The sequence below is a fragment of the Pseudomonas sp. IT-P171 genome (genome assembly GCF_949767765.1).
GTDB lineage: Bacteria > Pseudomonadota > Gammaproteobacteria > Pseudomonadales > Pseudomonadaceae > Aquipseudomonas > Aquipseudomonas fluorescens_B.
The window spans coordinates 57672-286095 of sequence record NZ_CATKQN010000059.1 but is presented as its reverse complement, the minus strand read 5'-3'; the positions used below and the strand labels follow the sequence as shown (position 1 = coordinate 286095).

Annotated in this window: 211 protein-coding genes, 8 tRNA genes and 4 pseudogenes (1 of these 223 running past the window's edge); 142 read left to right on the top strand and 81 right to left on the bottom strand. The window is 58.8% G+C overall.

Annotated elements, in window-relative coordinates; translation table 11 throughout:
• Positions 1–120: 120 nt before the first annotated feature.
• On the bottom strand, positions 121–723 hold the full coding sequence (locus ACM6I5_RS29110; protein WP_017340184.1) for a Yip1 family protein: 603 nt from the start codon (positions 721–723) through the stop codon (positions 121–123).
• A 422-nt stretch (positions 724–1145) separates the two neighbouring features.
• Here ACM6I5_RS29110 and ttcA point away from each other — a divergent pair, with 422 nt between their 5' ends.
• Together ttcA and ACM6I5_RS29100 are read left to right on the top strand one after the other, a co-directional pair.
• The gene (gene ttcA / locus ACM6I5_RS29105) at positions 1146–1970 is read left to right on the top strand and encodes a tRNA 2-thiocytidine(32) synthetase TtcA (protein WP_414879081.1); all 825 of its coding nucleotides are present in this window, start codon (positions 1146–1148) and stop codon (positions 1968–1970) included.
• Between the two features lie 124 nt (positions 1971–2094).
• Entirely contained in the window at positions 2095–2769 is a 675-nt protein-coding gene (locus ACM6I5_RS29100) for a DNA-3-methyladenine glycosylase I (RefSeq protein WP_414885165.1), read from the top strand.
• A gap of 99 nt (positions 2770–2868) precedes the next feature.
• On the opposite strand, the gene ACM6I5_RS29095 is transcribed toward ACM6I5_RS29100, so the two are convergent.
• The 3 genes from ACM6I5_RS29095 to arsC are packed head-to-tail and all read right to left on the bottom strand — an operon-like array spanning position 2869 to position 4242.
• Positions 2869–3294, bottom strand: coding sequence for a DUF2069 domain-containing protein (locus ACM6I5_RS29095; protein ID WP_414885164.1), 426 nt, complete (start codon positions 3292–3294; stop codon positions 2869–2871).
• Position 3295: 1 nt separating this feature from the next.
• Entirely contained in the window at positions 3296–3892 is a 597-nt protein-coding gene (gene wrbA / locus ACM6I5_RS29090) for an NAD(P)H:quinone oxidoreductase (RefSeq protein ID WP_017340180.1), read from the bottom strand.
• Complete coding sequence (gene arsC, locus ACM6I5_RS29085; protein WP_017340179.1) at positions 3889–4242, bottom strand: arsenate reductase (glutaredoxin); 354 nt, start codon at positions 4240–4242, stop codon at positions 3889–3891. Before arsC ends, wrbA begins: the two co-directional genes overlap by 4 nt.
• Positions 4243–4356: 114 nt before the next feature.
• Between arsC and ACM6I5_RS29080 the strand changes: the two genes are divergently transcribed.
• On the top strand, positions 4357–4824 hold the full coding sequence (locus tag ACM6I5_RS29080; protein WP_017340178.1) for a TlpA disulfide reductase family protein: 468 nt from the start codon (positions 4357–4359) through the stop codon (positions 4822–4824).
• A gap of 167 nt (positions 4825–4991) precedes the next feature.
• Here the strand turns inward: ACM6I5_RS29080 and ACM6I5_RS29075 are convergent, their stop codons facing one another.
• From ACM6I5_RS29075 to ACM6I5_RS29060, 4 genes are all read right to left on the bottom strand, one after another.
• Complete coding sequence (locus ACM6I5_RS29075; protein ID WP_017340177.1) at positions 4992–5396, bottom strand: META domain-containing protein; 405 nt, start codon at positions 5394–5396, stop codon at positions 4992–4994.
• Positions 5396–5830 (bottom strand): hypothetical protein, encoded by a 435-nt coding sequence (locus tag ACM6I5_RS29070; RefSeq protein ID WP_017340176.1) that lies wholly within the window; start codon positions 5828–5830, stop codon positions 5396–5398. Before ACM6I5_RS29070 ends, ACM6I5_RS29075 begins: the two co-directional genes overlap by 1 nt.
• 77 nt (positions 5831–5907) lie before the next feature.
• Positions 5908–6900, bottom strand: coding sequence for a 2-hydroxyacid dehydrogenase (locus ACM6I5_RS29065; RefSeq protein ID WP_017340175.1), 993 nt, complete (start codon positions 6898–6900; stop codon positions 5908–5910).
• A 65-nt stretch (positions 6901–6965) separates the two neighbouring features.
• On the bottom strand, positions 6966–9719 hold the full coding sequence (locus tag ACM6I5_RS29060; RefSeq protein WP_414879084.1) for a response regulator: 2754 nt from the start codon (positions 9717–9719) through the stop codon (positions 6966–6968).
• A gap of 213 nt (positions 9720–9932) precedes the next feature.
• Between ACM6I5_RS29060 and ACM6I5_RS29055 the strand changes: the two genes are divergently transcribed.
• From ACM6I5_RS29055 to ACM6I5_RS29020, 8 genes and pseudogenes are all read left to right on the top strand, one after another.
• Positions 9933–10655, top strand: a complete 723-nt coding sequence (locus tag ACM6I5_RS29055) for a response regulator transcription factor (protein ID WP_414885163.1) — start codon at positions 9933–9935, stop codon at positions 10653–10655.
• A complete protein-coding gene (locus ACM6I5_RS29050; protein ID WP_414885161.1) occupies positions 10642–12066 on the top strand; it encodes a histidine kinase sensor domain-containing protein in 1425 nt (474 codons plus the stop codon). Before ACM6I5_RS29055 ends, ACM6I5_RS29050 begins: the two co-directional genes overlap by 14 nt.
• 277 nt (positions 12067–12343) lie before the next feature.
• A pseudogene (locus ACM6I5_RS29045) lies at positions 12344–12675 on the top strand (DUF1016 N-terminal domain-containing protein); the annotation flags it as partial.
• Between the two features lie 127 nt (positions 12676–12802).
• On the top strand, positions 12803–13705 hold the full coding sequence (gene cysM, locus ACM6I5_RS29040) for a cysteine synthase CysM (RefSeq protein WP_414885160.1): 903 nt from the start codon (positions 12803–12805) through the stop codon (positions 13703–13705).
• The gene (rlmD, locus tag ACM6I5_RS29035; RefSeq protein ID WP_414885159.1) at positions 13705–15057 is read left to right on the top strand and encodes a 23S rRNA (uracil(1939)-C(5))-methyltransferase RlmD; all 1353 of its coding nucleotides are present in this window, start codon (positions 13705–13707) and stop codon (positions 15055–15057) included. The genes cysM and rlmD overlap by 1 nt, the downstream gene beginning before the upstream one ends.
• 124 nt (positions 15058–15181) lie before the next feature.
• Positions 15182–17425, top strand: coding sequence for a GTP diphosphokinase (gene relA, locus ACM6I5_RS29030; RefSeq protein ID WP_414885158.1), 2244 nt, complete (start codon positions 15182–15184; stop codon positions 17423–17425).
• A gap of 120 nt (positions 17426–17545) precedes the next feature.
• Positions 17546–18379 (top strand): nucleoside triphosphate pyrophosphohydrolase, encoded by an 834-nt coding sequence (gene mazG / locus ACM6I5_RS29025; protein ID WP_414879098.1) that lies wholly within the window; start codon positions 17546–17548, stop codon positions 18377–18379.
• Positions 18380–18407: 28 nt separating this feature from the next.
• Positions 18408–18950: a DUF2058 domain-containing protein gene (locus ACM6I5_RS29020; RefSeq protein WP_017340167.1), complete on the top strand. Its 543-nt coding sequence runs from the start codon at positions 18408–18410 to the stop codon at positions 18948–18950.
• 70 nt (positions 18951–19020) lie between these two features.
• Here the strand turns inward: ACM6I5_RS29020 and ACM6I5_RS29015 are convergent, their stop codons facing one another.
• From ACM6I5_RS29015 to ACM6I5_RS28990, 6 genes are all read right to left on the bottom strand, one after another.
• Positions 19021–19209: a hypothetical protein gene (locus ACM6I5_RS29015; RefSeq protein ID WP_017340166.1), complete on the bottom strand. Its 189-nt coding sequence runs from the start codon at positions 19207–19209 to the stop codon at positions 19021–19023.
• Positions 19210–19609: 400 nt separating this feature from the next.
• Positions 19610–20830, bottom strand: a complete 1221-nt coding sequence (fabB, locus tag ACM6I5_RS29010) for a beta-ketoacyl-ACP synthase I (protein ID WP_017340165.1) — start codon at positions 20828–20830, stop codon at positions 19610–19612.
• An 11-nt stretch (positions 20831–20841) separates the two neighbouring features.
• Positions 20842–21357 carry a 3-hydroxyacyl-[acyl-carrier-protein] dehydratase FabA gene (fabA, locus tag ACM6I5_RS29005; RefSeq protein WP_003179264.1) on the bottom strand — a complete coding sequence of 172 codons (516 nt, stop codon included), beginning with the start codon at positions 21355–21357 and terminating at the stop codon, positions 20842–20844.
• Positions 21358–21604: 247 nt separating this feature from the next.
• Positions 21605–23506 carry an ATP-binding protein gene (locus ACM6I5_RS29000; protein ID WP_017340164.1) on the bottom strand — a complete coding sequence of 634 codons (1902 nt, stop codon included), beginning with the start codon at positions 23504–23506 and terminating at the stop codon, positions 21605–21607.
• A complete protein-coding gene (locus ACM6I5_RS28995) occupies positions 23503–24435 on the bottom strand; it encodes an ABC transporter substrate-binding protein (RefSeq protein WP_414885157.1) in 933 nt (310 codons plus the stop codon). Before ACM6I5_RS28995 ends, ACM6I5_RS29000 begins: the two co-directional genes overlap by 4 nt.
• Entirely contained in the window at positions 24436–26559 is a 2124-nt protein-coding gene (locus ACM6I5_RS28990) for a TonB-dependent receptor plug domain-containing protein (RefSeq protein WP_414885156.1), read from the bottom strand.
• Between the two features lie 197 nt (positions 26560–26756).
• On the opposite strand from ACM6I5_RS28990, the gene ACM6I5_RS28985 reads away from it, so the two are divergent.
• From ACM6I5_RS28985 to ACM6I5_RS28965, 5 genes are all read left to right on the top strand, one after another.
• On the top strand, positions 26757–27782 hold the full coding sequence (locus ACM6I5_RS28985) for an NAD(P)H-dependent glycerol-3-phosphate dehydrogenase (RefSeq protein ID WP_414885155.1): 1026 nt from the start codon (positions 26757–26759) through the stop codon (positions 27780–27782).
• Between the two features lie 20 nt (positions 27783–27802).
• Entirely contained in the window at positions 27803–28150 is a 348-nt protein-coding gene (locus ACM6I5_RS28980) for a DUF4389 domain-containing protein (protein WP_017340160.1), read from the top strand.
• Positions 28147–28599 (top strand): phosphohistidine phosphatase SixA, encoded by a 453-nt coding sequence (gene sixA, locus ACM6I5_RS28975; RefSeq protein ID WP_017340159.1) that lies wholly within the window; start codon positions 28147–28149, stop codon positions 28597–28599. Before ACM6I5_RS28980 ends, sixA begins: the two co-directional genes overlap by 4 nt.
• A gap of 146 nt (positions 28600–28745) precedes the next feature.
• Positions 28746–30413, top strand: a complete 1668-nt coding sequence (locus ACM6I5_RS28970) for an AMP-binding protein (RefSeq protein ID WP_017340158.1) — start codon at positions 28746–28748, stop codon at positions 30411–30413.
• 33 nt (positions 30414–30446) lie between these two features.
• Positions 30447–30890 carry a hotdog fold thioesterase gene (locus ACM6I5_RS28965; RefSeq protein WP_017340157.1) on the top strand — a complete coding sequence of 148 codons (444 nt, stop codon included), beginning with the start codon at positions 30447–30449 and terminating at the stop codon, positions 30888–30890.
• Between the two features lie 30 nt (positions 30891–30920).
• Here ACM6I5_RS28965 and ACM6I5_RS28960 read toward each other — a convergent pair whose 3' ends face one another.
• Entirely contained in the window at positions 30921–33902 is a 2982-nt protein-coding gene (locus tag ACM6I5_RS28960; RefSeq protein WP_414885154.1) for an RHS repeat-associated core domain-containing protein, read from the bottom strand.
• Positions 33903–34106: 204 nt separating this feature from the next.
• Between ACM6I5_RS28960 and ACM6I5_RS28955 the strand changes: the two genes are divergently transcribed.
• The 5 genes from ACM6I5_RS28955 to ACM6I5_RS28935 all read left to right on the top strand — a co-directional run bounded on the left by ACM6I5_RS28955 (position 34107) and on the right by ACM6I5_RS28935 (position 38414).
• Positions 34107–34913, top strand: coding sequence for an alpha/beta fold hydrolase (locus tag ACM6I5_RS28955; RefSeq protein ID WP_017340155.1), 807 nt, complete (start codon positions 34107–34109; stop codon positions 34911–34913).
• Entirely contained in the window at positions 34910–35764 is an 855-nt protein-coding gene (locus ACM6I5_RS28950) for an alpha/beta hydrolase (RefSeq protein ID WP_017340154.1), read from the top strand. Before ACM6I5_RS28955 ends, ACM6I5_RS28950 begins: the two co-directional genes overlap by 4 nt.
• A gap of 50 nt (positions 35765–35814) precedes the next feature.
• A complete protein-coding gene (locus ACM6I5_RS28945) occupies positions 35815–36474 on the top strand; it encodes a glutathione S-transferase family protein (protein ID WP_414885153.1) in 660 nt (219 codons plus the stop codon).
• Positions 36475–36482: 8 nt separating this feature from the next.
• On the top strand, positions 36483–37289 hold the full coding sequence (locus ACM6I5_RS28940) for a DUF4892 domain-containing protein (protein WP_414879094.1): 807 nt from the start codon (positions 36483–36485) through the stop codon (positions 37287–37289).
• 69 nt (positions 37290–37358) lie between these two features.
• Positions 37359–38414, top strand: a complete 1056-nt coding sequence (locus tag ACM6I5_RS28935) for an AI-2E family transporter (protein ID WP_017340151.1) — start codon at positions 37359–37361, stop codon at positions 38412–38414.
• Between the two features lie 134 nt (positions 38415–38548).
• On the opposite strand, the gene xopAW is transcribed toward ACM6I5_RS28935, so the two are convergent.
• The 3 genes from xopAW to ACM6I5_RS28920 form a co-directional block, all read right to left on the bottom strand.
• Positions 38549–39199 (bottom strand): XopAW family type III secretion system calcium-binding effector, encoded by a 651-nt coding sequence (gene xopAW / locus ACM6I5_RS28930; RefSeq protein WP_414885152.1) that lies wholly within the window; start codon positions 39197–39199, stop codon positions 38549–38551.
• Positions 39200–39337: 138 nt separating this feature from the next.
• Complete coding sequence (locus ACM6I5_RS28925) at positions 39338–40387, bottom strand: sensor histidine kinase (RefSeq protein ID WP_414885151.1); 1050 nt, start codon at positions 40385–40387, stop codon at positions 39338–39340.
• Complete coding sequence (locus tag ACM6I5_RS28920) at positions 40387–41145, bottom strand: response regulator (protein WP_017340148.1); 759 nt, start codon at positions 41143–41145, stop codon at positions 40387–40389. The genes ACM6I5_RS28925 and ACM6I5_RS28920 overlap by 1 nt, the downstream gene beginning before the upstream one ends.
• Positions 41146–41438: 293 nt before the next feature.
• Between ACM6I5_RS28920 and pyrF the strand changes: the two genes are divergently transcribed.
• Positions 41439–42137 (top strand): orotidine-5'-phosphate decarboxylase, encoded by a 699-nt coding sequence (gene pyrF / locus ACM6I5_RS28915; RefSeq protein ID WP_414885150.1) that lies wholly within the window; start codon positions 41439–41441, stop codon positions 42135–42137.
• A gap of 139 nt (positions 42138–42276) precedes the next feature.
• On the opposite strand, the gene ACM6I5_RS28910 is transcribed toward pyrF, so the two are convergent.
• The gene (locus ACM6I5_RS28910) at positions 42277–43281 is read right to left on the bottom strand and encodes an NADP-dependent oxidoreductase (RefSeq protein WP_017340146.1); all 1005 of its coding nucleotides are present in this window, start codon (positions 43279–43281) and stop codon (positions 42277–42279) included.
• 236 nt (positions 43282–43517) lie between these two features.
• Here ACM6I5_RS28910 and ACM6I5_RS28905 point away from each other — a divergent pair, with 236 nt between their 5' ends.
• The 4 genes and pseudogenes from ACM6I5_RS28905 to ACM6I5_RS28890 all read left to right on the top strand — a co-directional run bounded on the left by ACM6I5_RS28905 (position 43518) and on the right by ACM6I5_RS28890 (position 48479).
• A complete protein-coding gene (locus ACM6I5_RS28905) occupies positions 43518–44279 on the top strand; it encodes an SDR family oxidoreductase (protein WP_017340145.1) in 762 nt (253 codons plus the stop codon).
• A gap of 744 nt (positions 44280–45023) precedes the next feature.
• Positions 45024–46406 carry a PLP-dependent aminotransferase family protein gene (locus ACM6I5_RS28900; protein WP_414879096.1) on the top strand — a complete coding sequence of 461 codons (1383 nt, stop codon included), beginning with the start codon at positions 45024–45026 and terminating at the stop codon, positions 46404–46406.
• Between the two features lie 108 nt (positions 46407–46514).
• Positions 46515–47570, top strand: a pseudogene (locus ACM6I5_RS28895) (HAMP domain-containing protein); the annotation flags it as partial.
• A 27-nt stretch (positions 47571–47597) separates the two neighbouring features.
• The gene (locus tag ACM6I5_RS28890) at positions 47598–48479 is read left to right on the top strand and encodes a methyl-accepting chemotaxis protein (RefSeq protein WP_414885171.1); all 882 of its coding nucleotides are present in this window, start codon (positions 47598–47600) and stop codon (positions 48477–48479) included.
• 981 nt (positions 48480–49460) lie between these two features.
• On the opposite strand, the gene ACM6I5_RS28885 is transcribed toward ACM6I5_RS28890, so the two are convergent.
• Positions 49461–50219, bottom strand: coding sequence for a hypothetical protein (locus tag ACM6I5_RS28885; RefSeq protein ID WP_017340142.1), 759 nt, complete (start codon positions 50217–50219; stop codon positions 49461–49463).
• 393 nt (positions 50220–50612) lie between these two features.
• On the opposite strand from ACM6I5_RS28885, the gene ACM6I5_RS28880 reads away from it, so the two are divergent.
• The 4 genes from ACM6I5_RS28880 (at position 50613) to ACM6I5_RS28865 (ending at position 51027) form a co-directional block, all read left to right on the top strand.
• A tRNA-Glu gene (locus ACM6I5_RS28880) sits at positions 50613–50688 on the top strand.
• A 4-nt stretch (positions 50689–50692) separates the two neighbouring features.
• Positions 50693–50768: transfer RNA gene (locus ACM6I5_RS28875), tRNA-Gly, on the top strand.
• Between the two features lie 104 nt (positions 50769–50872).
• A tRNA-Glu gene (locus tag ACM6I5_RS28870) sits at positions 50873–50948 on the top strand.
• A 3-nt stretch (positions 50949–50951) separates the two neighbouring features.
• Positions 50952–51027: transfer RNA gene (locus ACM6I5_RS28865), tRNA-Gly, on the top strand.
• Positions 51028–51141: 114 nt separating this feature from the next.
• Here the strand turns inward: ACM6I5_RS28865 and ACM6I5_RS28860 are convergent.
• The 3 genes from ACM6I5_RS28860 to ACM6I5_RS28850 all read right to left on the bottom strand — a co-directional run bounded on the left by ACM6I5_RS28860 (position 51142) and on the right by ACM6I5_RS28850 (position 53273).
• Positions 51142–51783 carry a LysE family translocator gene (locus ACM6I5_RS28860; RefSeq protein WP_017340140.1) on the bottom strand — a complete coding sequence of 214 codons (642 nt, stop codon included), beginning with the start codon at positions 51781–51783 and terminating at the stop codon, positions 51142–51144.
• Position 51784: 1 nt separating this feature from the next.
• Positions 51785–52555 (bottom strand): 2OG-Fe(II) oxygenase, encoded by a 771-nt coding sequence (locus ACM6I5_RS28855; protein ID WP_017340139.1) that lies wholly within the window; start codon positions 52553–52555, stop codon positions 51785–51787.
• Between the two features lie 91 nt (positions 52556–52646).
• On the bottom strand, positions 52647–53273 hold the full coding sequence (locus ACM6I5_RS28850; RefSeq protein ID WP_414885149.1) for an alanyl-tRNA editing protein: 627 nt from the start codon (positions 53271–53273) through the stop codon (positions 52647–52649).
• Positions 53274–53364: 91 nt separating this feature from the next.
• On the opposite strand from ACM6I5_RS28850, the gene ACM6I5_RS28845 reads away from it, so the two are divergent.
• Complete coding sequence (locus tag ACM6I5_RS28845) at positions 53365–54363, top strand: LysR family transcriptional regulator (RefSeq protein ID WP_017340137.1); 999 nt, start codon at positions 53365–53367, stop codon at positions 54361–54363.
• Between the two features lie 81 nt (positions 54364–54444).
• On the opposite strand, the gene ACM6I5_RS28840 is transcribed toward ACM6I5_RS28845, so the two are convergent.
• Positions 54445–54852: a PA2817 family protein gene (locus ACM6I5_RS28840; protein WP_017340136.1), complete on the bottom strand. Its 408-nt coding sequence runs from the start codon at positions 54850–54852 to the stop codon at positions 54445–54447.
• Positions 54853–54926: 74 nt separating this feature from the next.
• On the bottom strand, positions 54927–57374 hold the full coding sequence (locus tag ACM6I5_RS28835) for an acyl-CoA dehydrogenase (protein WP_414885148.1): 2448 nt from the start codon (positions 57372–57374) through the stop codon (positions 54927–54929).
• Between the two features lie 244 nt (positions 57375–57618).
• On the opposite strand from ACM6I5_RS28835, the gene ACM6I5_RS28830 reads away from it, so the two are divergent.
• The 4 genes from ACM6I5_RS28830 (at position 57619) to ACM6I5_RS28815 (ending at position 60787) form a co-directional block, all read left to right on the top strand.
• Positions 57619–58278 (top strand): transglutaminase-like domain-containing protein, encoded by a 660-nt coding sequence (locus tag ACM6I5_RS28830; RefSeq protein ID WP_017340134.1) that lies wholly within the window; start codon positions 57619–57621, stop codon positions 58276–58278.
• 43 nt (positions 58279–58321) lie between these two features.
• A complete protein-coding gene (locus ACM6I5_RS28825; protein ID WP_414878046.1) occupies positions 58322–58945 on the top strand; it encodes a glutathione S-transferase family protein in 624 nt (207 codons plus the stop codon).
• 133 nt (positions 58946–59078) lie between these two features.
• Positions 59079–60011 (top strand): ABC transporter ATP-binding protein, encoded by a 933-nt coding sequence (locus tag ACM6I5_RS28820; RefSeq protein ID WP_017340132.1) that lies wholly within the window; start codon positions 59079–59081, stop codon positions 60009–60011.
• The gene (locus tag ACM6I5_RS28815) at positions 60008–60787 is read left to right on the top strand and encodes an ABC transporter permease (protein WP_008152390.1); all 780 of its coding nucleotides are present in this window, start codon (positions 60008–60010) and stop codon (positions 60785–60787) included. Before ACM6I5_RS28820 ends, ACM6I5_RS28815 begins: the two co-directional genes overlap by 4 nt.
• A 186-nt stretch (positions 60788–60973) precedes the next feature.
• Here the strand turns inward: ACM6I5_RS28815 and ACM6I5_RS28810 are convergent, their stop codons facing one another.
• Entirely contained in the window at positions 60974–61492 is a 519-nt protein-coding gene (locus tag ACM6I5_RS28810) for a DUF2062 domain-containing protein (RefSeq protein WP_414885147.1), read from the bottom strand.
• Between the two features lie 136 nt (positions 61493–61628).
• Here ACM6I5_RS28810 and ACM6I5_RS28805 point away from each other — a divergent pair, with 136 nt between their 5' ends.
• The 12 genes from ACM6I5_RS28805 to ACM6I5_RS28750 all read left to right on the top strand — a co-directional run bounded on the left by ACM6I5_RS28805 (position 61629) and on the right by ACM6I5_RS28750 (position 73087).
• Positions 61629–63851, top strand: a complete 2223-nt coding sequence (locus tag ACM6I5_RS28805; protein ID WP_414885146.1) for a DNA internalization-related competence protein ComEC/Rec2 — start codon at positions 61629–61631, stop codon at positions 63849–63851.
• 98 nt (positions 63852–63949) lie between these two features.
• The gene (locus tag ACM6I5_RS28800) at positions 63950–64588 is read left to right on the top strand and encodes a MotA/TolQ/ExbB proton channel family protein (RefSeq protein WP_017340129.1); all 639 of its coding nucleotides are present in this window, start codon (positions 63950–63952) and stop codon (positions 64586–64588) included.
• Positions 64585–65016 carry an ExbD/TolR family protein gene (locus ACM6I5_RS28795; protein ID WP_414878048.1) on the top strand — a complete coding sequence of 144 codons (432 nt, stop codon included), beginning with the start codon at positions 64585–64587 and terminating at the stop codon, positions 65014–65016. The genes ACM6I5_RS28800 and ACM6I5_RS28795 overlap by 4 nt, the downstream gene beginning before the upstream one ends.
• A complete protein-coding gene (lpxK, locus tag ACM6I5_RS28790) occupies positions 65016–66026 on the top strand; it encodes a tetraacyldisaccharide 4'-kinase (RefSeq protein WP_017340127.1) in 1011 nt (336 codons plus the stop codon). The genes ACM6I5_RS28795 and lpxK overlap by 1 nt, the downstream gene beginning before the upstream one ends.
• Before the next feature lie 24 nt (positions 66027–66050).
• Positions 66051–66236 carry a Trm112 family protein gene (locus ACM6I5_RS28785; protein ID WP_007945752.1) on the top strand — a complete coding sequence of 62 codons (186 nt, stop codon included), beginning with the start codon at positions 66051–66053 and terminating at the stop codon, positions 66234–66236.
• Positions 66233–66997, top strand: a complete 765-nt coding sequence (gene kdsB / locus ACM6I5_RS28780) for a 3-deoxy-manno-octulosonate cytidylyltransferase (RefSeq protein ID WP_414885145.1) — start codon at positions 66233–66235, stop codon at positions 66995–66997. Before ACM6I5_RS28785 ends, kdsB begins: the two co-directional genes overlap by 4 nt.
• Complete coding sequence (locus ACM6I5_RS28775; protein WP_017340125.1) at positions 66997–67461, top strand: low molecular weight protein-tyrosine-phosphatase; 465 nt, start codon at positions 66997–66999, stop codon at positions 67459–67461. Before kdsB ends, ACM6I5_RS28775 begins: the two co-directional genes overlap by 1 nt.
• Positions 67458–68477, top strand: a complete 1020-nt coding sequence (gene murB / locus ACM6I5_RS28770) for a UDP-N-acetylmuramate dehydrogenase (protein ID WP_017340124.1) — start codon at positions 67458–67460, stop codon at positions 68475–68477. Before ACM6I5_RS28775 ends, murB begins: the two co-directional genes overlap by 4 nt.
• 245 nt (positions 68478–68722) lie before the next feature.
• A complete protein-coding gene (locus tag ACM6I5_RS28765; protein ID WP_017340123.1) occupies positions 68723–69193 on the top strand; it encodes a (2Fe-2S)-binding protein in 471 nt (156 codons plus the stop codon).
• Positions 69190–71511 (top strand): molybdopterin cofactor-binding domain-containing protein, encoded by a 2322-nt coding sequence (locus ACM6I5_RS28760; RefSeq protein WP_414885144.1) that lies wholly within the window; start codon positions 69190–69192, stop codon positions 71509–71511. Before ACM6I5_RS28765 ends, ACM6I5_RS28760 begins: the two co-directional genes overlap by 4 nt.
• Entirely contained in the window at positions 71511–72494 is a 984-nt protein-coding gene (locus ACM6I5_RS28755; protein ID WP_017340121.1) for an XdhC family protein, read from the top strand. Before ACM6I5_RS28760 ends, ACM6I5_RS28755 begins: the two co-directional genes overlap by 1 nt.
• Complete coding sequence (locus tag ACM6I5_RS28750) at positions 72491–73087, top strand: nucleotidyltransferase family protein (RefSeq protein ID WP_414885143.1); 597 nt, start codon at positions 72491–72493, stop codon at positions 73085–73087. Before ACM6I5_RS28755 ends, ACM6I5_RS28750 begins: the two co-directional genes overlap by 4 nt.
• Before the next feature lie 170 nt (positions 73088–73257).
• On the opposite strand, the gene rne is transcribed toward ACM6I5_RS28750, so the two are convergent.
• Positions 73258–76488 carry a ribonuclease E gene (gene rne / locus ACM6I5_RS28745; protein WP_414885142.1) on the bottom strand — a complete coding sequence of 1077 codons (3231 nt, stop codon included), beginning with the start codon at positions 76486–76488 and terminating at the stop codon, positions 73258–73260.
• Between the two features lie 701 nt (positions 76489–77189).
• Between rne and rluC the strand changes: the two genes are divergently transcribed.
• From rluC to sppA, 3 genes are read left to right on the top strand one after another with little or no spacing between them, the layout of a single operon-like run.
• Positions 77190–78152, top strand: coding sequence for a 23S rRNA pseudouridine(955/2504/2580) synthase RluC (gene rluC, locus ACM6I5_RS28740; protein ID WP_414885141.1), 963 nt, complete (start codon positions 77190–77192; stop codon positions 78150–78152).
• Positions 78139–78801 (top strand): HAD-IA family hydrolase, encoded by a 663-nt coding sequence (locus tag ACM6I5_RS28735; RefSeq protein WP_414885140.1) that lies wholly within the window; start codon positions 78139–78141, stop codon positions 78799–78801. The genes rluC and ACM6I5_RS28735 overlap by 14 nt, the downstream gene beginning before the upstream one ends.
• Before the next feature lie 24 nt (positions 78802–78825).
• Positions 78826–79815 carry a signal peptide peptidase SppA gene (gene sppA, locus ACM6I5_RS28730; RefSeq protein ID WP_017340116.1) on the top strand — a complete coding sequence of 330 codons (990 nt, stop codon included), beginning with the start codon at positions 78826–78828 and terminating at the stop codon, positions 79813–79815.
• A 95-nt stretch (positions 79816–79910) separates the two neighbouring features.
• Here sppA and ACM6I5_RS28725 read toward each other — a convergent pair whose 3' ends face one another.
• A complete protein-coding gene (locus ACM6I5_RS28725) occupies positions 79911–80489 on the bottom strand; it encodes a Maf family protein (protein ID WP_017340115.1) in 579 nt (192 codons plus the stop codon).
• Between the two features lie 105 nt (positions 80490–80594).
• Between ACM6I5_RS28725 and ACM6I5_RS28720 the strand changes: the two genes are divergently transcribed.
• The 27 genes from ACM6I5_RS28720 to ACM6I5_RS28590 all read left to right on the top strand — a co-directional run bounded on the left by ACM6I5_RS28720 (position 80595) and on the right by ACM6I5_RS28590 (position 105249).
• Positions 80595–81122 (top strand): YceD family protein, encoded by a 528-nt coding sequence (locus tag ACM6I5_RS28720; protein WP_017340114.1) that lies wholly within the window; start codon positions 80595–80597, stop codon positions 81120–81122.
• Between the two features lie 13 nt (positions 81123–81135).
• The gene (rpmF, locus tag ACM6I5_RS28715; RefSeq protein WP_003179396.1) at positions 81136–81318 is read left to right on the top strand and encodes a 50S ribosomal protein L32; all 183 of its coding nucleotides are present in this window, start codon (positions 81136–81138) and stop codon (positions 81316–81318) included.
• A 4-nt stretch (positions 81319–81322) separates the two neighbouring features.
• Entirely contained in the window at positions 81323–82333 is a 1011-nt protein-coding gene (gene plsX / locus ACM6I5_RS28710; protein WP_080995167.1) for a phosphate acyltransferase PlsX, read from the top strand.
• Between the two features lie 126 nt (positions 82334–82459).
• Complete coding sequence (gene fabD / locus ACM6I5_RS28705; RefSeq protein WP_414878055.1) at positions 82460–83398, top strand: ACP S-malonyltransferase; 939 nt, start codon at positions 82460–82462, stop codon at positions 83396–83398.
• A 16-nt stretch (positions 83399–83414) separates the two neighbouring features.
• Positions 83415–84158 carry a 3-oxoacyl-ACP reductase FabG gene (gene fabG / locus ACM6I5_RS28700; RefSeq protein ID WP_007942004.1) on the top strand — a complete coding sequence of 248 codons (744 nt, stop codon included), beginning with the start codon at positions 83415–83417 and terminating at the stop codon, positions 84156–84158.
• A 191-nt stretch (positions 84159–84349) separates the two neighbouring features.
• Positions 84350–84586 (top strand): acyl carrier protein, encoded by a 237-nt coding sequence (gene acpP, locus ACM6I5_RS28695; protein WP_003175607.1) that lies wholly within the window; start codon positions 84350–84352, stop codon positions 84584–84586.
• Positions 84587–84694: 108 nt separating this feature from the next.
• The gene (fabF, locus tag ACM6I5_RS28690; protein WP_017340111.1) at positions 84695–85939 is read left to right on the top strand and encodes a beta-ketoacyl-ACP synthase II; all 1245 of its coding nucleotides are present in this window, start codon (positions 84695–84697) and stop codon (positions 85937–85939) included.
• Positions 85939–86754, top strand: a complete 816-nt coding sequence (pabC, locus tag ACM6I5_RS28685) for an aminodeoxychorismate lyase (RefSeq protein ID WP_414885139.1) — start codon at positions 85939–85941, stop codon at positions 86752–86754. Before fabF ends, pabC begins: the two co-directional genes overlap by 1 nt.
• Positions 86755–86757: 3 nt before the next feature.
• Positions 86758–87990 (top strand): endolytic transglycosylase MltG, encoded by a 1233-nt coding sequence (mltG, locus tag ACM6I5_RS28680; protein WP_414885138.1) that lies wholly within the window; start codon positions 86758–86760, stop codon positions 87988–87990.
• A 19-nt stretch (positions 87991–88009) separates the two neighbouring features.
• Positions 88010–88642, top strand: coding sequence for a dTMP kinase (gene tmk, locus ACM6I5_RS28675; protein ID WP_017340108.1), 633 nt, complete (start codon positions 88010–88012; stop codon positions 88640–88642).
• A complete protein-coding gene (locus ACM6I5_RS28670) occupies positions 88635–89621 on the top strand; it encodes a DNA polymerase III subunit delta' (RefSeq protein ID WP_414878058.1) in 987 nt (328 codons plus the stop codon). Before tmk ends, ACM6I5_RS28670 begins: the two co-directional genes overlap by 8 nt.
• A gap of 42 nt (positions 89622–89663) precedes the next feature.
• Positions 89664–90020 (top strand): PilZ domain-containing protein, encoded by a 357-nt coding sequence (locus ACM6I5_RS28665; protein WP_017340106.1) that lies wholly within the window; start codon positions 89664–89666, stop codon positions 90018–90020.
• 15 nt (positions 90021–90035) lie between these two features.
• Complete coding sequence (locus ACM6I5_RS28660; RefSeq protein WP_414885137.1) at positions 90036–90827, top strand: TatD family hydrolase; 792 nt, start codon at positions 90036–90038, stop codon at positions 90825–90827.
• Between the two features lie 395 nt (positions 90828–91222).
• Positions 91223–91861 (top strand): TetR/AcrR family transcriptional regulator, encoded by a 639-nt coding sequence (locus ACM6I5_RS28655; RefSeq protein WP_008031613.1) that lies wholly within the window; start codon positions 91223–91225, stop codon positions 91859–91861.
• A gap of 138 nt (positions 91862–91999) precedes the next feature.
• Positions 92000–92968: a GTP 3',8-cyclase MoaA gene (locus tag ACM6I5_RS28650; RefSeq protein WP_017340104.1), complete on the top strand. Its 969-nt coding sequence runs from the start codon at positions 92000–92002 to the stop codon at positions 92966–92968.
• 182 nt (positions 92969–93150) lie between these two features.
• The gene (locus ACM6I5_RS28645) at positions 93151–93759 is read left to right on the top strand and encodes a DUF4823 domain-containing protein (RefSeq protein WP_017340103.1); all 609 of its coding nucleotides are present in this window, start codon (positions 93151–93153) and stop codon (positions 93757–93759) included.
• A gap of 15 nt (positions 93760–93774) precedes the next feature.
• Positions 93775–94335: a DUF1285 domain-containing protein gene (locus ACM6I5_RS28640; protein WP_017340102.1), complete on the top strand. Its 561-nt coding sequence runs from the start codon at positions 93775–93777 to the stop codon at positions 94333–94335.
• Positions 94336–94431: 96 nt separating this feature from the next.
• Complete coding sequence (locus ACM6I5_RS28635) at positions 94432–95148, top strand: FadR/GntR family transcriptional regulator (RefSeq protein WP_017340101.1); 717 nt, start codon at positions 94432–94434, stop codon at positions 95146–95148.
• Positions 95149–95273: 125 nt separating this feature from the next.
• The gene (locus tag ACM6I5_RS28630; RefSeq protein WP_414885136.1) at positions 95274–96149 is read left to right on the top strand and encodes an SMP-30/gluconolactonase/LRE family protein; all 876 of its coding nucleotides are present in this window, start codon (positions 95274–95276) and stop codon (positions 96147–96149) included.
• A 198-nt stretch (positions 96150–96347) separates the two neighbouring features.
• Positions 96348–97166: an SDR family oxidoreductase gene (locus ACM6I5_RS28625; protein ID WP_414885135.1), complete on the top strand. Its 819-nt coding sequence runs from the start codon at positions 96348–96350 to the stop codon at positions 97164–97166.
• A gap of 115 nt (positions 97167–97281) precedes the next feature.
• Positions 97282–98286 (top strand): substrate-binding domain-containing protein, encoded by a 1005-nt coding sequence (locus tag ACM6I5_RS28620; RefSeq protein WP_017340098.1) that lies wholly within the window; start codon positions 97282–97284, stop codon positions 98284–98286.
• Positions 98287–98350: 64 nt separating this feature from the next.
• Positions 98351–99895, top strand: a complete 1545-nt coding sequence (gene araG / locus ACM6I5_RS28615; protein ID WP_017340097.1) for an L-arabinose ABC transporter ATP-binding protein AraG — start codon at positions 98351–98353, stop codon at positions 99893–99895.
• A 12-nt stretch (positions 99896–99907) separates the two neighbouring features.
• A complete protein-coding gene (gene araH, locus ACM6I5_RS28610; RefSeq protein ID WP_031319061.1) occupies positions 99908–100876 on the top strand; it encodes an L-arabinose ABC transporter permease AraH in 969 nt (322 codons plus the stop codon).
• A 115-nt stretch (positions 100877–100991) separates the two neighbouring features.
• Positions 100992–101705 (top strand): GntR family transcriptional regulator, encoded by a 714-nt coding sequence (locus ACM6I5_RS28605; protein WP_017340095.1) that lies wholly within the window; start codon positions 100992–100994, stop codon positions 101703–101705.
• Positions 101702–102700 (top strand): ADP-ribosylglycohydrolase family protein, encoded by a 999-nt coding sequence (locus ACM6I5_RS28600; protein WP_017340094.1) that lies wholly within the window; start codon positions 101702–101704, stop codon positions 102698–102700. Before ACM6I5_RS28605 ends, ACM6I5_RS28600 begins: the two co-directional genes overlap by 4 nt.
• Positions 102701–102860: 160 nt before the next feature.
• Positions 102861–104327, top strand: coding sequence for a purine-cytosine permease family protein (locus ACM6I5_RS28595; RefSeq protein WP_017340093.1), 1467 nt, complete (start codon positions 102861–102863; stop codon positions 104325–104327).
• Complete coding sequence (locus ACM6I5_RS28590; protein ID WP_414885134.1) at positions 104320–105249, top strand: PfkB family carbohydrate kinase; 930 nt, start codon at positions 104320–104322, stop codon at positions 105247–105249. The genes ACM6I5_RS28595 and ACM6I5_RS28590 overlap by 8 nt, the downstream gene beginning before the upstream one ends.
• A gap of 128 nt (positions 105250–105377) precedes the next feature.
• On the opposite strand, the gene ACM6I5_RS28585 is transcribed toward ACM6I5_RS28590, so the two are convergent.
• From ACM6I5_RS28585 to ACM6I5_RS28570, 4 genes are all read right to left on the bottom strand, one after another.
• Positions 105378–105758 (bottom strand): Rho termination factor N-terminal domain-containing protein, encoded by a 381-nt coding sequence (locus tag ACM6I5_RS28585; RefSeq protein ID WP_017340091.1) that lies wholly within the window; start codon positions 105756–105758, stop codon positions 105378–105380.
• A gap of 101 nt (positions 105759–105859) precedes the next feature.
• Entirely contained in the window at positions 105860–106114 is a 255-nt protein-coding gene (locus ACM6I5_RS28580; RefSeq protein ID WP_017340090.1) for a hypothetical protein, read from the bottom strand.
• A 46-nt stretch (positions 106115–106160) separates the two neighbouring features.
• Entirely contained in the window at positions 106161–106499 is a 339-nt protein-coding gene (locus ACM6I5_RS28575; protein WP_017340089.1) for a hypothetical protein, read from the bottom strand.
• Positions 106500–106583: 84 nt separating this feature from the next.
• Positions 106584–107786 (bottom strand): MFS transporter, encoded by a 1203-nt coding sequence (locus ACM6I5_RS28570; protein ID WP_414885133.1) that lies wholly within the window; start codon positions 107784–107786, stop codon positions 106584–106586.
• Positions 107787–108106: 320 nt separating this feature from the next.
• On the opposite strand from ACM6I5_RS28570, the gene ACM6I5_RS28565 reads away from it, so the two are divergent.
• The 6 genes from ACM6I5_RS28565 (at position 108107) to ACM6I5_RS28540 (ending at position 113960) form a co-directional block, all read left to right on the top strand.
• The gene (locus ACM6I5_RS28565; RefSeq protein ID WP_031319060.1) at positions 108107–108589 is read left to right on the top strand and encodes a GNAT family N-acetyltransferase; all 483 of its coding nucleotides are present in this window, start codon (positions 108107–108109) and stop codon (positions 108587–108589) included.
• 176 nt (positions 108590–108765) lie between these two features.
• The gene (locus tag ACM6I5_RS28560) at positions 108766–109758 is read left to right on the top strand and encodes a 2-dehydro-3-deoxygalactonokinase (RefSeq protein ID WP_017340086.1); all 993 of its coding nucleotides are present in this window, start codon (positions 108766–108768) and stop codon (positions 109756–109758) included.
• Between the two features lie 19 nt (positions 109759–109777).
• The gene (locus tag ACM6I5_RS28555) at positions 109778–110398 is read left to right on the top strand and encodes a 2-dehydro-3-deoxy-6-phosphogalactonate aldolase (protein WP_017340085.1); all 621 of its coding nucleotides are present in this window, start codon (positions 109778–109780) and stop codon (positions 110396–110398) included.
• Between the two features lie 47 nt (positions 110399–110445).
• Positions 110446–111594, top strand: a complete 1149-nt coding sequence (dgoD, locus tag ACM6I5_RS28550; RefSeq protein WP_008152275.1) for a galactonate dehydratase — start codon at positions 110446–110448, stop codon at positions 111592–111594.
• 191 nt (positions 111595–111785) lie between these two features.
• Positions 111786–113096: an MFS transporter gene (locus ACM6I5_RS28545; RefSeq protein ID WP_414885132.1), complete on the top strand. Its 1311-nt coding sequence runs from the start codon at positions 111786–111788 to the stop codon at positions 113094–113096.
• 60 nt (positions 113097–113156) lie between these two features.
• Positions 113157–113960: an IclR family transcriptional regulator gene (locus tag ACM6I5_RS28540; RefSeq protein WP_008152270.1), complete on the top strand. Its 804-nt coding sequence runs from the start codon at positions 113157–113159 to the stop codon at positions 113958–113960.
• Here ACM6I5_RS28540 and ACM6I5_RS28535 read toward each other — a convergent pair.
• Positions 113957–115009: an NAD(P)-dependent alcohol dehydrogenase gene (locus tag ACM6I5_RS28535; RefSeq protein ID WP_414885131.1), complete on the bottom strand. Its 1053-nt coding sequence runs from the start codon at positions 115007–115009 to the stop codon at positions 113957–113959. The genes ACM6I5_RS28540 and ACM6I5_RS28535 overlap by 4 nt on opposite strands.
• A gap of 190 nt (positions 115010–115199) precedes the next feature.
• On the opposite strand from ACM6I5_RS28535, the gene ACM6I5_RS28530 reads away from it, so the two are divergent.
• Positions 115200–116090 (top strand): AraC family transcriptional regulator, encoded by an 891-nt coding sequence (locus ACM6I5_RS28530; RefSeq protein WP_017340082.1) that lies wholly within the window; start codon positions 115200–115202, stop codon positions 116088–116090.
• 60 nt (positions 116091–116150) lie between these two features.
• On the opposite strand, the gene ACM6I5_RS28525 is transcribed toward ACM6I5_RS28530, so the two are convergent.
• Positions 116151–117815, bottom strand: coding sequence for an electron transfer flavoprotein-ubiquinone oxidoreductase (locus ACM6I5_RS28525; protein ID WP_414878068.1), 1665 nt, complete (start codon positions 117813–117815; stop codon positions 116151–116153).
• Positions 117816–118362: 547 nt separating this feature from the next.
• Between ACM6I5_RS28525 and ACM6I5_RS28520 the strand changes: the two genes are divergently transcribed.
• From ACM6I5_RS28520 to ACM6I5_RS28470, 11 genes are all read left to right on the top strand, one after another.
• Positions 118363–119112, top strand: coding sequence for an electron transfer flavoprotein subunit beta/FixA family protein (locus ACM6I5_RS28520; RefSeq protein ID WP_017340080.1), 750 nt, complete (start codon positions 118363–118365; stop codon positions 119110–119112).
• Positions 119113–119114: 2 nt separating this feature from the next.
• The gene (locus tag ACM6I5_RS28515) at positions 119115–120044 is read left to right on the top strand and encodes an electron transfer flavoprotein subunit alpha/FixB family protein (protein WP_017340079.1); all 930 of its coding nucleotides are present in this window, start codon (positions 119115–119117) and stop codon (positions 120042–120044) included.
• 80 nt (positions 120045–120124) lie between these two features.
• Entirely contained in the window at positions 120125–120949 is an 825-nt protein-coding gene (locus ACM6I5_RS28510) for a substrate-binding periplasmic protein (RefSeq protein ID WP_017340078.1), read from the top strand.
• A gap of 9 nt (positions 120950–120958) precedes the next feature.
• Positions 120959–121315 (top strand): DUF4398 domain-containing protein, encoded by a 357-nt coding sequence (locus ACM6I5_RS28505; RefSeq protein ID WP_017340077.1) that lies wholly within the window; start codon positions 120959–120961, stop codon positions 121313–121315.
• Positions 121312–122124 (top strand): OmpA family protein, encoded by an 813-nt coding sequence (locus ACM6I5_RS28500; protein WP_052909718.1) that lies wholly within the window; start codon positions 121312–121314, stop codon positions 122122–122124. Before ACM6I5_RS28505 ends, ACM6I5_RS28500 begins: the two co-directional genes overlap by 4 nt.
• A gap of 285 nt (positions 122125–122409) precedes the next feature.
• Positions 122410–123849: a PLP-dependent aminotransferase family protein gene (locus ACM6I5_RS28495; protein ID WP_017340075.1), complete on the top strand. Its 1440-nt coding sequence runs from the start codon at positions 122410–122412 to the stop codon at positions 123847–123849.
• Between the two features lie 88 nt (positions 123850–123937).
• Positions 123938–124411: a hypothetical protein gene (locus tag ACM6I5_RS28490; protein WP_017340074.1), complete on the top strand. Its 474-nt coding sequence runs from the start codon at positions 123938–123940 to the stop codon at positions 124409–124411.
• Between the two features lie 164 nt (positions 124412–124575).
• A complete protein-coding gene (locus ACM6I5_RS28485; protein ID WP_017340073.1) occupies positions 124576–124830 on the top strand; it encodes a YkgJ family cysteine cluster protein in 255 nt (84 codons plus the stop codon).
• A gap of 41 nt (positions 124831–124871) precedes the next feature.
• Positions 124872–125477 (top strand): START domain-containing protein, encoded by a 606-nt coding sequence (locus ACM6I5_RS28480; protein ID WP_017340072.1) that lies wholly within the window; start codon positions 124872–124874, stop codon positions 125475–125477.
• Positions 125478–125493: 16 nt separating this feature from the next.
• Positions 125494–125706 carry a hypothetical protein gene (locus ACM6I5_RS28475; RefSeq protein ID WP_414878071.1) on the top strand — a complete coding sequence of 71 codons (213 nt, stop codon included), beginning with the start codon at positions 125494–125496 and terminating at the stop codon, positions 125704–125706.
• A gap of 109 nt (positions 125707–125815) precedes the next feature.
• Complete coding sequence (locus tag ACM6I5_RS28470) at positions 125816–127909, top strand: LTA synthase family protein (RefSeq protein WP_017340070.1); 2094 nt, start codon at positions 125816–125818, stop codon at positions 127907–127909.
• Positions 127910–127969: 60 nt separating this feature from the next.
• On the opposite strand, the gene ACM6I5_RS28465 is transcribed toward ACM6I5_RS28470, so the two are convergent.
• Positions 127970–128128 (bottom strand): DUF3309 family protein, encoded by a 159-nt coding sequence (locus ACM6I5_RS28465; RefSeq protein ID WP_174602692.1) that lies wholly within the window; start codon positions 128126–128128, stop codon positions 127970–127972.
• 280 nt (positions 128129–128408) lie between these two features.
• Here ACM6I5_RS28465 and ACM6I5_RS28460 point away from each other — a divergent pair, with 280 nt between their 5' ends.
• The 3 genes from ACM6I5_RS28460 (at position 128409) to csrA (ending at position 129949) form a co-directional block, all read left to right on the top strand.
• Positions 128409–129224: an SDR family oxidoreductase gene (locus ACM6I5_RS28460; RefSeq protein WP_017340069.1), complete on the top strand. Its 816-nt coding sequence runs from the start codon at positions 128409–128411 to the stop codon at positions 129222–129224.
• A 65-nt stretch (positions 129225–129289) separates the two neighbouring features.
• Positions 129290–129622 carry a YnfA family protein gene (locus ACM6I5_RS28455; protein ID WP_017340068.1) on the top strand — a complete coding sequence of 111 codons (333 nt, stop codon included), beginning with the start codon at positions 129290–129292 and terminating at the stop codon, positions 129620–129622.
• A gap of 141 nt (positions 129623–129763) precedes the next feature.
• Positions 129764–129949 carry a carbon storage regulator CsrA gene (gene csrA, locus ACM6I5_RS28450; RefSeq protein WP_017340067.1) on the top strand — a complete coding sequence of 62 codons (186 nt, stop codon included), beginning with the start codon at positions 129764–129766 and terminating at the stop codon, positions 129947–129949.
• Positions 129950–129953: 4 nt separating this feature from the next.
• On the opposite strand, the gene ACM6I5_RS28445 is transcribed toward csrA, so the two are convergent.
• The 4 genes from ACM6I5_RS28445 to ACM6I5_RS28430 form a co-directional block, all read right to left on the bottom strand.
• Positions 129954–130181: a YheU family protein gene (locus ACM6I5_RS28445; protein ID WP_003199186.1), complete on the bottom strand. Its 228-nt coding sequence runs from the start codon at positions 130179–130181 to the stop codon at positions 129954–129956.
• A 108-nt stretch (positions 130182–130289) separates the two neighbouring features.
• Positions 130290–131480, bottom strand: a complete 1191-nt coding sequence (locus ACM6I5_RS28440) for an osmoprotectant NAGGN system M42 family peptidase (RefSeq protein WP_017340066.1) — start codon at positions 131478–131480, stop codon at positions 130290–130292.
• A gap of 158 nt (positions 131481–131638) precedes the next feature.
• Positions 131639–133387, bottom strand: a complete 1749-nt coding sequence (gene ngg, locus ACM6I5_RS28435) for an N-acetylglutaminylglutamine synthetase (protein ID WP_414885130.1) — start codon at positions 133385–133387, stop codon at positions 131639–131641.
• Between the two features lie 3 nt (positions 133388–133390).
• Complete coding sequence (locus tag ACM6I5_RS28430; RefSeq protein WP_017340064.1) at positions 133391–135163, bottom strand: N-acetylglutaminylglutamine amidotransferase; 1773 nt, start codon at positions 135161–135163, stop codon at positions 133391–133393.
• Positions 135164–135457: 294 nt separating this feature from the next.
• Between ACM6I5_RS28430 and ACM6I5_RS28425 the strand changes: the two genes are divergently transcribed.
• On the top strand, positions 135458–136717 hold the full coding sequence (locus ACM6I5_RS28425) for a dermonecrotic toxin domain-containing protein (RefSeq protein ID WP_414885129.1): 1260 nt from the start codon (positions 135458–135460) through the stop codon (positions 136715–136717).
• Entirely contained in the window at positions 136639–140262 is a 3624-nt protein-coding gene (locus ACM6I5_RS28420; protein ID WP_414885128.1) for an NEL-type E3 ubiquitin ligase domain-containing protein, read from the top strand. The genes ACM6I5_RS28425 and ACM6I5_RS28420 overlap by 79 nt, the downstream gene beginning before the upstream one ends.
• Positions 140263–140267: 5 nt before the next feature.
• On the opposite strand, the gene mnmC is transcribed toward ACM6I5_RS28420, so the two are convergent.
• Positions 140268–142250 carry a bifunctional tRNA (5-methylaminomethyl-2-thiouridine)(34)-methyltransferase MnmD/FAD-dependent 5-carboxymethylaminomethyl-2-thiouridine(34) oxidoreductase MnmC gene (mnmC, locus tag ACM6I5_RS28415; RefSeq protein WP_017340062.1) on the bottom strand — a complete coding sequence of 661 codons (1983 nt, stop codon included), beginning with the start codon at positions 142248–142250 and terminating at the stop codon, positions 140268–140270.
• A 321-nt stretch (positions 142251–142571) separates the two neighbouring features.
• Here mnmC and pap point away from each other — a divergent pair, with 321 nt between their 5' ends.
• Together pap and ACM6I5_RS28405 are read left to right on the top strand one after the other, a co-directional pair.
• Positions 142572–144095 carry a polyphosphate:AMP phosphotransferase gene (pap, locus tag ACM6I5_RS28410; RefSeq protein ID WP_414878075.1) on the top strand — a complete coding sequence of 508 codons (1524 nt, stop codon included), beginning with the start codon at positions 142572–142574 and terminating at the stop codon, positions 144093–144095.
• A 104-nt stretch (positions 144096–144199) separates the two neighbouring features.
• Positions 144200–145384, top strand: coding sequence for a thiolase family protein (locus ACM6I5_RS28405; protein ID WP_414878076.1), 1185 nt, complete (start codon positions 144200–144202; stop codon positions 145382–145384).
• A gap of 97 nt (positions 145385–145481) precedes the next feature.
• Here ACM6I5_RS28405 and ACM6I5_RS28400 read toward each other — a convergent pair whose 3' ends face one another.
• Positions 145482–145676: a DUF6316 family protein gene (locus ACM6I5_RS28400; protein WP_017340059.1), complete on the bottom strand. Its 195-nt coding sequence runs from the start codon at positions 145674–145676 to the stop codon at positions 145482–145484.
• Positions 145677–145877: 201 nt separating this feature from the next.
• Here ACM6I5_RS28400 and ACM6I5_RS28395 point away from each other — a divergent pair, with 201 nt between their 5' ends.
• Complete coding sequence (locus ACM6I5_RS28395) at positions 145878–146837, top strand: DMT family transporter (protein WP_017340058.1); 960 nt, start codon at positions 145878–145880, stop codon at positions 146835–146837.
• A 104-nt stretch (positions 146838–146941) separates the two neighbouring features.
• Here the strand turns inward: ACM6I5_RS28395 and ACM6I5_RS28390 are convergent, their stop codons facing one another.
• The gene (locus ACM6I5_RS28390) at positions 146942–148336 is read right to left on the bottom strand and encodes a class II fumarate hydratase (protein ID WP_031319059.1); all 1395 of its coding nucleotides are present in this window, start codon (positions 148334–148336) and stop codon (positions 146942–146944) included.
• A gap of 192 nt (positions 148337–148528) precedes the next feature.
• Here ACM6I5_RS28390 and ACM6I5_RS28385 point away from each other — a divergent pair, with 192 nt between their 5' ends.
• From ACM6I5_RS28385 to ACM6I5_RS28365, 5 genes are all read left to right on the top strand, one after another.
• Positions 148529–149059 carry a DUF2059 domain-containing protein gene (locus ACM6I5_RS28385; protein ID WP_017340056.1) on the top strand — a complete coding sequence of 177 codons (531 nt, stop codon included), beginning with the start codon at positions 148529–148531 and terminating at the stop codon, positions 149057–149059.
• Between the two features lie 12 nt (positions 149060–149071).
• The gene (locus ACM6I5_RS28380; RefSeq protein ID WP_017340055.1) at positions 149072–149371 is read left to right on the top strand and encodes a BolA family protein; all 300 of its coding nucleotides are present in this window, start codon (positions 149072–149074) and stop codon (positions 149369–149371) included.
• A 317-nt stretch (positions 149372–149688) separates the two neighbouring features.
• A complete protein-coding gene (locus tag ACM6I5_RS28375; RefSeq protein ID WP_017340054.1) occupies positions 149689–150630 on the top strand; it encodes a rhodanese-related sulfurtransferase in 942 nt (313 codons plus the stop codon).
• A gap of 3 nt (positions 150631–150633) precedes the next feature.
• Complete coding sequence (locus ACM6I5_RS28370; RefSeq protein WP_214377598.1) at positions 150634–151272, top strand: DsbA family protein; 639 nt, start codon at positions 150634–150636, stop codon at positions 151270–151272.
• Positions 151265–153082: an ABC transporter ATP-binding protein gene (locus tag ACM6I5_RS28365; protein ID WP_017340052.1), complete on the top strand. Its 1818-nt coding sequence runs from the start codon at positions 151265–151267 to the stop codon at positions 153080–153082. Before ACM6I5_RS28370 ends, ACM6I5_RS28365 begins: the two co-directional genes overlap by 8 nt.
• A gap of 1 nt (position 153083) precedes the next feature.
• Here ACM6I5_RS28365 and ACM6I5_RS28360 read toward each other — a convergent pair whose 3' ends face one another.
• Positions 153084–157673 carry a hypothetical protein gene (locus ACM6I5_RS28360; RefSeq protein WP_414885127.1) on the bottom strand — a complete coding sequence of 1530 codons (4590 nt, stop codon included), beginning with the start codon at positions 157671–157673 and terminating at the stop codon, positions 153084–153086.
• A 345-nt stretch (positions 157674–158018) separates the two neighbouring features.
• Here ACM6I5_RS28360 and ACM6I5_RS28355 point away from each other — a divergent pair, with 345 nt between their 5' ends.
• Positions 158019–160478 (top strand): EAL domain-containing protein, encoded by a 2460-nt coding sequence (locus ACM6I5_RS28355; protein ID WP_414885126.1) that lies wholly within the window; start codon positions 158019–158021, stop codon positions 160476–160478.
• 78 nt (positions 160479–160556) lie between these two features.
• Positions 160557–161321 carry a TenA family transcriptional regulator gene (locus ACM6I5_RS28350; protein ID WP_414885125.1) on the top strand — a complete coding sequence of 255 codons (765 nt, stop codon included), beginning with the start codon at positions 160557–160559 and terminating at the stop codon, positions 161319–161321.
• 77 nt (positions 161322–161398) lie between these two features.
• Here ACM6I5_RS28350 and sugE read toward each other — a convergent pair whose 3' ends face one another.
• From sugE to rdgC, 3 genes are all read right to left on the bottom strand, one after another.
• Positions 161399–161713, bottom strand: coding sequence for a quaternary ammonium compound efflux SMR transporter SugE (gene sugE, locus ACM6I5_RS28345; RefSeq protein WP_017340048.1), 315 nt, complete (start codon positions 161711–161713; stop codon positions 161399–161401).
• Positions 161714–161832: 119 nt separating this feature from the next.
• On the bottom strand, positions 161833–162798 hold the full coding sequence (locus ACM6I5_RS28340; protein ID WP_017340047.1) for a bile acid:sodium symporter family protein: 966 nt from the start codon (positions 162796–162798) through the stop codon (positions 161833–161835).
• 155 nt (positions 162799–162953) lie between these two features.
• Complete coding sequence (gene rdgC / locus ACM6I5_RS28335) at positions 162954–163874, bottom strand: recombination-associated protein RdgC (RefSeq protein WP_017340046.1); 921 nt, start codon at positions 163872–163874, stop codon at positions 162954–162956.
• Positions 163875–164034: 160 nt separating this feature from the next.
• Between rdgC and ACM6I5_RS28330 the strand changes: the two genes are divergently transcribed.
• From ACM6I5_RS28330 to ACM6I5_RS28315, 4 genes are all read left to right on the top strand, one after another.
• Positions 164035–164110 (top strand) — tRNA-Val (locus tag ACM6I5_RS28330).
• A gap of 19 nt (positions 164111–164129) precedes the next feature.
• A tRNA-Asp gene (locus ACM6I5_RS28325) sits at positions 164130–164206 on the top strand.
• 188 nt (positions 164207–164394) lie between these two features.
• A tRNA-Val gene (locus tag ACM6I5_RS28320) sits at positions 164395–164470 on the top strand.
• 19 nt (positions 164471–164489) lie between these two features.
• Positions 164490–164566: transfer RNA gene (locus ACM6I5_RS28315), tRNA-Asp, on the top strand.
• A gap of 135 nt (positions 164567–164701) precedes the next feature.
• Here the strand turns inward: ACM6I5_RS28315 and ACM6I5_RS28310 are convergent.
• Positions 164702–165838 (bottom strand): catalase family protein, encoded by a 1137-nt coding sequence (locus ACM6I5_RS28310; RefSeq protein WP_031318580.1) that lies wholly within the window; start codon positions 165836–165838, stop codon positions 164702–164704.
• A gap of 29 nt (positions 165839–165867) precedes the next feature.
• A complete protein-coding gene (locus tag ACM6I5_RS28305) occupies positions 165868–167685 on the bottom strand; it encodes a di-heme-cytochrome C peroxidase (protein ID WP_017337364.1) in 1818 nt (605 codons plus the stop codon).
• A gap of 260 nt (positions 167686–167945) precedes the next feature.
• On the opposite strand from ACM6I5_RS28305, the gene ACM6I5_RS28300 reads away from it, so the two are divergent.
• From ACM6I5_RS28300 to ACM6I5_RS28280, 5 genes are all read left to right on the top strand, one after another.
• A complete protein-coding gene (locus ACM6I5_RS28300; RefSeq protein WP_017337365.1) occupies positions 167946–168662 on the top strand; it encodes an FKBP-type peptidyl-prolyl cis-trans isomerase in 717 nt (238 codons plus the stop codon).
• Positions 168663–168955: 293 nt separating this feature from the next.
• Positions 168956–169411 (top strand): YkvA family protein, encoded by a 456-nt coding sequence (locus ACM6I5_RS28295; protein WP_017337366.1) that lies wholly within the window; start codon positions 168956–168958, stop codon positions 169409–169411.
• A 113-nt stretch (positions 169412–169524) separates the two neighbouring features.
• Entirely contained in the window at positions 169525–169866 is a 342-nt protein-coding gene (locus tag ACM6I5_RS28290) for a helix-turn-helix domain-containing protein (protein WP_017337367.1), read from the top strand.
• Positions 169863–170234 (top strand): hypothetical protein, encoded by a 372-nt coding sequence (locus ACM6I5_RS28285; RefSeq protein ID WP_003223109.1) that lies wholly within the window; start codon positions 169863–169865, stop codon positions 170232–170234. Before ACM6I5_RS28290 ends, ACM6I5_RS28285 begins: the two co-directional genes overlap by 4 nt.
• Positions 170235–170633, top strand: coding sequence for a sel1 repeat family protein (locus tag ACM6I5_RS28280; protein WP_414885124.1), 399 nt, complete (start codon positions 170235–170237; stop codon positions 170631–170633).
• 142 nt (positions 170634–170775) lie between these two features.
• On the opposite strand, the gene ACM6I5_RS28275 is transcribed toward ACM6I5_RS28280, so the two are convergent.
• Positions 170776–172566 carry a bifunctional diguanylate cyclase/phosphodiesterase gene (locus ACM6I5_RS28275; RefSeq protein ID WP_017337369.1) on the bottom strand — a complete coding sequence of 597 codons (1791 nt, stop codon included), beginning with the start codon at positions 172564–172566 and terminating at the stop codon, positions 170776–170778.
• 146 nt (positions 172567–172712) lie between these two features.
• Positions 172713–174794, bottom strand: coding sequence for a carboxy terminal-processing peptidase (locus ACM6I5_RS28270; protein ID WP_162491070.1), 2082 nt, complete (start codon positions 174792–174794; stop codon positions 172713–172715).
• A 138-nt stretch (positions 174795–174932) separates the two neighbouring features.
• Here ACM6I5_RS28270 and ACM6I5_RS28265 point away from each other — a divergent pair, with 138 nt between their 5' ends.
• A complete protein-coding gene (locus ACM6I5_RS28265; RefSeq protein ID WP_017337371.1) occupies positions 174933–175895 on the top strand; it encodes a zinc-binding dehydrogenase in 963 nt (320 codons plus the stop codon).
• 98 nt (positions 175896–175993) lie between these two features.
• Here the strand turns inward: ACM6I5_RS28265 and ACM6I5_RS28260 are convergent, their stop codons facing one another.
• The 6 genes from ACM6I5_RS28260 to ACM6I5_RS28235 form a co-directional block, all read right to left on the bottom strand.
• Positions 175994–176647, bottom strand: coding sequence for an HAD family hydrolase (locus ACM6I5_RS28260; RefSeq protein ID WP_017337372.1), 654 nt, complete (start codon positions 176645–176647; stop codon positions 175994–175996).
• Between the two features lie 34 nt (positions 176648–176681).
• Positions 176682–177671, bottom strand: a complete 990-nt coding sequence (locus ACM6I5_RS28255) for an ABC transporter ATP-binding protein (protein ID WP_414885123.1) — start codon at positions 177669–177671, stop codon at positions 176682–176684.
• Complete coding sequence (locus tag ACM6I5_RS28250; RefSeq protein WP_017337374.1) at positions 177668–178468, bottom strand: ABC transporter permease; 801 nt, start codon at positions 178466–178468, stop codon at positions 177668–177670. Before ACM6I5_RS28250 ends, ACM6I5_RS28255 begins: the two co-directional genes overlap by 4 nt.
• Positions 178455–179291 carry an ABC transporter permease gene (locus tag ACM6I5_RS28245; RefSeq protein ID WP_162491084.1) on the bottom strand — a complete coding sequence of 279 codons (837 nt, stop codon included), beginning with the start codon at positions 179289–179291 and terminating at the stop codon, positions 178455–178457. The genes ACM6I5_RS28250 and ACM6I5_RS28245 overlap by 14 nt, the downstream gene beginning before the upstream one ends.
• Before the next feature lie 5 nt (positions 179292–179296).
• Positions 179297–180103, bottom strand: coding sequence for an alkaline phosphatase family protein (locus ACM6I5_RS28240; RefSeq protein ID WP_017337376.1), 807 nt, complete (start codon positions 180101–180103; stop codon positions 179297–179299).
• Positions 180104–180230: 127 nt separating this feature from the next.
• Complete coding sequence (locus tag ACM6I5_RS28235; protein WP_414878081.1) at positions 180231–181298, bottom strand: ABC transporter substrate-binding protein; 1068 nt, start codon at positions 181296–181298, stop codon at positions 180231–180233.
• 350 nt (positions 181299–181648) lie between these two features.
• Here ACM6I5_RS28235 and ACM6I5_RS28230 point away from each other — a divergent pair, with 350 nt between their 5' ends.
• The gene (locus ACM6I5_RS28230) at positions 181649–182362 is read left to right on the top strand and encodes a UTRA domain-containing protein (protein WP_017337378.1); all 714 of its coding nucleotides are present in this window, start codon (positions 181649–181651) and stop codon (positions 182360–182362) included.
• A 24-nt stretch (positions 182363–182386) separates the two neighbouring features.
• On the opposite strand, the gene ACM6I5_RS28225 is transcribed toward ACM6I5_RS28230, so the two are convergent.
• A complete protein-coding gene (locus ACM6I5_RS28225) occupies positions 182387–183154 on the bottom strand; it encodes a DODA-type extradiol aromatic ring-opening family dioxygenase (RefSeq protein WP_414878082.1) in 768 nt (255 codons plus the stop codon).
• A 104-nt stretch (positions 183155–183258) separates the two neighbouring features.
• Here ACM6I5_RS28225 and ACM6I5_RS28220 point away from each other — a divergent pair, with 104 nt between their 5' ends.
• On the top strand, positions 183259–183915 hold the full coding sequence (locus tag ACM6I5_RS28220) for a thiopurine S-methyltransferase (protein WP_017337380.1): 657 nt from the start codon (positions 183259–183261) through the stop codon (positions 183913–183915).
• Positions 183916–184025: 110 nt separating this feature from the next.
• On the opposite strand, the gene htpX is transcribed toward ACM6I5_RS28220, so the two are convergent.
• Both htpX and ACM6I5_RS28210 read right to left on the bottom strand, forming a co-directional pair.
• Complete coding sequence (gene htpX / locus ACM6I5_RS28215) at positions 184026–184913, bottom strand: protease HtpX (protein WP_017337381.1); 888 nt, start codon at positions 184911–184913, stop codon at positions 184026–184028.
• A 318-nt stretch (positions 184914–185231) separates the two neighbouring features.
• Positions 185232–186443 carry a pyridoxal phosphate-dependent aminotransferase gene (locus ACM6I5_RS28210; protein ID WP_008030363.1) on the bottom strand — a complete coding sequence of 404 codons (1212 nt, stop codon included), beginning with the start codon at positions 186441–186443 and terminating at the stop codon, positions 185232–185234.
• Between the two features lie 225 nt (positions 186444–186668).
• On the opposite strand from ACM6I5_RS28210, the gene msrB reads away from it, so the two are divergent.
• The 3 genes from msrB (at position 186669) to ACM6I5_RS28195 (ending at position 188216) form a co-directional block, all read left to right on the top strand.
• Positions 186669–187064: a peptide-methionine (R)-S-oxide reductase MsrB gene (msrB, locus tag ACM6I5_RS28205; RefSeq protein ID WP_031318585.1), complete on the top strand. Its 396-nt coding sequence runs from the start codon at positions 186669–186671 to the stop codon at positions 187062–187064.
• A gap of 208 nt (positions 187065–187272) precedes the next feature.
• A complete protein-coding gene (locus tag ACM6I5_RS28200) occupies positions 187273–187758 on the top strand; it encodes a glutathione peroxidase (protein ID WP_017337384.1) in 486 nt (161 codons plus the stop codon).
• The gene (locus ACM6I5_RS28195) at positions 187755–188216 is read left to right on the top strand and encodes a MarR family winged helix-turn-helix transcriptional regulator (RefSeq protein ID WP_017337385.1); all 462 of its coding nucleotides are present in this window, start codon (positions 187755–187757) and stop codon (positions 188214–188216) included. The genes ACM6I5_RS28200 and ACM6I5_RS28195 overlap by 4 nt, the downstream gene beginning before the upstream one ends.
• Here ACM6I5_RS28195 and ACM6I5_RS28190 read toward each other — a convergent pair.
• On the bottom strand, positions 188200–190527 hold the full coding sequence (locus ACM6I5_RS28190) for a response regulator (protein WP_414885122.1): 2328 nt from the start codon (positions 190525–190527) through the stop codon (positions 188200–188202). The genes ACM6I5_RS28195 and ACM6I5_RS28190 overlap by 17 nt on opposite strands.
• 168 nt (positions 190528–190695) lie before the next feature.
• Here ACM6I5_RS28190 and ACM6I5_RS28185 point away from each other — a divergent pair, with 168 nt between their 5' ends.
• Both ACM6I5_RS28185 and ACM6I5_RS28180 read left to right on the top strand, forming a co-directional pair.
• Entirely contained in the window at positions 190696–191586 is an 891-nt protein-coding gene (locus ACM6I5_RS28185; RefSeq protein WP_414885121.1) for an ATP-binding protein, read from the top strand.
• Positions 191583–192065, top strand: coding sequence for a GAF domain-containing protein (locus tag ACM6I5_RS28180; protein WP_017337388.1), 483 nt, complete (start codon positions 191583–191585; stop codon positions 192063–192065). The genes ACM6I5_RS28185 and ACM6I5_RS28180 overlap by 4 nt, the downstream gene beginning before the upstream one ends.
• On the opposite strand, the gene ACM6I5_RS28175 is transcribed toward ACM6I5_RS28180, so the two are convergent.
• The 5 genes and pseudogenes from ACM6I5_RS28175 to ACM6I5_RS28155 form a co-directional block, all read right to left on the bottom strand.
• Complete coding sequence (locus tag ACM6I5_RS28175; protein ID WP_414885120.1) at positions 192066–195008, bottom strand: HD domain-containing phosphohydrolase; 2943 nt, start codon at positions 195006–195008, stop codon at positions 192066–192068.
• Positions 195009–195057: 49 nt separating this feature from the next.
• On the bottom strand, positions 195058–198363 hold the full coding sequence (locus tag ACM6I5_RS28170) for a transporter substrate-binding domain-containing protein (RefSeq protein WP_414885119.1): 3306 nt from the start codon (positions 198361–198363) through the stop codon (positions 195058–195060).
• A gap of 8 nt (positions 198364–198371) precedes the next feature.
• A complete protein-coding gene (locus ACM6I5_RS28165; RefSeq protein WP_414878086.1) occupies positions 198372–198998 on the bottom strand; it encodes a response regulator in 627 nt (208 codons plus the stop codon).
• A gap of 239 nt (positions 198999–199237) precedes the next feature.
• Positions 199238–199642, bottom strand: coding sequence for a response regulator (locus ACM6I5_RS28160; RefSeq protein WP_414885118.1), 405 nt, complete (start codon positions 199640–199642; stop codon positions 199238–199240).
• Between the two features lie 171 nt (positions 199643–199813).
• A pseudogene (locus tag ACM6I5_RS28155) lies at positions 199814–200527 on the bottom strand (deoxyguanosinetriphosphate triphosphohydrolase); the annotation flags it as partial.
• Between the two features lie 511 nt (positions 200528–201038).
• Between ACM6I5_RS28155 and ACM6I5_RS28150 the strand changes: the two are divergent.
• Both ACM6I5_RS28150 and ACM6I5_RS28145 read left to right on the top strand, forming a co-directional pair.
• Entirely contained in the window at positions 201039–202250 is a 1212-nt protein-coding gene (locus ACM6I5_RS28150; protein ID WP_414885117.1) for a hypothetical protein, read from the top strand.
• Positions 202237–204012 carry an ATP-binding protein gene (locus tag ACM6I5_RS28145; RefSeq protein WP_414885116.1) on the top strand — a complete coding sequence of 592 codons (1776 nt, stop codon included), beginning with the start codon at positions 202237–202239 and terminating at the stop codon, positions 204010–204012. Before ACM6I5_RS28150 ends, ACM6I5_RS28145 begins: the two co-directional genes overlap by 14 nt.
• 66 nt (positions 204013–204078) lie before the next feature.
• Here ACM6I5_RS28145 and ACM6I5_RS28140 read toward each other — a convergent pair whose 3' ends face one another.
• Positions 204079–205767, bottom strand: coding sequence for an LA2681 family HEPN domain-containing protein (locus ACM6I5_RS28140; protein WP_414885115.1), 1689 nt, complete (start codon positions 205765–205767; stop codon positions 204079–204081).
• Positions 205768–206101: 334 nt separating this feature from the next.
• Between ACM6I5_RS28140 and ACM6I5_RS28135 the strand changes: the two genes are divergently transcribed.
• The 3 genes from ACM6I5_RS28135 (at position 206102) to ACM6I5_RS28125 (ending at position 207930) form a co-directional block, all read left to right on the top strand.
• Positions 206102–206647: a hypothetical protein gene (locus tag ACM6I5_RS28135; protein WP_414885114.1), complete on the top strand. Its 546-nt coding sequence runs from the start codon at positions 206102–206104 to the stop codon at positions 206645–206647.
• Positions 206648–206753: 106 nt separating this feature from the next.
• The gene (locus ACM6I5_RS28130) at positions 206754–207290 is read left to right on the top strand and encodes a hypothetical protein (RefSeq protein WP_414885113.1); all 537 of its coding nucleotides are present in this window, start codon (positions 206754–206756) and stop codon (positions 207288–207290) included.
• A 94-nt stretch (positions 207291–207384) separates the two neighbouring features.
• Entirely contained in the window at positions 207385–207930 is a 546-nt protein-coding gene (locus tag ACM6I5_RS28125; RefSeq protein ID WP_414885112.1) for a hypothetical protein, read from the top strand.
• 85 nt (positions 207931–208015) lie between these two features.
• Here the strand turns inward: ACM6I5_RS28125 and ACM6I5_RS28120 are convergent, their stop codons facing one another.
• Positions 208016–208669, bottom strand: a complete 654-nt coding sequence (locus ACM6I5_RS28120) for a hypothetical protein (RefSeq protein WP_414885111.1) — start codon at positions 208667–208669, stop codon at positions 208016–208018.
• Positions 208670–209176: 507 nt separating this feature from the next.
• Between ACM6I5_RS28120 and ACM6I5_RS28115 the strand changes: the two genes are divergently transcribed.
• Positions 209177–210532, top strand: a complete 1356-nt coding sequence (locus ACM6I5_RS28115) for a deoxyguanosinetriphosphate triphosphohydrolase (RefSeq protein WP_414885110.1) — start codon at positions 209177–209179, stop codon at positions 210530–210532.
• A 157-nt stretch (positions 210533–210689) separates the two neighbouring features.
• Here ACM6I5_RS28115 and dgt read toward each other — a convergent pair.
• The 5 genes and pseudogenes from dgt to ACM6I5_RS28090 form a co-directional block, all read right to left on the bottom strand.
• Positions 210690–211319: pseudogene (gene dgt / locus ACM6I5_RS28110) on the bottom strand (dGTP triphosphohydrolase); the annotation flags it as partial.
• Between the two features lie 68 nt (positions 211320–211387).
• Positions 211388–212551 carry an EAL domain-containing protein gene (locus ACM6I5_RS28105; RefSeq protein WP_017340003.1) on the bottom strand — a complete coding sequence of 388 codons (1164 nt, stop codon included), beginning with the start codon at positions 212549–212551 and terminating at the stop codon, positions 211388–211390.
• 123 nt (positions 212552–212674) lie between these two features.
• Complete coding sequence (locus ACM6I5_RS28100) at positions 212675–213016, bottom strand: hypothetical protein (protein WP_017340002.1); 342 nt, start codon at positions 213014–213016, stop codon at positions 212675–212677.
• Positions 213013–213402 (bottom strand): phage holin family protein, encoded by a 390-nt coding sequence (locus tag ACM6I5_RS28095; protein WP_017340001.1) that lies wholly within the window; start codon positions 213400–213402, stop codon positions 213013–213015. The genes ACM6I5_RS28100 and ACM6I5_RS28095 overlap by 4 nt, the downstream gene beginning before the upstream one ends.
• A 2-nt stretch (positions 213403–213404) precedes the next feature.
• Positions 213405–213719 carry a DUF883 family protein gene (locus ACM6I5_RS28090; RefSeq protein ID WP_017340000.1) on the bottom strand — a complete coding sequence of 105 codons (315 nt, stop codon included), beginning with the start codon at positions 213717–213719 and terminating at the stop codon, positions 213405–213407.
• A 305-nt stretch (positions 213720–214024) separates the two neighbouring features.
• Here ACM6I5_RS28090 and ACM6I5_RS28085 point away from each other — a divergent pair, with 305 nt between their 5' ends.
• Positions 214025–215233: an ammonium transporter gene (locus tag ACM6I5_RS28085; RefSeq protein ID WP_017339999.1), complete on the top strand. Its 1209-nt coding sequence runs from the start codon at positions 214025–214027 to the stop codon at positions 215231–215233.
• A 1-nt stretch (position 215234) separates the two neighbouring features.
• Here ACM6I5_RS28085 and ACM6I5_RS28080 read toward each other — a convergent pair whose 3' ends face one another.
• The gene (locus tag ACM6I5_RS28080; protein WP_017339998.1) at positions 215235–216947 is read right to left on the bottom strand and encodes a cation:proton antiporter; all 1713 of its coding nucleotides are present in this window, start codon (positions 216945–216947) and stop codon (positions 215235–215237) included.
• A gap of 208 nt (positions 216948–217155) precedes the next feature.
• On the opposite strand from ACM6I5_RS28080, the gene ACM6I5_RS28075 reads away from it, so the two are divergent.
• The 3 genes from ACM6I5_RS28075 (at position 217156) to ACM6I5_RS28065 (ending at position 218839) form a co-directional block, all read left to right on the top strand.
• Positions 217156–217392 carry a glutaredoxin family protein gene (locus tag ACM6I5_RS28075; RefSeq protein WP_017339997.1) on the top strand — a complete coding sequence of 79 codons (237 nt, stop codon included), beginning with the start codon at positions 217156–217158 and terminating at the stop codon, positions 217390–217392.
• 164 nt (positions 217393–217556) lie between these two features.
• Positions 217557–217877, top strand: a complete 321-nt coding sequence (locus ACM6I5_RS28070; RefSeq protein WP_017339996.1) for a transcriptional regulator — start codon at positions 217557–217559, stop codon at positions 217875–217877.
• A 71-nt stretch (positions 217878–217948) separates the two neighbouring features.
• Complete coding sequence (locus tag ACM6I5_RS28065) at positions 217949–218839, top strand: pseudouridine synthase (RefSeq protein WP_414885109.1); 891 nt, start codon at positions 217949–217951, stop codon at positions 218837–218839.
• A 69-nt stretch (positions 218840–218908) separates the two neighbouring features.
• Here the strand turns inward: ACM6I5_RS28065 and ACM6I5_RS28060 are convergent, their stop codons facing one another.
• Both ACM6I5_RS28060 and mobA read right to left on the bottom strand, forming a co-directional pair.
• A complete protein-coding gene (locus ACM6I5_RS28060) occupies positions 218909–219130 on the bottom strand; it encodes a YgdI/YgdR family lipoprotein (RefSeq protein ID WP_017339994.1) in 222 nt (73 codons plus the stop codon).
• A 78-nt stretch (positions 219131–219208) separates the two neighbouring features.
• Complete coding sequence (gene mobA / locus ACM6I5_RS28055; RefSeq protein ID WP_017339993.1) at positions 219209–219811, bottom strand: molybdenum cofactor guanylyltransferase MobA; 603 nt, start codon at positions 219809–219811, stop codon at positions 219209–219211.
• A gap of 81 nt (positions 219812–219892) precedes the next feature.
• On the opposite strand from mobA, the gene moaB reads away from it, so the two are divergent.
• Both moaB and glp read left to right on the top strand, forming a co-directional pair.
• Complete coding sequence (gene moaB / locus ACM6I5_RS28050; protein WP_017339992.1) at positions 219893–220432, top strand: molybdenum cofactor biosynthesis protein B; 540 nt, start codon at positions 219893–219895, stop codon at positions 220430–220432.
• Positions 220416–221642: a gephyrin-like molybdotransferase Glp gene (gene glp, locus ACM6I5_RS28045; protein WP_017339991.1), complete on the top strand. Its 1227-nt coding sequence runs from the start codon at positions 220416–220418 to the stop codon at positions 221640–221642. Before moaB ends, glp begins: the two co-directional genes overlap by 17 nt.
• Positions 221643–221706: 64 nt before the next feature.
• Here the strand turns inward: glp and ACM6I5_RS28040 are convergent, their stop codons facing one another.
• The gene (locus ACM6I5_RS28040; protein WP_414885170.1) at positions 221707–222015 is read right to left on the bottom strand and encodes a hypothetical protein; all 309 of its coding nucleotides are present in this window, start codon (positions 222013–222015) and stop codon (positions 221707–221709) included.
• A 226-nt stretch (positions 222016–222241) separates the two neighbouring features.
• Here ACM6I5_RS28040 and yegS point away from each other — a divergent pair, with 226 nt between their 5' ends.
• The gene (gene yegS / locus ACM6I5_RS28035) at positions 222242–223159 is read left to right on the top strand and encodes a lipid kinase YegS (RefSeq protein WP_017339989.1); all 918 of its coding nucleotides are present in this window, start codon (positions 222242–222244) and stop codon (positions 223157–223159) included.
• Here yegS and ACM6I5_RS28030 read toward each other — a convergent pair.
• From ACM6I5_RS28030 to ACM6I5_RS28020, 3 genes are all read right to left on the bottom strand, one after another.
• The gene (locus ACM6I5_RS28030) at positions 223143–223802 is read right to left on the bottom strand and encodes a response regulator transcription factor (protein WP_017339988.1); all 660 of its coding nucleotides are present in this window, start codon (positions 223800–223802) and stop codon (positions 223143–223145) included. The two genes, yegS and ACM6I5_RS28030, sit on opposite strands and share 17 nt — an antisense overlap.
• Entirely contained in the window at positions 223799–224692 is an 894-nt protein-coding gene (locus tag ACM6I5_RS28025; protein WP_017339987.1) for a sensor histidine kinase, read from the bottom strand. The genes ACM6I5_RS28030 and ACM6I5_RS28025 overlap by 4 nt, the downstream gene beginning before the upstream one ends.
• Positions 224693–225031: 339 nt before the next feature.
• Positions 225032–225499 carry a hypothetical protein gene (locus ACM6I5_RS28020; RefSeq protein WP_017339986.1) on the bottom strand — a complete coding sequence of 156 codons (468 nt, stop codon included), beginning with the start codon at positions 225497–225499 and terminating at the stop codon, positions 225032–225034.
• Positions 225500–225961: 462 nt separating this feature from the next.
• On the opposite strand from ACM6I5_RS28020, the gene ACM6I5_RS28015 reads away from it, so the two are divergent.
• Complete coding sequence (locus ACM6I5_RS28015; protein WP_017339985.1) at positions 225962–226897, top strand: chemotaxis protein CheV; 936 nt, start codon at positions 225962–225964, stop codon at positions 226895–226897.
• A 112-nt stretch (positions 226898–227009) separates the two neighbouring features.
• A complete protein-coding gene (locus ACM6I5_RS28010) occupies positions 227010–227816 on the top strand; it encodes an MOSC domain-containing protein (protein WP_017339984.1) in 807 nt (268 codons plus the stop codon).
• A gap of 70 nt (positions 227817–227886) precedes the next feature.
• On the opposite strand, the gene ACM6I5_RS28005 is transcribed toward ACM6I5_RS28010, so the two are convergent.
• Both ACM6I5_RS28005 and ACM6I5_RS28000 read right to left on the bottom strand, forming a co-directional pair.
• The gene (locus ACM6I5_RS28005) at positions 227887–228171 is read right to left on the bottom strand and encodes a pyrimidine/purine nucleoside phosphorylase (protein WP_017339983.1); all 285 of its coding nucleotides are present in this window, start codon (positions 228169–228171) and stop codon (positions 227887–227889) included.
• A 69-nt stretch (positions 228172–228240) separates the two neighbouring features.
• Positions 228241–228424 carry the end of an exonuclease domain-containing protein gene (locus ACM6I5_RS28000; protein ID WP_017339982.1) on the bottom strand. Its footprint extends 359 nt past the window's final position, so only the last 184 of its 543 coding nucleotides appear in the window; its start codon lies beyond the right edge, outside the window; the stop codon is at positions 228241–228243.

The following is a 228424-nucleotide window of genomic DNA, read 5'->3' as shown; positions in this document are numbered from 1 at the left end:
ATGCCGCAACCTTCGTGGCTTGCGAATCGCTCAGGTGCCGAGTGGTCGTTCCCCCCACGCATTAGAAGGCCGCCTTGCGGCGGCCTGAGTTGGCAGATCTTGTTTTTGGGTGGTGTGTTGCTAATTCGTATAGACCGGCCCCACGCCGAGTCCCCAGACAATCACCGTGAACGCCATAATGGCCACCAGCACCACCAGCCCTACGGCGAGCACCGAACTCGAAAACAGGAATCCCTCGTCCGATGGAATGTTCATGAAAGTGGGTAGCCCCACATACAGCAGGTACACCGTGTAGCAGATGGCCGCCGTTCCGACGATCATCCCCAGCCACATGTGTGGGTAAAGCGCCGCGAGGCCGCCAATGAACAGCGGGGTCGCGGTATAGGTCGCAAACGCAACGCAACGGGCCAGGCTCGGATTGGCGTCATAGGTGCGCGCCATCCAGTGGATGAACGCACCCATCACGGCAACGCCGCCGAGCATCGCCAGGTACGACATGATCGTCATCCATAGCGCGCTTTCTGTCGTCAACATCACCGGCGCTCGATTGCCGATGACCCAGCCGACCTGTGTGGTGCCGATAAACGCCGACACGGCGGGGATCGCCGCCAGAATCAGCGTGTGGGTCAGGTACATGTGGCTGATGCTTTCCTCTTGGTCGCCACGGATTTCTTTCCATTCCTGGTCGGGGTGGGTGAAGAGCCCCACTACGTGATGGATCATGCCAGTCACTCCTCTTGTTTTTACCGTCGCCCCCCAGCGGAGCGCCTACAGGCCAAAGTGGCCAAGTAAGTAAAGGTCTGGATATGTGTGCGACCTTATGTCGCAGTATAGAAAGGAGTTACTTGCAATAGTGCAGAGGCGTTAGAGCAAATCGCGCTGTAAACACAGCTGTTAATTGCCGCTGGGACTTGTACACCCTCCTGTGGCGAGGGAGCTTGCTCCCGCTCGGCTGCGCAGCAGTCGCAAAAACAGCCGACGCGGTATACCTGACACAACGAGGGTGGATGGTTTGGAGCCGCTGCGCGACCCGGCGGGAGCAAGCTCCCTCACCACAGAGGGGTATGCTGGGTTCAGGCTATTCGCCGAAAGCGGGTTTTTGCGTAAAATGCCGGCCTTTCGTCACACCTCACGGATTTCGCGTCATGGGCACTCTCACGGTCAACCAGAACAAACTGCAAAAGCGCCTTCGCCGTCAGGCCGGTGAGGCCGTTGCCGATTTCAACATGATTGAAGACGGCGACAAGGTCATGGTCTGCCTGTCCGGTGGCAAGGACAGCTACACCATGCTCGATGTGCTGATGCATTTGCAGAAGGTCGCGCCGATCAGGTTCGAGATCGTCGCCGTGAACATGGACCAGAAGCAGCCGGGTTTCCCTGAAGACGTGCTGCCGGCTTATCTCAAGACCCTGGGCATCGAATACCACATCGTCGAGAAAGACACTTACTCGGTGGTCAAGGAGCTGATCCCGGAAGGCAAGACCACCTGTTCGCTGTGCTCACGCCTGCGTCGTGGCACGCTCTACACCTTTGCCGATGAAATCGGCGCGACCAAAATGGCCCTCGGTCATCATCGCGACGACATCGTCGAGACGTTCTTCCTCAACATGTTCTTCAACGGCTCGCTCAAGGCCATGCCGCCGAAGCTGCGTGCCGACGACGGCCGCAACGTGGTGATCCGCCCGCTGGCCTACTGCAACGAAAAAGACATTCAGGCCTACTCGGACTTCAAGCAGTTCCCGATCATCCCGTGCAACCTCTGCGGTTCTCAGGAAAACCTGCAGCGTCAGGTGGTCAAGGAAATGCTGCAGGACTGGGAGCGCAAGACGCCGGGCCGTACCGAAAGCATATTCCGCAGCCTGCAGAATGTGATCCCGTCGCAACTGGCGGACCGCAACCTGTTCGACTTCACCAGCCTCAAGATCGATGAAACGGCGGCTTCGCGCTTCGTCAACGTTTTAAACCTCTAAACACAATCATTGTGGGAGCCAGCCTGCTGGCGAGAGCGGTGGGGCAGACGTTGACTGTCCCGCCGCCATCGCCAGCAGGCTGGCTCCCACAAGTGGTCTATTTACTTACTCGTCAGGAGAGGGCATGCGCGATTACAAGTGGCTGCACGAATACTGTCTGAACCGCTTCGGTTCAGCAGCTGAACTGGAAGCCCATCTGCCCGTTCCCAAGACCGCGGCGCAATTGCGCAAGATCAGCGACGACCGCTACCTCTCGACCATGGCGCTGCGCGTGTTCCGCGCCGGGCTCAAGCACAGCCTGGTGGACGCCAAGTGGCCGGCCTTCGAAGAAGTGTTCTTCAAGTTCGACCCGGAAAAAGTCGTGCTGATGAGCGCCGAACACCTTGAACGCCTGATGCAGGACGCGCGAATCATCCGCCACCTCGGCAAACTCAAGAGCGTGCCGCGCAATGCGCAGTTCGTGCTGGACGTGGCGCATGAGCAGGGCAGCTTTGGCGCGTTGATCGCTGATTGGCCGGTGATGGATATCGTCGGGTTGTGGACGTACCTGAAAAAACGCGGGCATCAACTGGGTGGGTTGTCGGCACCGCGGTTCTTGCGGATGGTCGGCAAGGACACGTTTGTGCCGAGCTACGATGTGGTGGCGGCGTTGAACGCGCAGAAGATCGTCGACAAGGTACCGACCAGCCTGCGGGACCTGGCGACGGTGCAGGGGGTGTTCAATCAGTGGCATGAGGAAAGCGGTGGGCGGCCGATGAGCCAGATTTCAATGATGCTGGCTTACACCGTCAATCATTGATACCGAGTTGTTGCCATCGCCAGCAGGCTGGCGCCCACAGGGGACTTGTGTACGCCACAGATCCAATGTGGGAGCCCGCCTGCTGGCGATTGCTATCTGTCAGGCGGCGGAGGTCTCGCCTTCACCCGCCAACTTGCGGTTCAACTGAAACCGCCACCGCACATACAGCAGCGCCGAACAAAACACCGCCAGGCTCGCGCCCATCTCCAGCAAGCCGAACAGCTGTCGGTTCGGGTCATACGCGGCCAGTGCGCCCTTGATGAAATACAGGTTCACCACAAAGCACATCCACGAATGCCCGCGCGCGCTGCCGATGATCATCCCCGGCGCCAGCAACAGCAGCGGCACCAGTTCGATCAGCAAAATCACCCACGGTCGCGCGCCATGCAGGTCAGCGACCATCAGGTAGTAGACGCAGAGCAATCCCACCAGACCGAAGTAGCACAGCAGATTGATGACGCGCATCGCCCGAACCCGTGGTTCGAGCCATTCAATGGAAGGCAGCACCTTCGGCTTTTTGGCCATGTCAGCCCACCAACTTTTGCGCAGTCTTCGCCAGCCGCAGACCCAAGGCCCGGCACAGCGCCACTTCATGTTCATTCAAACCGAGTTTGCCATCGGCGCCGGCGTGATGACTGGCGCCGTACGGCGTGCCGCCGCCACGGGTTTCCAGCAGCGCGGATTCGCTGTAAGGCAGGCCGGTGATCAGCATGCCGTGGTGCAGCAACGGCAGCATCATCGACAACAGCGTGGTTTCCTGGCCGCCATGCAGGCTCGCGGTGGAGGTGAACACACCGGCCGGTTTGCCCACCAGGGCACCGGTCAGCCACAGGTTGCTGGTGCCGTCGAGGAAATACTTGAGCGGTGCAGCCATGTTGCCGAAGCGCGTCGGACTGCCAAGGGCCAGGCCGGCGCAGTTTTTCAGGTCGTCGAGGCTGGCGTACAGTGCGCCTTCGTCCGGAATGTCCGGTGACACCGCTTCGCATTCGGTGGAGATTGCCGGCACGGTGCGCAGGCGCGCTTCCATCCCGGCCTGCTCGACACCACGGGCGATCTGCCGGGCCATTTCATTGGTCGAGCCGCTGCGGCTGTAATACAGAACCAGAATGTACGGCGCGCTCACGGCAGCAACTCCAGCACGTTCTCCGGCGGACGGCCGATGATGGCTTTGTCGCCGACTTCGAGAATCGGCCGCTCCATGAGTTTCGGGTGTGCAGCGATGGCGGCGATCAATTGCGCCTCGCTCAGGCTGGCGTCGGCGAGGTTGAGGGTTTTGTACTCGTCCTCACCCGTGCGCAGCAGTTGCCGGGCGTTGAGGCCGAGCTTTTTCAGCAGGCCCTGCAATTGCGGGGCGTCCAGCGGGGTCTCGAGGTAGCGGACCACGGTCGGGGTCAGGCCACGGGCTTCGAGCAGTTCGAGCGCACCGCGGGATTTCGAGCAGCGCGGGTTGTGATAAAGCGTCAGATCGGTCATGGGCGGGTCGCATCTTGCGTAAGGTGGCGGCTATTCTAACTGTGCAGCGCGTAATCCAGAACCTTGGGAGGCGATGGGTCGCAGGCGCATTCAATTTTGAACAAGGATCACGACATGACAAGGCGACTGGCAGCGGCACTGGCGATCTTCGGAACGCTGATACTGGGGGGCTGCGGCAACGACTATGGCATCGATCAGAACGGCCATAAAGTCGCCGCCGAACGTCTGGACAAACAATGGCTGGTGCTCAATTACTGGGCCGAATGGTGTGGTCCGTGCCGGACCGAGATCCCGGAACTGAACGGGCTGGCCGATCAGTTGAAGGACAGGAAGATCGGTGTGTTCGGGGTCAACTTCGACAATGTGCAGGGCGAAGAGCTGAAAACTGCCAGTGAGAAACTGGGGATCCGGTTCACTGTGTTGGCGTCGGATCCGGCGGAGCTGTTTGAATTGCCGCGCAGCGAGGCGTTGCCGGTGACGTACATCATCGATAACAAGGGCAAGGTGCGCGAACAGCTGATGGGCGAGCAGACGGCGGCGGGGGTGATGGCGAAGCTTGAGGCGTTGCAGGCGACCAACTGATTACGCAGGGGCTTTTGTGGACAGGGGGCTTTTGTGGTGAGGGGATTTATCCCCGTTGGGTCGCGAAGGGCCCCAAAAAAGGGACTGCTGCGCAGTCCAACGGGGATAAATCCCCTCGCCACAAAAGCTCCTGCCACAGTAAATCACCTGGGTTCGGCAGAGGGGATTTACCCCTCTTCAAGCCACCAACGCAACGGCTTGCCTTCAGCCGGCCAGAAGCGCATCTGGTCGATTGGCGAAACATCCCAGCGCTGTACGTTTTCCAGGGCCTGGAGGAAGCGCTTTTCCTGTTCCATGAGCGCTGGCGCGCACAGTTTGCGAGTACTGCCGACCTTGCCGAAGCTCAGCTTGTCGCCGTCGAGCGTGTACGGTGCGAACCAGTGATTGCAGCCGCCATTGCCGTAGGCGCGACCGTCTTCACCGAGGGTGACGGTCAGGTGGCTGTAATCCATCAGCGGACGTTCGCCGATCCATTCCAGAATGTAGCTGCGATTCTGCTGCAATTGCACCGGTTCAGCGGCGCAGCCCAGCAGGCTGGCGCCGACCATCGCGGTCAGGGCAAGGCGTTTCATCACGCAGGCTCCTGGCATTTCGGGCACAGGTGTTTCTCGCCGACCGACTTCCAGCCCAACTCCGCAATCCGCGCAGTAGCGGCGGGTTTTTCGGCCTTGTTGCCCAGCTTGGCATCCACCGCGAACTCGAAGCTGAGCTCTTTGGCACAACTGTCGCAGTTGACTTTCCAGGTGTGGATCGCCAGTTCGCCGAACACCGGGCCACTGGCCACCGCGACCCATTGGCCGGGCGGGTTGATCAGGTGGCGAACCGTTTCGACGGTCAGGCGCATGGACAAGTCCTTGGCACCTTTGAGGGTCACGACCAGCACGTCATTGTTGCGTATCGAGCCACCGTTGCCGGTGACTTGATAACGCCCCGGCACCAGGGCGCGGCATTCGGTGAGGGTGTGTTGCGGGTTCATCAGGCTATAGCGGAAATCGTGTTCGACCATGGGTCCTCCAAATATGCGCGGCATGCTAGCACGGACATCGACGCCGCACCGCGCAGGGAAGTGACCTTCGATCCGGTTCAGCCAGCCTCGACCTGATTTTGCAGATTGCCCGCCGCCCAGGCTGCAATGTTCTGCAACGTTGTCGCGGCAATGGCGCCCAGGGCTTCATGGGTGAGGAAGGCCTGGTGTGCGGTGACGATCACATTCGGGAAGGTCAGCAGGCGTGCCAGCACATCATCCTGCAACGGCAAATCGGATCGGTCCTCGAAGAACAGCTGCGCTTCCTCCTCATACACGTCCAGCCCCAGATAACCGAGTTGACCATCCTTCAACGCGTCGATCAGCGCTGGCGTGTCCACCAGACCGCCACGCCCGGTGTTGATCAACATGGCACCAGGTTGCATGTGCGCCAGTGATTCGCGGTTGATCAGGTGTTTGCTCTGTGCGTTGAGCGGGCAATGCAGGCTGATGATCTGCGACTCGGCCAGCAGCTGCGGCAAGCTCAGATAACGTGCGCCTAGGGCTTCGACCTGCGGATTGGGGTAAGGGTCGTAAGCCAGTAGCTCACAGCCGAAACCGTTCATGATTTTCGCGAAGGTCGCGCCGATCTGCCCCGTGCCGACTACGCCGACCGTCTTGCCCACCAGGTCAAACCCGGTCAGCCCATGGAGGCTGAAATCCCCTTCGCGAGTTCGGTTGTAGGCGCGATGCAGGCGCCGGTTGAGCGCCAGGATCAACGCCACCGCATGCTCGGCCACGGCATGGGGCGAGTAGGCCGGAACCCGCACGACCGACAACCCCAGACGCTTCGCTACCGCAAGGTCGACATGGTTGTACCCGGCCGAACGCAGGGCTATCAGGCGTGTGCCGCCGGCCGCAAGACGTTCGAGCACCGGCGCACTGAGGTCATCATTGATGAAAGCGCAGACCACCTCGTGATGTTCCGCCAGCGCCGCCGTGTCCAGGCTCAGTCGCGCGGATTGAAAGTGCAGCTCGATGCCGGCGGGGAGGTCGGCGTCGAGAAAACTGTCGCGGTCGTAGGTCTGGCTGCTGAAAAGAATCGTACGCATATTTTTCTCCTTGTCCCGATCCTGTGGGAGCCTGGCGCAGTGGTGTCCGGCCTCCTTGCGCTGCGTCAAGCATTTATACGGGCATGAGCCGCCAGGCGATTGATGGCGCGGTCGAGATCTTCCAGTGCGCCGGGCGCTTTCGGGTCTTGTTGCTTGAGCAGGGTTTCGCTGCGCTGGCAGGCCGCGCGCAGTTGCGGCACGCCGCAATAACGGGTCGCGCCATGCAGGCGATGCACCCGTTCGATCAAGGCATTGTGGTCGTTGATCTCGCGGGCCACGCGGATCGCTTCGCGGTCGGCTTCCAGGGACGCCAGCAACATCGCCAGCATGTCCGCTGCCAGATCCGCCTTGCCGGCAGCCAGGCGCAACCCTTCTTCGTGATCCAGCACCTGCAACTCGTGGCTGCCGCCATGGCTGTCGCTGGAACGATCCGGCCCTTGATTGCGCAGCGCCAGGCCGGTCCACTTCAACACCACCTGCGCCAGTTGCCGTTCGCTGATCGGCTTGGTCAGGTAATCGTCCATGCCGCTTTGCAGCAGCGCGCGTTTTTCGTTGGCCATGGCGTGGGCGGTGAGGGCCACGATCGGCAATGGCGTGCAATGCCGTTCGCTTTCCCACTGGCGAATGGTTTCGGTGCTCTGGCGCCCGTCCATGCCGGGCATCTGCACGTCCATCAACACCAGATCGAACGTCTCGGTCTGCACCGCTTTGACCGCGGCGTAACCGCTTTCCACTGCGAGAACCTTGGCGCCCAGGTCTTCAAGCAGGGTTTGCACCAGCAACAGATTGGCCGGGTTGTCGTCCACACACAGCACCTTCGGCGCACGGCTGGACACCGGTTCGCCGGGGTCGCTGCGTTGCTGGCGCGGATTGACCAGATCGGACAAGGCCCGGCGCAGCTTGCGGGTGCAGGCCGGTTTGGCTTGAAGCTGGCTGTGCGGGTTGGGCACCGAAAGGTGAAACAGCGTCTGTTCGGTGGTCGGGCACAGCACCAGCACCTTGCAGCCGAGGTGTTCGAGGTCCCAGATGTGCTGGTTCAGGCGTTCCGGCGGCATGTCGTTGCTGGTGATGCCGAGCACGGCGAGATCGATCGCCTGATCGGTCTGGTGCGCGCCGGTCACGCCATTGGTCAGGCTTTCCAGGGTGTTGAACGGCGTCACTTCCAGGCCACAGTCTTCCAGTTGATGCTGCAACGCCTGACGCGCCAGTTCGTGGTTCTCCAGCACGGCCACGCGACGCCCGAGCAGCGGCGGACCGGGCAGGTCTTCGGCATCGTCACGGGTTTTCGGCAGGCTCAGGCTGATCCAGAATTCGGAGCCTTCGCCCGGTGTGCTGTCGACGCCGATCTCGCCGCCCATCTGTTCGATCAAACGCTTGGAAATCACCAATCCCAAACCGGTGCCGCCGGGTTGCCGGGACAGCGAGTTGTCGGCCTGGCTGAAAGCCTGGAACAGCGCCCGCACGTCCTCGTTCGACAGGCCGATGCCGGTGTCCTGAATGCTGATGCGCAGCTGCACGCTGTCTTCGTGTTCTTCTTCGAGCATGGCGCGGGCGACGATCGTGCCTTCGCGGGTGAACTTGATTGCGTTGCTCACCAGGTTGGTGAGGATCTGCTTGAGTCGCAGCGGATCGCCGACCAGCGACAGCGGCGTGTCGCGATACACCAGGCTCACCAGCTCCAGCTGTTTGGCGTGGGCGGCCGGGGCGAGGATGGTCAGGGTGTCCTGGAGCAAATCGCGCAGGTTGAACGGAATATGGTCGAGCACCAGCTTGCCGGCCTCGATTTTCGAGAAGTCGAGGATCTCGTTGATGATCCCCAGCAGGCTGTCGGCGGATTTCTCGATGGTGCCCAGGTAATCGAGCTGGCGCGGGGTCAGCTCGCTTTTTTGCAGCAGGTGGGTGAAACCGAGAATGCCGTTGAGCGGCGTGCGGATTTCATGGCTCATGTTGGCCAGGAACTCGGATTTGATCCGGCTCGCTTCCAGGGCCTCTTTACGCGCCAGGTCCAGCTCGATGTTCTGGATTTCGATGGTTTCCAGATTCTGGCGCACGTCTTCGGTGGCCTGGTCGATGCTGTGCTGCAATTCTTCCTGGGCGTTTTGCAGGGTGCCGGCCATACGGTTGATGCCGGACGCGAGCTCATCCAGCTCCTGACTGCCGAGCGGCGGCAGGCGGGTTTCCAGATGGCCATCCTTGAGTTGCGCCACCGCTTGCTTGATCTGGCTCAGCGGCCGGTTGATGGTCCGGCCCATGCGCAACGCCAGCAGCGCCGCACCGGCGAGGCCCGCGCCGATCAATAAAAGGCTGGCGAACAGGCTGCGATAACCGCGCAGCAGCATGCCGTTGTGGGACAGTTCGAGTTCGACCCAGCCCAGCAGGCGGTCGGCTTCCTCGGGAATCAGGTCGCCGGCCAGATTGCGATGCTTGCCGAACACTGGCAGCAGGTAACGCGTCGCATCATTGCCACTGCGGCGCAGCATCTGCGAGCCATTGCCCAATGGCGCCTGATTGAGCATGGTCGGACCGGCATGGGCGAGCAGCGTACGGTCCGGGGCGAGGAACGTCACCGCGCGCACGTCTGCGGTTTCCAGGGATTGCGTGGCGATGCGTTCCAGCAGTTCGGTGTCCTTGTGACCCATGGCCGGGGCCACGAGAGGCGCGAGCTGCTCGGCGATCATTTCGCCACGCTGCATGAGTTGGGTCTGCAGGTCGGACTGCTGCATCCAGGTGAAATAACCGCCCAGCACCAGGGCCATCAGGCTGGTCGGAAGCAAGGTCAGCAACAGCACGCGGCCTTTAATTCCCAGTTTCTTGAGCACGCCTTTCTCCTGCATCCAGCCATTTAGGACCTGCGCGTACATCCGGCACGCGCCACTTGCGCAGTGTAGCGATTTGCTTGCGGGCAATCTTCGTAAAATTGATGACGTCATTCGTCGGGCCGTTCAATGCTTTGGTGTCGCGGGAAAACCTTGGGTTGCCCCCGGCGAGGCAATCTTGAATAATCGCCAACTGAGAATTATTTGCAGATACTCATGACTCCCATTTCTGTCGTCCATCCCCGCATTCTTTCCATCGAAGACGATCTGGTGCTCGGTGCCTATGTTCACGAGCAGCTGGGCCGCAGCGGTTTTCAGGTGACCTGGTGCCAGAACGGGCAGGAGGGGCTGGCGATGGCTCGTAAACAAGCCTTCGATGTGGTGTTGATGGACATTCTGCTCCCGGGCATGAACGGACTGAACGTGCTGACCCAATTGCGCCAGAGCCATTCCACCCCGGTGGTGCTGATGTCGGCGCTGGGGGCCGAGGCGGATCGCATCAGCGGTTTCCGCCTCGGCGCCGATGACTACTTGCCCAAGCCCTTCAGCATGGCCGAATTGCGCGTGCGTATCGAAGCGATCCTGCGCCGCGTCGCACTGGATCGTCGCCCCGCGCCCGCGCCTGTTGCCGTGGCGGCGGACAGCCTGCATTTCGACGATGAACGCTTCGACGTGTTCTATGGCGAACACGCCGCCGGCCTGACCCGCAGCGAGTACCGCTTGCTGGACACGCTCAACCGCAACGGCGATGAAGTGTTGAGCAAGGCCTTCCTTTATCAACACGTGCTGCAACGGGGCTATGCGGCCCACGACCGCAGCCTCGACATGCACGTCAGCCAGATCCGCAGAAAGCTCAAGGCCATCGGCTACACCGAGCGGGAAGTGCGCACGGTCTGGGGCAAGGGGTATGTCTTGAGTGCCGCCGATGAAATGGTCTGACCTGCCGGGCCGGCATTCGCTGTTCTGGAAACTCGCCTGTCTGCTGGTGGCGTTCTGTCTGCTGATGATCTGGTTGAGCTGGTCCTGGGGCCGCTACATGGAAGAGCGCAACCAGTTTTTGTCGGACGAAGCCCGACGCACACTGGCGCGTTATGCCGCCGAAGCCGAGCAGGCGTGGCAACAGGGGCAGAGTGCCGGTGTCGATGCCTGGCTACAGGAAATGCGCCAGCGTGAAGCGGGTTGGGCGGGCGTTATCGGTGGTGATTTACAGTCATTGAGCAGCCAGCCGCTGACGGGCCCGGAAATCCAGCACCTGACCTTCCTGCGCGGTCTCGATTGGCCTATTCACAAAAAACGCTTGCCTTGGTTGCGCGTACCGTTTCCCGGCGACTCGTCGGCCGGCAGCCTGGTGATCGAATTGCCCCAGCGTTTCATGCCTGGGCGTTACCGAGTGTTCTGGCGCGTGATCACCAACGGCGTGATTCCCGGGCTGTTCACCTTGTTGCTGTGTGTCGGGTTGTATCGATTGCTGGTGGTTCCCCTCAATCAACTGCGCGAGCAGGCCAATGCCTGGCGTGCCGATCAACTGGGCGTGCGTCTGTCACATCGCACCACCAATCGTTCAGATGAACTGGGTGAGCTGGGCCGCGCGTTCGATCATATGTCCGAACGCCTGCAGAGCACGGTGGCCCTGCAACAACAGCTGCTGCGTGACCTGTCCCATGAACTGCGCACGCCGTTGAGCCGTTTGCGGGTGGCCAGCGAGGGCGAGCAAAGTCTGACGCAACTGCGCGAACGCATTGGCCGCGAAGTTGATGGCATGCAGCGTCTGGTCGAGGACACGCTGCAACTGGCCTGGCTCGACACCGAGCGCTCACCGCTACCCGACGAAGCGATCCAGATTCAGGCGCTGTGGGAAATGCTCACGGAAAACGCCTGCTATGAAAGTTGTTGCCCGGTGGGCCAGTTGCAATGTGCGGTGGATTCCTCCTGCTGGGTGCGCGGCAATCTCAATACCCTGGCGCAAGCCTTGGAAAACATCCTGCGCAATGCCATTCGTCATTCTCCCAAAGGCGGTGTTGTGCGTTTGGATGGGCGGCGCGAGGGGGATCACTGGCACCTGTGGCTCGAGGACGAGGGGGGCGGGGTGGCGGAAGAGGATCTGGAGCGGATTTTCTCGCCCTTCACCCGGCTCGATGGGTCGCGGCCCGGAAATGGTGGGTTCGGGTTGGGGTTGAGCATTGCCAGGAATGCAGTGCAGCGGCAGGGCGGGCGGCTTTGGGCTGAGAACGCGGGTTCCGGGTTGCGGTTGAATATGTGGCTATTGGCCGATGATGGGTTTGTCAGTGATGACGTCATCGCGGGCAAGCCCGCTCCCGCAGTGGATGTGGGGCGGCCACACATTGTGTGAGTAGCGCTATTCCTGTGGGAGTTAGCCTGCTTGCGAAGAACCCGCCAGCCACCGCCGATATTTTAAAAGTCTCACCACTGGTGCAATGCTGTTCACTTAAGCGCGCTCTTGGATCGTGCATACCTTTGTGGCGAGCGAGCTTGCTCGCGCTGGGCTGCATAGCGGCCCCAAAAATCTGACAACTATTGCCGAGTTTTGTGAGTGCTATGCACTCAAGCGGGAGCAAGCTCCCTCGCCACAAGTTTCCTTTGATTCAAGACACTCTTAAGTGAACAACATTGCACCACTGGTGAGGCAATTGCCTTGGACTCATAACATGATTGTCCTAAGCCAGAGTGAACACCCGGAAGAACGCGAGTTCTACCTGCGCATGGCAGTACAGGAGAAATGGTCGAAGCGCGAGCTTGAGCGACAGTTCAAGGCTGCCCTGATTGAGCGAAGCGTCACCCAACCGGCAAAAGTCTCCGCCGTACTGAAACAAACCCACCCCTTGGCACTTGAGATATTCCGCGACACTACATGCCCGGTACCCATGCCGAAACCGATCTGCATCAGGACTTGCCGGCACGCCTCAAGGAATTTCTGATCGAGCTTGGCCGCGAATGTTGCGCAGGCAGGCCAGTACTGAGCCAGCCGCTTATTCCCATAAGCCATAAGCACCGCACTTTGCGTGATATGGCCTTCCAACGTTTGCCGGTATGATAGGCGCCCCCGCAGTCTGGATTGCGAATACGCCATGACCTTGCAGTACCCAACCATCGCCGATTGCGTCGGCAACACTCCGCTGGTCCGTTTGCAGCGCTTGCCCGGTGCCACCAGCAATACCCTTTTGCTCAAGCTCGAAGGGAACAACCCGGCGGGTTCGGTCAAGGACCGTCCGGCGCTGTCGATGATCACCCGCGCCGAGTTGCGCGGGCAGATCCACGTCGGCGATACGCTGATCGAAGCGACCTCGGGCAACACCGGGATCGCCCTGGCCATGGCCGCCGCGATCAAGGGTTACAAGATGATCCTGATCATGCCGGACAACTCCAGCGCCGAGCGCAAGGCCGCGATGACGGCCTATGGCGCCGAGCTGATTCTGGTGACCCAGGAAGAAGGCATGGAAGGCGCTCGCGACCTCGCTCAGCGAATGGAAGCCGAAGGCCGTGGCAAGGTGCTGGACCAGTTCGCCAACGGGGACAACCCGGAAGCGCACTACACCACCACCGGCCCGGAAATCTGGCGCCAGACCGAGGGCACCATCACTCACTTTGTCAGTTCGATGGGCACCACCGGCACCATCATGGGCGTGTCGCGCTACTTGAAAGAGCAGAGTGACCGCGTGCAGATCGTCGGTCTGCAACCGATGGAAGGCTCGGCGATTCCGGGCATCCGTCGCTGGCCGCAGGAATACCTGCCGAAGATCTACCAGGCCGATCGCGTGGACCGCATCGTCGACATGGCGCAAAGCGAAGCCGAGGACGTGACCCGTCGCCTGGCCCGCGAAGAAGGCATCTTCTGCGGCGTGTCCTCGGGCGGTGCCGTGGCAGCCATGCTGCGCCTGTCCAAAGAAGTTGAAAACGCGGTGATCGTCGCGATCATCTGCGACCGTGGCGACCGTTACTTGTCGACCGGCATTTTCGACGCGCCCAACTGATGGCCAAGCACGAGAGAGGCCTGCGCTTCCAGCCCACCGGCGGCAGCAAGGCCCCGCAAATTCCGACCGGCAAAAAGCAGCGCCTGACCATCGAGCGCCTGGCAAATGACGGTCGCGGCATCGCGTTTTTCGAAGGTCGTACCTGGTTCGTTCTCGGCGCATTGGCCGGTGAAGAAGTCGAGGCGCGCGTGTTGGGGGCCCACGGCAAAGTGGTCGAGGCACGCACCGAGCGCGTTTTCCAGGCCAGCGAAATGCGTCGCCCGGCGCCGTGTCCGCATGCCGGTCGCTGTGGTGGCTGCAGTGTTCAGCATCTGCCTCATACCGAACAACTCGCCCTGAAACAGCGCATGCTCGCCGAGCAATTGTCCAAGGTCGCTGGTGTCGAACCTGAAGAGTGGGCAGCGCCGTTGAGCGGTCCGGAGTTCGCTTACCGCCGTCGCGCCCGTGTAGCGGTGCGCTGGGACATGAAAGCGAAAAAGCTCGAAGTCGGTTTCCGCGCGGCGGGCAGCCAGGACATCGTTGCAATCAACGAATGCCCGGTGCTGGTACAGCCCTTGCAACCGATCATGACCCGCTTGCCGGAGATGTTGCGGCGCTTGAGCAAACCTCAGGCGCTGGGGCATGTGGAATTGTTCAGTGGTTCGTCCTTGGCGGTGTTGCTGCGACACATGGCGCCGTTGTCCGACGCCGATATGACGATCCTCAAGGATTTCTGCGCGTTTCATGAAGCTCAATTGTGGCTGCATGGCGAAGGTGAACCGCAACCGGTCGAGGCCGATCAGTCGTTGGGCTATCGCCTTGAACAGTGGGATTTGAACCTGGCGTACCGGCCGGGAGATTTCATTCAGGTCAACGCGGCGGTCAATGAAGCCATGGTCGCCCAGGCGCTGGACTGGCTGAAGCCGACAGCGGATGAACGTGTTCTCGATCTATTCTGTGGGTTGGGCAACTTTGCCTTGCCGCTGGCCAAAGCCGTTCGCGAAGTGGTGGCGGTCGAAGGTGTGCAGGCTATGGTCGAGCGGGCAGCTGCAAACGCCGCTAGCAACAATCTGCATAATGCGACGTTTTTTCAGGCCGATTTATCCCAGCCTGTGACCGATGCCGAATGGGCGCGGGAAGGCTTTTGTGCGGTACTCTTGGACCCACCGCGTGACGGTGCTTTCGAGGTGGTGCGCAAGCTCAAGGCCCTGGGCGCCGAACGATTGGTGTATGTGTCGTGCAACCCTGCAACTCTGGCGCGCGACACGGTCGAATTGATCAAGCAGGGCTACCGGTTAAAACGTGCCGGGATTCTCGATATGTTTCCTCAGACGGCACATGTCGAGGCCATGGCGTTATTTGAAGCGAGCTAGGACGGCTCGTCTGGTCCGACTGACCCGCCCGTGCAGCACTCGTCCTGGCCCCGCGAGTGCATCCCCGGCAACGAAGGTCAGCGATTTGACGCATTGAACTGCGTCGTAGGGAAGGTAAAGCAAGATGGTACAGGTGAGAGCACACCAGCCGATCAACACGGACGGCAGCATCAACCTCGAGGCTTGGCTCGATCATGCGGTCAGTGTCGATCTGGCACTGGATCGCGAAGCCTTGAAGGACGCGTGCGAGTTCGCTCGCACCGCCGAACAACAAGCCAATGCGGCGAAGAATCTATGGTCCGAAGGGACCTCGAGTTTCCGCACGGGCCTTGAGATCGCCGAGATTCTCGCCGACCTCAAACTCGATCAGGATTCGTTGGTCGCCGCGGTCCTGTACCGCGGCGTGCGCGAAGGCCAGATCGAACTGCCGGCCGTGAGCCAGCGCTTCGGTCCGGTGGTCGCCAAACTCATCGACGGCGTGTTGCGCATGGCGGCGATCAGCGCCAGCCTGAGCCCGCGTCAATCCCTGGTGCTGGGCACGCAAGGCCAGGTCGAAAACCTGCGCAAGATGCTCGTGGCCATGGTCGACGACGTGCGCGTCGCGCTGATCAAACTGGCCGAGCGCACCTGCGCGATCCGCGCGGTGAAAACCGCAGACGACGAGAAGCGCAACCGCGTCGCCCGTGAAGTCTTCGACATCTACGCGCCGCTCGCCCACCGTCTCGGTATCGGTCACATCAAGTGGGAACTGGAGGACTTGTCCTTCCGTTACCTCGAGCCCGATCAGTACAAACAGATCGCCAAGTTGTTGCACGAACGGCGTCTGGATCGCGAGCGCTTCATCGCCGATGTGATGAACCAGCTGAAAGTCGAATTGCAGGCCACTGGCGTCGAGGCCGACATCAGCGGCCGGGCCAAACACATCTATTCGATCTGGCGCAAAATGCAGCGCAAGGGCCTGGAGTTCAGTCAGATCTACGACGTGCGCGCCGTGCGCGTGCTGGTGCCGGAAATGCGCGACTGCTACACCGCGCTCGGCATCGTCCACACCTTGTGGCGGCACATCCCGAAGGAATTCGACGACTACATCGCCAACCCGAAAGAGAACGGCTACCGCTCGCTGCACACTGCGGTGATCGGGCCTGAGGGCAAGGTGCTGGAAGTGCAGATCCGCACCCACGCCATGCACGAAGAAGCCGAGCTGGGCGTTTGCGCGCACTGGCGCTACAAAGGCACCGACGTCAAATCCGGTTCCAACCACTACGAAGAGAAAATCTCCTGGCTGCGTCAGGTCCTCGAGTGGCATGAAGAGCTGGGCGACATTGGCGGTCTGGCGGAACAACTGCGGGTCGATATCGAACCGGACCGGGTGTACATCTTCACGCCGGACGGTCACGCCATCGACTTGCCGAAAGGCGCGACGCCGCTGGACTTCGCCTACCGCGTGCACACCGAAATCGGTCACAACTGCCGTGGCGCGAAGATCAACGGGCGCATCGTACCGCTCAACTACAGCCTGCAAACCGGTGAACAGGTCGAGATCATCACCAGCAAGCACGGCACCCCGAGCCGCGACTGGCTGAACCCGAACCTGGGCTACATCACCACGTCCCGGGCGCGGGCGAAGATCGTTCACTGGTTCAAATTGCAGGCCCGCGACCAGAACGTCGCGGCCGGCAAGACCTTGCTCGAGCGCGAACTCAGTCGCCTTGGCTTGCCTGCGGTGGATTTCGACAAGCTGGCCGACAAAGCCAACATGAAAACCGCCGAGGACATGTACGCCGCGTTGGGCGCAGGCGATTTGCGCCAGGCGCAACTGGTGAACCTGGCGCAGCAACTGGTCGAGCCGGAACGCGGCAACGAACAGCTGGAGCTGATTCCGCGCAAGGCCACCGGCTACAAGCCGGGCAAGCGCGGCGATATACAGATCCAGGGTGTCGGCAACCTCATGACCCAAATGGCGGGCTGCTGCCAGCCGTTGCCGGGCGATGCGATCGTCGGTTACATCACCCAGGGCCGTGGCGTGAGCATTCACCGTCAGGACTGCGCCTCGGTGCTGCAACTGGCCGGACGCGAGCCAGAGCGGATCATCCAGGTCAGCTGGGGCCCGGTGCCGGTGCTCACCTATCCGGTGGACATCATCATTCGCGCCTACGACCGTTCCGGTTTGCTGCGTGACGTCTCGCAAGTGCTGCTCAACGAACGGATCAACGTGCTGGCGGTCAACACCCGCTCGAACAAAGAGGACAACACGGCGTTGATGTCCCTGACCATCGAGATTCCGGGGCTGGATGCATTGGGACGGTTGCTGGGGCGGATATCCCAGTTGCCGAACATCATCGAAACCCGGCGTAACCGTACCCCTTGAAGATGCCCCGTGTGGGAGCTGGCCTGCCAGCGATGCAGGCACCTCGGTCTTTCAGTAGAGTCGAGGTGATGCCATCGCTGGCAGGCCAGCTCCCACAGGTTTTGTGGTGAGAGATAAATGATGTACGGCCTTGAAGATTTGCTGCACCTGATGAACCGACTGCGCGATCCGCAGTTCGGCTGCCCGTGGGACATCAAGCAAACCTACGCGACCATCGTCCCGCACACCCTTGAGGAAGCCTACGAAGTCGCCGACGCCATCGAGCGCGGCGACTTCGATCACCTGCAGGGTGAGCTGGGCGATTTGCTGTTCCAGGTGGTTTATTACAGCCAACTGGCCCGGGAAGAAGGGCGCTTCGAATTCGCCGGTGTCATCGACAGCATCACCCGCAAGCTGATCCGTCGTCATCCCCACGTGTTCCCCACAGGCGATCTGTACGCGCCGCTGGACGTTCCGCGACTGAGTGAAGAACAGGTCAAACAGCGCTGGGAAGAGATCAAGGCCGAAGAGCGCGCCGAGAAATCCGCGGCGCCGGAACAGTTGTCCTTGCTCGATGATGTACCCGCCGCGCTGCCGGCGTTATCCCGATCCGCCAAGTTGCAGAAGCGCGCAGGGCAGGTCGGTTTCGACTGGCCGGACGCCTTGCCGGTGCTGGACAAGGTCCGCGAAGAGCTCGATGAAGTGCTCGAAGCGATGGCCGACAATGACTCGGCAGCGATTGCCGATGAGGTCGGCGACTTGCTGTTCTCCGTGGTCAATCTGGCGCGTCATCTTAAAGTCGATCCGGAAACCGCCTTGCGCGGCGCCAACAGCAAATTTGAAAGACGCTTCCGTTTTATCGAACAGGCATTGCGCGACACCCACCGTCCCATAGAAGATTGCACCCTTGAAGAGTTGGACGCCTTGTGGGGCGAAGCCAAACGTCAGGAAAAGAATTTGCCCAGCTGCGGATGAGCAGTGGCCTAAGTGAGAAATAAGCACCATGAGCATTTCCCTTCGCGACCAGTTGCTAAAGGCAGGGCTGGTCAACCAAAAGCAGGCCAAACAGGTCGGCAAAGAGAAGCAGAAACAACAGCGCCTGGCCCATAAAGGCCAGATCGAACTCGATGATTCCCAGCAGCGTGCGGCCCAGGAAGCCATGGCCGAAAAGGTCAAGCGCGACCAGGAGCTGAACCGCCAGCAGCAGGAGAAGGCCGAGGCCAAGGCCCGTGCCGCGCAGGTCAAGCAATTGATCGAAGTCTCGCGCCTGCCGAAGCTGACCACCGAGGACTACTACAACTTCGTCGACGACAAGAAGGTCAAGCGCCTTTGCGTCAACACGTTGATGCGCAACAAGCTCAGCAACGGCTCGCTGGCGATCGTGCACCATGCTGGCGGTTACGAAGTAATCCCCCGTGAGGCGGCCCTGAAGATCCAGGAGCGCGATCCGCAACGCATCGTGCAGCTGAACGTGCAAACCGAAGAAGCGGCGGCTGAAGACGATCCATATGCGGCCTATCAGATTCCTGATGATCTGATGTGGTAAGCAGTTAACGGCTGCCACAACGACAAACCCCGCTCATGGCGGGGTTTGTCGTTTTCAATGCTGTCATTGCTTATGCGGATCGGAGCGCTCGTTGCTGCTCCAGTTTTTCCAGTTCGGCCTTGTAGCTGTGGGCATCGGTTTCGGAGTGGAACATGCCCACCAGCAAGTCTTGTTGGTGCACGTCCCAGATCCGGATACCGGCGGCTACGCCTTCGTGGGACTTATGTGAATCGTCGCGTTCAGTTACTTTTACAGTCATCTGCTAGCTCCAATCTCTGTGATATCTGCAGCAAGGCGTGTGCAGGACTCTGTTATATGTTTGGTTAGCTTGCTAAGTAAACGACAGAGTTTGGTAACGGATTTTTGCAAAAATGAAGAAAGTCCTGCAGCCCGCGTAATACGCGGCATTCGGTCGCAGGGCGCTGAGTTTCATGACAAAAGCTTCATGTTTCCATTGAGGAAAATGCCTGGCTTCACACAAAACCTGTGGGAGCGAGCCTGCTCGCGATAGCGGTCTTGTTCATATGAGAATGTCGAATGTGATGCCGTCATTGCGAGCAGGCTCGCTCCAACAGGGTTCTGTGTGTTGGCCAATTTTTGAGCAAAAAAAAACGCCCCGAACCAGTCGGGGCGTTTTTATGTGCGGCGTAGGCGGGGTGTTATTTACCCTGCCAGCGCTGCAGTACCAAGGTCGCGTTGGTGCCACCGAAACCGAAGCTGTTGCTCATCACGGTGTTGAAGGCAACGTCTTCGCGAGTCTTGGTCAGGATCGGCATGTCTGCCACTTCCGGGTCCAGTTCGTCGATGTTGGCGGAACCCGCCATGAAGTTGCCTTCCATCATCAGCATGCAGTAGATCGCTTCGTGAACGCCGGCGGCGCCCAGGGAGTGACCCGACAGGCTCTTGGTGGAGCTGATGGCCGGGGCCTTGTCGCCAAACACTTCACGCACACCTTTCATTTCCGCCACGTCGCCGACCGGAGTCGAAGTGCCGTGGGTGTTCAGGTAGTCGATCGGTGCGTCAACGGTGGACATGGCCATCTGCATGCAGCGGATGGCGCCTTCGCCGCTTGGAGCGACCATGTCGTAGCCGTCGGAGGTCGCGCCGTAGCCAACGATTTCCGCGTAGATCTTCGCGCCGCGGGCCAGAGCGTGTTCCAGCTCTTCGACCACGACCATGCCGCCGCCGCCGGCGATGACAAAACCGTCACGCTTGGCGTCGTAGGCACGGGAAGCTTTTTCCGGGGTTTCGTTGTACTGGCTGGACAGTGCGCCCATGGCGTCGAACAGGAACGACTGGCTCCAATGCTCTTCTTCACCGCCGCCGGCGAACACGATGTCCTGCTTGCCCATCTGGATCTGTTCCATGGCGGTACCGATGCAGTGAGCACTGGTGGCGCAGGCAGAAGCGATGGAGTAGTTCAGGCCCTTGATCTTGAACGGGGTGGCCAGGCACGCGGAAACAGTACTGCTCATGGTCCGTGTTACACGGTATGGGCCAACGCGTTTCACGCCTTTCTCGCGCAGGATGTCCAGCGCTTCCATCTGGTTCAGCGTGGAGGCGCCACCGGAACCGGCGATCAGGCCGGTACGCGGGTTGGAGACTTGCTCATCGGTCAGACCGGAGTCGGCGATGGCGTCTTTCATGGCCAGGTAGGCGTAAGCCGCCGCATGGCCGACGAAGCGATAGATCTTGCGATCGATCAGCTCCTCGAGGGGAAGGTCAATGGAGCCGGAAACCTGGCTACGCAGACCCATTTCGGCATATTCCGGGTTGAACCGGATGCCAGGGCGACTTGCACGCAGGTTAGCGGAGACGGTCTCTTTGTCATTGCCCAGGCACGAAACGATGCCCAGACCAGTGATAACGACGCGGCGCATGCGGATAACCCTTAGAAGTTGTCAGTGGAGGTGAAAACGCCGACCCGAAGGCCTTCGGCGGTGTAGATCTCGCGACCGTCGACAGTCACCGAACCATCGGCGATGGCCAGGTTCAGCTTGCCTTTGAGGACGCGCTTGATATGAATGTTATAGGTCACTTTCTTCGCGGTCGGCAGAACCTGGCCAAAGAACTTCACTTCGCCCGAACCCAGGGCGCGGCCGCGGCCTGGCAGGCCTTGCCAGCCGAGGAAGAAGCCGACCAGTTGCCACATGGCGTCGAGGCCGAGGCAGCCTGGCATCACCGGGTCACCTTCGAAGTGACAGGCGAAAAACCACAGATCCGGAGTGATATCCAGCTCGGCGACCAATTCACCTTTGCCGTACTTGCCGCCTTCTTCGCTGATCAGGGTGATGCGGTCCACCATCAGCATGTTCGGGGCGGGCAGTTGCGCGTTACCCGGGCCGAACAGCTCACCGCGACTGCAGCGCAGCAGGTCTTCCCGAGTAAAGGCGTTTTGTTTGGTCATGCGAGCTCCTCAATAGTCCCATGCGGCAGGTGGGGCAAATCTTCCCGGCCGATCGAAGCGTTCATGCCTCGAGTCAGCAGCCTACTCATAGACTATTGCGTTGTGGTGAAAGTCACAGCACCAAGGACATGAATGTACACTTGTGCACTGAAATTTTTATTCAAGCCCCTTTTCGGGCCTGTTCGGGTGCCTAAGACTGCCGCACTTTCGCCTTTCACGCCAGTCGCAGATGGTCGAAAGGCCTGCACTACTGCACCCATCGCTGCAGAATTTGCTGCAAATCCGTGCGTTTGAACGGCTTGGCCAGGTAATCGTTCATTCCCGCTGATAGACAGGCTTCACGGTCGCCCTGCAAGGCGTTGGCGGTCAGCGCAATGATCGGAAGGTCGGTGCAACCGGGCAGTTGGCGAATCTGTCGGGTGGCTTCGTAGCCATCGATGATCGGCAGTCGGCAATCCATGAGAATGGCTTCGAAGATCAGGCTTTCGGCGCTGCGTACCGCCTGAGCGCCGTCGGTGGCGACGCTGACAGTAAAGCCCAGGCTGCGCAACATGGCTTCGACGACGGTCTGGTTGACCGGATTGTCCTCGACCAGCAGCACATTGCGGCCTTCGCCATCGCCACTGCCGGACTGCGCGCGTGGCGTGCGCACCGGCAGCGTCTGTTTATAGAGCGCCAGCGGGATTTCCAGGGTGAACGCCGAGCCGCGACCCTCCTCGCTCTGGGCGCGCAAGGTGCCGCCCATGCGTTCCGCCAGGGTGCGGGCAATCGGCAGTCCCAGTCCGGTGCCGCCGTAACGCCTTGAAATAGAACTGTCGGCTTGCTGAAACGCATTGAACATCAATTCCAGGCTTTCGGCCGGGATGCCAATTCCGCTGTCGCGCACAGTGCAGGTGAACCACAACAATTCGTGATCCAGCGACTGCCATTGCGGTTCGATGGTGACGCGGCCCTGTTCGGTGAACTTCAGCGCATTGCCCACCAGGTTCACCAGGATCTGCCGGATCCGCGTCGGGTCGCCCTGAACCTGCAACGCACGCATGTCTTCGGGGATCAGCAACGTCAGATCGAGCCCGCGTTGCAAGGCGCTGTGCTGGAACGACTGGGCGCAACTGCTGATCAAGTCCGCCAGATTGAACGGAATGTGTTCCAGCTCCAGTTCCGAACGCTCGATGCGCGAGAAGTCGAGAATGTCGTTGATGACTTTGAGCAGGTGTTCGGTGGACTCCGAAGCCAGCGCCGCGTACTCGACCTGCTCTTCGGTCATCTCGGTGGTTTCCAGCAATTGCAGCATACCGAGCACGCCATTCATCGGTGTGCGCAGTTCGTGGCTCATCATCGCCAGGAAATCGGATTTGGCGTTGTTGGCCTTTTCCGCTTCTTCGCGGGTCTGGATCAACTGCGCCATGGCCTGATGCTGTTCACGACTGGCCTGTTCGAGACCGCTGGCGAGGTTGTTGATGTGCTGCGAAAGCGCGCCCAGCTCGGTGTCGTCGACAATCGGCAGTGGCGTCTTGTAGTCACCGCTCTGGATCGCCTTGACCGCGTTGCCGATATCGCGGATCGGCTGCGACAGGCTGCCGGCCAGGCGTCGGGCGATCAGGAAGGTAAATAACAGAGCGAACAGCGCAAGGACGCCGGCCTTGAACAGGATTTCCTGTTGGCGCTTGTTGAAGGCGTCATTCGACAGACCGACGATCACCCGCCCCAGATAATCCTCGGCGGGGGCCGTGCTGGCGGCGTTGGCGCCCTGGAAGAAGTCATTGTGCAGCGCGATCCGTTGCAAGCGCACCGGCGCCTGGAACACTTCGACCTGTTGCGAGCGGGTGTGGGTTTCCGACGGGTGCTCGACGTACACCAGAATCCGGTTGGCGCTGTCCTGCACTTCCAGAAAGCGCACATTGGGCGTGGCCAGGGTGGCCTTGAGCAGACTTTCGAGCACCTCGTTGTTACCCGAAATCACCCCGTATTCGGCGGCCGGCGCCAGTTGGTTGGCAATCAGTTGACCGGTGTGGTTGAGCTCCTGACGCAAGTCCTGGATCCGCACGAAGGTGAAGAAGCTGATCAGCAGCAAGGTCAGCAGCAGGGCAGGGCCGAGGCTGATGATCTGGGTGCGGGTATTGATGTCCCAGCGACGATGGAAAGTCATGGGCGGCTTTCTCCTTCGGCCAACTGTGTTGCGACCAACGCTTCATTGATCTGTTCAATGCCTAATGAACGAGCCACTTGAGGGTTACTCAAGACTTTGAAGCGATTGGCATAATGCGTGCGTGGCCAGGTGGCCGGTGGCTGGTCGAGCAGTTCGTCGAGAATCGTCAGCCAGTCACTCTGGTCGCTGTAGCTGCTGGCCAGGCTTCCGGCCTTGACGAAGCCGGCGTTCGGGCCGATCAGCGCGGTTTGCCGTGCGTAGCTGCTGAGCAGCAGGTTTTTTGCGGTTTTGGGGTTATACAGGTCGGGATCATCGAGGCCCAGCAACACGTCGCTGTTTTTCAGCAAGGCTTGCAAGGGGCGGCTGTCATTAGTGTTGTCCCAGCGTTCGGTGACAATTTCGAGGCCAAGCGGTTGAGCCGCCTGGCGCAGTTCATTCAGAAGAAACTCGCTATGGTTGTCGTACAGCACGCCGATTCGTCTGGCCTGGGGCAGCAGGATTTGGGCCAGGCGCAGTTGCCGATCAGGCGGCGGATCACTCCAGAGCAGACTTAAACGGGCTGGCAGGGCAGTGCCCAGGCGTTGACGGGCTTGCAGACGACTGATGCGCAGCACCAGCGTCGCCGGACCCTGGGGCTCTTGCAGGCGCCAGTCGAGGCTGGGCAGATCCAGCAGGATCAAACGAATGCCGGTCGGCAATTTGCTCGGTGCCGGCAGACCGGCCAATGGCTGGAAGCGCACCGTGTCGCCAGGGCGCAATTCCCCGAGGACCGTCGCGAACGCCTGCATGCCGGGGCTGTCGTCGGCACCGGTCAGCAGAATGTCCTCGGCGCTGACCGACAGGCTCACCAGCCCACCGGCAAACACCAGGCACAACCCGGCCAACAGGCGGCCAAGGATTGGCGTCTTGCGCGACGGACACTGCGGCATCTAGAACACCAGCTCCGCGCTGAAGTACATCACTCGTCGCTGGTCGTAGTTGTTATCGACGAACGTGGTGGGTTGATTGTCGAGACGTTGCTGGAGCACACCGGCCAGTTCCAGGCTGGCCTTGCCCAGGCCGATGCGTTTGGCGATGCGTGTGTCGACCCGTTCGAAGCGATAGCCGTTGAGCGCGTCGTCACCATAATAGAAGAGTGCGCTGTTCCAGCCGTGGCCCCAGTTGCGCAGCCAGCCGGCGGAGCCACTGTTGCGCGCGGTCTGTTGCGCATCCAGCGGATTGCTCGCCTGGGCATCGACGCAGGCGTAGGTCAGGCGCAGTCGGTCGGCACTGCCGAGGTGCCAGTCGAGCTGGGTTTCCGCCCCGGTGAAGCGCGAGCTGTTGGCGTTGCTGGCGATGTACTGATTGTTGCGCAACGGCTCGCTGATCATGCCGGTGATCTCGTCGTGGAACACCTTCACGTCCACCGCCAGTCCCCACTCGGCGAAGAAGCCGTTGTAGCCCAGTTCTCTGGAGCGCATGTGTTCCTGCTCAAGGTTGCCGGGGCCGCGGGTCCTGACGAAGTAACGGGCGCTGTTCTGGCCATAGGCGGCGGGTTGCAGGTTGGTCACCCGGTAACTCCAGTTGACGTTGTTCTCGAACATGTCCGGTGAACGAATGGCTTCCGAATACACCGCGCGCAAACCGTGGCGCGGAGTGATCAGGTAGTTGACCGCCACCCGCGGGGTCAGCGAACTGCCGGTCAATTGCGTGTCTTCGAACATCGCACCGCCCTGCAACAACCAGTGTTCGGTCGCTCGCCACTCGAGTTGGCCGAATGCGCGCCACGTAGTGTCGTCGAGCGTGCCATTGAAATAGGTCTCGGAATCGGCCCGGTCGTAACGATAGTTCAGGCCGCTGACCAGTCGCAGACTGTCGGACAGGCTGAGGGTGTCTTGCAGCTCGAGGTCGTAGCGCGATTCACGGGTGCTTTGGTCAATGTCGCCGCACAGGGTTCGCCGGGCGCCGTTTCGCCACTGGTCCAGCACTTGATTGGCCAGGGCTTGCTCCGCCGCCGTGCCGGTCGGTGCGCCGGGACCGAGGTAGCGCTCGATGTTGCGTGCCAGGCGTTCGGTGTAATTCGGGTTGAGCTGCCAGAGCTCGGTCAGTTCGGGGCTGAACGAGACTTCGGCGTCGCAGGCGCGCCAGGTTTGCTGACGATCCCAGTGCTGGGCCGAGCCTTGAATATAAAGACTGTGATCGGGATTGAGGTCTAGGTTCCAGCGCAAGGAGCCGGCGTAGTCTTTGGCAACGACGTCGGAATTGTTCCCGGCGGCGGTAATTCCCGAGAACACCGGGCGGTAGGTATAAGGCCGCTGATTGCTCCCGTCCTTGGCATTTAGCTGCCAGTCGATGCTTTGCTGTTCGTTGAGTGTCTGGCTGACGGCGAGGTTGAAGCGGTTCAGGCGACGGCTGTCGCGATAATCGGCGCCTTTGCGGTCTGAGTCGAAGCCATCGTCCTGCTGGCCGGACAGCGAAAGGCGCATGTCGCCACCGTCCCAACCCACGCCCTGACTGGCGTAAAAATCGTCGATACCGCGCTGACCGCGGGTGACCTTCAACCGCGTGCCGTGGCTGTCGGCCGGATTGCGGGTGATGATATTGACCACCGCCATCAGCGCATTGGCGCCATAGCTGACGGTGTTCGGGCCGCGGAAGACTTCGATGCGCTCGATGTCTTCCATGGCCACCGGAATGTCACTCCAGTCCACTGTGGCCAGGCCGGCGCGATACACCGAGCGGCCATCGATCAGCACCTGCATGCGCCGCGCTTCGCTGGCGTTGGTGCCGTGGTAATTCACGGCAGCCTGATTGCCGGTGATGTTGCCGACCATCATTCCTGGCACCAGGCGCAGCAACTCGCTGATGTCCCGGGCGCCGCTGGCGTTGATCAGTTCGCTGTCGATCACCGTCATGCTCCCCGGCACCGCGGCTGGCGACTGTTTCAGGCGCGTAGCCGTCAGTACCTGCGGCAGTGGCTCACTGTCGAGAAACAGGTCGTCGGCCAGCAATGGCGGGCTGACGATCAGCGCCAGAAGCAGCGGCGAGTGGGGTGAAGCAGAGCCAAACGACACAACACATCCTTGATAGCGATTTCACTGGCGCGCATGTTAACCGAGCCGGTCGACTTTTCCAGTCACGATGACGGCATTTTCCTCGGATTTATTGGTCTTCTTCAGACAAGTGCCGGTAATTGACGCGGGGGCTGGCCGCCACTGGGCCGCTCCGTATAATGCCGGCATCGCCACTGGTATGGATTAACGGATTGCATATGACTGAACAGCGCCCGATTGCGGTCCTGGGAGGCGGAAGTTTTGGTACCGCCGTGGCTAACCTGCTGGCCGAGAACGGGCATCAGGTCCGGCAGTGGATGCGTGACCCTGAACAGGCAGAAGCCATTCGGGTCAATCGCGAAAACCCGCGTTACCTCAAAGGCATCAAGATTCTCCCCGGAGTGGAAGCGGTCACTGACCTGCAAGCCACGCTGGACGCTTGCGACCTGTGCTTCGTTGCACTGCCGTCCAGCGCACTGCGCTCGGTACTGGCCCCGCACGCCGAACGCTTGAGCGGCAAGCTGCTGGTCAGCCTGACCAAGGGCATCGAAGCCCACACGTTTAAACTGATGAGCGAGATCCTCGAAGAGATCGCCCCGCAAGCGCGCATCGGTGTGTTGTCCGGGCCGAACCTGGCCCGTGAAATCGCCGAGCACGCACTGACCGCCACTGTGGTCGCCAGCGAAGACGAAGAACTCTGCCAACGGGTTCAGGAAGCGCTGCACGGCCGCACCTTTCGCGTTTACGCCAGCGCCGATCGCTTCGGCGTGGAGTTGGGCGGGGCGCTGAAAAACGTCTACGCGATCATCGCCGGCATGGCGGTGGCGCTGGGCATGGGCGAAAACACCAAGAGCATGCTGATTACCCGGGCGCTGGCGGAAATGACCCGCTTTGCCGTGAATCAGGGTGCCAACCCGATGACGTTCCTGGGGCTCGCGGGCGTGGGCGATTTGATCGTGACCTGTTCGTCGCCGAAAAGCCGCAATTACCAGGTCGGATTCGCCCTTGGTCAAGGTTTGAGCCTGGAAGACGCGGTAACGCGCCTGGGCGAAGTCGCGGAAGGCGTGAATACCTTGAAAGTGCTCAAGGCCAAGGCCCAGGAAGTGGGCGTTTACATGCCGCTGGTCGCCGGGCTGCACGCGATTCTGTTCGAAGGGCGCACGCTGAATCAGGTGATTGAATTGTTGATGCGCGGCGAACCGAAAACCGACGTCGACTTTATTTCCACCAGTGGTTTCAACTGATTCATCAGGGAGAGCGAGACATGAACGAGCCGAAAACAGAAGCCCAATACGAATCCATCCTGCTGCGGGTGTTGTGGATGATTGTCTTCCTGCTGGTCTGGCAGGTGGCGCAATTCATCCTCGGCGCCGTGGTGCTGGTGCAACTGGTCTATCGTTTGTTTTATGGTGCCCCGAGCGCCAGCCTGATGAATTTCGGCGACAGCCTGAGCCAGTTCCTGGCGCAGATCGGTCGTTTCGGCACGTTCCACAGCGACCAGAAACCCTGGCCGTTCGCCGACTGGCCGACGCCGCGTACGCCGGAGGGTGAAGCGCCACACGTCGTGGCACCTGCGCCGCATCCGGCCCGAGATGAGGAACCCAAGCTATGAAACTCTGGGTATTGCGTCATGGTGAGGCCGAGCCACATGGCAAAGGTCCTGATTCCGAGCGGGCATTGACCGACCACGGTCGTAAAGAAGTGTTGCGCACCGCCGCCGAGTTGGCCGGCAAGCCGCTGACCGCGATCTATGCCAGTCCATACCTGCGAGCGCAGGAGACTGCAGAAATCGTGCGTACAGCGTTGAATTTCGCGCCGGAGATTCGCACCGTCGATTGGCTGACTCCCGATAGCCGCCCGCAAGCAGTGGCTGAACAGTTGGTGTCTGTAGATCACGCGCTGCTGGTCAGTCACAACCCGCTGGTAGGGAATTTGCTGGGCTATCTGCAACACGGTCATGTGCAAGATCCGGAAAGGGTTGCCACCGCCGGTCTCGCCGAGCTGGAAGGGGATTCGCCACAGGCCGGGGCGATGAAGCTCAACAGCATCAAGCACCCGTAGCGGCAGGCAGAAGAGGTTTCTGCGGCGAGGGAGCAAGCTCCCTCGGGATCGCGCCGTTTGTTTGTTTCTTTGTGTGAAATAGTCAACCAAGCAACCGCTTGGTTGACTACGCTTGCTCCAGAACAAAAAACACAGGAGCGAGTCGCATGTCTGCTGCTTTTCGTTTGCCGCTGGACGTTTTTTACGAACGTGAGGCCCGTCATCCCCGTCAGCGCTTTCTGGTTCAACCGGTGGGTGGAGGCCAGGTCGAAACCCTGACCTGGGAAGACGTCGGTCACCAGGCCCGTTGCGCCGCGCACTGGCTGCGCGCGCGGGAATTGCCGCAAGGCAGCCACATCGCCCTGATCTCGAAAAACTGTGCGCACTGGATCATCGCCGACCTGGCGATCTGGATGGCCGGGCACGTCTCGGTGCCGTTGTACCCGAACCTCACCGCCGAATCCGTCGCGCAAGTCCTCGAACACTCCGAAGCGGCGCTGGCGTTTATCGGCAAACTCGATGACTGGCCCGGCATGTCCCGCGGCGTCAGCCCCGACCTGCCGACCATCAGCCTGCCACTGCATCCGCCGGGCAGCTTCGATTTCAGCTGGGCCGACCTGCAAGCCTGTTCACCGATCCAGGACAACCCGACACCTGCCGCCGACCAGTTGGCGACCATCATTTACACCTCCGGCACCACCGGCATGCCCAAAGGCGTGATGCACAGCTTTGGCAATCTGGGCTTCGCCACCACCCGCGGCACGCAGTTGTTCGGCCTCAATGAGTCGGACCGGCTGCTGTCGTACCTGCCGCTGTGCCATGTGGCCGAGCGAATGTTCGTTGAACTGGCCTCAATCTATACCGGGCAAACCGTGTTCTTCGCCGAGAGCCTCGATACGTTTCTGACCGATTTGCGGCGCGCGCGGCCCACCGCGTTGTTCGGTGTGCCACGCATCTGGACCAAGTTCCAGATGGGCGTGTACAGCAAGATCCCGGCGAAACGCCTCGAGTTCCTGCTCGGACTACCCCTCATCGGCAAGCGGGTAGGGCACAAAGTGCTCGTGGGGCTTGGGCTGGACGCCTTGCGCGTCGCGCTGTCCGGCGCGGCACCGGTGCCGCAGACCTTGTTGCTGTGGTATCGAAAGCTCGGGCTGGACGTTCTGGAGGTGTACGGCATGACCGAAAGCTGCGGTTATTCCCACATCGGCCGGCCCGGCGAAAACAAGCCTGGCTGGATTGGCAAGCCTTGCCCGGAGGTTGAAGTGCGGATCGCCGAATCGGGCGAGGTCATGGTGCGCAGCGGCGCGACCATGCTCGGGTATTTCAAGGAACCGGAAAAAACCGCCGACACGATTACGGCGGACGGCTTCCTGCGGACCGGTGACAAGGGCGAGCAAGACGCCGAAGGCAACCTGCGCCTGACTGGACGGCTGAAGGAGATTTTCAAGACCAGCAAAGGCAAATACGTGGCCCCGGCACCGATTGAAAACCGCCTGGCAGTCCATTCACGGATCGAACAGGTGTGCGTGGTCGGCGACGGTTTGAGTGCGCCGCTGGGACTGTGCGTGCTCTCGGCGATGGGGCAGCAGGACGCGGACGGAAGCGCGCGCGCCGGTCTGCATTCAAGCCTGGAAAAACTGCTGGAGGAGGTCAACCACGCGCTCGACAAGCATGAGCGCCTGCACCGTCTTGTGATCGTCAAAGACAGCTGGGGCGTGGAAAACGGCTTCCTGACGCCAACCCTGAAGATCAAACGCAACGTGATCGAAGCGGCTTACGGTACCCGGTTCGAAGAATGGAGCGAGCGCAGCGAAGCGGTGCTGTGGCAGGATTGAACCACCAATAAAACCAACAAAAGGATGTCAGCAATGAGTTTGTGGCGTACCACTCCCAACATCGAGCAGTTGAACGCAATCCAGAAAAACACCATTGGCGAAGTGCTGGATATCCGCTTCGAAGCCTTCGATGAAGAGTCGCTGACGGCGAGCATGGTCATCGACCACCGTACCCACCAGCCTTACGGCCTGCTGCACGGCGGGGCCTCGGTGGTGCTGGCTGAAACCGTCGGCTCCATGGCCAGCTATCTATGCATCGACGCGAGCAAGTTTTACTGCGTGGGCCTGGAAATCAACGCCAACCATTTGCGTGGGCTGCGCAGCGGGCGGGTGACTGCGGTGGCCAAGCCGATTCACATCGGGCGCACCACGCATGTCTGGGATATACGGCTGACCAGCGATGAGGGCAAGGCCAGTTGTGTGTCGCGGTTGACCATGGCGGTGGTGGCGTTGGGGGACACGCCGCCAGGAAAATAACCTGCGGATCCACACGGGATGGGCTGGTCATTAACTCGACGAGCCTCTGTGTCTGATCGTCATGGGAATGTCATGGCCGTTGGGCAGATCGGGATGGTAGCTCTCACCGATCGCCGGGGTGAAGTTGTCCAGAGTGAAGTCACCGTCACCAATTTGGAACAGTTCAGCGGTGCCGCGCTGCACATGCTGACCTAGCAATGTTCGAACGGTGGTATACGCGCTCAAGGTGCTCTGCAACCCCATAGTGAGGTTGGGGTTCGTTATAGAATCAGTCAGCGGTGATGATAAGTACGTCAGCGAAGCTGTAACACTCGTTGCGGCTGTACGGGTAAAGAGTCCGTACATCAACTCCCAAAGCCTTGGCACTTGCAGTCGATTTGTTCCCCGGGTATAGGTTCCGCCCAAAAACGCATTGATTGTGATGGTGGAAGCTGCGTCGATACCTTCGACGGTAGCACTGATGAACAGTCCTACCACGGCCGACGTTTCGGCTCGAGCTGCTCCTGTGCCGAACAGTGCGGATCCATAAACCAATGCACGGAAAAACGCGCTAAGTGCGGAGGGTGGCAACGTCACTCTCGGGCCCAGTTCCGCGTTCGTTCTCTGGGCAGCCTCTCTCGTGAGGTTCCCCGATGCAGAAGTAATGAAAGCGATTGCGGTCGTGTTCAATTCGCCCGGATCACTCCAATATGCATAAAGAGGGATAGCGCCTCCAAACACTGCTCCCACCAACCCTCCCAGGCCTGCTGCCACCCGTTGAGTGGTTCGATTGTTTGTGTAACGGGACGCCATTTGGCTTCCTGCCCCCATCCCCATGGATCCCCAAGCCATCGCTCCTACACCGGTGCCCAGCACCGTCATGGCGAGGTTGACACCAGGATCGACACTTCGGCCATCCGAGCCCTCCGTTTCACTGCTCGCCAATTCAGCAATTCCCATTGCCGTTCCCCATCGAACAAAACCGCCAACAAGAGAGGCTGAAAAATCTCGTCCGAACGATGCCGCTGCTGCGCCGGTCACCTGATTTGACGTGATCAATCCTTGAAGATCGACGTGCCCCACCGGATTGCCATGGACCATGGCGAACAGGTTCAACCCATCGACGACACCACTCGGATCCGCATTCAGCCACCGCTGGCACCACGGCACGTAATACCGATACCCGTAGTAATACAGCCCTGTGGCATCCCGTTGCTGCCCCGAATAACGAATCGTTTTATAACTGGCTTCCAGCTTGTTCCTCCCGGCCCACCAGCAGGTTCCGCCGAAGGGATAGTAGCTTTCCCATGCAATCAGTCTGGCGGCTCCATCCACCTCGACGGTGCTGGAGTTCAAATGATCGGTGAAATTGTAGCGATGCTGATGCTGGGGAATATCTGATGCTGGTCGTTTCTCCCAATGAAGCACCTGCACCGTGCCGCGCCCGGCCTTGACCGTGATGACGTGGAGAATTTCGTCAGGGGACGTACGAATTTCCAGACCCGGCAGGTAGCGGGTTTCGTGCGTACGGGTCAATGTGCCGGTGTAGGCTTGGCGGATTTTGCGCAGGCGTTGGCCGCTGCCGTCGTAGAGGTAAAACTCGATGTCGTCTGGCTCATCCTCACGCACCACCTGGTCTACCTGGCGCAACCGATTGCCCGGATCCCAACGCAGACCTTGTCCCGGTTGAAGACTGGTGCGGTTGCCGTTGACGTCATAACCGGCGGCAATCTCGTTCTCGTCGGGCAGCTCGCCATTGGCTTTTTGCGGCAGATTGCGATTATTGGAACGGGCGATGGCCGTGCGTTCGGTACGGTTTCCACTGTCCGCCTGATGCTGCATGACCTCCAGGTTGCCGGCCTTGTCGTAGGAGTAGAGGCGTGTGTAGTTTTCCAGTTGCCCCGGATCCGGAACGGGCTGGAAGGCCGGTAATTGCGGCCCGCCTGGGGCGTTGCGAAGCTGCCGGCCGCTGGCTTCTATCAGTCGATAGAGACTGTCGTAGCGGTAGCGATCAGTGGGTTCGATTCGCTGGTTGCGGTGATAGTGAATCAGATTGGCAGCATCCGTCAGACAAACAATATTGCCCACCGCGTCATACTCGTAGGTCACCTGTTGCAGGGCTGACTGGCCCTCCACGTATGCTTTCAGCCGGTCAAGTCGGCCATCTTCGTGCCGAAACGTCGCGCACGAAATGACACCGTTTCCTGCGCGTTGGTGTTCGACCAGGCCGAAGGCGTTGTACTGGATGTCACTGACCAGCGTATTTTCTTTGGTCTGCCCGGTCAGCGTGAGGCGGATTTCCTTCAGCTCGCCGGCGCAGTTCTGACTGGATGCCTGAACATTGCCTTTCGCATCGGTCTGCCTGACCGGCTCGCCTGCCGCATTGCAGTGAATGCGGGTGACAGCGGATTCATCCTCAAGAAAAGCATCGCACTCGTCCTCGGTTTCGGGCCAGTCCACGGACCATAGCGGATCGTCGACAAACGTACGGCTGTGTACCAGCGGCGTGCCGGCGAGGCCGAATTCAATGAAGCGCAAAGAACCTGCGGTGTCGTCCTGTCGAATCAACTGACCGCGCCGGTTATGTGATTCATCGGCGCTGTTGTCGGCATAGGCATACCTCGCGATGCAACGTTGTGGTCCACCGTGGGCGCTTTCAAATGCGGCGATTGGCCGACGTTGCCCGTCGTAACGCACCTGGCTTTGACTGAGCTTCTGATCCCAACCCTCAACGCCTTGCCCATCTTCGCCGAGCAATCCCAGACGCCATCCAGCATCACCGTTTTCGGACAGCAGCACGGCCCCCGACAAACTGACCACATTGAGTTGATTGGCTGCCGACCGGCCTTCCAGGTGCAAGAGAAACAGCCGTGGATCGCGGCTTAGTACTGCACGCCCGGCAACGCTGTGGATCTGCTGGGTGATGCAGCTTTCCGGCGCTTGCGCACCGTCGCGCCGGTGATACGCCACTTCGCGCACGCCCAGTCTCCGAGCGTCGATCACTTCGATGGCGGGTGTGTTTGCATGAGTCATGGCGGGCGTTGTCTGAGGTTTGGCGATTCCGTTTTTATCCTCGTCATGGGGCCCGATAGTCAACTGTCAGAAATAACAGGTACAGGCAAGAACAGGGGTTATAGGCATGGCGCGACTGTCATCATTCCTGGCAGTTACAGTCATTGCGGATCCCGGCGGGCTTGCGGACAATCGAGCTCTGTTTTCGTTGATGGATCGGCCGGTATGTCGCAGCAGATATTTTTCGCCCACGCCAATGGCTTTCCCTCGGGAACCTACGGCAAGTTGTTCACGGCGTTGGCGCCTGAGTATCAGGTCGCGCACTTGCAGCAGCACGCCCACGACCCGCGTTTCCCGGCGGACGACAACTGGAGCAACCTGGTGGACGAGCTGATTCATCACCTGGAGCAGCAGCCGGAACCGGTGTGGGGGGTGGGCCATTCCTTTGGTGGCGTGCTGCACCTGCACGCGGCGTTGCGTTGCCCCGAACTGTATCGTGGCGTGGTGATGCTCGATTCGCCGGTGCTGACCCGTGCCGATCAATGGGTCATCCGTGCCGCCAAGCGCTTCGGTTTTATCGACCGCCTGACCCCGGCCGGTCGGACGTTGGGGCGGCGGGAAGAGTTCACCGATCTGGAAGCTGCCCGATTGTATTTCGCTGGAAAAACCCTGTTTCGCAGCTTCGACCCGGAATGTTTCGACGCTTACCTGCAACACGGTCTGCACAAGGTTGGCGACAAACTGCGCCTGCGTTTCGACCCTGCCACGGAAATCAGCATCTACCGTGGCGTGCCCCACACCAGCCCCGGCCGGGCACGGCAGCTGAAAGTGCCACTGGCGGTGGTGCGTGGCCACAAGAGTCGGGTTGTGATGCGCCATCACGCCAGTTCCGTCGGGCGCATGCCGTTGGGCGAATCCCTGACCATGCCCGGCGGGCACATGTTTCCCCTCGAACGCCCACAGGACACCGCCACGCTGCTGAAAAACCTGTTCAGCCGCTGGGAAGGTCGCCGGCAGCAGGATCACGCATGAGTCATGTCGTTGAAGAAGTCCGCCTGAGCCTGCCGCACATCGAGCTGGCAGCGCACCTGTTTGGCCCCGAAGACGGCTTGCCGGTGATTGCCTTGCACGGCTGGCTGGACAACGCCAACAGCTTTGCCCGGTTGGCGCCGAAGCTCAAAGGGCTGCGCATCATTGCGCTGGACATGGCCGGTCACGGTCATTCCGGGCATCGGCCGCCCGGCGCCGGTTATGCAATGTGGGACTACGCCCACGACGTGCTGCAAGTCGCCGAACAGCTTGGCTTGAAGCGTTTTGCGCTGATGGGGCACTCCATGGGCGCGATCGCTTCGTTGATCATCGCCGGTTCGCTACCGGAACGTGTCACCCATCTGGCCTTGATAGACGGCATCATTCCTCCTACAGACAAAGGCGAAAATGCAGCCGAGCGCATGGGCATGGCCCTGCAAGCGCAACTGGATCTGCGGGAAAAACGCAAACCGGTCTACAACACCCTCGACCGCGCCATCGAAGCGCGCATGAAAGGGCTGGTCGCCGTCAGCCGCGAAGCCGCCGAACTGCTGGCCCAGCGTGGCTTGATGCCAGTGCCGGGCGGCTACACCTGGCGGACCGACAACCGTCTGACGCTGCCGTCGCCGCTGCGTCTGACCACTGAACAGGCCATGGCCTTCGTCCAGCGGGTCAGCTGTCCTGCGCTGCTGGTCGTCGCGGGTGACGGCATGCTCGCCAAACATCCCGAGCTGCTGGAGCGTCTACCCTTTAGCCATGAACAGCTGCCTGGCGGTCATCATTTGCACCTGAATGACGAATCCGGTGCCGACCTTGTCGCAGACTGTTTCAATCGGTTCTTCGCCGTTCCTTGACTTGCGCCGGGCAACTGTCGAGGCTGGGCGGGTTGAAATGGGAGACAACCATGATAGATCTCTACACCGCTGCGACCCCGAATGGCCACAAGGTCTCTATCGTGCTCGAGGAACTCGGCCTGCCCTACACGGTGCACGCCTTGAGTTTCGACAAGAAGGAACAGAAGTCCGCGGACTTCCTCAAGATCAACCCCAATGGGCGCATCCCGGCGATTGTCGACCGCGCCAACGGCGATTTTGCCGTGTTCGAATCCGGCGCGATCCTGATCTACCTCGCTGAAATGACCGGCAAACTGCTGCCTCTGGACCCCAAGGGGCGTTCGGTGGTGATGCAGTGGCTGATGTTCCAGATGGGGGGAATCGGCCCGATGCAGGGTCAGGCCAACGTGTTTTTCCGTTACTTTCCGGAGAAACTCCAGGGCGCCATCGACCGCTATCAGCATGAAACCCGTCGCCTGTATGAAGTGCTCGACACGCGCCTGCAAGACTCGGAATTTCTGGCTGGTGATTACAGCATTGCCGACATCGCCACTTATCCATGGGTGCGCGGCCACGAGTGGTCAGGTGTCGCCGTGGACGGCTTGACGGCCCTGCAGGGCTGGATGGCGACTATGGAAGCGCGTCCGGCGGTGCAGCGAGGTTTGCTCGTTCCCGAACGCATCGACGATGCCAGCGTCATCAAGGGTGCCCAGGCCATGCTGATCCGATGAGTTTATCCATGCGTTCAATCAGTCTGCTGGCGCTGTGTTGTTTCAGTCCTCTGGTGTTTGCCGCCGATGTGCCGGGCAGTCAGGACCTGCCGATCGTGCCGCGGGTGACCGATTCGCAGATCGTCGACTATCGCCCGGCGGTCGAACTCGAGCGGATCTATCCGCTCGGTTCAATCCGCAAGATCAGCGGCCAGCTGCGTTTCGACGGCCAGGTCAGCGCCCGCGGGCAAACCACTTCGGTGACCTACGAGTTGCCACCGGAGCATTCGTCAATCGAAGCGTTTACCGTCGCTCGCGAAGCCTTGCAGAAGCAGGACGCGCAGTTGCTGTTCTGGTGCCAGGCCCGTGATTGCGGTGAAAGCAGCCTGTGGGCCAATGAAGTCTTCGGCAATGCCAAGCTCTATGGCGCTGATGATCAGCAGGCCTATCTGCTGTTGCGGTTGGCCGCGCCAAAGGACAACACCCTCGTGGCGCTGTACAGCATCACTCGCGGCAATCGCAAAGCCTATCTGCACGTCGAACAGTTCGACGCGGCTGCACCGCTGGGCGATCTGCTGCCAACCTCCGCAACGTTGTTGCGAGAGCTCAAAAGCACTGGTGAACTCGACTTTCCGAAATTGACCGATGCGCCTGACGAGACCTGGCTGCGCTTGCTCTCGCGCGGCCTGAACCTGGACACGACCCTGCGGGTCAGCGTTTCCGGACCCAATGCCGAAGCCTGGCGTCAGGCATTGATGAGCCAGGGCGTACGGTCGGCGCGAATGGAGACGGGCAGCGTCGAAGGCTCTGGCTTGCACATCGAGCTGTTGCGATAAGTTGTATCAGGCGAACGCGCTGGCCGCGTTCGCCTATTCTTTTGCGAACTGACATTTTTCGAGATTCGGATGATCAATAACGATCGGCTGTTGGTGCAGATCCTGCTCCTGGTGCTGTTTGGCGCGAGCCTCTGGGTGATGGCCCCGTTCTGGTCGGCCATGTTCTGGGGCGCGGTGCTGGCGTTCGCCAGTTGGCCGCTGATGCGTTTGCTGACCCATTGGCTCAAAGGTCGCGAATCCCTGGCGGCGGCATTGCTGACCCTGGGCTGGATGTTGGTGGTGGCGTTGCCGCTGGTGTGGCTGGGTTTCAACCTGGCAGACCATGTGCGAGACGCCACGGCGTTCATCAAGGATGTGCAAATGGATGGCTTGCCCGAGGCTCCGACCTGGCTGGGCAGTATTCCTCTTGTAGGCGAACGGCTGGTGGCGATCTGGAACAGCATCGATCAGCAAGGCGCGGCAATGATGGTGGCGCTCAAACCTTATCTGGGGCAGGTCGGTAACTGGCTGCTGGCGCGCAGTGCACAGATTGGCGGCGGCATACTCGAGCTGACGCTGAGCATTGTGTTCGTGTTCTTTTTCTACCGGGACGGGCCGCGACTGGCGGCGTTTGTCCACAGCCTGCTGCAGCGGTTGATCGGGGATCGCGCCGGTTACTACATCGAATTGGTGGCGGGTACGGTGCAGCGGGTGGTGAACGGTGTGATCGGGACGGCGGCTGCCCAGGCGGTGCTGGCGTTGATCGGCTTCCTGATTGCCGGAGTGCCTGGCGCGCTGGTGCTTGGCATTGTCACCTTCATGCTCAGCCTGATTCCCATGGGGCCGCCGTTGGTGTGGATACCGGCGACCGCCTGGCTGGCCTGGAAGGGTGAGTACGGGATGGCAGTATTCCTCGGGATCTGGGGCACCTTCATCATCAGCGGGGTCGACAATGTGCTCAAGCCTTACCTGATCAGTCGCGGCGGGAATTTGCCGTTGGTGATCGTGCTGTTGGGGGTGTTTGGCGGGTTGATCGCTTTTGGCTTCATCGGCCTGTTTATCGGGCCGACGTTGTTGGCCGTGGCGTATAGCCTGTTGACCGACTGGAGCAAGAGTCAGGCGCGGGTGGAAGATCGCCGTCCTTAAGCCTTAAGCCTTAAGCCTTGAGTCGAGGCGAATGGCCCCTTCGCGGGCAAGCCCGCTTCCGCAAGGATCGAGGTGAACACATCATCTGTGAGCACTACGAAATCTGAGGGAGCGGGCCCGCGAAGCTTTTGACTTTAAGTCGCCACGTTCAGGTACTTGCCCACCGTCGCCACCTTGTCGAGCGAGTACTGCTTGCTCAGGTTGGCGATCATTTTGTTCAGCGCTTCCGTCACGTTCGCCTGATCGGTGGAGCTGTCGCCATTCTTCTCGCGACCGGCCTGCAAGGCAGCGTTTAATTCGTCGCTGCTGACGCCGCCACTGCTGTCGCTATCCAAGACCTTGAACAACGCAGCACTGGTGTCGGTGCTTGTCGATGAGGTGCTGTCGCTGGCCTGCAACGCGCTGCTCAGTTCGTCACCGCTGATGGCGCCGTCGCCATCGGCGTCCAGAGCACTGACCAGCGCATCGGCCAGTTCGGTGGCCGGTGCCTGATCACGCGGCGGTGGCGGAGGAGGCGCCATCGCGGCTATTTCTTCGTTGCTCAGGCTGCCGCTGTCGTCACTGTCCAGGTCGGCGAAGTTTTTACTCAGGCTGACCAGCAAACCATCATCGGACTTCTCCGACAGGGCGCTTTTGAGCTCGTCCTGATCCACCGAGCCATCGCTGTTGGTGTCGAGTTTGGCGAGCAGTTCTTTCTGGAATTGCTGGCTGCGGGCGCTGCTGGTGGTGGTGGTGGTGCTGGCGGTGCTGTTATAGCTCGTGTAGTTGCTGACGCTACCGATCATTGGGCTCACTCCCTGGAATGGAAAGCCGGCGGGTGCACCGGCTTATGCAGCCTCAAGGAGCAAGTTGTCGTGGGTATGTGGAGTTTGTACCGAGTGCTACACACAGGTCTGCGGCCAGACACAGACCCTGTGTCTGGCTCAGGTGCGAGGCAGACGGATAACCGCGGTCAAACCGCCACCTCGGGTTTCTTCCAGCGTCAATTGCCCACCCAGCCGTTCAGCCGCCTCGCGCGCAATGGTCATCCCCAGCCCGACACCACCGGAGTTGCGATTACGCGAACCTTCGAGGCGAAAGAAAGGTTCAAACACGGCTTCGCGTTTATCCGCGGCGATCCCCGGTCCATGGTCGATAACCCGAATCACCAGGTGTTCGCGATGGTCTTCAAGCGCGATCTGCGCCTGCCCGGCATAACGCAGGGCGTTGTCCAGCAAGTTGTTGATGCACGAGCGCAGGGCCATCGGCTGGACCTGCAACGGTGCGCAGTGGCCGTTGGCCTGGACATCAGAACCCTGGTCCTGGGCATTTTCGCTCAGGGATTCGACCAGCGCCTGCACGTCCATCCATTGCGGGGCCTCGCTGGTGCGCTGTTCGTGCAGGTAGGTGAGGGTGGCGTCGAGCATGCTGATCATGTCGTCCAGATCCTGGCGCATTTGACCTTGCAGTTTGTTGTCGTCGATCTGTTCCAGCCGCAGCTTGAGCCGGGACAGCGGCGTGCGCAGGTCATGGGAGACCGCGCCGAGCATCCGCGAACGCTGCTGCATCTGTTCGATGATGCGTTTTTGCATCAGGTTGAAGGTGTAGGCCGCCTGCCGGGATTCCCGTGGGCCGGACTCGTCCAGCGGTGGGCTGTCGAGGTTTTCGCTCAGGCGCTCGGCGGCGTCGCTCAGGCGCTGGATCGGCCGACTCAGCAGTTTTGCGCCGTACCAGGCCGCAATGATCAGCGAAATCAGCTGGAATGTAAGTGGCACCAGCGGCCCGCCGAACCAGGGCCGCGGTGGCCGCTTGTCGAATCGCGGGTCCATCGGCGGGCGTTGTCCGTCAAGACCTTGGGAGAACTCCGGCGGTGGCGGCGGCGGAGGTGGGCCGTAATGATGAAACCAGGCAAACGCGAGCAGATGCGCCAGGATAATCGCCACCAGCAGCACGCCAAACAGGCGGCCGAACAGCGTATCGAAGCGCGCACGCATCAGCCGATGTCTCGGGCGTCGAACAGGTAACCCTCACCGCGAACGGTCTTGATCAACTGCGGGGCTTTCGGGTCGTCCCCGAGTTTCTGGCGCAGACGCGAGACCAGCAGGTCGATGCTGCGATCAAAGGCTTCGATCGAGCGACCACGCGCTGCATCCAGCAACTGTTCGCGACTGAGCACCCGGCGCGGCCGTTCGATGAACACCCACAGCAAGCGGAATTCGGCGTTGGACAGCGGAACCACCAGGCCATCCGCCGCGATCAATTGGCGCAGGACGCTGTTCAGGCGCCAGTTGTCGAAGCGAACGTTCGCACGCTGTTCGGTGCGGTCGTCGCGCACTCGCCGCAGAATGGTCTGAATCCGCGCGACCAGTTCTCGGGGTTCGAACGGCTTGGCCATGTAGTCGTCGGCGCCGAGTTCCAGGCCGATGATCCGGTCGGTGGGTTCGCAGCGTGCGGTGAGCATCAGGATCGGGATGTCCGATTCGGCGCGCAGCCAGCGGCACAGTGACAGACCGTCTTCACCGGGCAGCATCAGGTCAAGCACCACCACGTCGAAATGCTCGGCTTGCAGCGCCAGACGCATGGCGGCGCCATCGGTGACGCCGCTGGCGTGGATGTTGAACCGGGCCAGGTAGTCGATCATCAGTTCGCGGATCGGGACGTCATCGTCGACGATCAGCGCGCGAATGCTCCAGCGCTTGTCGTCGCCGGGCGCTTTTTGATCGTCGTTCAAGGGGGCTTGGGTGCTGTGCATGCGTGCGTTCATCTGCCAGGTAGGCTGCCAACCACAAAGATAGGCTGCGAGGTTGTGGCTTCAGCATAGGCGTCCGGCCCTGAGGCGGGAAGTGCTGTAAGGACGTGTTGCGGCTGCCGAGGGTAGCGGACAAGGGTGTTGCGGGCGTGTCGTGTGTGTATCGGTCTCGACACAATCGGCGAACGGGCTAGTCTTGGCTGAGCGCCGACGACGATTTACCGATCATCGGGTCCCGCAGCCGCGCTGGTTCCGCTACAATGCGCGCCGATTTCGTCCTGCCTGAGAGCCCGCACATGTCCGTCTGCCAGACTCCTATCATCGTCGCCCTGGATTTCCCCACCCGTGACGCCGCACTGAAGCTGGCCGATCAGTTGGACCCGAAACTGTGCCGGGTCAAAGTCGGCAAGGAACTGTTCACCAGCTGCGCGTCGGAAATCGTCGGCACCTTGCGCGACAAGGGTTTCGAAGTGTTCCTCGACCTCAAGTTCCACGACATCCCGAACACCACCGCCATGGCGGTAAAGGCGGCGGCGGAAATGGGCGTGTGGATGGTCAACGTCCATTGCTCCGGCGGTCTGCGCATGATGGCTGCCTGCCGTGAAGTGCTGGAGCAGCGCAGCGGCCCGAAACCGCTGCTGATCGGCGTGACCGTGCTGACCAGCATGGAGCGTGAAGACCTGGCAGGCATTGGTCTGGACATCGAACCGCAGGAGCAGGTGCTGCGCCTGGCGGCACTCGCGGAAAAAGCCGGGATGGACGGTCTGGTGTGCTCGGCACTGGAAGCCCAGGCCTTGAAATCGGCTCACCCGTCGTTGCAACTGGTGACCCCGGGGATTCGTCCGGCGGGCAGCGCCCAGGACGATCAACGCCGCATCCTGACCCCGCGTCAGGCGCTGGATGCCGGTTCCGATTACCTGGTGATCGGCCGTCCGATCAGCCAGGCGGCGGATCCGGCCAAGGCGTTGGCAGACGTAGTGGCCGAAATCGCCTGACCAAACGCTGAAGATCCCATGTGGGAGCGAGCCTGCTCGCGATGAGGGAGTATCAGTCGACATCAATGTTGTCTGATATAGCGCTATCGCCGAGCCGGTCTCGCTCCCACATTTTTTTGTGGACACTTCGGTAACTGCGTTAAACCTTCAGCACCAACTTCCCGAAGTTCTCTCCGCTGAACAATTTCATCAGCGTCTCCGGGAACGTCTCCAGCCCTTCAACAATGTCTTCCTTGCTCTTGAGCTGCCCCTTGGCCATCCAGCCGGCCATTTCCTGTCCGGCAGCGGCGAACTGCGCGGCATAGTCCATCACCACAAAGCCCTCCATCCGTGCGCGGTTCACCAACAGCGACAGGTAGTTGGCGGGCCCTTTGACCGCTTCCTTGTTGTTGTACTGGCTGATGGCGCCGCAAATCACCACCCGTGCCTTCATGTTCAGGCGACTCAGCACCGCATCGAGGATATCGCCGCCGACGTTATCGAAATAAACGTCGACGCCTTTCGGGCATTCACGCTTGAGGCCGGCGACGACATCTTCGTTCTTGTAATCGATGGCGCCGTCAAAACCCAGTTCGTCGATGAGGAACTTGCACTTGTCCGCGCCGCCCGCGATGCCGATCACACGGCAACCTTTGATCTTGGCAATTTGCCCGGCAATACTGCCCACCGCCCCGGCCGCACCGGACAGCACCACCGTGTCGCCTTCTTTTGGCGCACCGACATCGAGCAGGGCAAAGTAGGCGGTCATCCCGGTCATGCCCAGTGCGGACAGATAAACCGGGAGCGGTGCCAGTTTCGGATCGACCTTGTAGAAACCGCGCGGCTCGCCAAGGAAATAATCCTGCACCCCCAGGGCGCCATTGACATAGTCACCGACCGCAAAACCTGGATTGTTCGACGCCACGACTTTGCCTACGCCCAATGCGCGCATGACCTCGCCGATACCAACCGGCGGAATGTAGGACTTGCCTTCGTTCATCCAGCCACGCATGGCCGGGTCCAGGGACAAATATTCGTTTTTGACCAGGATCTGACCCGCGGCCGGCTCTCCGACCGGTACTTCCTGATAGGTGAACGTCTCGCGGGTAGCCGCGCCCACCGGACGTTTGGCAAGCAGGAACTGGCGATTGGTCTGGGTAGTCATGACAGGCACTCAAGATGAATGAAGTCTTGTTGATAGACCTTCATGGACCGCCCCGCAAGTTTGGCTGATGCGGCGAATGCACATCGATCCAGTGCAGTGATAGTCAGTGTGGCGGTTCTATCACTGCAACTCATGGGCGCCCAACCGGCCTTCTGATAGTGCTGCCGTGGCGGTAGCGCCTGTGGCTAGACTGGGCGCAAGCGAAACCCCGCATTCTTCTCTTCGAGGACAAAACAATGAGCATGACGTTTTCCGGCCAGGTCGCCGTCGTAACGGGCGCTGCCAATGGTATCGGTCGCGCGACCGCCCAGGCGTTCGCCGCCGAAGGGTTGAAAGTGGTAGTGGCCGACATGGATACGGCTGGTGGCGAGGGCACCGTGGCGCTGATTCGCACGGCAGGCGGCGAAGCGACCTTCGTGCGTTGCAACGTCACCGTGGAAAGCGATGTAAAAAATCTGATGGACGAGGTGGTGAGGTCCTACGGCCGTCTCGACTATGCCTTCAACAATGCCGGCATCGAGATTGAAAAAGGCAAACTGGCCGAAGGCACGGTCGACGAGTTCGACGCGATCATGGGCGTTAACGTCAAGGGCGTCTGGTTGTGCATGAAGTACCAGCTGCCGCTGTTGCTGGCACAAGGCGGTGGCGCGATCGTCAACACCGCTTCGGTCGCCGGCCTGGGCGCTGCGCCGAAGATGAGCATTTACGCCGCATCGAAACACGCGGTGATCGGCCTGACCAAATCGGCGGCCATCGAATACGCCAAGAAAAAAATCCGCGTGAATGCGGTGTGCCCGGCGGTCATCGACACCGACATGTTCCGCCGCGCCTATGAAGCCGACCCGAAGAAGGGCGAGTTCGCCAGCGCCATGCATCCGGTGGGTCGTATTGGCAAGGTTGAAGAGATCGCCAGTGCAGTGCTGTATCTGTGCAGCGATGGTGCTGCGTTTACGACCGGTCATTCGCTGGCAGTGGATGGGGGCGTTACCGCGTTCTGATTTGCGGCGGTTGTTGGTGGATATATCCTTTTCCGCAGTAACCGCGGCTATTGGTTGTGCCCTTACGGCAGGTCACTTGGAAACGCGCCCAGGAACCCAGCGCTCTTGCGCCTTTCGTTCGGTGCCTCGCTCTGGTCCTGCTCCGTGGGCCCGCCGCCATCGGCCATCCATGGCCGGGGTGGCTACCGCCCGGCCTATTCCGCTGGCAAGCCAACTCCCACAGTGATTTTTGGCAGAAATGAAATGTGTGTTCACCGCCGATGATCTTGGTGGACTTCAGGTCGGCTACCAGACCGCCTCGCTCTGTTTTTGATCTTGATCTGCCCCGTCGGAAGGCCGAGTGCAGGTTCTGCGCAGTGGGCAACCCGGCATGGATGCCGGGTTAGCCGCCCCCGGCCATGGATGGCCGATGGCGGCGGGCCCACGGAGCAGGACCGGAGCGAGGGCATGCCGAGCCTAAGCGAGGCACCGTACGTCAGGGGCGAGAGCGCTTGGTTACTTGGCGCTTTTCCAAGTAACCCGCCGTAAGGGCGGAACCAATAGCCGCCGTTACCGCAGCAATGGATATGTACCCCCAACCCCAACCCCAACCCCAACCCCAACCCCCGTTTTTTGCTCCGTGAAAGTGCCAGGCAATGTGTTTCAAATGGTTAGAACCACGAGTTTTGACGGCGTTGTCGCACAGCCCATCGAGCGCGCCTGTGATTAACTGATTCCGTCAAACGAACAGGAGTTTGCTTGCTCATGGAATTGAGAATCGATCGACAGGCCTTGGTGCCGGTCGTACAGCAAGTCGTCGACGCGTTAGCGTGCTGGCTGCGTCAGAGCGACATAGAACCGGGGACGCGTTTGCCGTCTGCACGGCAAATCGCGCGGACCAATTTACTCAGCCTGTCCAGCGTCGTTGAAGCGTGCGAGAGGCTGGTGGCTCAAGGGGTGCTGGCGTCGCGTCATGGCGCCGGATTCATTGTCGCTGCCCCCACGTTGGCCGCTGCGGATTCACCCTGGTTCGAGGGCGCGGAGTTGCAGCCATTCAACGCTGCGGGCGGGCTGAATCTGGGGGGTGGAGGGCTCCCCGAAAGCTGGCGCGAAACGGATGATCTGACTTATGCAATCCGGGAGGTCAGCCGTACCGACATGGCTGGTCTGTTCAATTACAGCTCGCCGCTGGGGCTGCTTGCGTTGCGTCAACAAATCATCAAACGCTTGAGCCCGCTGGATATCGACGCAGAAGAAAACCGGATCATGACGACAGCAGGGGCCAGTCAGGGGCTCGACCTGATCGTGCGTACCTTGCTCAAACCGGGTGATTGCGTCGTGGTCGAAAGTCCCGGTTATTCCTTGCTGTTCGAGCTGCTCAGGCTGCATGGCGTCTCGATGATCGAAGTCCCGCGCACCCCGCGCGGGCCGGACATCGAGGTGCTTGAGTCACTGCTGCTTGAGAAAAAGCCCCGTGCGTTGTTCATCAACAGCTTCTATCACAACCCTACTGGCAGCAACCTGACGCCGGTGGTGGCGCAGCGGATTCTGCATCTGGCCAAAAACCACGGCGTGCTGGTGATTGAGGACGACGTCTACGCGGACCTGCACAGTGGCCCCGGTACTCGTCTCGCCGCGCTGGATACTGATGACAACGTCATCTACGTCGGCAGCTTCTCCAAAACCCTCAGCAGCTCATTGCGGGTCGGCTTTGTAGTGGCCGGTGCCGAGGTTATTTCGCGACTGGCCGAGGTCAAGCGGATCAGCAGTCTGGGTGCTTCCGGATTTTGTGAGTCGGTACTGGCCCGCCTGCTGGCCAGCGGTGCTTACCGCAAGTTGGTGCTGCGGCTGCGGCAGCGTCTGAGACATGACCGAGAAGCCGCATTGCAGGTGCTGGAAGATGCCGAGTGGGAGGTTTTCGGCAAACCCGTCGGCGGTTTGTTCATCTGGGCGCGATCGCGCAAGTCCGACTACGCTCACGTGCGGACACAGGCACGGCGCTTCGGCGTCCTGCTGTCTTCCACGACGGCATTCAGCCCCGCCAGTGAGGCCAGTGACTGGCAGCGTATCAATGTGGCTTGCGCCTGTGATCCGCGAGCCCGGGCGTTTTTTCAGGCCACCGCTCCGGATCGACCTCAAGCGTTCTGAAAACGACGTTGGCGTAGCTTTTTGCCATTATTCCGACGCCAGAGACTTGTGTTGACACAGGCCGGTTGCGAATCTGCGTCAACAGACTATGTCAGGGGACTAAGTGCAATGATTTCGGCCGTGCAAGGACGTTTTGCCAACCTCGGTATGGCAAAAAAACTGGGTGTCGGGTTTGTGCTGGTGCTGTTGTTGACAGCCCTGGTGGCGGCCATCGGCGTATGGTCCCTGCAAACCATTAGCCATCGCTTCGACGGGCTCAAACAGATGTCGTCGCTCAACAGTGGCTTACTCAAGGTGCGCCTGCTCGAGCAGGAGTACGCCTTGCACGGCAACCCGAAAATTGTCACGGCCTTGCACGAGGGTGTCGATGGCCTGGTCGTCCTGGCGAATCAGCTGAAGGCGCAATCGCCGGCCAACGTACCCGTGATGAGCGACGTCGAACAGTCATTGGGGGCTTACCGCAAAGCGTTTGACGAATTCGTCTCGCTGAGCCAGGCCAAGGACCTTGCACTGGAAATGGCCAGTTGGTCGGTCTCCAGCGTGGCCAATAATCTTGACGTGTTGCAGGCCGGGCTCGCCGATGATGGCGCCTATGCCCTGAAGGAGTCCGAAGGCAAGGACGGTTCCCAGTTCATCGAGCAAGCCAATCAGGTCAGCCAGGTATCGCGGCTGATGCTGCAAGCCATGAACGAAGCACGTGTGCGCCTGGACCAGAGCCGCAAGGGCGACGACAGCGCCGGGCAAGGCAAGATCGAGCAGGCCGACCAGGCGTTGACTCAGGCCGAGCAATTGAAAACCACGGTCAAGGATGAAGGCTACCTGACTGTCCTCAATGAAGTGGTTGGGCATATCGGCGGTTTCAGCGAAAAACTGGCGGAATACACCGGCCTGCTGGCTCAGGAAAAAACCGTTTACGAGCAGTTGCATCAACGCGCCGCGCAGGTCGTGGAGCGGGTGGACCAGGCCTACGTCGCCGAAGACCAGTCGATGCAGGCCGAGCTGAAAAAGAACTCATTGCTGATTATCGGTTCGTCGGCCCTGGCCTTGCTGGTCGGGCTGATCGCGGCTTGGGTGATTACCCGATTGATCGTCGGACCGCTGCGCAGTGTGATTCGCGTCGCTCAGCAGATTGCCGCGGGCGATTTGAGTGCGACGGTTGAAGTGACCCGTCGTGATGAGATCGGCCAATTGATGCAGGCCATGCAGCAGATGGGCGCGGGGCTCAGCAGTATTGTCAGCGGTCTGCAGGCGGGCATCGAGCAGTTGGCCAGTTCGGCTCAGTCGCTGTCGGCGGTGACTGAGCAGACCAATCTTGAAGTGAGCAGCCAGAAGGAAGAAACCGAGCAGGTCGCTACGGCGATGAATCAAATGACCGCTACCGTGCACGACGTTGCGCGTAACGCGGAGGAGGCTGCCCAGGCTGCGCAAACGGCGGACGGCAAGGTCGAAAGTGGCCAGGCGGTGGTGCGCCAGAGCATGGCGCGGATCGAGCAACTGGCGGACTCGGCGTCGTCGGCCAGTTCGAGCATCGAAAGTCTGAGTGCGGAAATCCAGAATATCGGCACGGTGCTCAGTGTCATCAAAAGCGTGGCCGAACAGACCAACCTATTGGCGCTTAACGCGGCCATCGAGGCGGCGCGCGCCGGCGAGCAGGGCAGGGGGTTTGCGGTGGTTGCCGATGAAGTGCGGGCCCTGGCGAAGCGGACTCAGCAATCGACCGAGGAAATCGAGCGACTGGTCAGTGCCTTGCGCTCGGCAGCGCAGTCGTCGGTGCATCAGATTCAGAGCAGTGGCGAGTTGGTGAAGCTGGCGGTCAGTGATGCGCTACAGACCGAAAGTGCCTTGGGCAGTATTGCGGCGGCGGTGTCGTTGATTCAGCAGATGAACCAGCAGATCGCGGCGGCTGCGGAGGAGCAGAGTTCGGTGGCTGAGGAGATCAACCGCAGTGTGACCAGTATTCGGGCCAGTGCGGATCAGTCTTCCTTGGCGATGCAGGGGAATGCGGCGTCGAGTATCGAGTTGGCGCAGTTGGGGGTTGAGTTGAAGGGGATGGTCGGGCATTTCAGGCTCTGAGGCTTGAGGACTTGGCGGCCTGGTAGCCGACCAGGTTCTTGGTGGTGGTGTGCATATCCATTGCTGCGGTAACGGCGGCTGGCGGTTTCGCCCTTACGGCGACTCACTTTTGCAGACGCCCAAAAGTAAGCAAAACGCTTCGCCCCGGCGTCCGGCCCCTCGCTTAGGCTCGGCGTTCCTTCGCTCCGGTCCTGCTCCGTGGGCCCGCCGCGATCGGCCATCCATGGCCGTGCGCGGCTAACCCGGCATCCATGCCGGGTTGCCCACTGCGCAGAACCTCCGCTCAGCCTCCCGAAGGGGCGGGCAGATCAAAAGCGCAAGGCGAGCTAACGCTCGGCCTCGTGGTTTGGTGGGTGTGCGTCGATCTGCTCTTGTAGGCGCTGAGTTTGCCAGCGAAGGCGGCCTGACAGCCGACCTGATTTTCGTGGGTCTCCTCGACCCTGTGGGAGCTGAGTTTGCCAGCGATGGCGGCCTGCCAGCCGACCCGTTCTCGCGGATGCACCAAAACCCCTGTGGGAGCTGGCCTGCCAGCGATGGCGGCCTGCCAGCCGACCCGTTCTCGCGGATGCACCAAAACCCCTGTGGGAGCTGGCCTGCCAGCGAAGGCGGCCTGACAGCCGACCCGTTCTCGCGGACGTACCACAATCCCTGTGGGAGCTGGCCTGCCAGCGAAGGCGGCCTGACAGCCGACCCGTTCTCGCGGATGTACCAAAACCCCTGTGGGAGCTGGCCTGCCAGCGATGGCGGCCTGACAGCCGACCCGTTCTCGCGGATGTACCAAAATCCCTGTGGGAGCTGGCCTGCCAGCGATGGCGGCCGACCAGCCGACCTGTTCTCGCGGATGTACCAAAACCCCTGTGGGAGCTGGCCTGCCGGCGATGGCGGCCTGACAGCCGATCATTTTTTATCGAATGTAATTACCCATCAAACTCAACGCAAAAAAAACCACCTCTTCAGGTGGTTTCTTCAAAACAGTTCCGATCAGTCGTAAATCACTTTCTTCTTCCAGTCCGCATCCGCCTCGACGTCTTTGAGGCCTTCGGTCAGTTGGTTCACTTCGCCTTCAACCGGTGCAATGTTGTCCATGACTTGTGCGTTGGCACGGGCCAGGAGTTTTTCCAGGTATTCGAGCTGTTCGGCGTAGATCTGCGGTTCCTGCTGTTTACGCAGGTACTGCACGCCGCGTTCGAAGGCCAGGCGAGCCTGGCCAGGCTGGTTCTGCTGCAGGGAATGCTGGCCGAGGTTGTTGAAGAATTCGATGTGCAGCAGCACCAGGATGTGGCGAACTTCGCGGATCCAGCGTTTGGCTTCGTTGGTTGGCAGGAAGCCATCCTGTGCGGCGCGGGTGATCTGGCCGTGCAGCGCTTCGAGCAGGAAGCGTACGTCCTTCGCTTTGGCTTCGGTCTGGATCGGTGCCGGCGGGTTGTTGACCGGGATCGATTCGCCTTGGGCGACCAAGGTGGTCAGTTCACTGATTCGCACCTTGAGGTTGGCACTGGACTTTTCGAGGTTCAACAGGCGTTGGCAGACGTTCAGCTCAAGACGAGTCAGCAGCAGCTTGAGAGCCGGTGTCATCAGCTGGCCGGGAAAGGTCTCGGTGATTTCGCCGCAGCGACGCAGGCGGTCGTTGAGTTCAACCTTGGTGCGGGCCCTTTCCAGTTTATTGTTTTCCACCACATGGTTCATGTACCCAATGGCGATCAATAGTGCGATCCCGGCTACGACTAGCAGGGTGATCATGAGTGGTGTCACCGGTAAGACCTCTTTATGGGATTCGCGTGCGAGTGTAGTGGCTTGGCTTGGGGGCGCATAGGGCCGCTCGACGGGTTGGATCGAACATCCTTCAGTCTGTATCGACCGCAACGCTGCTTATATAAGTAATAGCGTGTGAGGTGCACATTGCCATCATCTGCTACGTGGGTGGACTATAACGTCTTGGCGGGTGTCAGAATATAGGCGTCAAACCCCGGGCGAGCAAAAAGCCGTATTCACCGCTCAAAGCAGGGCGAAGTCATTGATTTAAATAAATTTATATCTGGGGGTTGACGACCCTTCAATCCATCCATAGAATGCGCGCCACTTACAGCGTAAAGCACACAGCGAAACGCGGTAGGGAGTGAATGTTGTACGTGTGTCCCCTTCGTCTAGTGGCCTAGGACACCGCCCTTTCACGGCGGTAACAGGGGTTCGAGTCCCCTAGGGGACGCCAATATGCGGGAATAGCTCAGTTGGTAGAGCACGACCTTGCCAAGGTCGGGGTCGCGAGTTCGAGTCTCGTTTCCCGCTCCAATTTTAAACAGCGTTGCTTTCGGGCAGGGCTGAGTGAAACCAGAACCAAGTCTTCGGATACGGCTCTGGGCACCGAAACACACACCATGTGTTCCGGGCAGCGTGTCCCCTTCGTCTAGTGGCCTAGGACACCGCCCTTTCACGGCGGTAACAGGGGTTCGAGTCCCCTAGGGGACGCCATTTGCGGGAATAGCTCAGTTGGTAGAGCACGACCTTGCCAAGGTCGGGGTCGCGAGTTCGAGTCTCGTTTCCCGCTCCAAATTCACAAAAACGCCGCTCATTGAGCGGCGTTTTTGTTTGTGCGCGATGTGTATCCGAGCCAGAAAATAAGGCCCGCCAGTCAGACTGAGCGGGCCTTTTTCATGGGCGGTCCTTACATCGACAGAATCAGGCGCCCGGCGAACAGAATCAGAATCACCCCCATGGTCCGTTCGAACCAGTGCCCCATGCGCATGAACAGCACGCGCACCCGGACGCTGGAAAAAAACAGCGCGACGATCACAAACCACAACGCGTTCACGAAACACATCCAGACGCCGTAGAGCGCTTGAATGTTGAGCGGTGTCGTGGCACTGATGAGGGTGGTGAAGATCGCCAGGAAAAACAGCGTGGCCTTGGGATTGGTGGCATTCGTCAGGAAGCCGGTGGTGAACGCCTTCAGCAGCGTTTGCTCGACCATCGGTTCGTCTGCTTCCTTTTCACCCTCCAGCACCGATTTGGGTTGGCTGCGCAACAGGCTGACGCCGAGATACAGGATGTAGGCGCCACCCACGATCTTGGCCACCGTCAACAGCCAGGGCGTGGTGTGCATCAATGCGCCGACGCCGAGCAGGGTGTAAAGCACATGCACGGAAATGCCCGCGCCGATGCCCAGCGCCGTACAGATCCCCACCCCTCGACCGAAACGTACACTTTGGCGGATGGTGACCGCAAAGTCCGGCCCAGGTGCGACCACAGCCAGAAAATGGATAGTCGCCAGCGCCAGAAACTCGCCCAGGTAATTCGAATACTGCATCTCAACTCCAGAACGTAAGGGGTGAAGCATTGCCGCGATAGCCGACAAAGAATGAAAGACTCAAGCGCGGATCGGCCACACCCGGCGTTACCGAGTGCATGCAGCGCGAATTGAACATGATGAAGTCACCCGGCTCGGGGCAGACCTCCAGAGCTGGAGTGCCGAGTAACGCCGGATCGATGCCGTAGCTGTCGCCGCGCATTTCGTCGAACTGGTCCGGGGAAATGTCGTGGTTCCACATCTGCAGCGCGCCGCCCTCGGTGGGCATGTTCAGATAAACATTGCAGGCGAACTGCGCCTCGAGGCTTTTGGCCTGGAAACTGTCCGGGGCGTCCTTGGCGAAAATGTCGTGGTGGGCCAGAAAACACACGCCGGGTTTCACCACCCGGGACAGTCCGACATACATCTTGCGACCGTAGAGGTTTTCCAGATGCGCACCTGCCGGCCAGGACTCATCGAGCATGCAACGCAAGGTGTCGACCGGCGACGAATAGGGTGCGCATCGGTTGCGTAACTCCGCGATGTTGCGTGTGGCGCGCTCGAAATAATCCTCGATCAGCAGTGGCTGGTTTTCCGCTTCATAAAACGCCATGCCGATTCGACCGATGCTCGGCGCGTTGATATAGCCTTCAAAGCCGGGCGCGAGAATCTTGTCGCCGATCTGTATCGCCAGCGGCGGGGCCAGGAAGCCTTTGACCCGGATGGCGAGGACTTCTTCGTTGGCCAGTTTTTTTATGCACGTCTCATCGAGACGCTCGACGTCAAGCATCATGGTTCAGGTCCATCTATCGGATAGTCAACGGAACCTGCGAGTGCAGGCTCCCCGGCGCCGGGCGAGGCCGTGTCCGGCATCGCCCTGTTGCTCAATCCACGCTGTAGTGGACTGACAGCGTTCCTTTCTTCTGCGAAACAGAAGCGATCGTGACCGTGCCCAAATCCTTCAGGCTACGTACATGGGTGCCGCCACAGCCGTAGGCGGGCAGTTCACCGAAACCGATTTCCCGGGCGCCTTCGCGCAGCGATGTCAGGCGCGGCAGGTCGTGGGCGATCCACTGTTCAATACCGAACCCGACGGTTTGGGCATCGACTTCCTGTGCGGAGTCCGTCGGTTTGAACTGCACACGTCCTTCCCCCGGCCAGTGATGAGCCTTGATCGGCATCCAGCCCAAGGCTTGTACGAAATGGCCGATCAAATGGCCGGCGGAATGCATTCGCGTATTGAACTGACGACGTGGCTCATCAACGCGAATCTGGATCATGCCGAGAGGTGCGGGACGGTCGACGAAGTGAATGATCCGGTCCGGATCCTGCACCACGCGCAACACCTGGCTGTCGCCGATCCAGCCGGTGTCAAACGGCTGCCCGCCGCCTTGAGGGTGAAACAGTGTTGCGCGCAGCTCCACCGCGAACTCGTTCTCGTGAGGCGTACATTCCAGTACTTCCACGTTGGCCTTGAGGTCATCACTATGGAAAAAGAGGCGAAGCGTCATATTCCATGCCCTCATTAAAGATTCTGTTTTTTATTATATGAAGCGTGGAATTGCGTGATAATCCGTTCAAACATCAAAGGACTGTTGCACTGTGAGCACAAATCTTCCACTGCCGTTGCTGGGTGAAATGGCGATTTTCGTCAAGGTTGTCGAGACCGGAAGCTTCTCCGAAGCAGCGCGTCAGTTGGGCTCTTCTCCGTCGGCGGTCAGTCGCAGCATTTCGCGTCTGGAAAAGGCGCTCGCCACGCGTTTGTTGCAACGCACCACGCGCAAGCTGCGGCTCAGCGACGGTGGCGAGGAAGTCTTCAAGCGCTGCCAGGAGATGGTCAGCGCGGCCAAATCGGTAATGGAAATCAGTGGTCAGTTCACCCATGAAGCGGAAGGACTGGTGCGCGTCAGCGTGCCCAAAGCCGTAGGGCGTTTCGTGATTCACCCGCATATGCCGGAGTTTCTGCGGCGTTATCCCAAAGTGGATGTGGAACTGTTGCTCGAAGACCGTCAGGTGGATTTGATCGATGACAACGTCGATCTGGCAATCCGTATTACCGACCGTCCGCCGGCTGGCCTGGTGGGGCGGCAATTGCTGACCATCGACCACCTGCTCTGCGCAACGCCGCAGTACCTGGCCGAGCACGGCACGCCGACTCATCCCCACGACTTGCTCAACCACAGCTGCATTTACCTGGGTGAAACGCCGAGTGATGCACGCTGGAAATTCAAGAAAGGCACAAAGGCTGTCACCGTCGGTGTGCGCGGGCGTTATGCCGCCAATCACACCGGCGTGCGATTGGGCGCGGTGTTGCAGCACATCGGGATTGGCAGTTTGCCGTACTTCACGGCGCGTTATGCGCTGGAGCAGGGCTTGATTGTGCAGGTGCTGCCGGACTGGACGTTTCTGGCGTCATACCACGGCGGTGCGTGGCTGCTGCATTCGCCGACACGTTATTTGCCGCCGAAGCTACGGGTGTTGATCGATTATCTGGTGGAGTGTCTGGAGAAGGAGCCGACGCTGAGCAAACCGGGCAAGCCTGGTGCGCTGGGTAAGGTTGCCGCGGAGTATGAGTTGCCGGAGAGTGATGGGTTGCTTTAAAGCAAGATCTTTTGATTTTTGTGATCTAAAAAAAAGCCCGCATGTTCAACCATGCGGGCCTTTTGCATTTCTGATCAGCAATCAGTGCTTGCTGTCATTGTTCGACATTGCCAGCAATTGCTTTTCCTGATTCCAGTCGAACGGTTCATCGTTCTGTTCCGCTTCGAAGCGACGCTCTTCCAGCGCCTGATACAAGTCGATTTCATCATCGGGCATGTAATGCAGGCAGTCACCGGCGAAGTACCACAGCAGGTCGCGCGGGACGAGGTGGGCGATTTGCGGGTAGCGGGTAATCACCTGACACAGGATGTCCTGGCCCAGGTATTGGCTTTCGATCGGGTCGACCGGCAGCAACGCACGCAGTTCGTCGAAGCGCTCCAGGAACAAGGCATGGCTTTCTTCGGGAACCTGTTCGGCCTCACCCACGGCGACCAGGATGCTGCGCAAGTGGTCAAGCAAGACGAGATGATCGGCAACGACGTTGGACACGAGATAAGTCCTCAAGAGCAAAACGGGCGCGGGAGTATAAAGCGCCCGCGCACCTTTTTACATGACTGGCTGGATCAGCGGACTTTTCCTGCCGCCAGCGTCAGCTCCTCTTTGTCGAAATCATCGACATCGATCACCTTGCGCCGCGCCACTTCAGCCTCACGCAGTTTTTGCGCCTCCACGGGTTGCAACACGCCAGCCTCCAGCGCGGCATCGATGACGTTTTCCCCGGCAACCGGTTTGACCTGACCGCTTTTGAGCGCCACATGCAGTTTTTTCTGCACGGCCTGCGCCGCGTCCAGCAAGTCGCAGGCGTGTTGCAGGGCACCCACGGCGTCATCCGCCGATTGCGGACGGAAACAACCACCGAGCAATTCTTCGAGGGTCGGATCGCCCTTGGCCCGGCCAATCACTGCGGCCACTTCGGCGCCGAGTTTGTCCGACGGCCCTTTATGGCGGCGACCGAACGGAAACACGATCACCCGCAACAGGCAGCCCAGCACCTTGTTCGGGAAATTGGTCAGCAACTCATCCAGTGCCCGTTCCGACTGACCAAGGCTTTCTTCCATGGCCCAGGTGAACAGGGGCGCCATGTGCCCGGGTGAATCAAGGTCGTGATAGCGCTTGAGTGCGGCGGAAGCGAGGTACAGGTTGCTGAGCACATCTCCCAGACGCGCCGACAGGCGTTCGCGACGTTTGAGTTCACCGCCGAGCAGCATCATGCTCAAGTCGGCGAGCATGGCAAACGCAGCGGCCTGCCGGTTGAGCGCACGGAAGTAACCCTGGCTGAGCTTGTCTCCCGGAGCATGTTCGAAGTGACCGAAACCCAGGTTCAGCACCAGCGTGCTGGCCGCATTGCTCACGGCAAAACCGATGTGCTGGAGCAGCAGGCCATCGAACTCGATGAGGGCTTGATCCTTGTCTTCACGCCCGGCGAGGGCCATTTCTTTCAGGACGAAGGGATGGCAACGAATCGCGCCCTGGCCGAAGATCATCAGGTTGCGCGAGAGGATGTTCGCGCCTTCCACGGTGATGAAGATCGGCGCGCCATTCCAGCTGCGGCCAAGGTAATTGTTTGGCCCCATGATGATCGCCTTGCCGCCATGAACGTCCATGGCGTGGCTGATGCATTCGCGGCCGCGCTCGGTGAGGTGGTATTTGAGAATCGCCGACAACACCGACGGTTTCTCGCCCAGGTCCACCGCGTTGGCGGTGAGCATCCGCGCCGCGTCCATCATCCAGGCATTGCCGCCGATGCGCGCCATGGCTTCCTGAATACCCTCGAACGCCGACAATGGCACATTGAACTGCTCACGAATCTGCGCGTACTGACCGGTCACCAGGCTGGTGAACTTCGCCGCGCCGGTGCCGACGGCGGGCAACGAAATCGAGCGCCCGACCGACAGGCAGTTCATCAGCATCATCCAGCCTTTGCCAAGCATCTCCTGGCCACCGATGAGGAAATCCAGCGGAATGAACACGTCCTTGCCGGAATTCGGGCCGTTCATGAAGGCTGCGCCCAGTGGCAAGTGACGACGGCCGATTTCAACACCGGCGGTGTCGGTCGGGACCAGCGCCAGGCTGATGCCCAGGTCTTCTTCATCGCCCAGCAGGTGATCCGGGTCGTACGCCTTGAATGCCAGGCCGAGGAGGGTGGCCACGGGGCCGAGGGTGATGTAACGCTTTTCCCAGTTCAGGCGCAGACCGAGGGTTTCCTTGCCTTCCCATTCGCCTTTGCAGATCACTCCGGTGTCGGGCATCGAACCGGCATCAGAGCCGGCCAGTGGCCCGGTCAATGCGAAGCACGGAATGTCATCGCCGCGTGCCAGACGTGGCAGGTAATGGTTGCGTTGTTCGTCGGTACCGTAATGCAGCAACAGCTCGGCCGGGCCGAGGGAGTTGGGGACCATCACGGTGGACGCAAGGTCACCGCTGCGGGTGGCCAGTTTCATGGCCACCTGGGAGTGTGCGTAGGCAGAAAAACCCTTGCCGCCGTATTCCTTGGGAATGATCAGGGCGAAGAAACCGTTTTCCTTGATGTGGGCCCAGGCTTCGGCAGGCAGGTCCATGTCTTGCCCGATCTGCCAGTCGCTGACCATCGCGCAGAGTTCATCGGTCGGGCCATCGATGAAGGCCTGTTCCTCTTCAGTCAATTGAGCTTTTGGATAGGACAGCAGTTTGTCCCAGTCCGGCCGGCCGCTGAACAGCTCGCCGTCCCACCAGACCGTGCCGGCGTCGATGGCATCGCGCTCGGTTTCCGACATCGGCGGCAGGGTTTTCTCGAACCAGCTGAACAGCGGCGCGCTGAAGTATTTACGGCGCAGGTCGGGCAGCAACAAGGGCACCGCGACAGCCGCGATCAACACCCACAGCACCAGCAGTAACCAGCCTGGCGCGCGGCTGAAGGCGCCCATCGCCACCACATAAACGGCGACGATGCACAGGGCGGGCAGCGGGGCGATACGGCGGTGGGCTAAATACGCAATCCCGACAACCAGAACCAGTATCCACAACAGCAGCATATTTAATCCTCCGTGAAACAAGGGCAAAAACAACCTTCAGAGCTTAGACGGCATCCGCAAAACAGGGTGGTCAGAGCGATGTGATTGAAATCGTGGGAAACTTCGATGAGCTTTGCAGGACCGGTTGGTACCGGCTCGGATCGTTCGTTGGGCGGGCGGCTAAGCGTCCATGTTTGGCCGAAACGTCGTTATCTCTGTGCTGAACCTGTCGTTAGACTCGTGGCTTCCCCAGGAGATTGTTCTCATGCACGAGTATCTGCGTCCCGGCCGCTTCATCGATAGTGACCACCTGTCGGTGGTGGAGTTCGCCGAAAAACATCGTGGCAGTCACCGCGACCCCCTCGAGCAGGCGATCAATCTTTATTACGCGGTGCGCGAGGCCGTACGTTACAACCCCTATACGTTCAGCCGCGATCCAGACACCTTGCGTGGCAGTTATGCGCTGGAGGCCGGTGAAAGTTATTGCGTGCCCAAAGCCACGCTGCTGGCCGGTGCGGCCCGGCACTGCGGGATTCCCGCGCGGATCGGTCTGGCAGATGTGCGCAATCATTTGTCGACCCCGCGTTTGCTGGAATTGCTCAAGAGCGACGTGTTCGCCATGCATGGTTATACAGAGTTGTACCTGAACGATCGCTGGGTCAAAGCTACGCCGGCGTTCAACCAGAAGCTCTGCGAACTGTTCAACGTGGCGCCGCTGGAATTCGACGGGATCAACGACAGTGTTTTCCACCCCTTCAATCGCGACGGCGAGCAATTGATGGAATACCTGATCGATCACGGCCAGTTCACCGACGTGCCGGAAACGTTCTTTTTCGAGCACCTGGAAAAGTGCTACCCGCATCTGTTCAGCGAACAGCTGCCGCCGCTGCTGGGTGACATGCAGAGCGATTTGAGTCGCGCCTGATCCGGCGTATGCTGCCTGCGCATTCATCCATAAAGAGGCGGTCATGCTGAAAATCTGGGGTCGGAAAAATTCGTCGAATGTCAGAAAACCTTTGTGGGCCGCCGAGGAACTGGGCCTGGCCTATGAGGCCATCGATGCGGGCGGCGCCTTTGGGGTCGTCGACACGCCGGAGTACCGCGCGATGAACCCCAATGGCCGTGTGCCGGTCATCGAGGACGACGGTTTCGTGCTGTGGGAATCCAACGCCATCGTTCGTTACCTGATGGCTCTGCACGCCAGCGGCACTGCCTGGTACCCGGAAAATCTTCAAGCCCGCGCTACAGCTGACAAATGGATGGACTGGACCACTTCAAGTTTTGCCGGCCCGTTTCGTACTGTGTTCTGGGGTGTCTTGCGCACGCCGGAAGACCAGCAGGACTGGCCGTCAATCAACGCCGCTATCAAAGAGTGCGAAGGTTTGCTGGCGATGGCCGATCAGGCACTGGCGGCCAAACCGTACTTGTCAGGCGATGAAATCGGCATGGGCGACATTCCTCTCGGCAGCTTCATTTATGCCTGGTTCGAGATGCCGATCGAGCGTGCGTCACAGCCTCATCTGGAGGCCTGGTATGCGCGACTGAAGCAGCGTCCGGCGTACAGGAAAGCCGTCATGACCGCGTTGACTTAATACTCACTATCGACACGCTTGACTGTACTTGTGTGGCGGTGACAAGCACCATTGCGCTCATGCGCCGCGGTTGCATTGTTCGCCGCCCGCCCTTATTGATCCCTTTCTTCCCTTCTTGGTGCATAAATCCGATATGAGTTCCGCTCTGTCCATCCGGCAGCTAACCAAAACCTACGGCAACGGTTTCCAGGCCCTGAGTGGTATCGATCTGGACGTCGCCGAAGGTGACTTTTTCGCTTTGCTCGGCCCGAACGGCGCCGGCAAATCCACGACCATCGGCATTCTTTCGACCCTGGTGAACAAGACCAGCGGCACGGTGAACGTCTTCGGTCACGACCTGGACAAAGAGCCGGCGGCGCTCAAGCGTTGCATTGGCGTGGTGCCCCAGGAATTCAACTTCAACCAGTTCGAAAAAACGTTCGACATCGTCGTGACCCAGGCGGGTTACTACGGCATCCCGCCGAAAATCGCCAAGGAACGCGCCGAACAGTACCTGACCCAGCTCGGGCTGTGGGACAAGCGCGATGTGCCATCGCGTTCGCTGTCCGGTGGCATGAAGCGTCGACTGATGATCGCCCGCGCGCTGGTTCACGAACCGCGCCTGCTGATCCTCGACGAACCGACGGCGGGGGTGGATATCGAACTGCGTCGTTCGATGTGGACGTTCCTGACAGAGCTGAACCAGAAGGGCATCACCATCATCCTCACCACGCACTATCTGGAAGAGGCTGAGCAGTTGTGCCGCAATATCGGCATCATCGATCACGGCACCATCGTCGAGAACACCAGCATGAAACAGCTGCTCGGCCAGTTGCATGTGGAAACCTTCCTGCTCGACACGAAAAACACATTGAGCGTTGCGCCGCAGTTGCTGGGTTACCCGACCCGGTTGCTCGACGCTCATACCCTTGAGGTCCAGGTCGACAAGTCCATGGGCATCACCGCGCTGTTCACTCAACTGGCGCAGCAGAACATCGAAGTGTTGAGCCTGCGTAACAAAACCAATCGCCTCGAGGAGTTGTTCGTGTCCCTGGTGGAGAAAAATCTGTCGAAGGTGGCGGTATGAGTTCGGAGCTGCAACCCAACCTCGTCGCGCTCAATACCATCGTTTACCGTGAGGTCAAACGCTTCACCCGGATCTGGCCGCAGACGCTTCTGCCGCCGGCGATCACGATGGTTTTGTACTTCGTGATCTTCGGTAACCTGATTGGCCGGCAGATCGGTGACATGGGTGGTTTCACCTACATGGAATACATCGTGCCGGGGCTGATCATGATGTCGGTGATCACCAACTCCTATGGCAACGTGGTGTCGAGTTTCTTCGGCAGCAAGTTCCAGCGTTCCATCGAAGAGTTGATGGTGTCGCCGGTGTCGCCGCATACGATCCTGATCGGCTATACCCTGGGTGGCGTGCTGCGCGGGTTGATGGTCGGGCTGATCGTGACGCTGTTGTCGCTGTTCTTCACTCAGTTGCAGGTGCATCACCTGGGCGTGACCATTCTGGTGGTGGTGCTGACGGCAACGATCTTCTCTCTCCTGGGGTTCATCAATGCGGTGTTTGCGCGCAATTTTGATGATATTTCGATCATCCCGACGTTTGTGCTGACGCCGCTGACTTACCTGGGCGGGGTGTTTTACTCGATCTCGTTGTTGCCGCCGTTCTGGCAGACGGTGTCGTTGGCGAATCCGGTGCTGCATATGGTCAATGCGTTCCGCTACGGGATTCTTGGGGTTTCGGATATCCGGATCAGTGTGGCGATCACGTTCATGCTGGTGGCGACGGTGGTGCTGTATATCGGGTGTGCGCGATTGTTGGTGAGTGGGCGGGGGATGCGTACTTAAGCGTACATATCCGTTGCTGCGGTAACGGCTGATTACGGTTTCGCCCTTACGGCGAGTCACTTGGAGAAGCGCCAAGTAACCCGCCGTAAAGGCGGAACCAATAGCAGCCATTACCGAAGAAACGGATATGTACCCCAAGCCAGTCCACCAACAAAGGCCTCCCAACGCGGAGGCCTTTTTTAACATTCACGACATCCGTTTTTTCTTCCGCCGAGCCCACTGCCGACTCACCCACCACCGCCAATACATCATCACCAGGCAATAGGCGAGGGCGCCCAATACCAGCCCCACCACCACCGAACCCAGCAAAAACGGCTGCCAGAGCGTAGAGAGTTCGCCGCTGATCCATTCCCAGGTCAACTCATCCGGCAAATGACGAGCCGGCACATCCATCAGCCACGCCCCAGTCTGATAGGTACAAAAGAACACCGCTGGCATGGTAATCGGGTTAGTCAGCCACACCAGACTGACAGCAATCGGCATGTTGCCCCGCACGACGATGGCGAGGACGGCCGCCACCAGCATCTGCAATGGAATGGGCAGGAACGCCGCGAACAAACCCACCGCCATGGCCCGCGCGACCGAGTGACGGTTGAGGTGCCAGAGGTTCGGGTCATGCAGCAGAGTGCCGAGAAAGCGTAAGGATTTGTGTTCCCTGATGCTGGTCGGGTCTGGCATGTAACGTTTGAATAAGCGCCGGGGCATAGGGCTTCTCGGTCGGTTAAGGCGGCAAGTATGTCTGGATTCTATGAGCCGCCCATTCAGACTTTGTGACAATTAATAACGATGCGCGTGCCATGAGCCGGCTATGCCTAGGGTGTGGACTCTCAAGGACGGGCTTATGCGCACAGGGATGATGGCGCTGGCGTTGGGTCTGCTGGCCCTGCGTTTTTTGCCGGTGTTACCGCCGGTCTGGTTATGGCTGGTGTTGCCTGTAGTGGGATTGATGGTGCTTCCGTTCCGGACGTATCCAGTGGCTTTTTTCCTGTTCGGCTTCAGTTGGGCGGGCGCGAATGCGCAGTGGGCGCTGGATGATCGACTGTCGGCGAATCTCGATGGCGAAACCCGTTGGGTCGAAGGCCGGGTGACGGGGTTGCCGCAGAATAATGAAGGTGTTGTGCGTTTCGAGTTGGTGGACGCCCGGTCGCGACAGGCAAAAGTGCCTTCACTGATGCGCCTGGCCTGGTACGACGGACCACCGGTCAACAGTGGCGAACGCTGGCGGCTGGCGGTGAAATTGAAGCGTCCTGCCGGGCTGCTCAATCCCCATGCCTTCGATTACGACGCCTGGCTGCTGGCGCAACGCATCGCTGCAACCGGGACCGTCAAGGATGGCCAGCGTCTTGCCGAAGCCCGGTGGGCCTGGCGTGACGGCATCCGCCAACGCTTGCAAGCCGTGGACGCTCAGGGGCGAACCGGTGCACTGACGGCGCTGGTGCTGGGGGATGGCGCCGGGCTTGGCCGCGAGGACTGGCAGGTGTTGCAAGACACCGGCACCGTGCATCTGCTGGTGATTTCCGGGCAGCACGTCGGTCTGCTGGCAGGCGTGGTGTATCTGCTGATCGCCGGGCTGGCTCGCTACGGTATGTGGCCGAATCGCTTGCCGTGGCTGCCATGGGCGTGCGGACTGGCATTCGTCGCTGCCCTTGGTTACGGACTGCTGGCAGGATTCGAAGTACCGGTGCGGCGAGCCTGCGTAATGATCGGGCTGGTGCTGTTGTGGCGCCTGCGATTTCGCCACCTCGGTGCCTGGTGGCCGTTGTTGCTGGCGCTCAACGCGGTGTTGGTGCTGGATCCGCTGGTGAGTCTGCAACCGGGTTTCTGGTTGTCCTTCGCGGCGGTGGCGGTGTTGATCTTCACCTTCGGCGGGCGCCTTGGCCCTTGGCGGTGGTGGCAAACCTGGACCCGTGCCCAATGGCTGATCGCAATCGGCCTGGGCCCGCTGCTGCTGGTGCTGGGACTGCCGATCAGTCTCAGCGGGCCGGTCGCCAATCTGCTTGCAGTGCCCTGGATCAGTTTGCTGGTCTTGCCGCCAGCGTTGCTGGGGACCCTGTTGTTACCGCTGCCTTATGTGGGCGAGGGGTTGCTGTGGCTGGCGGGCGGGTTGATCGACTGGCTGTTCAAGGGCCTTGGGCTGATGGCTGGCCAATTGCCCGCGTGGGTGCCCGTGGCGATTCCATTGGGGACATGGGCATTGGGCTCCCTCGGCGCGTTTCTGTTGTTGATGCCGCGTGGCGTACCGCTGCGCCCGCTGGGGTGGCCGCTGTTGCTGTTGCTGGTTTTTCCACCCCGGCCACTGTTGCCAGAGGGGATCGCCGAAGTCTGGCAACTGGATGTCGGTCAGGGGTTGGCTATCCTGGTGCGGACTCGCCATCACACGCTGTTGTATGACACCGGCCCGCGCTTCGGCGACTTCGACCTCGGCGAGCGAGTGGTGCTGCCCACCTTGCACAAACTGGGCGTGGACGGACTCGACCTGATGTTGCTCAGCCACGCCGATGCCGATCACGCCGGCGGTGCGCGAGCGGTTGCCCTGGGCTTGCCGGTGACGCGAGTGCTCAGCGGCGACCCCGTGGCCTTGCCCGTCGAATTGCACGCCGAGGCCTGCGAGAGTGGCCGGCAATGGACGTGGGACGACGTGAGGTTTCAGCTCTGGCAATGGCCTTCTGCCTCGGACAGCAATCAAAAATCCTGCGTCCTGCAGATCGAAGCCAATGGCGAACGCATGCTGCTGACGGGGGATATCGACAGCGCCGCCGAACGGGCCCTGCTTGACAGTCCGCTGGCCGTGCCCACCGACTGGTTGCAGGCGCCGCACCATGGCAGCCGCAGTTCGTCGTCGATGGCGCTGCTTGCCGCGTTGCAGCCCAAAGCGGTGCTGATCTCGCGCGGCAACGGCAATTCCTTCGGTCATCCGCATCCTACGGTCATGGCCCGTTATAAAAAACGCGGCATGGCGATCCATGACAGCGCCGAGCAGGGCGCCATTCGTCTGCACCTCGGACGCTTCACGCCAGCATGGACAATGCGTCAGGAACGGCGTTTCTGGCGCTCCCTGCCATAACCGCACGTTATTAAAGCCCGACCGGATGCGACATCACGGTCTTCGGTGCGCCACCCCCCTATGTTAGAGTGGCGCACTTTTTCGAGGGGACTGTCACTGTGTGGGAATTGGTCAAATCCGGCGGCTGGATGATGCTGCCGATCATTCTGAGTTCCATCGCGGCCATGGCGATCGTCGCCGAGCGTCTGTGGACCCTGCGTGCCAGCCGTGTGACCCCGGAGCATCTGCTCGGGCAGGTCTGGGTGTGGATCAAGGACAAGCAACTCAATAAAGAAAAACTCAAGGAACTGCGTGCCAACTCGCCGCTGGGCGAGATTCTGGCGGCGGGCCTGGCCAACTCCAAACATGGTCGCGAGATCATGAAAGAGTGCATCGAAGAAGCCGCCGCGCGGGTGATTCACGAGCTCGAGCGCTACATCAACGCCCTCGGCACCATCGCCGCGATGGCGCCGTTGCTGGGGCTGTTGGGCACGGTGTTGGGCATGATCGATATTTTCAGCGCGTTCATGGGCACGGGCATGGGCACCAACGCTGCGGTGCTGGCCGGTGGTATTTCCAAGGCCTTGATCACCACGGCCGCAGGCCTGATGGTCGGTATCCCGGCGGTATTCTTCCACCGTTTCCTGCAACGCCGCATCGATGAGCTGGTGGTGGGCATGGAGCAGGAAGCGATCAAGTTGGTCGAGGTGGTGCAGGGTGATCGTGACGTGGACCTGGCTGAGGGCAAAAGAGCGTGAAATTCCGCCGCAAACCGCGGGAAACGGTCGACATCAACCTCGCGTCGCTCATCGACGTGGTGTTTATCCTGCTGCTGTTTTTCGTCGTGACCACCACTTTCACCCGTGAAACCCAGTTGCGCGTCGATCTGCCGGAAGCGGTCAGCGGTTCGCCTGCCGAAGACCAGCAGGTCAAACACCTGGATGTCGCCATCAGTGCCGAAGGCGTGTTCTCGGTGAACAATCAGTTGTTGCCGAAAAATGATCTGGCGACCCTGATGGACGCTTTGCAGAAAGAATCCAACGGTGACACCAACCTGCCACTGTCGATCAGTGCGGACGGCAAGACCCAGCATCAATCGGTCATCATCGCCATGGACGCCGCCGGCAAACTCGGTTTCAGTCACCTGCGCATGACCACAGTCGAGGCGGCGCCGCCCGCGCCCTGATGGCCATGTCCGATCGCTTGCTCGCCGCGTGGTACGCCGGTCATCCGGCCCTGAAGCTGTTGCAGCCATTGGAGTGGCTGTATCGCCGCGTGGTCATGAACAAGCGCAAACGCTTTCTCGCGGGTGAGGGCGAAATTTATCAGCCGCCGGTGCCGTTGATCGTGGTCGGCAACATCACCGTGGGCGGTACAGGCAAGACCCCACTGATTCTGTGGATGATCCAGCATTGCCAGCGCAGCGGTTTGCGGGTCGGCGTGGTCAGTCGTGGTTATGGCGCCAAACCGCCACACCTGCCGTGGCGTGTCGAGGCCGAACAAAGCGCTGATGTGGCAGGCGATGAACCGCTGTTGATCGTCCAGCGCACCGGCGTTCCGTTGATGATCGACCCGGATCGCAGCAGCGCGGTCAAAGCGCTGCTGGCGAGCGAGCCGCTGGACCTGATTCTGTCTGATGACGGCATGCAGCATTACCGGCTGGCGCGGGACCTTGAACTGGTGTTGATCGACGCCGCCCGTGGCCTGGGCAACAAACGTTGCCTGCCCGCCGGACCGTTGCGTGAGCCGGTCGAGCGCCTGCAAAGCGTTGACGCCTTGCTGTACAACGGCGCCTCCGATGATCGCCCGGACGGTTTTGCCTTTCAGTTGCAGCCCACCGAACTGGTCAATCTGCGCAGCGGCGAACGGTGCGCCCTCGATCACTTTCCCGCAGGCCAGGCGCTGCACGCCGTGGCCGGGATCGGCAATCCGCAGCGTTTCTTCACGACCCTCGAAACGCTACACTGGCAGCCAGTCCCGCACGCATTTGCCGACCACGCCGAGTACAGCGTGCAGGCCTTGAATTTCACACCGTCATTGCCGTTGGTGATGACCGAAAAGGACGCGGTGAAGTGCCGTGCCTTCGCCGCCGCCGATTGGTGGTACCTGGCGGTCGATGCTGCGCCATCGCCGGCCTTCGTGGCCTGGTTCGATACGCAGCTGATGCGCCTGTTGCCGGCTCGTCTTTTGCCTTAAACCGTTTTTTTCCAGGGAATGCTCATGGACACCAAATTGCTCGACATCCTCGCTTGCCCGGTCTGCAAAGGCCCGCTCAAGCTCAGCGCCGACAAAACCGAGCTGATCAGCAAGGGCGCCGGCCTGGCCTACCCGATTCGCGATGGCATCCCGGTGATGCTCGAAACCGAAGCCCGCACCCTGACCACTGACGAGCGTCTGGATAAATGACCACAGCCTTCACCGTTGTCATTCCATCGCGTTATGCCTCCACCCGCTTGCCGGGTAAACCGCTGTTGCTGATCGCCGGCAAGCCGATGATCCAGCACGTCTGGGAACAGGCGAGCAAAAGCAGCGCCGAGCGCGTGGTGGTTGCCACCGACGATGCGCGCATTGTCGAGGCGTGCAACGCGTTTGGCGCCGAAGTGGTGCTGACCCGCGAAGATCACAACTCCGGCACTGATCGCCTGGCCGAAGTCGCCGCAAAACTCGGCTTGGCGCCTGACGCCATCGTGGTCAACGTTCAGGGCGACGAACCGTTGATCCCGCCGAGCGTGATCGATCAGGTTGCCGGCAACCTGGCCGCCCACAGCGAAGCGCGCATGGCCACTTTGGCCGAGCCGATCGAAGACGTTGAAACCCTGTTCAACCCCAATGTGGTCAAGGTCGTCAGCGACCTCGATGGCCTTGCGTTGACATTCAGTCGCGCGACGTTGCCGTGGGCCCGGGACGCGTTCGCGAAAAGTCGCGATGCGCTGCCGGAAGGCGTGCCGTATCGCCGCCACATCGGCATTTATGCCTACCGCGCCGGTTTCCTGCATGACTTCGTCAGCTGGGGCCCGTGCTGGCTGGAAAATACCGAATCCCTGGAACAGTTGCGTGCTCTGTGGCACGGCGTGCGAATTCACGTCGCCGACGCATTGATCGCGCCGCCTACCGGCGTTGACACCGTCGAAGACCTCGAGCGCGTTCGTCGCCTGCTGGAGGCCTGATGCGGGTTTTGTTCGTCTGTCTGGGCAACATCTGCCGTTCACCGACGGCCGAAGGTGTACTGCGACATAAATTGCGTGAAGCGGGGCTGGCCGATCAGGTCGAAGTGGCCTCCGCCGGCACCGGCGACTGGCACGTCGGCAGGGCGCCAGACCAGCGCAGCCAGGCGGCGGCCAAACTGCGCGGTTACGACCTGTCCATGCAGCGCGCCCAGCAAGTGACCCGCGCCGATTTCGCCACGTACGATCTGATCCTGGCGATGGACCACAGTAACCTGCACAACCTCAAGTCGATGCAACCGGCCAAGGGCAAGGCCGAGCTGGATCTGTTCCTGCGTCGCTACCAGTCGGATGTCGATGAAGTGCCGGATCCCTACCATGACGGCGACCAGGGGTTCGAGTACGTGCTGGATCTGATCGAGCGCGCGACCGACTTGCTGGTGATCGAATTGAAGGGCCGGTTATGAGTCTGCAGGTTAAACCCCGGGTTTCGCTCAAACCGTTCAATACCTTTGGCGTGGATGTTCAGGCGCGCTTGTTTGCCGAAGCCCGCAGCGATGCCGACGTGCGCGAGGCGCTGGCCTATGCGGCGGAGCATGACGTGCCGCTGCTGGTGATTGGCGGTGGCAGCAATCTGCTGCTGACTGCCGATATCCAGTCGCTGGTGCTGCGCATGGCGACACGCGGGATTCGTATCCTGAGCGACGACGGCAGCAAGGTCGTGATCGAAGCCGAGGCCGGCGAGCCTTGGCATCCGTTCGTGCAACACACGCTGGCACAGGGTCTGTCGGGGCTGGAAAACCTCAGCCTGATCCCCGGCACCGTTGGCGCTGCGCCGATGCAGAACATCGGTGCCTACGGCGTGGAGATCAAGGACGTGTTCGCCGGTCTGACGGCTCTGGATCGCCAGACCGGCGAGTTGCGGGACTTCACGCTGGCCGAGTGCAACTTCGCTTATCGCGACAGCTTGTTCAAACAGGAGCCGGGACGCTGGTTGATCCTGCGGGTCCGGTTCGCCCTCGACCGCGCCGCGCCTTTGCATCTGGAATACGGCCCGGTGCGTCAGCGCTTGACCGAGCAAGGCATCGATCACCCGACCGCCACCGACGTCAGCCGCGCAATTTGCAGCATCCGCAATGAAAAACTCCCGGATCCGGCGGTGCTTGGTAATGCCGGCAGTTTCTTCAAGAACCCCTTGGTCTCGGCTGCGCTGGTCGCTCAGCTCAAAGGCGAATACCCGGATCTGGTGGCCTACGCGCAACCCGACGGGCAAATGAAGCTGGCCGCAGGGTGGCTGATCGAACGGGCAGGGTGGAAAGGTTTTCGCGAGGCCGACGCTGGCGTGCATAAATTGCAGGCGCTGGTGCTGGTCAACTACGGGGCTGCGACCGGCCTGCAGTTGTTGAACCTGGCACAACGCATTCAAAAAGACATTTCCGAACGCTTCCACGTGGATCTGGAAATGGAGCCCAATCGGTATTGAGGCTAAGCTTTCAAGAGTCATTTAAAGCCCTGCACATCTTCGATTGTGCAGGGCTTTTTTGTTAATGCTGGGTTAACTTAGCCACCTAACGATGCAAGTATTTGCTTCACCAAAGGCCCGATGCAGACGTTCCTGTTCGCATAAGAGAGCCTCATTAGCCTGAGTCGATCTGCGTGATGCCAACCGCTCATTTCCCAGCGGCAGATTGCTCGACCCCATCACCCTATAAATATGCGGGCGTGCCCATGATTACCCTGAAGCTCAATGGTCAAGATCACTCACTCGATGTCACCGAGGACATGCCGCTGCTCTGGGCTATCCGCGACGTGGCCGGTTATAACGGCACCAAGTTCGGCTGCGGCATGGGCCTGTGCGGCGCCTGCACCATTCATATCGAAGGCGCCCCGGCGCGCAGCTGCATCACGCCGATCGGTTCGGTGATCGGCCAGAACGTCACCACCATCGACAATCTGCACGCGGACCCGGTCGGGCAAATCGTCCAGCAAGCCTGGCTCGATACTGCCGTCGCCCAGTGCGGTTACTGCCAGGGCGGGCAGATCATGTCCGCCACTGCACTGCTCAAGACCAACCCGAACCCAAGCGACGAACAGATCGAAGAGGCGATGGTCGGCAATATTTGCCGCTGCGGCACTTACAACCGTATCAAGACCGCCATCCGCCAGGCATCCACCCACCTGAAGGAGGCCAAGGCATGAGCCAGTTACCGAATGATTTCGCCCTGAGCAACCTCAGTCGCCGTGGCTTTCTTAAAGGCGTCGGTGCCACCAGTGCGCTGGTTATCGCCGCGAGTTGGGGCTGGCAGGACGCCTTTGCTGCCGAGAAAGAAAAGAAATTCGGCGCCGACGGCATGCCCAACGGCTGGATCGATGATCCGAAGGTTTACGTCAGCATCGCCGCTGATGGCACAGTGACGGTGGTCTGCAACCGCTCGGAGATGGGCCAGGGCGTGCGCACCAGTCTGACTATGGTGGTGGCCGATGAGCTGGACGCCGACTGGGCGTTGGTGAAAGTACAGCAGGCGCCGGGCGACGAAGTGCGTTTCGGCAACCAGGACACCGACGGTTCACGCAGCATGCGCCACTGGTACGAACCGATGCGCCGTTGCGGTGCCGCCGCGCGAACCATGCTCGAACAAGCCGCCGCCGAGCAGTGGAAAGTCCCGGTTGGCGAATGCCATGCGCAACTGCACAAAGTCATCCACAAACCGACCGGGCGTGAGCTGGGTTACGGCGCGCTGGCCGCGGCTGCCAGTGCGTTGGCGGTACCGGCGCGCGACAGTTTGCGGCTCAAGGAGCCTTCGCAGTTCCGCTACATCGGCAAGGAAGGCACCAAAGCCATCGACGGTGCAGACATCGTGAATGGTCGCGCAATCTATGGCGCCGACGTGCATTTCGACGGCATGCTTTACGCCACCATCGCGCGTCCGTCGGTCTATGGCGGCAAGGTCAAATCCGTGGATGACAGCGCCGCGCTGAAAGTCCCGGGGGTGATCAAGGTCATCCAGATCGAAGGCCGTCCGCTGCCCTCGGAGTTCCAGCCGTTGGGTGGCGTGGCCGTGGTGGCCAGCAACACCTGGGCGGCAATCAAGGGCCGCGACGCGCTTAAAATCGAATGGGACGACGGCCCCAACGCCAGTTACGACTCGATCGCCTACCGTAAGGAAATTGAAGCCGCGTCGCTCAAACCCGGCAAAGTCGTGCGCAATACCGGCAACATCGATGAGGCCATGGGCAGCGCCAACAGTACCCTCGAAGCCTCCTACTATCTGCCGCACCTGACGCAAGCGCCGATGGAACCGATGGTCGCCATCGCACGCTTCAAAGATGGCGTGTGCGAAGCCTGGGCACCGAGCCAGGCGCCGCAGGTCACCCGTGAACGAATCGGCGAGCGCCTGGGCATTCCGTTCGATAACGTCACCTTTAACGTTACTCTGCTTGGCGGTGGTTTCGGTCGCAAGTCCAAGCCGGACTTCATCATCGAAGCGGCGATCCTTGCCAAGGAATTCCCCGGCAAGGCGGTGCGGGTGCAGTGGACGCGTGAAGACGACATCCACTGCTCCTATTTCCACACTGTGTCGGCCGAGTACCTGAAAGCCAGTCTGAACAAGGACGGCCTGCCGTCCGGCTGGCTGCATCGTACTGTGGCGCCGAGCATCACCGCGCTGTTCGCACCGGGCATGAACCACGAGGCCGCTTTCGAGCTGGGCATGGGCTTTACCAACATGGCTTACGCGATTCCCAACGTGCGCCTGGAGAATCCGGAAGCGGCGATTCATACGCGGGTTGGCTGGTATCGCTCGGTGTCGAACATCCCTCATGGCTTTGCGATTCAAAGCTTTGTCGATGAACTGGCGCACAAGGCTGGCGAAGATCCGCTGAAGTACCAGATCAGCTTGCTCGGCCCGGACCGTCAGATCGATCCGCGCACCTTGAGTGAAGAGTGGAACTACGGCGAGTCGCCCGAGCGCTATCCGATCGATACCGGGCGCATGCGCACGGTGCTGGAAACCGCTGCCAAAGCCGCGGGCTGGGGACGGCAGTTGCCGAAGGGTCGAGGCCTGGGGCTGGCGGTGCATTACAGCTTCGTCACCTATGTGGCGGCGGTGATCGAGGTCGAAGTCAAAGACGACGGCACATTGATCGTGCACAAGGCCGATATTGCCGTGGATTGCGGCCCGCAGATCAACCCGGAGCGGATTCGCTCGCAGTTCGAGGGTGCCTGCGTGATGGGCCTGGGCAACGCGGTACTGGGCGAAATCAGCTTCAAGGACGGCAAGGTCCAGCAGGACAACTTCCACATGTACGAAGTGGCGCGCATGTCCCTGGCGCCGAAGGAAGTCGCCGTGCATCTGGTGACGCCACCGGGCAATGTGCCGCTGGGCGGTGTCGGCGAACCGGGCGTGCCGCCGATCGCGCCCGCGCTGTGCAATGCCATCTTTGCCGCCACCGGCAAACGTATCCGCAACCTGCCGGTTCGCTATCAGTTGCAAGGTTGGCAGAAGGCTGAGGCCTGATGGACAGCGTCGATCTGAACGTCCTGCGCAGCGTGCTGGAATGGCGCCGCGCCGGTCAGCGGGTGGTGTTGTACAGCGTGGTCCAGACCTGGGGCACCGCGCCCCGGGCACCTGGCGCCATGCTGGCCTTGCGCGAAGATGGCGTGGTGATCGGTTCGGTGTCCGGCGGGTGTGTCGAGGATGATCTGATTGCCCGGTTGCACGATGGGCGGATTCCGGCTGACGGGCCGCCGGTGCAACTGATCACGTACGGCGTTACCCGCGAGGAGGCCGCACGCTTTGGTTTGCCGTGTGGCGGCACCTTGCGCCTCACCGAGGAACGCGTCGGTGACCCCGCCTGGGTCGCCCAATTGCTGGCGCGTTGCGAGGCCCATGAAATCGTTGCGCGCTCGCTGGATATTGCAACCGGCGAGGTGGTGTTACAGCCGGCGAACAAGAGCGATGTGCTGAGTTTCGACAGTCACACGTTGCGTGCGATCTATGGTCCGCGCTGGCGCTTGTTGCTGATCGGTGCGGGGCAACTGTCCCGCTATGTCGCCGAGATGGCGCGGCTGCTGGATTTCGAAGTGCTGATCTGCGACCCACGCACCGAATTCGTCTACGGCTGGGAAGAACAGCACGGTCGCTTTGTCCCCGGCATGCCCGACGAAGCGGTGTTGAACATCCAGACCGATGAACGCACCGCCATCGTTGCGCTGACCCACGATCCGCGCCTGGATGACATGGCGTTGCTCACGGCCCTCGACTCCCGGGCCTTTTATGTCGGCGCGCTGGGCTCGCGGGTCAACAGCCTGAAGCGCCGGGATAACCTGGCTCAGCTAGGCTTGTCACAAGAGGCCATCGAGCGTTTGCACGGGCCGATCGGTCTCCACATCGGCAGCCATTCCCCGGCGGAAATCGCCTTGTCGTTGCTGGCCGAAATCGTGGCGATCAAGAACGGCGTCGAACTGAAACAAAAGAAGCCGCTGCGGGAGGAGGTATGAGTGAGGCAATCGGCGCCATCGTGTTGGCGGCGGGGCAGGGCGACCGGTTTCGGCAGGTGGCGGGCGCCGACAAGGATAAGCTGTTGGCGGACTGTACGGGACGCGATGGCGCCGTTCGTTCGGTGATCGAGCAGGTGCTGGTGAGTTTGCCAGCCAGCCTTGAGAAGCGCGTTCTGGTCACTACTGCAGACCGCCCGCAAGTGATTCGCTTGGCCAAGGCTTATGGTGTCGAGGTTGTGCTGATCGAGTCGACCGGCATGGGCGACAGCATTGCGGCCGGGGTGTCAGCGTGCTCGCAGCTCGATGGCTGGTTGATTGTATTGGGGGATATGCCGTTTATTTTGCCTTCCAGTATCGCGCAGGTGGTGGCGGGGATTGCGGATGACTCTGTCAGTGTGCCGGTGCATCAAGGTGAGTATGGGCATCCGGTGGGCTTCGGTCGCAACTTCGGGCCGGGGCTGATGGCGTTGTCCGGTGATCATGGAGCCCGGCCGCTGTTTGCGCAGGGGCGAGTATGGGAAGTGACAGTCGATGATCCCGGTGTGATGTGGGATGTGGATGTGCCTGAATCACTGATCTTCAAACCTGCATAAATCCCCTGTGGGAGCGAGCCTGCTCGCGATGGCGGTGGGTCAGCTTGCATCAATGTTGAATGTTAAATCGCAATCGCGAGCAGGCTCGCTCCCACAGGGGGCGGTGGATTCGAAGACATAAAAAAGCCCCGCCTGGATCACCAGGCGGGGCTTTTTAGTGGCCGATGGAATCAGACGAGGGGTTTAGGCTCGTGTTCTTTTTCCAGGGCTTGCTCGTGTTGCTCTACCGCTTCCTGAACGGAGCGCGGTGCTTCGGCGATCACGGACTCAACGGGCTCGGCAGTGACTTCAGCAGCCGGGGCAGGAGCAGCCTCGGCGACTTCAGCCACAACAGGTGCCACTTCGACAGCGACCGGAGCAGCAGCGGCAGCCTGTTCGGCTTCCTTCTGCAGGCGCTCTTCTTCACGCTTGCGACGACGCACTTCACGCGGGTCGTTTGGCGCGCGGCCACTTGGCGTCAGGGCGCTGACAGGAGCAGCTTCAGCGGCGGGAGCAGCCACTTCAGCGACAACCGGCGCTTCAACCACTGGAGCGGGTTCGGCAGCAGCCACTACTGGCTCGGAAACCGTGACTTCAGTCGTTTCGCTCTCAGCGACTGGCGCTGGAGCTGGCGTTTCGGCAACAGCTGGCTCGGCAACCCAGTTGAACGCAGTTTGCTCTTCGCGAACTTCACGAACCGTTTCGGTCACGGTTTCAGCAACGGTTTCAGCAACCGGTTCTGCAACCACGGCAGGCGCTTCAGCAACGAAGGCCGGTTCCGCGGCAGCTTCAACCTGAGGCTGTGCTTCTTGAGCGGGTGCCACTTCGATTTCCGGAGCGGAAGTTGCTTCTACAGGTGTCGTTGCTTCAACGACTGGCGCTTCTGGAGCAGTTTCCAGTGTGGCAGCAGTGGCGCGTTCGGCTTGCTCGTTGGCTTGTGCTTCGGCCGGAGCGCTGATCACGCTGCTGGCAACGGCTGCGGTTACAGCCAGGCCGGCGGCCAGATCGGCAGCGCTTGGCGCTTCGCGGCTTTCGCCCGCTTCGCTACCTTCAGCGGATTCCGATTCTTCCGAACCTTCGATCACATTGCCGTTGGCATCGCGTTGACGCTCGCGACGGTTGCTGCGACGACGCTGGCCACGGGAGCGGCGGCGTGGACGATCGCCTTCGGCGCCTTCCTGACCGTCTTCCTGCAGTTGCTCTTCGTTGCCGGTCAGTTCTTCTTCGGCAACAGCGGCAGCGGCTTGCTCTGCACGTGGTTGACGCTCTTCACGCGGTGGACGTGGGGCACGTTCTTCGCGTGGCTGACGGGCTGGACGCTCTTCAGCGGTAGCCGCAGCGGCCGGAGCCGTGGCATCCAGAGGTTCACGCAGTTCACGAACCCGCTCTTCACGCTCGCCACGTGGCTTGCGATCTTCGCGAGGTGCGCGCGGTGCACGTTCTTCACGAGGGGCGCGCGGTGCGCGTTCTTCACGTGGAGCGCGTTCTTCGCGAGCGACTGCCGGGGTTTCTTCGCGGGCTTCACGCGGCTCACGTGGTGCGCGTTCTTCACGCGGTGCACGTTCCTCGCGAGGCTTGCGCTCTTCATCGCGGCGACCGTTACGGTTGCGGCTCTGCTGGCGACCGTTGCGACGCTCTTCGTTGCGGGCCGGACGCTCGGTGGTCGCCGGTTTTTCAACCACAACCGGAGCGGCAGGCTCTTCTTTGGTAGCGAACAGGCTGACCAGCGACTTCACCAGGCCCTTGAACAGGCTTGGCTCTGGCGCGACGGCCGGCGCAGCCACCGGAGCGGCGACGACTTCGGTCGGAACCGGAGCGTTGGCGCGGGCCGGAGCAGTCTTGACCGCGGCTTCCTGGCGAACCAGGGTGCGGGTCGCAGCGGCTGGCTGGACTTCTTCGACTTCGGCTGCGGCAGCAGCGATTTCGTAGCTGGACTGGCCGACCGCGGCTTCCGGGCTGTCATCACGCAGGCGCTGAACTTCGAAGTGCGGCGTCTCGAGGTGATCGTTCGGCAGAATGACGATGCGGGCGCGGGTGCGCAGTTCGATCTTGGTGATCGAGTTGCGTTTTTCGTTGAGCAGGAAGGCTGCAACCGGAATCGGCACTTGGGCGCGGACTTCGGCGGTGCGGTCTTTCAGTGCTTCTTCTTCGATCAGGCGCAGGATCGCCAGCGACAGCGATTCAACATCACGGATGATGCCGGTGCCATTGCAGCGCGGGCAGACGATGCCGCTGCTTTCGCCGAGCGATGGACGCAGGCGCTGACGGGACATTTCCAGCAGGCCGAAGCGCGAGATGCGACCGACTTGCACGCGAGCGCGGTCGGCTTCCAGGCATTCGCGGACTTTCTCTTCCACGGCGCGCTGGTTCTTGGCAGGGGTCATGTCGATGAAGTCGATGACGATCAGGCCGCCGATGTCACGCAAGCGCAACTGACGGGCGATTTCTTCGGCGGCTTCAAGGTTGGTCTGCAGGGCGGTTTCTTCGATGTCGCTGCCTTTGGTGGCGCGCGCCGAGTTGATGTCGATGGACACCAGGGCTTCGGTCGGATCGATAACGATGGAACCGCCGGAAGGCAGTTCAACGACGCGCTGGAAAGCGGTCTCGATCTGGCTTTCGATCTGGAAACGGTTGAACAGCGGAACGCTGTCTTCGTACAGCTTGATCTTGCTGGCGTACTGCGGCATCACCTGGCGGATGAAGGTCAGGGCTTCGTCCTGGGCTTCAACGCTGTCGATCAGTACTTCGCCGATGTCCTGGCGCAGGTAATCGCGGATGGCGCGGATGATCACGTTGCTTTCCTGGTAGATCAGGAATGGCGCGGAACGATCCAGCGAGGCTTCTTTGATGGCGGTCCAGAGTTGCAGCAGGTAATCGAGGTCCCACTGCATTTCTTCGCTGCTGCGGCCCAGGCCGGCAGTACGCACGATCAGGCCCATGTCGGCCGGGGCAACCAGACCGTTCAGGGCTTCACGCAGTTCGTTGCGCTCTTCGCCTTCGATGCGACGGGAGATACCGCCGGCACGCGGGTTGTTCGGCATCAGCACCAGGTAACGACCGGCCAGGCTGATGAAGGTGGTCAGGGCGGCGCCCTTGTTGCCACGTTCTTCTTTTTCGACCTGAACGATGACTTCCTGGCCTTCGCTCAGGACGTCCTTGATGTTGACGCGGCCTTCAGGGGCTTTCTTGAAGTATTCGCGGGAGATTTCTTTGAGGGGCAGGAAGCCGTGGCGCTCGGAGCCGAAATCGACAAAGGCAGCCTCAAGGCTTGGTTCGATGCGAGTAATCCGGCCTTTATATATGTTGGCCTTCTTCTGCTCGCGTGCACCGGATTCGATGTCCAGGTCGTAGAGGCGTTGGCCATCTACCAGTGCAACACGCAACTCTTCGGGTTGAGTTGCGTTAATCAGCATTCTTTTCATGTAGTACCGTCGGTTTCCGGGCTGCCGGAAACGGCGTTCGGCACACACGACTTCTCACGGTCGGTGTCAGGTGCGTCGGGAGTGGTTGGCCATTCCCGTGTCCAGCGAAGTCCGGCCAATGTGGGCCTTCATCGCGACGTACGCGTCCTGCTTGCTGTGGCTACTTAAGCACTCAGTCAGGAGGAGGAATCAACCAGTGGCTGTGGACGAGATGAAGCGTCTTGATAAAGCCTATTGCTACACAGTCCAGCGGTTGTGCATCTCCACCCTACACGTATCCCTGATAATTCGGGTGCTGCCGCGCGCAGAATCCGCAGCGGGTTGGCATTTACCGTGAGCTCCGAAAGGGGAGGTCACGCATCATGGCTAATTTAGGCGGTGTTTCCGAAGCGTTCGCTCGGGGTCATTCGCAGCTGACTGCACTTTGTGAACTGGCCGTGAATATTGGCTCGCGTAGCGAGTGAAAACTCTGCTTTGCGGCGTGATTCAGGCCTTATGTCACCTGCGCTCGTTACACCTGCAAACTCCACCGTTACGTAGCGAAAGCCCCGTAGGACGGCCTCGCGTCCTGGTGAATTGCATTGGTCAGGGCCGGTTTTTGACCGTTGGTCCGCTGTCCAGGCCGCTTTTGGCGGCGTTCGCGACTATAGCAGTAATGATTAAGTGCTTCAATTCCATAAAAAATTGATATCATCCGCGGCATGACGACTACTGCCCCTTCGACCCCAGCCGTACAACTGCTGGAGGTCTCGCCGGAATATGCCGGCCAACGTATTGATAACTTCCTTCTCGCTCGGCTTAAAGGCGTGCCCAAGACCTTGATTTACCGCATTTTGCGCAAGGGCGAAGTGCGAGTGAACAAAGGTCGGATCAAGCCCGAATACAAGCTGCAGGCGGGCGATATCGTGCGCGTGCCGCCGGTTCGCGTGCCGGAGCGCGACGAACCGGTGCCCCTGGCCCAGGGTCTGCTGCAACGCCTCGAAGCCTCGATTGTCTTTGAGGACAAGGGGCTGATCGTGATCAACAAGCCTTGCGGCATTGCGGTTCACGGCGGAAGCGGCCTGACTTACGGTGTGATCGAAGCCTTTCGTCAGTTGCGTCCCGATTGCAAGGAGCTCGAGCTGGTTCACCGTCTCGACCGTGACACCTCCGGCCTGCTGATGATCGCCAAGAAGCGCAGCATGCTGCGTCACTTGCACACGGCATTGCGCGGCGATGGCGTCGATAAGCGCTACATGGCGCTGGTCCGTGGTAACTGGGCGGCCTCGATCAAGCAGGTTCGTGCATCACTCGGCAAGAGCAATCTGCGCTCCGGCGAGCGCATGGTCGAGGTCGACGAGGAGGAGGGCAAGGAGTCTGTGACCGTGTTCAAGGTCCTGCGTCGATTCGGCGACTTTGCCACCCTGATCGAAGCCAAGCCGATCACCGGCCGGACTCACCAGATCCGTGTTCACACCTTGCACGCCGGGCACTGCATTGCCGGCGACAGCAAGTACGGCGACGACGATTTCAGCAAGGAAATCCGCGACCTGGGCGGTAAGCGCCTGTTTCTGCACGCCTACATGCTGACCGTGCCTCTGCCGGACGGTGGCGAGCTGAAGTTGCAGGCGCCTGTCGACGAGATGTGGGCAAAAACCGTGGAGCGCCTGAGTGCACCCCTCTGATTACAAGCTGCTGATTTTCGATTGGGACGGCACGCTCGCCGACTCCATTGGTCGGATTGTCGAGGCGATGCACGTCGCGTCCGAGCGTTCCGGCTTCCAGTTGCGCGATGATTTTGCTGTCAAAGGCATCATCGGCCTGGGCCTTCCGGAGGCTATTCGTACGTTGTATCCGGAAATCGGTGACAGCGAACTGGTGGCTTTCCGTCAGCACTATGCCGATCACTACATCGCTTCGGAAGCCGTGCCTTCGCCGTTGTTTGAAGGGGTCGTCGAGTCGATGGAGGCGTTTCGCGCCGAGGGTTATCACTTGGCGGTTGCGACCGGCAAGGCGCGTCGCGGGCTGGATCGCGTGCTGCAGGCGCACGGTTGGGAAGATTATTTCGACATCACTCGTGCGGCCGACGAAACCGCCAGCAAGCCCCATCCGCTGATGCTTGAGCAGATCCTCGCCCATTGCGAGGTTCGCCCGGAGCAAGCGTTGATGGTCGGCGATTCGTCCTTCGACCTGCAGATGGCGCGCAATGCCGGCATGGATTCGGTGGCGGTCAGCTACGGCGCGCAATCAATCGATGCGCTGAAACTGTTTGAACCGGCACTGGCCATCGATCGTTTTTCAGAATTGCATGCCTGGCTGAGTCAGCGGGCCTAATAGATTTTTGCTGGGGTAGATGTCATGACCGACGAATGGAAAGCGCCCGCCAAGGCGAGCGCAGAGAGCGGTGACGAGAAGAGCTGGAAGCTGCTGGAGAAGACCCTGCTGGCCAGCGTGCAGGAGCAGCGCCGGTCGCGGCGTTGGGGGATTTTCTTCAAGCTGCTGACCTTTGTGTATCTGTTTGGCGCGCTGATTCTGTTCACGCCGCTGATGGACATGGAAAAAGCTGCCACGCGCAGCGCCAATTACACTGCGCTGATCGACGTAACGGGCATTATCGCCGACAAGGAGCCCGCCAGCGCTGACAACATCGTCGGCAGCCTGCGTGCCGCCTTCGAGGATGAAAAGGTCAAGGGCGTCATTCTGCGCATCAACAGTCCGGGCGGCAGTCCGGTGCAGTCGGGTTACGTTTATGACGAGATCCGCCGGTTGCGTGGCTTGCACCCGGACACCAAGGTTTACGCGGTGATCTCGGATCTGGGCGCTTCCGGTGCTTATTACATCGCCAGTGCGGCGGATCAGATCTACGCCGACAAGGCGAGTCTGGTGGGCTCCATTGGTGTGACGGCGGCGGGTTACGGGTTTGTCGGCACCATGGAGAAGCTGGGTGTCGAGCGTCGGACCTACACGTCGGGCGAGCACAAGTCGTTCCTCGATCCGTTCCAGCCGCAAAAGCCCGAAGAGACCCGGTTCTGGCAGGGTGTGCTGGATACGACGCACCAGCAGTTCATCAGCAGCGTCAAGAAGGGTCGAGGCGATCGCCTCAAGGACAAGGAGCATCCGGAGCTGTTCTCCGGGTTGGTCTGGTCTGGTGAGCAGGCGTTGCCTCTGGGGTTGATCGATGGTCTGGGCAATGCCAGTTCGGTGGCGCGTGACGTGATTGGCGAGAAGGAGCTCGTTGACTTCACCGTTCAGGAGTCGCCGTTCGATCGCTTCTCGAAGAAACTTGGCGCCAGTGTGGCTGAGCAGTTGGCGATGTGGATGGGTTTTCACGGTCCGTCGCTGCGCTGACTGCCCGCTCGCGTAAAAGATCGCAGTCTTCGGCTGCTCCTGCATGGATTCACGTCCACCTGCAGGAGCTGCCGAAGGCTGCGATCTTTTGCTTTTCAGGGGATTTGCACGCCTTCGGCCAATAGCATATCGATCAGGCGAATCAGCGGCAGCCCGATCAGGCTGGTGGCGTCAGGACCTTCGGTGCTTTGAAACAGGCTCACCCCTAAACCTTCGGCCTTGAAGCTGCCAGCGCAATCGTAGGGCTGTTCGGCGTGCAGGTAGCGTTCGATGCGTGCGGTGTCGAGTGTGCGCATGTGTACGGTGAATGGCACGCAGTCGACCTGGCAGTGTCCGGTCTGGCTATTGAGCAGGGCGAGGCCAGTCAGGAAGGTCACGCTGGCGCCGCTCGAAGCCTGCAACTGTTCACGGGCCTTTTCGAAGGTGTGGGGCTTGCCGATGATTCTGTCGCCGAGCACCGCAACCTGATCGGAACCGATGATCAGATGAGCGCAATGGTCGCCGGCCAGGGCCTGGGCTTTTTCTTTGGCGAGGCGTTTTACCAGCTCGATGGCGGGCTCTCCCGGACGATGGCTTTCATCGATATCCGGCGAGCTGCAAGTGAATGGCAGCTGCAAGCGGGCCAGCAATTCCCGGCGATACACCGAGCTTGAAGCGAGTAATAAAGGCAGCATGCGCATCTCCAGAAGACAGGCGCGAATTCTAGCGAGGCTTCCAGGTGACGGACAGGGCTGAATTTCCTTTGACATGGCCGGGTGCATCCCTATAATGCTGCGCCTATGTTGAATGACCCGATTCCACCTCACGTTGACCCGCGCAAATTGGCTGACCGTGGCACCACCCTTCAAGGTGAACTGCTGCTGGCCGATTTGGAGAGACTCTGCGACCCGCTTTCCGATACTGTCGGTACGGTGCAGGCTAAATTCGTTTTTGAACGAGATGAACGTAAGTCTGTGGTAATCCACAGTTTTATCGACACCGAAGTCAAAATGGTTTGCCAGCGTTGTCTTGAGCTGGTCACCCTGCCGATCCACAGCGAATGCAGTTATGCTGTGGTGAAGGAGGGTGCGAATACCCAGTCGTTGCCGAAAGGTTATGACGTGCTGGAACTGGGCGAAGATCCATTGGATCTGCAGTCACTGATCGAGGAGGAGCTTCTGCTCGCCTTGCCCATTGTGCCTGCTCATCATCCGGAAGAATGCCAGCAGCCGGGGGGTCTCGAAGAGGCCGAACCGAGCGAGGACGAGGTAACGCGGTCCAACCCGTTCAGTGTATTGGCGCAGTTAAAGCGTGACCCAAACGTTTAGGAGTTAATCAATTATGGCTGTTCAGCAGAACAAAAAATCCCGCTCTGCCCGTGACATGCGTCGTTCGCACGACGCTCTCGAGGCTAGCACCCTGTCTGTAGAAAAAACCACCGGTGAAGTTCACCTGCGTCACCACGTATCGCCAGAAGGCGTATACCGTGGCCGTAAAGTGATCGACAAGGGCGCTGACGAGTAATCACTTGTCCGCTCAAGTCATCGCGATTGACGCAATGGGCGGGGACTTCGGTCCCCGCAGCATTGTTCAGGCCAGCCTCGCTTGTCTGAATGCTACGCCCTCGCTGCACCTGACCCTTGTCGGTCAACCCTCCCTTCTTGAAGAATTGATCGCTGGCCAATCGGCTGTGGATCGCTCGCGCCTGTCGATTGCACCGGCGTCCGAAGTCATCACCATGGATGAAAAGCCTGCCCAGGCCTTGCGCGGCAAGCCCGATTCGTCAATGCGCGTGGCGCTCGAGTTGTTGCGTGACGGCAAGGTCCAGGCCTGCGTCAGCGCCGGCAATACCGGCGCGCTGATGGCTTTGTCGCGGTTTGTGCTAAAGACCTTGCCGGGCATTGATCGGCCGGCCATGGTCGCGGCGATTCCGACGCAGAAGGGTTATTGCCAGTTGCTCGATCTGGGGGCCAACGTCGATTGCAGTGCCGAGCATCTGTTGCAGTTTGCGGTCATGGGGTCGGTCGCTGCAGAAACCCTCGGTATCGTTCGCCCGCGTGTTGCGTTGCTGAACATCGGCACCGAAGACATCAAGGGTAATCAGCAGGTCAAGTTGGCGGCGACCTTGTTGCAAAGTGCTCGCGGCATCAACTACATCGGTTTTGTCGAAGGTGACGGCTTGTACCGGGGCGAAGCGGATGTGGTGGTGTGCGACGGCTTCGTCGGCAATATCCTGCTCAAGTCCAGCGAAGGGTTGGCGACCATGATCTCGGCTCGGATCGAAGCCCTGTTCAAAAAAAACCTGGCCTCAAAAGTAATCGGTGCAATGGCGCTGCCACTGATGAAACGCCTGCAAGCGGACCTGGCGCCCGCGCGGCATAACGGTGCAAGTTTTCTGGGTTTGCAGGGGATTGTGGTGAAAAGTCACGGTTCTGCAGGGGTTCAGGGTTTCCAGAGCGCCATCTCGCGAGCCTTGATCGAGATTCAGGAAAACCTGCCGGAACGGATTCACGGTCGTCTGGAGGATTTGTTGCTTTAGGCATTTTCGTCGGACAATGCTTAAATGTGACCGCTCAGTTCAATTGGCCATCCAAACTGTCAGTTTCTTGCGTCCTCCAAGCGGGACGTCAATTCTCCGACGACAAGATCATTAGGGGCTTGTTACATGTCTGCTTCCCTCGCATTCGTCTTTCCAGGACAGGGTTCGCAGTCCCTCGGCATGCTGGCCGAGTTGGGCGCGCAACATCCTGTAGTCCTTGAAACATTCAAAGAAGCATCCGACGCTCTCGGTTACGACCTGTGGGCACTGACCCAGCAGGGGCCGGAAGAGCAACTCAATCAAACCGATAAAACCCAGCCGGCCATTCTGACCGCCTCGATCGCCCTGTGGCGTCTGTGGCTGGCTGAAGGCGGCGCGCGTCCGGCTTATGTTGCCGGTCACAGCCTGGGCGAATACAGCGCTCTGGTGGCGGCGGGCAGTCTGAGCCTGGGCGACGCCGTCAAACTGGTAGAGCGTCGTGGTCAGTTGATGCAGGAAGCCGTTCCAGCGGGGCAGGGCGGCATGGCTGCCATCCTCGGTCTGGACGATGCCGACGTACTGGCGGCCTGTGCCGAAGCGGCGCAAGGCGAAGTGGTCAGCGCGGTCAATTTCAACTCGCCGGGCCAGGTGGTTATCGCGGGTGCCAAGGCTGCGGTCGAGCGCGCCATCGAAGGCTGCAAGGCACGTGGTGCCAAGCGCGCCATGCCATTGCCGGTCAGCGTGCCGTCCCACTGCGAGCTGATGCGTCCGGCTGCCGAGCGCTTCGCCGAGTCGATCGCTGCGATCAATTGGCAGGCGCCGCAGATTCCAGTGGTGCAAAACGTCAGCGCCGACGTACCGGCGGATCTGGAAACCCTCAAGCGCGATCTGCTTGAACAGCTCTACAAGCCTGTGCGCTGGGTCGAATCGGTCCAGGCGCTGGCTGCCAAGGGCGCGACCCAGTTGGTCGAATGCGGTCCTGGCAAAGTGCTGGCAGGCTTGAACAAACGCTGCGCCGAAGGCGTGTCGACATCCAACCTCAATACCCCAGACGCCTTTGCTGCCGCCCGCGCAGCGCTGGCCTGAATCAGGAGAAGCTTGCATGAGTCTGCAAGGTAAAGTTGCACTGGTCACCGGTGCGAGCCGCGGTATCGGCCAGGCCATCGCCCTGGAACTGGGTCGTCAGGGTGCCATCGTTGTGGGCACCGCGACATCTGCTTCGGGTGCCGAACGCATCGCCGCTACCCTGAAGGAAAACGGTATTCAAGGCACTGGCCTGGAACTCAATGTCACCAGCGACGAATCCGTTGCGGCGGTGCTGGCGAGCATCCAGGAGCAGTTCGGTGCGCCGGCGATCCTGGTCAACAATGCCGGTATCACCCGCGATAACCTGATGATGCGCATGAAAGATGACGAATGGCATGACGTCGTCGATACCAACTTGAACAGTCTGTTCCGCCTGTCCAAGGGCGTTTTGCGCGGCATGACGAAAGCCCGTTGGGGACGAATTATCAGTATTGGCTCCGTAGTGGGTGCCATGGGCAACGCAGGCCAAGTAAACTACGCTGCCGCCAAGGCCGGTCTGGAAGGTTTCAGCCGCGCACTGGCGCGTGAAGTCGGTTCGCGTTCGATTACGGTAAACTCGGTGGCCCCTGGGTTCATCGACACCGATATGACTCGCGAACTGCCCGAGGCACAGCGTGAAGCCTTGCAGACGCAAATTCCGCTGGGCCGTCTGGGGCAAGCTCAAGAGATCGCGTCTGTGGTCGCTTTTCTTGCGTCCGACGGTGCGGCTTACGTTACTGGGGCTACAATCCCGGTGAACGGCGGGATGTACATGAGTTAAATGTGACGGATTGCTTCAAAAAAATGTCATACGAGCTGTCTAAAATCCGTTATAAAGCTGCAATCTATTTATAGGCAGAGGGCCGCAGGGTTTGAGGAGTGAAGCTTTCAGTTGAAAAACTGAAAAGTCTTTCTATACACTTACCCACTGGCCAGCTGCCTGAATTTGTCCATTAGGAGTGAAAACAAGGTATGAGCACCATCGAAGAGCGCGTCAAGAAAATCGTTGCCGAGCAACTGGGCGTTAAAGAAGAAGAAGTGGTCAACACTGCTTCCTTCGTTGAAGACCTGGGTGCCGACTCCCTTGACACCGTTGAGCTGGTGATGGCTCTGGAAGAGGAATTCGAGACCGAAATCCCTGACGAAGAAGCTGAGAAGATCACTACTGTACAAGCTGCAATCGACTACGTTACTAGCCACCAGGCGTAATAGTTTGTAATCGTTGCTTGCTGTCATGGAAAAACCGCACTGCCATCATGGCGTGCGGTTTTTTCTTTAGGCCTGATGCAAAGTCGTCATTTGAAAAAGGAGAGTGCTGTGTCGCGTAGACGCGTCGTAGTCACCGGTATGGGTATGTTGTCGCCACTGGGCACGGATGTGCCGAGCAGTTGGCAGGGCATTCTGGCTGGCCGCAGTGGCATTGGTCTGATCGAACACACCGACCTTTCTGCCTATTCCACCCGTTTTGGCGGCTCGGTAAAGGGCTTCAATGTCGAGGAATACCTGTCGGTCAAGGAAGCTCGCAAGCTCGACCTGTTCATTCAGTACGGTCTGGCCGCCGGTTTCCAGGCTGTGCGTAATGCAGGGCTTGAAGTCACCGACGCCAACCGTGAACGCATCGGCGTGGCCATGGGTTCGGGTATTGGCGGTCTGACCAATATCGAAGAAACCAGCCGCACCCTGCATGATTCCGGTCCACGGCGGATCTCTCCGTTTTTCGTGCCTGGCTCGATCATCAATATGATTTCCGGTTTCCTGTCGATCCACCTGGGTGCACAGGGACCTAACTACGCTATCGCCACCGCGTGTACCACCGGTACGCACTGCATTGGCATGGCGGCACGCAACATCATGTACGACGAAGCCGACGTGATGATCGCCGGCGGCGCCGAGATGGCCGCTTGCGGACTGGGCATGGGTGGCTTTGGCGCCTCCCGTGCACTGTCGACCCGCAACGACGAGCCGACCCGCGCCAGCCGTCCGTGGGACAAGGGTCGTGATGGCTTCGTCCTGTCCGACGGTGCCGGTGCGCTGGTGCTGGAAGAGCTGGAACACGCCAAGGCTCGCGGCGCGACCATCTATGCCGAACTGATCGGCTTCGGCACCAGTGGCGATGCTTACCACATGACTTCGCCGCCGGCGGACGGTGCGGGTGCTGCACGTTGCATCACCAATGCCCTGCGCGACGCGAAGGTCAATGTCGATCAGGTTCAGTACATCAACGCCCACGGCACATCGACTTCTGCCGGCGACCTCGCCGAAGCCTGTGCGATCAGGTCGGTGTTCGGCGATCACGCCTACAAGCTGGCCGTCAGTTCGACCAAGTCCATGACCGGTCACCTGCTGGGTGCGGCAGGCGCGGTCGAAGCCATCTTCAGTGTGCTGGCGATCAACAGCCAGGTGGCGCCGCCGACCATCAACCTCGATGAGCCGGACGAAGGCTGCGACCTCGATTTCGTGCCGCACACTGCGCGCAACATGGATATCGACGTGGTGTTGTCCAACTCCTTCGGTTTTGGCGGTACCAACGGCTCGCTGGTGTTCCGCCGGTTCGCTGACTGATGGACAGCTGGGTCGACGGTCAGCCGGCTGACACTCTGTCGCTGAAGGATCGCGGCCTGGCCTACGGTGATGGTCTGTTCGAGACCATCGCCGTGCGCGGCGGGCAGCCGCTGTTGCTGGACCGGCATCTGGCGCGTCTGGCCGATGGCTGTTTGCGCCTGGCGATCACGGCCGACCATGCGCTGATCCGCAGTGAACTGCTGGCCTACGCCGCAGCTTTGGGTGAAGGCGTGCTTAAACTCATCCTTACTCGCGGCGACAGCTTGCGCGGTTACGCCCCTGATCCTGCCGCCCAGGCCCGACGCATTCTGCAAGGCAATCGTCCTGCTGCTTATCCTGCGGTTCATGGAGAGCACGGCGTTCGCCTCTTCCCCTGTACCACGCGACTGTCCAGACAACCCTTGCTCGCCGGGCTCAAACACCTGAACCGTCTTGAGCAAGTCATCGCCCGTTCCGAATGGCAAGACACCGAGCATGCCGAAGGCTTGATGCTTGATCAGGCCGGGCGCGTGATCGAAGGCGTGTTCAGTAATCTGTTCCTGATCCGTGATGGCGTGTTGATCACCGCTGATCTCAAACGCTGCGGCGTTGCCGGCGTGATGCGTGCCGAATTATTGTTTCAAGCCGAGTCGCTGGGGATCCCCACGCAAATCACCGACATCAGCCTCGATCAGCTGCAATGGGCTGACGAAGTCTTTGTCTGCAATAGCGTGTATGGCGTTTGGCCGGTGCGCGCCTACGCAGCACTGAGCTGGTCGATTGGGCCGCTCACCCGTAAACTCCAAACCATTGCCCGTGTGCTACTGGATGCTTGATACGTGAGACGTAAATTCTTGCTGTTGCTGGAAACCGGCCTGGTTCTGGCAGGGCTGTGTCTGGGCGCTGCGGCCTGGAAAATCCATTCGGCGCTGGAACAGCCGCTGAACATTACCCAGGAAGAACTGCTGGACGTGCCCAAAGGTACGACACCCACTCGCACTTTCTATCGACTCGAAGCCGATGGCGTCATCAAGGACGCTTTCTGGTTGCGCGTGTATTGGCGCTTTAATCTGGCCGGGCAGCCGTTGCACAAAGGTGAGTACCGCATGCAGCCCGGCATGACCGTTGAAGGCCTGATCGACTTGTGGAAGCGTGGCGAGATGGTTCAGTACAGCCTGACGCTGGTGGAAGGCTGGAATTTCCATCAGGTCCGTTTGGCCCTGGCCAAGGATGAAAAGCTCGAGCAGACGTTGAACGGCTTGAGCGATAGCGAAGTGATGGACAAGCTCGGTCACCCCGGGATCTTTCCGGAAGGGCGATTCTTTCCGGACACCTACCGGTTCGTGCGGGGCATGACGGACGCTGAGCTGCTGAAAAAAGCTTACGATCGCCTTGATGAGGTCCTCGCCAAGGAGTGGGGGCAGCGCGCAGCCGACGTGCCGTATACCGAACCTTATCAAGCGCTGATCATGGCTTCGCTGGTGGAAAAGGAAACCGGCGTACCGCAAGAGCGCGGGCAGATCGCCGGCGTGTTTGTGCGGCGCATGGAAATGGGCATGCTGTTGCAGACTGATCCGACCGTGATCTACGGCCTGGGCGATCGTTACAACGGCAAGTTGACCCGCGCGCACCTCAAGGAACCGACCCCTTACAATACCTACGTGATCGCCGGCCTGCCGCCGACGCCGATTGCGATGGTCGGCCGCGAGGCGATCCACGCAGCGTTGAATCCGGTGGCTGGCAACAGCCTGTATTTTGTCGCACGGGGCGACGGCAGCCATGTGTTCTCGGATGATCTGGACGCCCATAACAACGCGGTGCGCGAGTTCCAGCTCAAGCGCCGCGCCGATTATCGCTCCAGCCCGGCACCGGCCACCGCACCCGAAGCGACGGATGAGCAGGCGCCGATCCCGGCGGCTTCGCCCGACACAGCCCCAGAGGCTTTGCCGCCAGTGACGCCGCAAGAACCGGTTCAAGAGCCCTCCCGCGAACCGGCTGAAGAACCTGTCAAACAGCCCGCTGCTGCGCCTGCGCCCGAACCAGACGCAACCGCGCCGCAAAGCCCGCAATGATTCTGACTAAGGACTGCCTGTGACTGGCTTGTTTATTACCCTGGAAGGTCCCGAAGGCGCCGGCAAGAGCACCAACCGTGAATACCTGGCCGAGCGCCTGCGCGCCGCCGGTATCGAAGTGGTGTTGACCCGCGAGCCGGGCGGCACGCCTCTGGCCGAGAAAATTCGCGAGGTGCTGTTGGCGCCGGTCGATGAAACCATGGACCCGGACACTGAGTTGCTGCTGGTGTTTGCCGCGCGCGCCCAACACCTGGCCGGCGTGATCCGCCCGGCGCTGGCCCGTGGGGCGGTGGTGTTGTGTGATCGTTTTACCGATTCGACCTACGCCTATCAGGGCGGCGGTCGCGGCTTGTCGCTGGAGCGCATCGCGACACTCGAAACGTTCGTCCAGGGCGATCTGCGCCCGGACCTGACCCTGATTTTCGATCTTCCGGTGGAAGTGGGTCTGGCACGCGCCAGTGCTCGCGGTCGCCTGGATCGCTTCGAGCTGGAAGGCCGGGCGTTTTTCGATGCGGTGCGCAGCGCGTTCCTCAAGCGTGCTGAAGCCGATCCGGCGCGTTATGTGTTGGTCGATGCCGCTCAACCGCTGGCGCAGGTTCAGCAGTCGCTGGATGCCTTGCTCCCACGCTTGCTGGAGCTGACCCGTGGCTGAAGCCTATCCGTGGCAGGACAGCCTCTGGCAGCAGCTGGCGGGTCGCAAGCAACATGCACACGCCTATCTGCTGCATGGTCCGGCCGGGATCGGTAAGCGCGCGTTGGCCGAACGGCTGATGGCCAGCTTGCTCTGCCAGCGTCCGACAGCCGAGGACGCCTGCGGTGAATGCAAATCCTGCCTGTTGCTGAAGGCCGGTAGCCATCCCGACAACTACATCCTGGAACCGGAAGAAGCCGACAAGGCGATCAAGGTCGATCAGGTGCGGGATCTGGTCAGCTTCGTGGTGCAGACCTCGCAGATGGGCGGCCGTAAAGTGGTGCTGATCGAGCCGGTCGAGTCGATGAACATCAACGCGGCCAACGCCTTGCTCAAAAGCCTTGAAGAGCCGTCCGGCGACACGGTGTTGTTGCTGGTCAGCCATCAGACCAGCCGTCTGTTGCCGACCATCAAGAGCCGCTGCGTGCAGCAGGCCTGCCCGCTGCCGAGTGAGGCCGTGAGCCTGGCGTGGCTGGCGAAGGCGCTGCCGGACTGTTCCGAAGAAGAGCGCATCGAGTTGCTGACCCTCGCTGCCGGTTCGCCGCTGGCTGCCGTCAGCTTGCAGGCTCAGGGCGTGCGCGAGCAGCGAGCGTTGGTGGTCGATGGTGTGAAGAAGTTGCTCAAGCAACAGCAATCGCCGACGCAACTGGCCGAAGGCTGGAACGCAATTCCGCTGTTGCTGCTGTTCGATTGGTTCTGCGATTGGTCGAGCCTGATCCTGCGTTATCAGCTGACCCAGGATGAAGAAGGTCTGGGATTGGCCGATATGCGCAAGGTGATTCAGTACCTGGCGCAGAAAACCGCTCAGGACAAAGTGCTGAACATTCAGGACTGGATCCTCGCCCAGCGCCAGAAAGTCATGAGCAAGGCCAACCTCAATCGGGTGTTGTTGCTCGAAGCGCTGCTGGTGCAATGGGCGTCATTGCCTACCCAGAAGTGATCGACTGGGCTTATCCTCTGAGCATCTGCAGTGGAGGTCAGTATGAATGAAGCCGTCAACCAGGGACCGCGCAACGGTATTTTGTCCCTGACCATCAAGGACAAGTCCGTGCTATACGCGGCCTATATGTCATTCATCAAGAACGGTGGTCTGTTTATCCCGACCAACAAAAGCTACAAGTTGGGCGATGAGGTATTCATGCTGCTGAGCCTGATGGATGAGCCGGAGAAGATTCCGGTGGCCGGCAAGGTCGCCTGGATCACGCCCAAAGGCGCTCAAGGCAACCGCGCCGCCGGCGTCGGCGTGCAGTTCAACGACGGCGACGATACCGCCCGCAGTCGAATCGAAACCCATCTGGCCGGAGCCCTGAAGTCCGACCGTCCCACCCATACGATGTAAGTTGCAGCCCTTTTTATGCTCGTAGATTCCCATTGCCACCTTGATCGCCTCGACCTCGCCGCCCACGACGGCTCTCTGGATGCCGCACTCGATGCGGCCCGGCAGCGCGGGGTAGGGCACTTTCTGTGTATCGGCGTCAGCGTCGACAACGCAGCCGACGTAAAGGTCCTGGCCGAACGTTACGACGATGTCGACTGTTCCGTCGGCGTGCATCCGCTGGACGTGCAGCCGGGCGCTGCCCCGGCGCTGGACTGGCTGTTGCAGGAGCTCAACCACCCGCGTGTGGTGGCGATCGGTGAAACCGGCCTGGACTATCACTACGAGCCTGAGGCGGCAGAGCTGCAGCAGGAATCGTTCCGCCTGCACCTGCAAGCTGCGCAGCAAACCGGCAAGCCAGTGATCATTCACACCCGTGGCGCCCGGGCCGATACCTTGACCCTGTTGCGTGAAGCCGCGCTGCCCCAGGCCGGCGTCCTGCATTGCTTCACCGAAGATTGGGACATGGCCAAAGCGGCGCTGGACATGGGTTATTACATCTCCTTGTCCGGCATTGTCACCTTCCGCAATGCCGATGCGCTGCGTGACGTGGCCAGCAAGGTGCCCGCGGACCGCTTGCTGGTGGAAACCGATTCGCCGTACCTGGCGCCGATCCCCTATCGCGGCAAGCCGAACCTGCCGCAGTATGTGCGGGAAGTGGCAGAGTTTCTGGCGATGTTGCGGGGGGAGTCCTACGAACGATTTGCCGAGCAGACCACCGAGAACTTTAAACGGCTGTTTCCGTTGGCGCACGTCAGGGCATCGGCATAACGCCGGAAAAAATCGCAGCCTTCGGCAGCTCCTGCGGGGGCGGTGCCCCCTGAATTGCAGGCAAAAAAAACCCGGGTTCTGGGGGGTGAATCCGGGTTAAGACCATTAGGAGTAAAACAATGGTACGCGGTCCGTTGGTACCAATATCGACGCGGCACTTGGGGGAGATGCCCCGCCGACAGTTGAAGTATTGATCAGTATTGCGCCGAGTCCAGTTTACCGGTCGAGGTTTTTAAACAATTTTGGAATACGTGCGCTTCGGAAGCGTTCTCATTAAATGGCGACGCTTCCAGAATTCATCAAGAAACACAGATATGGATGGATGATCCGTGCATTTTGCCGCAAGTTAGGCATAATACGCGGCTTCGAATTTTGACCCCGACAGACCTTTTCTTATGCATAAAGAACCTCGTAAGGTCCGTGAATTTCGTCGCCGTGAGCAAGAAATTCTCGATACCGCGCTCAAGCTGTTCCTCGACCAAGGTGAAGACAGTGTCACCGTCGAGATGATTGCTGATGCCGTCGGTATCGGCAAAGGCACAATCTACAAGCACTTCAAATCGAAAGCGGAGATCTATCTGCGCCTGATGCTCGATTACGAGCGCGATTTGAACGAGCTGTTGCATTCGGCAGACGTCGACAAGGACAAGGAAGCCCTGTCCCGGGCCTACTTCGAATTCCGCATGCGCGATCCGCAACGCTACCGCTTGTTCGATCGCCTCGAAGAAAAGGTGGTCAAGGGCAACCAGGTGCCGGAGATGATCGAGGAACTGCACAAGATCCGCGCCTCGAATTTTGAACGCCTGACCCTGCTGATCAAGGGTCGGATCAGCGAAGGCAAGCTCGAAGACGTGCCGCCTTACTTCCATTACTGCGCGTCCTGGGCGCTGGTGCACGGCGCCGTGGCGCTGTATCACTCGCCGTTCTGGAGCAACGTGCTGGAAGATCAGGAAGGTTTCTTCCAGTTCCTGATGGACATCGGCGTGCGCATGGGCAACAAGCGCAAGCGCGACACCGACACGCCAAGCAGCTAAGCCATTCAGTTGCCTTATTGCGCCATTATTTCGCAACATGGCGCAGTACCTCAGGAATATACTCAGGCATGGGACTTGCTAAAACTTGATTTGTAAGTCAAGTTTTACGCCGTCCGATTTCCTTGTGCCGGAGTGACCATGATCGTTGACCGTCAAGGCAGGCGTTTCCGCAATCTGCGAATCAGCCTGACCTCAGCCTGCAATTACGCGTGTACCTACTGCGTGCCCAACGGCAAGCGGCTGGTCGCTGCGCAGGATGAACTGTCGGCCGAAGCCATGGCACGCGGCGTTGCCTACCTCATCGAAGCGGCGGGGATCGAGCGACTGCGCATCACCGGCGGTGAGCCGCTGGTCAGCCCCAAACTCGAAGCCTTCATGACCGCCGTCGGGCAGATGGGCCTGCAAGACATCAGCCTGACCACCAATGGTCAACTGCTGGCGAAAAAACTGCCCCTGCTGGTCGACGCCGGTATCCGGCGCATCAACGTATCCCTCGATACCCTGGATGCCGGTGCATTCCGCAGCATTGCCCGCGGCGGTGATCTGGCGACTGTGCTCGACGGCATGGATCAGGCCAGTGCCGCCGGCATGAAGATCAAGGTCAACATGGTGCCGTTGCGCGGGCAAAACCTCGATCAGGTGATGCCGCTGCTCGATTACTGCCTGGAGCGAGGTTACGAGCTGCGCTTCATTGAGCTGATGCGCATGGGGCACCTGGCCAGTGACAACAACGCTTTTCTGCAACAGTTCGTCAGCCTTCAGCAGTTGCTGAGCCTGATCGGTGATCGTTATGAGTACCTGCAGGCCGATGCACCCGTCGACGCGACGGCGGTGCGCTATGAAATTCCAGGTCAGGGCTATTTCGGCGTGATCGCCAACGAAAGCGTGCCGTTCTGTCGTACTTGCTCGCGACTGCGTTTGTCGTCGACGGGCTGGTTGCATGGCTGTCTGTCGTCGAGCAATCGTCACTATGTCGGTGATCTGCTGGACAAGCCGCGCCATCAGGCGTTGCCGGCGTTGCAGCGTCTCTTGGTGAAAGCCTTGGGTGACAAGCAGGAAGTGGCGTTCTCGGGTGGGGCGACCATCATGAAAATTATCGGCGGCTGATCGGGCTGTGGCGAGGGGATTTATCCCGTTGGACTGTGCAGCAGTCCCATTTTTTTGGGCCGCTTCGTTGCCCAACGGGGATAAATCCCCTCGCCACAAATGTCGCACTCCTGAAGACTGGCGCGGAAGCTGCATCCCATGGCCATTCGCCGGTTTTCCGTCACCGGCCTCTGGAGGGTAGGATGCGTAGCCTGGTTTTGCTGCTGGCCGTTTTGGCGCTTGGTGGCTGCATGAATGTCAGCGATCTGGCTGAAGGGACTCGCTATCACATGAGTGACGCGGGTCTGCTCGACCACAGCGATAGTCGCCGCGTGAACAATCTGCGCATTCAACCGGACTCGTTCGTCTATATCGCCCAGGGCGCCTTTGCTCCGCCGGGCAGCGCGGTTTACCCGCGTCCTAACGTGATTGCCGAAGTCGCCTTCGATGGCTTTATCGAATATTTCCCGATGGTCCGCCGTGCGCGTGCGCCGGAAGGCCTCGATCAGGCGATGGGCGAAGCCCGTGCAGTCGGCGCGCATTATCTGCTCTATACCCGTTTCGCCAAGTCGGATGACCGCATCGGCAACTCGGACGAATGGCTCGATCAGGAAGCCGTGGATCGCCTCGGCATCGACACCGGCGTGATTCAGATCATGTTGATCGAGACCAGTACCCAGTATTTGATTGATACTGCACGTATCAAGAGTCGTGGCGGTTTACTGACGTTCCACGACAAAAAGCCAGAAGACCTGATGGGCCCGCCGCTGGAACAATATGCGCGCAGCCTGCTGGGGCTCAGCGACCAGTAATCCAAGGAGAACGCCATGAGTGGCCCGCAAAAAGCCAACGACCTTCTGGGGCAGATCCCCAAGACCAAAGGCTTGCCACCGGTCCACTTGTGGAACCCCGACTTCTGCGGCGACATCGACATGCGCATCGCCCGCGACGGCACCTGGTATTACCTGGGCACGCCGATCGGACGCAAGCCGATGGTCAAACTGTTCTCCACCATCATTCGCCGCGACGGCGATGATTATTTCCTCATCACCCCGGTCGAGAAGGTCGGCATCAAGGTCGACGATGCGCCGTTCGTGGCCATCGCCGTGGAGGTGGAAGGCGAGGGCGAAGCACAAGTCCTGCGCTTTACCACCAACGTCGATGAAACCGCCGAGGCCGGTGCGGAACATGCGATCCGTGTAGTGATTGATCCGGTGACACAAGAGCCTGCGCCGTATGTGCATGTGCGCACCAACCTTGAAGCGCTGATCCATCGCAATGTGTTTTACCAATTGGTGGAACTGGCGGTGACCCGCGAGATCGATGGGCAGCGCTGGCTTGGCGTGTGGAGCGGCGGCATCTTCTTCCCCATCGGCCTGGAGCCGTAACACACACAAGATTTTGCTTTTCCCTGAAAATCAAATTGACACCCAATCGTATGATGATTAGCGTGGGCACCCATTGCGAACGGCTTTGAGGTGCCCATGTCCAGCAGTTTTCACGCATCGACGGTCGATTGGCTGGGTTGCTGGATTGCGACGGGCCAGGTAAAACCCGGCGAAACCCTCAAGGTCGAAGCCGATCTGGGCGAGCAACTCGGCGTCAGTCGCACGGTCATCCGCGAAGCCATCAAAACCCTGGTCGCCAAAGGCATGCTCGAAGTCGGGCCCAAGGTTGGCACGCGAGTATTGCCGGTGCGGCGTTGGAACCTCTTCGATCCGCAAGTCGTCGGCTGGCTTTCACGCAGCGGCTTGCCGGAAAATTTCGTCGACGACCTGCTCGACCTGCGCCGCACCATCGAGCCGATGGCCGTGCGCTGGGCCTGCGAGCGAGCGACCGTCGAACAGGTGCAAGCAGTGCTTCAGGCCTACAACGCGCTGGAGCGAGCGGTAGACAGCGGCATCGATTACAACCGCGCCGACCAGTTCTTCCACGAGTGCATTCTCGCGGCCAGCCACAATCAATTCATCGAACAAATGGTCCCGGCCCTCGGCGCGTTGCTGGCGGTGTCTTTCGAAGTCTCCGCGGCTGACCCGGACGAGTTGCGCCGCACATTACCGATTCACAAAGACATGGCCGATGCCATCGCCGCTCGCGATGCCGCGCGCGGTGTGTGGGCCTGCATGACGCTCATCGACAACGCCGACCTGGCCATCAAACGTTTCTACCCAAAAGTCATGGCCGATAAAAAGGCCGGATAAAAAACACAGACCCCTTGTGGGAGCCAGCTCGCGATTAGGCTGGCACATTCAATATTGATCTCGCCTGACCCACCGCAATCGCGAGCAGGCTCGCTCCCACATAAAAGCAATAAGAAGGAGGTTTCATGGAGTGGACCGCAGTTACCCAGCACCGTGCACACCTGGGCGAGGGCTCCTTCTGGGATGCGCCGACGCAGGCGCTGTACTGGGTGGATATTGCCGGTAAACAAGCGTTGCGCCTGGTCGGCGCCAACGTGCAGATCTGGCAGATGCCCGAGCACGTGTCAGCCTTCATTCCCTGCGAAAGCGGCGATGCGCTGGTGACGTTGAGTAGTGGTGTGTACCGGCTCGATCTCGATTCACCGGGACTTGAGCCACGATTGAGCTTGTTCTGCGTCGCCGACCCGCAACCCGGCAATCGCGCCAACGAAGCCCGTTGCGATGCGCAGGGCCGGCTATGGCTCGGCACCATGCAGAACAACATCGGCGAAAACGGCGAAGACCTGCCCATCGTGCGACGGTCCGGCGGCTTGTTTCGAATTGACCGCGATGCCCGGGTCACGCCGCTGCTTCGCGGATTGGGCATTCCCAACACGTTGCTATGGAGTGACGACGCCACCACGCTTTATTTCGCCGACAGCCTGGATGGCACGCTCTATCAGCATTTCATTCGCACCGACGGCGGCCTCGAGCCCGCGCAAGTCTGGTTCGGCCCCCATGAACGCGGCGGCCCCGACGGCTCGGCGATGGATGCCGAGGGTTACCTTTGGAATGCTCGCTGGGACGGCAGTTGCCTGCTCAGGTTGACGCCAGATGGTCAGGTCGATCGCGTGATCGAGCTGCCGGTCAGCCGCCCCACCAGTTGTGTGTTTGGCGGTCCGGACTTGAAAACCCTCTACATCACCAGCGCTGCGAGCCCGCTCAACCATCCGCTGGACGGGGCGGTGTTGTCCCTTCAGGTCGATGTGCCCGGAAAAACCTGTACGAGATTTGCTGGTTAAATCCCAGAATATGGGATGTAAAATTATATATTGAGATTATTTGGCGGTCGGGTTTATAGTCGGCTCCATCAGTTACACGCACTCACACTTAAAAAAACAAAACAGGTGAAGTGATGCAGCTATTTTCCACAAAGCTTTTTGGCCGGACATCGACAGATGCCCGGTTTTTGTCGTGCCCGCGAAAAGGAGTTCTGATTCATGGGTGAACCTCTTTCCCTGCCAGCGGTGCCCGAGCCACCGAAGGGTGAGCGCCTGAAAAACAAGGTCGTGTTGCTGACCGGCGCGGCTCAGGGCATTGGCGAGGCGATTGTTGCGACCTTCGCCTCCCAGCAGGCCAGGCTGATCATCAGTGATATCCAGGGTGAGAAAGTCGAACACGTCGCGGCGCATTGGCGAGACAAGGGGTTTGATGTTCAGGCGATAAAGGCTGACGTGTCCAATCAGCAAGACTTGCACGCCATGGCCAGACTGGCAGTCGACCTGCACGGCCGCATCGACGTGCTGGTCAACTGCGCCGGGGTCAACGTGTTCCGCGATCCGCTGGAAATGACCGAAGAAGACTGGCGTCGTTGTTTCGCCATTGACCTGGACGGCGCCTGGTTCGGCTGTAAAGCGGTGCTGCCGCAAATGATCGAGCAAGGCATCGGCAGCATCATCAACATTGCCTCTACCCATTCCACGCACATCATTCCGGGCTGCTTCCCGTACCCGGTGGCCAAGCACGGCCTGCTGGGCCTGACCCGCGCGCTGGGCATCGAATATGCGCCGAAGGGCATTCGTGTCAACGCCATCGCACCGGGCTACATCGAAACCCAACTGAACGTCGATTACTGGAACGGTTTTGCCGACCCGCACGCCGAGCGCCAACGCGCTCTCGATCTGCATCCGCCGCGGCGCATCGGCCAGCCGATTGAAGTGGCGATGACTGCGGTTTTCCTGGCCAGCGACGAAGCGACCTTTATCAACGCATCGTGCATCACCATCGATGGAGGTCGCTCGGTGATGTATCACGACTAGGCAAAACGCATTTCAGGCGCGGAATTCCGCTTGAAATCCAATCATCATATGATATGACTATTTGCTGCACCGGCTTTCAAATTAACGCTCAAAAAAAATAACAAGGAGTCAGCTTATGAATCGTCGTCGTGGGATCCGTTCCCTGTGCTGTGCCGCTTTGGCGGTCACCGCGGTCAGCCTCAGCAGTACGTTGCTGGCGGCCGAGGAAGTGAAGATCGGTTTTCTGGTCAAGCAGGCGGAAGAGCCCTGGTTCCAGACCGAATGGGCCTTCGCCGAAAAGGCCGGCAAAGAGAAAGGCTTCACAGTCATCAAGATCGCCGTACCGGACGGCGAGAAGACCCTTTCCGCCATCGACAGCCTGGCCGCCAACGGCGCCAAGGGTTTCGTGATCTGCCCGCCGGACGTGTCCCTCGGTCCGGCGATCATGGCCAAAGCCAAGCTCAACGGTTTGAAAGTGATTGCCGTGGATGACCGTTTTGTCGATGCCAGCGGCAAGTTCATGGAAGACGTCCCGTACCTGGGCATGGCGGCGTTCGAAGTCGGCCAGAAGCAGGGCGCGGCGATGGCCACTGAAGCGAAAAAACGCGGCTGGGACTGGAAAGACACCTACGCGGTCATCAACACCTACAACGAACTCGACACCGGCAAGAAGCGCACCGACGGTTCGGTCAAGGCGCTGGAAGACGCCGGCATGCCGAAAGACCACATCCTGTTTTCGGCGCTGAAAACCCTCGATGTGCCGGGCAGCATGGACGCCACCAACTCGGCGCTGGTGAAACTGCCGAGCGCGGCGAAAAACCTGATCATCGGGGGCATGAACGACAACACCGTACTGGGCGGCGTGCGCGCTACCGAGAGTGCCGGTTTTGCCGCCGCCAACGTGATTGGCATCGGCATCAACGGCACCGACGCCATCGGCGAACTGAAAAAGCCCAACAGCGGCTTCTTCGGTTCGATGCTGCCGAGCCCGCACATCGAGGGCTACAACACCGCGAGCATGATGTACGAGTGGGTCACCACCGGCAAAGAACCGCCGAAATACACCGCCATGGACGACGTGACCCTGATCACGCGCGACAACTTCAAGCAGGAACTGGAAAAGATCGGCCTCTGGAACTGAGGCGCGGTTGATTTCATCGGCAGCCCTGGCGACGGGGTTGCCTGATCTGTTGATGAGGTGGGTTATGCACGCGCAAGTACAGACACAACACGACAGCGTCGGCGGCAGCCTGCGCTTCAACGGGATCGGCAAGACCTTTCCCGGGGTGAAGGCGCTGGACGGCATCAGCTTCGTTGCCCATCCGGGACAGGTTCATGCCTTGATGGGCGAGAACGGTGCCGGCAAGTCGACGTTGCTGAAAATCCTCGGCGGCGCCTATACGCCGAGCAGCGGTGACCTGCAGATCGGCGAGCGAACGATGGTCTTCAAGTCCACCGCCGACAGCATCGGCAACAAGGTGGCGGTGATCCATCAAGAGTTGCACCTGGTCCCGGAAATGACCGTGGCGGAAAACCTGTTCCTCGGTCATCTGCCCGCCAGTTTCGGCCTGATCAATCGCGGCGCACTGCGTCAGCAAGCGTTGGCCTGCCTCAAAGGGCTGGCCGATGAAATCGACCCGCAAGAGAAAGTCGGGCGCCTGTCCCTGGGGCAACGGCAACTGGTGGAAATCGCCAAGGCGTTGTCCCGTGGCGCGCATGTGATCGCATTCGACGAGCCGACCAGCAGCCTTTCGGCGCGGGAGATCGATCGCTTGATGGCGATCATCGGGCGCCTGCGCGACGAAGGCAAAGTGGTGCTCTACGTCTCCCATCGCATGGAAGAAGTGTTCCGCATCTGTAACGCGGTGACGGTGTTCAAGGACGGCCGCTACGTACGCACCTTCGAGGACATGAGCGAGCTGACCCACGATCAGTTGGTCACGTGCATGGTCGGTCGCGACATTCAGGACATCTACGATTATCGCCCGCGCAAGCGAGGCGCCGTGGCGCTGAGGGTCGACGGTCTGCTCGGGCCGGGCTTGCGTGAGCCGGTGAGTTTCGACGCGCACAAAGGCGAGATTCTGGGGTTGTTCGGCCTGGTCGGTGCCGGTCGTACCGAACTGTTCCGCATACTCAGCGGCCTTGAGCGCAACACCGCCGGGCGCCTGGAATTGCGCGGGCATGAACTGAAACTGCGCTCCCCCCGGGATGCGATTGCGGCGGGGATTCTGCTGTGCCCCGAAGACCGCAAGAAGGAGGGCATCATGCCGCTCTCCAGCGTCGCCGAGAACATCAACATCAGCGCACGCGGCGCCCACTCCACCTTCGGTTGCCTGTTGCGCGGACTGTGGGAGAAAGGCAACGCCGACAAGCAGATCAAGGCGCTGAAAGTAAAAACACCGAGCGCTGAACAGAAAATCATGTACCTGTCCGGCGGCAATCAGCAGAAGGCGATTCTCGGCCGCTGGCTGTCGATGCCGATGAAAATCCTGCTGCTCGACGAACCGACTCGGGGCATCGACATCGGTGCGAAAGCCGAGATCTACCAGATCATCCATAACCTCGCTGAAAGCGGTATCGCGGTGATCGTGGTGTCCAGCGACCTGATGGAAGTGATGGGTATTTCCGACCGCATCCTGGTGCTCTGCGAAGGGGCGATGCGCGGCGAACTGTCCCGTGACGAGGCCAACGAATCCAACCTGCTGCAACTGGCTTTGCCGCGCCAACGCGCTGACGGCGTGGCGAACTGAGAGGTGACTATGATGACAACCCAAAACAACGCTCTGCCCACCCAGCGCAAACCTCTGGACCTGCGGCGCTTTCTCGATGACTGGGTCATGCTGCTGGCGGCTGTCGGGATCTTTGTGCTCTGCACTTTGCTGATCGACAACTTCCTTTCACCACTGAACATGCGCGGGCTGGGCCTGGCGATTTCGACCACCGGGATCGCAGCGTGCACCATGTTGTATTGCCTGGCGTCCGGGCATTTCGACTTGTCGGTGGGCTCGGTGATTGCCTGCGCCGGCGTGGTGGCGGCAGTGGTGATGCGCGACACCGACAGCGTTTTTCTCGGCGTGGTGGCGGCGCTGTTCATGGGGCTGATCGTCGGGCTGATCAACGGAATCGTGATCGCCAAGTTGCGGGTCAATGCGTTGATCACCACGCTGGCGACCATGCAGATCGTTCGCGGTCTGGCCTACATTTTTGCCAATGGCAAAGCAGTGGGCGTGTCGCAAGAGTCGTTCTTCGTCTTCGGTAACGGCCAGTTGTTTGGGGTGCCGGTGCCGATTCTGATCACCATCGTCTGCTTCCTGTTTTTCGGCTGGCTGCTGAACTACACCACCTACGGGCGCAACACCATGGCCATCGGCGGCAACCAGGAAGCGGCGCTGCTCGCCGGGGTCAACGTTGACCGGACCAAGATCATCATCTTCGCCGTGCATGGCGTGATCGGGGCATTGGCCGGGGTGATCCTGGCTTCGCGTATGACCTCGGGACAGCCGATGATCGGCCAGGGTTTCGAGCTGACGGTGATCTCGGCTTGCGTACTCGGCGGGGTGTCGCTGAGTGGCGGGATCGGCATGATCCGGCATGTGATCGCGGGGGTGTTGATTCTGGCAATCATCGAGAACGCGATGAACCTGAAGAACATCGATACGTTTTATCAGTATGTGATTCGCGGTTCGATCCTGTTGTTGGCCGTGGTCATCGACCGCCTCAAACAACGCTGACACCCGTCTCTCGTGGCGAGGGAGCTTGCTCCCTCGCCACGGTTATGCATTCCTTCCGTCACTTCCCCTAAATATTTCTTGCCTGCTACAACCCGTTTCGGTTATCAGTTTGTACATGATTAGACAGGTACGATTTGACAAGAAACAAAGGGTGGTCGACGAACTCATCCGGCGCATTGAAAGCGGCCTCTTGGAGGACGGTTTTTTACTGCCGGGCGAGCATCAGTTGGCTCAAGAATTCAAAGTCAGCCGCGGCACGCTGCGTGAAGCCCTGGCCGAGTTGAAACGGCGCCACTACATCGCGACGCAAAGCGGTGTCGGTTCCATCGTCACCTTCGACGGCGTGGTGCTTGATCAGCGCAGCGGCTGGGCGCAGGCCCTGGCCGACAACGGGGCGCTGATCAATACCGAAGTGCTGCGGCTCGAGGCGGTAACCCGTCCTGACCTGCTGCCGCGTTTCGGCACCGACCAGTTCATCACCCTCGACCGCCGACGTCGTTCCACCGACGGCAAGCTGGTTTCCCTCGAACGCTCATTGATGCCCGCCACCGGAGGCCTGGAAAGCCTGCCGCGTGTCGGCCTGATCGACAATTCCCTGACCATCACCCTGGCCGCGTACGGCTACATCGGCGAGCGCGGCGATCAATGGATCGGCGCCGAACCCTTGAACGCCGAAGACGCCGAACTGCTCGGCCGCCCGGTCGGTACGGTTTTCCTCAAAGCCTTGCGCACCACATACGACCGGCAAAACCGCTTCATGGAGCAAGTCGAAAGCCTGCTTGATCCGGTGCACTTTCGCCTGCACCTGCAATTTGGAAACCCGCAATGACCGCGTTCAATCGTGCCCTGGGCGCGTTTTACGGACTGGCCCTGGGCGATGCGCTGGGCATGCCTACCCAATCCCTGAGCCGCGCTGAAATCAAGGCGCGCTTTGGCGACATCACCGATCTGCAAGACGCTGGTCCCGATCAACCCATCGCGGCCAACATGCCCAAAGGCTCGATCACCGACGACACCGAACAGGCCATTCTGGTCGGTCAGTTGTTGATCGACGGCAAAGGCAAGATCGAACCGTCGGTGCTGGCCCAGCGGTTGATCGAATGGGAAGCCGCGATGCAGGCCAAGGACTCACAGGATTTGCTCGGCCCATCGACCAAACGGGCGATCGAGATGATTCTCGCCGGCCAGTCGCCGGAAGAAGCAGGGCGCTATGGCACCACCAACGGCGCGGCGATGCGCATCACGCCGGTCGGGATTTCGGCGGATGTCAGCGATCCCGAGCGTTTCATCAGCGCCGTGGTGCAGGCCTGCCAGGTCACTCACAACACCACGCTGGGCATTTCCAGCGCGGCGGCGGTGGCGGCGGTGGTGTCCGCCGGCATCAACGGCATGGACCTGGGCGAAGCGCTGAACCTCGGCCAGCAGATCGCTCTGCAAGCGGAAAGTCACGGCCACTGGGTCGCGGGCGGACGCATCGCCTCGCGCATCAGTTGGGCGCGGACGATCAGCGTCGACAGTGACAAGGCGCTGCTGGCGGACTTGATGTACGACGTGATCGGCACTTCGGTGGCGTCACAGGAGTCGGTGGTGGTTTCGTTTGCCCTGGCCCAACAAGTGGCCATCGGTGAGATGAATGCCTTCGAAGCTGTGTGCATGGCGGCCAGTCTTGGCGGCGACACAGACACCATCGCGGCGATTCTGGGGGCCATGCTGGGGGCCTGTCTGGGGCTTGAGAGCTGGCCTGTCGGGATGATCGACAAGGTCAAAGCCGTTAACTCGTTGGAGCTGGAACCGTTGGTAAAAGGACTGTTGGCTCTTCGCTGACCGGACTGGCGCCATCGCTGGCTTGCCGGCGATGGCTGCGCCGCTTGTTTGAATTTTTCACCCGCAATGGATCGCACTGACTTGGCCAGGACAGCCGGGCTGTTGTTTTCGTCTTCCGTCATTGCCCATAACCACAACAAAGGCAACAGGAGCATTTCACATGAGTTCATCGAACGCCGGGCAAAGTGCCGGGCAACTGGAAACCCGTGGCATCGAACCGGTGCCGGAAGCAGAGTGCAACGGTCATCCGCTGCAACTGTTCTGGGTCTGGTTCGCTGCCAACATTTCCATCCTCGGCCTGCCGCTGGGCGCCACGCTGGTAGCGTTTCGCGGGTTGGCGATCTGGCAGGCGATCATCGTCGCGATCCTCGGCGCGGCCGGATCCTTCGCGGTGGTCGGGATCATTTCCATCGCCGGTCGCCGTGGTCGCGCACCGAGCCTGACGCTGTCGCGGGCGATCTTTGGTGTGCGCGGCAATATCGGCCCGACCCTGGTTTCGTTGATGTCGCGGCTGGGTTGGGAAACCGTCAATACCACCACCGCCGCTTTCGTGTTGTTGTCGTTGTGCTCGATCCTGTTCGGCTCTCCGGTGGAGGCCAAAAGTGCGCCGATGTTGACCCTGGTGTTCATCGCGATTTTCGTGCTGCTGACGTTGTCGGTGTCTGGCCTTGGGCACGCGACGTTGCTGGTGATTCAGAAGTGGGCGACCTACGTGTTCGGCGCGCTGAACATTCTGGTCGGCGGTTTCCTTTGCGCCACCATCGACTGGAGTGCCGTGTTCAACGCCACGCCTGCACCGCTTAGCGCAATGATCATCGGCGTCGGCACCATGGCCGCCGGCACCGGGATCGGTTGGGCCAACGCCGGTGCCGACATGTCGCGCTATCAGCATCGCAGCGTCAAAGCCGTGCGCCTGGTGGCCTCGGCCGCATTCGGTGCGGGGATTCCGCTGGTGTTGCTGATCACCCTCGGCGGCTTGCTGTCGGTGGGTAACAATGACCTGGCGTCGGCCACTGACCCGATCATTGCGATCCGCGACATGCTGCCGACGTGGATGGCCGTGCCTTACCTGATCACCGCCTTCGGCGGCTTGCTGCTGTCGAACAACCTGTCGGTGTACTCCGCCGGTTTGACCACGTTGACCCTGGGCCTCAAGGTCAAGCGCGTCTACGCCGTGGTGGTCGACATCGTTGCCATCTTCGCCGGTTCGATTTACTTCATGCTGATCGCCGACAGTTTCTACGGCCCGTTCATTACCTTCATTTCCTTGCTGGCCGTGCCGATCACGGCGTGGGTCGGGATCTTCGTCGTCGACCTGATCCACCGTCATTACTACAGCCCCAAGGATCTGCTGGACGTCAGCCCGAGCAGCGCCTACTGGTACCGCGGCGGCGTCGAGTGGCGCGCCTTCGGTGCGTGGGCGGTGGCGATCGTGCTGGGTTTCAGCTTCACCACCATCGGCACCACCGAACAAACCGTCTGGTTCCGCGGGTTCCTCTCCGATTCGTGGCTGGGCCACAACGGCCTCGGCTGGATCGTGACGTTCCTGGTCGCTGGCGGGATTTACTTCGTACTCGGTGGCGCCAGGGATCGCCGCGCCGCATTGCTCGAGAATGCTCATGCCTAAGCTGTTGCACACCGGCCAGGTCATCATCGACCTGGTCATGGCCGTGGATAAACTGCCGCAGCCCGGCGGCGATGTACTGGCGCAGTCCGCCAGTTTCGAAGCGGGCGGCGGCTTCAATGTGATGGCTGCGGCGCAGCGTAATGGTTTGCCGGTGGTTTACCTCGGCCGGCATGGCACCGGCCGTTTCGGTGATCTGGCGCGGGAGGCGATGAAGGCTGAAGGCATCCACATAGGCATTGCTCACAGCGCGGAGCGCGATACCGGATTGTGCGTGGCGATCACCGACGCCTCGGCCGAGCGCAGTTTCGTTTCCTACATTGGCGCCGAAGGCGAAGTGACTGCCGAGGACCTGGCGAGTGTGCCCGCCGAGGCGGGCGATTATGTCTACGTCAGCGGCTACAGCCTGCTGCATGTCGGCAAGGCTCAGGCGCTGGTGGATTGGGTGCTGGCGTTGCCGGCCGGGATTAACGTGGTGTTCGATCCGGGCCCGTTGGTGGAGTCACCGGATGCGCCGTTGATGCAGGCCTTGTTGCCGCGCATCGATATTTGGACCAGCAACAGTGTCGAAGCGCTGCAGTTTACCGGGGCGTCGGACATCGCGGAGGCGCTTGATCGGTTGACCGATTATCTGCCCGCCGAGGTGCTGATGGTGGTTCGCGATGGGCCCCAAGGTTGCTGGATCAGTCAGCATGGCGAGCGTCAGCCTGTGCCGGGTTTCGAGGTCGAGGCGGTGGACAGCAATGGCGCGGGCGATGCGCACGCCGGGGTGTTTGTGGCTGGGTTGGCGCAAGGGCTGTCGGCGGGCGAGGCAGCGCGGCGGGCGAATGCGGCGGCGGCACTCGCAGTGACTCGCTGGGGGCCGGCGACTTCGCCGGGGGCGGATGAGGTGGATGCACTGATCAGCAAAACATTCTGCGGCTGATCTGGCTCTATCGCTGGCAGGCCAGCTCCCACAGGATTCGGGGTGTAAACAAAAACTGTGAACACCTTAATCACTGTGGGAGCTGGCCTGCCAGCGATAGGGCCCGCACATTGAATAAATTTTGACCCTTACCCAGCCTTGCGCAACGCCTCGATCAATTCCTGCTTGCGCATACTCGAACGCCCCGGAATCTTCTTCGCCGTGGCTTCCTTCCTCAAACTGTCCACCGTCTGCGTCTGCCGCGACGCCTTGCTGTTACGCGGGTGACCTTCACGACTGGCTACCGCACGCCGCGAAGATCCCTTGCGGTCTTCGGCCTTCGCACTCGCCGGTTTCTTGCGCCCGGAACCACCGCTGCGCTCACCACCACCCGACTGCTTGTTCACCGTCGCCCAGGCGCGGGCCTCCGCTTCCTCTTTCGAGACACCTTTGTGCTCGTAGCTCTCTTCGATGTGCTCGGCCTTGCGCTTTTGTTCGGCGGTGTATTTGTCTTTGCTTCCACGAGGCATGGGATTTCTCCTGCTGCTCTTAGGCGCTGGCGAAGCCTGCGAGCTTTTGGTCTTCTTGAATCAACGTCAAAAGATCGCAGGCTGCGGCAGCTCCTACACGGTTAGACGTCCAGCTTGCGCGCCGCCTCAACCCCGGCCGCGCTGAGTTTGATCGGCAAATTCAACGAGTGCTCGCCGGTCTCGTCGCAGATCACATGCCCATGTTGAATCAACCCGCGATCCTGCAGCGTGGCAAGGGCACTGGCCACGACTTTCTCCCCCCGGTAATTGTCCAGAACCTCCTTGCCCAACCCGTTCGGGTGGGCGTGCAGCAGACGGGTCAGGACTTCTTTCTCAAGGTTTTTATCGACGTTCATGGTTACCTCTTCATGGATGTGGACAGGTACAGCTCGCGTGGGCGATTTATTGGCTGGCGCCGCCTTCGGAACCCGAGCCACCGGTGGTGGTTTTCGAGCCGATGCCGGTGCCGGCGTTATCGGGTGTCTGGGTGTCGGGCATGTTCATGCCACCCTGACGGCCCGCGTCGTTTCCCTGGATCCGCGGATCGGTGCCCGTGGACGGCGGCAGGCTGCTATCGACACCGGAACCATTGGTGTTGATGCCGGGTGCGCTTTGAATGGCGGGGGATTTGGGCTTTTCCACCGGGTCGGTCGGGCCGGTACCGGAGGCGGTGTTCGCGGCAAGGGCAGCAGAGGACAGCAGGGTAGCGAGAGCGAGGGCGGTCAGTCGGGACATGATCATGGTGTCGTCTCCATTTAATTAGAGTCCTTACCTGATATTGGTCCGCCCCCCCATCGGGTTGGTGCCTGATGAACGACGAACGGTTCAGGCCTGCTGCGGCGTCTTGACCCTGAAGCGGCGCCAGAGCAAGCGGCCCACGGTGATCAGCCAGTTCAGCAGCGCGACGCAGAGAACGGAGAGCAACAGTGTGGTCATCCCGTATTCAACGATGATCTGTCCGGCCAGCAACGGAAAACCGAACACGCCGATGAAGTACGACAGGCTGAACAACAGCAACGATTGCGCAGTGGTGCCGCTCGGCGCTTCGTTCGCGGCCAGGCCGTTGATCACCGAATACGTCAGCCCGTAACCGACGCCCAGCATCACCGCGGCCAGCGCGTAGCTGAAGCCGCTGTCGACCACGAAACCGAACATCACGATCGAGCCTGTCATCAGCCCCGACAACAGGCAGGATGTGCGGAACGGATCGCGCTTGACCACCAACCCGGCAATCAACATCCGACTGCTGATCGCCGCGCCCATGAAACCGAAAAAGAACAGCGAGTAATCCAGAGAGCGAGACGCCGCGTAACTGGTTTGAAAACTCGACAGGCCACCGAACACGCAACCGCCAAGGCCGACCATGATGATCGGGAACACCGCTCTGGACGACAGCACTTGAACCGTTGCACGCCAGGAAATACGCGCGACCGAGGCGGTGGGCGAAGGTGCCTTTTTCAGTTGCGCATCCAGGCGCCAGAACAGTACAACGCCGATCAGGCTGGCGAGTGCTGCGAGGTAAAACGCCGCCGTCACCGGATAGCCGAGCGCACTGGCTGCGCGCCCCAGCAGAGGGCCACTGCCGATCCCGGTCATCATGCTGCCCGACAGCAGCGCAAAATATTTGGCACGCTGCGCGGGCGTCACCAGGCTCGCGACGATGATCGGCCCGAGCGTGTAGAAAACGCCCCAGCCCAACCCCAGCAGCAACCCGAACAGGAGCAGCAGAGGGCCGAAACCCGGCGTCAGCGCAAAGCCCAGGCTGGCCGCTACCAGCAGCACGCCGAACAGCGCAATCGAACGCGCCGCCCCGAGTAGATCAGACAAATGCCCAGAGACAATCACCGCTGCAAACGTGCTGAGCATCGCCGCCGAAATCACGCTGCCGGCATCGTGTTCGTTGCCGCCACGGGAGCCGATCAGCAACGACAGCAAAAACGTCGCGCCGTAAGACAGCGACAGCAAATAGCTGGCGAGGCAAAACAGGCCGAACAGCTTGCTGGAGACTTGAGGTGGTGCGATGGACATGACGCGGTTCCTTGACCCGATAACGGTGAGTGTCATCTGTCTATCATGCGAGGCGCGGATGTTAGGTCCGAGGTTGTCGATTTCAGGGTTAGTGCTGGCCGGAGTAATGCCTGTACATGATCGCCTTGTAGCTTTTGTGGCGAGGGAGCTTGCTCCCGCTGGGCTGTGAAGCAGCCCTAAAACAAGCGACGCGGTCTTTCAGGCAGGCAGGGGTCGACCTGGGAAGGGACTGCTGCGCAGTCCAGCGGGAGCAAGCTCTCTCGCCACAGACTGCGAGCCGACTTAGTATGGCGTTTTCCACTTTTGACGAAGGCACGTCCATGACGATCGAAATCCGCCCGGCGACCCCCAGCGATGCACCGCAAATCCTCGGGTTCATCACTGAACTGGCCGATTATGAACGTGCCCGCCACGAAGTCATCGCCAGCGTCGCCGACATCGAGCGCAGTCTGTTCAGCGAAGGCGCCACGGCCCACGGACTGATCTGCCTGCGGGACGGTTTGCCGATTGGTTTTGCGGTGTTCTTCTTCAGCTACTCCACCTGGCTCGGCAGTAACTGCCTGTACCTCGAAGACCTCTACATCACCCCCGAACAGCGTGGCGGCGGCGCGGGAAAAACCTTGCTGCGCCACTTGGCGAAAATCGCCTGCGCCAATGATTGCGGTCGGTTCGAGTGGAGCGTGCTGGACTGGAACAAGCCGGCCATCGAATTCTATAAATCCCTGGGGGCGCAGCCGCAGGAAGAATGGGTTCGGTACCGGATGGATGGCGCGGTATTAAGGGATTTTGCCGCGGGCAATTGAATCCTTAAAAGATCGCAGCCTTCGGCAGCGCCTACCGGTGTAGGTGCTATCGAGGCTGCGATCTTTTTTTGCCATAATCCCAAAATATGGGATGTATATTTATATATTGAGATTTGTCCGCTTTCGGGTTTATAGTCCAGCTCACTCACTGCCAATAAAACAAAACAGGTGAAGCGATGCTGGCGCAATTGATCGCGCTCGATTGGGGGACAACCTCATTACGTGCTTACAAACTCGCCGCGGGTGGCCAGGTGCTCGAACAGCGTTCGCTGTCATCGGGGATCATGCAGCTGCCCCGGACGCCGCGAATCATTAACGGTCAGGTATGCACAGACGGTTTTGAACTGGCCTTTGACGAGGCTTGCGGTGACTGGCTCGATGAACAACCCGCTTTGCCGGTGATTGCCTGCGGTATGGTTGGCAGCGCGCAGGGCTGGCGCGAAGCGGCCTACCGCGATACACCGGCGAACGTCGCCAATCTCGGAACTTCCCTACAAACCATTCGCAGTCTTCGCGGTGTCGATGTGCACATCGTGCCGGGCGTGATTCAACGTTCGCGGCTGCCGAACGTGATGCGTGGTGAAGAAACCCAGGTCCTCGGCGTGCTGCAAAACCTGCCGAGCGGGGCGGGCAGTGATCTGTTGATCGGCCTGCCGGGCAGTCATTCGAAATGGGTGGAAGTGGCCGACGGCTGCATCGTGCATTTCGATACCTTCATGACCGGTGAAGTCTTCGCCGTGCTCAGTGAACACAGCATTCTGGGACGCACTCAGCAGCGCGGCGCATCCTTCGATGGCGACGCGTTCGACCGCGGTGTGCAAGTGGCCCTGTCGGTGGACGGCGAGGTCGGCCCGTTGTCGACGCTGTTCAGCGCCCGCAGCCTCGGGCTGACCGGCGAGTTGAGCGGCAGCGCGCAACCGGACTATCTGTCCGGCCTGTTGATCGGTCATGAGCTGTCGGCGCTGGCCACTGTTCAGCGGCGTCGGCGCAACAGCGTCCATCTGCCGGCAATCATCCTCATCGGTAACTCACAACTGTGTGCCCGCTACAGCCGGGCCCTCGACGCCTGCGGTTTTGCTCGCGTGACGCTGGCCGAACACGCCACCGAACGCGGGCTGTGGCAGTTGGCGCTCGCTGCCGGACTCGTCACCCCACATCCATCCCGTTAAACCTGACTGGAGGTCTGACATGCTCAAGCAAGCCCTGGCGCAAAACGGCCTGATCGCAATCCTGCGCGGCCTGCGCCCGCAGGAAGCGGCGGCTATCGGAGAAGTCCTTTACGCAGCCGGATTTCGCGTCATCGAAGTGCCGCTCAATTCCCCCGAACCGTACGAAAGCATCCGCATCCTGCGCAGTACTTTGCCCGCCGATTGCCTGATCGGTGCCGGCACGGTGCTGACGCCGGAGCAGGTCGAGCAAGTGAAAGCCGCCGGCGGGCAGGTGATCGTCATGCCCCACAGCGATCCCAAGGTGCTTCGTGCAGCGAAAGCGGCGGGGCTGTTCCTGTCGCCGGGCGTTGCGACACCGACCGAAGCTTTCGCCGCACTGGCCGAAGGGGCGGATGTGCTGAAGATGTTTCCGGCCGAGCAAATGGGGCCGGCGGTTGTAAAAGCCTGGCTGGCGGTGTTGCCCGCCGGAACCATTCTGGCGCCGGTGGGCGGGATCACCCCGGAGAATATGCAGGTGTTTATCGACGCCGGCGTCAAAGGCTTCGGTCTCGGGTCCGGGCTGTTCAAACCGGGCATGACGCCGGAGCAGGTGGCGTCCAACGCCAAAGCCTACGTCGCTGCATGGAACGCTCTGCGTTAAGACTTTTTTGGCGCCGAGCGCGCTGCATCTAACAAGAGAGAGAAGAGATGAAAATCACCAAACTCACCACTTTCATCGTTCCGCCGCGCTGGTGCTTCCTCAAGGTCGAAACCGACGAGGGCGTGACCGGTTGGGGCGAGCCCGTGGTCGAAGGCCGTGCCCACACCGTGGCAGCGGCCGTTGAAGAATTATCCGACTACCTGATCGGCAAAGACCCACGCAACATCGAAGACATCTGGACCGTGCTGTACCGCGGCGGCTTCTACCGGGGCGGCGCGATCCACATGAGTGCCCTGGCCGGTATCGATCAGGCGTTGTGGGACATCAAGGGCAAGGCGTTGGGTGTGTCGGTCAGCGATCTGCTCGGTGGTCAGGTGCGGGACAAGATTCGTGTCTATTCGTGGATCGGCGGTGACCGTCCGGCAGACACCGCGCGTGCAGCGAAAGAGGCGGTGGAGCGTGGTTTCACTGCGGTGAAAATGAACGGCACCGAAGAGCTGCAATTCCTCGATTCCTTCGAGAAAGTCGACCTCGCCCTGGCCAACGTCGCAGCCGTGCGTGACGCGGTCGGGCCGAACGTCGGCATCGGCGTGGACTTCCATGGCCGGGTGCACAAGCCTATGGCCAAGGTGCTGATGAAGGAGCTCGATCCGTACAAGCTGATGTTCATCGAAGAACCGGTACTCAGCGAAAACTACGAAGCGCTGAAAGAACTGGCGCCGCTGACCAGCACGCCGATCGCCCTGGGTGAGCGCCTGTTCTCGCGCTGGGATTTCAAGCGCGTGCTCAGCGAAGGTTACGTCGACATCATCCAGCCCGATGCTTCTCACGCTGGCGGCATCACCGAAACCCGCAAGATCGCCAACATGGCCGAAGCCTACGACGTCGCGCTGGCGCTGCATTGCCCGCTGGGCCCGATTGCCCTCGCGGCGTGTCTGCAACTGGATGCGGTTTGCTACAACGCGTTCATCCAGGAGCAGAGCCTGGGCATTCACTACAACGAGAGCAACGACCTGCTGGATTACGTCAAGGATCCGCGGGTGTTCGATTACGACAAAGGCTTCGTGAAGATTCCGAATGGTCCGGGCCTGGGCATCGAGATCAACGAGGAGTATGTGATCGAACGCGCGGCGGTCGGGCACCGCTGGCGCAACCCGATCTGGCGGCATGCCGATGGCAGTTTTGCCGAGTGGTGAGTTCTGTCTGACCCATCGCAACCCCTGTGGGAGCCAGCCTGCTGGCGATTCGGTCAGCACATCCGGCATGGATGGTGACTGATACACCGCGATCGCCAGCAGGCTGGCTGGCTCCCACAGTTTGATCTCCATGGACACGGAGATCTGCAGTTTCACATCGACCTCAATAAACATAAGAAGAGGCAATCCCCATGCAACCGCAAACCCTCACCGGGCAGGCGTCGTTGGTGGCGCCCAGCCGCAAGCGTTTTTTCATCATGGTCCTGCTGTTCATCACCGTGGTGATCAACTACCTGGACCGCAGCAACCTGTCCATCGCCGCCCCGGCGCTGACCAGCGAACTGGGCATCGACCCGATCCACGTCGGGCTGATTTTCTCGGCGTTCGGCTGGACCTACGCCGCCATGCAGATCCCCGGCGGTTGGCTGGTGGATCGCGTCCCGCCGCGCATTCTCTACAGCGTCGCGTTGCTGCTGTGGTCGATCGCCACGGTGATGCTCGGTTTCGCCGCCAGCTTCATCGCGCTGTTCGTGTTGCGCATGGCAGTCGGTGCCCTGGAAGCCCCGGCGTATCCGATCAATAGCCGCGTGGTCACTACCTGGTTTCCCGAACGCGAACGCGCCACAGCCATTGGTTTCTACACCTCCGGCCAGTTCGTTGGCCTGGCGTTCCTTACCCCGGTACTCGCGTGGTTGCAGCATGAGTTTGGCTGGCACATGGTGTTTGTCAGCACCGGCGCGGTGGGCATTCTCTGGGCGGTGATCTGGTACTTGGTGTATCGCGAACCACGGGATTTCAAAGGTGCCAATGACGCTGAAATCGACCTGATCCGCGAAGGCGGCGGGCTGGTGGATATCCAGGCCGAGACGGCCAAGGCCAAAGCGAAATTCAGCTGGACTGACCTTGGCATCGTGCTGACCAAGCGCAAGTTGTGGGGCATCTACCTCGGTCAGTTCTGCCTCAACTCGACGTTGTGGTTTTTCCTGACGTGGTTCCCGACCTACCTGGTGAAATACCGCGGCATGGACTTCATCAAGTCCGGCCTGTTGGCGTCGCTGCCGTTTCTCGCGGCTTTCGTCGGCGTGCTCTGTTCCGGGTTTTTCTCCGACTTCCTGATCCGCCGCGGGTACACGGTGGGTTTCGCTCGCAAGTTGCCGATCATTGGCGGCTTGCTGATTTCCACCTCGATCATTGGCGCCAACTTCGTCGAGTCGACGCCGTTGGTAATTGCCTTCCTCGCACTGGCCTTCTTCGGCAATGGTCTGGCTTCGATCACTTGGTCGCTGGTCTCAACGCTGGCACCGGCACGGTTGTTGGGGCTGACCGGCGGCGTGTTTAATTTCATCGGCAACCTGTCGGCGATCACCACACCGATTGTCATCGGTTTCCTCGCCACCGGTGATTCGTTCGCCCCGGCGATCACCTACATCTCGGTTCTGGCGTTGATCGGTGCGCTTTCCTACATTCTGCTGGTCGGGAAGGTCGAGCGTATCAAGTTGTAGTCGCAGCCGTCGGGCGACCATAATGCCGCCCGTTCCCTCGCTCAACGGTAAAGGCTGGATATGCAGGAAGACGCCCCAAAAATCGCCAAGGACGCCGCCCCGACCGGCACCCAGACACTGCTTCGCGGTCTGGGTGTGGTTCAGGCCGTGGCCAGTGGCGCCCGCGATCTCAAGGAAATCGCCCGGCTGATCGGCACGACGCGCAGCACCACCCATCGTCTGGCCAGTTGCCTGGTGGACGAGCGTTATCTGCGCGTGGTGCCGCAAGTCGGGTATCTGTTGGGGCCGAAGTTGATTGAGTTGGGTTTTCAGGCTCGCGAGGAATTGCCTCTGGTGACGTTGGCCGGGCCATATCTGGATGAGTTGTCGGCGTTGACCGGCGACACCATCCACCTGGCGATTCGCGAGGGCGACGAGGTCCTGTACCTGCACAAGAATCCGGGGCGCAATGGCCCGGAAATGCGCTCGCGGGTCGGCCATCGCATGCCGTTGGCGCGCACCGGGATCGGCAAGGCCCTGATGCTCGATGACACGCAGGAAGAATGGCAACGGCTGTACGAAGTCAGCTTGCCGGCGGGTGGGAAAAATCAGTTCTGGCCGCAGCACCCGGAGCAATCCTGGGAGCAGTTTCAGCAGCGCATGGTCGAGTACGTGGCGGGCGGCTACGCCTTCGATCTGGAAGACAACGAACCGTCGATCCGTTGTGTCGCGGCGCCGATCCGGGATGCCAGCAAACGCATTGTCGCCGGCATCAGCATCGCCAGCACCGTGCCGTACATGCCGCTGGAAAAAATGGCCGAGCTGATTCCCCTGATCAAAGGGGTCACGGCCCGGCTCTCGGCAGAACTGGGTGCGAAGGTTTAGACCTTCAGCGTCGCCATGTCGATGACGAAACGGTACTTCACGTCACCGGCAATCATACGGGCGTAAGCCTCGTTGATCTGGCGGATGTCGAGCATTTCGATGTCGCAGGTGATGTTGTGCTCTGCGCAGAAATCCAGCACTTCCTGGGTTTCGGCGATGCCGCCGATCAGCGAGCCGGCCAGTACGCGACGGCTCATCACCAGTTTGCCGGCGTGGACCGCTGGATCGACCGGTTCGATCAGCCCGACCAGAATGTGCACGCCGTCGAAACGTAGCGTGTCGAGGTAGGGATTGAGGTCGTGCTGCACCGGAATGGTGTCCAGCAGAAAGTCGAAATGGCCTGCTGCTGCCTTCATCTGCCCGGCGTCGGTGGACACGATCACATGGTCCGCACCCTGGCGACGACCTTCTTCAGCCTTGCTTGCCGAACGGGTGAACAGCGTCACTTCCGCGCCCATCGCCTTGGCAAACTTGATACCCATGTGGCCGAGGCCGCCCATGCCTAGAATCCCGACCTTGTCGCCGGCCTTGACGCCGTAGTGTTTGAGCGGCGAGTAGGTGGTGATGCCGGCGCAGAGAATCGGCGCGGCGCTGGCCAGATCGAGCTTTTCCGGAATGCGCACGACGAAGTGTTCACTGACGACGATGCTGTCGGAATAGCCGCCCATGGTGTTGCTGCCATCCACTCGGTCGGGTGTGGCGTAGGTCATGGTCGGACCTTCGAGGCAATATTGCTCGAGGTTGGCCTGGCAAGCTTCGCAGCTGCGGCAGGAATCGACCATGCAGCCGACGCCGACCAAGTCGCCGACTTGATGTCGGGTTACGTTCGCACCGATGGCGGTCACTTTGCCTACGATCTCGTGACCGGGCATCAGCGGGTAAACGGCAATGCCCCACTCGTTGCGTGCCTGGTGGATGTCGGAATGGCAGACGCCGCAATAGAGAATGTCGATCGCAACGTCGTCGGCGCGGGGGCTGCGGCGCTCGAATTTCATGGGGGCGAGGGGAGTGGTGGCTGATTGAGCGGCGTATCCGATGGCGGTGTACATGATGAACCTCGCAAAAGCGGTGACAGGTGAGGCGGCGCATTCTGGGCGCGGTGCCGGTCACCGGCCATGGCGATTCCTCCGGGTGTCATGCCTATTCCTCCGGCATCAGCGTTCGATGGATCAAATGCGCGATCAGACCTGCGATGATGTTTTCATCCCGATTTCCGCGACTTTTTTGTGAAGAGCTCCCATGTTGTTGACCCGTCATCTCGATGCCAATGCCACGCTGGTTTCGCTGATCCAGCCTTTGACCACTCGCGATGGTTTTGCGCCGACAGCATTGCCGGGCGTGCAGGTTTTGCGCGCCAGCTGTGATGTGGCACGCGGTCCGCAGATCTATGAACCGAGTCTGGTCATCATCGCCCAGGGCAGCAAACTGGCGTATCTGGGGGCTCGTACGCTGGAATACGGTGCCGGGCATTACCTGATTCAGGCATTGCCGGTGCCTTTTGAGTGCGAGACTTTCTCGGCGCCTGATGGGCCGATGCTTGGGGTTTCGATTGCCATCGATCGGGTGCTGCTCGGTGAGTTGGTGTTGGCCATGGGGCTGGCGCCGGGGCGCAATATTCCTGCGCAGACACCCGAGTCGATGACCTCGGCGGTGCTCGACGATGCGATGCGTGGTTGTGTGGAACGGCTGTTGCGTTGCCTGCACGATCCGCTGGAATGCCAGATCATGGGGCCGGCGCGGTTGCGGGAATTGTTGTTCGTCGCGTTGCGTGGTCCGCAAGCGGATGTGTTGCGCGCGCTGGTGGAACAACAGGGCCAATTCGCTCGGGTTGCCGCTTCGCTCAGTCATCTGCACGCGCATTACACCGAGCCATTGAACGTCGAGACCCTGGCCAGTTGCGCGAACATGAGTGCGTCGACCTTTCATGAGCATTTCAAGCGCAGCACCTTGTTGTCGCCGGTGCAGTACTTGAAGCGATTACGTTTGCTGAAGGCGCAACAGTTGTTGCTCACCGAAGGGTTGGGTGTGGCGCAGGTGGCGCATCGAGTCGGGTATCAGAGCACGTCGCAGTTCAGTCGCGAGTACAAGCGCTACTTTGAGCGCAATCCCGGGGATGAGCGCGCCGCCTGATAAATCGTGGGCAACAAAAAAGGCCCCCATTTAGGGAGCCTTGTTGTTCAGCGATTCGACTTACATGTTCGGGTAAGTCGGTCCGCCAGCACCTTCCGGTGCCACCCACGTGATGTTCTGTGCAGGGTCCTTGATGTCGCAGGTCTTGCAGTGAACGCAGTTCTGGGCGTTGATCTGGAAGCGCTTCTCGCCGTCTTCCTTGGTCACCACTTCGTACACGCCGGCCGGGCAGTAGCGCTGGGCAGGTTCATCGTACATCGGCAGGTTCTTGCTGATCGGGATGCTTGGATCGGTCAGCTTCAAGTGGCAAGGCTGTTCTTCTTCGTGGTTGGTCCCCGAGATGAACACCGAGCTGAGTTTGTCGAAGCTGATCTTGCCGTCCGGTTTCGGGTAGTCGATCTTCTTGCAGTCGGCCGCCAGCTTCAGGCAAGCGTAATCAGGCTTGGTGTCGTGCAAGGTGAACGGCAGTTTGCCGCCGAAGATGTTCTGGTCCAGCCAGTTGAAACCACCGCCGACGATGGCGCCGAATTTGTGGATCGCCGGGCCGAAGTTGCGGCTGGCGAACAGTTCGTCGTAGAGCCAGCTCTTCTTGAATGCGTCGACGTAAGTGGTCAGCTCTTCGGTGCCGTCTTTTTCGGCGAACAGTGCCTCGGCGACGGATTCAGCGGCGAGCATGCCGGACTTCATCGCGGTGTGGCTGCCTTTGATCTTGGCGAAGTTCAGGGTGCCGAGGTCGCAACCGATCAGTGCGCCGCCCTTGAAGACCATTTTCGGCAGCGAATTCAGGCCGCCTTTGCAGATGGCGCGGGCACCGTAGCTGATGCGCTTGCCGCCTTCCAGGTACTGCTTGAGCACCGGGTGATGCTTGAGGCGCTGGAACTCGTCGAACGGCGACAGGTAGGTGTTGCTGTAGGAAAGATCGACGATCAGACCGACCACCACCTGGTTGTTTTCCAGGTGATATAGGAAGGAGCCGCCGGTGTTCTCGGTGCCCATGATGTCCAGCGGCCAGCCGGCGGTGTGCACCACCAGGCCTGGCTGATGCTTGGCCGGGTCGATTTCCCAGATTTCCTTCAGGCCGATGCCGTAGTGCTGGGCGTCGGCTTCGCTGTCGAGGTTGAAGCGCTTGATCAACTGCTTGCCGATGTGGCCGCGGCAACCTTCGGCGAACAGCGTGTACTTGCCACGCAGTTCCATGCCCGGGGTGTACAGGCCTTCTTTCGGATGACCTTCGCGGTCAACGCCCAGGTCGCCGGTGATGATCCCGCGAACTACGCCGTTCTCGTCGAACAGCGCTTCTTGTGCGGCGAAGCCCGGGTAGATTTCCACGCCCAGGTTTTCGGCCTGCTGAGCCAGCCAGCGGCACAGGTTGCCCAGGGAGATGATGTAGTTGCCTTCGTTGTGCATGGTCTTGGGCACAAAGAGGTCAGGAATTTTCTGCGCACTGTCGGCGTTCTTGAGAACGAAGATGTCGTCGCGTGTCACCGGCGTGTTCAGCGGGGCGCCGAGTTCTTTCCAGTCCGGGAACAATTCGTTCAGGGCGCGTGGTTCGAACACGGCACCGGACAGGATGTGAGCACCGACTTCGGAGCCTTTTTCGACCACGCAGACGCTGATTTCCTTACCGGCTTCAGCAGCCTTCTGCTTCAAGCGGCAGGCGGCGGAAAGACCAGCGGGGCCGGCACCGACGATGACCACGTCGAATTCCATGTATTCGCGTTCCACAGGTTATCTCCTACTCAAGGCTCAACAGTTTTTTTTCTAATTGGAGGTTTGGTGTCGCATCCATGAATTCCTGCGTAATGCAGGAAGAGGACAATCGATGAACCACCTTTCTCTTTGGGTGGCGCATTATATCTACACCACTCCTAGCGTCCAATACAAACGTTTGTTTGAATCGGCTCAAAGCCAGAGAAATCAAAGTCACGCGGCTTATGACTGGCCATTTTGCCGTATTGACCGGAATAGGCGTTCCGGTCAAGATACGGTCGGTTTTGCGCTCGCCGTAGGCTGACTGTTGGTTTCAAGAGCACCTCTAAAGACAGGGCGATGGCAGTACAAGGTGATGCGCGGTGCAATGTTGGCGCGCAGTTTACACGCCGCGATATTGAATGACTTGTTGGTCACCACTGACGAACGGTCATCAACTTCATGAGCGATGGTCACTTGACACGTATGCCGGCGTTTTTAGAGGTGCCCTTGCGCCCGATGAGCATCAACCGCCAGGTTCGCCTAGGCGACTTTCTTTTCACCGGAGAGTAACGAGGAATCCATGAAGGTTCTTGTAGCTGTCAAACGCGTTGTGGATTACAACGTCAAGGTTCGCGTCAAGGCGGACAATTCCGGCGTCGACCTCGCTAACGTGAAGATGTCGATGAACCCATTCTGCGAAATCGCCGTGGAAGAAGCCGTACGCCTGAAAGAGAAAGGTGTTGCGACTGAAATCGTCGTCGTTTCCGTCGGCCCGTCCACCGCTCAAGAGCAGCTGCGCACCGCGCTGGCTCTGGGTGCCGACCGCGCCATCCTCGTCGAATCCGCTGAAGATCTGACTTCCCTGGCCGTTGCCAAATTGTTGAAAGCGGTTGTCGACAAGGAACAGCCTCAGCTGGTGATCCTTGGCAAACAGGCCATCGACAGCGACAACAACCAGACTGGCCAGATGCTCGCTGCACTGAGCGGTTACGGTCAGGGCACCTTCGCTTCGAAAGTCGAAGTGTCCGGCGACAGCGTTGCCGTGACCCGGGAAATCGACGGCGGCGCGCAGACCGTTTCCCTGAAACTGCCGGCCATCGTCACCACCGACCTGCGTTTGAACGAGCCGCGCTACGCGTCCCTGCCAAACATCATGAAAGCCAAGAAGAAGCCTCTGGAAGTGCTGACTCCGGACGCTTTGGGCGTTTCCACCGCCTCCACCAACAAGACCGTGAAAGTCGAAGCGCCGGCTGCACGCAGCGCGGGCATCAAGGTCAAGTCGGTGGCTGAACTGGTCGAGAAACTGAAAAACGAAGCGAAGGTAATCTAATCATGACTATCTTGGTAATCGCTGAACACGACAACAAAGTGCTGGCCCCGGCCACGCTGAACACCGTGGCCGCTGCTGCCAAAATCGGCGGCGACATCCACGTGCTGGTTGCCGGTCAAGGCGCTGGCGCCGTGGCTGAAGCCGCTGCGAAAATCGCTGGCGTGGCAAAAGTGCTGGTGGCCGACAACGCCGCCTACGCTCACCAACTGCCGGAAAACGTTGCGCCGCTGGTAGCCGAATTGGGCGCTGGCTACAGCCACATCCTGGCTGCCGCGACTTCCAACGGCAAAAACATCCTGCCGCGCGTTGCCGCCCAGCTGGACGTTGACCAGATCTCCGAGATCATCTCGGTCGAAAGCGCTGACACCTTCAAGCGCCCGATCTACGCCGGTAACGCCATCGCGACCGTTCAGTCGAACGCTGCGGTCAAAGTCATCACCGTTCGCGCCACCGGTTTCGATCCGGTCGCGGCTGAAGGTGGTTCGGCTGCCGTTGAAGCGGTTGCTGCTGCGCACAACGCCGGCACTTCCAGCTTCGTTGGTGAAGAACTGGCCAAGTCCGATCGTCCGGAGCTGACCGCTGCCAAAATCGTCGTTTCCGGCGGTCGCGGCATGCAGAACGGCGACAACTTCAAACACCTGTACGCCCTGGCCGACAAGCTGGGCGCTGCCGTTGGTGCTTCCCGCGCCGCGGTCGACGCAGGTTTCGTACCCAACGACATGCAGGTCGGTCAGACCGGCAAGATCGTTGCTCCACAGCTGTACATCGCCGTCGGTATCTCCGGCGCGATCCAGCACCTGGCTGGCATGAAAGACTCCAAAGTGATCGTTGCGATCAACAAGGATGAAGAAGCGCCGATCTTCCAGGTGGCCGATTACGGCCTGGTGGCGGACCTGTTCGAAGCCATCCCTGAGTTCGAGAAGCTGGTCTAATCCAGCGGCTTGACCTATAAAGAGCCCGACCTTTTGGTCGGGCTTTTTTTTGTTCCGGATTTGAGTGGGAGAGTGTCGCCATGGATTTGCGCCGAGTGTTCGGTTGGTCATTGCTGTTGGGCCTGACGGTGTTGCCAACACTGTCTGTCGCCGCGGGCAAGTGCGAACGCCTGGTGGTCACCGGCAGCCCGGATGCGCCGCCGTACCTGTGGCAAGACCCGCAAAATCCCAAGCACCTGATCGGCGCCAGTGCCGATTTGTTGCAGCACGTGGCAGGGGAGTTGGGCATCAAGGTCGAGTTGCTGTACGCCGGCAAACGCTCCCAGGCCCTCGATGAAGTGCGCAGCGGGCGCATGGACATGCTGGCGGATGCGCCGTTGACGGTCAGCGAACTGGAAACCCTGGATTACATTCATCCGCCGTTGCTGGAAAACGATTACCTGGTCTGGACCCGAAAGGATTCGCCACTGGTCTACAACGAAGCCCAGGACCTCCACGGTCATCCCGGCGCAGTGTCGGAAAAGTTTCGGATGACCACGGCATTTGGGACGTTCGCCGAGCAGCAATTGACCCTCATCCGTACACCAAACCTCACCCAAGCCCTTCAGAAACTGCTGTTGGGCGAGGTGGAATTTGTTCTCGCCGGACGCTACTCCGGCATGGCGGCCGCGCAGGCACTGAGCATGGCCAACGATCTTGTGGCGCGTCCACAACCGGTCGACAAACCCGGCCTGTACCTCGCGGTTTCCCATAACTCCGCCTGCAACGATCCGTGGTTGCGCGGACAGCTGGCCAAAAAGATGACAGAATTGCCCGCGTCCGGACTGACGGAAGCCGCGCTGCAACGCAACATCGAGCGTTGGAAAGCGCAGCAACAACAACCCGCCAGTACCCCAAAACAGTAGGGATTTTTAGTGAGTATTCGACCTCTTTTCGCAGCCCTGGCCGTTCTGGCTCTGGCGGGTTGTGCAGCCGATCCGGCGCCGAATGAACAAATTCGCCTGACCGAACAGGCCTTGATACAAGCCAAAGCCGTGGGTGCCACTGCCGACGAGGTGCCGGAACTGAAACTGGCCGAAGACAAGTTCAGCCGTGCCCAGGGCGACATGGCGGACGAGTCCTACAAGCATGCGCGGATGCGCGCTGAACAGGCCGAGCTGGATGCGCGTTTGGCCGAAGCCAAGGTCCTGACCCTTAAAAGCGAGGAGCAGTTGAACGTGCTCAATACCCGTATCACCCGTCTGCGCAAGCAAGTGGGAGATGCCCAATGAGCCTCAAGTCCCGCGCCATCGGCGGATTGATCCTGGCGGGTTGCGCCAGCCTGTATGGCTGCGCCGGCCAGCACAGCGAAACCGCATTGCAAAACGCCGGTGCCGACTTCCAGAAGGTCAAGGAAGATTCCAACGTGCTGCGAATCGCGCCGAAAGACGTGATTCGCGCCGGAGAGTCCCTGGCCCGCGCCGACCGCCTGTCCAGCTACTGGGGCAGCGGTTCGGACGTGGTCCATTACGCTTACCTGAGCCGGCGCTACAGCGAAATCGCCCGAGAGCACACCAATCAGGTGCTCAATGAGGAGCGCGCGGCGAAGCTCGAACTGGAGCGTCAACGCCTGCAACTGGCCTTGCGCGAGTCCAAGTTGCTCAGTGTGCAGCAACAGGGCAAGTGGCTCGAAGAACAGATTGTCGCGCTCGCCACGACCCAGACCGACCGTGGCCTGGTGATGACCCTGGGCGACGTGCTGTTCGATACCGGCGAAGCGGAGTTGAAAAACTCGGCGAACCGCGTGGTGTTGAAAATCGTGCAGTTCCTGCAGCTCAACCCCAAGCGCGTCGTACGCATCGAAGGCTACGCCGACAGTACCGGTGGCAAGCAGGAAAACCTCAAGTTGTCCCGTGACCGCGCGCAATCGGTGGCCGATGTGCTGATGGACCTGGGCATCGACGATAAACGCATCCAGGTCGAAGGGTATGGTGACGAATACCCGGTGGACGTGAACGCCTCCGAACGGGGCCGTGCGCAGAACCGGCGGGTGGAAATTGTGTTCTCCGACGAAAAAGGCCAGCTCGGCGCCACCCGGTAGGCGCTGGCAGACCCTGCGATCTTTTGATCTTGCTCTTGATACTCAAGTGGGCCTGGAAAGATCGCAGCCTCGTTTCACTCGACAGCACCTACAACCCGGCCTGCCCGTCAGCGCCGGGTTTTTTTGCGCGCCGATTGCCGCACGCTTTCAGTAAAAAACAGTACAGTTTTTGCTGACACTGCACTGTACCGTCGACTATTGTGGCAACTGTCCCCGTACACTTCTAAACTGTTCCGGTATTGTTTCACACAAGAATAAAATGCCCGTGAAATCGAGTGCTGCGTCATGACCAATCTCTTGCTCTACCAACGTATTGCTCAGCAACTGGCCGAAGACATCCGTCGTGGTGTCTATCAACCGGGGGAGCGCGTGCCATCGGTGCGCAAGATGAGCTCGCAGCTCAACGTCAGCCATGCCACGGTGTTGCAGGCCTACGCTAATCTCGAAGATCAGGGGCTGATCCGCGCCCGGCCGCAGTCGGGTTACTACGTGCACCAGACACCGGCCCTGACTGCGCCGACCCCGGACATCGCTCGGGTAGAGCGCCCCGGTCTGGTCACCCGCAGCAGCATCATTCAACAAGTATTGGTCGAGTCCCGCCGCGAGGGCGTGTTCCCCTTGGGCGCGGCCGTGCCGAGCGTCGATTACCTGCCGGTGCGGGCGTTGCATCAGCAACTGGCCAAGGTCACCCGTTTCCATAGCCCGCGCGCTTTCAGCTACATGTTCAGCCCCGGTTTCGAGCCGCTGCGCCGCCAGGTGGCCATTCGCATGCGCGACGCCGGTGTGGTGGTCGATCCGTCCGAAGTGGTGATCACCCACGGCTGTGTCGATGCCTTGCAGATGTCCCTGCGCGTGCTGACCCGGCCGGGCGACTTGATCGCCGCCGAGTCGCCGACCTATTACGGTTTGTTGCAACTGGCTGACCTGCTGGGCCTCAAAGTCATCGAGATCCCCAGCGATCCGGCCACTGGCATGAGCCTTGAAGCGCTGCAACTGGCAGCCAATCAATGGTCGATCAAGGCGCTGGTGCTGACCACACGCCTGAGCAACCCGCTCGGCGGCACCATGCCTGAAGAGCGGCAGAAACAACTGCTGCGCCTGGCCTCGGATTTCGACATCCAGGTGGTCGAGGACGATATCTACGGCGAACTGATGTTCGAACAGGGCCGCACCAAGTCACTCAAGGCTTACGACCGGCTGGATCGGGTGATCTATTGCTCAAGCTTCTCCAAGACCCTGTCGCCAGGCGTGCGGATCGGCTGGATGATCGCCGGCAAGTACCAGCAGGAAATCCAGCGCCTGCAGACCTTCAGTACGCATTCCGCTTGCAGCGTCACGCAGATGGGCATTGCGGCGTATCTGGAAAATGGTGGTTACGACCGACATCTGCGCTACATCCGGCAGGAATATCGCAAGAACCTCAGCGCTTTCCAGCTCGCGGTGCAGCAGTATTTTCCGGAAGGCACGCAGATGACCCGGCCGACCGGCGGTTTCATTCTGTGGGTGAGCCTGCCAGGCCGGGTCAACACGCAAGAACTGCATGTACGGGCTTTGCAGCAAGGCATCAGCATTGCGCCGGGGCTGATTTTCAGTAACACCGAGCAGTTCAATCACTGCATCCGGCTCAATTGCGGTACGCCGTGGAACCGCGAAGCCGAGCGTGCCTTGATGACCCTGGGGATGCTCGCCACGCAACTTTGCCAGGAGATGGCGGGCGGCATTTGAGGGTGCGTTTCCCACCCGAGCTTGTCATGTTGCGTCCAACAAGCGAGCATATGGCACTGCCGATAGTGCCGCTCGCTCCGTTGGGTCCATGAAACCGATTTTTTCCGCCGTCTGGCTTTCGATCTGCCTGTTGATGACCTTCCAAGCGGAAAGCATCATGGCGGCTTCCGTTCCGGAAAAAAACGCCACAAGCACGGCTTCGAAAAAAGCCGCACCCGTCAAGAAAGCTGCTCCGGCCAAAAAGAACGTGGCCAAGGTGAAGAAGCGTCCGCCCATTGCGTCCAAGTCCAAGGCTGCCAGCGAGGTCGTGAAAACCCGACTGCCTTCGGCTGACCTGGATTTGAGTCTGCCCGAAGAGATGGCCGAAGAGTTAAAGCCGATCGGTACAGTTCCATTGCCCCGGCACGACGCCGTGTTGCCGCAAATGTTCGGTGACAAGGCCGGCAGCTCCCCCTTTCAGCTCAACGGGCGACTGATCAGCAACGAAATGAAGTTGCAACTGCGTAACGAAGAACGTCGTGACGTTGATGGTGCCGCGCTGGAGTTCGAGTTCAAACGATAATTTCTTTGCTCTGTGACCCATTCGCCAGACGCTTTGTCGGAGACTGGTCAGTCACGTTCGATCAAGCGTAAAAACCCTGCCTCCGGCAATTTAAAACAACTGTTTTAGCGGTTACTCTGTGCCCCGTCCTTTAACACATCGCCCTTCGCGAGGAGCTCGTCGTCATGAAATGCCGTGAAGGCTGTGGCGCCTGTTGCATTGCCCCTTCCATCAGTTCGCCGATTCCCGGCATGCCCAACGGCAAAGCCGCCGGAGAACGTTGCGTACAACTCTCTGTCGAAAACCTGTGCAGTATTTTCGGCCAACCGGAACGTCCTGCCGTGTGTTCGGCGTTCGAAGCCGACGTCGAAGTCTGCGGAAGCAGCAGTGACGAAGCGATCAGATTGCTGGGCTGGTGGGAGCAGATGACGGCTGCGTGATGTGTTCTACGAACGGAACTTCAACAACAAGGAATAAGACTATGGGTTCGCTGCATCGTATGGCTGTGTTGTGTGGTTTGACGGTGGTGTTGGCGACTTCCGCCGCACAGGCCGAAGACTGGAAGGTGGCCAAGAATGAAGACGGCATCAAGGTGTCCTTGAGCGAAGTGGCCGGCTCCGACTACAAGGCTTATCAGGGCGTTACCCTGATGAAAACCACCATGGCCAAACTGCGCGCACTCCAGGAAGACGTGGCAGGCGCCTGTACCTGGATTCACGAGTGCAAAATGCAGAAGCTGCTCAAGCACGAAGGTGACCAGAGCTGGACCTACACCCAGTTCAATACCCCATGGCCGGTGACTGCGCGTGATTCGGTGCTGCATATCACGACCACCGAAGGCCCCGATGGCAGCCTGACGCGCAAGCTCGAAGGGGTGCCGAAGTACATTCCCGAAGAGAAAGGTTTTGTGCGGGTTACCAAGGTTGAGGGGTTCTGGAAGTTGGTGCCCAAGGGGGATCAGGTCGAAGTGACTTATCAGGTTCACACTGAACCGGGTGGGAGCATTCCGTCGATGGTGGCCAACAAGTTTGTGGTTGATGCGCCGTTCAATACTTTGAAGGCGCTGAAGGAGCGGGCTGAGAAGTAATTGCCTTGGGGGGTGGGTGTACATATCCATTGCTGCGGCGGCGGCTATTGGTTCCGCCGTCACCAAAAAAACGGATATGCCCAAGGTAGAAAACACCTCCCAAGACAGCTACTCGCTGATCTTTTTTATGTTTCCGAATATGCGTTGCACGAAATTTTCACAAAGCCTCCAAGACAATTCGCCCGCGCCAGTCGTGCTGGTCAGTAATCAATGGCAATGCCGCGATTGATCGTGCAACATTTGCGCACCGCGCAAACCCCGGGGCCGATAACTGGCCGACAGAGGGCAGGGCGCAGCTTTATTTTGAAACTTCAACTTCCAATGGGTCCTAAAACGAAATGGCAATCCCGGACGCCCTGAGTCAGCAGCGAGCTTCTAGTCGCCTGCTGCAACCGACCGTCAAATCGCATCTGGCCTACACGTTGCTGTGTGCCCTGGTCATGATGGTCATGTTCAGCCTGCTGCGCGTGGCGCTGCTGCTCTACAACCGCGAGATGATCCTCGACACCCCGGCCTCGACCTTTTTGGAAGCGTTCGCCAACGGTCTGCGCTTCGACCTGCGCCTGGTGGTCTACCTCAGCATCCCGCTGTTGTTGGCTCTGTTCAGCGCCCGTGCCATGGCGGCCCGAGGGTTCTTCCGTTTCTGGCTGACCATCGCTTCGAGCATCGCATTGTTCCTCGGCCTGATGGAGATGGACTTCTACCGCGAGTTCCACCAGCGCCTCAACGGCCTGGTCTTCCAGTATGTGAAGGAAGACCCGAAAACCGTCATGAGCATGCTCTGGTACGGTTTTCCGGTAGTTCGCTACCTGCTGGCCTGGGCCGTGGGCACCTTGATCCTGACCCTGGCGTTCAAGGGCGCCGACCGTGCAACCCGTCCTCGCGGCCCGTTCAGCGGCGGCAGCATCGGCACTCGCCAGATCGCCCCGTGGTACGCGCGCATTACAGTGTTTGTTGTGTGTTTGCTGGTCTGCGTGGTCGCGGCTCGCGGCACCCTGCGCCAGGGTCCGCCACTGCGCTGGGGTGACGTCTACACCACCGACTCGAACTTCGCCAACCAGTTGGGCCTGAACGGCACCCTCTCGCTGATTGCGGCAGCCAAGAGCCGGATGTCCGAAGAACGCGACAACATCTGGAAAGCCACACTGGAGCAGCCACTGGCCCAGCAGACTGTGCGTGACATGTTGCTGACGCCCAGCGATAAACTGGTCGATCCGGAAACGGCCGCTGTCCGCCGCAACTACACCCCGAATGCCGACAAGACCCTGCCGATCAAAAACGTCGTCGTGATCCTGATGGAAAGCTTCGCCGGTCACTCGGTGGGCGCGCTGGGGCGTCCGGGCAACGTCACGCCATACTTCGACAACCTGTCGAAAGAAGGCCTGTTGTTCGACCGCTTCTTCTCCAACGGCACGCACACCCACCAGGGTATGTTCGCCACCATGGCCTGCTTCCCGAACCTGCCGGGTTTCGAATACCTGATGCAAACGCCGGAAGGCAGCCACAAGCTGTCTGGCCTGCCGCAATTGCTCAGTGCCCGTGACTACGACGACGTGTATGTCTACAACGGCGACTTCGCCTGGGACAACCAGTCGGGCTTTTTCAGCAACCAGGGCATGACCAACTTCATCGGACGTAACGACTTCGTTAACCCGGTGTTCTCCGACCCGACCTGGGGCGTGTCCGACCAGGACATGTTCAACCGTGGCCTGGAGGAGTTGAAGGCCCGCGACGGCAAGGACAAAAAGCCGTTCTATGCCTTGCTGCAAACCTTGTCCAACCACACGCCATACGCTTTGCCGACTCCGTTGCCGGTCGAGCGCGTGACCGACCGTGGCAGCCTCAATGAACATTTGACCGCCATGCGTTACTCCGACTGGGCGCTCGGTCAGTTCTTCGAGAAGGCGCGCAAGGAGCCTTATTTCAAGGAAACCCTGTTCGTGATCGTCGGCGACCACGGCTTCGGCAATGAGCAGCAGATCACGGAAATGGACCTCGGCCGTTTCAACGTGCCGATGTTGCTGATCGGGCCGGGCGTGCAGGACAAGTTCGGCCAGGTCGACCACACCGTCGGCACCCAGATCGACATCGTGCCGACCATCATGGGCCGTATCGGTGGCGACGTGATCCACCAGTGCTGGGGCCGTGACTTGCTGAACCTGCCGGAAGGCGACAAGGGTTTCGGCGTGATCAAACCGTCGGGTAGCGATCAGACCGTAGCGTTGTTGACCGCAGACCGCGTGTTGGTACTGCCCAAAGAGATGCCGCCGAAGCTGTATCAATACGAACTCGGCGCCAATCCGAAAGGCGAATTGATCCCGGCGTCCGCTGACGAAGCGGCCCTTAAACAGAAACTCGAGTCGTTCATCCAGACGGCGACCAAAAGCCTGATCGACAACACCGCCGGTGTGGTTGACGGCAAGCCGGACTAAGTTTTCGGCGCAATAAAAAAGAGGCCCTTGAAGGGCCTCTTTTTTTTGCCTGTTAACTTTTTATATCTTGCCGAGTAACAGCAGGATCAACAGCACCACCAATACCACGCCGATGATACCCGACGGGCCATAACCCCAACTTCTGGAGTGTGGGAATACCGGCAGGCCACCTACCAGCAGGAGGATCAGAATAATGATTAAAATTGTGCCCATGTCGATTTCCTTGTTGGAAGTGTTCTGGAATTACCTGGCTATAAACGTTCAGCTGGACTGCAATAAACCCAGGCTGCTTACAAAGTCCGACTGCCGTAGATGAAAGAAAATTCCAAGTTTTTTTAATGTTTTTCGAAGATAGGCTTATTTCGTTTGAGAGAGATTAAGTTGATCCGCCCGCTTGCACGGTTTGCTCAGGCCATTCAGCAATCTGATGGAGCGTGGGTTGGGCGATGTCCTTCGCTACACTCGACGCATCTTCCCCGGAACAACAAGGCTGTTTGCTATGCAAAATCGCATGATGATCACTGGCGCGGGCTCGGGCCTGGGTCGCGAAATCGCGCTGCGCTGGGCGCGTGAAGGCTGGCAACTGGCCTTGTCGGATGTCAGCGAGCCTGGTCTGCAGGAAACCCTGAAGCTGGTTCGCGAAGCCGGCGGCGACGGTTTCATCCAGCGCTGCGATGTGCGCGATTACAGTCAGCTCACCGCTTTCGCCCAGGCCTGTGAAGTCAAACTCGGTGGCATCGATGTCATCGTCAACAACGCTGGCGTTGCCTCGGGCGGGTTCTTCAGCGAACTGTCCCTGGAGGACTGGGACTGGCAGATCGCAATCAACCTGATGGGCGTGGTCAAAGGCTGCAAGGCGTTCCTGCCGCTGCTGGAAAAAAGCAAAGGCAAGATCATCAACATCGCGTCGATGGCTGCGTTGATGCAAGGCCCGGCCATGAGCAACTACAACGTGGCCAAGGCCGGCGTGGTGGCATTGTCGGAAAGCCTGCTGATCGAACTGGCGCAGCAGGAAATCGGTGTGCACGTGGTGTGTCCGTCCTTCTTCCAGACCAACCTGCTGGACTCCTTCCGCGGCCCGACGCCGGCCATGAAAGCCCAGGTCGGCAAATTGCTGGAAAGCTCGCCGATCACCGCGACCGACATTGCCGACTACATCTATCAGCATGTGGCCGCCGGCGAATTCATGATCCTGCCCCACGAACAGGGGCGCATGGCGTGGGCGCTCAAGCAGAAGAATCCGCAGCTGCTCTACGATGAGATGACCATCATGGCCGATAAAATGCGCGCCAAGGCCAAACAGACCGCAGGCTGAACTTGCCCGTTGGCACCGTGATCGCTAGGGTGGCCGCCATCGGTCATCCTCGCGGGACGCTTTGCATGCTCAATTACCTGTGGTTTTTTCTCGCCGCCCTGTTTGAAATCGCCGGCTGCTTTGCCTTCTGGATGTGGTTGCGCCAGGGTAAAAGCGTCTGGTGGGTTGTGCCGGCGTTGCTGAGCCTGACATTGTTCGCGCTGCTGCTGACCCGTGTCGAGGCGACTTACGCCGGACGCGCCTATGCCGCCTACGGTGGCATCTACATCATTGCGTCGATTGGCTGGCTGGCGGTGGTCGAACGGATTCGTCCGCTGGGTTCGGACTGGATTGGCGTGGCGCTGTGTGTGATCGGTGCGAGCGTCATCCTGTTCGGTCCGCGTTTCTCCGCAACCTGACGCAAACCCACAGTGTGTAAGACGTTTCCTTAAGGGGGTTCGTCTTGTGCTGTAGGGCAGGACTGTTTTGCGCTCGTCGCATTGAAGGCCTGTGGCGCGCCGGGCATCTTCAGGGTTCGATAACCTTGAAGGACGAATGCCATGCTTGTACTCAGCCGCGTTGTAGGCGAAATGATTTCCATCGGTGACGACATTTCAGTGCGTATTGTCGGCGTCAACGGCAACACGGTGCGCTTTGGCGTCGAAGCGCCGCAGAGCGTCAATGTGCACCGTGCCGAAGTCTACAAGCGCATCCAGGCCCAACTGGAAAAAAGCAAAGGACGATGAAACATCAATCGAACAGATGTTTGGGCACGTCGTGCTTGAGCATCAACTGGCACTGCTCGCTTTCCGGGTCGAAGACAATCAGCGCCTGGCCCTTGGTCAACGCCTGACGAACCCGCAATACGCGGGTCTCCAGCGGCGTGTCATCGCCGTTGTCGGTGCCGTCACGGGTCACGAAATCCTCGATCAGGCGGGTCAGGGTGTCGACTTCAAGTTGGTCGTGGGGAATCAGCATAGGCACCTCGGCTAAACAATGGGCGCGATGCTACGGCGAATGGACGGTTGCGGCTAGTCTGTGGTTATAGCGTCGCCTGGCGATCCACCAGGCGACCTGCAATCCGTATCAGCTCTCGGACCGCTGCCCCACCAGACTGTCCACCGAAGGCACCCTCGTATCGCTTTCCATCTGCGTATCATGTTCGATTTGATGGCTGAACCGGTCCAACGAGCCCTTGGCCGGCTGCGCATCGCTGGCGAACACTGGCGGGCTGAGAATGTAGGCGCCGAGCAGGCGACTGAGTGCCGCGAGGCTGTCGATGTGCGTGCGTTCATAGCCATGAGTCGCGTCGCAGCCGAAGGCGAGCAGGGCGGTGCGGATGTCATGGCCGGCGGTGACCGCCGAATGCGCGTCGCTGAAGTAATAGCGGAACAGATCGCGGCGCACCGGCAACTCGTTATCGCTGGCCAGTCGCAGCAAGTGCCGGGACAAGTGATAGTCATAAGGCCCGCCGGAATCCTGCATCGCCACGCTGACCGCGTGTTCGCTGGAATGCTGGCCGGGCGCGACCGGCGCGATGTCGATGCCGACGAATTCGCTGACGTCCCAGGGTAACGCCGCCGCCGCGCCGCTGCCGGTTTCCTCGGTGATGGTGAACAGCGGATGGCAGTCGATCATCAGTTCTTCGCCGCTGTCGATGATAGCCTTCAAGGCCGCCAACAAGGCGGCAACGCCGGCCTTGTCGTCAAGATGACGGGCGCTGATGTGGCCGCTTTCGGTGAATTCCGGCAAGGGGTCGAAAGCCACGAAATCGCCGACGCTGATCCCCAGGGAATCGCAATCGGCACGGGTGGCGCAATAGGCGTCCAGGCGCAGTTCGATGTGATCCCAACTGATTGGCATTTCATCCACCGCAGTGTTGAACGCGTGTCCGGAGGCCATCAGCGGCAACACACTGCCCCGAATGACGCCGTTGTCGGTAAACAGGCTGACGCGGCTGCCCTCGGCGAAACGGCTGGACCAGCAGCCGACCGGCGCCAGCGTCAGGCGGCCATTGTCTTTGATGGCTCGAACGGCGGCGCCGATGGTGTCGAGGTGGGCGGAAACGGCGCGGTCCGGGCTGTTTTTCTTGCCCTTGAGCGTGGCGCGGATCGTGCCGCGGCGGGTCATCTCGAACGGAATGCCCAGCTCTTCAAGCCGCTCGGCGACATAGCGCACGATGGTATCGGTGAATCCGGTGGGGCTGGGAATGGCGAGCATTTCCAACAGGACTTTTTGCAGGTAATTGAGATCTGGTTCGGGGATTTTGCTAGTCATGGAAACTCCTGATGAGTTGAGCGCATCGATGGTTTCGATGAGGAAGATTTGTGTCGACTGAACTGACGCCTTGGCGAGCAAGCTCGCTCCCACATTTGACCGCGTACCCCTGTGGGAGCGGGCTTGCCCGCGAAAGCGTCAGCCCAGATAACACATGATTAGGAAATGGCTGGCTGACTGTGCGGAAACAACAAATCCACAAACCGCTCGGCCGTCGGCTGCGGCTCATGGTTGGCCAGCCCGGCGCGTTCATTGGCTTCGATAAACACGTATTGCGCTTGATCCGCCGCGAGCACCATCAGGTCGAGCCCGACCATCGGAATGTCCAGCGCTCGCGCCGCGCGCACGGCTGCATCCACCAGTGTCGGATGCAGGATCGCCGTGACATCTTCAAGCACACCGCCGGTATGAAGATTGGCCGTACGCCGTACAAACAAATGTTCGCCCGCCGGCAGAATGCTGGTGTAGTCGTAACCCGCTGTCTGCACAGTGCGTTCGGTTTCGTGGTCCAGCGGGATTTTGCTTTCACCGCTGGTGGCCGCCTGACGTCTGCGACTCTGGGCTTCGATCAGCGCGCCGATGGAGTGCTGCCCATCGCCCACCACTTCCGCCGGCCGGCGAATCGCCGCGGCGACCACTTCAAAACCGATGACCAGAATCCGCAGGTCGAGGCCTTCGTGGAAGCTTTCCAGCAACACGCGGCTGTCGAACTGGCGGGCGGACTCGATGGCGTGCTGCACCTCTTCAATGGTCCGCAAATCCACCGCCACCCCTTGACCCTGCTCGCCATCCAGCGGTTTGACCACGACCCGTTCGTGCTCGTCGAGAAATGCCAGGTTGTCGTCGGCGTTGCCTGCAAGCAGTTGCGCCGGCAGGTTCAGGCCGGCATTTTTCAAGACCTTGTGGGTCAGGCTCTTGTCCTGGCACAACGTCATGCTGATTGCGCTGGTCAGGTCGCTCAGTGACTCACGGCAACGGACCCGCCGACTGCCATGGATCAGAGTGAACAGGCCCGATTCGGCATCATCGACCTGGACTTCGATGCCGCGCCGATGGGCTTCATCAACGATGATTCGCGCATAAGGATTGAACGCGGCTTCTGGACCAGGGCCCAGGAACAAAGGCTGATTGATCCCGTTCTTGCGCTTGATCGCAAAGGTCGACAGGTTGCGAAAGCCGAGTTTGGCGTAAAGACTTTTCGCCTGGCGGTTGTCATGCAGCACTGAGAGATCGAGGTAACTCAGTCCACGGCTCATGAAGTGTTCGATCAAATGCCGCACCAACACTTCACCGACGCCGGGTCGCGAACAGTGCGGATCGACCGCCAGGCACCAGAGGCTGCTGCCGTTTTCCGGATCGTTGAATGCCTTGTGATGATTGAGGCCCATGACGCTGCCGATGATCGCGCCGCTGTCCTCGTCTTCGGCAAGCCAATACACCGGGCCGCCCAAATGACGCGGAGTCAGCAGGCTGGCATCGATCGGCAACATACCGCGGGCCTGATACAACTGATTGATCGCCTGCCAGTCCGCATCGCTTTGTGCGCGACGAATGCGAAAACCGCGGAACACGCGGGTTGCCTGACGGTAATCGCTGAACCACAAGCGCAAGGTATCCGACGGATCAAGAAACAACTGTGCCGGCTCGAGCCCTAGCACTTGCTGGGGGGCGGCGACATACAGGGCGATGTCTCGCTCGCCCGGCTGCTCATTGAGCAATTCCTGGGCGAGGCTCGACGGATCGGGGAATGTATGGCCGATCAGCAACCGGCCCCAGCCGCAATGCACGGCAATCGGTGCGGCGCCCAGTTCACTGCCGTCTTCGGCCAGGCGCGCCTGCAAGCGTTCGTACGAGGGCGCCTGACCGCGCAACAGGCGTTGGCTGTACGCCGTGGCGTGAGGTTTCATCGATCAGATTCCTTGTTCACTGAGCCACAGGTTCAGTGCCGCCAATTGCCACAGCTTGGAGCCGCGCAAAGGGGTCAACTGGCCTTGTGGATCGGTTAGCAGGCGGTCCAGCATCGCCGGGTTGAACAGGCCGCGATCCTGGCTTGGATCCAGCAGCAATTCGCGCACCCAGTTCAGCGTGTCGCCTTGCAGATGCTTGAGGCCCGGCACCGGGAAGTAACCTTTCTTGCGGTCAATGACTTCGCTTGGAATCACCAGTCGCGCGGCTTCTTTCAGCACTTGCTTGCCGCCGTCCGGCAGTTTGAATTTGCCCGGCACCCGCGCTGACAACTCCACCAGGCGATAGTCGAGAAACGGCGTGCGCGCCTCCAGGCCCCAGGCCATGGTCATGTTGTCGACACGTTTGACCGGGTCGTCCACCAGCATCACCGTGCTGTCCAGACGCAACGCTTTATCCACCGCCGCATCGGCGCCAGGTTGTGCGAAATGCTCCTTCACAAAGTCGCCGGCGGCGTCATTCGCGGTCAGCCATTTCGGCTGTACGGTGGCGGCATAGTCCTCGTAGCTGCGGTCGAAAAACGCCTCGCGGTATGCCGCATACGGATCGGCCGCACCATCGACCTGCGGATACCAGTGATAACCGGCAAACAGTTCGTCGGCACCCTGGCCGCTTTGCACCACTTTGCAGTGCTTGGCCACTTCGCGGGACAGCAGGTAAAACGCAATGCAGTCATGGCTGACCATCGGCTCGCTCATGGCGCGGAATGCCGCCGGCAGTTGCTCGATGATCTCTTTTTCGTCAATGCGCAGTTGATGGTGCTGCGTGTTGTAGTGTTTGGCGATGAGGTCCGAATACTGGAACTCGTCACCGCGTTCGCCGCCGGCATCCTGGAAACCGATGGAGAAGGTCGAGAGGTTTTCCACGCCGACTTCACGCAACAGACCGACCAACATGCTCGAGTCGACACCGCCCGACAGCAGCACGCCGACATCCACCGCCGCCCGTTGACGGATCGCCACGGCGTCGCGGGTGCTGTCGAGGACACGGTCGCGCCAGTCTTCGAGGGTCAGGTTCATCTCATCGGCGCGTGGGCCGTAGGGCAGGGTCCACCAGGTTTTCTGCTCGGTACGGCCATCCGCTTCGATGCGCATCCAGGTGGCCGGTGGCAGCTTTTCAATGCCGGCCAGCAAGGTGCGCGGCGCCGGGACCACCGCGTGGAAGTTCAGGTAATGATTGAGCGCCACCGGATCGAGGATCGGGTTGATGTCGCCGCCCTTGAGCAATGCCGGCAAAGCGGAAGCGAAGCGCAGGCGTTGGCCGGTGCGCGACAGGTACAGCGGCTTCACGCCGAGACGGTCACGGGCGATGAACAGGCGCTTGGCGTCGCGCTCCCAGATGGCGAAGGCGAACATGCCATTGAGCTTGGGCAACAGCGCTTCGCCCCAGGCGTGATAGCCCTTGAGCAGCACTTCGGTGTCGCCGCCGGAGTAGAAGGCGTAACCGAGGCTTTCGAGCTCGGTGCGCAGTTCCGGAAAGTTGTAGATCGCGCCGTTGAAGGCCAGGGACAGGCCCAGTTGATTGTCGACCATCGGCTGCGCCGAGCCGTCCGACAGGTCCATGATTTTCAGGCGACGATGGCCCAGGGCAATCGGCCCCTGGCTGTGAAAGCCCCACGCGTCAGGGCCGCGAGGTGCCAGGTGATGGGTGATTCGTTCAACGGCTGCAAGGTCCGCAGGTTGATGATCAAAGCGTAACTCGCCAGCTAATCCGCACATAAAGTCCTTACCGGTTTTTCCGTTGGGGAGGGTCAATCGATACCCGGCCAAAACGACGGGTACTCAGAAACTGACCCGCTGGGATGGTGGGAGTTTTAGATCGATAAGTAATAAGCATCTGTGGCTGGGAACGACAGCCCTGGCAGAAATGCGCATTGCTGTGGTGGTAATTATTGAAGTGATGCATAGAAGTTGCTGTTGGGATGCACGCTCATTCGACCCGGTATTCGAATTATCAAATGCCTGTCGAGCTTCATAGACTGAAGGCCTCTCAACGCAATAAGGATATTGCTCATGCTGGCTACGACTTCCAAAACCGCCCCCGTGGCGGTGCCCATGACATCGGCACAGCGTCTCGAAGCGTTGTTGGAGCACACAGGCGACCTGGACAAGGCGCAAGTGCTGCAGGCGTCTATCCCACAATGGCTGGCGACGGCGGATCTGAATGAAGTGCAGGCGCTGAAGGCTGCGTTCGAACAGTCATTTGCTGCCCAAGGCAAGGTCATGGAGGTGCTCAAAAAACTCAAGCCGCTGGACGAGTTCTGCAAAGAGCAACTGACCGGGTTTCTCAAGGGCAAATGGACGATCGATTTCGACGTCGAGCGCGACACGCTGGACATCACCAAAATAATCTACACCTCAACGGGTGTGCTCCCGGTCCTTGGCGGCAAGAATAAAGAAACGACCACCTCACGCAGCCTGCTCCAGGCGGCCATGGAAAACTTCACTTCTGCGGAAGCGGCGGGCGGCGGCATTCCGCACTCGGTCGTACGAATCAATAGACAGGCGCAATCAGGCGCTGAAGCAACCCCTGAAAAGTTCGCTGCACTCTGTCGTGAACTCGACCTTGGCGCCCGCTATCAGCGCCATATCGAGCAGGTCCTGGCATTGCCGCCCAGACTCGCACGTGGTGTGCCTGTCGATGATCAGGCCTCCGCGGCGGACATCCGGCGGTTGAAGGTGTTGGACATGCAAGTCGCCCTCCACATGGCCTCCCTGAAAAAGAACATCACGCCCGCGGTCTACACGATGCTGCTGAGTGTGATCGATCAGGATCTCCCGGCTGCTCAAACCAGAGGCGCGCTGTTTGATGGCGGGCCGGTGCATTGGCAGGGCTTGATGATTCATGACGCCTGCATCTGTGGGGCACTGGTATTTACCAAAGTCTCCATCGATACCGAGCCGAAGGCCCGGTGTGTGGTTTATATGCCGAACGAACCCAGACGACCGCTGTATGAATACGCCTCGCTGGATGAATTCAAGGTCTACCTGACCCTCCATTTGCAAAGCAGACGCTACCGGAAGTCTTTCGCCGAGCAGTACCTGCACGGACACGATAAAACCGGGTTTTTTAGCCAGTTTGACAAGGGCAAGACCTTGGGCCCGCTCGCTGCCGCTCCGGCCGATACCTGCCTTGGCGATTTTTCTTCAGTACTTTTGTCAGTACCACGCAAAAAGACGCACGAGTGCTTGCCGTGCCGACTGAAGATGTCGATGAACAACAGCGGGAAACAACCATTCAGGCAGTGCTCGATGGGGGGCTTCTGCTGTTGAACGTAGCTGCTTTTTTCGTCCCGGTGATCGGCCAATTCATGCTGACTGCGGCAGTCGTCGACATCGTCAGTGAGGTCTATGAAGGTGTGGAGGACTGGACGCACGGCGAACGGGCCCAGGCGCTGTCCCATTTGCTGAGTGTTGTGGAAAACGTCGCGCAGTTGGCAGCGTTTGCCGTCGGCGGAAAAATCATCGCGACAGCAATGGGCAAGGGCGCGAAGGAGCAGGAGGCATTTTTCGACGGTTTCGAAGCCATCACTCGCGCTGATGGCAAAGCAAGGTTATGGAAACCCGACCTCGAACCCTATAAACAGACCACAGCGTTGCCAGGCGACATGCAGCCTGATTCGCAAGGGCTTTACCGACATGGCGGACGGACGTCGATCGTCATGGCAGGAACACCCTATCGCACCACCCGTAACGCCGCAGGGTCGGCATGGACCCTCAATCATCCTGTGCGCACTGACGCCTTTGCGCCTGCCGTCGAGCGAAGTGTGGAAGGTGGCTGGCGGCATGCCTATGAGCATGCGCACGAGTGGCGCGACGGTGCTTACGCGCTGGGGCGCACGGATCCGCGCCTCGGCGATCTCGGCAGTGATCTGGAAGCGATTGCCCGCATCACCGACATGACGCCTGACACGTTGCACCTGCTCCATGAAAGCAACCTCAAGCTACCGCAGCGACTGAATGATTGTGTCGAGCGCTTCAGGATTGACCGGCGCATCACCGCGATGGTCGCGGCAATGGAACGGGGAGAGACCGCGAACAAGGCATTCATTCAGGAGCAACTGCATACACTGCCGAGGCTGCCCGGCTGGCCGGCCGATCGCTTCATTGAAGTCCACGACGGGGCGGACCAGGTCGTCTCGCGCTTCCCCGAAACCGCCCCTCACGATGATGACGTGAGCAGCGTGCACATCCTTCAGTCGGATCTGGACTCGGGGAAATTGCTCGATACCGTCATCAGTGGCCTCTATCCGGCAGAAGTGGAGGGCATCGTTGGTCGCACGACGACTGAATCGAAATCGCAGCTGCTGGCAAAGAAGATCGCGACAACGCTCAAGAGCAATCGCCAGCCGCTGTTTCAGTGGCTCTATAAATCGTGGGACGGCACCGCCACCGGTGACGTTGCGACGCTGGGCGAACACGCCGCGGACCTTCCTGTCCGCGTGCGACAGGAATTGCTAAATAACGCTTCTGGCAGGGATCGCCGTTTTCTGCGTGAGCGCAAAATCCTTGGGATGGATCTCGCTCGGCAGGTCAGTGAGGCACAGGCGCTGATCAGGCAGGACCGTGCGCTCACCGGGTTGCATCTCCCGCACCTGGCCAATGCCGACACCGACAGACTGACGCTCGGGTTGATGGACAGGGTGCAAGGCTGGGATGACAGCTGCCGACTGGAAGTGCGACAGGGCTCAGTGACCGGCACCTTGCTGGACAGCGTGGGCGAAGTGGAAGCGCTGTCGCGCGGGGTGATTGTCAAGACATCCACCGGGTATCAGGTCACCCAAACCAACGGCAATGTGTCTTCCACGCTGACGAGCGAGACGCTGCTTCCATCGATAGTGGATGCCTTGCCTGACAGCGCCCGTACCCGTCTCACCAACGACGATACGCTGGATGTCCCGACGCTACGATCTCGGCTGTTGAGGGCCGCCGCCGGCGATCCGGCACGTACCGCGCGGGTGTTGCGGGGGGAACTCAGTGAAACACCCAAGCACCTTTTTGCCTGTGTCCAGGCCGATCCCCCCGCAGCGGGCACTTATGCCAGAGGCTTGATCCGTAAAGTCAGAAAGCTCTATCCACTGTTCACGGATGCCCAGGTTTCGTCGTTTCTCGACAACGCCGGCAGCACCCAGATGCAGCGGGTGAATCGAATCAAGGAGCTGCAGCAGCAACTGAAAAAACTGCTCGGCGTGTTGCACACCTGGCGTGACGATGAAGTGCAAATGAAGAAGTTACCGGGGCAGATCGACGATATCCGCGCCGGCCGTCGTCAGGTGGCCGAAGCCATCGAAAACTGCTGGCGCCGGGTAGAACTGCGAAATCAGCCTTCTACATCGCTCGTGCTGGAGTGCAACCCCGTCGGTCCATTGCCATCGCTGACCGAACCGGATGTCGCCCATGTGCGCAGCCTTTCAATCAGAGACATGCAGGCCGGTGATGAACTGGCGTATTTCCTCGCGCCGTTCAAAGGGCTGGTCACTCTGGAGCTGGACCGCAATCAACTCACACGATTGCCTGAGGCGTTGTCGCATATGCCCGACCTCCAGCACTTGAGGCTGGAGGGTAATCAGCTTCAACTGACTGAATACACCCTGCGCAAACTGGCTGATATGCGCACTTTGCGCACGTTGGGGCTGAGCGGCAATCGCTTGGGAGCCACGATTGATGTCAGCAAAATGCGGGATCTGAAAGAACTGCTACTGCGCGATACTTACGCGACGGAACTGCCTGTCGGGCTGTCCCGCTTGCCGTATCTGGACTTCGTGGACTTGCGAGGAAATCAGATTAGGGAGTTGCCGCAATGGCTGTTCCAACTTCCTCAGCGATTCGCTTTGGCGATCAACCTGCGTCATAACCCCATATCCGAGACGAGCCGAACTGCGCTGGAGGCCTATCGGAGCCGTACGGGCATCGGGATGGGGTTGCTGCAGAATGAAACGGCGGTGCTCAATGATCAAAGGGCTCGAGACCTGTGGATGCCAAAACCGGTTGAAGAGACCTATGCCAGTCGTAATCGTGCATGGCTGGCGCTGAAGAACGAACCCCGGGCGAAAGAGTTCTTTGAACTGCTGGCGGAAGTCGGGAGCTCGGCGGATAGCCGTTTTGTGAACGAAGACATGACCCGGCGCGTCTGGAGTGTCATTGAGGCGACACGGACGGACTCGGCGTTATGCACTCAATTGCTGTCGATGGCAGTGAAAGCCAATTGCGCTGATGATGCGGCGACGATCTTCAGTAACCTCGAGGTTGCCGTCGAGATCGGCAGGGTGGTTCGACAGTCCGCCAATGCCCATGATCAGGCCGCTCGGTTGTTGAAACTGGGGCGAAGCCTGTTCCGTCTGGATTATCTTGGCAGAATTGCTCGGGAACAGGCCCAGGCCAATCCTGCGCTCGATGCGGTGGAAGTGGAGCTGGCTTATCGCACCGGCCTGGCTGACCGGCTCGAACTGATCGGCCAGCCCCGGCACATGCGTTATGCGTCGCTCAGTGGCGTAAAGGCTAATGATCTGGACGTTGCCTACAACAAGGTCATTGCCGCAGAAATCTCATCTGAACTTTCGACTTACATCAGTGGCCGCACGTTCTGGAGCGACTTTTTGCGACAGCATCATGGCCAACAGTTCACCGACCTGACGGCACCCTTTCACGTGCGGATGGAAACAGCCTTCGAAAATGAGGCGACGCTGGGCTCGGACTATCGTCCGCAGGTTGACGGCATCGCCGATGAGTTGAAGCAAGCCGAGACTGCGTTGCTGAAGCGTCTGACCGAGGCGGCCTTGATGGCTGACGAGTCAAGGACTTGCTTTGCGCTGGATTGAGCGCCTCAGGCCTTGCCCCGGATCAATCGGCGCAAGGCAAACCGGTTCGGATGGCACGCCTCGGCCACGGCTCTGGGCACTGGCAACGGTTCGTTATCCAGCCACGCCGCCAGCAACTCGCCTGACAACGGAGCGGTGATCAAGCCTCGGGAACCGTGGCCGCTGTTGACGTAAAAACCGTCCAGCCATGGACAAGGGATGTCCGGGGTTTGCCGGGCATCCTTGCTCAAGGCGCTGTAGGCGTCGACGAACGCCTGGCCGTCGGCCAATGGACCGACAATCGGCAAGTAATCCGGGCTGGTGCAGCGAAACGCTACGCGCCCTTCAAGTGCTTCAGGCTGCAATCCATTCGCGCCGAGCCGAGCGACCAGGTCTACGGAGATTTCTTCGAGCATCTGCAGATTGCCTGCATGTTCGGCAGCGGTCGGCGTCAGGTCGTCGGAGTTGAAATCAAAACTTGCGCCGAGGGTGTGTTCACCCAAACGAGCCGGCGCGACGTAACCTTCGGCGCAGACGACGGTGCTCAGCGCCTGGCTTTCAGAGGTCTGTGGCAGGCGAGTGATTTGCCCGCGAATGCGTTTGAGTGGCAGCTCGCTGCTGTAGGAGAAACGCTTGATCTCGGCAGCGCCGGCCAGTACCACCACCGGGGCTTCGGCCAGCAGGGTTTCGCCATCCAGGGCTTGCCAGTGTCCCTGCACTCGGCGCAACTCCAGCACATCGTGATGGGGCAGGATCTGTATGTTCGGGTGCGCAGCTTGCCATTGGCACAGGGCGGGCGGGTGCACCCAGCCGCCTTCGGGGTAGAACAGGCCACCCGATTGCAGCGCGATGCCGGCACGGATTTCGGCCTGCGTTTGATCGAGCGTGTGCAGCAAGTCCTCGGGAAACGCCGCGGCCAATTGCGCCTGACGCTCGGCTTCCTTGGCGTTGAAGGCCAGTTGCAGCACGCCACAATCGTCCCAGTCGAGACCTCGATGCAAATGCTCAAGCAAGCGTCGGGTGTGGCCGAACCCGCTGACGATCAATTGCGACAACGCGGTGCCATGTGCGGATAGCTTGAGGTACAAAACCCCTTGAGGATTGCCCGAGGCTTCCTGCGCCAGTGCTGCATGACGCTCCAGCAGACTGACCTGCCAACCCCGGGCCGCCAGGCTGGCGGCTGTCGCGCAACCGGCGAGACCGGCACCGATCACCAGGGCACGACGTTCGCTGGTCAAGGAGGCCGGACGGGCAAACCACGGTTTCGCCATGGCGGGCTTCGCGGCCTCCTCAGGCCAACCGAGAAACACCCCGCGCAGGATTTCCCATTTGTGGCCGATGCCGGGCGTGCGCTTCATCTTGAAGCCTGCAGCATTCAACAGACGACGCACCCACCCGGTGCTGGTGAAGGTGCTGATCGTCGAGCCGGGCGCCGCCAGTCGGGCCAGCTCGGCAAACAGTTCGGCGGTCCACATGTCGGGGTTTTTCGCCGGGGCGAAACCGTCGAGAAACCAGGCATCAATCTGCGCATCCAGTTGCGGTAACTGTTCCAGCGCATCGCCGATCAACAGCGTCAGGGTAATGCGTCCCTGGTCCAGAATCAGGCGCTGAAAGCCTTGATGGATTGCCACGTATTGCGCCAACAGTTGATCGGCAAACGGTTTGAGCTCTGGCCACAAGGCCAGCGCCCGCTGCAGATCGGGCAGGCTCAGCGGGTACTTTTCGACACTGACAAAATGCAATCGCGCACCGGCCACCGCGTGCTGCTCGAACAACTGCCAGGCGCACAGGAAATTCAGCCCGGTACCAAAGCCGGTCTCGCCAATCACCAGCCTCCCGCCCACCGGCAATGCGGCAAAGCGTTCACGCAGCGCGTTCTGTTCGAGGAAGACGTAACGGGTTTCGTCCAGCCCGGACAGGTCGGAAAAATACACGTCATCGAACACCCGCGAACGCGGGAGCCCTTGGTCGTCCCAGTCGAGCTGGGCGTGGGGCAATACAGGTTTCATGGCAGGCTCGGCAACGGCAAGGCGGCCATTCTAGCCGATCGCCGCCGACGTGCTTGATCCATGGCAAGGCTTGCCGATCTGGATCAGCGAAACTTCCAGGCCGGGAGGGGCGCTTTGTGGTGAGGGAGCTTGCTCCCGCTCGGCTGCGAAGCAGCTGTAAGCTGGATCTGCGTGTGCGTTTACTGATGTCGGGACGGCTTCGCCGTCCAGCGGGAGCAAGCCCCCTCGCCACAGTTTTCATCTCGGCCAACAAAGATGGATTTCTGCCACGCAGCAGAGGTCAATCCGCTAGTCTTGTTCAATCCTGGAAGGAGCCGTCCCATGTTCGAATCTGCTGAAATCGGTCACGTTATCGACAAAGAAACCTATGATGCCGAAGTGCCGGCTCTGCGTGAGGCACTGCTCGATGCGCAGTTCGAACTTCAGCAGCAAAAGCGTTTTCCGGTGATCATTCTGATCAACGGCATCGAAGGTGCCGGCAAGGGCGAGACGGTGAAACTGCTCAATGAGTGGATGGACCCGCGGCTGATCGAAGTTCGCACGTTCGATCAGCAGACCGACGAAGAACTGGCGAGGCCACCGGCCTGGCGTTACTGGCGGATGCTCCCGGCCAAGGGCCGCATGGGGGTTTTTTTCGGCAACTGGTACAGCCAGATGTTGCAGGCTCGGGTTCACGGCGTGATCAGGAGTCCCAGGCTCGATCAAAGCATCAACGGTGCTGAACGCCTGGAAAAGATGTTGTGCGATGAAGGTGCGCTGATCTTCAAGTTCTGGTTCCACCTCTCCAAGAAACAAATGAAAGACCGCCTCAAGGCCCTCGCCGACGACCCGCTGCACAGCTGGCGCATCAGCCCGCTGGACTGGCAGCAATCGGAGACTTACGACAGGTTCGTCAAGTATGGCGAACGCATTCTGCGCCGCACCAGTCGCGATTATGCACCGTGGCATGTCATCGCCGGGATGGACCCTCGCTATCGAAGCCTGGCGGTTGGCAAGATTTTGCTCGAGGGCCTGCAAGGCGCCTTGAAAAGACCGAAGATTCACCCGGACAAAGTCAGTGCCGCGCCCTTGGCCAGCAGCGTCGATCACGTCAACCTGCTCGACAGCCTCGACCTGTCCCTGCATCTGGACAAGGGCGATTACGAAGAGCAGCTGATCACCGAGCAGGCGCGGTTATCGGGATTGATGCGCGACAAACGCATGCGCCGCCACGCCTTGATTGCGGTATTCGAAGGCAACGACGCAGCCGGCAAGGGCGGGGCGATCCGCCGGGTTGCCGCAGCACTCGATCCCCGGCAATACAGCATCGTGCCGATTGCGGCTCCCACCGAGGAGGAGCGGGCACACCCGTACATGTGGCGTTTCTGGCGGCATATTCCGGCGCGGTCGAAATTCACCGTGTTCGACCGTTCCTGGTATGGCCGGGTGCTGGTGGAGCGCATTGAAGGCTTTTGCAGCCCGGCGGACTGGCTGCGCGCCTACAGTGAGATCAACGACTTCGAAGAGCAGATCGCCGATGCCGGGGTGATCGTGGTCAAGTTCTGGCTGGCCATCGATAAAGAAACGCAAATGGAGCGCTTCGAAGAGCGCGAGCAGATTCCTTTCAAACGCTTCAAGATCACCGAAGATGACTGGCGCAATCGCGAAAAGTGGGATGCCTACCGGGCTGCGGTCGGCGACATGGTCGACCGTACCAGCACTGAAATTTCACCTTGGACGCTGGTGGAAGCCAACGACAAGCGCTGGGCGCGGGTCAAGGTTTTGCGCACGCTCAACCTGGCGCTGGAAGCGGCGTTCGAAAAGTCCGACAAGCATGAGAAAAAGCTGAAAAAGCTGAAGACTTGAGCCGATGGCTGCGCATACGCGGGGTGAATGATTGTCGCGACCGGTCACGGGTGGACTTATGCTCGCTCCACTCTTCTCAACCGATAACAACAATGAGGTATGCCATGCGTGAAGTGGTGATCGTCGACAGCGTGCGGACCGGCCTGGCCAAGTCCTTTCGCGGCAAGTTCAACCAGACCCGTCCGGACGACATGGCGGCTCATTGCGTCAATGCACTGCTGACACGCTCGGGCATCGACCCTGCCAGCGTCGAGGATTGCATCGTCGGTGCCGGCTCCAACGAAGGTGCCCAGGGCTACAACATCGGCCGTAACGTCGCGGTGCTGTCGCGCCTGGGCACCGGCACCGCCGGAATGACCCTCAACCGCTTCTGCTCGTCGGGCTTGCAGGCGATTGCCATTGCGGCCAACCAGATTGCTTCGGGTTGCAGCGACATCATTGTCGCCGGTGGTGTCGAGTCCATCAGCCTGACGATGAAAAGCGTCAACACCGACAACCTGATCAACCCGCTGCTGAAAGAGCAGGTGCCGGGCATCTACTTCCCCATGGGCCAGACCGCCGAAATCGTCGCCCGTCGTTACAACGTCAGCCGCGAAGAACAGGACCTGTACGCCCTGCAAAGCCAGCAGCGTACCGCTCAGGCGCAGGCCGCCGGTTTGTTCGACGATGAAATTGTGCCGATGGCGGTGAAGTACCGCGTTGAAGACAAGGCCACCGGGCAGGTGCAGATCCTCGACGGTATCGTCGATCGTGACGACTGCAATCGTCCGGACACTACGCTGGAAAGCCTGGCGGGATTGAAACCGGTGTTTGCCGAAGACGGGTCGGTCACGGCGGGCAACTCGTCGCAGCTGTCCGACGGTGCTTCGATGACGCTGGTGATGAGTCTGGAAAAAGCGCTGGAACTGGGGCTGAAACCGAAAGCGTTCTTCCGTGGTTTCACCGTGGCAGGGTGTGAACCGGATGAAATGGGCATCGGCCCGGTGTTCTCGGTGCCAAAGTTGCTCAAGGCCAAGGGGTTGCAGGTGGCCGACATTGATCTGTGGGAGCTCAACGAAGCGTTCGCGTCGCAATGCCTGTACAGCCGCAACCGGCTGGGAATCGATAACGAGAAGTACAACGTCAATGGTGGGTCGATTTCCATCGGCCACCCGTTCGGCATGACGGGCTCGCGTCAGGTTGGGCATCTCGTGCGGGAATTGCAGCGGCGGAACTTGCGTTACGGCGTTGTGACCATGTGCGTTGGGGGCGGGATGGGGGCCACGGGGTTGTTTGAAGCGGTGCAGTAATTGCCTTGGTATTTGTAGGGACAGTTACATAGTCATCGCGGGCAAGTCGGATCGTCGTACCGCCGCTCCGACTTGCCCGCGATGCAGGCGCCTCGGTCTATCGGCTGGCGCTCAAAAGCTGCATCCGCGCGACATAAGCCTCAATCTCCCGCGCCGCCGCCTCCGGGTTTTCAAACGGCCCCTCTTGCGTGTTTTCCCGGGTGCTGAAATACAATTCCCCGTTTACCCGACACATCCGGTCGCTGCGAAAGTGTGTGGCGGGGGCGTTGTCCTGGGCGCGCATGCCATACATGGCGGTCTCCTGAAGGCTGGTGGATCCAATGAGCTTATGCATGAACCGCTTACCGCGCCTGGCCAACCGATCGACGGCAAATCGCCAATTTATTGCTGCGACCCGCACAGTTTCATTTGCGTCTGCTTGCCAACTGTCCCTGTGTGCCAGGCGCCGCTGAGCCTAGAATGACGATTCTTGCCATCTGGCCTTGGGGTACGCATGCACATTTCATCCGGTCGCTGGGTTTACGGTCTGTTCCTGGCCTTGTTGACCGCGTTGTTGTGGGGAATCTTGCCGATCAAACTCAAGCAAGTGCTGCTGGTGATGGACCCGGTCACGGTGACCTGGTTTCGGCTGATGGTGTCCGGCGGATGCCTGTTCATTTACCTGGCCGCCACCAGGCGCCTGCCGAGCCGCAAAGTGCTCGGGCCGCGCGGTGGCTGGCTGGTGCTGATGGCGGTGCTCGGCCTGGTCGGCAACTACGTGTTGTATTTGATGGGACTGAACCTGCTCAGCCCCGGCACCGCGCAACTGGTGGTGCAGATGGGCCCGATCATGTTGCTGATCGCCAGCCTGTTTGTGTTCAAGGAACGCTTCAGCGTGGGGCAGGGGATTGGCCTGGTGGTGTTGCTGATTGGTTTCGGGCTGTTTTTCAATCAGCGCCTGGCCGAGTTGCTCACCTCGTTGACTGACTACACGGCGGGTGTGCTGCTGGTGTTGCTGGCGTCCACGGTCTGGACGTTCTACGCCCTGGGGCAGAAACAACTGCTGACGGTGTGGAATTCATTGCAGGTGATGATGGTGATCTATCTGTTCTGCGGGCTGTTGCTGACGCCGTGGGTGCATCCACTGGAAGCGTTGCAACTGACTCCGCTACAGGGCTGGCTGTTGCTGGCGTGCTGCATGAACACGCTGATTGCGTATGGCGCGTTTGCCGAAGCGCTGGCGCACTGGGAAGCCTCGCGGGTGAGTGCGACGCTGGCGATCACGCCGTTGGTGACGTTCGCTGCGGTGGCGACGGCGGCGTGGTTGTGGCCGGACTATGTGCAGGCCGAGACGATCAATGGTCTTGGGTATGGCGGGGCGGTGCTGGTGGTGCTGGGATCGGCGCTGGTGGCGTTGGGGCCGTCGTTGATTGCGGGGCTCAAGGCCCGGAAGGTTCGGATGGCGGCAGGGTAATCCGCGTCATCGTTCTTCGCGAGCAGGCTCGCTCCCACAGGAGTACTCGGTCAACTGTGGGAGCGAGCCTGCTCGCGATGACTGACTAAAGGCCGCCCAAAATCTTAACCCTTCGCCCCGGCCTCCAGCATATTCTCCGGCCTTACCCACGCATCAAACTGTTCATCCGTCAGGTACCCCAGCTGCAACGCCGCCTCCCGCAACGTCAGGCCCTCGGCGTAGGCTTTCTTGGCAATCTCCGCCGACTTGTCATACCCGATATGCGGGTTCAGCGCCGTCACCAGCATCAAACCACGCTCCAGATGTTCAGCCATCTTCTCGGCATCCGGTTCCAGTCCTGCGATGCAATGCTGCTGGAAGTTGCTGCAGCCGTCGGCCAGCAATCGGATTGATTGCAGCAGGTTGTGGATGATCACCGGTTTGAACACATTCAATTGCAAGTGCCCCTGACTGGCGGCGAAACCGATGGCAACGTCGTTGCCCAGCACCTGACACGCCAGCATCGACAGCGCTTCGCACTGGGTCGGGTTGACCTTGCCGGGCATGATCGAGCTGCCGGGTTCGTTGGCCGGCAATTTCACTTCGGCAAAACCGGCACGCGGCCCGGAGCCCAGCAGGCGCAGGTCGTTGGCGATTTTCATCAGGGTCACGGCCAGGGTTTTCAGCGCGCCGGACAAAGTGGTCAGTGGTTCATGGCCCGCCAGTGCGGCGAACTTGTTGGGGGCGGTGACAAACGGCAGACCGGAGAGCGCGGCCAGCTCGGAGGCGATCGCTTCGCCAAAACCGTGCGGTGAATTCAGCCCGGTGCCGACCGCGGTGCCGCCCTGGGCCAGTTCACACACGGCAGGCAGGGCGCTGCGGATCGCCCGTTCGGCGTAATCCAGTTGCGCGATGAACGCCGAGAGTTCCTGACCGAAGGTGATCGGCGTGGCATCCATCATGTGCGTCCGACCGGTCTTCACCAGTTTCATGTGACGTGCGGACAACTCGGCCAAACCTCCCGACAGCTCGCTGATCGCCGGTAGCAAATGGTGCTGCACCGCCTGCACGGCGGCGATGTGCATCGCAGTGGGGAAGCAGTCGTTGGAGCTCTGGGAGCGGTTGACGTGATCGTTGGGATGCACCGGCAACTTGCCGCCTCGCGGGTTGCCAGCCAGTTCGTTGGCGCGCCCGGCGATCACTTCGTTGACGTTCATGTTGCTCTGGGTGCCGCTGCCGGTCTGCCAGACCACCAACGGGAACTGGTCATCGTGGCTGCCGTCGAGCACTTCGTCGGCGGCCTGTTCGATCAGACGGGCGATGTCGGCGGGCAGATCCCCATTGCGGTCATTGACCCGCGCCGCGGCCTTCTTGATCAACGCCAGTCCATGCAGCACCGCCAGCGGCATACGCTCGTTGCCGATGGCGAAGTTAATCAGCGAGCGTTGCGTCTGAGCACCCCAGTAGGCCTCATCCGGCACTTCCACCTCGCCAAGGCTGTCGGTCTCGATACGGCTCATCATGCACACTCCTGTCAGTCTGATAGCGCAGTTTAGGCCGTGATCGCCGGCCGTGGTTCCATCGGTCTGGATTATGACCATTCAACCCCTCTAAATCAGGCCCGACAAGGCTTGGGGTTGAGCGACACACTTTTTTAGGCGCAGAATGGATGCCCTTGGGGTTTGACCTCGCCTGCTAGAAAAGGAAACTCGATGACTCGTCTTCGTGCCATCTGTACCGCGGTTGCACTGGTTTGCGCCAGCGGCCCTGTTTTTGCCGATACCGCCAGCCACAACGCCAGTGCCGAAGCTTTCCTGACCCTGGCGCACGCTGACAAATTGGGCACTCCGGTGTACATGCAAGTGCAGCAAATGTTCGCTCAGCGCTTTGAACAGACCAAAGCCCCTGAATCGAAAAAAGCCTTGCTGGAAACCTACCAGGCCAAGGCCAACGCCGCCCTGGACGCAGCCATTGGCTGGAAAAAGCTGAAGCCGGACATGGTCAAGCTCTACACCACCAACTTCAGCGAATCCGAGCTCAAGGACCTGGTCGCGTTCTACCAGTCGCCACTGGGCAAGAAAGTCCTGGAAAAAATGCCGCAGCTGACCCAGCAATCGGCCCAGATGACCCAGGCCAAGCTGGAAAGCGCGGTGCCTGTGGTCAACAAATTGCTGGCTGACATGACCAACGAGCTGGACCCTAAAGCCGGTGCTGCTGCTCCTGCTGTCAAGAAAAAGCCTTAAGCGGAGCCCGGTATGACCATGCAACAACGCATCGAATCGACGCTGGGCCTGTTACAGCCCGAGCACCTGCAAGTGCTGGATGAAAGCCATATGCACAGTCGTGGGTTGCAAACCCATTACAAGGCCGTGGTGGTCAGCCAGCAGTTCGAGGGGCTCAACCGCGTCAAGCGTCACCAGAAAGTCTACGGCACGCTCGGTGAGCTGATGGGCGAGTTCCATGCGTTGGCGCTGCATACCTACACGCCAGAGGAATGGGCACAGATCGACGCGGCCCCGGCCTCGCCGACCTGTGCTGGCGGTAGCAAACATTGATGTGAAAGGTTGATGGGCTGAAAACCTGAAGGCCAGAAGCGCAGAAGCGCAGAAGGGCTGTTGTGGCGAGGGAGCTTGCTCCCGTTCGGCTGCGCAGCAGTCGTAATGCTGGCGACTCCACTCTTTCAGACAGAACCCTGTTGCAGGTTTTGGGACTGCTTCGCAGTCCAGCGGGAGCAAGCTCCCTCGCCACAAGGCAACTTGCAGTCCTAAAACCACACCGTTTTTGCTAGAATCCGCAACGCGCCGCTTACCCGGCGCGTTTTTTTTCGCATCCGGTTCACCCCTTACGAGGGTAGCCACCTGGAGAATCACCCATGACACAACAGATTGTCGTGGCGGCACTGTATAAGTTCGTCACCCTGGAAAATTACGTCGACCTGCGCGAGCCACTGCTGCAGGCGATGGTCGACAACGGCATCAAAGGCACGTTGCTGATCGCCGAAGAAGGCATCAACGGCACCGTCTCCGGCAGCCGCGAAGGCATCGACGGGCTGATGGCGTGGCTCAAGAACGACCCGCGCATGGACGACATCGACCACAAAGAGTCGTATTGCGACGAGCAGCCGTTCTATCGCACCAAAGTCAAACTCAAGAAAGAAATCGTCACCCTCGGCGTCGAAGGCGTGGACCCGAACAAAAAGGTCGGCACCTACGTTGATCCAGAGAACTGGAACGCGCTGATCAGCGATCCGGAAGTGCTGTTGATCGACACGCGTAACGACTACGAAGTCTCGATCGGCACTTTCGAAGGCGCCATCGATCCGAAGACCACCAGCTTTCGTGAATTCCCCGATTACATCAAAGCCAATTTCGACCCGGCCGTGCACAAGAAAGTCGCGATGTTCTGCACCGGTGGCATTCGCTGCGAAAAGGCCTCGAGCTACATGCTCAGCCAGGGTTTCGACGAGGTCTATCACCTCAAGGGCGGCATTCTGAAATACCTCGAAGAGGTGCCGCAGGAAGAAACCAAGTGGCAGGGCGACTGCTTCGTCTTCGATAACCGCGTGACCGTGCGCCATGACCTGAGCGAAGGCGACTACGATCAGTGCCACGCCTGTCGTACGCCGGTGAGTGTCGAAGACCGCGCGTCCGAGCACTACGTGGCTGGCATCAGCTGTCCGCATTGCTGGGATAAGCTGAGCGAGAAGACCCGTCGCAGCGCCATCGATCGGCAAAAACAGATCGAACTGGCCAAGGCTCGCAACATGCCGCACCCGATCGGCTACAACTACAAGCAAACCCCTTCCGAGGCTTGAACCATGTCTGCTCGCCGCCTGCTCTATGTGATGGACCCGATGTGTTCCTGGTGCTGGGGTTTTGCGCCAGTGGCCAATGCGCTGGTCGAACAGGCGCAGGCGGCGGGTGTGGATGTGCATTTGGTGGTGGGTGGCTTGCGCACTGGCAGTGGTTCGGCGCTGGAGCCGACCACCCGGCGTTACATTCTTGAACACTGGCAAGCCGTCACCGAGGCCACCGGCCAACCCTTCAAGACCGAAGGCGCGCTGCCCGAAGGCTTTGTGTACGACACCGAACCCGCCTGTCGGGCGTTGGTGACGGCGCGCAGCCTGGCACCGGATTGCGCATGGAAACTGCTCGGTCTGATCCAGCATGCGTTTTATGCAGAAGGCCGCGATGTCACCCACGCCAGTGTACTGGTGGAACTGGCGGAGCAGGCCGGTTTGCCACGCATCGAGTTCGCGGCCGCGTTCGACCGCGCCGATCAACATGCCGCGACAGCGGCCGATTTCACTTGGGTGCAGGACCTCGGCATCGCCGGTTTCCCCACCTTGCTGGCGGAGCGTGATGGTCAATTGGCGTTGTTGACCAATGGCTATCAGCCTCTAAGCGTTCTGTCACCGCTGCTCGGCCGCTGGCTGGAGCGCGCTGCCTGTGCATGACCAGCCTGACGACACCGCAACCGCTACACGTGTCGACCGTCTGAGCTGGGCGGAAATCCGCCGACTGGCCCTGCATCACAAGAAAGCCCTGTGGATCGCCAACGGTGTGGCCGTACTGGCAACGTTGTGCAGCGTGCCGATTCCCTTGCTCTTGCCGTTGCTGGTCGATGAAGTGCTGCTGGGGCATGGCGACTCTGCGCTGAAGATCATGAACCACGCGCTGCCCGAAGGCTGGCAGAAAGCGGCGGGGTACATCGGCCTGATGCTGCTGGTGACCTTGTTGCTGCGCTGTGGTGCCTTGCTGTTCAACGTGGTGCAGGCAAAGTTGTTTGCGGCACTGGCCAAAGACATCGTCTACCGCATCCGCATAAGGCTGATCGAACGGCTCAAGCGCATCTCGCTGGGCGAGTACGAAAGCCTGGGCAGCGGCACGGTCACCACGCACCTGGTCACTGACCTGGATACCGTGGACAAATTCGTCGGCGAAACCCTCAGCCGTTTCCTCGTCGCCATGCTGACCCTGGTCGGTACGGCGAGCATCCTGATCTGGATGCACTGGAAACTGGCGCTGCTGATCATGCTGTTCAACCCGTTGGTGATCTACGCCACGGTGCTACTGGGCAAGCGGGTCAAACACCTGAAGAAACTCGAGAACGACAGCACCTCGCGCTTCACCCAGGCGCTGACCGAAACCCTCGATTCCATCCAGGAAGTGCGCGCTGGCAACCGTCAGGGCTTCTTCCTCGGGCGCCTCGGCCAGAGAGCTCGCGAAGTACGTGATTACGCGGTGACTTCGCAGTGGAAAACCGATGCCTCGAACCGGGCCAGCGGTTTGCTGTTCCAGTTCGGCATCGATATTTTTCGCGCCGCGGCGATGCTTACGGTGTTGTTTTCCGACCTGTCCATCGGCCAGATGCTCGCGGTGTTCAGCTACCTGTGGTTCATGATCGGTCCGGTGGAACAGCTGTTGAATCTGCAATACGCCTACTACGCCGCCGGTGGCGCGTTGTCGCGGATCAACGAACTGTTGGCCCGTGCCGATGAGCCGGAATACCCGGGCGGGGTCGACCCGTTCAACGGTCGTGAAACCGTGGGTATCGAAGTCACGGGATTGAGTTTCGGTTACGGCGACGAGCTGGTGCTGAACCAGATGAACCTGTCCATCGCTCCCGGTGAAAAAGTCGCGATTGTCGGCGCCAGCGGGGGCGGCAAAAGTACGTTGGTGCAGTTGCTGCTGGGTCTTTATACGCCACAGGCAGGAACCATCCGCTTCGGTGGTTCGACCCAGCAGGAGATCGGACTGGAAACGGTTCGCGAGAATGTCGCGGTGGTCCTGCAACATCCGGCGCTGTTCAACGACACCATCCGCGCCAACCTGACCATGGGCCGTGAGCGCAGTGACGAAGCCTGCTGGCAAGCACTGGAAATTGCACAACTGCACAACACGGTTCGGGAATTGCCCAACGGCCTGGACAGTATCGTCGGGCGTTCCGGCGTGCGCTTGTCCGGCGGCCAGCGCCAACGCCTGGCGATTGCACGGATGGTGCTGGCCGAACCGAAAGTGGTGATCCTCGACGAGGCCACTTCAGCGCTGGATGCCGCCACCGAATACAACCTGCACCAGGCATTGGCGCGGTTCCTCAGCCACCGCACCACCCTGATCATTGCGCACCGCTTGTCAGCCGTGAAGCAGGCCGACCGAGTGCTGGTGTTCGACGGCGGGCAGATTGCCGAAGATGGCGACCATCAGCAACTGATTGCCGAGGGTGGTTTGTACGCCAAGCTGTATGGGCATTTGCAACAACATTAGATCAGTGCCACAGCACGTTCAGCGCATTTTCACCGCCGTCGAAACCGAATTCCTTGATAACAACCGAACAGGATTCGCAGGGTGGCATGGTCGTGGCGACGTTAACCGTTTCGATCGATCCGGGATCGGGGTACTTTTCGCGAATCACGCTGATCAGCTTGCTTTCACTGTCCAGTGAGGTGGGTTTGTGAGTCAGTATCGGGGTATAGCTTTCAATATCTTTTATTGTCGCCGGCACCGCGAGTAATTTGCCTTCATCCGATACTCGGAGTGATGTGCTGGGAAAAACTTCGTTCATATCAACATTGAAGTAGGTCGCTGCACCCACCTTGACCTGAGAGGCGCCAAGATTACTTCTGAACAAAGGCAGATATCCCGTCGTCCCCTGTGCTCCCGAAACGCTTACATAAACTTCCCGCGTCCCGGTGGCGGTGACGACTTCGGCATAAGCGATGTTTCTGGGTCTGAACGAGCGCTGGTGACGAGGGATAAGCTTGTGAAGCTTTTTCATCGTGCCGTCGATCCTCAATGCGTTGTCGGCATTTTTCAGCACGATGCTCGGCTCAAGGAACAATGTATCGAAAATTTCCACTGTTCTTTGACGCAGGGCTTCTGATGCGACCTTGCTGCGCGACCAGCTTGTTGCACCTTTGGGCAGCTGGGTGACGATCATTCGCGTCGAGTGATCGAACAGGACCGCCTCGCCTGGGCTGGTATCGACCTTGATCAATCTGAGCGTATCGGGTGGATTGGCATGGCCGCCTATGGGTATGGCGATCTCTTCCATCGTTTTTAGCGCGCGCTCAACCCGATCCACACCATAAATATTCGCTATGTTGTTGGCATTCAACGAGCCGGTGTACACCACCATCAACTCGCGCCGCAGTTCGGCGGACAAGGTTGACGCCTGCTTGAAGACCAATGCCTCACGCAGGTTTTGCCCTTTCGCCAGCTCGGCAACGTAAAAATCCCCTGCATCGAGACGTGTGAAAACATACTGTTTCGATCCGTCGACCGAGTCGGCGATGACGGCTCCGGAGTGGAAGGTATCGGTCACACCCTTTTCAGTGAGGTTGACTTTGACCCGTCCGTACATGCCTTTGCGGAATTCCATCGTCGCGTCGAGTGTTGTGTGAGTGGCCAACGAAACCCTTGTCAGGGGCGCGTCGGCAGCGCCCGGTGTGTAAATGCTGTCGCCGAACCAGGTGGCCCAGCCCCTGGTTTCATCGAACGTGCCCTCCGCGGGTATCGGGGCCGGGTCTCGCATGACATAACGGGTTGTGCACACGTCTCCCGGGGCGCGTCGCGGTCGGCAAGGGATCGATTTCAGCCAATCGCTCGGGTCAATCAAGTCAGCACGATAAAGCGTGTCACCTTTCAGTCGATACGGTACGTCATCGATGAACAGCGTGGTTCGGCCGTCCACTTCAAGTACTTCGCGTACGTGGCGAGTGTTGGCTAGCTCCACAACCGATTGCTGATTGCCGCTTTCCAGGGGGCTGTAGTGCGATTGTCCAGGCGAGAGATCACTGGCGCGGGTGTTTAACGAAGGGCCGTAGGGCTTTGAGGACAATGGATCGACCAAGCGCATGTCCGTCTTGCCAGAGGCGCCGATGTTGCGTATTGGCACATCGTGCAGGCCTTTAATGCTGGCTAACTGATCAACCCGCGTTGCAGGCATCCAGCGTCCGGCGTCGCTCAACTGAGGCAAGCTGCGCACGTACTCGTAGTAGCGGATTTTTCCCGCCAGTTGGTTGAATCTGAACGTGACGCCTTTGTAAGTGTACTGCGCCGTTTTTCCCAAACCTTTGAGCAGCGCGGGAACAATCTCAAGCGGGTTCAACGCTCGTAGCGTCGATACCAACAGCGTTTTTGTCAGCGTGGTGAATGAAGGAAGCGTTGCTCGAGTGGCCAGCTGGCCCGCGTTGCTGATCAGTCTTATCGATCCCGTGGCGAATTTGCCAATGGGGATCACAAACGAAATCACGTCGAAAAACAGGCCGACTATTCCCAACGCGATGCGGTTCTTATCGTCTGACATCAAGTCTTCGACTGGCCCCCAGAACGGCACAAACATCTTTGCGATCATCAATATCTTTCTGCGTTGAGCGTCTTCCCGTTCAAACTTGGTCTGACCCTTCGCAAACGTGCGCAACGCTTGCGGGTCAACGAACAGGAGTTCGGTGGCTATATGTCGGCTGATAGCCGCCGAGCGGCTGGAAGACAGGGTCAACGGGGCGCGTTGATGATTCTCGGTGACCTCGGAAACTGCGCTGAGCGCCGGTGGCAGTTGATCGATTATGGCCTCGCAGAAGGCCGATGCCTTAGGCTGGGTGCCGTTTGAGTGCGCGTCCCAGTCGAAGGGTAAATGCCTGTCGCGGATGACATCCATATAGGCACCACTGGAGGTGGTTGCCATTGCCCCGATCCGGGGAGTCAACAACGTCGCATCAAAGTTTTCGAGACGACGTATCACACCGGCTTTTGGGAGAAGCTCGTAAAAAGTGGTCGCGCCAACCGCGGCTTCGTCCCCGATGGGTTCTTTTATTTGGGTCGCTTGCAGTATCACGCCGTTGCGCGCTCTGAGCGGCAAGGTTATTTCGGGCGTCTCGTCCTTGGCGGCGACTTTCCTGGTTTCCTTGCGCAGGCTGTAAATCTTCACTTCGCCCACCTCCAGGGCCAGGCGGTCGGCATATGGAAGTGAGGTTAACAGCGTTCTAATCAATGTTTGATAGGCCGCCGTGATTGTTTCCAGATGCTGCTTGAAGGCTTCGTCAAACAGCGCAGGAACATCGGGAATTTTGCTCCACGGTGACAGAACTGGCCGAAGGCGGTTTTCCCAGTTGCGACCGGGAACCGGCCACGGCCCCTCGGTTTTTACATACCGGTCCCCGTCCATCCTGATCCATTGTTTGCTTAAGGTCACGCCGTCGGCCTTAGTCACAAACCAACGTTGCCGATCGTCGAACATGCCGGACGCCAACACATCGGCGAACGAGTAATATTTGTATTCCTTGCCCCTGAGTGGCGGTGGGTCGCGAAAGCCGATCGAAGCCAACTCGTCATACCTGGCCAGTTTGCGTCCATCGGTAGTGAAGGCTTCGTTTCCGAACAGCGTTTGTATTTCAGCCTTGGCAATGGACAGGCGTTTGGGTGGCTCCTCATTGATGCGCAGAACCGCTTGATTGACCTCTTTCGAGTGTTTTTCCAGTTCGGAGCAGGCTCGTTCGATGTCGGCTTGCGTGTAGTCCTTGAGGGGTTTTTGCGCAATGAAACCGAGGGTGGTGGCCCAATCCAGCGTGGGAGGCAGCCTCGTGAGACTGATGAGATTCAATTCTTCCGTCGTTGCCACTTCGGTCCGGTGCATGGGCACGTTGACCAACTGCTGGAAGCTCAGCCTGTCCAGTAATTCAGGTGAGACGGCGTTTACGAAATTGACTCCATTGACGAAATTGACCCAGACGGCCGAACTCCGATATGCAAGATCTTCCGGAATATCCCTGACGCGAAACTCGATCGGAAACCGGGGTAAAAAAAGTTGGGCCATGACGATTGTTTCTTTTACCGTGGCTGCCAATTTTGCAGTGCGCAAATGGGTTTCAAATTCGTTGCGGATAGCCTTGTATCCTTTTCCCCAATTGGCGCGGGACTGCAGGTCATAACCGGCGATCAAAGCGGGGTTGTCCTGGGTCTGTGCAGACAGCCAATACTGCAGCGCGTTGGCGACCAGTCTGGTCCGGATGAATGGAGAGGTCTGTTCGTCCGCTTCTCCGCCGTACCACTTCATTGTGCTCAGTAAGATGTCGGCCAGCTTTTCAGCCTCAGGGCTTCGCAGGATTTTTTCCAGATAAACAGTCGGTGTCGCGCGGACTTGCCCGATCGTTTCCGAGGAAAGAATGCTTTTGGCTAGATAGTGCAGTAGTAACGGTTCGTTCTCAGGAAGAAACAGATTAACTGCGTCAATTATTTCGGCGCGAACCTGATCGTTATGGAGTAGTTGCACATCGAGTGGAGTGTCAGGAGACGCTTGCTGGAGAAGCTGAAATTTTTCCCGATCCTGTACCGTGAGCGGGCGCTTTAGATCGAGCGCGTCGAAATCGTATTCCAGCCTCAAGCGGTGGATGGCGATTTTTTCTTCAAGGGCTGCGATAGCCGCGGGATGTTCCTGCGGATGTAGCCGCCTCCACGGGGTAAGCCCGTAAAACTGGCATATCCTCTCCATAGTGATATAGCGGTTAGAGTGTATCGCTCCTCCCAGTAACGTCGCGGCCCGTTCGATCCGGACCTTCAGCGCCTGCCATTTTGAAAACTCCGTCAATGCCAAAGAAACTCGGTTGCCATCGGTATCCCAAGCTTGATAGATAAAGTTGCCATCATTGAAGCTAGCGTAAAGATCAGAGTGCTGAAGCTTGAGCTTTATACACATAGCTATGTAGTCGTTATCGCGCAGTAATTGCCACAACGCGTTGTACCCGTCCTCGCTCACTCTATGTAGCGGTGAAAAACGCCGAATCGGTATTGAGTTGTGCAGATTGACGTCACGCATCGCCGTCAGCATGAGTTCGTAATCTTCTAACTGGCCTTTATGCATTTGAGCATGTGAGGGTGAGGAGGGATGTGTCGCGCTTGGAGTGGCTGTTGGCATTAGTGGGCTTTCTCTTGATTATTAGTGGGGCGGTGCATCGCTCGACAGCGATGTAGACGTGGTCCGATTTCAAGAGAAAATGAGCAAGAGGGAGCGGTACATAGTTATGTGATGGCGTTTTTTTTCGGGGAACTGGTGCGCGTGGTGTGTCTGCATCTCACTGAAAACAGTTATTTACTGACAGTTGCCCATAGAAAGGGCTGCCCGCTTGCCGGGATCGAAAACGCACCCTAGTCTAGCTGTAGCGATCACGTTGGATGATGATCGGGCAGTGCTAAAACAAGGGACCTCATGAATCGAACGCGGACTCTCGGAACGCCCCGGTTGTTGGGCATTGTCTGGCCATTTATCGCCGTCGTGCTGTTTCAGGCCTTGCTGGGCGGCGTCAGCCTTTATGTACTTTCGGCGGTGCGCGGCTACGTTGCTGGCGAAAGCCTCTGGTCCAAGGGCCAGAAAGACGCCATCTATTACCTGAACCTCTACGCGGACAGTCGCGACGAGAGGATATTCCTCAAATACCAGAACTCCATCGCCGTGCCTCAGGGCGGCCACGAGTTGCGTCTGGCGCTGGACCATCAGCCTCCGGACATCGAAGCGGCACGCCAGGGGGTCCTCAAGGGTGGGAACCACCCGGACGACGTGTCCAGCGTGATCTGGCTGTACCTCAATTTTCGGCACTTCAGTTACCACGAGAAAGCCATTGACCTCTGGAGGGTAGGCGACGCGTATCTGGTGCAACTCGATGACATTGCGCGGGAAATGCATCAGCGCATCACTACCGGCCAGGCCACCGATGCTGATATCAAGCGCTGGAAAGATCAGATATTCGTCATCAACGAAAGTGTGACACCGGCGGCGAAGGCCTTCAGCGATGCCTTGGGTGAAGGCTCGCGGATGATCCTGCGGCTGTTGCTGGTGACCAACCTTGCTACGGCGCTGGGCTTGATTGTCCTGGCCCTGATGCGCACGCACAAACTGCTAAAGCAGCGCCATGCCTTCGCCGACGCGCTGCAGCTGGAAAAAGAACGCGCGCAGATCACTCTGCAATCGATTGGCGATGGCGTGATCACCACCAATGTCGACGGCGCAATTGCCTACATGAACCCGGCCGCCGAAGCGTTGACGCACTGGAAGGCCGAGCAGGCGACAGGGTTGCCCTTGGCAGCGCTGTTCAATCTGCTGGACGAAAACGCCCAGGCCGACGGCTTTACGCTGATCGAACACATCCTGAGCGGCCAGCTCAGCGGCGGCAGCGAACAATCCAAACTGATTCAACGCCTGGATGGCAGCACAGTGTCGGTCACGCTGGTTGGCGCGCCGATCCGTAATGCCGGCAAGGTCAGCGGCACCGTGCTGGTCTTGCACGACATGACCCAGGAGCGGCAGTACATTGCCAATCTGTCCTGGCAGGCGACCCATGATGCCCTGACCGGTCTCGCCAACCGCCGCGAATTCGAGTATCGGCTGGAGCAGGTGCTGCATAACCTGACGCGGCAGGTGGGGCGCCATGCCCTGATGTTCCTCGACCTGGATCAGTTCAAACTGGTCAACGACACCTGTGGCCACGCGGCGGGAGACGAGTTGTTGCGGCATATCTGCGCGTTGCTGCAATCGGGGCTGCGCGAAGGCGATACCCTGGCCCGCCTGGGCGGCGACGAGTTTGGCATCCTGCTGGAGAGTTGTGCGCCGGAAGCCGCAGAGAAAATCGCCGAGGGCCTGCGCCAGACCGTGCAGAACCTGCACTTCGTCTGGAAAGGCCGGCCGTTCGTGACCACCGTGAGCATCGGGCTGGTGCATATCAATCAGCACCCGACCACCCTCGAAACGTCGCTGCGCGCCGCCGACATGGCCTGCTACATGGCCAAGGAAAAGGGCCGCAACCGGGTCCAGGTCTATCACGCCGATGACTCTGAACTGTCCCTGCGCTTTGGCGAAATGGCCTGGGTGCAGCGCCTGCACATGGCGCTGGAAGAGAACCGCTTTTGTCTGTATGCCCAGGAAATCGCCACATTGGGTCATGTCGAACAGGGTGGCGGTCATATCGAAATCCTGTTGCGCCTGCATGATGAAGCCGGGCGCATGATATTGCCCGACAGCTTTATTCCGGCGGCGGAACGTTATGGCCTGATGACTTCGCTTGATCGTTGGGTTGTGCAGAATGTTTTCAAGATCATTGCCCAATGTATAGCGGAGAAACATAAAGGGCCGTTGGCGATGTGTGCGATTAATCTGTCAGGCACAACTATCGGAGATGAGGCATTCCTGGACTTCCTGCGTCAACAGTTCATTACTTACTCCATACCGCCTGAAATGATTTGTTTTGAAATTACTGAAACCAGCGCCATTTCCAATCTTGGAAGTGCAATTAGATTTATTAATGAACTCAAAGGCTTAGGTTGTCTCTTTTCGTTGGACGACTTTTGCGCCGGTATGTCCTCATTCGCCTACTTGAAACATTTGCCTGTAGACTTCCTGAAGATCGACGGGAGTTTCGTAAAGGATATGCTGGACGACCCGATTAACCGCGCCATGGTCGAAGTGATCAATCACATCGGGCATGTCATGGGTAAGCGTACGATTGCCGAGTTTGTTGAAACACCCCAGATCGAGCAGGCATTGCTTGAGATCGGGGTGGATTACGCTCAAGGGTATGTGATTGAGCGCCCGCATCTGTTTACCTGCGATAGTTTGCAAAGTCGTCCTGCCAGGCCACAGCCGTTGTTATTCAAGGCGCCTGGCACGTTCCGTTGAAATCTCTTGCTGATCCTTACAATCACAATCAAAAGGAACCCGACAGTGATCGACACATTCAACAGAACCGGCCCCCTCATGGAAGCTGCAAGTTACCCCGCCTGGGCTCAGCAACTGATCCAGGATTGCAGCGAGAGTAAACGCCGGGTTGTCGAACACGAACTGTACAGGCGCATGCGAGACAATAAACTCAGCGCCAAAACCATGCGTCACTACCTGATTGGTGGTTGGCCGGTGGTCGAACAGTTCGCGTTATATATGGCCCAGAACCTGACCAAGACCCGTTTTGCCCGCCACCCCGGCGAGGATATGGCGCGCCGCTGGTTGATGCGCAACATCCGTGTGGAATTGAACCACGCCGATTACTGGGTGCACTGGAGCCGCGCTCACGGTGTCAGCCTGGAAGATCTGCGGGCGCAACAGGTTGCCCCGGAACTTCATGCCTTGAGCCACTGGTGCTGGCACACCAGTTCGGCAGATTCGCTGATCGTTGCCATTGCTGCCACCAACTACGCCATTGAAGGCGCGACAGGTGAGTGGTCGGCGCTGGTCTGCTCCAGTGGTGTCTATGCGGCAGCGTTCCCCGAGGAAGATCGCAAGCGGGCCATGAAGTGGCTGAAGATGCATGCCCAGTACGACGACGCCCATCCATGGGAGGCGCTGGAAATCATCTGCACGCTGGCAGGATTGAATCCGAGCAAGTCCTTGCAGGCGGAGTTGCGTCAGGCGGTGTGCAAAAGCTACGACTACATGTTCCTGTTCCTGGAACGCTGCATGCAGCTTGAACCTGTGGAGAAGGCTCCGGTCGCGGCGCGTGAGCGCAGGGCGCTGGCTGAAAGCTGATCGGTTTTTCATGTCGGTGAAAAAGCCCGCTCCCCCGGTATTGCCGGGGGAGCGGGCTTTGTATGAGCCGGCAATGGCTAGGTGCTGACTTTCAATCCAATCAGCCCGGCAATGATCAACGCCACACTGGCGAGCCGGAACAGCGCCATGGACTCACCAAACAGAATGATCCCGGCGATGACCGTGCCGACCGCACCCACGCCGGTCCAGATCGCATAAGCGGTGCCCAGCGGCAGTTCCTTCATGGCAAGGCCGAGCAGGCCAAGGCTGATGGCCATGGCGGCAACGGTCAATGCGGTGGGAAGAGGGCGGCTGAAACCATCGGTGTATTTCAAGCCGACAGCCCAGCCTACTTCGAACAGTCCGGCGAAAAACAGAATGACCCAGGACATGAGAGACCTCCATCGATTGACGGGGTCGTCCCCAGATTAATGACTCGATCGAGCCGCGAGGTCGTCCTCGCGTTGCGCAATATAGTGCCCATCATTAAACCGGGGATCAAGCTGGTCGCTTATTCGGTTGCTTGTCGAGCTGCTGTCTCTCGATCTTCTTTCTCGCTCATCCGGCGGAAATACGTCGAGAGCAGTGCTCCGGAAATGTTGTGCCACACACTGAACAACGCACTCGGCACCGCCGCCAGCGGTGAGAAATGCGCGCTGGCCAGCGCGGCGCCCAAACCGGAGTTCTGCATACCGACCTCCAGTGCCAGGGATTTGCGCTGGGCCAAGGGCAGCTTGAACAGACGCCCGGTGAAGTACCCGAGCAAGTAACCAAAGCTGTTGTGCAGCATGACCACGGCCATGATCAGCAGGCCGGACTCTGCGATTTTCGCCTGGCTGGCAGCGACGACAGCGGTGACGATGATCACGATGCTGACCACGGAAACCAGCGGCAACACTTCCACCGCGTGGCGAACCCGAGCGCCGAGCAGGCGCTGAGCGACCACGCCGAGCACGATGGGCAACAACACCACTTGCAGGATCGACCAGAACAGCTCCATGAACGACACCGGCAACCAGGCCGAAGCCAGCAGCCAGATCAATGCAGGGGTCAGCAGCGGAGCGAGGAGGGTGGTCACGGCGGCGATGGCAACCGACAATGCCAGATCTCCACGCGCCAGCCAGGTCATCACGTTCGACGAGGTGCCGCTCGGGCAGCAGCCGACGAGAATCACGCCAACGGCGATTTCCGGCGGCAAGTGGAAAACCTGGCAGAGCAACCATGCCACACCGGGCATGATCACGAAATGTGCAACGACGCCCAGGGCCACACGCCACGGATGGCGGGCGACTTCAGCGAAGTCTTCGAGTTTGAGGGTCAGGCCCATGCCGAACATCACCAGCCCCAGCAACGGGACGATGGCGCCTTTCAGGCCGATGAACCACGTCGGTTGCAAGAAGGCCACGACGGCGAAAATCAGAACCCAGTAAGCGAAGGTGTTGCCGACAAAACGACTCAATGCAGCCAGTGCACGCATGGCCTGATCCTTATTGTAAGAAAGCGTTAGGGAGCTAAGCATACGCCGCTGGCAAAAAAAGATCGCAGCCTGCGGCAGCGCCTACATGGGAATGCGTTTCCCTGTAGGCGCTGCTGCAGGCTGCGATCTTTTACAGGCGCCGCCGATTTGTAGAATCAGATGCCTTGAGGTGTCTCTTCCCCACCCAACGCCTCAACCAGCGCCGGCAGGAAATCACCAAAGGTCAGCATCATCAAGGTGAAGCTGGCATCCAGTTGGCCGAGGGCTTCTTCGCCGCCGTCCTGTTCCGCCTGATCCTGCAACAGATCCTCGAACTTCAGGCGCTTGACCACCATCTTGTCGTCGAGGACGAAAGACAGTTTGTCTTGCCACGCCAGCGACAGCTGGGTGACCACTTTGCCAGTGCTCAAGTGCAACTGGATTTCTTCGCTGGTCAGGTCCTGACGCTTGCAGCGCACGATGCCGCCGTCTTCGTGGGTGTCGCGCAGTTCGCATTCGTCCAGCACGAAGAAATCGTCCGCGGCTTTCTGGGTTGTGACCCATTCAGTCATCGTGGCGGTCGGGGACATTTTCACGGTCAGTGGACGCACCGGCAGTGTGCCAATGACTTCGCGCAGGGTGGACAGCAGGTCCTCGGCGCGTTTCGGGCTGGCCGAGTTGACCAGAATCAGACCTTGTTTCGGTGCGATGGCTGCGAAGGTCGACGAACGGCGGATAAAGGCGCGAGGCAGGAAGGCCTGGATGATTTCATCCTTGATCTGGTCGCGTTCCTTTTTGTAGACCTTGCGCATTTGTTCGGCTTCGATCTCTTCGACCTTTTCCTTCACGGCGTCGCGCACGACGCTGCCCGGCAGGATGCGCTCTTCTTTACGCGCGGAGATCAGCAGGAAGTCGCCGCTGACGTGCACCAGAGGTGCATCTTCGCCCTTGCCAAATGGCGCGACGAAACCGTAGGTGGTCAACTCCTGGCTTGCACAAGGACGCGCCAGTTTGGTGGCCAGTGCAGTTTCCAACGCCTCGGCATCAAAAGGCAGATCTTGGGTCAGGCGATAGATAAGCAGGTTTTTGAACCACATGGGGCGAGTCTCTCCTTTATACAAAGTGGGGCATTATTCTCTTCGTGGCGCCATAGGCCAACCCTTCTCTAAGCCTTTGGAAGGCCTGAAAAAATTATTTAAAAAAGTGCTTGCCAGAGGTGAGGTCGCTCCGTAGAATGCGCGCCACACCGAAAGTGAAGGGTGATTAGCTCAGCTGGGAGAGCGTCTGCCTTACAAGCAGAATGTCGGCGGTTCGATCCCGTCATCACCCACCATTCGCTTCAAGTGTTACGCGCAGCGGTAGTTCAGTCGGTTAGAATACCGGCCTGTCACGCCGGGGGTCGCGGGTTCGAGTCCCGTCCGCTGCGCCATATCCGGTAACCTGGAACGCTGAACGCCAGGTCACCACGGAAAAGCCCGCTAACGCGGGTTTTTTTCTGCCTGAAGTTCCTGCAGGATGCGTCGTTTCACCGGTTTTCAGATTTTTTTGAGTTATTTATCAATTAAATCAACACGTTATGAAAATCTGTGGCACAATGCGCCCCGCAACGAAGGTAAAGGGTGATTAGCTCAGCTGGGAGAGCGTCTGCCTTACAAGCAGAATGTCGGCGGTTCGATCCCGTCATCACCCACCATTTACTTTCAACGCTACGCGCAGCGGTAGTTCAGTCGGTTAGAATACCGGCCTGTCACGCCGGGGGTCGCGGGTTCGAGTCCCGTCCGCTGCGCCATATTCGGTAATCTGGAACGCTGAACGCCAGGTCACCACGGAAAGCCCGCTCAATGCGGGCTTTTTGCTGTCTGGAGTTTGGCTAGGCTGGCTTCCATTGAAAAAGCGACCCGCGGGTCGCTTTTTTCGTTTCTGCTTACTGTTCGGCGTTTCGACTGTGCCGGTAGTCGCTGACCGCTTCGTACACGGCTTTGCGCAGCCGGTTGATACCGCCAATCGGACGATGAGCCTCCAGGCCGAACCATGGATTGAATGACAGGTTGTCGCATTGCAGATTTTGCGCCGGGGTGTCGAAGTCCTGAGGGGGCAGGGTGATCCGGGCCACGGTTTCGAACGGCGCATCCTGCTCGCGCCACTCGATGCTGGTGTCTTCGATCGGCATGAACCTGTTCGCATCCTGGCGCTGGATCTGCAAGACAAAACACGCCGGCACCCGGTCCGTGGACAACTGTTGAGTCAGGGCGCTGCGCAGGAAGTTCGGCAGATCCTGGTTCTGCTTGGGCAAGGTGTAGGCCGGGCAGTTGTCCGAATCCGGCATCACCCGGAACTTGGCGTTGGCCTCGCCGAATTTATACGGCGATACCGAAAAATAAGTGGTGCGTGTCGGGCTTTCCGGCGGCGGGGACAGTGTCGCCAGGGCGATGAACAAATGACGGACCTGCCAGGTGCGCGGATCCCAGCCAGGAAAAAACGCCATGATCTTTTTTCCGTCAGCCTGAGCCGCGACATTCTGACGGTACTCGGCGACATCGCTGACAAAGAAGTTCGGATGGCTGAACATCACAAAGTCCTGCTCGTGTTGCCCTTGGCGATCGCCCAGCAGTGGCTTGCCCGGCACATCCAACAATTTGATCGCCATGCCCCGGGCATCCCGAATGCTGTCGAACTGCGGATAAGCGTTGCCGTTGGACAGGCGCATGGTCGCCTGCCAGCGCTTGCCCGGTTCGCTGAAGACGCCGCGGCGCAGGTCCTGCGCCAGTTCCGGCAACACCTGTACCTCGGCTTTCACGCAGCCATGGGCCTTGGCATGGGCGTCGCGCAGGTAGCGGGTGCTTTCACGGTGCTGGTCGACAATGCGCACGGCAGTCTGAATCACATCCCGGGTCATGGCGGCTTCGCCCTCCGGAATCTGCTCCAGTGCCGAGACCGGGCCGCGGTGCTGCCAGGCATACCAGGCAGTGACCAGCGCCCATCCGAGCAGGCCGACGCACAGCAGAATCAGCAGGGTTTTGCCGAGCAGGCGGCCCAGCCACAACCAGAATCGGGCGAGCATCGGCAAATCCTTTTTGAAGGTGGTCATGATCATGGCAGTTGCGCCTCCAGCGGGCCGCCCAACACTTTCAGGTACTCCAGCAGCGCCCAGCGCTCCTCGGGTTGCAACAACCGGCCGATCACCCCGTTGCCACGCTCACCGGCGCGGAATTCGTGGCCACTGTTGTGGTTGCCGGTCAAGCGCGTGTCGAAGAGGAATGCGTTGGTGAAGGCTTCGGTGCGATAGCCCAGGTGTCGCGGGTCGTAGTCGAACGTGCCTTTGTAGAAAGTGGTCGCGCGTTCATCCTGGGGCGATAGCAGTTGGTAAATGCTCGGCACCGAACCGTTATGCAGAAACGGCGCCGTCGCCCACACGCCCGCCAGTGGCCGCGCCTTGTAGGCCACTTTTTCTCGAACGCCGATCGGCAGGCCGAAACCGTCGAGCTTGGTTTTCTCCTCCGCTGTGACCTTGGCCTCACGGTAAGCGCGGTTTTCTACGAACGCAGTGACGTAGGCCAGGCCCTTGGCCACTGACAGCTGGCTCAGATCCAGCGGTTCCTTGGGTTCGGGGTGCAACTTGACGTCCATTTGCGCAAGCTCCGCCGGGTCCCATTGCAGAGCCGTCAGATCGAAACGGTGGTTGGCGATGTTGTTCGCGGCAGTCGGATCGGTGCCGATGACGTCGACGGGCAGCATGTGCAAATGCTGTACCCAGCGTTCGCCTTCCTGGGTCGCCCGCGGAACGTGGCAACCGGCGCAGTTCTCTGCAAACAGCGCACGCCCCTTGGCCGCCAGCGGTTTGTCGATGGCACCCAGCAGGGCTTCCGGCCAGGCCGGCGGCTTGAGTCGCTGCAGGGTTTCTTCGATCTGGTGTAAATCGCGCACCCGGACGCTGGACGGGTAGCGATTGTCGCCCTTGAGGGGCTGCCCGTTGCTGTCGAAGAAGTTCAGCGTGGCGCCTACCCCCAGGGCCTCACCGATATTGCGCGCCATAGGCTGCTGTGCCGAGCCGTTCCACTGGACCCAGTCAAAGGTCCACATGTCCCACAGTTGTGGATAGTCGACCGGCGCGTTGGCTACCCGATAGTTGGTGGGTGATATCGCGTCACCGAAACTGGCGTTGGCAATGCGTCCGAACGCGTCGGTACGGCCAGGGCCTTCCTCGGTCGGGTAGAGCCCGCGGTGGGTGTCGTTCCAGGCGACTTTCAGGAAGGTGTCGAGAGAGGTCTTGAAGTCTTTACGCAGTTGTTGATGCCGGGCGTCGTAGTCCTGGCCCAGCACGTTGCGAGCGAAACGTTCGAATTTCCATGGGTTGTAGTAAGTCGAAGCGAGACTGGCGACCAGTGCCTGTCCGAAACTGCCACCGCGCAGTGTCGGAACGCTGGAAGGCAAGACATGCTGTGCCGAACCACCATCGATGCGGATAGCCTGGCCGTTGAAACGCAACTCGCCGGTGTGGCAGGCGGCACAGGTAATGTCCAGAAACTGATCCGGGCTGCCTGGGTTTTGATGACGGGCAAAGCCTACGGGCAGGTTGCCGGGGTTATTGGGCGTGGCTTTCTGCGCGGGATCGACCAGAAAACCGAAGCGTGCGAGGTATTCCGGAGCGGCAAAGCGCTGTTGCGAAAAAGGCAGTTCGAGCGCGTTGAACCAGTCGTAGCGCAAGCCTTTGACTTGGGTGCCTTGAGGCGTGAAGTAGTAGGTCTGGCGGTCCGTCGCGCTCCACTGCTCGAGATAATGCACCTGCTGCGCAGGCGTCCAGGTCGGCAATTTCGGGTTGGCGACGTAATACAGAATCACGGCCAGGCACACGCCCAGCAACAGAACGATCAGAACCAGCAAGCGATAAAAGAGGTGCAAGATAAACATCCTTGTCGATTTGTCGCTCTCTTATGCCTCAGCTACAGGCGTGCGGCAAGTGGCCATTACGCCAGATGTTGTGGGACTGCTCAGTTGTGTCTGTGAGGCGAAGATGACAGAGGCTTCATCATCTGATTCCGGAAATGCGTTAAAACACCTGAACTTATCAGAAGTTTCCTGCTCTCATGCCGGTAGCCATTGGTCGTGGCCGCCTGATAAGCTCGCGGCTTTACTCGATTGCCCTTTAGGCGCATGAACAAGGAAATAGCATGAAACAGCATCGGTTGGCGGCGGCGGTGGCCCTGGTTAGCCTGGTACTTGCGGGTTGTGATTCGCAGACCAGCGTAGAGCTGAAAACCCCGGCGCAAAAAGCTTCCTACGGGATTGGCCTGAACATGGGCAAGAGCCTGGCTCAGGAAGGCATGGATGACCTGGATTCCAAAGCCGTAGCCCAGGGCATCGAAGATGCCGTCGGCAAGAAAGAACAGAAGCTGAAGGACGAAGAACTCGTCGAAGCCTTCGCCGCGCTGCAAAAGCGCGCTGAAGAGCGCATGGCCAAAATGAGTGAAGAGTCGGCAGCCGCCGGCAAGAAATTCCTCGAAGACAACGCCAAGAAAGCCGGTGTCACCACCACTGCTTCGGGCCTGCAATACGAAGTGATCAAAAAAGCGGATGGCCCACAGCCTAAGCCGACTGACGTGGTGACTGTTCACTACACCGGCACCCTGACCAACGGCACCGTCTTCGACAGCTCCGTCGAGCGCGGCAGTCCGATCGATCTGCCGGTTAGCGGCGTGATTCCGGGTTGGGTCGAAGGCCTGCAACTGATGCACGTTGGCGAGAAGTACAAACTGTACATCCCTAGCGAACTGGCTTACGGCGCCCAAAGCCCAAGCCCGGCGATTCCAGCCAACTCGGTGCTGGTATTCGACCTGGAACTGCTGGCGATCAAGGATCCAGCCAAGCAAGACGACGCCGCGAAGTAATCAGCGTCTGCTCTGACAACAACGCCTCGCTTATGCGGGGCGTTGTTGCATCTGGCGGTTGGTGAGGGTAAACAAAGCGAACGGACGCGGTACGCTGGAGTCATAGCCATTGAGGACGCCCGCGCTAACCGCGTCAGAGCGCCAAGTCAATGAAATCTTGGGTTTTTTTATGTGAGTAAAAAACGCCCGATCTGAGCAAAGCCCTTATGAAACGGGGCTTTCAGCCATGAAATGCAGGTCTGTTCACAAGGTTATCCACAATTTGTGTGGATAACATTTCAGTGGGAGGAATGATGAAAGCACCCTGGAATTTCGCTCGTTTCCTGCCATTGGCCGGCCGCCTGCTCGCCCGCGGACGATTGCCGACGCTGTTGTTCGCGGTGGCCAGCAAAGGCGCCAGCCAGGGCAACCGATTGGGCAAGCTCAAAGACGACCTGCGCCTGCTGCAGGCGCTGTGCCTGGCGTACTGGCGTGGCGAGTACCGCGCCATCAGCCCGAAAGCGCTGATCTCGGTGGTGGCAGGCCTGATGTACTTCCTGAGCCCGGTGGATGCGATTCCGGATTTCATCCCGGTGTTCGGCATGCTCGATGACATCGCCGTGCTCGCCTGGCTGATGAAAGTCCTCGATGACGAGCTCAATGCTTTCCGTGCATGGCGCAACCGCCAGTTGCCGGAAAAACTCGCGGTGGTCGAGCGACTGCCCGACACCCCGGAGCAACTTCAGCTTCAGGGACCGAAAAAAAACTGAGCCGATTCAGGATCATCCCTATATTCATACCCCCGCGACCTTGGCCGCTGTTAGGATTACACTTCTAGGGAAAAGCGCCGACTCGCTAAGTGTCGTTGTCCTACGGGGAAGTCATGGATATTCAGATAATCACACGCGAAGGCGAGCCCGAATATGCGGTTCTGCCGTGGGCTCAGTATCAGGCTCTACTGAAAGCAGCAGGCATCAATGAACAACCGGCACCTGACGCGCCAGTGCGTCACGCCGCAGCACCAGACCAGATTCTTCCAGGTCTGGATCAACTACGCAGTTTGCGCGAAGGGAAGGGCATCGCCATTGAGGCGCTCGCCCGCACGGTAGGCATCAGCCCGTCTTATCTGGCCTTGATCGAAAGTGGTGAGCGTCAACCCGACGCTGCGATTCGCCGCAGCCTGGCCTGGGAATTGACGGTGCCAGGGTGGAGGGAAGAATCGTGAGCGTACGCATCAGTCGTCAACATTGGGACGGGTTGCTGGGCGAGCTGGATCAGGCGCGCCGCCAGCGCCATTTATTGACCTATCGAGCGCTGCTCGAGCGCTTGCAATTGCCCACGCCGGCAATGCAAACCCTGACCGCCGCCCTTGAACACCTGGCCGCACTGGACGCCAAGGCCGAGCAGCCATTGCGCAGCTCGCTGGTGATCAGTCAGGGCGCCAGTCGCCTGCCGCGCACTGGGTTCTTCGAATGTGTCGAGCGCCTGGGGCGTTTCTCCGGGCCGTCCGATGGTGTTGCTGCCGCCTCGTGGCATGCCTCGGAAGTGGTGCGAGTCTTCGAATACGAATACCCCGAATCGGCGGAAGCCTGAGTGTTTTTAAAGCTCAAGGCGCGAGCCGGTTACTGGTTGGCCCGCAGGTTGTTTCATTGGACATGGTTCGTGCGCCAGCCCCGTGGCTGGCGCTGGCTCGAAGGCCATTTCGCACGCATGGCCAATCTGGGTGACGTCAGTGCTCAAAGCTTCTATGGCCACATCCTGGCCTTTCGCGGCGTTGGCCTGGGGGCTCGTGAGGAAGGCGTTCGCTTGCTGCGCCTGGCGGCGTTGGCGGGGGATGGCAAGGCGGCGTATCAGGTGGGCGTGATCTGCCTGGCCGGGACGGCGAGCAAGGCGCCGGATCCGGTTGAAGCGGCGCGATTTTGGGAAATGGCCGCGAAGGCCGGGCATCCGTTGGCTGAGATGAAGCTGAAAGAGTTGGCGTCTCGCGGTTAAGGGTGAACCTCTTGATCTGAGTCGGCCGGTCTGACGCCTTCGCGGGCAAGCCACGCTCCCACAGTTCTTGTGTCGATGGTGAATGTTGCGTTCGACACCAAACCCTGTGGGAGCGGCCTTGCCCGCGAAGGCTTACGCCCAGTCATCGCTGCCCCATCAGCACTTCATCCTCTCGCGCAGGCAGCGCCAAACTGTCAATCACATGCACGCTGTACCCCGGCACATTCTTCGCGTGATGCTTGGCCTGCGACGCCATTTCCGCCAACTGGCTCGCATCGAGTTGTCCACAGGCCTGTGGATGTAAATGCACCACGCCGATCGACAGTGACAGCAGCGCAAATTCCTGCCGTACACCCTGGCGGTTCGGGGCGATGAAGCAGCCTGCCTCCAGATGTTCACTGCGGTAGAAGCGCCGGCACTGGCTCTGGAAATCGTCGAGCAACTGGTTCAAGCGTTTACGCCAGTCTTCCGGGCCGAGCACCAGCAGGAAATCATCGCCGCCGATATGGCCGACAAAGTCGCGGGAAGGGTCGACGCGATCATTCAGGCATTGCGCCAGGCACAGCAGGACTTCATCCCCACGACCGTAGCCGTAGATGTCGTTGAAGGGCTTGAAACTGTCAATGTCCACATAGCAGATCACCGATTCCCGTTGCTGTTGCAGCAGGCGCGTCAGGCACTGCTGGATCGGTACGTTGCCCGGTAGCAGGGTCAGCGGATTGGCATAGCGGGCCTGCTGGATCTTCAGTTCGGTAATCAGCTTCAGTACGTCGATCACCCGACCCAACCCCAGATACCCGCCGTTCAGGGTAATGATGAAGTCTTCTTCAATGCGTTGTCGGGCGCGGCTGGTGATCAGGCGGCTGACCTGTTGCAGCGACTGGCTCATCTCGACGGCGAGAAAGTCATCGTTCATCAAGCGGCTGATGGGCTTGCGGGCGAACAGGTCGGTGGCAAAGGGTTTGAGCAGGGCGTCCGAGAGCGAATGCCTGTGAACGATGCCGCAGGGATGGCCGTGTTCGTCGAGCACCGCCAGCGAGTTCAGGTTGGCCTGGCGACGGAAGGCTTCCAGTACCGTCGCGGTCGGCGTATCCCGCGCGACCGCTGGCTGATCCTTCAAAAGGGCACTGAGGTCACTGCCTTCGTCATTCAGCGCCACGGCGGAGCTGTCCTGCTTGGGCATCAGGCTTCGAGCATCCCGGGGCGGATGTTCCTGGGGCCGACAGAGCAAATAGCCCTGGACCAGATCGACGCCCATATCGGTCAATATGGCCAGTTCCTCAGGCAGTTCGATACCTTCAGCAATCACTTGCGCCCGGGAGGCTTTGGCGATTTGCATGATTGATCCGACAAATTCGCGCTTGAGTGCATCCTGATGAATACCGTCGATGAAGTGCCGATCGATCTTCACATAGTCAGGCCGCAGCTCGGACCACAGGCGCAAGCTCGAATAACCCGCCCCCAAATCATCCAGTGCAATGGAGAAACCCATTGCCCGATAGTGGTGCAGCGCGTTTTGCAGCAGCTGGAAATCATCGATCGGGGTCTGTTCGGTGAGTTCGATAATCACCTGGCTGGGCGGTATGCCGAAATCCTGTAGCAGTTGCAGGGTTCGACCCGGCTGGTGGGCGGCTTCGAGCAGGGATTCCGGCGATACGTTGAGAAACAGTTTGCCGGGCAGTTGCTGTTCATTGAACCGTCGGCAAGCGCTCTCGCGACAGGCAATTTCCAGCTCGTTCAAACGGCCGGCCTGGCGGGCGACGGCGAACAAGGCGACAGGCGAGTGCAACGGGCTGTTGGAGGGGCCGCGGCTGAGGGCTTCGTAGCCGATAATTCGTCGTTCAGAGAGCGAAATGATTGGCTGGAACAGGCTGTGCAAACCGCTTTGAGTCAGTATTGAACTCAACGCACCCAGCTGTTCGGTAGTGGTCATGGCGATCTCTGGCGATAAAAAAAGGACTGGGAGCGCTCTTGGATAAAAAGAGGCTCCCAGTCCTTTATTTCACGACAGAATGATGACTGTTTGATGACGCTACGGGAGCGTCAGCATTAAATTGCCATCATCTTGCTTGTCACCACTCAGTGCTTGGCGACCGCGGTATTGAGTTTCAGGTAGTCCAACAGAATCCGACCCGTCTCGCTCAGGTAGGCATCGTCTTCCGGTTTGGTCTTGTCCGGCTCGGCCGCGAGTGCGTCTTCGTCCTCTTTCTTCAGCTCTTTGAGCGGCTCTTCGCCTTTGGCCTTGCGACGGATATTTTCCATCACCAGCTGCTTGGCTTCGATATCGGTATGTTGTGCACGACGATCGGCTTCATTGAGGCTGACGGTTTTTTCCGCCATCAGTTTCTGCGCCAGGGCGAGTTTGTCGCGGATGAACACGAACTCCGCATCCTTGGCCGTGCGCACGTCATGCTCGGATTTGAGCTGGGTGATGTACGGTTTGAACGGATCGCTCGCCGGCTTGATCGCCGCGCGGATGGTGTCCCACGGCATGGCTTCCGGCAGGGCGCTTTCGCCGATTTCCTTGGTGTCGATGATCGACGGGTAATCGATGTCCGGCAGAACGCCTTGATGCTGTGTGCTCTGACCGGAAACCCGATAGAACTTGGCCAGGGTCAGTTTCAGTTCGCCATGGTTCAGCGGCTGAATGGTCTGCACGGTGCCTTTGCCGAAGGTCTGGCCGCCAATGATCAGCGCGCGGTGGTAGTCCTGCATGGCGCCGGCAAAAATCTCCGAAGCCGAGGCGGACAAGCGGTTGACCAGCAACGCCATCGGGCCTTTGTAGAACGCGCCCGGGTTTTCATCTTCCAGCACATCGACCCGGCCGTCGGCGTTACGCACGAGAACGGTCGGACCTTTGTCGATGAACAGGCTGGTCAGCTCGGTGGCTTCCTGCAGGGAACCGCCGCCGTTGTTGCGCAGGTCGATGACCACGCCGTCGACTTTGTCCTTCTGCAGCTCGGTCAGCAGTTTCTTGACGTCGCGCGTGGTGCTCTTGTAGTCAGGATCGCCGGCACGGAAGGCCTTGAAGTCCAGGTAGAAGGCCGGTATCTCGATGACGCCGAGCTTGTAGTCCTTGCCGTCCTGTTTCAGGTTGAGGACCGACTTCTTGACAGCCTGGTCTTCAAGCTTCACCGCTTCGCGGGTGATCGGCACGATCTTGGAGGTCTGGTCGTTCGGCGCATTGCTGGCCGGGATGACTTCCAGTCGCACCACGGTGCCTTTCGGACCACGGATCAGCTTGACCACTTCGTCGAGGCGCCAGCCAACCACGTCGACCATCTCTTTGTTGCCTTGGGCAACGCCGATGATCTTGTCGGCCGGTGCGACCTGCTTGGTCTTGTCGGCCGGGCCCGCAGGCACCAGGCGCACGACTTTCACCTGATCGTTGTCGCTCTGCAACACGGCGCCGATGCCCTCGAGGGACAGGCTCATGTTGATGTCGAAGTTTTCCGCGTTATCCGGCGACAGATAATTGGTGTGCGGGTCGTAGGACATGGCGAAAGTGTTGATGTAGGCCTGGAAGATGTCTTCCGCGCGGGTCTGGTCCAGACGTGCCAATTGGTTCTTGTAGCGCTTGGTCAGGGTTTCCTGGATCTGCTTGGAGTCCTTGCCCGCGATCTTCTGCCGCAAAACCTCGTCCTTGACGCGTTTGCGCCACAGGTCGTCGAGCTCTGCGGTGGACTTGAGCCAAGGAGCGTCCTTGCGGTCGATCAGCAAGGTTTCCTTGGCGGTGAAGTCGATCTTGTCGACGCCCTTGTTCAGCTCTGCAAGGGCAAAGTCCAGACGCGCTTTTACGCGGTCCAGGTAGCGCTTGTAGATGGTGAAACCGGCATTGAGGTCGCCGCTTTTGAGGAAGTCGTCAAACTGGGTTTTCCATTTGTCGAATTCGGCAATGTCGCTGGCCATGAAGTAGCTGCGCGACGGATCCAGCAGCTTGAGGTAGCTGTCGTAGATGATCACGGAGCGTGCGTCATCGAGCGGGGGCTTGCTGTAGTGGTGGCGCTTGAGCAACTCGACGACATTCAGGCTGGCGATCACTTCGTCACGATCAGGCTGAAGCTTGTCCCAACTATTGGCTGCGAACGTATTGCTCGACATCGGCATCAGGCCGATACCAATAAATAGGGCGAGGGCGGTGCTGGGGAACAGATGCTTCATGCTGATTCGACGCGGGGACAATTGATAACGCATATTAGGCCGTCTTTGAAGTCGCCGGTTCCACAAGGGCCGGTCGCATAATGCAAAAAGCCCGGCGATACAGCTTCGGGCTCAGTCCAGACTCACTATGGAGGCACTGTGAAAGCATTGCAAGGCGTGGAAGGTCAAGTGGAGTGGCTTGATGAGCCCAGTCCTACATGTGATGTAGGGCAAGTTCGCATTCGGGTGGCGGCAGCGGGCCTCAATCGCGCCGATTTGTTACAGAAGGCGGGACTTTACCCGCCACCGCCGGGGGCCAGTCAGGTACTGGGTCTGGAGTGTTCCGGGGTGATCAGCGAGGTCGGCCCGGGGTCGTCATGGCAGGTGGGTGATCGGGTCTGCGCCTTGCTGGCCGGGGGTGGGATGGCCGAAGAGGTGGTTGTCGACGGACGGCATGTGCTGGCAGTGCCCGAAGGATTGTCCTTGGTAGAGGCGGCAGCGCTACCCGAAGTCTATGCGACCGTTTGGTTAAATTTATTTCATCTGGCGGGGCTCAAGCCCGGTGAGAAAGTTCTGCTGCACGCCGGAGCAAGTGGAATCGGTTCAGCCGCCATTCAGTTGTGCAAGGCGTTCGGCAGCCCGTGCTGGGTCAGCGTCGGTTCTGCCGAGCGGCTGGCTTACTGTGAAGCGCTGGGTGCCCAGGGGGGCGCGGTACGCACCGACGAACTTGAAAGCTTGAGCGACCTGGGGCCGTTCGATGTGATTCTCGACCCGGTCGGCGGTAACTACGCCGCACTGAACCTGAAACTGCTGGCCCGCGATGGCCGTTGGGTGCTGATCGGCTTGATGGGTGGCCGTGAAGCGAAGCTGGATCTGGCGCAGGTGCTGGCCAAGCGTGTGCAGCTGCTGGGTTCGACTTTGCGCAGTCGTGACGATCAGTTCAAGGCGGATCTGTTCAGCGATTTGAGCCAGCATGTCTGGCCGCTGTTTGCCGAAGGGCGGTTGAGTCCGCAGTTGGCGAAGACTTTTCCGATCAAGGATGCGGAAGCGGCGTTTGCCGAGTTGGCGACCAATAAGGTGGCGGGGAAGTTGGTGCTGGTGATCGACGAAAGCCTGACCTGAGATCGGGGATGCTTTGAAAAGATCGCAGCCTTCGGCAGCTCCTACAGGATGTTCGTCATTCAAGTGTAGGCGCTGCCGCGGGCTGCGATCTTTTGCTTTTATTTCCAGGTATGGATCGGCCAGCCAGCCTTTTCAGCGTGCTCAAGCAACACCGGATCGGGGTTCACCACGTGTGGGAATTCTACTTTCAGCAACAACGGCAAATCATTGCGTGAATCCGAATAGAAACTCGCGCCTTCCAGGTTTTCCTCTTCCGCATCCAGCCATTCCAGCAAGCGCGTGATCTTGCCTTCGCGGTAGGTCAGCGTGCCAACGGTGTGGCCGCTGTAAACCCCATGCAGCACCTCCAGTTCGATACCCAGAATCTCGTCGATGCCCAAGCGATCGGCAATCGGCCTGACCAGGTGCGTACCCGACGCCGAGATCACCAGAATCCGGTCACCCGCCTTGCGGTGCGCAGCGATGGCCTTGGTGGCGTCGCTGAAGATGATCGGTTCGATGAAGTCTTCCACCCACGGCCCCACCAGATGGTCGATCTCTTCCGGCGTGCGTCCGATCATCGGCTCGAGGCTGAAGGTCATGTATTCCTCCATGCGCAGCTTGCCGTGGCTGTAAGCGTCCATCAATTCGTTGTTCTGCCGCATGAACGACTCGGGATCGACCCAGCCCAGGCGGCCCATTTGCTCGCTCCAGAGGGTGGCGCAGTCGCCGTGGATCAGGGTTTCGTCCAGATCAAAAATTGCCAGTGCCATCAGTGCAGTTCTCTCTTCAACATCAGCAAAGGCATCAGGCTACCTCACACAGGGCCGTCGGATCGATGGAAAGCGCCAGACGCTGACCATCGGGATGCAGATCGGCCGCCGAGCGGTTGAGCACATCCACCACCAGTTCCACGCCACGGGCCTCGACCCGGTAGCGGATCACGTTCCCCAGCAGGCTGTGGCTGCGTATTTGTGCATCGAGTTCGCCGTTCAGGCTCAGTTCGATGGCTTCCGGGCGAATTGCGATGCGATGTGCGATCGGTCGTTGCAGCAGTTTCGTGGCGCTGTCGGCGTCCAGCAGGTTGTAGTTACCGATGAAACCGGCGGCAAAAACATCCACGGGCGCGGTGTACAGGGTTTCGGCGTCGCCGCTCTGTACGATCTTTCCCTGATTCATCAGGAAAATCCGGTCAGACATGGTCAGCGCTTCTTCCTGATCGTGTGTGACGAAGATCGTGGTCAGGCCGAGTTCGCGCTGGATCTGACGGATCTGTTCGCGCAAGTGCTTGCGAATGCGCGCATCGAGCGCTGACAGCGGTTCATCGAGCAACAACAGACGTGGGCGAGTCACCAATGAGCGGGCGAGGGCGACACGCTGGCATTGCCCCCCCGACAACTGATGGGGATAACGCGCAGCAAAGTCATTCAGCTCCACCAGTTTCAACACGTCGGCAACGCGCTTCTGGCTGTCGTCGCTGTTGACCTTTTGCATGCGCAAACCGAAGGCGACGTTTTGCTCAACGGTCATATTGGGGAACAGGGCATAGCTCTGGAATACCATGCCGATCCCGCGCTTCTGCGGGCTCAGTGGTACGAGATCGTGTCCATCGAGCAGGATCTTGCCGCCATCCACCGATGTCAGGCCGGCAATGCAGCGCAGAAGCGTGGATTTGCCACAACCGGACGGGCCGAGGAGGGTGACGAATTCACCCTTCTGGATTTCGCAGTTGATGTCGCTGAACACCGTGGTGCCGGCGTAGTTTTTCTGCAGATGTTGGACGCTGACATAGCTCATTCGCTTTTGTCCTTGTTCAAGATATTGGCCGCCCAGGTCAGAACCAGCACAAAGAAGAAGTAGGAAATCACCACCGCACTGGTGAAGTGGCCGCTGCTGTTACGCATGTTGTTGAGGTAGACCTGCAGGGTTTCGTAGCGGGTGCCGACGAGGATGTTGGCGAACACGAACTCACCGAACAGGAACGAGAACGACAGCAGCAACGCCACCATCAAACCCTTGCGCAGGTTCGGCAATACGACCAGGAACGCTGCTTGCCAGGTGCTGGCACCGAGCAGTTGGGCAGCGTCCATCAGGTCGTGCAGGTTGATGGCTTGCAGGTTGTTGGTAATGGCCCGGTACATGAACGGCAGCGCCACAGTGAAATAGCAGCCGATCAGAATCCAGGGCGTGCCGACCATCGCGAATGGCCCCGACCCGTAAAGCTGCAATAACCCCACCGACGACACCACCGGCGGCACCGCGAAGGGCAGCAGGATCAGGATGTTCATCCACGCGTCGAGTTTCGGGAAGTGGTAATGCACCACGAATAGCAGCGGCAAAATCAGCACCACCGCCAGGATCAGCGAACCGACGCAGACCAGCAGCGATTGACCGAAAGCACTCAGGAAACGCGGATCGCTCCACAACTGCACGTACCATTTGAAGCTGAAACCGCTGGGCAGAATGGTTGCCGACCAACTGCTGGAAATCGAGTAGATAAAGGTGCCGACCAGCGGCAGTAACAGAATGGCAAACAGCAGGTACACCACGACGCGGTGATAAACACCGGCCGGGCCCAATTCAGCGCGAGACATGGTAGCTCCTCTTCAACAGCAACTGATGCACGACGGTCACCAGCGTCATCAACGCCACCAGTACCACGGCCAGAGCGCTGGCCAGGTTCGGGTCCAGGGAAATGTCGCCCGAGACCATCGCCGCAATACGGATCGTCATCACGTTGAAGTTGCCGGTGGTGAGGGCGTACACGGTGGCGTAGGCGCCGAGGGCGTTCGCCAGCAGGATCACGAACGTGCCGAGCAGCGCAGGCGTCAGCACCGGCAAACCGATGTGTCGCCAGAATTGCCAGCCGTTGGCGCCAAGCAGTTCGGCGGACTCGCGCCAGTCTTCACGCAGGGCGTCGAAGGCCGGGTAAAGCAGCAGCACGCCCAGGGGAATCTGGAAGTAGGTGTAAAGAATGATCAGCCCGGTTTTCGAGTACAGGTTGAAGTCCTGAATGATCCCGGCCTGCTTGAGCATGAGGGTGATGCTGCCGTTGAAACCCAGCAGGATAATGAACGCGAAAGCCAGGGGCACGCCGGAGAAATTACTGGTCATGTTGGCGAAGGCGTTGACGAAGTTGCGCAGTTTCGAGTCGACCCGACGCAGGGAATACGCACCAAGCACCGCGATGATGATCCCGAACACGCTGGACCAGAAGCTGATCTCGAGGCTGTACTGGATCGCCTGCAAGTAGAACTTCGAGCTGAAGATCCGGGTGAAGTTGGCCAGGCCCCAGCCGGACTCTTCCGACTCAAGGCTGTTGATCATCACCCAGACGAGCGGGGCGATCTCGAACACGATAAAGAACAGTGCGAAAGGCACCAGGCACAAGGCTGCCAGCCATTTGCCGCGAGTCATGGCGTTCACTTGAGCAGCTCCCGGCACACAGGTTTGTCGTGGGTCACACCCAGCAGTTCGCAGACGGTGCCGCAGATCTCGGTTTGCCTGGGCGCAGCGCTGGTGTTGAAACTGAACGCATCACCGAGCACGAACAGCGGTACTTCGCGTTCTTCGGGCAGCAGGCCGTTGTGGGAGCGATCGTTGTTCATGCCGTGGTCGGCGGTGACCAGCACCTGGTAACCGGCGTCGAGCCAGCCTTGCAGGTAGTCCGCAAGGAGGATGTCCGCCGAACGGGCACTGTTACGGTATTGCTGGGTGTCGAGGCCGTGCTTGTGCCCGGCGTCGTCGATGTTCATGGGGTGTACCAGGAGGAAATTCGGTGCATGCCGCAGGCGCAGGTTTTCCGCGTCGGCGAACAGGTGCGAATCCGGGTAATGGTCGTTCCAGTAGAAATGTCCGTGCTGGATCGGCATTTCGGGATCGTCGGTGTGACGGTCCCGGGCGGCTACGAACGGCGAACGGTTATACAGCTCGCTCACCCAGTGATAGGCCGCGGCGGCAGTTTTAAGACCGGCATCGGTGGCGTAGTGATAGATACTGCGCTGACTGGACAGGCGCGAGACGTTGTTGTGGACGATGCCACTGTCGATCGGCGTGACGCCGGTCAGGATGCATTCATACAGTGGGCGGGACAGGGCCGGCAGTTCGCACTCCAGTTTGTAGAGCGCCGCGCGTCCTGCGCCAACGTAAGCCTGCAAGTGCCCCATGGCGTGGCGCGCAACCTCGTAATTGAGGCCGTCGAGCACGACAAGGATGACGTTGTGCTTCATAGGGCGGAACTCCGCGAAACAGGTGGATCGATAAAATGTGTAGCAGCCGGCTTGCTGGCGATCCATACGCCGCGGTCTGACGGAGCACCGCAGTGATGCAATCGCCGGCAAGCCGGCTCCTGCAGCTTTATTTCATCTCGACGATGACTTCTTCGTTCCACTTCTGCGGCAGGGCCTTGGAGGTCTTCTCCCACGCGTCCGCGTCCTTGATCGGAGTCACTTTTTTGTACTGCTCGTTAGGCAGCAACTGAGCCTGAACATCGGCCGGCAATGTCAGGTGTTCGGCACGGATCGGACGAGCGTTGCCGCGCGCCAGGTTGATCTGGCCGGCGTCGCTGAAGATGTATTCGCGGGCCAGTTTGGCGGCGTTCGGGTGCTTGGCGTATTTGTTGATGATGGTGGTGTAACCGGAAATCACCGAGCCGTCGGATGGAATCAGTACGGTGTAGTCATCCGGATTCGCCATCTTCGCCTTGTAGCTCAGACCGTTGAAGTCCCAGACCACACCAACTTCGATTTCGCCCTTTTCCATCGTGGCGATGGTCGGGTTGGACATGGACAGACGACCTTGCTTGGCGATGTCGGCGAACAGCAACAGTGCGGGCTGGAGGTTTTTCTCGTCGCCGCCGTTGGCCAGAGCAGCAGCCAGCACACCGTTGGCAGCTTGGGCCGCAGTGCTCACGTCGCCGATGGAGACCTTGTACTTACCGTCTTTCAAGTCAGCCCATTTGGTTGGCGCATCGGAGCCGTGCAACAATTTTTTGTTGATGATGAAGGCGATGGTGCCGGTGTAGGCCAGTGCCCAGTTACCATCCTTGTCCTTCGCCCAGTCAGGAACCTGAGCCCATGTGCTTGGCTTGTACGGTTGGACCACGCCTTGCTTGACTGCAATCGGGCCGAATGCTGCACCGACGTCGCCGATGTCGGCGCTGGCGTTGTCTTTTTCAGCGGCGAACTTGGCGATTTCCTGGGCCGAGCTCATGTCGGTGTCGATGTGTTTCAGGCCGTAGTTCTTGGCCAGGTCATCCCAGGTGCCTTTCCAGTTGGCCCAGTTGTCGGGCATGCCGACGCTGTTGACCTCACCTTCCGCTTTCGCAGCGGCTTCCAGGGTTTTCAGATCGGTATCAGCCGCCATGGCGGCGGTGCACAGGGCAATGGTCGAGCCTAACAGTGATGCCAGGAAAAGCTGTTTCATTCCGAAGCTCCTTTGGTCGTTATCAACGCTGCGATTGCGGTGGTGTTGGTCTAGGTCAGCAATACCTGAGCCAATTTAGGCGCCTCTGATGACATTTTGATGTCGATCAGCGGTCCGCCTCCATTTTTTGTGCAACAGCGCTCAGGCTTCGGGATAAGCGTAGACCATGGCTAAAGAGCTGATATGAAAGGACTTGGCCATGAAATTGCAGGCACCTGACAGCACCGTTCAGCGCCTTTGTCATCTGTCAGTCATCTGGAGTGCCTAGGCTTGCTGATAGTTGAAGGAGCCGTTTCCAATGACGGTTTCGCCCCGAAACAGTGCTGGTCTAGTCCAGATAGGTAACGTTGATGCGCATCGAGACAACCAAAGCGGTGACAGCTATCGGGCAGGTTCTTCAGGAACAACTCGATCACGGGCTGCTGGCGCCCGGCAGCAAGTTACCGGCGGAGCGCAAGCTCAGTGAGTTATTCGGCACCACACGCATAACCGTGCGCGAAGCATTGTTGCAGTTGGAAGCCCAAGGGCAGATTTATCGCGAGGAGCGTCGGGGCTGGTTCGTGTCGCCGCCGCGCCTGGCTTATAACCTGATGCAGCGCAGTCACTTTCACGCGATGGTCAGCGCTCAGGGGCGGGTGCCGTCCACCGAAGTGATTTCGGCACGGCTGCAACCGGCGTCGGCAGCGGTCTGTGCCTGGCTGCAGTTGCCGGCGTTGTCGAGTGTGATTCAGGTCTGCCGGGCTCGGCGGATTGATGAGCGGCTGGTGCTGTATGTGGAGCACTACCTCAATCCGCAGTATTTTCCGGGGATCCTGGAGTTTGATTTGAATCAGTCGATTACCGAGTTGTACGCGCGGCATTACGACTTGCACTACGGGCGGGTGCGTTTCGAGATCGTGCCGACGGCGCTGTCGGCGGATGCCGCTGCGGCGCTACGGGTGTCGGTCGGGAGTCCGGGATTGCGCATCGCCCGGGTCAATTACGACCAGCATGAGCGGCTGATCGATTGTGACCTGGAGTTTTGGCGGCACGATGCGATTCATGTCGGCGTTGATGTGGTCTGAGCCTGGCCGCCGCAGGTTCTTTCATTATCCGAAGCGGTAAATGTCCATGCCCAGGGCGCCCATGGTGAACCCCTTATGGCTGACGCTGAAAGTCCCGCCAGCACCACGGGCGAAGTACAGCGGCAACAAATGCTCATCACTCGGGTGGTTGCGCACAGCGTTCGGTGCTTGCTGACGATAGTCATGCAACGCGGCTTCATCGTTCGCTTCGAGTTTTTCGATCATCCAGTCGCGGAATTCCCTGGCCCACGGTTCGACGCTTTCGGGACCCGCATGCCAGTCCAGTTCGCGCAGGTTATGGGTGATGCTGCCGGAGCCGATCAACAGAACGCCCTGTTCGCGCAGGCTGGCCAGTGCGTGCCCGACGCGGGTTTGCAGGGCAGGGCCGCCGCGTGTAGGCAGCGAGACTTGCACCACCGGAATGTCGGCTTGCGGGTACATCAACGACAAAGGCACCCATACGCCATGGTCGAAAGGTCGTTCGGTGTCGATGCGGGCGGGCAAGTCACTGCGCTTCAGCAACTGGACAACCTCTGCGGCCAACTGTGGATCGCCGGGTGCCGGGTATTGCACCTCGAACAATGCCTTGGGAAAGCCACCAAAGTCATGCCAGGTTTCAGGTTGCGGATTGCCGCTGACCAACAGTTCATTGTTTTCCCAGTGGGCGGAAACAATCACGATGGCCCTGGGTTTTGGCAACTCGCCAGCCAGGCGCGCGAGAGCCGGCCCACTAGCGCCGGGTTCCAGGGCCAGCATGGGTGAGCCATGGGATATATACAGGCTGGGCAACATGAATGAGCTCCTGAGAGTTAAGATGGGCGTCATCTTCAGTCAGATCATTGATCTAAATCTAATATAAGTTTTAGGGTGTTTTGATCGAATTTTCGGAGATATTTATGCAGCCGGAGTTTTGGCACAAGCGGTGGACGTCGAATCAGATCGGCTTTCATCTGCCGGAAGTGAATCCATATCTGCAACGGTACTGGCCTCAGTTGGGCCTGGAGGACGGGACGCGCGTACTGGTGCCGTTATGTGGGAAAAGCCTGGATTTGCTATGGCTGGCGAAATGCGGTCACGAAGTGTTGGGTGTCGAGTTGTCGGAAAAAGCGGTGGAAGACTTTTTCCACGAGCACCAATTTGATCCGGATGTCAGCGATCAAGGGCCTTTTACGGTGTATCGGGCGGGGTCGATCGAGATCTGGTGTGGTGATTTCTTCGCCCTGACTGCCGGCGATGTTGCCGATTGCAGCGCTCTGTACGACCGCGCAGCGTTGATAGCCTTGCCACCGAAGATGCGAGAGCAATATGCGGCTCATCTGAACCGGATTCTGCCGAAAGACACTTTGGGGCTTTTGATCACGCTGGATTACGACCAGGCGCAAAAAGACGGGCCGCCGTTTGCCGTGCCTGATGATGAAGTGCAACGGTTGTTCGGCGCGGTGTGGTCGCTGAAAATTCTGGAAGACCAGGATGTCCTGGGTGAGAGCTGGAAGTTCATCGAGAGCGGCGTGACGCGGCTTGAGGAACGGGTTTATCGGGTTTCCAGTCATTAAGTTGTGTTGATTGTGCTTGCCGGCGATGAGGCCAGTGTCAGCACCACACAATTCAGACAGACAAAAAAAGGCCCGCATCACTGCGGGCCTTTTCTTTATTGCGGAACCGCTCAGCCCCGACGACGCAGTGCGTCGATACGCTCTTCAAGCGGCGGGTGGCTCATGAACATGCGAGCCAACCCTTGTTTGATGCCACCGTTGATACCAAACGCGCTCAGGGTGTCCGGCATATGCACCGGCAGGCCTTGTTCAGCGCGCAGGCGTTGCAGCGCGCCGATCATCGCGTTGGTGCCCGCCAGGCGAGCACCGGCTTCATCCGCACGGAATTCACGTTTACGCGAGAACCACATGACGATGGCGCTGGCGAGAATACCCAGGACCAGTTCGGCGAAAATGGTCGCCACGTAGTAGGCGATGCCCTGGCCTTCTTCGTTCTTGAAGATCACCTTGTCGACAAAGTTGCCGATGATCCGTGCGAAGAACATGACGAAGGTGTTCACCACGCCCTGGATCAGCGCCAGGGTGACCATGTCACCGTTGGCCACGTGACCGATTTCGTGGGCCAGAACGGCTTTCACCTCATCCGGCGAGAATCGTTCGAGCAAGCCCTGGCTGACCGCGACCAGTGCGTCGTTCTTGTTCCAGCCAGTGGCGAAGGCGTTCGCCTCGTAGGCCGGGAAAATCCCGACTTCCGGCATCTTGATCCCGGCTTCGCGGGACAGTTGCTCGACCGTTTGCAGCAGCCATTGCTCATGACGTGTGCGCGGCTGGGTAATGATCTGGGTGCTGGTACTCATTTTCGCCATCCACTTGGAGATGAACAGCGAGAACAGCGAACCGGCGAAACCAAAGACCGCACAGAAAATCAGCAGCTGATTGAGGTTGAGATCAACCCCATTGGCCGCCATGAACCCGTTGAAGCCGAAAAGGCTCAGGGTGATGCTGGCAATCAGCACGACCGCCAGGTTAGTGGCCAAAAACAGCAGGATGCGCATCATGGTTGTAGAAATCTCCTTTTGCTAAAGATGTAGCGTACTGCGGGGTATATAAGGTGCTGCACCGGGCTATTCAACCGGGTGACTATTTCAAACTGTGTCCTACAGCAAGAGTCTAGCCGCTTGCAGGACATTTCCGACGTGGATACGGGAAGCGATTGTCAGCCGATTCGCATCGCAAGCCCCGCCATTGTTGGACACAGCCACGAAACATGAAGTCGGTGAACAATTGAAGCGGGGATGCCCGGCAAGGGGTAAAGATATGTTGCTGAATTGATCCTCGTGCGACTTTCGTTAAAAAGTCGCACGCGGCCAGTCCGATTACTGGCGATAGGATTTGAGGAAGTTGCCAATCCGTCCGATGGCCATGTCCAGGTCGTCGACGCGTGGCAAGGTCACGACGCGGAAGTGGTCCGGCCAAGGCCAGTTGAAGGCGGTGCCTTGTACGACCAGCAGCTTTTCCGACAGCAGCAGGTCGAGCACGAATTTTTCGTCGTTGTGGATCGGGCAGACTTTCGGGTCAATGCGCGGGAATGCATACAGTGCACCCATCGGCTTGACGCAGCTCACGCCGGGAATGTCATTGAGCAATTCCCAGGTTCGGTTGCGTTGTTCCAGCAGGCGACCTTGCGGCAGCACCAGGTCATTGATGCTCTGGTAGCCGCCGAGGGCGGTCTGGATCGCGTGCTGGCTCGGCACGTTGGCGCAAAGACGCATGTTCGCCAGCATGTCGATGCCTTCGATGTAGCTTTGCGCGTGGTGTTTCGGCCCGGAGATGGCAATCCAGCCGGAACGGAAACCGGCGACGCGATAGGACTTGGACAGGCCGTTGAAGGTCAGGCACAGCAAGTCCGGCGCCAGCGAAGCGGTGCAGATGTGCACGGCGTCGTCGTACAGGATCTTGTCGTAGATCTCATCGGAGAACACCACCAGATTGTGCTGACGGGCCAGCTCCAGCATGCCCAGCAGCACTTCCTTGGAATACACCGCGCCGGTCGGGTTGTTCGGGTTGATGATCACCAGCGCCTTGGTATTCGGGGTGATCTTGGCCTTGATGTCGGCCAGGTCCGGCCACCAGTTGGCCTGTTCGTCACACAGGTAATGCACCGGGTTGCCGCCGGACAGGCTCACGGCGGCAGTCCACAGCGGATAGTCGGGAGCCGGCACCAGCACTTCGTCGCCGTTGTTGAGCAGGGCCTGCATCGACATCACGATCAGTTCGGAAACGCCGTTGCCCAGGTAGATGTCTTCAATGCCGACGCCTTCTACCTGCTTCTGCTGGTAGTACTGCATGACGGCTTTACGCGCACTGAACAGGCCCTTGGAGTCGCTGTAGCCCTGGGCCGTCGGCAGGTTGCGGATCACGTCCTGGAGGATTTCGTCCGGCGCTTCGAAACCAAAAGGCGCCGGGTTGCCGATGTTCAGCTTGAGGATGCGATGGCCTTCCTCTTCCAGGCGTTTGGCGTGCTTGAGCACTGGGCCGCGAATGTCGTAGCAGACGTTGGCGAGCTTGTTCGATTTGCTGACCTGCATGGCGATGTGTTCCCGAAAATGAACGATCCAGGCGGCGTCTGAACCACCGTACTGGGAATCCTGCGTATTCACACAGGCTGACGCCTTGAGAGGCAGCACTCATAAATCCGTTTGAATGCGCGTGGTCTGGCTGCCAGACTGGCGTTTGACGAGGCGCAATCATACGTGCCGCCCGATCCGTGGAAAAGGTACAGATCGGGCTTTTTCAGCTGCCGAGGTGTGATGATGGAAAAGTTGGAAAAAACCCTGGAAGAATGGCGGGCGATGCTCGATCCGGAGCAATACAACGTTTGCCGCCTCAAGGGCACCGAACGCCCGTTTTCCGGCAAATACAATGACAGCAAGATCGACGGTATTTACCACTGCATCTGCTGCAACGAGCCGCTTTTCGACTCCAAGACCAAATTTGATTCCGGTTGCGGCTGGCCGAGCTTCTATGCCCCGATCGGCGACAGCGCCATGGTCGAGATCCGTGACGTCAGCCACGGCATGATCCGCACCGAAGTGGTCTGCGCCAAATGCGATGCGCACCTGGGGCACGTATTCCCGGACGGTCCGCCGCCGACAGGCTTGCGTTATTGCATCAACTCGGTGTGCCTGGACCTGGTGCCGCGCTCGTAATGCGACCCCTGTAGGAGCTGCCGAAGGCTGCGATCTCCTGATCTTGGTTTTCTCGCGATTGCCGAAGATCAAGATCAAAAGATCGCAGCCTTCGGCAGCTCCTACGCCAACTGTCGTTCAGTGATCCGTCATACCTATTAATTAAATTGCACACAATTCAATTGCTCGCTATGTTTGCCTCATATTCCTTCACATCAGAGCGCACATCATGAGCGACAATCTGCTGAGCATCCCGTGCACCACCATCAAGGGTGAGCAAAAGACCCTGGCTGACTTCGCCGGCAAAGCGGTGCTGGTGGTCAACACCGCGAGCAAATGCGGCTTTACTCCGCAATACAAAGGCCTCGAGGAGCTGTGGCAGACCTACAAGGACCAGGGCCTGGTGGTGCTCGGTTTTCCCTGCAACCAGTTCGGCAAGCAGGAGCCGGGTAACGAAGGGGCGATTTCCGAGTTCTGCGAGCTGAACTACGGAGTCAGTTTCCCGTTGTTCAAAAAGATCGACGTTAACGGCACCGACGCCCACCCACTGTTCGTGCAGTTGAAAAAACGTGCGCCGGGTGTGCTGGGTTCCCAAGGCATCAAGTGGAACTTCACCAAGTTCCTGATCGGCAAGGACGGCCAGCTGGTCAAGCGTTTCGCTCCGGCGACCAAGCCGCAGGACCTGAGCCGCGAGATCGAAGCCCTGCTCAAATGAACACCTTGTCCGTCGATTCCCTGAAGCTCGACAGCCAACTCTGCTTCAAACTGTACGCCGCCTCGCGGGCGGTGATCCGTGCCTACAAGCCAATGCTTGATCAGCTCGGCCTGACCTATCCGCAATACCTGGCGATGCTGGTGTTGTGGGAATGGCAGGAGGCAGCACCTGATCAACCTACGGTCAAGGCGCTGGGCGAGCGTTTGGCGCTGGACTCCGGCACGTTGACGCCGCTGCTCAAGCGACTTGAGCAGTTGCAACTGGTTCAGCGCCAACGTTCGGCGCGGGATGAGCGCGAGGTGCACCTGAGCCTGTCGCCAACCGGCAAGGCATTGCGTGATCAGGTCGGACCGCTCAAGGCCCGCTTGCTGTGCGACAGCGGCGTCGATCTGGACCGGCTCAATGACTTGCGCGATGGCCTCGATCACCTGCTGGGGCAGATCAGGTCATTGTCGTAGTCGTAGTCGGCATCCATAAATCCAGTAGCGCAGCCAGTTCTTCGCGCCGGAAGGGTTTGGCCAGGTAATCGCTCATGCCCGCCGCACGGCAGCGTTCGCGCTCTTCGGACATGGCGTTGGCGGTCAGGGCGACGATGGGCAACTGCGGCCAGCGCCCGCTGCGACGGATTTGCCGACTGGCTTCGTAGCCATCCATCACCGGCATGTTGCAGTCCATCAGCACCAGATCGAACTCACTGTGTTCCAGTTGATCCAGCGCTTCACCGCCGTGAGCCGCGACAATCACCTCGCAGCCGAGTTTTCCGAGCATGCCCTTGGCCACCAACTGATTCACCGGATTGTCCTCCACGAGCAGTACCCGACCGCGTCGCTGAGGTGAGAGGGCTTCCAGGCGTGCATCGTTGAGGATGTTGACTTCCGGCTGCAGGATTCGCCGCAGTGTCTGGTAAAGCGCATTGCGCGCCAACGGCCGCGCCTGTTGTTGCAGGGGGGCCAGGGCGCTGGCCTGTTCGCTGGGCATGAAACTGCCATAAGCGGTCACCAGCAAAATGGGCGCGGTGCAGTTGGGGCGCAGGCCAAACAGGCATTCCGGACAATCGGTGATCACCATGTCGGGCTTCAGACCAATCATTGAGTCATCGATCGAGCGTTGCTGGTAATCGAGTCCCCATTCCGGCAACAGGCTTTTCAACAGCTCTGCCAGGCCGCTGCTGGCAGCGGTAATCGCGATGACCTTGCCGCGCAGTGTCGCCGGTGGCAGGGCGCGGGTGTGGCAGGGCAGTGGCAGATCGGCGCAGAACTGGCTGCCGAAACCCGCTTCCGAGCTGATGGTGAGGCGCCCCTCCATGGCTTCGCAAAGGTTGTAGGTCAACGCCAGCCCCAGCCCGGTGCCGCCGAATTGTCGGGTAATACCCGCCCCGGCCTGGGTAAAGGGCTGGAAGATCTTCACCTGAGCGTCCTGGGCGATACCGATGCCGGTATCGCAGACTTCGATTCTGACGCCTTCTTCGAAGGTCGACAGGCGCACATCGACCCGACCGAACCGGGTGAACTTGAGCGCGTTGGACAAGAGATTGCTGACGATCTGCCGCACGCGAGTCGGATCGCCGAGCACCAGCGCCGGAAAAGCCGGATCGATCAGGCACGTCAGCTCGACGCTGGGCGCCGCGTTCTGCGACAGCAGGTTGGCGGTGTCCTCGATCAGTGAGCCGAGGTCGAACGGAATGTGTTCGAGCTCGAGCTGGCCGGCATCGAATTTCGACAGGTCGAGAATATCGTTGAGCAATTCCACCAGCACTTTGCCCGAGTCATGGGCGATGGACAGTTGTTGCTGTTGCTCGGCATTCAGCGGGCCGTCGAGGGAAAGGGCGATCATCCCCAGCAATCCATTGAGGGGCGTGCGGATTTCGTGGCTCATGTTGGCGAGGAACACCGAGCGTGCTTCCGCCATGTCCAGGGCCGTGCTGCGTGCGACTTCCAGTTCCTGATTGGACTGGCTGAGCCGGGTGTTGATCGCCTTGAGTTCTGCGGTGCGCGCAGACACGATGTTTTCCAGTTGCCCAAGGTAGTCGGTCAGGCGGTTTTCGGCGTTACGTCGCTGCTGGATTTCGGTAGCGATGTTTTCAAACTGCTGGTTTGCAACTTTGACCAGCACACCGATCTCATCGTTTTCATGGCCCGCCGGGTACTCCAGCCAGGTCGGTTCGACGCTGCGCGGATCGCGGCTGCTGAGTTCGCGGATGACTCGCACCAGCGGTTTGGTCAGCATCACGTAGAACAACGCCAGCAGGATGCCGGTCAGGAGCAGGCTGCGGGCGAACCCATTGAGCAGGGTGATTTCGGCCCGGCGCAGGAACCGGTTGCCAAATGAATAGGTGTCGACATCCAGACGCAGTGTGCCGAGGGATTCGCTCGGCAAGTGATCCAGATACAGACGGTCTTCGAACGCGCGGTCGGCTCCGAACAGGAAGTCACTGATCACCCGATAGCCGCTCTGCACGCCAGGCCGCTTCACGCTGGCCAGCACGGTGCCGTTGTTGTCGGTCAGTTGCGCGCCGATGATCGCCGGTGAGCGCAGCAGGCCCAAGGTCAGTTCCTGGGCGAGTTCGGCGTCGATGTTGTAGGCAATGCGCGAGGCGGGGTTATGGCTGATTTCCAGTAAAGACAGTATTTCCCGGTTGATGGAGGCGTCTTCACTGGCATAATCGATGCCTATTTGCAGCAGGCTGAGCAGCGTGCCCAGAATGAAACCGACCAGCACGGTAAGCCGGGCTTGTTTGTAGGACAGCCGGTTGGTGAACTTGATATCCATGGGGTGTTGAACCACTTCCGTTTCCCTTCGCTGCTCAAGCATAGTCGATCATGCATGGATACCGATGTTCTCGCGAGCCCTTGTGCAACAAGGGATGACCCGGGCACCGACCGCCGTGTTTCGTCGCTGTAGCGCCATCATTACTGTGAACGTGCCCGAGGAGAAGACGTGGATTCCCGATTGAATGCTTTTCTTGAACGCGCCGATGCCGTTCTGGCTCGAATCGAACCGTTGCTGCCTGCACTTCGGCAATCCATCGACTGGACGCAATGCCTGGCTGCGCGCTGGCAACGCGAGGGTCGCAGCGGTTTTCTGTTGCCGCTGCACGTCAGCCTCGACATGCGTTTGTCCGACCTGATCGGCGTCGACCGGCAACTGGAACAGCTGGGGCGCAATACCCAACAGTTCATCGACGGCATGCCGGCCAACCACGCCTTGCTCTGGGGCTCGCGTGGCACCGGTAAATCGTCGCTGGTGCGTGCCTTGCTGGCCGAGCATGCCAAGGCCGGTTTGCGGCTGATCGAAATCGAGCGCGACCACCTGGCGGACCTGCCACGGGTGGTCGAACAGATTGCCAGGTTGCCCCAGCGCTTCGTGCTGTTCTGCGATGACCTGTCGTTCGAATCGGGCGAAGGTGATTATCGCGTGCTCAAGAGCGTGCTCGACGGTTCCCTCGAGCAGGCACCGGATAACGTTTTGTTGTACGCCACCTCCAACCGTCGCCATCTGGTGCCGGAAAAGGAAAGCGACAACGAGAACTGGAAACGGGTCGACGGCGAGCTGCATCCCAGCGAAGCCGTGGAAGACAAGATCGCCCTGTCGGACCGCTTCGGCCTGTGGCTGTCGTTCTATCCGTTTACCCAGGAACACTTCCTCAATGTGGTCGAGCACTGGATCGGTCAGTTGGCCGACAAGGCCGGCCTGAAATGGCAACGTGACGAAGAGCTGGACATCCTCGCGGTGCGTTGGGCTACCGGCCGGGGCAATCGCAACGGACGTTGCGCCTATCAATTTGCCCGCTATTGGGTCGGGCTCAAGCTGTTGGAGCACAAGGCATGATCGATTTACAACAAAGCGGCCAGGGCCTCGAAGGCTACGGCATGCTGCACGCACAGCTGGAATCCTTGCTGGCGGACGAGCGGGACTTCATCGCCAACGCCGCGCAGTTTTCCGCGTTTCTGTATAACCAACTGGATGACCTGAACTGGGCCGGTTTCTACCTCAATCGCAACGAAGAGCTGGTGCTCGGTCCGTTCCAGGGGCAAATCGCCTGTGTGCGCATCCCGTTCGGTCGCGGTGTGTGTGGCACGGCGGCGGCGACATTGCAGACGCAGTTGGTCGAAGACGTGCACGCTTTCCCCGGACATATCGCCTGCGACAGCGCGTCGAACAGCGAGCTGGTCGTGCCGCTGGTCAAGGACGGTCGCCTGATCGGCGTGCTGGACCTCGACAGCCCGAAGCTCGCGCGGTTTACCGCTGACGATCAAGCCGGCATTGAAAAACTGGCGGCCATTTTCCTGCGCCTGACCGATTGCTGATCATGCCTTGAGGCCAGCCTTGGCCAGCAGGCCTTCCGGATCCACGGCGTCGATCTGCTGTGGATCAAGGAATCGGTCGGCGTACTGCTGATAGATCCCGGCGTTGATGAACAGCCCGAACAATTCAGGGTCAATGTGGGCATCCCGGCACATGGTGGCCATGATGCCCAGCGCTTCGCTCAAGGATTTGGCTTTCTTGTAGGGGCGATCAGCGGCGGTCAGCGCTTCGAAGATATCGGCAATCGCCATCATCCGCGCCGGCAGGCTCATTTCTTCACGCTTCAGCTGCTTGGGATAACCGGTGCCGTCCATTTTTTCGTGGTGGCCGCCAGCGATTTCCGCAACGTTGTTGAGGTGGGCGGGGAAGGGCAGGTGGCTGAGCATCAGGATCGTCTGCACCATGTGGTGGTTGATGATGTAACGTTCCTCGCGAGTCAAGGTGCCCCGGGCAATGCTCAGGTTGTAGAGTTCGCCCCGGTTGTACTTGTAGCGCGGCACGTCGAGTTTGAAACCCCACGGATTGTCTTCCGGAATCAGTTCGGCCTCGGCGCGTTCGAACAGGTGCTCGGGTTTGTCCGCCAGCAACGGCTCGCTGACCGGCAGCGTCGGTGCCGGTGTTTGCGCCTGGCGCCGATTCTCTTCCCAGGAAACACCCAATCGGTCATCCAGGGTTCGGGTCCAGGTCCGTTGAGCCAGGCTGCGCAGGCGTTGCAGATCGGCATCGGCCATCGCCTCGCCGCCCAGATTGCAACGGGCTATAAACGCGAAGTCATCGTCGAGCCCCGCCAGAGTTGCGTCGCGCAGTTCAGCCAGGTGCTGCTCGTTACCGCCCAGGGCAATGGCCTGCCAGTAACTGACCCAGGCATCGCGCTTGAGCACTTCGAAACGGGTGCGGATTTCGTGAATGCGATCGTTCAGGGTTTCCAGCTTCGTGGCTTTATCGACGACGTATTCCGGCGTCGTGACCTTGCCGCAGTCATGCAGCCATGCAGCGATGTGCAGCGCCTCCCACTCGTCTTCGGTGGGTTGATAACCGCTGAAGGCGGGGTCCTGACTGGTCGCGGCAGCCTGTGCGAGCATCAAGGTCAGCGCCGGGACGCGCTGGCAGTGACCGCCAGTGTAGGGGCTTTTGGCATCAATCGCGCCGGCCAGCAGTTGAATGAAAGCGTCCAGCAACTGTTTCTGTTTGGCTTGCAGGCGTTGACTTTCGATACTCACGGCAGCCGCGCCGGACACGGCCTGAAGGAACGCAATGCGGTCCGGACGAAGCTTCTCGAGATCGCTTTGGCCGCCGCTATCCTCAAGCAACAGGATCAGCAGGCCCACGGTTTCGTTATGACGATTGTGCAGACGGATACCGATCAGGTGCACCCGCGGACACCCCATCGCCAGCAGCACTTTCTGCAAATCCCCCGCCTGTTCGAAACCGAGATTGATCACCACATTGTCGGCATTCGACAGTTGCAGCATCCAAGCGGGGCTTTGCGGGCCGCCAGGCTCGTGGCCGCGAATGTCGAACGCCGGCAATGCCTGTGAAATATCGTCGATCACCAGGCCGTGAGGCTCCATGCGATCACCGTCATTTTCCCGGAGGTAGATCAGACCGGCCTGGGCCTGGCCGATTTTCACGGTTTCGAACAAAACCCGCTCCAGCAAGGGCGCAAACCGGGTCTCGGCGCTCAGGCTGTCGGTGATCTGGAAAAAACTTGCCAGGGTATCTTTCATGCGGGTCATCGACACGCTCAGTTGGTCGACTTCGAGCACCGGCGAGCGACGGGAGACCGGAAAATTGAAATTGAAACTGCGAATGGCATCGGCTTCCTGCACCAATTTGCGCAGGGGTTTGACCAGAATTCTCGAGGTCAGCCAGCCCAGCGGCAGGCACAACAGCAATGTGGCCAATGTAATCAACGCCCCTTGCCAGCGCATGCGGTAGGCATCGGCGAGCAATTCGTCTTCCGGCACCAGCAGCGCCAGTTGCAATCCCTGGGGACCACCCTCCTGCATGCGGCTGCGGGCAACGATCCATTGACGGCCAGCGGCTTTCAGCCGATTGCCTGTTGGCGGATTGCTCAGTAGTGCGCCGAGGCTGGGGCTCAGGTCGGCGGCCTTGCTCAGGCGGGCGGTCTGGTCGTCGACGATCAGCTTGCTGCTGTCGGGGTAAGCGATGGCATTGCCTTCGGCATCGAACAGGACGATTTCGGTACTGGGGGTGACGACATGTTTGGCCAGCGTCGCGGACAGTTCTGCCAGCGTCAGGTCCGCGCCCAGGATTGCGTGAGCACCGCTGCGGCGGGCCAGGGTGGTGCCGACGTTGTGAGTGGAGAAAAAGAGGTAGGGTTCGGTGATGATCTGATCGCTGTCGCGGCGGGCATTGGAAAACCAGTTACGTGTTCGCGGATCGTAGGTGTCGTCGGGGTTGTCCTGCCGACTGACGAGGTTCAGGTCCTGATCGAAAAACAGTGACTGGGAATGCACCGGGCCGCCGTTTCGCTCGATGCTCCACACTTGATACACCGCATTGCCCGGGGCGTTGAGCAGGGTTTTCAGGGCGGCGGTTCGCAAGGGGCGAACCATGAAGAAATCCCCGTTATCGTAGCCCAGGTACAGCGAGGCCAGATCAGGGTTGTCCTTGAGCGACTGGCTGAAAGGGCCGAGCAGCGCCAGGCGTTGTTCCAGGCTCATAGCCTGCGCCGCCGGGTTGTATACCAGCAGGCTCAACAGATGATGGATGGGCTCATAGGTGGCGTGCAGGTCCAGCCGGACGTCCTGTTCGATGCGCTCGAAGAGCTTTTCACTGCTGGAAAGAATGATCTGCGTGGTTTGCCTATAGTTGAAAATGCCCAGCACCACGCCGGTCAGGAGCAACAGCAGGGTAAACATCACACTGATATGCACGTGCAACGGAAACCGGCGTTGGTCCGGGCGCAGTGGGCTGGGCATTGCAGGTCACTCCATGCGGTTTAACACACTGCTCAGCGACAAAGCATAGTTAAGGCTCCATCATTCTGCTTTTGTCGTTTTGACCAATTTGTTGCAGTAATGCCTGCTCCAGTTCGAGCATCGCGCCTTCGACGGCCTTCCTGCATTCGGCGACGTTGTCATGATGAAAAACTTCATGGCAGACCCGTTCGAGCGCTTCGCAGCGGTCGATCAAGCGGGTGGCCTGGACAATTCGGGCTGCTCCCTTGATTTTGTGAGCGATATCAAGAAACGACTGCGGGTCATTTGACCGGGATAACGCCTGCAGCGCCTGTCGGTCCAGACGGTTGCTGCTGAGCAGTTCGGTCAACAGTCGCAGGTCCATTGCCGGGTTACCTCCCGTCAACAAGTGCAGCCCTTTCAGGCTGAAAGCGGGAGAGCGATCGGTCGGTTCGATCTCTGCGATCCATTGACTCAACGCGGACAGCGTCAGCGGCTTGAACAGGCAGTCATCCATTCCTGCTTGTTTGCAGCGCTGTCGCTCTTCCGGTTGTGCGTTGGCGGTAAAACCCAGAACGGTGCACGGGGAACGATCGGATTGCTGTTCATGGTCGCGGATGGCGTGAGTGAGTTCATAGCCATTCATGACCGGCATGTTGCAGTCGACGATCACCAGATCGAACAGCCCTGATTTCCACACTTCGAACCCTGCTTCGCCATCCTCGGCAACGCTGAATCGATGCCCCAGAAACTCCAGCTGTTGGCACATCAACAAGCGATTGGCCGGGTGATCGTCAATCACCAGCACGTTCAAGGGTGCCGTGGACGTGTGGATCGGTGTTTCGGTGGTTTTCGACATCTGCTCGAGTGGCAGGGTGGACAGCAGCAGAGAAACCTGGACTTGCGTGCCGACTCCCGGTTGGCTATCCAATCGCAGGCTGCCGCCCATCATTTCGCACAGGCTTCGACTGATCACCAGACCCAGGCCGGCGCCGCCTCTGCCTGACTGCCCAGTGCCATTGGCCTGGGCGAAGGGTTCGAACAGTCGCCGTTGATCCTGTTCGCTGATCCCGATGCCGCTGTCCTCAACCTGCAACAGCATCCGGACTTGCTCGGGGTCAGGCGTCGCAAGCAATTCGACGGTGATCCTGACCTGGCCCTGTTCCGTGAATTTGATAGCGTTGCTGACCAGGTTCGACAACACCTGTTTGAAACGCATCGGGTCCAGCAGGATATCGATCGCCGGATTGGCCGGGTTGAGTTCCAGCAGCAGTTCAAGGTTTTTCTGACGAGCCAGACCCTCGAAGATCCGCACGACCGAGCCCACGATTTCACTTGGATTCACTCTTTCCGGGCTCAGGCTCAGACGCCCGGATTCGATCCGGGCAATGTCGAGAATGTCGCCGATCAGTTCCAGCAGGTCCCTGGCCGAGTTGTAGGCCACGTCAATGGCGGGACGATCTGGATGGTTGCTCTCAATGCGCTTCAGCGTCAGTTCGAGCATGCCGATGACCGCATTCATCGGCGTGCGGATCTCATGGCTCATGGTCGCCAGGAATGTGCTTTTGGCGCGGTTGGCTTCATCGGCGCGCTCCTTCGCGCAGCGCAGCTCCTCGAACAGTTGGCGCCGCTCGATCAATTGATCGTTCAGCGCGCGTTCGGCCGCCTGACGCTGTTTGATCTGGCGACGCATATAGGCATTCCAGGCAGCGGAAAGCAGGAGCAGCACGCCGGCCCCGATCACGATCTGATAGAACAATCGCTGGTAATTGCGCCAGGTGCTTTGCGAGGACGCCGAATAGCCACGCCAGCGGCTGTTGATGATGCCCAGTTCTTCCGGGGCGATGCTCAGGAGTGCCTTGTTGAGGATGGCGTTCAGCTCTTTGGCCTCTCGTCCGGTCGCCAGGGAAAATGCGGCCTGCCGGGTGCCAATGGTGGTCCGGATCTGCAGTGTGTGCTCGAAAAGCCGTGATGAAATGAAGTAGTTGGCGATGACCAGTGAGTTCACCGCACCTTCTGCCTTGCCTTCGGCGAGCAATTCCACCGCGCTGAACGTGTCCGGGGTTTCAATCAACCTGATCCGCGGGAACTCGCGGCGCAGGTAATCCACCAGTGGGCTGCCCTGGGCGATGGTCAGGCGTTTGCCCGCCAGCTGCTCAAGGTTTGCCGGGCTGTCGGCGGCTTTGCGAGTCAGAAGGACAAAGGAGTTTTGCAGATAGGGGCGGGTGAAATTCAGTGCTGTATCACGTTCGGCGCTGGGGAGCAGGGCGGCGATTACATCGGCTTTATTGTCCTTGATCTGTTCGATCATCTCGTCATCGTTTCGGCTTCGACGGATGTCGAAACGCAGGCCGGTGCGCAATCTGATCAGTTCAAGCAGGTCTGCGGTGACACCGCGAAAATTGCCATTGCTGTCGAAAAACGACAGCGGCGCAAGCGCCTCGTTGACCACCACGCGCACGATCGGATGTTGCGCCAGCCACTGTTCTTCGGGGGCGGTGAGTTGTAACTTCTGGTCGGTAAGAAGAATGTCACTGCCGGCACTCCAGCGCTCGGCGATGTTCTGCCGTTCGCTGGCGGGGATGGCCATGAGCATGGCATTGATGATCCCGAGCAATTCCGGGTTGTGCCTGTGCACGGCAAAGCTGAAACCGTGGGCTTCGTGTTTGCCGAAGTTAGCCATGCGGATGTTGTTCAGGTAACCCTTGTTGATCATGTAATGGGTCGAGATGGTGTCGCCCAGGAAGACGTCGGCCTGATCGAAAGCCACCGCATTGATCGCATTCTGGTAAGACGGATAGGAGGTAATGGTTGCCTTGGGATACAAGGCCCTGACTTCCTCCAGTGGCAAGTAGTGATACACCATGCTCAGCCGCAAGCCGGCGAGGCCTTCGGTCAGGGATCGGGTTTCTCCTTCCCGTGTCACCAGGACCGGCTGGTCCACGGCGTAGGGCGTGGAAAGCGCGATATCGGCATTGTGAGCCTCGAACCCATTGGCTGTGCCGAGCAGATCGACCTCGCCTTTTTCAAGTGCCTTGATGGCAGCTCCGCGGGACGCAAAGCGTTGGACCTTGACTGGTAAACCGAGGGTTTTGCCGAGGATGCCAGCGTAATCGGCGGTGAAGCCTTCGTAGTCCTTGCCGCTGACGGTCAGGTCGAAAGGAGGATAGTCCGGGGCCGACGTACCCAGGATCAGTTCGCGCTTACTTGTTATCCATTGCCGTTGCGATGGATCCAGTTGGACGTCCAGATGCCGGAGGGTCGATCGACTGAGCAGGGTGAAGTGTTCGCTGGCAATCTGCGAGGCAGGTACTGAAGTGCTCAGGCATAAACCTGCAGCCACTGAAATCAGATAATCCTTAATGCGACGGGGCATCCTGTGTCTCACACTAATGCGTTACGTTTTGCCATCTCGATGAGTTCAACCAGGGATTTGGCTTTGAGTTTCTGCATCAGTCGTTTTTTATAGGTGCTGACAGTCTTGTTACTTAGAAACATGCCTTTGGCAATTTCCTTGTTGGTACGGCCTTGTGCAAAAAGTTGCAGTACCATCAATTCTCTATCATTGACTGACTTGAACAGTTCCAGCTCGGCGCAACGCACGTCATCACCACGGACAGGATTCAAGGCCTCACTCGGGAAGTAGTTGTAACCTGACAATACCGCTTTTATGGCGCTGACCAGTTCACTCAGATCCTCCTGTTTGCAGACATAACCTGATGCGCCGGATTGCATGCAGCGAATACCGAACAGTGTTGGGCACTGCGCAGTCAATACCAGTGTTTTCAGCGGTGTACTCATTGCGTTGAAACGCGCGAGAACTTCAAGGCCATCCAGTTTTGGAATGCTGATATCGAGAATGACCAGGTCTGGCATGCATTCACGCACCATCTGCATGGCATCGACCCCATTATCGGATTCGCCGACAACTTTGTAACCTTCGTGCTCCAGTAACATTCGGACGGCAAGGCGGATAACAGGGTGATCGTCGACAATAAAAACGGAGTTCATAATCAAATCCCATGCGAGCTCAGATAAAGCGCGCACCTTAGCTCAGATAGTTGATGGGACGCATGAACTGACGGACCTCAAGCAGCAATATAGGAATAGTCCTACAAACGAACAGGAAAGGGGCTACGAATCAACTAGGTTTCGCATGAGGACGGGCAGAGTTGTTGGGGGCGGTATTTCAAGGTTTTTAAGCGTAAGTTACAAGTAGTGCCTGGCTGGATCGTGTCGAAATTCATTTTTTATAATTGAATTGAACTCAACAGGTTTCTGAATTCGAATTGTTTCAATGGTTTTATCAAGTAGCCAAGTAGAGGCAGTCCGTGTGCATTTGCGGTTTTTTCAAGTCCATCAAGTTCTGTGCGCGTCAGGCTGCTTAATAGTATTGCCTGTTTTATCATCCCGCGATGACTGGCGAATTTGACCAGATCCAGCCCGGGAAGATCGGGTAAACATTGGTCGCATAACAGGATGTCAAATGGTCGCACCGCCACCAGCATTTGCTGCAAGGCATCTTGGGCACTGTCGGAGGTCGTCAGTTGGGTGAAACCATAACTTTCAAGCAGGTACTGAGTCGCCCTTAGTTGGAAGGGATGATCTTCCACCAACAGGATGCGCAATTCGTCTTCGAACTTGGGATTACTCACGCTTTCTCTCTCATACAGAGGGGCCTTTCATTATTTCGCGAGAAGGGCGAGCAATCGATCAGTTTGCTCGGTGTGAGGTGTAGGGGAATTCGGCGAATGCTGAACGCACTTGGGCTTTCAGTGGCTGATCAGCCATTCCGGATGGCGTAATGGCTGATCAGACGGGTTTCGTCAGTGGCTCGAACGGCCAGTCATCTCCAGCGCCATGTCGCTGGCATAGCTGTCGGTCATGCCGGCGATGAAATCAATCATGCGCAGGAACGAAGTGTGTAGCGGGCCGTGAGGGTCGGGCGCATTGTTGCCCAGCAGATCAAGGATGCGACGGCTCTTGAAGGACGGTGTCCGACCGTTGTGCTGTTCCAGCGCTGCGCCGCAGAACGCGTTCAGCAGGATTTCCAGCGTGGTATAGGCGCCGATCTCGTGCAGGGTCTTGCGCTTGTCCTGGAAGATCTTTTTGCGTGCCATGTCTTTGGCATTCAATACGCAGCGTTTGGCGGGACCGTGCATGTGTTCCACCAGATCGCCAGGCAGCGTGCCGGCCAGCAACGCGTCCTGTTGCTCGACAAAGGCGCGGGCCGCGGCGTTGGTCAGATGCTCGATGGCTTTGCCCCGCAGGATTGCCAGTTTGCGCCGACGTGAATCCCGCGGGCCGAGCTGACGATAGGTCTCCGGCAAATCGTCGCCCACCAGGTCCAGCAACAGGGACTCGACTTCGGCGTACTCCAGCAGCTCCATTTCCAGGCCATCTTCGAGGTCGATCAGCGCATAGCAGATGTCATCCGCGGCCTCCATCAAATACACCAGGGGATGGCGTGCCCAGCGTTGTTCTTCAAGTTGCGGCAGGCCGAGTTTATGAGCGATCTGCTCCAGCAGCGGGAGTTCGCTACAGGCAATTCAGCAACCAAACCGCAATGTTGCTATCTAATTGATTTATATGACTAAAATTTTGATGTTTAGATTTTATTCCCAAAATACCGCACCGTTTGAATAGGCAGCGTTAGCGGTAGGGCACCCCTCTAGAGATTTGTAGAATGTCATCGCCAGATAGCGAGCTTTTTTGGTGACGAATAGACAAGGCTGGGTACTTCATTGCCGTTTTGGACATTTTGAGCAGGTACATAATCTGCTGCTTAAGGTCTTCAATTGATATGGTTTCTGTTAAAAACAAGCTAAGTCGATAGCTCAAGACCAGAACGGTGGTCGGCTACCTCGGCTTGGATATGGCTCCGCTCAAATACATCTAGAGAAGCCTTGTTTCATATGTATGAATACAGAGGCACCTGTACAAATATACAGGTCTTATCAGAGCCCCAACCAATTTGATGGCAAATCGACACCCTAGCGAAACTCAGGTAAGGTCGAAATCTGTCGAAAAAAGCTAGGGAGGGGCTGTCGAATGTCAAGATCTGCAGATTATACAATTCAAGGATTTCTGTATCAGTTCAATAAGACGCTTGTTGAAATTCTCAAAGCGTCTGACGATGCTGTAATTCACATAGAAGGCATAATTGAAGACATAGAAATAAAAACATCAGCAGGTTTAGATGCAATACAGTGCAAATATCATGAGACGCAAGAAAAATTTGCATTAAGTACCTTGTATAAGCCTCTCCTCCAAATGATGCATCACTTTCATCTAAACAATGATTCGACAATTAAATACAAGCTGTTTTGTCATTTTCCTATGGATGCAGAACGATCCGAATTAACAATAACAAAGTCAGATCTTGAAACGACACTGGAGACAAAAAACCAGACACTCCAGAAATACACCGCAGCACTTAATGGGTGTATTAACGTCAACGACTTTCTTAGCCAGTTTTCCTTTGAAATTGGAGATTCACTGGACAATATGACCAAAGAAATCTACTTACTTCTAGGTGCTAATGGCATACCGACTGAAGACATAGATATTTTGGCCTATCCTAATGCTATACAACATATCGCTGATCTGAGTATAAAACACAATCCAGATGAACGCAGAACCACAAAAAAAGAGACTATTCAGCTTCTTCGGACTATCAAAAAAACAGCAATATCTAGATGGACTCTTTCGTTAAAGTCAAGAAAGGAAATTCTTAAGGAAAGAAGAAGTCAGCTAAAAAACAATCTTGATAAAAATATCAGGTTGCGTTATCTGATAATCGATCCAGAACAAATTGACAGTTTTGAAGAAGAATTTGTTATTTTTATTCAGGACTTCAAGGAAAAGTATCACTTCAAGCAAACCCATACTTGCACCCCGCTATTATATTTAATGACCCAAAGGGAACAAGCGAAGCAAATTCAGCTTAGGCTAGAGCTTAAAGGCGTTATTTGTAACGACGGGATAATTGCTGGAATCCAGTTTGACGAGAGTCGCTTCTTTAGAGAACCGATAGTCAAAAAGTCAAGAGGGGCGGAAATTCAAAGGGAGTTCGATATTAGAATAATTTCTTGTGTAGATGCCATCCCAGCTATAAATAATAGAAAAGCAGACGACATCTTCATAATAGCGGAATCTATCCCAGCTCAGCTTGATACAAGAGACATAAATATAGAACTTCTTTCAATCCGCTCCTTAGCAGAAATAAAATACGTAATGGGGATTAGCAATGTCTTTGAATAAGATTGGCCAAGTTCTTTCATGCTCGCCCAGCACGATCATAATTTCTATTACCGATTTAAAAACTTTTGAAGAGCACAAAAAAGAATTACAAATCGGAAGATTGCTCAAAATATCCCAAGGTAATAACGACTTTACAATCGCCACTATTAGAAACGTTAAAGGAATCGACGCCCAGCATGGAGAAGGATCTACATATTGGCAGTTTCAAGTAGAATGTCAGGCAATTGGAACAATTGACTTAGATGGAGTTTTTGATAGGGGCAGTCTGTTACTGCCAGTACCTACAGAACCAGTCTATATTGCAGATCATGACACAATAGAAAAGCTATTTGCGGCAGATAATGAACATGATTTTCCGCTAGGGCAGCTTTCCCTGAACAAAGATATAACACTTAAAATAAACGGCAATCGCTTCTTCAGCAAGCATATAGCAATCGTTGGCTCGACGGGATCAGGGAAATCCTGCACTGTTGCGAGAATACTCCAAGATGCGGTAGGAATCTCAGATTCGAAGAATCAAAGCATCTTAACTCAGAACAACTCCCACTTGGTGATATTTGATATTCATGACGAATACACCGCAGCATTCGATCTACACAAGGATGAGCAATTCTCCCTAAATCGGCTGGATATTGATTCACTCCAACTTCCCTATTGGTTGATGAACTCGGAAGAATTGGAAAGTATGTTCATTGAGAGCAATGAATCCAATTCGCACAACCAAGTAAGTCAATTCAAAAATGCGGTGACACTCAATAAAGAAAGGCATAACTCTAAAATTCAAGGAATAACCTATGACACGCCTGCATATTTTTCGATAAGAGAAGTTTATCAATACATAGAAAACCTTAACCGAGAGATCATTGGACGGCTCGATGGAGAGGATTGTCCTAAGCTTGTCGATGGGACATTAGTAAATGATAGGACTGATCACTACTTTCATAAAAAATGTTTATTCGTTCCGCAATCGACAGCAGGGGCTACAAAAGCTGGAAACGGGCCATTTAACGGAGAGTTTAATCGATTTGTTTCAAGGTTAGAAACAAAGCTTTCCGATAAGCGATTGAAGTTTCTCCTGAATGCGGAGAAATCAGACGGTTCACCCTACAGTACTGAGGACTTTCAAGACCTAATGAAGCAATTCATTGGTTATATCAATAAGTCCAATGTGACAATAATTGATCTGAGCGGAATTCCATTCGAAGTGCTCAGCATTACGGTAAGCCTAGTTTCCAGACTTATCTTCGACTTCTGCTTTCATTATTCGAAGCTTCAACATGCTAAGAAATCTCTAAACGACATTCCGGTAATGATTGTTTGTGAGGAAGCTCACAACTACATTCCTAGAAGTAATGATGTAGCGTATAGATCTTCCAAGAAATCTTTAGAGAGAATCGCTAAAGAAGGTCGGAAATATGGGCTAAGCTTAATGATTGTTAGTCAGCGACCTTCAGAAGTCTCGGAAACTATCTTCGCACAGTGCAATAATTTTCTTTCCCTCAGGCTTACGAACGATGCTGACCAGAATTATGTCAAGCGACTTTTCCCTGATAATGCAAATTCCATCACAGACATACTTCCGAATCTCTCTCCCGGTGAGTGCATCGCAGTTGGAGATGCGATATTGCTTCCGGCTGTAATCAGGATGCCATTACCCTCTCCAGAGCCACATTCCAAGAGTGTAAAAGTTCACAAGGAGTGGAGAGAGTCATGGAGAGATATCAGTTTTGAAGATGTAATTAGGCGTTGGAGGAAAGAATAGTACTGCTTGTAAACAGGGTGTCAGGTACTTCAGATGCCTGACACCTATCAGCTAGATATCGCAGAATCAGCGGTGCGGAACCTCGCGAGGGATTCGAAGAGTGTCATCGTCAGGTAGCGATTTTTCTTGGTGGTGAATGGACAAGGCTAGGTACATCATTGCCGTTTTGGACATTTTGAATAGGCCCATGATCTGCTGTTCAAGGTCTTCGATTGATATGGCTTCACCATACGACTGGAGCCGTTTTTTTTCTGTTATAAGCTCAACTAGTTTTTTGTGCTCTTCGCTATCAGCATCCAGCTCGCTCAGCTTTGTTTCGGCTGCTTTTAGGGTGTTTTCCGGGTTATAGGGTTTCTGGGATAGCTCATATCCGAACGAGTCAACTATTTTCAGCGATTTATGCTCAAGAGCATTCCGTATTTTATTTACAACGTTTGCTCTTGGGTAGTTAACATCGGCTAGGAAAAGGTTAGCGTTAGGGTCTTTATTGGTAGTGCTATTTTTTTCGCCAGTATCATGTATGTCTTGGCTCAGAAAATAAAGTGCTCTCAAATATGGGTTTTTGACTTCACTCAACCAAATAGCGGGTTTCTGGTTAGAAGAAAATATGCTGTTTATGTTGACTTTGTGTTCGGGTATTTCACCGTCTGAGACTTTAAAAAATTTATAGATGAAGTAAGCGATTTTGTCTTGTATGGAGTAAAGGCAGCGAAGAGCTGTTCTGTAGTGATTGGTCTTTAAGTCGTAGAAGGTCGAATCGTAGCTTTCGACTTGTGAGGTTGTCGAATTATACATGTGCTCAGTTTCGATTGGGATTTGTAAGGCGGTATGGAATAGGTATCTAGCATATTTATAGGTGTCTTTTATCTCTTCAAAGTGCGAGTGGTATGAAAGCTCTTCACTGGGGAGTAATAAGTGATTTGTTTTTCCATAAAATGAAGGCAAGTAAAGACAATCTTCGTATGCGTATTCCTCTGTGATGACATTGTTTGTGAAATTCAGGAATAGTTTATTCTTTCCCACCCAGTCAAGGTATGATTTATGCTTTCTGTTCATAAAGTTTTCTTTGTGAGTGTCTGAGTGGTCGGAATCTAGATATTTAGGGTATTGGGCTTCAAACCATTTGCAGTAATGATTGAGTCGATGATTTAGCTGCTCAAATAAGTTCTGTTCTCCCGGAGTGCTTACGCTTTCTGATAGTTTTGCTTTTTTAGAAAGTCTATATGAATGTTTGTAGAAAAAGAATCTTGAGTTTTCATCATATATGCTCTCGCTGGCTTCTATCAGGCATAGTGCCTTGGTGGTGAGGCCGAAAGCATTTTTTTCATCAATAGCTAAATCATAAAATTCTAAGGCTTCAAGATGCCGATGTTGCTCGGTCAGGTAATTTGCAAGATTTATACTTATTTTTGAGCGTAGGTGTGCAGTACTAAAGTGGGCAAGTCCTTTACGGCTTTCAAAACTATAGTATTTATCTTTTTGACTGCTCAGCTCATGCAAGGCTTTCCGCAAATAATAGATAGCTCTTTTTATGTGAGGTGAACTCCAGTCATCCGCGATTATAGCTCTGTATGCTGAGTAATATCCCGTGCCCACTGTATAATACAGTTGAGCTGTCAAAAATTTAGTTTCACCTTTCTTTTTTTGGACTATCTGGCAGTAGTTTATGAGGTTGGTGCTTGTGGTTTCTATCAGTAAATCCATATTTAAGCTGATATTATGTATTTCTTGATTGTTAAGAGGTTTCTCAGCCATGTTGTCCTGCCAGTAAAGTTTTTGGAGTGAGTGGCCTTCGTGGTATTTTTAACTATATATCTTGCGGTGATGGATAGGCAACGTCAAATATAGCATTGCCATTTCTATATTTTTAATAAATCCATAAAATGCGTATCAAGGTTTTCAAGGGATGTACCCGCCACCAAGAGGATGAATACTTAAAGAAAGCATCTTTGAGATAGAGTTTATTAAGTTGATAATTTACAGTTCTTTATTAGTGTAGTGGCGTTTTACAATCAATGGTTTTGTGTTATGATTTATATGCAGTGGCCTTGATTTGGTTGTCGTCATTCAATTATATGGAAATGGAAATATGGATAAGATCATAAGCGTTTTATTTGCGTCATTAATCGCAGCTTCTTCGCTCTCAGTCTCAGCTGAAACTTTTGAAAGAGTAGAGCTTGATGACCATCGGACCAGTGTTCAATACGCGGGTCCCATCAAGGCTGTTACTAAGGTTATCGAAGGTTATAAATGGCTCGGTCAAACAAACGAGATGAATGGCGGGGTTGTGTTTGAGGCTTATGACAATCCAGATTTTGGTAAAAACGATACTGAGTCTGGTGGGGCTATTATGGTTAAAGCCATTTTTCATACCTATCAAGATGTAAGCAAAGAAGCGATTATGGTCGCTAGACAGAGCAAAATTGCTGGTTTTGTTGAGCTTTATGGTTATGATTCGCCAGATCTTCAATTGCACATAAAAGTGATTGATGATAATACATTTGAAGCTTTTTCAAGCGACAGGGACTATAAAAATAAAGAAAAGTTGTTTGCTTACAAGAAAGTTGAAAAATTCAATAAAAGCCCTTATGCAGATCGTTTAGAATCCGCAGAGGATAGTGGTGTATTTTACTAACTCCTTTCAATGCAAAAAAAAGACTATCTAGATGGTCTTTTTGCTTTTGATTTTTTAAATCAAAACGATATTTGTAAAAAGCTAGAACCTAAATGGATAAGGAAATATGGATAAGATAACTAGTGCTTTACTTGTGTTATTGCTCGCAGCTTCATCGTTCTCTGCATCAGCGGAAACCTTTGAGAGAGTAGAGCTTGATAGAAACAGGACTAGCGTTCAATATGCTGGTCCTATCAAATCTGTGGCTAAGGTTATTGAAGGGTATATGTGGCTTGGCCAAACAAAAGAGATGAATGGCGGAGTTGTGTTTGAAGCTTATGACAACCCAGACTTTGGTAAAAACGACACTGAATCTGGTGGGGCCATCATGGTTAAGGCCATTTTTCATACTTATCAAGATGTAAGCAAAGAAGCAATCATGGTTGCTAGACAAAGCCAAATTTCTGGCTTTGTGGAGCTTTATGGTTATGACTCCCCTGACCTTCAATTGCACATAAGAGTTATTGATAATAATACATTTGAAGCCTTTTCAAGTGATTGGGAAAAAGGGAAATTGTTTACCTACAAAAAAGTCGAAGCTTTTAATAAAAGTCCTTATGCTGATCGTTTGAAGACGCCAGAAGAAAGTGGAACTTGGTATTAATAATTATAACAAAAAGACTATTTTTGTGGTCTTTTTAGTTTGTTTTAATTTTGCTCAATGTGTATCAAGTCCGTAGATAAATGGAAGTGAAATCATGGATAAAATAACCGGTGTATTACTTGCGATATTGATAGCAGCTTCTTCATTTTCAGTAACAGCAGAAACCTTCAAGCGAGTAGAACTTGATAGAAATAGGACTAGCGTTCAATATGCTGGTCCTATCAAATCTGTGGCTAAGACTATTGAAGGGTATAAGTGGCTTGGTCAAACAAAAGAGATGAATGGCGGGGTTGTGTTTGAAGCTTATGACAACCCAGACTTTGGTAAAAACGACACTGAATCTGGTGGAGCCATCATGGTTAAGGCCATTTTCCATACTTATCAAGATGTAAGCAAAGAAGCGATTATGGTCGCTAGACAAAGCCAAATCGCTGGTTTTGTTGAGCTTTATGGTTATGATTCACCAGATCTTCAACTGCACATAAGAGTGGTCGATGATAATACATTTCAGGCTTTTTCGAGTGTAGAGGATTACAAAAATAAAGATCAGTTGTTTTCCTACAAAAAAGTTGAACAATTCAATAAGAACCCTCAAAAGGATCGTTTAAAGTCAGCAAGGGATAGTGGTATGAATTTTTAGTGGGCTATTGTGTAAATAAAGGACTGGCTACGCAGTCGTTTGTTTAGTTGATTGTTTAAAAAGGCCACCGAAGTGGCCTTATTTATTACAAATCAGCTTTTAGCTTGTCAAACTCCTTTTTGACATCGCCAAGCATTAACTTCCGTCCGGTGTTTTCTTTGGAACCGTGATAGATACGTGAAATAGTATTGGGGATTGCACAGAGTGCAGTTCCAACGATATAAGCAAGCCATCCTTTGGTAATGTAAATGCTCAGTGCGATAGCGACCATTCCGGCAGCGGCGGTTATCCTGCTGCCATTATAAATTTTCATTTCTCCATTTTCATAGTAAGTATCGGAAACCGATGCTAACCCCACGCTCGAAAGCGTCCCAGAAACTGGCATAGCCATGAGCATAAATTCTTGAGCAGTAAAAGTATCTCTATCGCGAATGTATCCTAGTGGGTATATCTCACCCATTGGGGTGACTTGGTAAGCGACTGGCTCTCCCTTTTTAAATGCCATCAGGATTTTCTTCCCGACAGGGGCGTGCAGGCTTTCGTTGATCAATATTACTGGCAACAAGTCGCCGTCAGGGAATTCAAGAACCACCTCAAGTTTTACGTTTGTTCCGATATTGTTTCTGACAGAAACGTTGTTACCTTGCTTGGTCGTTGTAACTGAACCGCTAGTGTGGGAGCTGACCGTTTTATCTCTTACGGTGACAGGCAAACACTCAAATACAGGTTTTTTACTCATAGCTATTCCTTAGCTCCGCTAGCATCAAAACAACACATAAGACGAAACGCATGATTTGAATTCATCCCTTTCCCCAATTCGTTAAACTGCTTATGCCAAGCTAAACGTTGGCATAACGCCATCATCCCTTAAGGTGAGAAACCTATCAAGTCTGAGGTCGCCAATCAGGCGAAGAGGACGGTCCGCCCGCTGACGACTTATCCAAGATCAAACATGAGAGCTTGTCTACAGGCCTATCTGAGGCCTCGGTAGGTCAGTGATGGGCAGATCTGAGAGTCAAATAGGCTCTTACGAACTCAAAATTTCATCCGTATGATGGGGGAATGCGTCTAGACCGCAAGAATTCTCTCAGATATGCGTCGTCACAAGCGGATACTGGATGGCAGGCTGAAAGCAAGGTCGTAGTTTTTGCTTAAGGTGATGGATTTTAGAATGTGTTTTGGAAAAATTGCGTAAGAAAGCTATTTTCTATGTCGAGTAATAATTTGAGAGGCAAACATGGACTGCATGAGTTGGGACAAGCTGCTGAATAATACCCGTCTCGGCGGTAGGCCTCCTAAATCTGAGCTAGGCCGTTCGCCTTTCCACTCAGACCATGACAAGGTTATCTTTTCCGGGGCTTTCAGACGCCTTGCAAGAAAGACTCAGGTTCATCCTCTTGCCACTAATGACCATGTGCATAATCGTCTTACACATAGTTTAGAAGTGGCTTGTGTTGGTCGAACTTTGGGGGTGAGAGTAGGTCAAGAGCTTCTGAATGAAAGACTTATTCCTGAGCAACATTCAGCTTCCGATATTGGTGATATTGTCCAAACTGCTTGTCTAGCTCATGACATTGGCAACCCTCCCTTTGGGCATACAGGTGAAGAAGCAATTCGTCACTGGTTCTCCAATGATGTCGGGGCAAAAATGATTGAGCATTTGCCATTCAATGAAGCTACTGACTTGCGTAGGTTTGAAGGTAATGCCCAAGGGTTCAGGGTTTTAACTACCTCAGAATATCATCCCTATGAAGGAGGAATGCGTCTAACCTATGCGTCACTTGGAGCTTTCATTAAGTATCCTTGGCTGGCTGGTGATGCTGTTAACATGCATAGGCCTATCCAGAATAAATATGGTATTTACTGCTCTGAATTGGATTTGTTCAATGAAGTAGCGGACGCTACTGGCTTGTTAAAGCTGGGGGATGGTTGGCGGTGTCGCCATCCACTGGCTAACTTGATGGAAGTGTCTGATGACTTCTGCTACGCCATTCTTGATTTAGAAGATGGTGTAGAGATGGGTATCCTTGAGTGGGATAAAGTCTTTGAGATTTTGTGCCTTGTCCTTGATGACCACCAGAAGAATCAGCTTGTCAAAGAAATTCAGGGAATGAAGGTTGGCCGAAGGCTCTCTATGGTTCGTGGAAAAGTCATTTCAGCTTTTGTAGATGCTGGAGCGAATGCTTTCATGAATAATCATAATGAAATCATGACAGGCAAGGTGTTAGGTATCTTAGACCTTTGTGATAAGAACGTGCGTGAGTGTGTAACAGCCGCCAAAGGTCTTGCTCGTGATGAAATCTTCCAGCATCCAAGGAAGGTTGAGTTAGAAATAGGGGCTTATAGCACTATTTCTACGCTACTTAATGTTAGCTGCTCTGCAGCCTTGGAATATGTCAGAAAGGATGGTGTGGCTGATTCGAAGACTAGAAGGGTGGTTGAGCTTCTTGGGCTAGACTTGAAGAGTTTAGACGCCAGTGGGACTGTTTCCAAGGAGTACGGTGCAATCATGCAGGTTCTGGATTACGTGAGTGGTATGACAGATAACTATGCCATGCACTTGGCTCGACAGTTTAGTGGTATGGGCGGGGAGCGAATCTAGGTGGCTTGGCTCACGGGATCGGTGGTAAAGTGGAGATCTAGCAAAAACCTCCTTATTCTTTTTTTGAAAGCTAAATCTTCCTGATATTGCCAAATAGTTGCACTCATAACCTTTTGGCTGTTGCTTTTCAAAAAATGTCATTTTTGGCTGCAAGGCCCAAGTACAGTTCGCTCTGATAACAGCCGAACTTGTGTTTCTTGTAGCCCAGTGAGTCGGCGTGCTTGGCCGTCCATGGATATTTCAGGTAGGTGCCCAGCGTCGCGTAGGTCAGCCGGGTGCCGCCATCGAACTGGTGATATTCCAGCTGGGTGAGCACCCGGAAGCCCTGGGCATTGCCTTCGAAGTTGAGGAAGTCATTACGTTCGACTTCGCTCATTGCCTCCAGCCATCCACGGCCGGCGGCTTGCTGGAACCAGTGACGGATCGCGTCTTCACCGGAGTGACCGCAGGGTGGATTGCCAATGTCGTGAGCCAGGCAAGCCGATTGCACCACCATGCCCAGGTCGCTGGGTTCGCACCAGTCAGGCAGCGCGCTGCGGATGGTTTCGCCGACGCGCATACCCAGCGAACGGCCAACGCAGCTGACCTCCAGTGAGTGGGTCAGGCGCGTGTGGATATGATCGTTGCTCGTGACGGGATGGACTTGGGTCTTGCGCCCGAGGCGGCGAAAGGCGCCCGAGAAAATGATGCGGTCGTGGTCTTTGTGGAAAGGGCTGCGGCCGAGTTCTTCCGGGCTGTGCAGAGGCTTTCCGAGGCGTTCGCGGGTGAGCAGGGTTTGCCAATCCAAGGCTGGTTCTCTCCGTCAGGTGACTGAGCGCCTAGCTTCCCGTTTCACACCGACACCTGCAAGCGGAACTACAGCCCGGCGGCATCGATATCGATGAGCAGCAGTCGCTCGCCGTTGTTGAAAAACTGTCCGGCCGTGAGGCAGTACTGGTTGCTGGTGGCGTCACGGTAGGTGTTGGAAAGCGTCAGCCGGCGCTCATCCCAACCCTCTGCCAACAAATGATAGAAGTACGGACGCCATGACCAGTTGTGTCCCAGGTAGCGATCGTCGGCTACCCAGCCATTGTTGCGCCATTCAAGGTTTGGCGTCAGTTGCGTGCCGTGACGGTCGCATTGATAGAAGCGCAGCAGCCAGGGAAAGGCGTCCAGCTGTGGCAGGGCACTGAGTGGCGCGCATGCCTGGGCCCACGTTTGCAGAATCGCCATCAGCTCGCAGAGTTGCTGACGCATGATCATCAGTCGGCCGCGCTCAGCGAGTTTTTGTTGGACATAGCGCTGACGCAATTGGGCAAAGCGCTCCACAAAAGCATCGGTGGCAAAGAAGTCGGCTTGCGCGCGAGCGAACAGGAAACCCTGCACGTAGCGTGAACCACACTCCAGGGCAAAATTCAGCTGCGCTTCGGTTTCAACGCCTTCGGCAATGATCCAGCACCCGGTTTTTTCCGCCATTTGCGCAAGGGCCTTGACCACATCACTGCTGGGTCCGCCCAACGCAGCGGCCTGGAACAACCGCATATCCAGCTTGAGGATGTCCGGTTGCAGAGCGAGCACACGATCGAGTTGTGAGTAACCGGCACCGAAATCATCGATGGCGATCCGCGCACCGACTTGCCGATATCGCGCAACCACGTCTGCCAGGCGCTGGATGTCGCCGCCCAGTTCGGTGATTTCGAAAACGATGCGCTGTGGGTCGACGCCATGCCGGTTCAATTGCTTGAGGCTGGGCAGCGCCTGGTCCGCGCGCAAACGACTGATCCAGCGAGGCGACATGTTCAGACTGAGGAACCAGTCGGCGGGCGCTTCGTGCAAACGGCTCAGGGCGTTATCACGGATCTGGCGATCCAGGCGGCGGAGTGCGATGGCCGGGGTGCGCGGGTCGGCAAACAGCGGCCCCACGGAGGCCAGTTGACCGTCGGTCTGTCGCAGTCGACCCAATGCCTCTACGCCGGCGATACGGCCGGTGGCGGTATCGATGAACGGTTGAAAGCAGGCAAGCGGTTGCCCGTCGATCACGAGGCCTCCTTAGTAGGTCTTGTTTTTGGATGACACCCGATGGCTGGGTAGGCACGCAGGTCTGAACCTCTCGATAAAGAGGCTCATCCCGGTGATGTTGCAAGAATGCAGCCAGATAGTGGCCTAGTGTTTAGGCGCAGAGCCTTGCATGACCAACTTGATCAAAGGCCCCAGCGTAGTGCCCAGGCGTACCAGCCGAGTCAGGCTGCTCACGCCGCCGCTCCTGGTGCCCTTGCCGGTCAAAAAACCCAACAGGGTCACGACCGCCACGCCCCAGAGCGGGGCATGCTTGATGCCGAAACCGTCATGCAGGTTTTGCGTCAATCCGCGCACCCGCTGCAAGGGTTGCAGCAGTTGCGCGGATTCGTGGCGAATTTCCTGGCGATGCATTTCCATACGCAGGCGAATCAGCGCCTTGCGCATTTCCGTGCGCGAGCTGTTGTGAGGCAGTTCAGGCAGGTTCATGGCAGCAGGCGCTCCCTATCATTGGCCAATTCTTCCAGGGTGCCGTGGAAGGGTGAGGATTCATCAAAAATCGCCGCCCTCAGACGCATCCCGCAGAAGATGCACGCAAGGGTGTAGAACACGCAGAGCCCGATGATGGCAGGCAGGCGATAAGTGTCCCAGAACAGGATCAGCACCAGCGTCGATAACCCCACCAGCAACAGCAAGGCAAACACCAACGCCAGGCCTGCGAACAGCAACAGGCTGACGGTGCGGGCTTTTTGTTCCTGCAATTCGATGCCGAACAATTCGACATGGCTGTGCAGCAATCCAAGGAATGCGGCACCCAGGCGCCGCGGTGAAGAGCTTGGGCCCGTCGCGGACGAGCCGGATTCGCCGATCGTCATAATCAGCGCCGGGTTGCCAGCAGGCCGATCAGGAAGCCCACACCGGCCGCGATCCCGACCGATTGCCATGGGTTGGCCTGAACATAGTCTTCGGTGGCGGTAACGGCGGCTTTACTGCGTTCGCGCAGGGAGTCTTCGGTCAGTTTCAAGGTTTCGCGTGCACGCAGCAGACTGTCGTGGATTTGCTCGCGCAGCTCGTCAGCCTGATCGCCAGCCAATGTCGCGGTATGTTCCAGCAACCGTTCAGTGTCGCTGACCAGTGTCTGAAAGTCGTTCATCAGGATTTCTTGAGCAGTCTTTGCCTTGATGCTGGCCATTGGTGATCTCCGTAAGTGGCTTCTGTTGCGTTCGAGTATGAGCCTTGGGTGAAGGTTCAGTGCAAATCACTGGTACAACTTTTGCTGTGTCGTGGTGCGCCGGCCCGTTTGACTGCGCTGTTGCCGGGCAGGAATCGAGCAAAACCTTATCTCAAATAATGAAAACCCGCGCAAAGCTTCCCGCCTTATGCGCCAAAGCGGCACATCAGGATCAATGTGTAGATCCTGGAAGGTTGCAATTTGGTGCATGAATTGTCTGCGCGAACTGCTTTGGTGCTTTTTTAGCCTTCAGGTCTGCCAACATCATGGAAAATCTGCAAAGCGCTGTGGACAGTCTGGTCCATAGCTCCAACACGTTGTTCATCCTGATTGGTGCTGTCATGGTTTTGGCCATGCATGCCGGTTTTGCCTTTCTCGAAGTCGGTACGGTTCGACAGAAGAACCAGGTCAACGCGTTGTCGAAGATCCTCAGCGACTTCGCCATTTCGACCCTGGCCTACTTCTTTATAGGCTATTGGATTTCCTATGGGGTGACCTTTCTGCAACCGGCGGCAGTGATCAATGCCGATCATGGTTATGGCCTGGTGAAGTTTTTCTTTCTGCTGACGTTCGCGGCAGCGATACCTGCAATCATTTCCGGCGGCATCGCCGAGCGCGCGCGGTTCGTACCACAGTTGTGTGCGACGGCGCTGATCGTGGCGTTCATCTATCCGTTTTTCGAAGGCATGATCTGGAACGGTAACTTTGGCCTGCAAGCCTGGTTGCTGGAACGCTTTGGCGCAGGTTTCCACGATTTCGCCGGCTCGGTGGTGGTTCACGCCATGGGCGGCTGGCTGGCGCTGGCGGCGGTGTTGTTGCTCGGGCCAAGACAAGGTCGCTATCGCGACGGAAAGCTGGTGGCGTTTGCACCCTCGAGCATCCCGTTCCTGGCGTTGGGGTCGTGGATCCTGATCGTTGGCTGGTTCGGTTTCAACGTGATGAGTGCGCAAACCTTGCAAGGGGTCAGCGGGCTGGTGGCGGTGAACTCGCTGATGGCCATGGTCGGCGGCACCGTGGCGGCGCTGATTGTCGGGCGCAATGACCCGGGCTTTCTGCATAACGGCCCGCTGGCCGGGCTGGTGGCAATCTGCGCCGGTTCCGATCTGATGCATCCGGTAGGGGCGCTGGCTACAGGCGCCATCGCCGGGGCGCTGTTTGTCTGGTGCTTTACTGCTGCCCAAGGCAAATGGCACATCGATGACGTATTGGGGGTCTGGCCGTTGCATGGCCTGTGCGGGGTCTGGGGTGGAGTCGCTTGCGGTATCTTTGGCCAAAGTGCATTGGGTGGTCTGGGCGGTGTGAGCCTGATCAGCCAGTTGATCGGAACCACGCTGGGCGTGGTCGTGGCGCTGGCCGGTGGCTTCGCGGTGTATGGTGTGATCAAGGCGCTTCATGGCCTGCGTCTGAGCCAGGAAGAAGAGTATTACGGCGCAGACCTGTCGGTGCACAAGATCGGCGCCGTGAGCCAGGATTGAGTCAGTTCTCTTCATCGTTGGCGCCGGGATACAAACCGTGCAACAGGCGATAGCGGTCATGTCGTATCTGGTCGGCCCGCTCCTGGACCTGATGCGCGGGTAAACCCAGCATGATCAACGCGTGGGAGGCTAGCATCAGGCTCGACTCCAGTAATTCGGGTACGACTTCGCTGGCGCCGGCAGCTTTCAACTCGGCCAGTTGGCTGTCGTCGCGAGTACGTACCAGGATGGGAACGGTCGAGTTTAATCGGCGCGCCTCCTTGAGAATCAGCAACGCGATATCGGCCTGGTCCACGGCTATCACCAGCAGCCTCGCGCGGGCCAGCCCTACCGCCAGTAGCAGTTCACCGCGCCGTGAGTCGCCATAGTGCACACAGGTTTCACCCACGGCGGCTTCCTGGACACGCACCGGATCGGTGTCCAGCGCGATATAGGGCTGCAGCGCGTTACGCAGCGCTCGCCCGATGGACTGGCCTACGCGACCGTAGCCACAGATCACCACATGGCTGTGCAATCCGGCGTTAAGCGTGCTTATTTCCTCGAGTTTGGCTTCTTCGTTGGGCTTGCGGTGCAGGCGTGTGGCGATGTGAGGCGCCGCGCGCAGCAACAGTGGCGTTAGCAGCATCGAGCAGAAGGTCGCGGCCAGCAACAGCCCGCCGAGGTCGGCGGGCATCATCTTGTTCTGTTGCATCTGAGCCATCAATGCGAAGCAGAACTCGCCACCCTGGGCCAGTGCCAGACCGCTGCGCCAGGCCGTTTCAACATCGTTTCCGCGCCATTTGACCAGCAAGGCGACCACGCAACCCTTGATCAGCAGCAACCCCAGGGTCAGCCCGAGGATCAGCAAGCCGTGACTGAGAAACAACTGCAAATCGATGAGCATGCCAATGCTGACGAAGAACACCCCGAGCAGAATGTCGCGGAACGGCCGGATATCGGCTTCGATCTGATGGCGGTAGTGGCTTTCTCCGAGCAACATTCCGGCGAGAAAGGCGCCCAGGGCAGGGGAGAGCCCGAGCAAGTGAGTGAGCCAGGCCGTGAGCAGAACAATCACCAGTGCCAACAGTACAAACAGTTCCGCGGAACGGGCGGCCGCCACTTCATGAAACAGCCGTGGCAACAACCAGCGACTGGCCATCAGCAGGCCGACGAAGAGCAAAACGGTCTTGCCGAGCGTCACAGGTAACGCCCAGTACCAGGCCTGATCGCTGTTGCCGGCGAACACCGGCACGAGAGTCAGCAGCAACACTGCCACGATGTCCTGGAACAGCAATACGGCGATGGCATTTTGTCCGTGGCTGCTGAAAATCTCGCCCAGACTGCCCAGTTCCTTGCTGACAATGGCCGTGGAAGACAGCGACAGGCCGGCTCCGAGCAGCATCGCAGGTGTCGCCGACATGCCGAACAGCATCAGCAAACCCCCCAGCAGTACCGCAGTTATCAGTACTTGCTGGCTGCCGAGCCTGAACACGACTTTGCGCAAGGCGAGCATTTTCGACAGGGAAAATTCCAGCCCGAGGGAGAACAGCAGAAACACCACCCCGAGCTCGGCGAGGTCGGGCAGGTCTTCGCTTTCATTGACCCAGTTGAACGCCGTCGGGCCGATCATCAGCCCCACGCACAGGTAACCCAGCACCGGTGGCAGGCGCAGGCGCTGGAACAGTGCAATCACCACCAGGGAGGAGGCGAGAATGATCAGAAGGTTGGCGAACACGAAAACTCCAATGACAAGCGCTGGCTACTCAAGCGTAGAGGCAAAAAAGCGGCAAGGGTCGCGTAAATGACATCCAGTCCGAATGATTTGAGTCAGGAGTTTGCCGAAATTCTTTGAATTCAACCTTCTCCGGTCGCGTTGGGCAGTGACTCGACTGCTTTTGATCGCAGGCCTAGAATGTACGTCTACTTTGCCGGGTCCTGTGCTCATGCCTCCTGAATGTCAGCTTTTCGGCACCATTGGGTGCCATCTTTGTGAAGTGGCCGAAGCCATGCTGATGGCATTTGTCGAGCACGGTCTGCTGGTTGAACTGGTGGATATTGCTGAGGACGAATCATGGTTCGAAGCCTACAGTTTGCGCATTCCGGTGCTGCGACGTTGCGATAACGGCGCCGAACTTGCCTGGCCCTTTGATTCCGAGCAGGTTGTGGCATTCCTGCGCTGAGCTGGACACCTTTTGCGAGCCCCATCCGTCGCGGTCTTCGTTCCGGTCATTGGCGAAATTCAGGTTATTCGGTTACTGTATGTTCATACAGTTGCTCGGATTGCCTGTCATGTCTGCCCTGTTGGGGATTGGGCAGGTGATCCCGGAAGTCAGAGGGAAGAATCGTGGTCAATGTCGAACAATTGAAGAACAGCGTGAACCGGATGTCGGTGGACGTGGTGCGTGAAGCCGTCCTCGAGTTGCAACTGGATGGTCTGGTCACGGAAGGGAAAACTCCGTTCAACAAGCTGCATTTCAATACCTGTTTCGCCGAAATCGAGGCACTTTTCCAGCGTGCGGGTTATCACCGCCAACTGGATGTCGTGGGCTATCAGGGGTTGTTGTACGCACTTTATGATCCGGGGCGCTGGGAAGCGGTCGATGTGTTGCGCTGGCTCAAGGAGTTCACTGAAGCGGCGGCACGCTCGCAGTCGATTCCGGCCTGAGGATTCTCTTCTAGGTTCGTTCCGGCCACTGCTGGATAATGCCGCCCTGTATCGAGAGTCAGAGCGTTCGTATGTCCACTTCATCTTTTTCTGCTGCACACAACCAGGCCAGCACACTCTACTTGCCGCCTGGGCCGTGGCAGACCGTGCTCGATTGCCTGAGTGAACACTTCAGCGCCATCAGTCGTGAACAATGGCTGGACAGAATTGCTCGTGGCCGCGTCCTTGACGGGGATGGCGCGCCAATCGCCGTCGATCTTGCCTACAAGGAAGGTCTGCGAATTCACTATTTTCGGGAAGTACCGGACGAAAAGCCGATCCCTGTGATCGAGTCGATCCTGTATGCCGACGAGCATCTGGTGGTGGCAGACAAGCCACATTTTTTGCCGGTGACGCCGGCGGGCGAATACGTCGAGCAGACGCTACTACGGAGGCTGATTCGCCGACTCGATAACCCGCACCTCGTGCCCTTGCATCGCATTGACCGGCATACGGCAGGGCTGGTGCTGTTTTCAGCCAATCCTCAGAGCCGTTCCGCCTACCAGTCGTTGTTCCCCACGCGGCAAATCGAAAAACGTTATGAAGCCATTGCCAGGGCATTGCCCGAACGGGCCTTCCCCCTGGTCCACAAGAGTCGGCTCATCGATGGCGAGCCTTTCTTCCGCATGCAGGAAGGACCGGGCGTCAGCAACACCGAGACGGCTGTCGAAGTCAGGGAGAAGAACGGTGATCTCTGGCGTTACGGGCTTTACCCGGTGACGGGCAAGAAGCATCAGCTGCGGGTACACATGACGGCACTGGGCGCCAGCATCTGCAATGACCCGTTCTATCCGCACGTGCTCAAGGATGTCGTAGACGACTATGCCAACCCGTTGAAGCTTCTGGCACAGGGATTGCGGTTTGTGGACCCGGTTACCGGTGAGCGAAGAGACTTTGAAAGTGCCATCACCCTGGAATGGTGATAGCCGTTTTTCAGCCACGAAAAAGCCCGCTTAAAGCGGGCTTTTCTGTATCCGGTATCGCCGCAAGAATTACAACTCTTTAACGGTACGAACCTGATCCTTGTTCACGCGGGTTTGCTTGCCGTCCAACTGTTCGAACTCGTAGAAACCTGCTTCGTCGTCATACTTTGGCGTGTCGACGGCCTGGATTTCGCGACCGTCATTCAAGGTGATCACAGTAGGCGATGCGCAACCGGCAAGGGTCGCGAGGCCCAAGGCGAGCATGAAAGTGGCGAGGGTCCGTTGTGTCATGAGTGTGTCTCCGAATAGGAATTCTTTTAGTTACTGAGCGTGAGACGTATACAACGCGTGCAAGTTCCTTGGCTAGTGTCAATCTGACACGTTGTTGTGAGCGCTCAGCAACTCCGGGGTATTAAGGTTGGCCAGGCGAGGATCGTTTTCAGGGCATTGCAGAGCAATCGCGCCCAGTTTTCGCATCAGGCGGCCCGGGCTGCGTTCGCCTTCCTGCCAGGCCTTTTCGAATGCTTCGCCCAGGGCTACGGGGATGATGCACAGCAAGGGTTCCCAGTGCTCTCCATGACGCAACATCAGGGGGGTGTCCGGATGCTGGCTGGCCGCTTCGCGCATGCTGTGGAGCAGGGCGGCATCGATGCGTGGTACATCGCACGGCAAAACCATCAGAGATTCATGGCGGGCGGCCTTCAGGCCTGCACGAATACCGGCCAAGGGCCCGGGAAAGTCACCTTCGTCATCATGGACCAACTGGTCGGCGTAGGGCGCGTACTTTTCCAGGTTCCTGTTGCAGGAGATGATCAGGTCGTCACTCAGCGAGCGGGTTTTGCGATGAAGATGCGCAATCAGCGGCTCACCGTGCCACTCGATCAAGCCCTTGTCCTGACCGCCCATACGTTGGCCGCGACCACCTGCGAGGAGCAAAATGGAGCAGGATGGCAACTGTGTATTCAAGGTCATGGCAGGGCTCCATGGGGGCAGTAAAAAAAGAGAGCGCTGTGATATAACACCGGGCTGTTTCTCCTACAACTGGACGAGCCTATGAAAGCCAAGGCTGATGTACCTTTCGCGCCGCTCAACATCGCGGTGCTGACGGTCAGCGACACCCGTACCCTGGAAACCGACACGTCAGGCCAGGTCTTTGTTGACCGCTTGAGCGCTGCCGGCCATAACCTGGCCTTCCGGGTTTTGCTCAAAGATGATCTCTACAAAATTCGCGCGCAAGTTGCCAACTGGATTGCCGACGATGTCGTACAGGTCGTGTTGATCACCGGCGGCACTGGCTTCACGGGGCGAGACAGCACCCCCGAAGCGGTCAGCTGCCTGCTCGACAAGCAGGTCGACGGCTTTGGTGAGCTGTTCCGCCAGATATCGGTGGCGGATATTGGCACCTCCACTGTGCAATCCCGTGCCCTGGCCGGTCTCGCCAACGGCACGTTGGTGTGCTGCTTGCCGGGCTCGACCAACGCCGTGCGCACCGGCTGGGATGGCATTCTTGCCGAACAACTGGACTCCCGGCACCGCCCGTGCAATTTCGTTGCTCATCTGAAACAGGCGGCACCCTGTGAATCCCGCGGGTAAGCCAGGCAAGACAGGCAGCCTGATGGCTGTCGAGGTGGCGCTGGCGCGCTTGCTGGAAATGGCCGAAGCCACGCCGATTGCCGCGCGTGAACGCTTGCCGTTGGCGCAGGTTCAAGGTCGTGTGTTGGCCGCTGACCTGGTCTCGACACTTGATCTGCCGCCGTGGCCCAACAGTGCGATGGACGGATACGCGTTGCGCATGGCCGACTGGACGGGAGAGCCGTTGTCCGTCAGCCAGAAGATTTTTGCAGGTAACGCTCCGGAACCATTGAAGCCCGGCACCTGCGCACGAATTTTCACCGGTGCGCCTGTTCCTGCGGGTGCAGACTGCGTCGAGATGCAGGAAAACGCCGAGGTACTGGCGGATGAGCGAGTACGTTTCCTCGAGGTCCTCACGTCAGGACAAAACATCCGCCCCAAAGGCCAGGAAACCACCGTCGGTGAGTTGATTCTGGCTGCGGGCACACGCCTTGGCCCGATCGAGCAGGGGCTCGCTGCATCACTGGGATGCGCCGAGCTGGATGTGATTCGCAAGGTCCGCGTTGCGGTACTCTCCACCGGCGATGAACTGATTGAACCGGGTCAGGCGCTTGGGCCGGGCCAGATCTACAACAGCAACCGAGTGTTGCTCTGCAGCTGGTTGCAGCGCTTGGGCTGTGAAGTGATCGACGCCGGAATTCTTGCGGATAACCTTGAGACGACGCGTGCTCGCCTTGGCGAGTTGAAGGATGTCGACCTGATACTGTCGACCGGTGGCGTATCGGTAGGTGAAGCCGATTTTCTGGGCATTGCCCTGCGGGAAGAGGGCGAGCTCACGTTGTGGAAGCTCGCGATCAAACCGGGCAAGCCACTGACGTTCGGGCATTTTCGTGGGGTTCCGGTGATCGGGCTACCCGGTAACCCGGCGTCGACTCTGGTGACCTTTGCCCTGTTGGCGAGGCCCTATCTCTTGCGCCGTCAGGGTGTAAAAGACGTTGACCCCTTGAAGGTGCAGGTGCCTGCAGGATTTGTATGGCCCAAGGCAGGCAATCGACGCGAGTATTTGCGAGGACGTCTGGAGAACGGCCGGGCAATCATTTACAAGAATCAGAGTTCGGGTGTGTTGCGCAGCGCAGCGTGGGCCGATGGTCTGGTCGAAGTGCGAGAAGATCGCACATTGGTGGAAGGTGACAGCGTAGGCTTCATTCCGCTGAGCGAAGTCCTGGGCTGATACCTGCCGCATCTGTCATACAAACCCGGTTCATCGAACCGGGTTTTGCGTTCATGGCGTCCTCTTATCGAGCGAGAAGTGCCACCAACTGGTCGAACCGACTGTTGGCGATCCACCCCAGAAGCCCGAGAACCACGGCTGTTCCGCCGGCCGAATAGGCGAGCCTGTGTTTGATGGACCTGACGTCACCCCGGACTTCTTCCATGTCTCTGCGGATGTATTCGAGGTGTGTTTCCAGTTCAACGACTCGAGGTTCCATTTCAACTTCTCCAGTGGTTTTGGCGCACTTATTGAATTCGGCTTGATAGCTGGCCCGCCTTTCTGCGAGCGGTGTGACCGGAGTAACCGGCATCCTGATGTCATGGCTTTGCATGATACGTCCCTGTAGTTCCTGCTGATGACGGATAAACCGTACCGCCAAGTTGTACCAATCAGGGTTGAGGGTCAATTGAGCCGATTCCTCAGGTTTTGTAAGAAAAAATCCCACCTTGTAGGACCTCAATACGGTACGACTTGAAATAATTCATTTTTTTGCGACTTTTATGGGGCGCAGTGAGGTCACATTTCCCATACGGAATTCAATCATGGGAGTGACCACAATGGGCGAACGCAAGGCACTGTTGATTCTGCACGGCAAGCAGGCGCTCAACGAGGAGGTCCGGGCAGCCGTCGAAGAAAAGCGCTCACAAGGCTGGGAATTGGCTGTCCGACTGACCTGGGAGGCCGGCGACGCACAGCGGTTGGTAGACGAAGCGCTGGCGGCGGGCTACAAGCAGCTCATCGCCGGCGGTGGCGACGGGACGTTGCGCGATATTGCCGAGGCGATGGCCGCGCATTCGACGCAGGCCAGTCTGGTGCTGATGCCATTGGGAACCGCCAACGATTTCGCCCGCGCCGCGGGTGTGCCGCTGGAACCTGATCAAGCCTTGAAACTTCTGGACGCTGAACCCCGTGCCATCGATTTGGGCGAGGTCGGCGGTCAGGTGTTCCTGAACATGGCCACGGGCGGCTTCGGTAGCCAGGTCACGGCGAACACCTCTGAAGACTTGAAAAAAGTACTGGGTGGCGCGGCTTATCTGTTCACCGGTTTATCACGCTTCAGTGAATTGCATGCGGCCTATGGTGAGCTGCATGGCCCGGATTTTCAGTGGAGTGGCGAGTTGCTGGCGTTGGGCATCGGCAATGGCCGTCAGGCGGGCGGCGGTCATATGCTGTGCCCGCACGCACTGGCAGACGACGGTCTGCTGGATATCAGCATTCTGCCTGCACCGCAGGAAGTGGTCGGAACATTGAAAAGCTTGCTTGCCGATGGTTTCGGTATCGACAACATGTTTGTGCGCGCGCGCTTGCCATGGGTCGAGATCAAGGTCTCGGAGGGCCTCTACATCAACCTTGATGGCGAACCGCTGGAAGGCGAAAGCCTGCGCTTCTCGGCGCGCCCGGCGGCACTGCGGGTGCATTTGCCCGAGCATTCGCCACTGCTGAGTGTCCCGGCAGCGATCAATCGTCCAGGCTGATGATTTGCTCACGCACGGCGAAGAGGACCAGGCCCGCCACATCGTAGATCTGCAAGCGCTTCATGATCTGCGAGCGATGGGTTTCAACCGTCTTGATGCTCAGGCCCAGGCCGTTGGCGATTTCCCGGGTGGATTTTCCGCGAACGATCAGTCGCAGGATTTCCAGCTGGCGCGCGGTCAGGTTGTGCGAGTCGGCGGGTTCCGGCTGGTGTTTCTGGTTGCGGGTCAGCGCCTGGTTGATGACGGTATGGGCAATGGCCGGGCTCAGGTAGCGCTCGTTGTTGCGCAGGGCATCCAGCGCATGTTCGAGTTCGGTGGCCGTTGTGTCCTTGAGCAGGTAGCCGTGAGCGCCAGATTCCAGTGCCTGCATGATGAGCGCCGGGTCAGTGTGCATCGACAGGATCAACACTTTGCTTTGCGGGTGTACTCGCTTGAGTCGCTGCAAAGCTTCAAGGCCTCCGGTTTCCTTCATGGAAATATCCAGCAGCACGATGTCCGGGGACAGTCGCTCGACCATCTCGAGCAACTGCGAGCCGTCATTGGCCTCGCCGATTACCGCGTAGCCGGGAATATCCAGCACCAGAGCGCGCACGCCAGCTCTGATCAGCGAGTGGTCATCCACCAAAAGTAAGTTACAAGTCAATGCAAAACCTTATTCGTACTGGCCCGTTCCAGCGCACGTGGCGCCCACGGGAAGAGAGCTTCGATTTGAGTGCCTTTGCCCGGCTCGCTGGTCACGCACAGCGTACCGCCCAACTGGTCGATCCGTTCCGACATCCCGGCCATTCCACGTTGTCCCTCACGGCCGGGATCTGTCGCCGGCGCGAAACCCAGGCCGTCATCGCTGATCAACAGCGTCAGGCCTTGAGGCTGGCGTTGCAGGCGAACCAACAGATTTTTCGCTTCGGCGTGGCGCAATATATTGGTCACCGCTTCCTGGGTGATTCGAAAGGCGGCGACGGCCATTTCTTCCGGGATGCCGGTCAATCGTGAGTGGCATTCCAGGCTCCAGTGCACCTGCGTATTAGCCAGTGTCTTGAGCAAATGTGCACGCAGACTGGCTTCCAGCCCAAGGCTGGTCAGCTGCCTGGGATTGAGAATGGCCGACACGTCACGAACTTTGGTCAGGGTTTCTTCCAGCGTGTCGCAGAGCGTTGAGCATTGATCTTGCAGCTCTTCGGGCATTCGACGTTTCAGCCATTCACTTTGAAGTTTTGCCGCAGTCAGTAACTGGCCGATATCGTCATGCAGTTCCCGACTGAGTCGGTGCCGTTCGTTTTCCTGAACCTTCAATAATCGGTCGGCCAGCTCTTGTGGTTCGAACTTTATAGACTTGCGCGAGAGGCAATGCTGCGCCAGGACGCAAGCCAGCGCCGCCATATTCAGCAGCAGCAGACTGAGTGGCAGGCGAGTGGACAGGCTATAGATCGCCAGACTGCCGAGCGCCGAGCAGGTACACAGCAATAGCGTGAACCGGCGCGCGTTTTCTCGGGAGGGTGGCCACGTGGTGATTGACTTGAGGCTGGCGTACATAGCGGATGGAGCCAATGGATGTTCGCTGCGGGCAGACCGGTCATGTTGACTGACGGGTCTCTGTCTGAGTCACTCTGCCATTAATTGACGTCAACTAATGGTCGGCATAATACCACTTAAGATACCGTTGGTCGCGTTTGTATATATGTCCGTACAGTCAGGAAATAAAGAGTCTGGACTTGAGTTCCACAATGGAAAAAGTTTGCCGGCAGGGAAGGATATTTGTAATGAGCTGTCGTTGACAGATATGAAGTATTCAATTGCGACATGAGCGTGCGCAAGTTACAGAGTGGCCGCATGACAATAAGAATACGTGTGATCGCGTAGTTATCGGGAGAGTTAAGCCTGGCGTTCCGAGAAAGAAACGAGCGTGAACGGTTTTGAATGAGCGGGTGGCTGAAACTGGCTTTGTCCGACCTGGAAGGCAAAGGCCTCGATCAGCGATGCCTGTTCGCTGTCATCCAGGCTGAGCTGGCCGGTTTTCTGATCGATCAGTTCAAGCTGCCACGCCATCAATGTGAAACAGTCTTTCAGCGCGCTCAATGCCTGGTCATGCAGGTCTACATGATTCTGGGCATGATTCAGCAGGCCATGAATGTGCAGCGAAAACTCCGAAACCGCGACCAACGCGAGGGCATCGGCCTTGCTGGCCAGTTTGAGGAGGGTGCTCATCATGCATTCGATGGCATCCTTGTCATTACTGATCAGTTGCAAATGACTCAGACATTCCTCGGATTTGGCCAGGAGCGTTTCAGCCTCGACCAGAAACACCGGAAGCCGTTGGGCCCACTCTTTACGGTTCGGCATGCTTATCTCCACAACGTCATGTCAAATGAGGGAATGTCGTGTGTGTCGGCCAGGACCATCAGGGGCCCGGCGTTGCAGTGCCGTTGTGAGATCGCGCTCCGGCCGGCGCGGATGCAGGCGGGGGGATTCGTGAGGGTGGATGGCCACTGACCTGCGATCGCACACAAAAGCCTGACTCCGTTCATGCAATGAGAATGGCGTCACATTAATGGCTATTGGATATTGCGAATATCAGGTTGGGCCTGATTGTTACTAGGGGAATCCCTTACGCAGGGGAACCTAACGTGCGAACTGTTGTCGCGCCGCCGGGATTGAAGCAGATGAATTGAGGGGCTCAGTAAAGCATGATGTTAATGTGACATCAATGCCTGGGCGTGGCATTTTGTATGGGGGTCAAGGTCCGGCAAAAACAGCCGATAACCTTCTTTAGTGAATTCATCAGAACAAGCTCAGGAGTCATTGATGGCCGGCATTCTCGACACGGTAGACCAACGCACGCAACTGGTGGGTGAGAATCGCCTGGAAATTCTCATGTTCCGGCTGGCTGGGCGACAATTGTTCGCGATCAACGTTTTCAAGGTGCAGGAAGTGTTGCAGCTGCCGAAGCTGACCCTCATGCCGCAGCGCCATCCGTTTGTCTGCGGTGTGGTGAACCTGCGTGGCCAGACGCTGCCGGTGATTGACCTGTCCCAGGCCATCGGTATGCGTCCGCTGGTGCCAAGTCCGACCAGTACGATCATCGTCACCGAGTACAACCGCTCGGTGCAGGCGTTCCTGGTTGGCGGCGTGGACCGCATTGTCAACATGAACTGGGAAGCCATTCTGCCACCACCGACCAGCGCCGGCCGCCAGCATTACCTGACCGCTATCAGCAAGGTCGACGATCAGTTGGTGGAAATCATTGACGTCGAGAAAGTTCTCGCCGAAATCGTCCCGTACAACGCCAAGGTGTCCCGCGAGAAGCTCGACGATCCGGTCCTGGAACGCGCCCGTGGCCGTGAAGTGCTGCTGGTAGACGACTCCAACGTGGCACTCTCGCAATTGCGCGACACCCTTGGCCAGTTGGGCGTGAAGATGCACATTGCCAGCGACGGCTTGAAAGCGCTGAACATGCTCAAGGGCTGGGCCGATACGGGCGTGAACATGACCGACAAACTGCTGATGGTCTTCACCGACGCGGAAATGCCGGAAATGGACGGCTATCGCCTGACCACCGAAATCCGTAACGACCCGCGCCTGCGTGGCCTCTACGTGGTGCTGCACACGTCGCTGTCCGGCAGCTTCAACGACTCGATGGTGAAGAAGGTAGGCTGCGACAACTTCCTCTCCAAATTCCAGCCGGACAAACTGGTCGACGTGGTGCGCCAGCGTCTGATGCTCGACGAAGTGCCTGCCTGATACTGCGTCAAAGGCTGCAAACAACCGACCTGTGGGGGGTTCAACGTTCAGCCTTTGATTCAATGAGAAAGCTCGTATAGGGTGGCATTTTTTGCCCACCAGGGAGCTGGCCATGCTGCGTCTGAGCGCGCTTTATCGTTATCCGTTGAAATCCTGCAAGGCCGAGCCCTTGCAACAGGTCGGCCTCGACAGACTGGGACTGGACGGGGATCGTCGCTGGATGCTGGTGGACGAGGCCAGCGGGCGCTTCCTGACCCAGCGTGTCGTCGGGCAGATGAGCCAGCTGTCGGCGTTGTGGAATGCTGAAGGTGGCTTGACCCTGAGCGCCCCAGGCCACATGCCAATCAATATCGCCTTGCCTGCCGGCGACGCTGAACTGCGCGGCGTGACCATCTTCAAAGACAGTTTGCGCGTGCCTGATGCCGGTGATGAAGCGGGTGCCTGGGTCAGTGAATTCATTGGCAAACCTACTCGACTGGTGCAAATCCCTCTTGATCGTGCGCGCACCACTCAGGCAGGTTACGGCAAGGATGACGATCAGGTGGCTTTCGCCGATGGTTTCCCGTTGTTGCTGATCGGGCAAGCGTCGTTGGAAGACTTGTCGCAGAAAGTCGGCCGCCCCCTGGAAATGCTGCGCTTTCGACCGAATCTGGTCATCGAGGGCAGCGAGGCGTACGCCGAGGATGGCTGGAAGCGTATCCGCATCGGCGATGTCGAGTTCCGCGTCGTCAAACCGTGTTCACGCTGCATTCTGACCACCATCGATCCGCAAACCGGATTGCGCAGCGATGATCGGGAACCGCTCGCGACCTTGCAGAAATACCGTGCTCAGGAAGAGGGCGCGATGTTCGGCCAGAATCTGGTCAACGATGGCAATGGCCAGCTCGAAGTCGGCATGCCGGTCACGGTGCTGGAATAAACGACCCTGAATGAAAAATGCCCGTGTCCAGTGACACGGGCATTTTTTTGTACGGTGAAAACCTGGGGGGTTAGCCGCGGTATTCGCACAGGTAAGCGGTGTCGACGGCCACTTTCAGCTGGAACTTGCTGTTGGCTGGCACGTTGAACTGGCTGCCGGCTTCGAAGGTTTCCCAGTCGGTGCTATCCGGCAGTTTGACGGTCAGGGCGCCGGTCACTACGTGCATGATTTCACGCTGGCTGGTGCCGAATTCGTATTCGCCCGGAGCCATGACGCCGATGGTCGCAGGACCTTCAGCGGTGCCAAAGGCGATCGACTTGACGGTGCCGTCGAAGTACTCGTTGACTTTAAACATGGGCGATTCCTCGAAAAGGGCTAAAAAGGGCCGGCCAGTATGCACAAGGCCTTTGGCGGCGTCACCTCTCTAGAGGGGCAGAATCAGCGGTAACAGACGCGCTGTATTGCGCGCATCCTCCAGCGCCCGGTGCTGCTGGCCGGTGAACTGCATGCCCGCCAGTTGCAGCGCGCCGTTGAGCCCCAATGGACGATCCAGGCGTCGGGCCTTGGCAAAGCGCTGTTTGAGGTTCATGTGCGGTACTCGGCTGAGT

Coding starts and splice junctions, on each gene's coding strand:
- ACM6I5_RS29110 (WP_017340184.1), bottom strand. CDS start 723: ATGATCCATCACGTAGTGGGGCTCTTCACCCACCCCGACCAGGAATGG.
- ttcA (WP_414879081.1), top strand. CDS start 1,146: ATGGGCACTCTCACGGTCAACCAGAACAAACTGCAAAAGCGCCTTCGC.
- ACM6I5_RS29100 (WP_414885165.1), top strand. CDS start 2,095: ATGCGCGATTACAAGTGGCTGCACGAATACTGTCTGAACCGCTTCGGT.
- ACM6I5_RS29095 (WP_414885164.1), bottom strand. CDS start 3,294: ATGGCCAAAAAGCCGAAGGTGCTGCCTTCCATTGAATGGCTCGAACCA.
- arsC (WP_017340179.1), bottom strand. CDS start 4,242: ATGACCGATCTGACGCTTTATCACAACCCGCGCTGCTCGAAATCCCGC.
- ACM6I5_RS29080 (WP_017340178.1), top strand. CDS start 4,357: ATGACAAGGCGACTGGCAGCGGCACTGGCGATCTTCGGAACGCTGATA.
- ACM6I5_RS29075 (WP_017340177.1), bottom strand. CDS start 5,396: ATGAAACGCCTTGCCCTGACCGCGATGGTCGGCGCCAGCCTGCTGGGC.
- ACM6I5_RS29070 (WP_017340176.1), bottom strand. CDS start 5,830: ATGGTCGAACACGATTTCCGCTATAGCCTGATGAACCCGCAACACACC.
- ACM6I5_RS29065 (WP_017340175.1), bottom strand. CDS start 6,900: ATGCGTACGATTCTTTTCAGCAGCCAGACCTACGACCGCGACAGTTTT.
- ACM6I5_RS29055 (WP_414885163.1), top strand. CDS start 9,933: ATGACTCCCATTTCTGTCGTCCATCCCCGCATTCTTTCCATCGAAGAC.
- ACM6I5_RS29050 (WP_414885161.1), top strand. CDS start 10,642: ATGAAATGGTCTGACCTGCCGGGCCGGCATTCGCTGTTCTGGAAACTC.
- cysM (WP_414885160.1), top strand. CDS start 12,803: ATGACCTTGCAGTACCCAACCATCGCCGATTGCGTCGGCAACACTCCG.
- rlmD (WP_414885159.1), top strand. CDS start 13,705: ATGGCCAAGCACGAGAGAGGCCTGCGCTTCCAGCCCACCGGCGGCAGC.
- relA (WP_414885158.1), top strand. CDS start 15,182: ATGGTACAGGTGAGAGCACACCAGCCGATCAACACGGACGGCAGCATC.
- mazG (WP_414879098.1), top strand. CDS start 17,546: ATGTACGGCCTTGAAGATTTGCTGCACCTGATGAACCGACTGCGCGAT.
- ACM6I5_RS29020 (WP_017340167.1), top strand. CDS start 18,408: ATGAGCATTTCCCTTCGCGACCAGTTGCTAAAGGCAGGGCTGGTCAAC.
- ACM6I5_RS29015 (WP_017340166.1), bottom strand. CDS start 19,209: ATGACTGTAAAAGTAACTGAACGCGACGATTCACATAAGTCCCACGAA.
- fabB (WP_017340165.1), bottom strand. CDS start 20,830: ATGCGCCGCGTCGTTATCACTGGTCTGGGCATCGTTTCGTGCCTGGGC.
- fabA (WP_003179264.1), bottom strand. CDS start 21,357: ATGACCAAACAAAACGCCTTTACTCGGGAAGACCTGCTGCGCTGCAGT.
- ACM6I5_RS29000 (WP_017340164.1), bottom strand. CDS start 23,506: ATGACTTTCCATCGTCGCTGGGACATCAATACCCGCACCCAGATCATC.
- ACM6I5_RS28995 (WP_414885157.1), bottom strand. CDS start 24,435: ATGCCGCAGTGTCCGTCGCGCAAGACGCCAATCCTTGGCCGCCTGTTG.
- ACM6I5_RS28985 (WP_414885155.1), top strand. CDS start 26,757: ATGACTGAACAGCGCCCGATTGCGGTCCTGGGAGGCGGAAGTTTTGGT.
- ACM6I5_RS28980 (WP_017340160.1), top strand. CDS start 27,803: ATGAACGAGCCGAAAACAGAAGCCCAATACGAATCCATCCTGCTGCGG.
- sixA (WP_017340159.1), top strand. CDS start 28,147: ATGAAACTCTGGGTATTGCGTCATGGTGAGGCCGAGCCACATGGCAAA.
- ACM6I5_RS28970 (WP_017340158.1), top strand. CDS start 28,746: ATGTCTGCTGCTTTTCGTTTGCCGCTGGACGTTTTTTACGAACGTGAG.
- ACM6I5_RS28965 (WP_017340157.1), top strand. CDS start 30,447: ATGAGTTTGTGGCGTACCACTCCCAACATCGAGCAGTTGAACGCAATC.
- ACM6I5_RS28960 (WP_414885154.1), bottom strand. CDS start 33,902: ATGACTCATGCAAACACACCCGCCATCGAAGTGATCGACGCTCGGAGA.
- ACM6I5_RS28955 (WP_017340155.1), top strand. CDS start 34,107: ATGTCGCAGCAGATATTTTTCGCCCACGCCAATGGCTTTCCCTCGGGA.
- ACM6I5_RS28950 (WP_017340154.1), top strand. CDS start 34,910: ATGAGTCATGTCGTTGAAGAAGTCCGCCTGAGCCTGCCGCACATCGAG.
- ACM6I5_RS28945 (WP_414885153.1), top strand. CDS start 35,815: ATGATAGATCTCTACACCGCTGCGACCCCGAATGGCCACAAGGTCTCT.
- ACM6I5_RS28940 (WP_414879094.1), top strand. CDS start 36,483: ATGCGTTCAATCAGTCTGCTGGCGCTGTGTTGTTTCAGTCCTCTGGTG.
- ACM6I5_RS28935 (WP_017340151.1), top strand. CDS start 37,359: ATGATCAATAACGATCGGCTGTTGGTGCAGATCCTGCTCCTGGTGCTG.
- xopAW (WP_414885152.1), bottom strand. CDS start 39,199: ATGATCGGTAGCGTCAGCAACTACACGAGCTATAACAGCACCGCCAGC.
- ACM6I5_RS28925 (WP_414885151.1), bottom strand. CDS start 40,387: ATGCGTGCGCGCTTCGATACGCTGTTCGGCCGCCTGTTTGGCGTGCTG.
- ACM6I5_RS28920 (WP_017340148.1), bottom strand. CDS start 41,145: ATGCACAGCACCCAAGCCCCCTTGAACGACGATCAAAAAGCGCCCGGC.
- pyrF (WP_414885150.1), top strand. CDS start 41,439: ATGTCCGTCTGCCAGACTCCTATCATCGTCGCCCTGGATTTCCCCACC.
- ACM6I5_RS28910 (WP_017340146.1), bottom strand. CDS start 43,281: ATGACTACCCAGACCAATCGCCAGTTCCTGCTTGCCAAACGTCCGGTG.
- ACM6I5_RS28905 (WP_017340145.1), top strand. CDS start 43,518: ATGAGCATGACGTTTTCCGGCCAGGTCGCCGTCGTAACGGGCGCTGCC.
- ACM6I5_RS28900 (WP_414879096.1), top strand. CDS start 45,024: ATGGAATTGAGAATCGATCGACAGGCCTTGGTGCCGGTCGTACAGCAA.
- ACM6I5_RS28890 (WP_414885171.1), top strand. CDS start 47,598: ATGCAGGCCATGCAGCAGATGGGCGCGGGGCTCAGCAGTATTGTCAGC.
- ACM6I5_RS28885 (WP_017340142.1), bottom strand. CDS start 50,219: ATGATCACCCTGCTAGTCGTAGCCGGGATCGCACTATTGATCGCCATT.
- ACM6I5_RS28860 (WP_017340140.1), bottom strand. CDS start 51,783: ATGCAGTATTCGAATTACCTGGGCGAGTTTCTGGCGCTGGCGACTATC.
- ACM6I5_RS28855 (WP_017340139.1), bottom strand. CDS start 52,555: ATGATGCTTGACGTCGAGCGTCTCGATGAGACGTGCATAAAAAAACTG.
- ACM6I5_RS28850 (WP_414885149.1), bottom strand. CDS start 53,273: ATGACGCTTCGCCTCTTTTTCCATAGTGATGACCTCAAGGCCAACGTG.
- ACM6I5_RS28835 (WP_414885148.1), bottom strand. CDS start 57,374: ATGCTGCTGTTGTGGATACTGGTTCTGGTTGTCGGGATTGCGTATTTA.
- ACM6I5_RS28830 (WP_017340134.1), top strand. CDS start 57,619: ATGCACGAGTATCTGCGTCCCGGCCGCTTCATCGATAGTGACCACCTG.
- ACM6I5_RS28825 (WP_414878046.1), top strand. CDS start 58,322: ATGCTGAAAATCTGGGGTCGGAAAAATTCGTCGAATGTCAGAAAACCT.
- ACM6I5_RS28820 (WP_017340132.1), top strand. CDS start 59,079: ATGAGTTCCGCTCTGTCCATCCGGCAGCTAACCAAAACCTACGGCAAC.
- ACM6I5_RS28815 (WP_008152390.1), top strand. CDS start 60,008: ATGAGTTCGGAGCTGCAACCCAACCTCGTCGCGCTCAATACCATCGTT.
- ACM6I5_RS28810 (WP_414885147.1), bottom strand. CDS start 61,492: ATGCCCCGGCGCTTATTCAAACGTTACATGCCAGACCCGACCAGCATC.
- ACM6I5_RS28805 (WP_414885146.1), top strand. CDS start 61,629: ATGCGCACAGGGATGATGGCGCTGGCGTTGGGTCTGCTGGCCCTGCGT.
- lpxK (WP_017340127.1), top strand. CDS start 65,016: ATGGCCATGTCCGATCGCTTGCTCGCCGCGTGGTACGCCGGTCATCCG.
- ACM6I5_RS28785 (WP_007945752.1), top strand. CDS start 66,051: ATGGACACCAAATTGCTCGACATCCTCGCTTGCCCGGTCTGCAAAGGC.
- kdsB (WP_414885145.1), top strand. CDS start 66,233: ATGACCACAGCCTTCACCGTTGTCATTCCATCGCGTTATGCCTCCACC.
- ACM6I5_RS28775 (WP_017340125.1), top strand. CDS start 66,997: ATGCGGGTTTTGTTCGTCTGTCTGGGCAACATCTGCCGTTCACCGACG.
- murB (WP_017340124.1), top strand. CDS start 67,458: ATGAGTCTGCAGGTTAAACCCCGGGTTTCGCTCAAACCGTTCAATACC.
- ACM6I5_RS28765 (WP_017340123.1), top strand. CDS start 68,723: ATGATTACCCTGAAGCTCAATGGTCAAGATCACTCACTCGATGTCACC.
- ACM6I5_RS28760 (WP_414885144.1), top strand. CDS start 69,190: ATGAGCCAGTTACCGAATGATTTCGCCCTGAGCAACCTCAGTCGCCGT.
- ACM6I5_RS28755 (WP_017340121.1), top strand. CDS start 71,511: ATGGACAGCGTCGATCTGAACGTCCTGCGCAGCGTGCTGGAATGGCGC.
- ACM6I5_RS28750 (WP_414885143.1), top strand. CDS start 72,491: ATGAGTGAGGCAATCGGCGCCATCGTGTTGGCGGCGGGGCAGGGCGAC.
- rne (WP_414885142.1), bottom strand. CDS start 76,488: ATGAAAAGAATGCTGATTAACGCAACTCAACCCGAAGAGTTGCGTGTT.
- rluC (WP_414885141.1), top strand. CDS start 77,190: ATGACGACTACTGCCCCTTCGACCCCAGCCGTACAACTGCTGGAGGTC.
- sppA (WP_017340116.1), top strand. CDS start 78,826: ATGACCGACGAATGGAAAGCGCCCGCCAAGGCGAGCGCAGAGAGCGGT.
- ACM6I5_RS28725 (WP_017340115.1), bottom strand. CDS start 80,489: ATGCTGCCTTTATTACTCGCTTCAAGCTCGGTGTATCGCCGGGAATTG.
- ACM6I5_RS28720 (WP_017340114.1), top strand. CDS start 80,595: ATGTTGAATGACCCGATTCCACCTCACGTTGACCCGCGCAAATTGGCT.
- rpmF (WP_003179396.1), top strand. CDS start 81,136: ATGGCTGTTCAGCAGAACAAAAAATCCCGCTCTGCCCGTGACATGCGT.
- fabD (WP_414878055.1), top strand. CDS start 82,460: ATGTCTGCTTCCCTCGCATTCGTCTTTCCAGGACAGGGTTCGCAGTCC.
- fabG (WP_007942004.1), top strand. CDS start 83,415: ATGAGTCTGCAAGGTAAAGTTGCACTGGTCACCGGTGCGAGCCGCGGT.
- acpP (WP_003175607.1), top strand. CDS start 84,350: ATGAGCACCATCGAAGAGCGCGTCAAGAAAATCGTTGCCGAGCAACTG.
- pabC (WP_414885139.1), top strand. CDS start 85,939: ATGGACAGCTGGGTCGACGGTCAGCCGGCTGACACTCTGTCGCTGAAG.
- ACM6I5_RS28665 (WP_017340106.1), top strand. CDS start 89,664: ATGAATGAAGCCGTCAACCAGGGACCGCGCAACGGTATTTTGTCCCTG.
- ACM6I5_RS28660 (WP_414885137.1), top strand. CDS start 90,036: ATGCTCGTAGATTCCCATTGCCACCTTGATCGCCTCGACCTCGCCGCC.
- ACM6I5_RS28655 (WP_008031613.1), top strand. CDS start 91,223: ATGCATAAAGAACCTCGTAAGGTCCGTGAATTTCGTCGCCGTGAGCAA.
- ACM6I5_RS28650 (WP_017340104.1), top strand. CDS start 92,000: ATGATCGTTGACCGTCAAGGCAGGCGTTTCCGCAATCTGCGAATCAGC.
- ACM6I5_RS28645 (WP_017340103.1), top strand. CDS start 93,151: ATGCGTAGCCTGGTTTTGCTGCTGGCCGTTTTGGCGCTTGGTGGCTGC.
- ACM6I5_RS28640 (WP_017340102.1), top strand. CDS start 93,775: ATGAGTGGCCCGCAAAAAGCCAACGACCTTCTGGGGCAGATCCCCAAG.
- ACM6I5_RS28635 (WP_017340101.1), top strand. CDS start 94,432: ATGTCCAGCAGTTTTCACGCATCGACGGTCGATTGGCTGGGTTGCTGG.
- ACM6I5_RS28630 (WP_414885136.1), top strand. CDS start 95,274: ATGGAGTGGACCGCAGTTACCCAGCACCGTGCACACCTGGGCGAGGGC.
- ACM6I5_RS28625 (WP_414885135.1), top strand. CDS start 96,348: ATGGGTGAACCTCTTTCCCTGCCAGCGGTGCCCGAGCCACCGAAGGGT.
- ACM6I5_RS28620 (WP_017340098.1), top strand. CDS start 97,282: ATGAATCGTCGTCGTGGGATCCGTTCCCTGTGCTGTGCCGCTTTGGCG.
- araG (WP_017340097.1), top strand. CDS start 98,351: ATGCACGCGCAAGTACAGACACAACACGACAGCGTCGGCGGCAGCCTG.
- araH (WP_031319061.1), top strand. CDS start 99,908: ATGACAACCCAAAACAACGCTCTGCCCACCCAGCGCAAACCTCTGGAC.
- ACM6I5_RS28605 (WP_017340095.1), top strand. CDS start 100,992: ATGATTAGACAGGTACGATTTGACAAGAAACAAAGGGTGGTCGACGAA.
- ACM6I5_RS28600 (WP_017340094.1), top strand. CDS start 101,702: ATGACCGCGTTCAATCGTGCCCTGGGCGCGTTTTACGGACTGGCCCTG.
- ACM6I5_RS28595 (WP_017340093.1), top strand. CDS start 102,861: ATGAGTTCATCGAACGCCGGGCAAAGTGCCGGGCAACTGGAAACCCGT.
- ACM6I5_RS28590 (WP_414885134.1), top strand. CDS start 104,320: ATGCCTAAGCTGTTGCACACCGGCCAGGTCATCATCGACCTGGTCATG.
- ACM6I5_RS28585 (WP_017340091.1), bottom strand. CDS start 105,758: ATGCCTCGTGGAAGCAAAGACAAATACACCGCCGAACAAAAGCGCAAG.
- ACM6I5_RS28580 (WP_017340090.1), bottom strand. CDS start 106,114: ATGAACGTCGATAAAAACCTTGAGAAAGAAGTCCTGACCCGTCTGCTG.
- ACM6I5_RS28575 (WP_017340089.1), bottom strand. CDS start 106,499: ATGATCATGTCCCGACTGACCGCCCTCGCTCTCGCTACCCTGCTGTCC.
- ACM6I5_RS28570 (WP_414885133.1), bottom strand. CDS start 107,786: ATGTCCATCGCACCACCTCAAGTCTCCAGCAAGCTGTTCGGCCTGTTT.
- ACM6I5_RS28565 (WP_031319060.1), top strand. CDS start 108,107: ATGACGATCGAAATCCGCCCGGCGACCCCCAGCGATGCACCGCAAATC.
- ACM6I5_RS28560 (WP_017340086.1), top strand. CDS start 108,766: ATGCTGGCGCAATTGATCGCGCTCGATTGGGGGACAACCTCATTACGT.
- ACM6I5_RS28555 (WP_017340085.1), top strand. CDS start 109,778: ATGCTCAAGCAAGCCCTGGCGCAAAACGGCCTGATCGCAATCCTGCGC.
- dgoD (WP_008152275.1), top strand. CDS start 110,446: ATGAAAATCACCAAACTCACCACTTTCATCGTTCCGCCGCGCTGGTGC.
- ACM6I5_RS28545 (WP_414885132.1), top strand. CDS start 111,786: ATGCAACCGCAAACCCTCACCGGGCAGGCGTCGTTGGTGGCGCCCAGC.
- ACM6I5_RS28540 (WP_008152270.1), top strand. CDS start 113,157: ATGCAGGAAGACGCCCCAAAAATCGCCAAGGACGCCGCCCCGACCGGC.
- ACM6I5_RS28535 (WP_414885131.1), bottom strand. CDS start 115,009: ATGTACACCGCCATCGGATACGCCGCTCAATCAGCCACCACTCCCCTC.
- ACM6I5_RS28530 (WP_017340082.1), top strand. CDS start 115,200: ATGTTGTTGACCCGTCATCTCGATGCCAATGCCACGCTGGTTTCGCTG.
- ACM6I5_RS28520 (WP_017340080.1), top strand. CDS start 118,363: ATGAAGGTTCTTGTAGCTGTCAAACGCGTTGTGGATTACAACGTCAAG.
- ACM6I5_RS28515 (WP_017340079.1), top strand. CDS start 119,115: ATGACTATCTTGGTAATCGCTGAACACGACAACAAAGTGCTGGCCCCG.
- ACM6I5_RS28510 (WP_017340078.1), top strand. CDS start 120,125: ATGGATTTGCGCCGAGTGTTCGGTTGGTCATTGCTGTTGGGCCTGACG.
- ACM6I5_RS28500 (WP_052909718.1), top strand. CDS start 121,312: ATGAGCCTCAAGTCCCGCGCCATCGGCGGATTGATCCTGGCGGGTTGC.
- ACM6I5_RS28495 (WP_017340075.1), top strand. CDS start 122,410: ATGACCAATCTCTTGCTCTACCAACGTATTGCTCAGCAACTGGCCGAA.
- ACM6I5_RS28490 (WP_017340074.1), top strand. CDS start 123,938: ATGAAACCGATTTTTTCCGCCGTCTGGCTTTCGATCTGCCTGTTGATG.
- ACM6I5_RS28485 (WP_017340073.1), top strand. CDS start 124,576: ATGAAATGCCGTGAAGGCTGTGGCGCCTGTTGCATTGCCCCTTCCATC.
- ACM6I5_RS28480 (WP_017340072.1), top strand. CDS start 124,872: ATGGGTTCGCTGCATCGTATGGCTGTGTTGTGTGGTTTGACGGTGGTG.
- ACM6I5_RS28470 (WP_017340070.1), top strand. CDS start 125,816: ATGGCAATCCCGGACGCCCTGAGTCAGCAGCGAGCTTCTAGTCGCCTG.
- ACM6I5_RS28460 (WP_017340069.1), top strand. CDS start 128,409: ATGCAAAATCGCATGATGATCACTGGCGCGGGCTCGGGCCTGGGTCGC.
- ACM6I5_RS28455 (WP_017340068.1), top strand. CDS start 129,290: ATGCTCAATTACCTGTGGTTTTTTCTCGCCGCCCTGTTTGAAATCGCC.
- csrA (WP_017340067.1), top strand. CDS start 129,764: ATGCTTGTACTCAGCCGCGTTGTAGGCGAAATGATTTCCATCGGTGAC.
- ACM6I5_RS28445 (WP_003199186.1), bottom strand. CDS start 130,181: ATGCTGATTCCCCACGACCAACTTGAAGTCGACACCCTGACCCGCCTG.
- ACM6I5_RS28440 (WP_017340066.1), bottom strand. CDS start 131,480: ATGACTAGCAAAATCCCCGAACCAGATCTCAATTACCTGCAAAAAGTC.
- ngg (WP_414885130.1), bottom strand. CDS start 133,387: ATGAAACCTCACGCCACGGCGTACAGCCAACGCCTGTTGCGCGGTCAG.
- ACM6I5_RS28430 (WP_017340064.1), bottom strand. CDS start 135,163: ATGTGCGGATTAGCTGGCGAGTTACGCTTTGATCATCAACCTGCGGAC.
- ACM6I5_RS28425 (WP_414885129.1), top strand. CDS start 135,458: ATGCTGGCTACGACTTCCAAAACCGCCCCCGTGGCGGTGCCCATGACA.
- mnmC (WP_017340062.1), bottom strand. CDS start 142,250: ATGAAACCTGTATTGCCCCACGCCCAGCTCGACTGGGACGACCAAGGG.
- pap (WP_414878075.1), top strand. CDS start 142,572: ATGTTCGAATCTGCTGAAATCGGTCACGTTATCGACAAAGAAACCTAT.
- ACM6I5_RS28405 (WP_414878076.1), top strand. CDS start 144,200: ATGCGTGAAGTGGTGATCGTCGACAGCGTGCGGACCGGCCTGGCCAAG.
- ACM6I5_RS28400 (WP_017340059.1), bottom strand. CDS start 145,676: ATGTATGGCATGCGCGCCCAGGACAACGCCCCCGCCACACACTTTCGC.
- ACM6I5_RS28395 (WP_017340058.1), top strand. CDS start 145,878: ATGCACATTTCATCCGGTCGCTGGGTTTACGGTCTGTTCCTGGCCTTG.
- ACM6I5_RS28390 (WP_031319059.1), bottom strand. CDS start 148,336: ATGAGCCGTATCGAGACCGACAGCCTTGGCGAGGTGGAAGTGCCGGAT.
- ACM6I5_RS28385 (WP_017340056.1), top strand. CDS start 148,529: ATGACTCGTCTTCGTGCCATCTGTACCGCGGTTGCACTGGTTTGCGCC.
- ACM6I5_RS28380 (WP_017340055.1), top strand. CDS start 149,072: ATGACCATGCAACAACGCATCGAATCGACGCTGGGCCTGTTACAGCCC.
- ACM6I5_RS28375 (WP_017340054.1), top strand. CDS start 149,689: ATGACACAACAGATTGTCGTGGCGGCACTGTATAAGTTCGTCACCCTG.
- ACM6I5_RS28370 (WP_214377598.1), top strand. CDS start 150,634: ATGTCTGCTCGCCGCCTGCTCTATGTGATGGACCCGATGTGTTCCTGG.
- ACM6I5_RS28360 (WP_414885127.1), bottom strand. CDS start 157,673: ATGCATAAAGGCCAGTTAGAAGATTACGAACTCATGCTGACGGCGATG.
- ACM6I5_RS28355 (WP_414885126.1), top strand. CDS start 158,019: ATGAATCGAACGCGGACTCTCGGAACGCCCCGGTTGTTGGGCATTGTC.
- ACM6I5_RS28350 (WP_414885125.1), top strand. CDS start 160,557: ATGGAAGCTGCAAGTTACCCCGCCTGGGCTCAGCAACTGATCCAGGAT.
- sugE (WP_017340048.1), bottom strand. CDS start 161,713: ATGTCCTGGGTCATTCTGTTTTTCGCCGGACTGTTCGAAGTAGGCTGG.
- ACM6I5_RS28340 (WP_017340047.1), bottom strand. CDS start 162,798: ATGCGTGCACTGGCTGCATTGAGTCGTTTTGTCGGCAACACCTTCGCT.
- rdgC (WP_017340046.1), bottom strand. CDS start 163,874: ATGTGGTTCAAAAACCTGCTTATCTATCGCCTGACCCAAGATCTGCCT.
- ACM6I5_RS28310 (WP_031318580.1), bottom strand. CDS start 165,838: ATGCTCGCCCGATTCTGGTTGTGGCTGGGCCGCCTGCTCGGCAAAACC.
- ACM6I5_RS28305 (WP_017337364.1), bottom strand. CDS start 167,685: ATGTTTATCTTGCACCTCTTTTATCGCTTGCTGGTTCTGATCGTTCTG.
- ACM6I5_RS28300 (WP_017337365.1), top strand. CDS start 167,946: ATGAAACAGCATCGGTTGGCGGCGGCGGTGGCCCTGGTTAGCCTGGTA.
- ACM6I5_RS28295 (WP_017337366.1), top strand. CDS start 168,956: ATGAAAGCACCCTGGAATTTCGCTCGTTTCCTGCCATTGGCCGGCCGC.
- ACM6I5_RS28290 (WP_017337367.1), top strand. CDS start 169,525: ATGGATATTCAGATAATCACACGCGAAGGCGAGCCCGAATATGCGGTT.
- ACM6I5_RS28275 (WP_017337369.1), bottom strand. CDS start 172,566: ATGACCACTACCGAACAGCTGGGTGCGTTGAGTTCAATACTGACTCAA.
- ACM6I5_RS28270 (WP_162491070.1), bottom strand. CDS start 174,794: ATGAAGCATCTGTTCCCCAGCACCGCCCTCGCCCTATTTATTGGTATC.
- ACM6I5_RS28260 (WP_017337372.1), bottom strand. CDS start 176,647: ATGGCACTGGCAATTTTTGATCTGGACGAAACCCTGATCCACGGCGAC.
- ACM6I5_RS28255 (WP_414885123.1), bottom strand. CDS start 177,671: ATGAGCTATGTCAGCGTCCAACATCTGCAGAAAAACTACGCCGGCACC.
- ACM6I5_RS28250 (WP_017337374.1), bottom strand. CDS start 178,468: ATGTCTCGCGCTGAATTGGGCCCGGCCGGTGTTTATCACCGCGTCGTG.
- ACM6I5_RS28245 (WP_162491084.1), bottom strand. CDS start 179,291: ATGACTCGCGGCAAATGGCTGGCAGCCTTGTGCCTGGTGCCTTTCGCA.
- ACM6I5_RS28240 (WP_017337376.1), bottom strand. CDS start 180,103: ATGAAGCACAACGTCATCCTTGTCGTGCTCGACGGCCTCAATTACGAG.
- ACM6I5_RS28235 (WP_414878081.1), bottom strand. CDS start 181,298: ATGAAACAGCTTTTCCTGGCATCACTGTTAGGCTCGACCATTGCCCTG.
- ACM6I5_RS28230 (WP_017337378.1), top strand. CDS start 181,649: ATGCGCATCGAGACAACCAAAGCGGTGACAGCTATCGGGCAGGTTCTT.
- ACM6I5_RS28225 (WP_414878082.1), bottom strand. CDS start 183,154: ATGTTGCCCAGCCTGTATATATCCCATGGCTCACCCATGCTGGCCCTG.
- ACM6I5_RS28220 (WP_017337380.1), top strand. CDS start 183,259: ATGCAGCCGGAGTTTTGGCACAAGCGGTGGACGTCGAATCAGATCGGC.
- htpX (WP_017337381.1), bottom strand. CDS start 184,913: ATGATGCGCATCCTGCTGTTTTTGGCCACTAACCTGGCGGTCGTGCTG.
- ACM6I5_RS28210 (WP_008030363.1), bottom strand. CDS start 186,443: ATGCAGGTCAGCAAATCGAACAAGCTCGCCAACGTCTGCTACGACATT.
- msrB (WP_031318585.1), top strand. CDS start 186,669: ATGGAAAAGTTGGAAAAAACCCTGGAAGAATGGCGGGCGATGCTCGAT.
- ACM6I5_RS28200 (WP_017337384.1), top strand. CDS start 187,273: ATGAGCGACAATCTGCTGAGCATCCCGTGCACCACCATCAAGGGTGAG.
- ACM6I5_RS28195 (WP_017337385.1), top strand. CDS start 187,755: ATGAACACCTTGTCCGTCGATTCCCTGAAGCTCGACAGCCAACTCTGC.
- ACM6I5_RS28190 (WP_414885122.1), bottom strand. CDS start 190,527: ATGGATATCAAGTTCACCAACCGGCTGTCCTACAAACAAGCCCGGCTT.
- ACM6I5_RS28180 (WP_017337388.1), top strand. CDS start 191,583: ATGATCGATTTACAACAAAGCGGCCAGGGCCTCGAAGGCTACGGCATG.
- ACM6I5_RS28175 (WP_414885120.1), bottom strand. CDS start 195,008: ATGCCCAGCCCACTGCGCCCGGACCAACGCCGGTTTCCGTTGCACGTG.
- ACM6I5_RS28170 (WP_414885119.1), bottom strand. CDS start 198,363: ATGCCCCGTCGCATTAAGGATTATCTGATTTCAGTGGCTGCAGGTTTA.
- ACM6I5_RS28165 (WP_414878086.1), bottom strand. CDS start 198,998: ATGAACTCCGTTTTTATTGTCGACGATCACCCTGTTATCCGCCTTGCC.
- ACM6I5_RS28150 (WP_414885117.1), top strand. CDS start 201,039: ATGTCAAGATCTGCAGATTATACAATTCAAGGATTTCTGTATCAGTTC.
- ACM6I5_RS28145 (WP_414885116.1), top strand. CDS start 202,237: ATGTCTTTGAATAAGATTGGCCAAGTTCTTTCATGCTCGCCCAGCACG.
- ACM6I5_RS28140 (WP_414885115.1), bottom strand. CDS start 205,767: ATGGCTGAGAAACCTCTTAACAATCAAGAAATACATAATATCAGCTTA.
- ACM6I5_RS28135 (WP_414885114.1), top strand. CDS start 206,102: ATGGATAAGATCATAAGCGTTTTATTTGCGTCATTAATCGCAGCTTCT.
- ACM6I5_RS28130 (WP_414885113.1), top strand. CDS start 206,754: ATGGATAAGATAACTAGTGCTTTACTTGTGTTATTGCTCGCAGCTTCA.
- ACM6I5_RS28125 (WP_414885112.1), top strand. CDS start 207,385: ATGGATAAAATAACCGGTGTATTACTTGCGATATTGATAGCAGCTTCT.
- ACM6I5_RS28120 (WP_414885111.1), bottom strand. CDS start 208,669: ATGAGTAAAAAACCTGTATTTGAGTGTTTGCCTGTCACCGTAAGAGAT.
- ACM6I5_RS28115 (WP_414885110.1), top strand. CDS start 209,177: ATGAGTTGGGACAAGCTGCTGAATAATACCCGTCTCGGCGGTAGGCCT.
- ACM6I5_RS28100 (WP_017340002.1), bottom strand. CDS start 213,016: ATGAACCTGCCTGAACTGCCTCACAACAGCTCGCGCACGGAAATGCGC.
- ACM6I5_RS28095 (WP_017340001.1), bottom strand. CDS start 213,402: ATGACGATCGGCGAATCCGGCTCGTCCGCGACGGGCCCAAGCTCTTCA.
- ACM6I5_RS28090 (WP_017340000.1), bottom strand. CDS start 213,719: ATGGCCAGCATCAAGGCAAAGACTGCTCAAGAAATCCTGATGAACGAC.
- ACM6I5_RS28085 (WP_017339999.1), top strand. CDS start 214,025: ATGGAAAATCTGCAAAGCGCTGTGGACAGTCTGGTCCATAGCTCCAAC.
- ACM6I5_RS28075 (WP_017339997.1), top strand. CDS start 217,156: ATGCCTCCTGAATGTCAGCTTTTCGGCACCATTGGGTGCCATCTTTGT.
- ACM6I5_RS28065 (WP_414885109.1), top strand. CDS start 217,949: ATGTCCACTTCATCTTTTTCTGCTGCACACAACCAGGCCAGCACACTC.
- ACM6I5_RS28060 (WP_017339994.1), bottom strand. CDS start 219,130: ATGACACAACGGACCCTCGCCACTTTCATGCTCGCCTTGGGCCTCGCG.
- mobA (WP_017339993.1), bottom strand. CDS start 219,811: ATGACCTTGAATACACAGTTGCCATCCTGCTCCATTTTGCTCCTCGCA.
- moaB (WP_017339992.1), top strand. CDS start 219,893: ATGAAAGCCAAGGCTGATGTACCTTTCGCGCCGCTCAACATCGCGGTG.
- ACM6I5_RS28040 (WP_414885170.1), bottom strand. CDS start 222,015: ATGCAAAGCCATGACATCAGGATGCCGGTTACTCCGGTCACACCGCTC.
- yegS (WP_017339989.1), top strand. CDS start 222,242: ATGGGCGAACGCAAGGCACTGTTGATTCTGCACGGCAAGCAGGCGCTC.
- ACM6I5_RS28025 (WP_017339987.1), bottom strand. CDS start 224,692: ATGTACGCCAGCCTCAAGTCAATCACCACGTGGCCACCCTCCCGAGAA.
- ACM6I5_RS28020 (WP_017339986.1), bottom strand. CDS start 225,499: ATGCCGAACCGTAAAGAGTGGGCCCAACGGCTTCCGGTGTTTCTGGTC.
- ACM6I5_RS28015 (WP_017339985.1), top strand. CDS start 225,962: ATGGCCGGCATTCTCGACACGGTAGACCAACGCACGCAACTGGTGGGT.
- ACM6I5_RS28010 (WP_017339984.1), top strand. CDS start 227,010: ATGCTGCGTCTGAGCGCGCTTTATCGTTATCCGTTGAAATCCTGCAAG.
- ACM6I5_RS28005 (WP_017339983.1), bottom strand. CDS start 228,171: ATGTTTAAAGTCAACGAGTACTTCGACGGCACCGTCAAGTCGATCGCC.